The organism is Paenibacillus sp. J31R120 (assembly GCF_056269225.1).
Genome location: NZ_JBWDNN010000004.1, coordinates 57,672 through 288,357, shown reverse-complemented (window position 1 = coordinate 288,357; position 230,686 = coordinate 57,672). Strand labels below are relative to the sequence as shown.

Here is a 230,686-nt window from a genome sequence, read left to right as displayed (position 1 = left end):
AGGCTGGTTTAATCCCGTTTTTTTCTTGATCGGCTTCATTTGACCGGTTGCTACGCCAAATAACGGCTCATGCGCGCCATTGGACATATACATTTTTTGAGCCGTTCTTTGCCCAAAACCTCCAGCTCCTGCATAACCATATCCCGATTCATAGATGAGCACTCCCTTTCCTTCAGGCGGAAACCGCAGCTCATGCGCCGACACCTTTACTCATAATCCTATATTACCGCCAACGTAAAATCAAAACGGCGAAAATACCTGCTGCGACTTTTCATATTCCATACACAAGTATTACGGAATAAAAGATGCGATTACACTATGAAGGTGAAAAACATTAGCTGCAATCAAGCTCATCCCAAATGGCATATTCCCCATAGCCCAGAAACTCGCGCGCTTCCAGAACTTCCCGTCCTCGGATGATGATTTCAATGCCGTCTTCGAATTCCCACTCCATCCCGGCCAAAATACTCGCTCCGAATACGGTATCATTCCGATCATAAGGATTTCTGTACAAATAAACGTCGCTAACGGAAAGAAAACGCAAAATATTCTGGCCTCGGGCATCCGGCAGCCCGTCCGCGCACCCCATATCCGGATAATCGGCCAATATGCCGTCTTTCCATGCGCATAATTTTTGGCATAATTCGTGAATCGTATCGTCCGGGAGGCCGTTCAAGTCATGTTCAATATACGACTCCGCTTCCTCTAAGCTCATATCTTCATTGCGAAAATGGTACTCCGCCCGTTCACGGGTTAAAACAAACGCTCCAAATCCCGAGGTTGCCTCTCCGTTTGAGGCGTACACATCTTCCTCTATTCCAACGTGCTCCAGATGAAAGGTTCTGCTGATGGAAATCCCCTCCGAACAAGTATTGAATCTGCTGATTTCGTTTGAACATGGTTACAATGAGCCGAATGAAAACCATCCAATGCGATTTTTCACATCCAATGGACCGTTTATGCTTGAACTGACGCGGATGTATATGAAAAATCACACCTATTTTGATTTCGAGAAAATTATATACCATTTTTTTGTCTTAGCAAGTCATATTCGAGATGCTTAAGCTCGGCGTCGTTTGTCATGAACAAATAATCGTAAGAAGAGATAAAAAATTCGTTAAAGACGCCTTAACGCAAAAAAGAAACCGTTCTTAAGTAAATATGGAGGTACCCCCCGCCATTTACGAAAAGAACGGTTTCTTTGTCCATTCAGTAGCAGCCGCTAACTTGGGCTTGTTATAGATTACATCTTCATCGGCATCTTACACGTCGGCAGCAACGCGAAAACCGCAATTTCCCGTAGAGCTGTCCGGCGTATTGGAGCTTCTGGCCGCAAGCCGGTAACGATTGCAATATGACCGGTGGCAGAGGTAGGAGCCGCCGCGCATTGACTTCCTGCCGGTCTCTTGCGAATATAACGGATTCAGATTCGTCGTCTGCCTGTGATAGCCGGGACTGAACCAATCCGCACACCATTCCCACACATTCCCGGAAAGATTGTACAGACCGTATCCGTTAGGCTCATAGGCATGCACCGGCGCTGTGCCGATATAACCGTCGGAGGCGTTATTTTTAACCGGAAACTTGCCCTGCCATATATTGCACATATGGCTCCCGTCCGGCTTAAGCAGGTCGCCCCATGGATAGGTTTTGCGTGCCAGACCGCCCCTGGCCGCATATTCCCACTCCGCCTCGGTAGGCAACCTTGTTCCCGACCACTTGCAATACGCATTCGCATCATTCCAGGAAATATGGACAACAGGGTGGGCCATCCGATCCTCGATCGAAGAGTCCTTGCCTTCAGGCTTTGCCCAGTACGCGCCTTCAACAACCAGCCACCATGGAACCTCTTGCGGGACACCCTTCACTTGCTCGCGAATGTGTTCGGACGCAAGCAAATGGAAAACATAGGACCAGCCGAAGCTCTCCGCTTCCGTAACATAACCCGTAGCTGCAACGAATGCTTGAAACTCGGCATTCGTTACGGCGTAAGGCGAGATGCGGAATGAATGAACGGTTACTTTACGCACCGGCCCCTCTCCGTCTGACCGGAAGCCCTCGGGTGAATCCGTCCCCATGTCGAAGACGCCGCCTTCGATGCGTACTAATCTATCTGCCGCTTTCAACTTATCGGAAGCCGACAGCTCTGAAATCGGCGCTGCTTGTCCCGCTTGATGCAAGTCCTCTGAACCTCTTGATGCCGCGCAGCAAGACTTCATATGCTCCACAATGCTTTCCCCTTTCGATTATTCTTTTAGATAGTTAGATTATATCATCTTATTTTCTTTTTGGTATTAACTTTTTCATTTTCGTGTATTCCCAGCGATCAACTTTCCTCGAAAGCGACTAAATTTCAAAACCAAATCCTATTATCCATCCAAAAAACAAAAACTTTATTCCATTTTGGAATTTAGTTGTTATAATAGAGGGTAGAGAGACATGGAGGTAGAACGGAATGACATTACAACAACTTAGAATGCTCTTCCCATTATTCTGGACTTTTTTCCGAATCGGTCCAGCCACATTCGGAGGCGGATATGCCATGATCTCCTTGATCGAGCACGAAACCGTCACGAAGCGCGGATGGCTTGACGAGCAAGAGCTTAGCGATCTGGTGTCGATAGCAGGCTCGGCTCCAGGCGGTGTCGGTGTTAACGCCGCCGCTTTTATCGGTTATCGGCTGGCCGGTATCGCAGGGGCGGTCATCTCCATTATTGGAATTACATTGCCTACTTTCCTCATCGTATTGGGGCTGAGCTATCTGTATGTCCATATGGACGGCAATCCAAAAGTCGTCGCAGCAATGCAGGGGATTCAAGCGGCCGTTATCGCCTTGATTGCCAGCGCCGCATATCGAATGGCGAAGACTTCCCTGTTCGACCTCTCCACCATTATGATTGCCATTGCGACCTTGCTTGTGCTGATCTTTACAGAAATTAATCCTATCTATGCCATTCTGGCAGGACTGCTTATCGGAATAATCAACATTACGGCCAAGATGTACTTGGGATTAAAGGTTACCACCGAGAAAGCAACACCACAAAAACAAGAGGACAGAGATTATCTCGAATATTATATATAGAGATGACGCAGTCCGCTTGCCTTGTACATTACATTTAGATTAGAGGAGATACTATGCTGCTGAAATTATTTCTGTTTTTCCTCAAAATTGGCTTCATCTCATTCGGCGGCGGTTATGCGGTCATTCCTATGATTCAACATCAAATGAGCTCGCAAGCCTGGCTAACGGACAGTGAATTCCAGGAAATCGTCACTCTTGCCAGTATGGCCCCAGGCTCTATCGCCACGAACAGCGCTACGTTGATCGGATTTCAAATTGCGGGAACCGCAGGAGCAATTGCTTCCACAACAGGAATCATTATGCCGTCTTTAATCATCATGGTCCTCATTGCGGCATTTTTCTATAAGTTTCATAACAATCAATGGGTGAAGGCCGCATTCTATGGACTACGGCCGATCATTGTCGCACTAATCGCATATGCGGCCATCCATTTGGGTCTCCAGACAGGGAAAGCCCCCGCTCCAAGCTGGGTGACAATGATGACTTTCGTCATTTGTGGCGCCTCCGTCTTCGCTTTGATTAAATACAAAGTACATCCTTTCACCGTTATTGTTGCCGCGGGAATTGCCGGTATCCTATTATTCTGATGGCTATATTTTAATCAAATCGGATATAAGTTATAATGATCTCAATTATAAGTACGTTGATACGGAAAATGGGGATCGAACGTGGAAAAACAACGGAAGAACGCATTCGTTTCACCTAAGAGTGCTATTTATAATGAAATAGCGGAGCAGGGAATTTTGTCGAAGGCGGAATTGCTTTCGGCTTTTAAGCTTACGAACAGCACACTGACGCGCTTACTCGACGAAATGGTGCAGGAAGGATTGCTCGTCACATCCGGACTTGGCCCATCAAGCGGAGGACGCCGGCCTATTCTCTATGAAATAAATAGTAATTACGGCTACTTCTTCGGCCTGGAATTGTCGAGGCGAACCTCTTCTCTCGGCTTCTTCGATATGAAGATGAATCCGAAATCGTTCACGCGCTGGCGCATGGACGAAGCGATGACGCCTGAGCAGCTTACCAAGCATGTCGCTCAGAATATTCGCTCCATCTTGAATGACCATCAGCTCGAACGGCGGCAAGTAGTCGGAATCGGAATTGGAGCCGTTGGTCCGTTGGAGCGCTCAGCAGGAACGATTCTTCGCCCACTGAATTTCCCGGCAAGCGGCTGGACGAATGTGCCTATCTGCGAGATGATTGCCGAGGCAACTGGCATTCCCGCGGCGCTTGAGAACGGCGCAAATGCAGCGCTGATCGGAGAGCAATGGGCCATGCGCGAGAACAACCTGCAGCATATGCTCTATGTCCATGCCGGCGTCGGGCTCCGGTCGGCCATGATGTCGAACGGACAGATCGTGCACGGCTCCATCGATATGGAAGGCACGATCGGCCAAATGATCATTCAGACAGACGGGCCGCGTCTGCAGGATTACGGCAATTACGGAGCGCTTGAAGCGTATGTGTCTGTGCAAGCTTTGGAGAAGCAGGCACGAGGCGATGCTAAGCTTGGTCTCAATAACTTGCCCCAACGCTATAAAATGGATCCCGGACGAATCAGTTTCGATACGCTATTGCAGGCCTTAGCGCAAAATGACGCCTACGTCACTCAGCTCTTCATGAAGTCCGCCACCTACTTTGGGATTGGACTAGCTAATTTGATCAACGTCTTTCATCCCGAAAAAATCATTCTTGGCGGCGCGCTTGTCAATGCTTACGAGCCGTTCTATCAATCAGCTATACAAATCGCGCTGAAACACAGCTATTACTACCCCGAGTATCTTCCTTCATTCTCCAAAGGGGTACTGAAGGAAGATACCGTTGCCACAGGAGCCGCGCTTGTCGTAAGAAAAAGCATGGAGCTGTAAGCCATTAAAGGGGAACGTCTGGTTAGACGCAAACCGGGACGAACGTCTCATCTGGCATCAGCACCCCGTTCCAGGCTTGTCCTATAATAGATTGGACATTCGCGTCACAAGTCCTGTCTCTCCCGCTATTTCTCAGCATCAAAAAGCGCCTTGCAGACGGATCTGCAAGGCACTCTGATCCGGGAGCATGTCCCGGATCAATCGAACAACACTACTTAATCAACCATAATGCCGGTACGATAGAAGGTTCCCAGCCCGTCATGGAAGTATGTGCTTGACGGCACACATACGTTACGCCTCCATAAGTCACTTCGTCCCCGATTCTATACGATACACCCGGAGCCCAAGGGGTAGTTGGCTGCGACGAACCGGAATCCGTCGTTACGGTTACCGCATTGCTTGCTGCGGACCGATTGCCTGCAGCGTCTACCGCTCTAACGGTGAACGTATAGGCTGTACTAGCCGTTAAGCCGGTGATCGTAGCTGAAGTACTCGTGACTGTGGCCGCTAACGAGCTTCCTCTGTATACTTCATAAGCTGTGACGCCTACGTTGTCGGTTGACGCATTCCAGCTAAGCGATACGCTTGTGCTGGTCTTGCCCGTGGATATTAGATTGCCAGGCACGGTCGGGGCTTGCGTATCACCGCCGCCGGTGCCGGTGCTGAATTGAATCGTTGTACTGGCTGTACTAGGCTGATAGCCTGAAAGGGTAGTATTGGCCGAAAGTTGATAAGTGCCCAGCGCTGTCTGCGCGTTGGAGGCTACCGTCCAGGCTGCTACACCCGAGCTGTTCGTTGTAGCCGAGCTGGTTACGGTTGTACCGTTGGGACGGGTCAACGTAAAGTTGACCGAAGCGCCTTGCAGCACATTGCCTTGCTGGTTCGTCACTCTTGCTGTGATATTGATATTGTCCCCGCGTTGGTATACGGCTTTGTCCGTCTGGACTGTTGTAGCGGTTACCTGGCCAGGCTGTGGCGTACCGCCTGCCGCCAATACGGCAGCATGCGCATCAACAATGCCATACCCATACTGATTGGCGCTTCCGGCAGGCTGTGCTGTATTCCTGAGAATCGTTCTGGCAGCAGCAGGAGTAAGATTCGGATTGACCGATTTCATTAGTCCTAATACGCCGGACACATGAGGAGTTGCCATCGAGGTGCCGGACATGCTTCTATATTGGCCGTTCGGGGAGGTGCTATAGATGTTCGACCCGGGAGCCATCACATCAATACCCGCTCCATAATTGGAGAAGCTTGATCGAGCCCTGCTCGAAGTAACGGAGCCAACTGCGATCGAGCCGCTGTAAGCCGCCGGATAAGAGATGCTGGAAACCCCATCATTGCCAGTAGCCGCTACAACGATTGAGCCCAGACTGACTGCCGTTTGAATCGCCTCATCCATCCCGCGTTCATAACCGCCGCCGCCCAGCGACATGTTGATCACATCTGCTCTATTATTAGCGGCGTGAAGAATGCCTTGTTGGATGCCATACATCGAACCATTGCCGCTGTCGTTAAGCACTTTGACTGGAATCAGGGTTGCGTTCTGCATGACGCCTGATACCGGTCCATAACTGGCGATTGTTCCCGCCACATGAGTGCCGTGTCCATGACGGTCGAGTGTGGTGTTGTCCACAAAGCTGCGGCCGAGGCTAGTGTTCACCAGATTACTCAAGCTCGGATGGTTGCTGTCAATGCCTGTGTCAAGCACAGCCATCCGCACCGAGCTTGATCCCGTCGTAATTCCCCAAGCTTGCGATACCTTGATCATGTCATAATGCCAGCGTTGGTTGTTGTGAATCGCTTGAACGGTAACATCTTGCACGGCTGCCGTTTCAAGCGCGTACATTTTGCGATTTTCCGAGATATACCGGACATGTAAACCGAGGTTCTCTAATGTGGCTTTCAATGCATGTTTTGCGGAGTCAATAGAAGCGTAATCGTTGACGGAATACTCGACCAGATAGACCAAGCCCATCTTTTCTATTGCCGTAGCCTTGACATCGCTATCGAGCGACTGTACCGAGAAGGTCCCGGCTTCCTGGCCGAACAGTGAATCCTTAATGGCAAAGCCGTCCTGCGCAAGCGAAGACGCATGCATTAAGGTATCATCCGTGCTTTGAATCGAATATGCATCGGACTGCTCCGCAATCGACACCACGAGCTGGCCTTCAATATAATCAGTCGTGTCCCCTTGTGCAGAGCTGCCAAACGATACCCCTGTAAATAGGGTGGCTACTAACATCATAGAGACTAACATGGAGCTTATAAACTTCTTCATCTTTAAACCCTCCTCATGGAATAAATACGATCCAGTTGTGCTGGTTTCTCGTTTACAACATGATGAATAGAGTTCGTAATCATAATATGAAAGCGTATTCAAAATAGGATGCGAATTGCCCAACCACCTTCTTTCCTCTCTATTTCTCTGCTTTAACGGCCTCCTTCCCTTCTTAATAGCATTAAATTATTTGGGATTTAGTCTAAATATTCCCAAACAAGTCTATTCTATCATCACTGCTTCGAAAATGTAAATTGCTATTTATTGGGTTGATTTACTTATCTTTAAATCTATGAAAAATGACGGTACAGGGATTGCCCCTGTGCCGCCATTATTCCATACATTCTATTCCGTTCTTAATAGACTAGCCCTGGATCATATACCCGCTCTGCGGGCGATCTCGCCCATTCGATTCTTGCTCTCATGCATGATGCGCTCTTCGTCGAGCGTCAGCACCTCGCGGTTTTTCATGACGATTTTCCCGTCAATAATGGCATCCTCCACATCTCGCGGCGTTACCGACTCCACAATCGTGTTGATCAGGATGCGCGACGGGGTAATGTGAGGCTGATCGATATCGATCAGAATCAAGTCGGCTTTCTTGCCGGCTTCGACGGTACCGATCTCATCCGCAAGCTGAAGAGCGGCGGCTCCGCCGGTCGTAATCATCTTAAGCAGCTCCTGCACGGGAACGACCCTAGGATCGAATACAGGGAGCCCCCAGTAGGCATGCATGCCGGAGCGGAAAACCCGCATCTCGTCGAACAAGCTGAGGTTCGAGCCGGACGCGCCGTCACTGCCCATGCCGATCGGCATCCCCATCTCGATCATGCGCGGCGTTTTCGGAAAACCATGCGAATTGAAGTTGGCCCGCGGACAGTGGACGATGTTCACGCCATACTGCTGCAGCAGCGTCAGCTCCCGTTCAGAGTAAACAACGTTATGCGCGGTCAGCAAATTCGGTCCGAGTGCGCCGAGCGACTCCAGGTACTCGACCGGGCGCTTCTTGTACCGCTCCAGGCAGTACCGCACCTCGTCGCGGTGCTCGGCCAAATGCATATGCAGCCCCGTGCCGTATTCACGGGCTTTCTCCGCCGCAGCTTGAATCAATTCGGGCGAGCACGACATGACCTGGCGGATGCCGAACCAAATCTGGATTCGGCCATCTCCTGCTCCATCGTATTCGCGGTACAGCCACTCATTATTATCGATGATTGTCTCCAGCGGCTGCTTCATCGTATCCGGCAAAAAATCGCCAATATCGATACTAGACCGCGTAATAGCCGCTCTCATCCCGGACTGAACAGCCGCTTCGGCGACCTTGTGCATATGCACGCCACCGGCGTCGGCAAAAGAGGTCGTACCGGATTTGATCATCTCCAGACAGCTCATCTCCGCACTGACGCGGACATCGTCTTCGGTCAGGTTGCTTTCGAACGGAACGAGAATGCGCGACCAGATCATCGGAAGCTCGTCCATCGTTTGGCCTTTCAGCAACTGCTGGCACGTATGCGTATGAGCGTCCACCAGTCCGGGCATGCACAGCTTCCCTTTGCCGTTCAGCGTGTCGGCAGGCTCATATTTGGCTGCCAGCTCATCATTCGGCCCGATTTCGACAATATGCGTTCCGTCGATTGCAATGGCGCAGTTCTCGACGATTTCAAAGCCGGGCGTCATTACGCTGCAATGTTTGATTAACAAACTACATTTCATGATATCACCTTATTTCCTTCTTGTTGCATCATTTTACGCCGCCTTCGGTTAGGCCTCTGACGATATACTTCTGGAAGAACAGCACCAGCAGCAGTACGGGTAAGCTGCCGACGATACCAGCTGGGAACATGATTTCGTAAGCGACTCTGTCTTCTCCTATAAACTCCGCCATCCGGACGGACAGCGTCTTCACATTCATATTCGTCATCGCGCTGGCGAATAAAAATTCGTTCCATGCTCCCATGAATACGAATATGCCCGTCGTAACCAGGCCTCCCATCGAAAGCGGCAGCACGATTTTCCGAATGACCTGCAAGCGTGAGCAGCCGTCCAGCTTGGCTGCTTCTTCAATCTCATAAGGAATCGCGATGATAAAGGAACGGAACATCCACACGACGTAAGGCAGCGAAAAACTGATATAAGTCAAAATTAAGCCTTGATGCGTATACAGCAATCCCGTTAGCTTCATAATCATAAACAGCGGAATAAGCAAAGCCATATGCGGAAGCATTTGCGATGCGAGCACGGTTAAAAAGAATGCGTTTTTGCGCGGAAATTGAAACCGCGCAAACGCGTATGCGCCAAGACATCCTATGGTTAAGGAAATGGCAGTCGTAAAGCTAGAGACGATCAAGCTGTTCAGCATAGCGGAAGTAAACGATTTTTCCTGCAGCAACTGAATGTAATATTTGAATGTCCATTTGCTGGGCCATAGCTCCGGAGGATTGCTGAACAGATCAAGCGGCAGCTTGAAGCTCGACAGCAGCAGCCACAGCATGGGAAACAGGATAAAGATCATCAGTGCAATCGAGATCATGATCTGAACCGTTTTCTTTGCATACTTCACGCTCAATAACATCCCCTCGTTTGTGTAATGGGCAAATTACTTTTTGCCGATCATAGCCAATATTTTGGCTTCGCCCTCTTGGAGCGCCTGCTCAGGCGTTACTTTGCCAAGTACAGCCGCCAAGATGTTGCGGGATAGCTCGTCTGTAATTTTCGTTGCATCCTCGTGACGGAACAAACCGAACGGATACTGCATTTGCTCCGGCAGCAGGGCGTAATGCGGATATTTGGCCAGCAGCTCGGCGTCCTTCACCACTTCAACGTCACTTGGGATTTTACCGTTAGCAAGCGACATTTTCTTTTGCTGATCAGCATTGGTTACGAATTTGATATATTCCATAGCCCACTCTTTATTCTTCGAGGAAGCCGGAATCGCCAGACCCCCGGTCTCGCCGTAAGAAGCGGTTTTCAGCTTCCCGCCCGGAATGAGCGCTACATCCATTTGACCGACAACCTTCGATTTATCCTCGTCGTTAGCCATCGGCAGCGTTTGCGGCGTGTTCATGTTCATAGCGATAGCGCCTTGCGTCAATACTTCCGTCATCGCGCCGGAGCTCGTAAATTCCTTCGATAGCGGACTCATGATATTGTGCTTCAGGTTCATATCGGCCATCAGTTGCAGTGCGGCTACGCCTTCTGGGCTGTTGAAGGTTGGACGGTCGTTCTCATAATCCCAGAATTCACCGCCGTTGGAGCGCAAATGAACGATAAAGCTGGAATAAGACACGATACCGCCCCAAGTTTCCGCATATGGAGACACTTTATCGTCTTTGATTTCTTTGGCGACCGTGATCAGCTCATCCCAAGTTTTAGGAGGGTCCTTGATCAGCGTCTTGTTATAGTAGAACTGCCATAGCCATACGTAACGAGGAACCGCATACTGTTTCCCTTGGTAGGTCATCGCTTCCATTGTTTGCGGGTTCAGCCGTGTTTTCATATCGTCAGTGATGTAGGAATCCAGCGGCTCCAGGAAGCCTTTGGAGGCGAACTCGGTCGCCCAGTCGTCACGGACATGTACGACATCGTACTCGCTGCTGTTGGCCATGAAATTGACGAATACTTTATCGTGAAGTTGCATGAAAGGCACCGTTTCGTACTTGACCTTGATGCCTGTAGCTTCGGTAAACTCTTCGTTTTGCTGCTTCCAGAACGGCTCGTCCAGGTACAGGACGGTGATTTCCTTGTTTTCCTCCTTGTCGGCTCCTTCGGTCGCTTTACCGCCCTTATTATCGGCAGGTGCGCCGCAAGCCGCAAGCATCGAAGTCAGTACCGCTCCGATGATCCCCATTTTCATCCATCTCATTTGTTTTTTCATCATGATTTTTCCCCCTGTTGGTTTAATCGTTTTTGCCAATCGTTTTTAAATAAATGACAGTAAAAAGCAACGTACAAAGCGTTATGAAAAACGCCAGCGCCGAGCCATAACCCATGTCGAAGTTACGGAAAGCCTGCTCATACGCATACACGTTCAACACCATGGTCTTGTCCAGCGGACCGCCTTGCGTCAACACCCATATCAGGTCGAAGGCGCGCAGAGCCCACATCGTCTCCATAACGAACAGCACCATTAGAACCGGCTTCAGAGAAGGAAGCGTAATGTGGAAGAACCGCTGGATCGTCCCTGCGCCGTCCACTTGACCTGCGTCATACAGCTCCTTGGAGATGGTCTGCATACCGGCAAGCAGGATGAGCGCTGCAAAAGGAACGCTTTTCCAAATATCGGCGATAATAACGGCACCAAGCGCCGTCGTTCCTTCAGCCAGCCACGATTTATATTCGTCGATCAGACCAAGCTTCACCATCAGCTCGTTAATGATCCCGTTGCTGCCGTTGTACATCCATTTCCACATAAGGCCGTTGACAACGTTCGACAATGCCCATGGGATAAGGAATACTTTCTTGAAAAATTCACCGCCCCATATGCCGTGAAAAATAGTAAGGGCAATGCCGAAGGCGACGAGCAAAGTGCCTATGACCTTAGCCGCCGTAAATAAAAACGTTTGCAGCAGCACACTCGGAATGCGCACATCCTGCAGCAGCTTTGCATAGTTATCAAAGCCGATAAAGGTGAAATGGGCGCGGCCTCCGGCGAAATCCATTTTCGCAAATGAAAGAAACAAAGCGTACGCCATCGGGAACAAGATGGTCATTGCCAGCACGATTAACGTTGGCGTCAGATAGACACCGGCCGCAGCCGAATCCGACATCCGGTCAAAGCGGCTCAGCCAGCCCGTAGGCCCGGGTGTCTTGCGATGCTTGCTCATGCGGGGTTGTCCTCCTTTTAGATGCTGAATGCTTGATCAAGCCTGCCCAGAAAATCGGAGACAAACCGCTCCGCATCGACTCCCATGCATACCTGCGTGTTCGGACCGGCGGGAGACTCCCGGTGAATGTCCTCCACAGTGCGGCCTAGCGCATCGTCTTCCAGATCCACGGTAATATGCATCGGCACTGTCTTCACCAAATCCGGAAAGGCGGCCACGCCGACGGCCAGCGGATCATGCAGCGCACAGCCTTGCAAATACGGATGATATTTCTTGTAAGCCTGCAAATAATATTCTGTAAAGCTCGCGAAGAATAGGCTGCTCTCCGTGTTCTTCTCCCGCCACTTCTCTACAGCTTCTTGCCGCAGTACCGTCTTTCTTGTCACATCGAGCCCGACCAGTGTAATGGGCAGCTCGGAGGAGAAGACGATGCGGGCTGCATGAGGGTCAATAATGATGTTCGCTTCCGCGAACTTTGTTACATTGCCGGGCGCAGCGACCGCGCCGCCCATCGTGATGACGCGCCCGAGCTTGCCGACAATGTCGGGCGCCTTCTGGATCGCCAGCGCCAGATTCGTCAGCGGCGCTGTCGTCACCAGCGTCAAATCGCTTCCATACTTGCGCGTTTGCTCGATAATGAAGTCGACGGCATGCATGTCTTCAGCGCTCCGCTTCGGCTCGCGGCGAGCGACGTCGCCAAGCCCGTCATTGCCGTGAAACGTGCCGCTGTAGACGCGGCTTCGGACGAGAGGCCTCTCTGCGCCGCGGAATACCGGCGCGTCGCACTTCAGCAACTCGAGTACATACAATGTGTTGCGCACGGAATGATCGACGGGAGCCATGCCGTAAGTCGTCGTGACGCCAAGCAGCTCGAGCTCGGGCATTGCGCAGGCGTAGGCGATAGCCAGCGCATCGTCGATACCCGTATCCATATCCAAAATCACTTTGCCCACTAGATGTCCTCCTTCGCTGCCGCCGGATATCCGCAGGTGATCCGGCATTCTTCTGTACGGTATGAATAGTGTTCCATTCGAATCCGAATGGAAATCATTCACACGGTTTATGACAAAAAAAACTAGTCGTTCTGATATGCGGAACATCGTTCTTCCTAATGGTTAAAAAAATTAGACTCCTCCGAGTCTAGCGGATATGAGCTCCGCCGCATTCTGGCATTGCTGCAGCAGCTGATCCGTAATTTTGTTCATGCGGAATTCGAGTCCCGATATCGACAAACCCGCTATCACTTGGCCCATATGGTCTCTAATCGGAACGGCGATCCCCATGCCGCCGAGTGAGAAGTCGTTCGCGGAAATACAGTAGCCCTGATCTCTAATTGTCTGCAAGTGATCGAGCAGCTCCGACGGGTCTACGATCGTATAGTCCGTGTACTTTTGCAAACCATTTGATATAATTTTGTTAATCTTGTCGGGCGAAAGATTAGCCAGCAATATCTTGGTAGTGGCTCCCGCATGCAACGATACTCTTTTGCCTAGAGGCGACGTGTATCGCACGCTCTGCGGACTCTCGACCTTCTCAATACAAATGCCCTCGTGCCCGTCGACGATCATAAGCATAACGGTTTCGCTAGAGCTTGCACACAAATCCTCCATGATCGGCTTGGCGATCGTACGAAGACTCATCCGGTCAGACACGATCGTTCCCAGCTCGAACAGCTTGATGCCAAGCGAATATTTCTGTGTGACCGGACTTTTGCTGACAAAGCCGCGATTCTCCAATGTGACGAGCATCCGGTGAACGACGCTTTTGTACAAGCCCAATTGCTCGCTAAGCTCGGTGACTCCCCATTCCGGCTTGTCTACATTGAAGCATTCAAGCAAGCGCAAAATGCGGTCCCCCGTTTCTAAAATAGCGGTTTTCTTCCCGTTGTTCTCCATAGTTACATTACCTTTCGTTCCGCAAATAAGAACGGCGTTCTTTTATCATAAAAACTTAATTTCATTATATCTCAGTTTATGTAAAACGCAATCATTTTTATGGAATTCCTCCATAAGAAAAAACTACGGCTATCCTTTTAAAAAAAGGAAACCGTAGTCGTATAGCTGGCCAAACCTTCAAGAGATTCCTTCCGCTTCCATCGCAAAATCTGACAGATTCACCGCAAATCCTTCATGCAAGCGGGAATGCTCAGCCGCAAAGGCCATCAGATGGCTTTGCAGAGAAGCAGTTGCGGACGTCAAGCCGTGGGACGGGTTAAGCTCGAACTGGCGGACGTCGCGCAGGAACGAATTCACCATCCGCTCATCGCCGCCGCCATGGCCGTCCCCTTCCACATGGCAGCGAATCTCTACCTGCTCGCCTGTCGCATAACGGAACAGCGTAAAGGACCCCTTGTCCATATCTCCGATAATTTCGCCATGCGTTCCCATGATTTGAACCCGGCGAGTGCCGCTTTGCGTCAATCCCGACATGATGAAGGAAGCGTTCGCGCCGCTCTCAAAGGCCAAATTGACCACCTGATGATCCACCACATTGTTGTCGCAGCGGTAGACGCAGCGTCCGAACGGACCTTCCTTCAGCGCCTTCATAATTCCCTCTTGCGACAGATCGCTCGTCATATAACGCGCCCATGGGTGATGCGGAGGCTGAATATACATCTTCATCGCCGAGAATGGACAATCCCTCTCCACTGCGCATCCATCGATGCACCTGAGCGTCGAGCCTTCCGGTGCGTTCTCTTCCCGGAAATGCAGCAAGGAGCCGTACGAGCTCACACTCGTGCAGGGCTGATCCATCAGCCAGGAGATGATGTCCAGGTCATGGGAGGACTTCGCCAAGATCATGGGGCTGGTCTCCTCCGAATTGCGCCAATTCCCTCGCACATAGCTATGCGTCATATGGTGATAACCGACATTTTCGGTTAATTGAATCGTCCCGACGGTGCCAAGCTCACCATCTTGGATACACTTCTTGATCCCCGACCAAAACGGGGAGTACCTAAGCACATGCGTCACCACCAACAGCCTCTGATGGCGAAGCGATGCCTGTTCAAGCCGGATGCACTCCGCCAAGGAAGGCGACATCGGCTTCTCCAGCATCACATGATAGCCTAACTCCATTGCTTTCATAGCCGGCACATAATGCATCCGGTCAAGCGTGCATATAATCATGACGTCCGCAATGCGGCCTTGATCGAATGCCTTCTCCCAGGAATCATACACAAATTCCGGCGGAATCGCATGAATCTCCGCGAACTGGGTTCTGCGCTCTTCATCCGGCTCGGCCACCGCCACGATCTTCAGCTCATTCGGAAATTTCTCCGCATAAGGCCCATAAATATATCTTCCTCTGCTGCCTGCGCCAAGCAATACAGCTGTTAATGTTTTCAAGTCTATTCCCCCTCTTAGCCCATCTGTACTTCCCATTGTAAAAGGAGGCTAGACGAGGAGAAAGAGACTGTTCATGACATCCATATACAATTATTGACCTTTCACTTGCGCCCCGGCGCGGGCCGTCCGGTAATCCTGCGGCGTCGTGTCATTCATCTTCTTGAAGAAGCGGATAAACGCCAGCGCCGAGTTATAACCAAGCTTGGCGGATATTTCATTGACCTTCATCGACGTGTTCAGAAGCATATCAATCGCAATGACATTGCGGTAGTCATTCACGTATTTCGACAATCCGATTCCGGTCATCTGCTTATACAGCCGTGATAAGTAGGATGGATTCAAGCTTACGAAATCGGCCAAAGCCGTCAAAGAGATGTCCGTCGCGATATGCTCCTCGATATAGCGATGCACTTTATTGACGACTTCAGTGGGCAGCAGGCTGCCTCTAAGCGTATTCCACTCGAAAAAGCAATCGGCTAACCGTTTATAATAGTGAGTCAGCTCGGGCCATGAGGTTGAATCACCGTGGCGGAATAACGGATCGAGATCCATCTGTGTATTGACGTAATCACAAATATCCCGGTTTTTGTGCAAATAAAACAGGAACACTGCCGATAAAGAATGATACAATTCAATCCTCCGCTCATTGGATGTGCCGGAGTCCGTCCAAACCGATGTAAGCTCGGCATAAAGCTTGTTGAACGGCTCGCGGTGGTTATTTTCGAGACAGTTCATCAGCAATTGCACGCGGGTATGGTAGAAGCTGTCCCGATAGCTTCCCGCTTTGTCGTCGGATTCTCGATTTTGAATGTCCTTGTCGGTCATAATGACCTCATGAAACAAACCATGTCCCTGCACCAAGCCGTATTTGATGGAATGGAACCGGTCCGAGACATCGCTCCAAGCGGCAGGCTCACTGCCGAGCAGGAACGAAACCGACAGCCCCAGCAACTGCTTGCATGTTTCTTGAATTTTCTCCAATATGCCGCTGGCGTAGCGATGCGCTCTGATCCAATCCGGGCTGCCCGGCTCTGCGGCCATGCCCTCCGATGCTTTCGGCTGAAACAACCACACGATCTTCGACAGCTCGAATACGACCGAATAGCACCTCACCTGGGCAGTCAAATATTCATCGCCTACGTTTTGCAGTGCGTAAGCAAGCAGAGCTTTGTCAGGAGTTGTAAACATCTCTTTCCAGGCGTCAATTCTTCCAACAAGCATATAGACCGGCATGGATGCATCCAGCGAAATATCAATTTCTTTGAAAATTTGCGCCAGCTGGCTCTCCGTGACTTGTTTGCCTTGAAGGAGGCTCCACATGTATTCCTTTTGCAAAGAAGGCAATGCCCTTCTCATGTTGGACTCCGCCCTTGAGATCATTTGCGCCTGATCCTGTTCGGCTTCCATCTTTTCAATGGCGCGTTCGATGGCTTGAATGATTTTGTCGTCGCTCTCCACCTTCAATAGGTAGTCAAAGCCGCCATAGGTCATCGCATCTCTGGCATACTGGAAATCATTATACCCCGTTAAAAAGATCACTTTGCACGCCGGCCATTGCGACAGGACTTCCCGCAGCAGCTCAATCCCTCCGATACCGGGCATCTTAATGTCGGACAGCACGATATCCATGCGCTGCTGGGACAGGATTTGAAGCGCTTCTTCGCCCGAATAAGCCTTATGCACCTCCAGCTGCAAATGCTCCGTCTGCTCAAACAGTTCCAATAAGCCGTCTACAATAATAGGCAGGTCATCCACGATTAGCAGTCTATACATGCTGATTCCTCCTCTAGCTCGCGCTTAGTTTGATTATGACCTGCAGTCCTCCCAGCTCGGACCGCGACACTGTGAGACCATATTCCGCTCCATAACGCAGCTGGACCCGGCGATGAACATTCAAGATCCCGGTCGTCTCCTCAATCCGGTTCGTCGCGTGCAGCAGCTTCTTGCGCAGAAGCTCAATCCCTTCATCCGTTATGCTCCGCCCGTTATCCTCCACATAGATGGTGAAGTCGTCTCCCTTCAGCTCGCTGTGAACCCACAGCTCACCGGGCTCCAGCATATTGCCCAGCGCATGCTTGTATGCATTCTCGATAATAGGCTGCAAGATTAGCCTCGGGACCGCAAAATCCGGCGCATCGCTTTCAAACAACACATCGATCCTCTCGCCGTAACAAATCGATTGCATCTTCACATAGGTGCGGGAATGCTCCAGCTCAAGCGCCAGCGGGATATCATCCTCATCGTTGCGGGTAATGAACTGGAAGTATTGTCCGATATAAAGGCAGAATTGATAGGCTTTCTCCTTCTGACCCTCTGACTTGATCAAGCGGCATAGCACGAAAAAGCAATTGTATAGGAAATGAGGATTAATCTGCGATTGCAGCCGCTTCAGCTCTGAACGCTGATTGCGGATTTGCCCCTCGTAATTTTCTTCGATTAACGTCTTTAAATACCGCACCGTATCGTTAAACGCTTCATACAGATAGCCGAACTCGTCGGCCCCGCGGTCGATGACGATAGGGTCCAGCCTGTTCTGCTGGACTCGGCGGAAGGAATGAACCAGCTTCATTAGCGGCCGGTAAATAATCCGCAATAGAAAATACGTAAAAAATAACACGATGACAGCCGCAAGCGCACAGGCCCACCAAAATAACGTACGGTACATTTGAAGCGTGCCGAGAGCCGTCTCCTCCGGGATGCAGGTAATGGAGTACGCGTTCCAAAGCTCGGAATACTGATACACGGCAAGAAACCTCTTATCCTTGTAATGGATCGTTTCATACCCGCTGCTTGATAGCGCTTCCTTTTTTCCCTCTGCAAAAACTTTCATTTCCTTCAACCAGTCGGCATCCGCGCCGCTATCAATGCTCCATTCCCTCTCCAGGTTGAACAGCGCAGTATGGCCGCCCCGCTTTCTGCCGATTTGCGCAAGCGTTTCTTTGATCTTGGCGGTGGACAGCTCGACTCCTACCAGATACAACGGTTCTCTGGACGTATTGATCGGATATTGCATCGTAATGAACAAGCGGTCTCTCCAATAGATAAAGGGCTCCTCATACAGCTTCGCGTTATGCTGCATCGCCCTGTATTCCTCATCGTCCAGGAACGTTTCGTAGCTGTTGCTGAGCACCGTGCGTCCGATGAGCGGAATATAAGCTTTGGCTTCCCGAATAAACGGACTGGAGTTCTTCATCAATTCCAGACGTCTCTGGACATCCAATATGTTGCGGGAGCGGTCATACGAGCTCATCTCATTGCCCGTTGTCGCAATCTCCATTAAATCCTGATCCATGACGTAATTAGGCAAATAACGGCTGATCCGGTCCGCTTCCTTATCGAGCGAATCCATATAGAACTGCGTCGTATTCAACACCGATAACGAAATTTCGCTGCGGATCGTATCGGAGCCTTTTTCAATAATCATCCACGTAATGGCCAGAAGCGGCAATAAGGCCGCCAGAAAGGCAGCCATAATCTTTTTGAATATAGAGGAATCATGCAAGAAGAATACGCTTTTCATAAGGTTGTTCCCCCGTCGGCCAAGTTAGAGCGCATCTATCCTATTCTTTGACACTCCCCATAACGATGCCCTTGATAAAAAATCGCTGCAGGAAAGGATATACGATTAATATCGGGAAAGCCGCCACAAAAATTTGGGCCGCCCGGCTCGTACGGTCCGATAGCTTAAGCAGAAGCTCCACGTTCTCCGCCTTGATGAAACGGAAATCCATCTTGATGATCACGGTCTGGAGGAACGTTTGGAGCGGATAATTTTCAGTATGATTCATATACAGCATGCCGTCAAACCAGCTATTCCAATGGCCCACCATCGTAAAAAGTCCCGTCGTAGCCAAAGCCGGCAACGATAGCGGCACATAGATTTTCCAAAGGGTTGTAAAATGGCTCGCGCCGTCAATCCGTGCGGATTCCTCAAGCTCCTTAGGCAAGCTGCGGTAGAAGTTCAGCAGCAGGATTACGTTGAACACAGGAATCGCGGTCGGCAGCACAAGCGCCCACATCGTATCGATCAGTCCTAGCGACTTGACGGTCAAGTAGGACGGAATAAGGCCGCCGCTGAACAATATGGTAAAGACGAATACCCAGGCGTATAGCGTTCTGAGCCGAAGCTGACGGTTATCCTTCGATAACGGATAGGCCGTTATAATCATAAGCACCATGCTAATCGATGTCCCGAGGACGACACGCTGAATCGACACCCAGAACGCGCGCAAATATTCCGGTTTTCCGAATACGTTCTCGTAAGCGGCGGTTGTGAACTCAACCGGCCACAGGGATACCTGACCGGCTGCCGCCGCGCTCCCTGAGCTGAATGAAAGCGCCAAGATGTGAATGATCGGCATTAGACATAAGACGGATATGAGCAACAGGAATGTATAGTTGCATGCTACAAAAATTCTTCTGCCGGGTGATCTGCTAGTAATCACGGTAAGTCTCCCTTCTGCATGGCGGATGAATCGTTAGAAGATACGATAATTCGCTAGACGGTAAGCCATAATGTAGGATACCGAAATGAAAATAAATGACACAATGGACTTTAGTAGTCCTACGGCGGTAGCGAAGCCGAACTGCGCCTGCTGAACGCCCATGCGGTACACAAAGGTATCGATAATATCCGCGCTTTCATAGACAGGAGGGCTGTACAGGTTAAAGATTTGCTCGAAGCCGGCATTCAGTACATTGCCGATATTAAGCGTAAGCATGAGCACAATGATCGGCATCATACCGGGCAAGGTCACATGGAATGTCTGCTTCCACCGCCCCGCGCCGTCAATCTCTGCCGCTTCATACAGGGAAGGATTAATGCCCGTCAGCGCAGCCAGATAGACAATCGTGCCGAATCCGAACTCCTTCCACACATCGGATACCACCATGGCATAGGGGAACCACGCGTTGTCCCCCAGAAAGAAGATCGGCTTGATGCCGAATACGCCCAGCAACTGGTTCAGTACCCCCGACGACGGGGACAAGACATCGACCAATATGCCGCTCAGCAGTACCCACGACATGAAATGCGGCAAGTACACAAGCGTCTGGAACGTTCGTTTGATCCATTCCCTCCGCAGCTCATTCAGAAGAATCGCCACGGTAATCGGTACAAACAGGCCCGCCACAATCTTCATAACGGCGATATAAATGGTGTTGAAGAAAATGCGGCCGATATCGGGATATTCCATTAGCAATTGAAAGTTTTTGAGCCCGATAAAGGGTGATCCGAACAATCCTTTGTTCGGCACGTACTTCTGGAAAGCCATAATAATGCCCGCCATCGGCACATAGCTGAAGATGAGCACCAAGCCAATAGCCGGAAGCAGCATCAGATGAAGAGGCCATTCCCTCTTCCATAGCCGTGATAGTCCACTCATGCCTTTCACCTCGTTGTTTAACTAAACTCCGATCCGTTAAAGCCTAACAAAAGAGGGATTGTGCCACTGTCACCCAATCCCCCGATTTATCCGCTTTGCGATTCGTGTTTATTTATGAGTTGCGTACCACTCGTTCACTTCTTTGGTCATTTCATCTCCGCCAAGCTTCTTCCACTCCGCAACGAATTTATCGAATTCATCCACGGACACTTGGTTCATGATGATTTTGAAGTAAACTTCATCCCGCTTCTTAATCAAAATTTCTTGTCTGTCCACCATGGCTGGTGTTGGTGCGCCATAAAATTTATTTTGCAGATACTGCTTGTTTTTCTGGATGTCAGGCACGAGCGAATACACGCCTTTTGGACCGGAGATCAAATATTCCCACCACATGCTTGTGTCGCCGCCGTCCACATACTTCATCGCGCGCTCATACCGCGTTTTGTGATCCTTTGTTTCCAAGATGCTTGTATCTTTGTTCTCAATCGCTTTTGGCAAAATTTCGCCGTTATTGTCCATTTGCTTGCCTACACGCAGAGGGCTAAGCAGCCAGTAGTTATTGCCTTTTTCCACACGGTCTTTGCCGAACTCATACACCTTTTGCTCATCTGTCGGATGGTTGTCGACCGCGATCCATTGGTTCAGCAGTCTAATGACGCCTTCCGGATGCTTCGCTTTTTTGGAGATGACGTAATATTCGTCTACGCCAAGCCCGATTTGCCCAAGTGCCGGATTGCCGTCTACCGTAGGAATCGGGAACGCGCCCCACTCTTGCACAACTTTGCCGTCCTTCACAGCGCCTTTCACCAATTGTGCAGGCGTCCAGGATGCGCCGAATACCATACCGATGCTGTTGTCATAAACCAATTCGGCCGCTTTCTCGGTGTCCTTAACCGCAAACTCAGGATCGATCAGCCCTTTTTTGAACATGTCTTGCAAAGCGGCAAGCGCATCCTTCACCTGAGGCTGAATGTCGCTGTTGACCAAACCGCCGTTGCCGTCTTCGATCCAAATGTTCTCATAAGCATGATAGCCGTTCAGGAAAGCCCGGAGGCCTGTAACGCCTGTTTCAATGCTGAACGGGTTTTTGCTGACGGCAAGCCCGTAAGGAGTGCCTGTGCCGCCCGGATCTTTGGCCTTGAACGCCTCTGCGATCGCCACCATGTCCGCCATCGTTTTTGGCTCCGGCAAATTCAGTTCCTTCAGCCAATCCGTACGCACGAACAGGGTCTGGAATTGGAATGGATTGTAGGAGCTTGGAATACCCATCAGCTTGCCGTCGAACGTGGCTGTCTTCATCTGCATGCCGCCGTCCATCGTCAGAAACTTTTTCGTCTCTTCCGTAGCATGCTGGTCATACACTTCCGTCAAATCCATAATCATGTCCGCTTCCGTCAATTCTTTGAGCTGCGTCGCGTTGACGAGCAGGAAATCCGGCAGATCGTTGGAAGCGATTGTGATCTTCACCTTTTCCTTAAACTGGCTGACATCCGCTACCCACTTGTTCGTAATTTTGACGCCGATATCTTTTTCGTACGCATCATAAACTGCGTTTTTCTCGAAGCTTTCGCCTTCGTCAAACTTCAGGTATTGATCGCTTGGCGAAACGGTGGAAACTTCAATCACTTCATTTTGCCCGCCTTGCTCTGCGGGTGCGCTTGCACTTGCGCTTGGACTTGGATTCGCGTCAGGCCCGTTGTTGCTCGTGCCTTTGCTGCATGCGGTAATGGCCAGACAAAGAATCATGGCGACGATCATAAGCACTTTCTTTTTCTTCTTCATGCTACCCCTCCAGATGATCTCAATGTGAATGTCGCTTCGGCTTTCATAGTTCTAGTATAGAAAGGAGCAGGCGCGCCATCCATATACTACTCTTTACTTTCATATACACCTCTTGACAAAGCTATATAATTACCAATTATTAGATAAAATTCGTATTGACTCTCCCAAAAAATTGGTTAAGATGTTGAAAAAGAACAGCACCCTATTCCATTCTATCGGAGGGATAACATGAAGAGTATAAGCCGTATTTTTTCTAAAAAAGGATTAATCGTATCTTGCCAGGCGCTGCCGGATGAGCCGCTCTTCGGCGGAGATACCATGGCGAAGATGGCGGATGCAGCAGTCCAGTCCGGTGCAATCGGCATCCGAACGAACGGAGCCGACGATATTAAGGCCATTAAGCAAAAGGTCAAAGTGCCGGTTATTGGACTAAACAAACGGGACTTCCCAGGCTCGGACATCTTCATTACACCGACGCTGGATGAGGTCATTACGATCATAGCCGCAGGCGCTGACGTCATTGCGCTGGATGTGACCGACCGGGAAGGACGGCTTGAGGCGGTGCAGCCTCTCATCAACTATGCGCATCAGCACGGCGTTGCCGTCATGGCCGATGTATCTACATTTGAAGAAGGGGTTGCAGCACAGCAGCTCGGAGCTGACTTCGTCGGAACGACGTTGTCAGGCTATACGCTCTATAGTCCGCAGCAGGAAGAACCCGATCTTCTATTGGTAAGGCGGCTTAGCGCAGCGCTTGAGGTGCCTGTTGTAGCGGAAGGCCGCATATGGTCGCCTGAAGATGCCGCGAGGGCGATGCAAACAGGCGCTTCCTATGTGGTCGTAGGCAGCTCCATTACCCGGCCGCAGCTCATCGCAAGCCGTTATGTTGAGGCGCTGAGAGGATTGGCGAAATAATGGCTCCGATCGGAGAAGAAGCCATGACGACTGAAATGACAGAGTTGTTCGATCCTGCATCCAAGTATGCCATCGGCGTGGACATCGGAGGAACCAAAATTAATGCGGGTATCGTGACGCATGAAGGAGACATATTGCTTTCGAAGAGCTGGGAGACGTTGGCCGGGCAAGAAAACACGGTTCGCCGCGTTCAGGGGGTCATCCAGCGTTTGATAGAGGAAGCAAGCAAGTCATGGCCGGATATTCGGTATCAGGGCATTGGTATCGGAAGCGCAGGCCAAGTCGACTGGCAGGAAGGCAGCATCCGGCATGCTTCAGAGCTCATACCCGGTTACAGCGGAGCGCAGCTTAGGTCTATTTTGGAGAAACAGTATGGTATGACGGTGTGGGTCGACAATGATGTGAATGTGATCGCACTGGCAGAGATGAGGTTCGGCGCTGGCCTTGGCAAGCGTCAGTTCATTTGCCTAGCGCTTGGAACGGGAGTCGGCGGAGCCGTTGTTGCTGATGGCCGCCTGCTTCACGGCGCATGGGGCGGAGCCGGGGAGCTTGGCCATATGTCGGTCGACTTCCGGGGCATTCCGTGCATCTGCGGCGCAAGAGGCTGCCTGGAGCAATATGCCTCCGGGACGAGCATCGCCCGGCGAATGCGTGAACGCCTTGCGGCAAGCGGCAAGCCTGATGAAGGGGTGAACGCTCGTGATGTATTTGCACTCTGGCATTCGGGCGACCCGCTGGCAACTGGCGTCATGGACGAAACAATAGCCGCGCTTGGCTCTGCCATCACCTCGCTCATCCATATTTTTAATCCTGAATTGATCATCATCGGGGGTGGAGTAGCTGAATCTGGCGTACCACTGACGGACCGGCTGCGGCAGGAGGTCATCAGGCACACTATGCCTTCGTTTGCGGATGGCGTCCGAATCGAAACCGCCCGCCTCGGCAATTGGAGCGGCATGATCGGCGCAGCGCTGCAGGTTTGGGAGTACGAATAGGAAATACTGCTAGTTACAGCGATGGTCATTTATGGCGTGGCTGCTGAGAAGCTATACGGTTTTAAATGCGATTGACTCATGACGCAAAAAAAGACATCCTGCTCCATTTTATAGGGGCCCGGATGTCTTTACTTTTTGCTTGTGGGCGTTAATTCAAACAATGCTGATTCTATTGTTTTTTGCGTCCGTATGGCTTTGGGCTTTCTGTTAGCCCCAATAAGTAATCGACGCTTACCTTATGGAAGTTTGATAATTTAATTAAAACCAAAGTAGGAATATCCAGCTCGCCGCTTTCATAGCGTGAATACGTTGCTTGTGTGACATTCAAATATTCCGCCATCTGTTGTTGAGTTAAGTCCTTGTCTTCGCGTAAACCTCTTATTCTCTTGTACAATGAAATCACCCAAATCAATTCTACGATATGCAATTTTCGTATATTGACTTTTATGCAGTATTCGTATACTTTGAAATAAAACCAAACTTACAATCTATCAGTCTTAATATCCTTATTTGACCTATATTAAGGTTGTAAAGAAAGGAAGTTTGACTTTGAACATTTTAGAGAACTTATACGAAGGAAACATCGACCCGGCAGCATCGATTGTCCCAAGAAACCCCGAATACCGCGTATTAATTCAAAAAATATCGGATGACTTACTCAAATGGAAAAAGAAACTTTCGGAACATGAATTTGCAGAGCTTGAACGATTACTGGACTTACGAAGGGAACTGGAAATACTGCAAGCGCGGGAATCCTTTATGCAAGGTTTTAAGATTGCCGGGCAAATGATGGTTGAGGTACTTAACGTAGAGGATTAAAAGGGTCTTAAAGCTGGAATGAGACACACCGAATAATGTTCGTGTATATTAAGATAAAAAAGAATCCTTTTGTACCTGAATTTTCAAAAAAAGCATTGAACCTCGGTGCCAAGAAGCATAATGGGGACAAAAATTATAATGACTCATTTGACGCAATTGGTTATGAGCCATTCTCATACCCCATAGCTAACCTCCTTACCTATTGATATAGTATCCATTTCGTCCGAATATAAAATATAAATATTCCGTTAAAAAACGTACATATCAAACACATACTCAATGTCTGCATAACTTTTCTATTATTCAGTGACACCCGTTTTAATTCAACTTTCCATTCGAGTAATCTCCAGAAGATAAATTAAGAGATGCAACACCAAGTTGTAGGGAGCACAAAGCATGTACCAAAACATGACGAATCTTCACCCTTAAATCACTGACTTGTATTCGAGCCACCATTTGTGATAAATTTCACCGTTTGTATTGATAAGGTAACTTAACTGCATAAACCGTAAGCAAAATAGGGAGGATTATCTCCTCCCTTACTTAATTGTTTGAAAGAATCCACCTAGGTCATCTAGCCAGCCAATATTAGTTTTTTCATTGGAGATTAGTAGGGTATCTCGAAACAGCTAGATTATAGTATGGGAGAACAAAGTTACCGCCGCATTTCTTACGATTTGCAAATGTGTTATCACGTTACCATATACACTTAGAGCACCCAATACCTTGAGGTCATTAAACGCTAATGAAAGTGTTTCAATGTTACTTCTATCCCCCCAAGTAGGCTCCTGAGGATGATCCACTCTTCCGATCCGTTGTTTCTTTTTACCTAACATACAAAAGTTTTGCTTCACACGTCATTATTGCCGCTCCTTAGCAAGCCGGATGAACGATTCTAAATCCATCAACCAGCTTTGCTGCTGCGGTTTATACGTGTCGTGCAATCTTTTCGGTAATACTAGTTGCAAACTGTTAGCTTGCATCTCATCCGTCTGATTTTCACTGATCCCCGGTTCCAGCGTAAACAGGTGCTTGTTGTCGATGCGGTTTGCTTCAGCCAGTACCTGCCGCCATCTATCCTTGCAGGTCGATTTGACTCCCAACATTGTCAGATTTGATTCAGGAAAGCTCAGATCACGGTAATTACTGATATTTGGAAACAAAAAATCCGGTTTTGACTTGTTCTCTGTCATTTGCGTTCGGGAATATGTAAGATTATGAGCCTTAAAGATTTCCTCCAAATGATTTTCCAATGCGTATCCAACACGTGATTTTCTCCGGTTGTGGACGCTCAGTGAAAACTGAATGAACCCTTCCACATCAGTTCTACCATCACCCCTAAAACCTTCTTCAAGCCGTTTGGATACAAAGTGACGCTCCAGCCGCTTGAACAGCTTCTCCTCATGCTCAATCCATTTCAACAAGGTCTGATCCGGCTCCTCATATGGAGAAGCATCTCTAAGTGTCCTTCTCGCCAAATCAGAAAAGATGGACGTACGCGGGAATCCGCCATCGAAGTAAGGCTCTAGTATACTGTCCAGATAACTGCCGTCAGGGTCTGCAACTTCTATACCCATTTCCTCAAGAATATATCGAACAGCAAAGTCTACCTCGGGGTCATGCCCGTCTTCAATAGCTTGAAAATTAAAATCAAAACCGACCTGCTCTACTCCAAACAACCAAAGGATTTGACTTTCCAATGTGCTTCCCGCGGGCACCAGCACCATAAAAATCTCTCCATTGGGCCGCTTGGCCACAATGAGCATATCTCCTATCCTTGCCTGATCCATCACATCATTGCTCTTGAAATATAGTCTGTACTCAGAGCGTGTAGGATGGGCCTCACGAGCGTCATACCATGTCATATACCCTTCGCAGGAAAAGCCCTCGTTCTCTCCTGCTAGCCAAAGAAACCGGGCTTCAGGTGAAATGCGGTCACGACCAAATAGTGTACGCAATGGCTTGCTTCCATTAAATTCATGTTGATTGGATACTTCTGTGTTGACCTCGACTGAACTAAGACGTTTGATTGCAATACCTTCAAAATACTGTGAAAGAAACCCTCTCTGCATTACATAACATCCTCACAAGGTATGGTTTATTAACATTGTCCACCAATTTCTATAGATGTCATATCCGTTGTCTGCAGCCATTGGGCACAAAGTTCTATTACTTCTTCGGTATTGATACGGTATTTTCCTTTTAATGAACATTCCCATACAATACCTGTTCTCCAGCCCTTCTCCTGAAGACGAGTTATGTGTTCCTTATCCATTTCCATATTCCGAATAATCTTGGTCTGCCAAAACTCTGTATTGGATGACGGCCACTTGAACAAGTGGCACGAATGACCGTGCCAAAAGCAACCGTGAGCAAATATAACTGCATTATATCTCGGAAAAACCATATCAGGCTTTCCGGGCAAGTAATTGTCATGGAGGCGATAACGAAACCCTAGACTATGAAGCCCTTTTCTTAAAATCATTTCAGGCTTCGTATCTTTACTCTTGATTCCGGCCATCATCCGGCTTCTTGCTTCAGGTGATACGACATCAGCCATAAACTTCTACCTTCTCAAACATCATTTCCACCTGATTAGTATCCTTTGTATTTCTCATTGCCCTAAAGATGTACGGCAGCATATGTGAAGCCACAGCCTCTACAACAGGTACAGCGACTGAATTACCAAACTGTTTGTAGGACTGTGTATCCGAAACCGGAATGATAAAAGACTGCTGTCCCGGCTTGTCAAAGCCCATCAGCCTTGCACACTCCCTTGGAGTAAGCCGCCGCGGATTCTTGCCTTCCTGTCTGATGAGAATTTCGGAACCATCCTTGTAATACCTTGCAGACAAAGTGCGTGCAACATCATCGGGCCCGAACAGACCAAATCCAAACCCGTTGCCTTTTGCCCTGTGCTTCTCCGCATAGTTTTGCAAATACTCCCATAGCCTGTCGCTTAGTGTATACTTGTCAGCTACTTTGGATTCAGGTGTTTCTGTATAGGGAAGTTCAGGCTCTTCCGATCCATCCTCAGGGTGCAAAATTGAACCGAGCTTTGGACCCGATAAAGGGAGCTTCAAATCTTCAAAAGCGAATCCAACATCCTCACGGAACCCCACAATGAATATACGTTCCCTGTGCTGGGGAACAAAAGGCTTTGCATCAATGACCCGAAAATCCACATGATAGCCAAGCTCTTCTCTCAAAGTTTTAATGATAACTTTAAAAGTATTTCCCTTGTCATGGCTCAAAAGGTTTTTAACATTCTCAAGCAAGAATGCTTTTGGTTTATGGTGTTCTATCATTTGTGCAACGTCAAAGAAAAGCGTTCCCTGTGTAGCATCGTGGAATCCATGTGGCAGACCAAGTGAGTTTTTCTTGGAAACACCTGCAATGGAGAAAGGCTGGCAAGGGAACCCTGCAACCAATACATCGTATTGGGGCATGTTCTCCAAATCAACGTCACGAATATCTCCATTCACAGGATGGTCACACTCATAATTAGCCTGATAGGTTTTTCTGCATGCCAAATCCCATTCGCTTGTAAACACACACTTGCCACCAATCGATTCAAAAGCTTTTCGCAAGCCTCCGATCCCCGCAAACAGATCAATGAATCTGAAGCTGAAATCATCGGCCGGTTTTTGTCCGGAACGTACATTATAGATGGATGTAAGCTCTCTGAGCAGATTCTCTTCAGGCATGGATTCACCGTTTTCCCAGCGATAAATAGTGCGTTCACTTTTACCAAATAAGTTGGCAACTTCTTTGACGGAATACCCCGTCATCTCCCGTAAGTGGGCAAATTCGGTGTCCTTGAATGTTTTCATAATTCAATTTAGCCTCCCTGTCAAAAATATTCCCAGGGGGAACGTTTTTGACATAAGGATACCATGTCCGAACACACTTTCGCAATTTATATTTTATGCTTTTAGACCATTAGACTCCCATTCCAATAAATAGTCATGACTTTTGGCCCTATTAGATATCAAATTTCTGGAATAACTGGTCGATATAATAGTAGTCATACTCTAAGGAAATTTACTGTCGAACATGTCTTGCAGTCAATAGGAAAAATTTATCCACAGACAGGAGAGGACTACATGGAATTTTTTTCTCTGTATTTTAAAGGTGTTGCTGCGAAAATATTAAGCTCAGTTGAAATAAACAAGTGGAACAGCAATCAACATGAGTTTCATGGAGTAAAAGTTCTTAAAAAGATCTTTGGGCTTGATAGACAATATTTCGATGCGAAATTCATTCATATAGACAAGCAGGGAAAAATGATTCAAAATACAGGGCGATTAACTTGGTATGATGCAAGAGAATATGACCCTGACAGAACAGAATACCGGTTATACTATACCGAATCTAAAGCTATTAATTTTTCACAAGAAAATGACTTGATGGTTATTGGATTAAGAAGTGATAATACTGTGTTAGTTGTCATCGCGAATAAAGAGAGTGAATTTTACGAAAAATTAAAGTATATGTTTGGAATCACCAATATTAGTACTGAATATAGATCAGTTAATCTCGTTGAAAAAGAAGTTAAAAGTGATAATATTGATACCTTGCTGAAGATTGGAATTTCTTTGAAATAACACTGTTCATGAGCGTATTCCATATCTGTAGAAGGTGGTAGGCTGGTACTCTGTACGTTGTTTTTGGAGAATCCGGGAGCACGCCGATTGTACAAGGATCATCAGGAGTTTCTACACGACGAAGCTTCCATGATTGATGAAAGGAGAGGTGAGTGCTGTCACAGGTTAGCAACAGAAGTAAACAAATCCAGCCTGGGAGTGGTCAAGCCCCCAAAATAACAGACATTGAATAAAAGCCCTAACTAACTGAACTGTGACCCGTAAGATGGACACTTTGAAAAAAGTGACCATCTGCGGGTCATAGTTCGTTCTGGGATGCGGATGTCTTTACTTTTTGCTTTCTGAACAACCATTTAAAAACAAAGAAAACGCCCGTTTATTGAGGCGCTAATTCAAACAATGCTGATTCTATTGTTTTTTGCGTCCGTATGGCTTTGGGCTTTCTGTTAGCCCCAATAAGTAATCGACGCTTACCTTATGGAAGTTTGATAATTTAATTAAAACCAAAGTAGGAATATCCAGCTCGCCGCTTTCATAGCGTGAATACGTTGCTTGTGTGACATTCAAATATTCCGCCATCTGTTGTTGAGTTAAGTCCTTGTCTTCGCGTAAACCTCTTATTCTCTTGTACAATGAAATCACCCAAATCAATTCTACGATATGCAATTTTCGTATATTGACTTTTATGCAGTATTCGTATACTTTGAAATAAAACCAAACTTACAATCTATCAGTCTTAATATCCTTATTTGACCTATATTAAGGTTGTAAAGAAAGGAAGTTTGACTTTGAACATTTTAGAGAACTTATACGAAGGAAACATCGACCCGGCAGCATCGATTGTCCCGAGAAATCCCGAATACCGCGTATTAATCCAAAAAATATCGGACGACTTGCTCAAATGGAAAAAGAAACTTTCGGAAGATGAATTCGCGGAGCTTGAACGATTACTGGACTTGCGAAGAGAGCTTGAGATACTGCAAGCAAGGGAATCCTTTATGCAAGGGTTTAAGATTGCTGGGCGAATGATGGTTGAGGTACTTTATGAAGAGGATTAAAATAGGTAAATCCCAATTTGAATGACTCATTTGCCGCAGTCGATGAGGAGCAAGGCTTATTTATTTTATCTGAAAATCAAAGGGGCTGGCTTGGTAACATCCGCTTTAATTCACTTTCCATTCGTGTATTTTTCCAGAAAATAAACAGTAAATGCCAACACCCAAGCTGTAGATAGCGCAAGCACAAAACATACCATGACGAATCCCAACCCCTGAAGTGCTGGCCTGCATTCAAACCACTGTTGGTGCGACGTTTCTCCGCGCTATCTGTAACGGTTCACCGTGTATGATCTTAAACTATCTTGCCGTAGACTAAGTGTACTCAATCATTAAGTTTATATAAAACAGAAACTAACTTTAATGATGAATACCTGTTTGTATTATTAAGAAAAGCCAACACATGGAAAATTGATAATCAACGCTATCAACGCGTAGCATCCACATGTGTTGAGTTGGGAATAGGAACATAGATCACTCGCTGTATCTTACGACTGATCATTTCTAATATCTTCTTTCAACCTGTTCTACCCAGCCAGGAATTGAATTCACTCGATGAACAATTAAACCATTGCTTATCTGAAGCACCATATCGCCTTTATCGCTACTGTTATCAATAACAATTAGGTAATCGATTAAGTTCAAGTTTTTAAGTAAATTCTGGATGGGATGTATCATGCCTTCGGACAATATCCTCAGTTGGAATATGATGCCCACCATTTCTAACACGTGCTGCAACTCGCTCTATGTTTAAATGATAATCACCTAAACCTACATAAAACATCATAACCTCAAACTTGTTGGCCCTAACATCCCGCATGAGACGAGCGGCGTTGCCACCTGGACTTACGGAGGGAACTAGAGATCCTGAAATTGCCTCAGTCGGAGAGGAGATAGGGTGATTTAATAGTAAATACCAACAACCAAACTAGATTGTACAAAGTACAAGCCATACCTTGACGAATCCCATCTTCTAAAAGATGGAAGCACTCTATCCTTTTGATATCCGATCGATCGAGGAAGCACAAAGCAGAATTAAAGAATATTTTTTCACAACAACCATCGTCCGCAGAGAGAAAATTAAATAAGCTGTCTCCGGCACATTACCGAAAACAGCTTATGGGCAGGGTTTTCTAGATGTCCACTATAAGGGGAGCTTGACCATACCCGTTGAATGCTTTTTTCAATACAAACGGTTACGGTTGCAGCAACATCCGTTTCAAGCCCGAGATTTGCGCCTCGCTTAAGCCGATTTGCGCCAAGTAGCTTTCTGCGCCGCCGAATGTTTCGTACAGATGGTCGAGCATCATCTCGATATTCTCCGGGGCACTGCCGAGGAATATTTCATACATCTCAGCCGGTATCTGGGAAGGACGGTCCTGACGGAGCACGTCCATGATTGGTGCCAGGTTCACTTCCGTCTCGGCATAATCAGCTACGATCACCGAACGCGGCGTACCCGCGAGATCAAGCAGCAGGCCGGCGATTACGCCGGTCCGGTCTTTGCCCGCCGTGCAGTGGAACAGGACGCCAGCGCCTTCCGCTTCCGCCATCCGCTCGAATACCTCGCGAAGCAGCGGACCGCATTCATTCAACATGCTGACGTACATATCTCCCAAGCAGCGAATGTTCATCGTCGCCGTAGTCGTAGGATTAATCAAGCTAATATTATGGTAAGCTATCCGCTCCGAAGCAGCGAATACGTTTGGCTTCGTATCGAGCTCATGCTGGTGGCGAAGGTCGATTACGATGCGCACGCCCGCTCCCAATATCGCTTCCTGATCATCCGTGGTCAACCTGTGCAAACCGTCGGCACGAAGGAAACGTCCCTTTTGTACCGTTTGTCCTTCAGCAGCTGCGTAGCCGCCGATATCCCTTACGTTAAATGCTCCCTTCAGCTTAAGAAGCCGTGCGTTATCATTCGTTGAAATCGTCATTATTTCAGCCCGCCTTTTACGAAAGAGTCTATGATTTGTCTTTGCAGCAATAAGTAGATGATTAATACAGGCAAGCTGGCAATTGTCGTTGCCGCCATAAGCGCTCCCCACATGTTTCCGTCAGAGGAGATAAACATTTGCAATCCTTTTTGCACGGTGGAATTCTCCAGCTTGGTCGTCACGAGCAGCGGCCAGAAATAATCATTCCATGAGGTAATAAATAAGAGAATGCCGATAGAGGCAATCGGCGCTTTCAGATTCGGCATAATCGTGCGCCAGAGCACGCCCCAATCGGAGGCGCCATCCAGCCTGGCGGCTTCGATCAGCGTTTTCGGATAGGACTTGAACGCATTGTACAGCTGCAGCACCGCAAAAGCCGATGCGATGTTCGGTACGATCAGGCCGGCCAACTGGTCCCGCCAGCCAAATCCGCTGATCGCCACGTAATTTGGAATCATAATCACTTGAAACGGAACCAGCCATGTGAGCGCGATCAAACCATAGATCAAGTTGCTGCCGCGGAATTCCCAGCGCGCGAACGCATAAGCGGCCAAGATACTCGTCAGCAGCTGCATCACCGTCTGAATGACTGCGACTACGATGGAGTTGGTCAGCATTCGGCCCATCGGAATGGCGTTCCAAGCCTGCACGTAATTATCTAAGGTGATATGAAGCGGAAATAAGCTTGAAGTAAATACCTCGCTCTCCGGCTTCAAGGAGGTTACAACCATCCAATAGAGCGGAAATACCGCCAGCAGCGAGAGCGCGATAAGCGCGAAATGCTTGACCGTCACGGCGGTAAAGGAACCGAAGGAGCGACCTGCCTTCTCCATGTATGTCTTCCTCCTCTAATTATCGAAGAACGATAGCTTCTTCGTTAGCTTCATAAACAGCCAAGCCAGCACGCCGAATCCGAGGAAAAAGACGACCGCGGCAGCGGAGCTCGAGCCGATGTTGAACGATTGGAAGCCGTACGTCCACAGTAAGTAGTAAATATTCGTCGTTGTATTAAAAGGTCCGCCTTGCGTAAGAACATTAATATACGAGAAGCTCCATTCCGAAGCAAACAATGTGCTCATCATCGCCATAAACAAAATCGCCGGCGACAATAAAGGCAGAATGACATGCCAGATGATCTGGAACCGGTTGGCCCGGTCGATTTTCGCCGCCTCGATATATTCCTTATTAATGCCAGTCATCGCCGCCGAGAAGATAAGCGTACTGAAGCCGATCAGCTTCCAGCCCGTTATGAACGTAATCGACCAAATCGCCCAGCGCTCGTCGGTAAAAAACCGGATCGGTTCGGACAGGTGGAACCAGTCCGTAAGCGCCTTGTTCAATATCCCGTTCGTCGGATGCATGATCCAGCGCCATACGGAAGATACCGCTACCGGAGCCATAATCATCGGCAGGAAGATGAGCGCCCGGTAAAGATTGCTCGCCTTTCTGCTGATATTATCGGTTGCAATCGCAATGATTAACGGGATAATAAGCGAGAAAGGAATCACGCCAATCGTATAGATCAGCGTGTTCCATAACGCAATGCCCATCTCCGGCAAGCCCGTCAGGTTAGTGAAGTTTTTCATGCCGACATATTGCTTCGGCGAAGTGGGCAGCAGATTCCATTGATAGACGCTTAACTGGAACGTTTGGATCAACGGTTTATATACCCAGAAGCCGATGGATGCCAGGGCCGGCAATAAATAGAGGTACGGCTTTATTCGGCCAAGCCGCAGCAGGAACGACTTGCGTTCCTTGCTTTGCGGCTTGGCTCCCGCTGCCTGACGGTTCATTCCTACTGCTTCATAGCTCATCGCCTTAACTTCCTTCCTCTTCCCAAATCATGTTTGCCTATGAATGCCCTGCTTTCACTTCTGTTATTGGATCAGCGCTTGCGCGCGTTTTTGCGCATCCTGCATGATTGCGGCAACATCGCCGTCGCCTGCGATCGCCTTTGAGACCGAATCGTTCAGGATCGTCTCGATTTGCTTCCAGTTCGCGCCTGGATACGATACCCAAGGCTTCAAGCTGTCGAGCTGTTCCAGGTTCGGTTTCACAAGCGGATTCGCTTCTACCCAATCCTTCAAGTAATTCGGGTCGTCTATGATAGCTGGACGAAGGGGCAGGTAGCCGATCTCCGAAGTAATAATCGTATAACCGCGTTCGCTGGTTGCAAATTTAAGGAATTCCCATGCCGCTTGCTGCTTCGCTTTGTCGTCCGACAAAATGAACAATGCGCTGCCGGAGTTGACCGGGGTCGTCGGTTTATCGCCGAATGCCGGCATTTTGGCCGTCTTCAGCTCCCAGCCGCCTGCTTGCGATGCGGCTACGAACGAGCTTTGTAGCGCACTGGTGAACAGCAGCATCCCGATTTTACCCTGGCTGAACGCTTCGATCGCTTCGCCGTCATTCAGCTTGCCATTGGCGCCGCTCTTGATCAGATCCTGCCACATTTGCACCATTTCAACCGCTTCCGGTTCGCCGAATTTGATCGTTTTGCGGTCGTCGGAGAGAGCTTGTCCGCCGTTGCTGCCGATCAGTGCCTGGATAATCCAGTCTCCGCCCGTCGCTCCGCCGACATGCGCGCCTGTCATGCCAGTCTTCTCGGCGATATTCAAGCCATATTCCTTCACTTGCGCCCAAGTTGTCGGCGGAGCAGCCGGATCAAGGCCTGCTTCCTCGAACAGCTTGGCATTGTAGAACAACACCGGCGTGCTGAACGTGAATGGCAGCCCGAAGGTCTTGCCATTTAATTGACCGAGCTTCAAGCCGTTGGGCGAGAAACCTTCGAAGTTACTTTTCAACTCGTCCGCAGCCACGATATCCTCAAGCGGCTTGGCGTTGAAATTGTTTACAGCAAAATCAAGGCCGTCGAACGTCAGCTGTGCGATATCCGGCGCCGAACCGGCTACGATATCCGCCTGCACCTTAGCGTTAATATCGGTAGAAGAAATCGGAATGGCATCGATCTTAATATTCGGATGCGCCGTCTCGAATTCGCTAATCAGCTTCTCTGTTCCCGGCACTTGGCTGGCAATCGCCAGATTATAGCTGTAAAACTTCAGCGTAATTTGCTCGTTTGCAGCCGCATTACCCGCATTGCCGCCATTAGCAGCATTCGTGCCGGAGCCTGTACCCCCATTGCCGCACGCTGTCGTAATCAAGGTGAGCGACACTAGAGCAGCCGCCAATCTTTTCTTGTAAGCCATTGTTTCTCCCTCTCCTCTGCAAGTTCATTCGGGCTTATTGTTTGTATTCAAAGCTATTTATCGCGATGCCCGCCAATCATTAAGCATGGGCGTGCGCGGCATCCATTTTCCACTCGAAAACGACTTTCTGATTGCCCGCCATCGCCATCGGATGCACGATCATTTGTCCTTCCTTCACCAGCACGAGGTTGTAGCCGCTGTTGTCGACGAACTTCATGCTCTCATTGCTCGTTGGTTCGATTCCGAATGCGACGCCTGTTGCCGCAGCGCTTGGAACGCCGTGGAACAGCCCGATATTGTTGCAATGGATGTGGCCGGAGAGCATGCCGATAACGTCGCTGCCTGTGATCGCTGCCGCAAGATCCTGGGGATTGCCCAGCAGATGGCTGTCCATTAGCGGAGTCAGCGTAGGAACGACGGGATGGTGATGCACAATAATCGTTCCGTTCGGAGCAGGCGTCTCCAGCTCTTCGCGCAGCCACTTGAGCTGCTCCTCGTCCAATTCCCCTGCATGCTTGCCTGGAATTTGCGTATTAAGGACGATCAGGCGCAGTCCGCCTTCCATCACAGTGTAATAGTAGGATTGTTCGGAAGGCTCTTCCTGCAAGTAGCCTTCGCGGAAAAAGGATCTCGTGTCGTGATTGCCAAGCGCTACATAGACCGGCACGCCGAGCTTCTCTTTCTCCTCGTCCAGCAGCATACGAAGGTGGCGGTAATCTTCCGTGTCGCCGTCTTGTGTCAAGTCGCCGCTGATGACGACGAACGCCGGCTTTTGGCTGAGTCTTCCGAGCTCCGCGAACGTTTCACGCAGCTTCTTGGTCATGTCCATTTCGAACAGCGGATTTTTACCAGGTACGTTAATATGCGTATCAGTCAGATGTGCGAAGAAAATGGGTTGTGTCATTATTTTGCCTCCTTGGAATTTTTTTGCGGCTTGTAGCTGCCGATCTCGCCAATTCCGTCCAAATGCATAACCCGGTAAGTTGGCTTTCCATCACGCACGTTAACCCATAACAGCACATTATCGCTTTCCGGCCCTTCGCCATGGGCATGTCCGCCGGTTCTACCGAGCTGAATATGTTCGCCATTGCCGGATACGGAATATTCCATCGCGTGAAGGTGACCGGCGAAGATGGTATGAGGCCGTCCGTCCAGCAAGCCAATCAGCTTATTGTACCGCTCGTTCTCCGATTTCCATCCCGGCTTGTGCATGCTGACAAACGTCCATTTCGCATCGCGGTTCTCTTCCAGCACACGTTCGGCGAAAGCCATTTGCTCGGCGCTGAACGCGAGATCAATGCGGGACATTCCTTCCAGCTGCTCCGGAGACATGCGGCTTACAATGTCATCGTAAAAAGCTTGCATATGCGCCGTCATCTGTTCCGGATCGTTCTGAACGTTGAACGTCGTTTTTTTTATAATGTCGATAAATTCGTCAGAAAGCTCTGTCGGAGGATCTTCCGTGTTAAGTACGAGGAACAGCGCGTCTCCTGCCCGAAAAGCATAATATTCGAATCCTTTTCTTTCCCGCCAGACGTCCAGCATCACTTGATTGCCGTAATCATGGTTGCCAACAACATGGAAGAAAGGCAATCCTGTGGCCTCGATTTTCTCATCGATATACTCCCATTCCGCTCTTGCGTCCGCAGCATCCTTCCAGTAGCCTTCGATCAAATCTCCTACTGACAGGACGAAATCCGGTTTCAAATCCGCTACAACCTCCAGCGCTTTCTCGAATACTCCTGCCGTTGCCATACCGCAACGATCGCCCAATACTGCAAATGTAAAATCTCCTGCCGCAACCTCCCGCAATTGGCCGAACCAAGGCCGCTTGTCCGTTTGGAAACGGACATCATCATACCATAACTTACCAGCATATCGACTTGCTTGAAGTATTGTCACAAGTCTTTCTCCTCTCAGAACAATGGATGTTGTTTGATCGCTCGAGTTCAGTATGCAGGTTGTATGTAAGTGGATTGTTATCGCAGTCTAAATGATATGTAAATCTCCATGCTGGGCTAAAAAGCAAAAAAGGATGCCTGTTTATAGGCACCCTTCTTGTATATTAGGTATGGTTTTAGATGACGCCGCTCAGAATCAGCTGCTCCGTCGTATACTTATAATTCTCTTCAATGGCTGCTTTCGCCCCGTCATAATCTTTGCGCAGCAAGGCTTGATAAATTTTACCGTTCATTACATTGGCCCACTGCGGCTTGTGCTGCGGGAATTGCTTGCGGAAGGTAACCATCCGGCAGACGAACTTGCCACGGTAAGATTCCAGCACCTGCAGCATGTAGTCGTTGCCAATGGCGCTTAAGATCGTCTCGATACTCATTAACGAATTGTTGTAGTAGCCTAGATAGTCTCCGTTCTCGCGGGAAGCGTACTGGCGCTGTAAATAAAGATGAAGCGCTTCTAGATCGAATGCCAGCTCTCTTTCCTTAGCCACTTCCAATACAAATAGCTGCATCGATACGAGAACCTCAAGCATCTGGCTGAATTGCCGAAAAGAGATCTCCTTCACGAGAACGCCGCGCCCTTTAAAGCTTTCGACGAGCCCTTCCTTCTCCAGCAGCGAGATCGCCGCACGGACCGGCGTCCGGCTCATGCCAAGCTCACCCGCCAACTCGTTCTCCGACAGGAGCATGCCCGGCATGACTTCTGCCCGCACGATCCGGTCCTTGATTTGATTGTATGCTTCCCATTCTAACGAAGTCGCCCGCATGCTATCCTATCCTTCTTCTTCATTTGGACTTTATACTAGCAAACCGATAGTCATAAGGATAGTAAAGATATTGTAAAGTGAAGTGAAAAATTGTGTGCTTTACCACTATCGATGATACGGCTCACCGTGTCTGATCTTAATCTATCCTGCGTGGACTAAGATGGCCCTTTATCAAAATGGAAAGTGTGCTTGACATAACTTGCATTGCACGATATATTTTGATCATGGAAAGTTAGCTTTCCATCAGGAGGGAAACGCATTGAACAACCGCTTAGAAGAAATTCGCAAGAAACGCGGAATGAAGCAAGAAGAATTAGCGGCCGCTCTTGAAGTGTCCAGGCAAACGATCGGTTCGCTGGAAAACGGACGTTATAACCCATCGATCCTTTTAGCGTTCAAGATTGCTCGTTTTTTCGGTATGAGTATCGAAGAAATCTTTATTTATGAGGAGGATGAGCATATATGAACAAAACGATTTTGTCTTATTTGATTACATTTATAGGCATATTCTTACTAGCAGTCGGTGTGTACTTCATCAAGACAATTGAAGATCCGCAAGGTATGCTGCGAGCGCTGCCGTATATCTGTGTTGGGCTTGGCTGTGTTATTTTCGGTCACGGTATTGGAGAAATAATCATCCGAAGCGCCATGAAGAAAAATCCTGCCGCAGCGAAGCAACTAGAGATTGAGAAGAATGATGAGCGTAATTTGGCAATCGCCAATCGCGCAAAAGCAAAAGCATATGACATGATGGTTTTTGTATTTGGAGCCTTATTTATATCATTATCCTTGATGGGTATAGATTTAATAATGCTATTGCTATTGGTTTTTGCCTATCTGTTTATCCTTGTATATAACTCTTATTACCGTTTCAAGTACTATAAAGAGATGTGAAAAATGGAGATCAAAAAAATCATATTCGACCCATATTAAGCAAAAGGAATGATGACGATGACAAAGTTATCTTTTAGTGGATTAAAATATGGAGAAAGCAATGTGGAAATAAAATTATTGGTGGATGTACAAAATGATTGGTTTGAGATCACGCACACTAAGGAAGTGTCTCAAGTTATGAATAAATCAACAGGTGAATATATCATAGTAACTCGGAACACCTTGAAATTTGAGGTTGCTTCATAACACGAAGAAACTGTGTAACAAACAAACTTGATGCGACTGACTATATCAGTTGCATTTTTTTGCTCATCTAAACATCTCAACAGTCACTCTTCACCATATATATAAATTCATGCCCCGCAGGGAATTCCGCAAAAAACTTGCCCTTATTTATGATACGGTTCCCCGCTCTGTCTGGAACGGCAAGTTTTAAGGCCATCCTTTTTGGATGGCCCTTTCCTTTTTCTCGTCTTGTTCAATTATCGTTAACCGTTAGCACAATCGTTACTTTTTTTTCACCGGTATCCAAATTTCACCCGTTTCATTCCCATGCCGTGCCAAACCATAATACATTTCGAAACTAGGGCCCTCAACCTGTTCGTATTCAGAAGTAGGAAACCACTCGGAATAGATTCGTTCCCAAAGTTTTTGCATATCACATCGCGGCTCCGGAAAAATCGCCCACGTTAATGCCGGGATAGAAAGTTTCGTAAATCTCTCCGGAATTTCAAGTCCCTTAGGTAAATGATAACAGACCATGTATTTGAAAGATTCTCTAGTGTGATCATATAAAGCGGCGTGTAACATGGTGTCACCAAAACGTCCCAGCAAGTCATTCATAAGATCAACGCTGCCATCATCATCACATTTTTTGCGGAATTGAGGAACTTCAGAGAATGCTGTTTTCTGGTCCGCATTTATATGTCCATATACTCCAAACATCTCAAATGAACCTCTTTGCTCAATTCGGTAATTCATTGCGACATCTCCTTTTATTGAAATATGAAAGGACATTCGAGGATAGGCTTTAAGAGAAACGCCTTTATCGCGCGCAGATATCGGCATGATCCCATGAAGATTCTTGAACGCCCGTGCGAACGCTTCCGGCGAATCATATCCATATTTCATAGCTACATCAATAACCTTTGCATCAGTTGTCTGCAGTTCGAATGCCGCCAATGTCAACCGTCGACGTCGAATGTACTCTGATAACGATACTCCAGTAATAAACGGAAACATTCTTTGAAAATGATAGGTAGAGCAACAGGCTCTCTGCGCTATTTCATCATACGAGATATTGTCCGCTAGATTTGTTTCAATATATTCCATGGCTCTATTCATCCTGTCCAGCCAATCCATCGTATTCCCTCCCTTCAAGATAAATTTTATCGGAGATGAAAAATGAATACCTTGCAATTTCTGCACGAAAAAGTCAGCAAAAAACTTGCCGTTACTTGTGATACGGTTCTCCGCGTTGTCTGTAACGGCAAGTTTTAAGGCCATCCTTTGTGGGGATGGCCCTTCTTGAACTATGCTGAAATATCGTTCCTGTTTCCTAAGCAATTATGTTCACGCTTTCCAGAATTCTACTCATTTTCACTTGCTCAATCATATGTCCTATATTTCCTTCACCTGCGTACAGGGACATATCAAAGAAATCTTTATTCAAGTCAGACCAATACAACTCATTCTCATCCCCGGAGATATCAACATCGTGTTTCAATTTGCCAACATAAACTTCAACAAAGCAATTTTGCAAATAATATTTAAAATCCATTAAATGATGCAAGACTACGTCTTCTTTTGAAATGTTAGTCTCTTCTAATAGTTCCCTATACGCTGCATCAATACCCAGTTCTCCAACTTCAATTTTTCCACCAACCAAATTACTTAATCCTTTATAGGGATTCCTTAATCGTTTACACATTAGCAAACGGTCCACATCTTTGTTGTAAATCATAAGAACATTGTATCCTTGCATAAATAGACCTCCATCTAGTGTCTTATGTATATTTACAATTATACACTGAATTCCAAAATCCTCCTTAATGGTACTATTACTCAATAGGTTTAAATCAACTTTTAGACATATATTATATTCTTGGTCTAGCTAATGTCCCCTTTTTTGAGGGGGCATTTTCATTTACAGGAGGGATGTAAGAATGAGAATCGTCAAGACACAACGAGACTTTGACGCACTTCGCCACGCCAGAGCACTTCCGGAGGTTCTGCTCGATCAGATCGAGGACTACTTCCTGCATCTGAGGGATGCGTTTGAGGACGAGGTAGAGAGCGATTTTTACTTGGGTAGGCACGGCTACATCGTCGTTCTCGAAGCCGGAGACAACGTCCGTGATCTTAGCAACGTCGGGCTGGGCCGTGAAGGAGGAGGACTACTGGGAAGTTGCCCCGAGTACGTCGAACAGCTCGACGTCGGCGAAAGTTTCCAGGCGTACAAAGTCGCGGTACTGTACGACAACGACTTCCTGATGACGTTCTTCACGCATGCCGGAGCGCACGACGAGGAGGTGGAACAATGGTTGAAAGACCACGCGGAAAGAAACTGACGGCAAACGAACTGGTTCTCCGAAAGCTGAAAGAGACGTTTGATCGGAACGAAAACGTCGCAACGGGACTAACGTTTGGGTCATGCTTGTTGCGGCGGAACCTTTCTCTGACCTTCTAGAAAAGAATCCTCCCACCAACTTTCTGGCCAAAAGCCGACTCACCGCGTCCGCGTCGTCTTACGAACAACAGACGCCCAAACAGGTACGAACCCCTACGTTGACGGCTCCGATTTCTTCCTCGCAGTCGATGAGAAGCAACAGACGGCTGACTTTGTTTGGGAAGACGAAAGCTTCGGGGAGGCCCCTCTCTTTCACGGCGGAGACCTAACCAGCGCCGCTCGCTGGATGAAAGAACTGGGCGAGCCTTTTCATTGTCAGTACAACGACCCCTTCTGGGCTTTGTGTCTGGCCCAATAAGTCGACGCTCACATCAAATTCAGAAATTAACACTACGCAAAGACAAGGTTATAAATGACTTGAACATTATAGAGAATTTGTACGAAGGGAACATAAACTTTCGGAAGATAAATTCACGGAGCTTGAACGATTACTGGACTTACGAAGGGAACTGGAGATACTGCAAGCGGTGATACGGTTGACAGTAATGAATATGTAAAGCAAAAAACAAAGCAGCCTCTCACAATGAGCGGCTGTTATATTTTTCAAACGGACCAAACAACTCACGCAAGTAGTCTCTACGCCCATGCAAAATACGGTGGATGACTACGATATCATTCATGATCCGGTAAAATATCAAATACGGATTCACTACAATAAATCGATAACCTCGTTGAATAAGAGAAAATTCGTCGTCAGATAATACAGAACCTTTATTAGGGAAATCCGCCAAGCTTGAAATAGTAACGTTTAACTTATTCAGCATATTTCCCGCTGTATCCATATTATCTTGTGAAATATACGAAAAAATCTCGTCCATGTCATCAACTGCTGCCGGCGTATATTTAATCTTACTCTTTAGCGGCATCGATCTTCCTCCGCATTCTTTCCATTACCTGATCATGGTCAAGTAATTCTGAACCTTCTGCAATCTGTTTTTCCGCTACTAAGAGCTTAGACTGTAGTTTAATTCGTGCTTCCATTCGCCGATATGTCTCATGACTCATTACAACTAAATCGGCTTCTCCGTTACGTGTCAAAACCACTGGCTCATCAATTTCGTGACAATATTTTGAAAACCCGTTGTAATCTTGTCTAATTGTTGTTGAGGGCTTGATATACATGATTAACAACCCCTTCCCCATATGGCATTATTCTGACTATATTATATCATTAAACTGACAGTTGTTGCTACTCTTCATCTTTACCACTATGATGATGCAATTCAACATTTCATCAATAAGGCGAGAAAAGAAAGGCACCTGATCCGGTGCCTTTATCTTGAATTCGGAGTTTTTTAAAATCGTGCCCCTCTTACTTCCCTGCTAATATAGAAGCGGCTTCCTCAGCTTCTCTGTACCCCTTTTGTAATACTTCGTCTCTATCCAGTAAAGCAGTCCCTTGCACACGAACCATTTGATAATCCTCAATGCCAAAGAAATGAAACATGGACTTCAGATACTTATGGGAGTATTCCACTTCCGTATACCAGTCATTATTGGTGTAGATTGACCCGCTAGCTTGAATAACAACGATACTTCTTTCATCGTTAAGAAGACCGACTGAACCCGTATCCGTATATTTAAACGTTTCCCTTGCAATCATAATATTATCCATATAATCCTTTAGCTTTGATGGGATATTAAAGTTATGCAAAGGATACACAATGACATATTTATTAGCGCTTTTGAATTGTTTTAATATCTCATTCATGCGGTCCGTTAGTTCTATTTCTTGACTCGTTAATTCTTCACCAGCTCTTTGTTTCTGCCATGCGCTAAAAACAGTTTTATCTAACATGGGGACTTCTTCTTCGTATAGATTAATCAGTTCAATTACTTCATCATTTGAATGCTTCTCTTTATATACCTTCAAAAAGTAATTAAATACATTCAGACTTGCTGAGGTTTTAGAATCAAATTCTGGATGTGCATTGATGATAAGTAGTTTACTCATGGATGTTTTCCTCCTAAATGAATTTCCATTTCTGTTATTGTCGATCGATATAATCATGGATTAATTTAATCGTCGATTGACTTAATCTATAATATAACTTCCCCAATTTAGTGTCAATTCATTCCGTGTTGTAATTTATGTAAATTGGCAAAAATGAAAATGGTGCTATACTATTTTTAATAAAGCTTTTTTAACATGAAAGCAGGTGTCTTTTTACATGCAGTACAGTGTTATGGTTGAATATGCTTTGCATAGCCTTGTTTATTTAATAGACATACCCGAAGAGGAAAGTATTGGAATAAAAGACCTTTCAGAATTTCAAGGACTTTCAGAAACGTATCTATCGAAAGTTTTGGGTAAACTGACCAAGGCGGGTATTGTGAGTTCTACACCTGGTGTAAAGGGTGGTTATAAATTAGCTAAGTCTCCCGAAGAGATTTCTTTTTGGGATGTAATAGAAGCAGTTGAAGGAACAAACCCTATTTTTCAATGCAAAAATATATTAAAAACGAATCTTATGTATGCAGATAAAGATTGGACTTCCTGTGACTGTAGTTCCGGCAATCCTTCTTGTACGATTAACTTAACGATGCTTGAAGCAGAAGGATATATGCGTGAGTTTCTTCGTAATAAAACACTTGCGTGGTTAAATAAGGAACTCGCTCGTACTTTACCCGAAAAGGTGCAGACAGATACCCGAGAATACTTTATAAGAAAAAACACTAACTAACTTAATTATCATCTTTTCAAGCAACAAAAAAGGAGGGGACGCCGCCCCTCCTTAACTTTTTTTCTCGCCAATAGAAAGACAGCCCTCATGATATGACGAGGCTGTCTTCACAGTTTAGTATGTTATTTCATTAACAATCATCCTTTAATAATTTCAACCTTTTTAGCTCCTGGTGACTTCTCCAACACTAACGTAGTCTGATTGGTAACAGACTGATTCTGTGCTGAACCTGTTGTTTTACCTTGGGCCAAGAGTGTGCTGCCTGTAACCAGCATAGACACGACTAGAGCCGTGCTGAGGGCTATGGAAATCATATTTCTATTGCGATTGACCATGACCATACCTCCAATATCTATTCTTTGATAAGCGACTCAAGCTAGTTGGTGATTATATTATAACGTACTGACGATGGCTGTAAAAGGATGTTTTTCCTTAAGAAGGGTTTTCTCAATAACCCACCGAATTTCTTAAAATCAGAATATTTTCCTGAAGGAACGTTTGATTTTTTTCAATGCCTCTGTTTTTACACCAAACAACGGAGCTGAAAGCATCGTAAATATCATATAATGGCAGTACACTTTCCAGAGCCAGCATAGGTCGAATCGATTGATAACCTTCAATGAACGGCATCTTTGTTCTCGGATTGACTTCCCATATATATCGATTGACTTTTGTAAAATCTATTTCCGACGATCCGCCACGGGCACTCTCGAAATCAATAATGCCAGCAACCTCGTTACCATTCACCAATATATTACCTGGTCTAAAATCCATGTGAACCATACATGGTCCGTCAGGTTCCGGTAAAGTAGAGAAAACTTCATCAAAGTGAAGAATACATCTTTCATACAATTCTGAGTCGAGAATCTCTTTGCATGGCTCCGTCCACTTTTCAAAAGTACTTTTGATATGTAATCTCCAATTATTTTGGTCAAATAACATAAAACCATCGCTTACATAGTAACCATACCCAGGTGCTTTAACCTCATGGAGCATAGCCAGATATACGCCCATTTGAAAAGAGAGCTTCTCATCAATGTCTCCTGTACAAGGCATGCCTTGAATTGCTGAAAGAAGCAATGCTCCAGTCGTACTTTCATCCCCGTACCAAATGTCCAATACCTTAGGAACAGGCAGTATCCCCTTTAATGTCTCAAGCATCTGAAATTCACGATTTAATTTATCCTTGTTAAATGGAATTTTCACAAAAACGTTTTCTCCACTGGTAAGAGTAAGCTTGTATACATCGGAACTAAATGACTCTGGAACATCTTCCACATTCAGGACGTTCAACTTTAGCTGCTCTATAACTTTTAGAATAGAACTCATCTGTAACCTCCTGTTTTGGAGCGATTCTTCCGATTTGTTTCTCTGAAAACAGAACTAAATCCAATATCTTACATATATCACATTCTTGACTCTGCGCAAAGACCCCTTTTCGAAAGAGCATTTTTATTTTTAGTAGGGATGTATGAATGCGGATCATCAAGAGACAGCAGGACCTTGTCATTCTTCGCCGGGTTGGGGCACTTCCGGCGGCACTCCTAGATCAGGTCGATGAATACTTCAGTTGCTGGATGGGTGCTTCCATCCTCATAGACTGATATGATACCTGCCCATACGGACTGAGCGACTGTCCATGCCTAGCCTTCCTTCCTGCATCGCTAAAGCTTAGCTATGTACCACCTCTTCACTATGAGGTGTATTGGCGTTACCTTCATAATACATGTAAGTTACCTCGCTGTTCCAAAATACGGTCAATCCCTGCATCAATCAAAAGCATAAAATTTTCTTGAAAAGGTGCGAACCAAAAATAAAGGGGGAAAAAAGGGGTTTTGGGGAACTTTGCCGAATGATAGAATAGGTCTATACACCTATAACCATCTCAGAAGGGAGTCAATAGAAGTGCAACGTAACACTAGAACTACAATCAATCAGCCCAACAGGGCAACGCCTGCCCAACCTAACAGGACGGTTGGCGGTCAATCTCAGGCGGCTATTCCCCAAGTAAACAGGACTACTGTCAGTCAAACAGAGAGAGCGGGTAGTCCCTCAACAAATGCGAATGTATCTGCAACAAAAGCCACGATGAAGAACCAACCAAAAGATAGACTTGGACAAGCGGTAGTATCCATGATATTCGGTATATTCGGAATTATATTATTCATAGTAGCAATGTTGAAAATGAACTATGATTCACAGTACAGCTATACTACTTCACCAGGTACAGCAATTAGTCTTTTTTTCGCTTTTATTCTAAATATCGTTGGGTTCATCTTAGGAATTAGAGCAAAACGTTCTTCTAGTGGAAGAGGTATGGCAATAGCGGGAATTACCCTGACAACATTGCCGCTTGTAGTCTGTATGATATTTATTGGAGGAGTCATCCTTTTCTCGATTTGGGATAATGTTGAAATAGGGTGAGTCAATCCTTGACGTACTCTCTCTTAATACAGAATGTTGAGAAGGATTAGAAGCCTTGTGGCTCACTTCTTATCTCTTGGGTTTAAGAGTCGCTTCCTGATTTCAGCAGGGGCGGCTTTCTTTTTCTTCAAAAATACTCAGCATCCTATTGGGTTTATAAATGGTTACTAAAGGAGAGCCTCCGTCATTAAGATAATTGCCAGGACTGATATTCCCATGAATAAGGCCGTAAGTATCTATATCCTTGGGGAGTTCGCTTACGCCTCTTAACAGGCTATGATACATTTGAATTGTTTTACATTTACTTATTTGGAGGCGTATTTGAACATGCGACAAAACTATTCTGTTAGGGTACAACAATTAGGGGAAAACGCATAATTGACCCTATAAACTGCGATTCCCCTTGATCTTAAAGGGGTTTATATGCAAGTGTTACATCGAAATAAAGTTCCCGATTCACGATTCATCCTTTGGCTGAGCATTTTGACGTTTTTCAGCGTGATGAATGAAACCATGTTTAACGTATCATTGCCGGATATCGCTGCTTATTTTGATATTGCACCGTCGGCGGCCAATTGGACCAATACCTGCTTCTTGCTATCCTTCGCGATCGGCATCGCGGTGTACGGCAGGATATCGGAACATATAGGTATGAGAAAGCTGCTGTTATTCGGCATGCTAATCTACGGCTACGGTTCGATTGTCGGCCTATTGTGTCATGCCTGGTATCCGGGCGTGCTGATCGCGCGGTTTTTTCAGGGAGTCGGGGCTTCGGCCGTTCCATCGCTTATTATGGTGATCATCGTCAAGATTGTCGTACCGGAGAAGCAGGCTCCGGCATGGGCATGCTCAACTTCGCTTGTTTCCTTGCCGAGGGCATTGGCATTGCCGGTGTGGGCGGACTGCTGACTAAGTCATGGCTGGACTCTCCGCTCATCACGACCGTAACCAGTCAAGCAGCTGCGCTTTTCAGCAATATGATGCTGATTTTCATTGCACTCGTCACGTTTGGCGGCCTTCTGTTCGTCATGTCGTACAAGCGCAATCTTCATTGATTTACTCCAGGGTTTTCAGGACTTCGTTGATTGAAATAGAAAGCCTCCAAAACCATTTCAATAATGGATTTGGAGGCTTCTTCATGCTTCGTTTATTCCCTTTATAACGATCGCTTCCACTCGACACATCTAAGCCGCCGCCTCGTTTCTAATGTGAGGATAATAATTTGGGATCCTTCTTTGCAATATAGCTTTCTAGAGTAACCCGATCAGCTAATGAATTGATGACTCCATCGCGGGAAACGGAAAAACCAGCGGCATAGGTCGCGATTTGAATCGCATCCACCAAAGAGCATCCTCTTAGCAAATAAGACGCTAATGCGCTAATGAAAGCATCACTTGCACCCGTACTATCGACAGCAGCAAACTCTGATGCAGGGAAGAACCTTTCAACATTTGTTGTTCTTAAATAACATCCTTTTTTACCTAATGTGACTATGACATTTTTGACTCCTTTGGATAGGAGAAAATCTGCTTTTTGCTCTATAGAATTGAACTGTGGGCATATCTCCAAGAGCTCGTCTTCGTTCGGAATCAAATAATCGATTTTTTTCAAGATCGGATCTGGAATGATCTTTGATGCTGAAGGTTTGAGAATGATGGTTAGTCCCTCATTTTTTGCAATGGAGCAGACCTTTTCAACGGTATTGACCGGAATTTCGGTTTGAATCAAACAAAATTCAGCATCAGAAAATAATCCTGTCTGTTGTTCTATTTTTTGGGGTGAAAGATCTGCATTGGCTCCTGGAAGGACGGATATCATAGAATCGCCGCTAGATTCGACAAAAATATATGCCTGACCTGTTTCCGTATCACTTGAACGTGTGATTCCAATCGTACTGACACCATTTTTCTCTAACTCTTGGAAGATGCTATTTGACTCCATATCTGAACCTAAGCATCCAATCAGCCTGACCCGGTGTCCAAGCATTGCCGTTCCTACTGCTTGATTGAACCCTTTTCCGCCTGGAAGTTTTGTAAGGCTAGATATAAAATTCGTTGCTCCATTGTGCGGCAGTTGAGGGGAGTAGAGATAAGTATCCATATTAATACTTCCAACAACAAGGATTTTAGGCTTCCCGCCCTCATCTGGGAAACCTAACGTATTGGTGTTGTCTAATACCATTTTTTCCTCATAAGGTTGTATGGCATCCGCTCCAGCTATAGAGTTGATCAGTACATTACAGATATAGGCGCCAAAGTTAGCATTATTGACGGTTATGGTCGATATCGTCTTTTGATCTGCAACCAAAGAGAAGTCGTAGTCATTTTGAATGGAAAGCAATGAATAGTCCTTCGGTGATTTCAGACCGCTCTGGATAGCTAGATTATATAGTTCAATAGACTTGTATAAATGTGAGGAAATAAATCCTGTAATTTGTCCTCCTATGATAAAGTCATTAATGGTTTCGTCAAGCGATGAAAGCACCATAGATTCTTCGAATTTTAGATTACGGTCAAAAAGCGCATGCTTATACCCCTCTATAAAGGCATTCTTTCGGTGTCCTTCCCCTACTATACATGCGATCTTCGTGTGTTTCTTATCAATCAACTGCTTGGTAAGGAAGTAAGCTGCCAGCTTATAAGGCAATTCCAGAGAATTTGCTTCTCCGCCCCCTCCGACTATTACAACGGGGATGTCTAAAGAATTAAAATGAATACGGTTTTTTAAGCTTTCGCCATCTACAGGTTCCCAGATAATCCCATCCACTTGCTTTGTAATGAGTGAAGTCATGTTTTTTAACTCTTGGTTCAAATCTCCACAGCTATTCAAAATCAGTGGACTATAACCTTTGCGCTGGGCTTCGTTAATAATTCCGTTTAGCATCGAGTCTGTCGAAATGGTTGAATTTATTAAAACCCCTATTATTCCAGTAGAAGTCGATTTGCTAATACTAGATGAATAAGGAGTGTAGTTGTATTCATGGACTATTTTTAATACACGTTCACGGGTATCTTTACTAATGCTTTGATCTTTTTTATTTACAATTTTGGAAACGGTGGAAACGGAAACTCCTGCCAATTTGGCTATATCTTTAATATTCATAGCCTTCTCCCCTCATCGTATCTTTTGAAACCTGCCAAGCAGTTGCATCAACGTTTTTGTGTGTCCTTTTTATTTTACAATAAATTAGAACGGAGGGATTGGATAAATAATCTTGTTGACATATCAATTTATCGATGATAGTCTCAGTAACAGGAAAGCGTTTTCCGAAAGCGATTTCTCAAATCATTATATTACATTTTTTAAGAGAAGGGCTACTATGAGACAATCTTTTTTTCGAAGGTTTCTTCAAACCCAATTTTCCACGAAAGCGTTAGTTTTGATACCGATCGCTGTAGGGATTAATTTAATTGGAGGCACCCTATCCTCAACCTTAAAGTTGCCGCTTTTTTTGGATATGATCGGAACGGTCTTGATTGCATGTCTTGCTGGTCCTTGGGTCGCCGCACTTTGTGGATTGGCAACAAATTTATTCTTATCCATCGTCACCAATCCAGTATTTCTTCCTTTTTCGATTGTAAGCGTTTTATGTGGTTTGGTAACAGGCTACTTGGTTAAAGCAGGCTTCTTTAAGAATAAGCTTGGTGTAGTGATTACTTGGTTGGCCTGTACGTTAACGAATGCGATAAGTGCCGCTTTCATCACGATCTTTATTTATGGCGGCGCTACTGGGATTAATAGCAGTTCCCTCTTTACGGCAGCATTGATTGCAACTACAAAAGAAATCATGCTTTCGGTATTTTCGACTTCCATACTCGAAAATCTCATCGACAAAGGAATTGTATTTCTAATCGCTTACTGGTTAGTAAAGAAAATTCCTAGACGTTTCTCAAGTCAGTACGCTCCGCTGGACAAGGATTATTTACTTAAAGGCCGCAAAGGGTCATGAAGGTGATGGAACAATGGAAACGAACAACAACTCTATAGCTGTTTTAGTTGGAAATTTAAATCCGATCACGAAGCTGCTTATCGTATTTTGTTTAGGAATTGGCTGTCTCATTTACCCGCTGCCCTTTGTTGGATACGGAATATTATGTTTACTTGTCATACTGGGAATATTAATCGGACAAGGAAAAAAGGTTTTAAAGTTGATTTTGGGTTTTGGTATTCCGGTAACGCTAATGTTGCTTTTTATCCAAGGCTTATATAGTCCTAAAAACAAAACAATGATTGCTGACTTCGGTTTTGCACAAATGGGACTAGAGGGCACGATGTACGCATTAAAGATTTCGTCCACTCTTTTAATCTTTTTAGCCGCATTCTACTTAATGCTGCAAACAACAAAAAATTCAGAGACTGTAGCCGCCTTAACACAGTCGGGGCTTAACATGAAAATAGGATATTTAATTTTAGCAAGCCTTAATGTTGTTCCTCAAATGCAGAGAAAGGTCAAGGTTATTCAAGAAGCGCAGGAATCGCGCGGGGTTGAAACCACAGGGACATTCTTACAACGGGCGAAAGCATTTTTGCCGCTTATTGGACCGGTTGTTCTTTCCTCTCTGACAGATGCTCAAGAAAGAGGAATGACACTCGAGACCCGGGGTTTTGGAATCAGTGGAGCCCAACCAACGAGCTATATAAAGGTTGAGACTACAGGCCTCGACATCGTCCTAAGAATACTGGCCATTTGTTTCTTAATCTCGAGCTTGCTCCCAAGGTTCCTCTGATGCATTGGAAAAAGAGTGGAGGTGACAAGAATGACGAGCACATTAATACAAGTCAATCATTTTTCTTATCGTTACAACCAAGAAACAGAAGTTGCTTTGAAGAATGTCCATTTTGAAGTTGCATCGGGTGAATTTGTTGCAATAATTGGCGCGAATGGTTCCGGAAAATCAACCTTATGTAATGCATTGGTAGGGCTGATTCCTAATTATTTTGTTGGATTTAGTGAAGGGAGCATAATCGTTGATGAAAAAGATACGGCTGCCGTGAGTGTAGGGGAACTTTCGCAAACGATTGGGCTTGTTTTTCAAAACCCTTTTAATCAGTTGTCTTATACCGCAGATACTGTTGCTGAAGAATTAGCATTTGGGCTTGGCAATCGCGGGGTTCCCAGGGACGAGATGTTCAGCAAGATAAAGGAAATAGCCGAGCTGATGCAGATCGATGAATTATTGGATAAAAACCCTCTTGAACTTTCCGGAGGTCAGGTGCAAAGAGTCGCATTGGCATCGGCAATCATTCTAGAGCCGAAAATTCTCGTTTTGGATGAGTGTACAACACAGTTGGATCCTATTGGCAGTAGACAAATCATGAATATTATTAAAAAGTTAAATGAAAACGGAATCACGATTGTAATGGTAGATCATGACATGGAAAGGGTAGCAAAGTTAGCAGATAAAGTCTACGTCTTACAGCATGGCACGATTGTTCTGGGAGGCACACCCGAAGAAGTGTTTTGTTCACCGCATCTAGCAGAGTTCTCAGTAAATCCGCCTGATTATTATGAGATAACCAAGAAATTGATCAAACCCGGCTATAGTGAACGAGATTTTGCTTTAACAGAAAGTCAAGCGATTTCATTATTACAGGAGGTGATTCTCTATGAAGATAGAAATCAAAAACCTCAAACATAAATACCCTTCTGGAGGTGAGGCTCTCAGAGGAATAAATACTACTTTTGAGGGAAGTAACCCTGTAGCCATAATCGGCCAAAATGGAGCCGGCAAGACGACTTTTGCTAAGCACCTCAACGGTTTATTGCGGCCTACCGAAGGCCAAATTCTGATTGATGGTGAGAGTATCCATGATCACACGACTGCCTACTGGTCCAAGTATATCGGCTATGTGTTTCAAAATCCCGATAATCAACTTTTTCTAGAAACGGTAAGAAAAGAATTTGAATTTGGACCTAAGCAACAAGGCTTGTCAAGACATGAAATTAATGACCGCATTGACTTTATCTCAGATTTGGTTGGACTCAAACATCGGCTTTCCACACATCCCTTTGATCTCAATGCGACTGAGAAAAAGTTTTGTACGATTGGTTCTATACTCATGATGGATCCCAAAATAATCATCTTGGATGAACCAACTTGCGGTCAGGATGTTGAAGGCAATCAACGATTAGCCAAGATCATCAACTATCTTAAGAACAATGATCGACTTTGTATAACGATTACTCATGATATGAAATTTGTAGTTCGTAACTTTGATCAGATCATCGTGATGTCAAAAGGTGAGATTTTGAAGTCAGGCAATAAGTATAATGTTTTTTCTGATGTCAAGACTTTATTAGAGAGCCATGTTGCACCGCCGCCTATCACTCGTGTAGGGCAAGCGTTGAGGCTTAAAGATATCTCATTCAGTAAAGAGGAGTTTATCGATCACTTCGCAACAAGAATACAACAGAGATGAGGACAAATGAAATGGAAAAAGTAATTGGTGTTCCTGTTCCCAAAGAAGGGACAGAAGAATTCGAACGAATGAATAAAATGGCAAAGAGGGCCATTCCGCTGGTGTTATTGATTTTCACATTAGGTATCTTGGAACAACAAGCGTTTGGCATGATTTTTGTTAATATTGGCGAACAGCTAGGGGTACCCAACTTATCTTCGTTAATTACGTCAATTCCTGGTATTGTATTGGGCATTGTGTGTGTTATTTATGGTGCATTAGGTGATTTTGTTTCACTGAAGAAAATGACCCTTTTGGGTATAATCCTTCTTATTGCTGGTTCAGCGATTGGGTTTATATTTGGACCAAGCAGTATTTGGGCAGTCGTTATTGCTCGCGTGTTGCAGTCTGCAGGCGGTCAGGTGGCAGGCTCCGTATTCCTGGTACTTGTGTCTAAATATATTAAAAAAGTAAATCGCGTTATTTACTACGGCATTTTCGTTGCTGTGTTCCGCTTTTCTGCCGCACTAGGCGTAGTAGCTGCTGGATATATCACTAACATCGACTGGCGCTGGCTTTTTGCAGTACCTCTGATTGCTATACTGTTCATTCCTTCTTTATTGAAAAACTTGCCGAACGAACGCGCTAAGGGTGCAAATATCGATTGGGCCGGATTTACCCTTATTGGCGCTTTCGCCGCTGCGATGACCATGTTCTTTACAGATATGAATCTGTTCTGGGCTATCTCTTCTGTTGTTACTTTGATCTTGTTCCTTGTCTACATCAACAAAGCTAAGAATCCATTTATTACTCCTAAATTTTTGAAGAACCCGGCTTTTGTCGCAACGATGACGGTTATCTTCATTGGTTACTTCTTCAGTTACACCCTGAATGCGGGTGTGAATGCTATCGGATTGAACGTATTTGGGATTGACTCTGCTCAAGTTTCGTTGCTATTAGTTTGGTCGATTCTTTTGGCGGCTGTTCTGGGATTTGTGTCTGGTCCAGTTGTTAAGAAGATTGGCCGCTCCGCTTCCATCATTATGGCTTTAACATTCATGGGGCTTGGATTGCTTGCAGTTGCGTTCCTCATTCCTTACGGCAAGGTTCTGGCTTTGGCCGTAGCACCATGTATTTATTACTTTGGCACCTCCTTCCTCTATTCACCAATCGTGGATACAGCAACGCTAACCGTAACGCCTGAAGAATCAGGTCGTGTACTTGGTGTGAATGACCTGGTTCAAGCCATTACTGGCTCTGTCGGTGTCGCTGTATTTGTTGGAATGATGTCCTCAGGTTTTATGAGCGGTGGCAGTATGACCGGCACGGAAGCTGGACCAGCGTCCACCTATGCCAATGTTTTCATGGTTGGCGGCGGCGTTATATTCTTAGCATTGATCATTTTCCTCTTCACCAAAAAAATGATTTATGCGCATGCTGAAAAAATTCAACAAAAAAATTAATTGATTTACGGAGGGGAAGAATATGACAAAGAAAGTGATTTTGGATTGTGATCCCGGACATGATGACGCATTAGCTTTATTGATGGCTATCGCCTCTGAAAAAATTGATTTACTTGCCGTAACGACTTCTGCGGGCAATCAAATTCCCGAAAAAACATATGTAAACGCTAAACGATTGTTAACCTTGGCAAAAAGCGAAAACATTCCAGTAGCAAGAGGCGCTTCAAAGCCTTTGCGTCGAAATTTGATTATTGCTGATGATGTTCATGGAGAGTCAGGGATCGATGGAGCAGAATTACCTGAATCTAATATTCAGGATCTTGATATCACTGCCAATGAATTGATCGCTAAGATATTAAGAGAATCTGAGGAAAAGGTTACGCTTATTGCGACAGGACCTTTAACCAATATCGCTATTTTCCTGTTGTCACATCCTGAACTGAAAGAAAAAATTGAAATGATTTCATTCATGGGCGGTGCATGCTTCGGAGGAAATATTACTCCCCATGCCGAGTTCAACATCTATGTTGACCCGGAAGCCGCAGATATTGTGGTGAAATCAGGTGTCCCTGTAGCGATGTTTGGTCTAGATGTTACATTAAAAGCTCAAGTGTTTGAAAGTGACATCAAGGAAATCAGAGAAGTCGGGAATGATGTTGCACGAACCATGGCTGACTTATTGGATTTCTTCAATTTAACAACAACTCGTCCATTCTGGGCAGCTGAAGATCATGTTGAAGGCATTCATATGCACGACCCTTGTGCCGTTGCGTATATCATTGATCCCGAAATGTTTACGGTTTATCCGATGAATGTACAAGTGGAGACTAGTGAATCACTGGCACTGGGCAGTACAGTTGTTGATTATGACAATCTGTATAAAAAAGAGAAAAATGTCCTTGTGGCGTTTGATCTTGACTTGCCTAAATTCAAGAAATTAATGATGGATACGATTAAATATTTTTCCTAAAACAAAATCATGTTTGCCACTCGTGCAAAGGGCGGTAACAAGTGGAGACGAAAAAATGAATAAAATTACAGTAGTTGGCAGTATTAATTTTGATACCACTGTCCGAACAGAGCATCTGCCAAAACCAGGTGAAACCGTTCATTCTAAAGAAATGTTTACGAATGGCGGCGGCAAAGGAGCTAATCAAGCCATTGCTGCCGCCAGGAATGGCGGACAAGTTAACTTTATCGGTGCAATAGGAAATGATGATACAGGAAAAGCTTTGCTTGGATTGCTCGAACAAGATCATATCCATACTGCAGGTGTTAGGAAGTTAGATACAACCAGAACAGGCAGTGCTTATGTCATGGTCAACGATGAAGGCGAGAACAGTATTATCATCTATGGCGGCGCCAATCAAGCGATTACAGACGATCATATCGATGAGATGCGCGGTTTGATCGCTGAGAGTGACTATGTCATCGCTCAATTTGAAACCAATTTGTCCAGTATCGAGAGAAGTTTTGAAATCGCAAAACAACATCATGTGACAACGATTTTAAATCCGGCACCTGCGAGAGCCATAATTCCTGAACGGATTATTCAATTAACCGATATGTTGATTCCTAACGAGACGGAGTTAGAAACCATCTCCGGACAAGCTATTACGAATGAACAAGAATTGATTGCCGCAACACAAAAGGTGCATGATATGGGGATTCCAACCGTGATTGTCACTTTGGGAAGTAAAGGCGCGTTCTATTCCTTTGCAAATGGACATACAGGCTTTGTACCGGCATTCGACGTTAAGGCAGTGGACACTACGGCTGCCGGGGATACATTCATTGGCGCATTAGCGACCAAAATTTCAGCGGATTTTAGTAATATCAAAGAAGCCATTATCTATGGATGCAAAGCCGCATCGTTAACCGTTCAAAGATATGGAGCACAGCAATCTATCCCATACGAATCTGAAATCCTATCTGAATCAAACAGCTTAGTGACAGAGTAACTAAACATTTCTGACACCTCCAAGAACATCTTGGAGGTGTTTTTTCGTTGGCAACTAAATGAGCTATCTCCAATTCTTCAGCGTGTTACTCTACGCTCTTTAACGATTCAATCATATGGATGCGGGACACTTTTCGTCTGAGCAGCAAGTTGGATAGAATGGTAAGCAAGAACGCTAGCATAATGGATATCAACATGTTCACCATATTCAATTGATCCGGGATTTGCTGATGGGCGCTAGATAGTGCCTTTACAATGACGGCATACACATAGCCGCTTATCGGTAAAGCCACAATGACCGCGAACGTGGTCAATATGATATTTTCGAAGAAGATAAGCCTGTTTATTTTGTTTTTTTGATAGCCTAATACCTTAAGCGTGGCAAGCTCGCGATTCCTCTCATAAATGTTGATGGAGGATATCGTATAGATGGCGCCAAAGGAAAGCGTGACGGCACTAATGATAAACATGATGAATACAAAGCTGTTTTGTTGCAAAATATATTGAGCTGATTTTTTCAAATCACTCTTATCCGCTATCACATCTACTTGTTGATCTTGTTCAAAAAAGCTGCGGATGCTTATCAGATCCGCTGAACGGTTGGCTTGAATGAAAAGCGACGTTGGACTGTAGTCTACGCCAAGGCTCTCCATATAGTCCGGGGTGCTATAAAATGAAGGATTCGAATACTGATTGGATATGTTCAATACCTTCATCTCTACAGCTTTATTATTGAGCTCTGGTGCCGTGAACTTGATGTTAATCATATCTCCTACTGAAATATGATGTTTGTCCGCGTAGGATTTGGGCACCAGTACACCATGATCCTCCAAAGCTATCTTGTTGTCATTCTTGTCAAAGAAATGAATGAGACTGTTATCCTTTTCAGTAACAACTAAAGCGGCATTTTCTCGTTCATTATCTTTTGTGAATTCAACAGGAAAGGTGGATAAGGAATAGCTGTCTTTAATCCCGGAGGGCAGCTCGAATGAATCTGGAGATGTTCCCCTCGTGTAATCTACTCTTAGATCATAGGTGTACACCTCTTCAATTTGGTCCGCAACCTTCAGCAAAGCCGATTGAGTGCCGAATGCGGTTATCAATAACACGGTGCTGATCACAACGCCAATGGAGCTCGCCAGAGCCCTTTGCTTATTTAACAATAGGTTTCTCAAAATGAGCTTGTAGCTATAGGGAATGCGACTCCAAATGCCAGGGACTTTTTCTATCAACAGCCCTTTCATCTTCTTCGGAGGTTTCGGGCGCATGGCCTGTGCCGCTCGCTCTTTCAATAGGGTTCTGCCGCTTAAATAACAGGCCAGGATTCCGAATGCGCTTGAGAAAATAATGGGAGGAATGATCGAATACAATGAAAGCGAGAATGTAATGTCAGGCAGTGAATAGGCCCTTGCATTCGACACCGTAACCATTGGAATAAATACCCCAGCGGCAATCGCACAACCAATGATTGAGCCGAGTATGCCTACTAGCACAGGATATCCCATGTAATGAAGCATGATGCTTCTATTTTTCACACCCAAAGCCTTCATGATGCCAACTTGATTTCTTTGCGAATCGATAACCCGCGACATAACAAGAAACAGGATAATCGCTTCAATTACAAAGAGAACTAAAGGTATAACCTTACTCATTAATTTATTGTTGTGTATCGTTTGATGGATCTGAGAATAATTGAACGTACGTTCTTTGCTTACCTGATCCACATAAGAGAGCTCCTTGGATTGCAGCTCAATCGACTTCCCCAATTCAGCCGTGTCGTAACCTTCCTGGACTTCAATCATAATTTCGTTATAATAAAAGCTGTCTGCAATTGCGGATATAGTCTCTTCGGCTATATAACCTATACCGTAGTTTTTATGGTCTTGGATTTCGTTCTTTTTGGCATACTCAACATTCTCGCCCAAGCCGCTAATAGTAAGCGTGATGTCTTTTTCATTCGCTCTCAGGCTGATTTGATCGCCAACACGATAGCCATGTTCCTCTGCATAATGGGAATCCAACATGATCTCGCCTTTTTTTGACGGGATGCTGCCCACAATCATAGCAGGCGTGTTTATTCCATTTTGCGTCGGGATGGAATGAATTTTCAGAGAAGCTTTAGAATTCTCAAAGGCTTGCTCCGCATCAAAGGTATAGCGCCCTTCTAACTTCTTAATGCCTTCCACCTTGCTCAATCTTGCCACATCATCCTTGGAAATTTGACTGTAATAGACATTCAAGTCGCTTAAACGATGTTCTTTAAAATAAATCTCCGTATAAGCGCTCAGACTATCGCTATATGTTACCAGCCCCGCATAGAAAAAAGCGCCTACCGCGACAACCACAACCAACGCTAGCATTTGGCCTATGGATTGTTTAATATCCCTCAATAGCTTCAAAAATAGCTTCATCACCACTCAATCCCTTCAACCCTTTGTTTCTGATGATTGATCATGATGCTTTCTATCTTTCCGCTTTTGACCTTAATAATTTTATCCGCCATTGGAGCAATTGCGGAGTTATGCGTGACCAGTACAATGCATTTCTTCGTTTCTGTATTCAAATTTTGCAGGAGCTTTAGAACGGACTTGCCTGTCACATAATCCAGAGCTCCGGTTGGTTCGTCACAGAGTAAAAGCAACGGATTTTTGGCAACGGCTCTAGCGATGGCCACCCTTTGTTGTTCTCCTCCCGAGAGCTGGGAAGGAAAGTTTTTGATTCGATCCGATAATCCGACTTTATGTAAAATATCTTTGGCATCCAGATGGTCACTACAAACTTCAGCAGCAAATTCAACATTCTCCAAAGCGTTGAGATTCGGAATCAAGTTATAGAATTGGAAGACAAAGCCGACACTCTCGCCGCGATATTCGGTCAATTTCTTTTCGCTGAGCTGTGTAATTTCCTGACCGCCCACAAACACTTGTCCCGTGGTAGCCGTATCCATGCCGCCAAGAATATTCAGAATGGTGCTCTTCCCAGCTCCGCTTGCGCCCAGAATAACGACGAATTCCCCCTCCGATATGGAAAAGTCCACACCATCCAGAGCCTTGATTGGCACTTCTCCAATTTGGTATTCTTTCGTTACGTTTTTGAATTCAATTAGCGTTTTCACTTATGACATCTCCTCACCCTGCTTTTAAGTACCATATTATACCAACCAGAAAATACTTCATCCTGCACCCGATGTATCTTGGTATCCGTCTCCGGATGGATTTGATTTCGGTTCACTCGGCTTGCATACAAAAAAGAAGCAGCCTCTTAATGGCTGCTCCGTTCGAATTTCCCTAATTGCTTAACACGCCTACTTCGTTCGCTTCTAAAACTCCTTATCATCCACATACATAAGTCTGCGCTGAATATCCATAAGCCCGTGCACGACTCGAAGCGCGATCCACATAAATACAATGCCAACGCCTACGTACAGTACATATTGCTGATTATAGGTCCAATCTATTTGAAAGTAACTGAATACACTATCCTCCAAAATATCAACCTGAATTTCTTTCATCAATATGATATGCACGACTGGAAGAGCAATAAGTCCAAGCCCTAGAGAAAGCAAAGTGACCATAATCACAAAGAATACAATACCTGTTACAAATCTCAGTAATATGAGCAGCAGATTCCGAATGAATAGCCCACTGTCAAAACCTCGCACCATTCTCATAAGCCAGTTCTGCCCAGCATCAGACTGCTGATTGTAGGAGTGCGTAACAGGAGCTGCCGGCAAGCCCAAAATGTGGCGAATCATGCTTTGTTCAAAACTCACAATCCCGTTCAACATTTTAGCTACTCCAAAGAACAGCGGTATTCTGATAAAGATTGGCGTTAAACCGATCGCTAGAGCAAGCCCCGTTATCGCTACTGTAAAGTAAACAATTCCTAACGGGAGAGATAGCAATAAATAGAGGATCGATGCATAGGTTTTTGGATTAAAAAGCACCCCATTCGCTTTACCTTTCGGCAGGTTGGCAGTCGCTTCAGTTGCCTTCATATTCAAACACTTCCTTTGGATTCATAAGTTCACGCTCAAAGTTATAAATCCATTGTAACCGCCATAATTCATCGTTATAACCGTCTTTGGAAGTGTCAAAAACCCCGCCTTTAGTCTAGGACCCAGCGAATACCTTTCTCAATCGGCTTCCCGAGAAGATGCTGCTCACCAGCAGTACAAATCCGCCAAACAGATAAGGCAGGTTGACATGAACCTCAAACAAAATACCGGCCAGCATCGGTCCAAATATCATGCCAAGACTCGTATACGCATTATTCATCCCTGCCACAAACCCTTGTTCATCTCCAGCCACTTTCGACAGCAGCGTATTGATCGTGGGACGCAAAATATTGGTGAAGGTAAAGAAAAGCATCGTCACTGCCATGACATAATAGAAATGGCCTGAAAATAATAAACATACAAGGGATACCGCCGACAACAACAGCATGGCTCCGATAATCCGTTTTTCCCCGAATCGTTGTGTAATTCGCTCGGTCAACAATAGTTGATTCAATGTGCCGATGAGCGAGCATACGGTCAGCAGTATAGCGATTTCACGCGTCGAGAATCCATAGACCTGTACGACAAACAGCGGAAAAATTGCTTCAAAATGCGTCAAACCGAAGGTCATAGCGAAAACAATGAGCAACAGGAAAAAGTAGCGAGTACGAACCGAAAGCACAATTTGCCGGAAAACATTCTCCTTCTTTTCCTTCACTTGCTGACGCATCTTGCGTATGTCCGCCGACAGCGATTCAGGTAATCCCCACAGACTGCAAATCATCGCCACAAGCCCTACACATGCGGATACATAGAATGGCGCCTTGATGCCCCATTCTGCAAGCAGTCCGCCGACTCCCGGTCCAATAATAAACCCGGATGTCATCGACGCGCCTAACCAAGACATTGACTTGCTACGCTGATCAGCTGTAGTAATGTCGGCAATGTACGCAATAATGGACGGGATTAAGGCTGCTGAGCCTATCCCGCCAATCAATCGCGATACGAATAATAAAGTAAGATCGCTTGCTAACGCTGCAAGCAGGTTGGATAGTGCGAACAGGATCAAACCGATAATAATCATCGGTTTACGGCCGTAACGGTCTGATAAATTGCCTGCAAGGGGTGAGAATAGAAACTGGGTCAGGCCGAAGCAAGCGACCAAATAACCCGCAGCCTGTCCGCTTGCCGAAAACATCTCGAGAAGCTCCGGCACGATCGGAATGACAAGACCCATACTTAGATTAGCGAGGAACATATTCAACAACAGTAACGGGAATGCTGACTTCTTTAACATAAAGGACCACCTATACGAATTGGATAAAAAACATGCAGCGGAAACTAAGCAAACAACAGTCCCCTCTCTAGCTGTGCATTTGTATATGTTAGCATGTCGCCTTCGACAATCCTAATATGAAAAACATTTGCAGACTTAATATTTTTGATATATATGGAGAATGCCTCTGTACGAAAAAAAAAGAACACCCCTGGAATTGAGGGACGTTCTCTGATACTAATCCACCCATATTCTATGTATATTCGGTTCATCCTCTAAAAAGGAGAGCCGATATACATCAGGATTGGATAGTGTCTCCCATTCTTTGAACCCGATTCGATGATCGAAATACTTTAACATAAGCGATATCAGGTTGCCATGTGACACGACTACAATATTGCTGTTCTGGCTATTCAGTACTTCCTTGACCACACTGATGGCACGGCCCATTGCCGCGTTGCTGGATTCCCCGCCTTCATAACATAAGTCGAGATCTTCGTATGTCTGAAGAAGCATATCTCGCCACTCGGGATGGTTCTTACCTGATAAGACCCTCTCAGACAATCTTTCCTCCAAAACGATCTCAATGCCAAGCTTATCGGCCAGTGGGGTTATTGTCCAGTAAGCTCTATTGAACGGACTCGAAATGATAGAATCGATATTTTTGTCCGAAAGAAACTCGGCAAGCTTTTCCGCTTGCTGCACACCAGCAACGGTTAATGGGGCATCAGGGGCTTGCCCCTCCGCCTGGCAATGTCGCACAACATAAATGTTTTTCATCTACGTAGCCTCCTTATAAGCCAATATTGCCCTTCAGTCCCTTATAGCTGCCTGCCTCTGGAAACCCATTCTGAACAAGCGTCTTGAACTTTTCCGTGAAACCATAATGAACAAGATCGAGTATCGGTACCATCGCGACATCGCGGATGGGATTAAGATCAAACTCATTAGATGGAAGTCGGCAACGACCATGCCCGCTCAGACGTCACCCTTTGCTTCACCAATAAAACTTTTCCGTCCTCCACCAAAATCCCTGTTACCCTCACCTGCAATAAATTGCCCATGGAATATGCCTCCTTCGTTACTTAAAGAGCCGCACACCAGCCCTTTTGGGCGTCTGCGCGGCTCACTAGCTTATAGCGTATAAATTTGTGTTACCGTGCCATTTGTAAAAGCGACATATTGACTGCTGCCGTAGCTCCACACTTCAATCGTTGTCTTCTCGCTCGTTAATTTGGAAATATCATTAGGCCGTCCCCATGAAAACTCCACTTGCGTCTTGTTCATTCCAATGGAAATCTTTGATGCCTTAATGGAATTCCATGTTGCGGCCGACCAGTTATACTTCTTATACGGGTCGTACGACAAGAACGTATACGAATCATCCAAAACTCGCGAGACAAAGTCCTTCGACATGATGTCAGATTGCAGCGTATTCCCTTTGGCATCCTTAAAGACTACCTGGAAATTGTCGCTGCCTACTGGAACGATGTCTGTTACCGTAACCTTGGAGAATCGCTCCCAGTTTTTATAACTGTTCACCCAAAACGACTTATTCAAATACTTAACAAGCGTGCCCTGCGCATCTTGCTTCTTGATTTTCGGCGTGTCAGCCGACTCTATAATCATAAATGCGGAACCAAACGATACTTTCATTTGCTTGAGCTTGGCATCCCACTGCAGCTTCGCACCCAATGACTTGGACAATAGGCTTGCCGGGAACAATGCTTTGCCCTTCTCTTCGCGAACTGCCTGTTCCATGGCAGTATCTTTGCCGTTCACCTTCGCGTTCTTCTGCCCAACCTTTAGTTGAATAGTCGTCGTACCAATCGTGACGTCATATGTCTTGCTGGCTGCCGTGTAAGCGACGGTGCCTCCAAGCGATTGGAACACGGATTGAATCGGCAAATAAGTGACGTTGTTGATATTGACGGCCCCAGTTAAACTTTTTCCAAGCTTGGCTGTAATCGTAAGAGTTTGGCTTTTCCCGCCTGCCTTTACGGTTACCTTCGCCTCCCCTACACCTGTCACCTTATAAGAGCCGTCCTTTGTTACTTTTAACAATTGCGACTTGTCAATCTCAATGGAATAGCTCTTATTCGATAAAGTCTCTTTATACCCGTTGCTGTATTGTTGAACAACCTTGAAGTATATTGTATTCCCTACTGACGGCTGCGCATTCGATGTTGTGAATGTAATCCCGGTCGCTCCTGGGGCCTGGATGTTGGTAACCTTGTCGCCAACATGAACCTTCCAGCTGCCATCTTGATGCTTGACTAGCATAGTGATGTCATTACTCTTTACAATAATCGAACTATTGGAATCGTCCGCTTTTTTGGTTTCATGCAAGGTTCCAGAATAAGGAACAGCTTTTACTGCTGTTTGAATTCCTTTCACTTGCTTCACGAGTTTATCTTGGTCTGTGTAGCTGCCAGACAACCACACGGTTCCGTCTTTCTTGGTAACCACAAGCGCATTGTCCGAGTTGTATTGGATATGAGCGGCATCATTCGTTAATACTTTGGGACGGAAGGTAACCTTTCCGTCGTTGTAATCGAAGTGATGAACTTTCACCACCACAACTTTGCCTGTGTTGTCCATATAAGCAACGTCATTGTCGCCCGTCATTAGTAAAGACACAATGGAGTTAGGATCTTCAACCTTATCCACCACAGCGTCACGAATATACGAATGATAGATTTCACCGCTAGTCGTCAAATAAACGTGGTCCATAGAATTTCTTTCGTAAAGGACAATATTCTTCAGTCCCTCTATTTGCTCGCCGTTATAATACCAAACCGTTCCATCCTTTTTTATATAAGCACCGTATGCTAAGTACTTGATACCGTTTTGGCTCTTGTCAACTGTTGGAAGACCATGATTGTCCCAGGAAATAAGCTCTCCTTTGCTTGTTAAAGCATAGCCATACGGTTTGCCAAAAGAAGTGGCGTCTATACTGGCTTTCATATACCCGGTTGCTACCCAAGGCCGCTTCAGCCAAAGAGTGCCATCCTCCATCAAAATCATATCGCCTTTTACATCCGCAATCCTTGTAGCTTTTGTCTCCGCCTGTGCTGCCCCAACTGTCGGAATCAAACTGACCAGCAGAAACAAGCTCAACATCATTGCTGCCAACTTCCTCATCTTACTATCCCCTTTTCCATAGTCATCCAGACAATCGAGATAATTCGATATATATGCCAAAAATTCCTTCTTTTTTGACAAAAGCTTTCACTTATCCCATTCAAAATATGGGTTATTAAAAGCAAGTAAACTCTGGAGGTGCTTGACCTTAGGTCTGACCTAAGCTGTATCGTGGATTTCATACCATACACGAACAGAGGATGAAGCGGAATGAACCAGTTGAAAACGCGGATAACAGCTCTTGATTATGCAAGAGCGTGGGCAATCTTTGGCATGATAATCGTTAACTATAAGCTTGCCATGCAAGCAGGGAATGACGGATCGGAACTATTGCAAAAGATCGCAGGTTTATTAGAGGGGAGGGCCTCTGCCCTATTTGTCCTGCTCGCCGGTATCGGGGTGTCGCTCATGACCTCGAAAGCCCGGATGACAAAGAGTGAGGAGTTGATTCGGCGCAATCGGTATAGCCTATATAAAAGGGCGGCTTTCCTGTTCGTCGCTGGCATGCTCTTGCTGTTGCTGGAATGGAACGCCGATATTTTGCATTACTATGCGGTATTCTTGCTTGCCGCAACGCTACTCATAACGACGTCAGACAGACGTATATTGGGACTGTTTATCTTTGTCCTGATTACTGCTCAGTTGTTGCTGGTCCTGTTCGATTACACCAAGGGATGGGACGCGGACTTTCAATCGTACGCAGGCTTTTGGACCTTGGAAGGCTTCACCCGCAATCTGTTATTGAACGGCTTCCATCCTCTGTTTCCTTGGTTCGGCTTTTTCCTCATTGGCATGTGGATAGGCAGAAAGGAATGGCTGAACCCGCATAACCGTTTGAAAGTATTGCTGTATTCCTTGTCTGGGACCGTTGTGATTGAATCTCTTTCCTATTTCCTGATTAAATCGGCCTCTCCCGTACTGGGAAGCGAAGCGGCGATTTATCTATTTGGGACAAAACCGATGCCTCCTACTATGCTGTATGTGCTCTCCGGAATTTGTTCCGCTATGGCCTTCCTTTCGCTCTGCCTATATGCAGTAGAGAAATTCGAGAAATCCCTCCTGACCCAAGCGATGATTCATACCGGGCAGCTCTCTTTGTCCCACTATATTGGACATATCTTGCTTGGTCTAGGGCTGCTTGAATGGGCAAGCTATTTGGAGAATGGCAGCCTAGTGTTTGCAATAGCTTACGCAAGCTTGTACTTTATAGCAGCTATTGTCTTCTCGCATTGGTGGAGAAAACGGATGGCAAGAGGGCCAATCGAGTGGGTGATGAGGAAACTAGGCTAACGCTGTGGAGCGCTCAACAAAAAGAAACCTCTCGCATGTTGAATAAGAAACTTCAAGATGCGAGAGGCTCATTTGCCGTGATGCTTAATCCGTTGCAAGTTTTGAATAGATGCTGATATCCTTAAATATCCCTTTTATTTTTTCATACTGTCTTAAGGTGCCCTCGTGCGTAAAGCTCAGCTTTTGTAAGACTCTAATAGAATTCACATTTGGGGGTTCAACTTTGGCTTCAATTCGATTCAGCTTCAAAGTCGAAAAGGCGTACTCTACCAACGCGCCGATAGCTTCCGTTGCGTAGCCTTTGCCCCAATAGCCTTTGGCAATGTCATAACCGATTTCTGCCTTGGCATGCTCCATATCCAGGAAATTGTATCCGCCAGAGCCAATGATCTGGCCGGACTCCTTCTCGATTATGGTGAAACGAATCGCCTGGTCATCCTCAGAGAGATTGTTCAGGAACTGAATCATTTCTCTAGCCTGGTTCTCATCTGCAAATGGATCAATATTCATAAATTCGATTACATCCGGATCAGACCATATGCGAAACAAACTGGCCGAATCCGAAACGTCCATTTTACGCAAATAAAGGCGTTCTGTGTGCAGCTCTGGGTTCAATGTAGTGCCTCCAATAATGATTTCAATTTCCCTGATTTTTAATTGATTCCCTATATTCAATAGCTTTGCGCCATTCATCTGGCGGTGTAAAGTATTGATCGTACTCATGCAACGCTTCCGACGACTGTCTTTGTCTCCATTCCATTAAGTATATCGTATAGGTCTCGCCTGCTCCCATTCTCCAGCCCATGCTGAACGGATGATAATCGGGAAAGGCAATCCATTGAGGCAGGAAAAACTCAGGATCATATTCGTCTAAGCCTTTTCTAATTTCCATTAATAATTTGCCCAGCATATTCTGGCCTTTACCGTTGCCGCCATCTCCCCAGAAATGATCATTGGTGGTGCGTTCAACCAAGGTGCAATTTCCTGTAGAGAGGAGGATGGATTTGATAACAGGATGCTGATCTACCTTAGCAAGCAGCGCATCCTTCATAATCTGAACCTTGCACTCTTCCCAATCAGAGCGAAGGGGCTTACTTCTATCCCGCCCTAACCTAGCCGCTTCCATAGGCGTGAGGGCTAGCCGGACCTCTTCCTCATGTTCCGTTGAAATTTCTGTGCTTGAAAATAATGCTCCGTAGTTGCCCATTCTTTATTATGCATGAGGATGGGATATTTAGCGAAATTCGAAAAACAACCGTAAGGTTTATTGGTTTCATAAAAATGGATAATCCGCTCCTCTGGCGCAAGCTCGCTCATTTCCCTTCTATCATCCGCAATCTTTTTCTGAATATCATCAAAATTCATTTTCAGTTCGACCTCCCTATTCCAACCATAATTTCACCCTCATGGTAAAACTCAATCACATATTGCGTGGGACTATATAGATAAGTATCAAAATCGACTGCCAATACATGGTCTAGTGCACGAAGAACGCTTTGAAGATTAGCGTGGAGAACCGGATGGTCACCGCTCCATATTATAAATATCGGCAAGCTATGATCGATGTTCAACGCCTCTAATAATGTGGGTATATCTTGTGCTGCCCGTACCTCATGATGCGCAATCTGATCCCAATGGATTCTCCCCCAGGCCGTGAAAGGATATGCTCTAACTAATTCTTCCCGCATAGACTCGCTTGCTTCCTCTGAGAAAATACGCACATTATCGCCCAGCTCCTGCAAGCATTCTTCAAATAAAAGCCCATAAGAGCGAGTTTGCTTAGCCTTTTGTCTTCGTAATAGCTGTTCCAGTCTCCATCTTCTCGACTGTTTATCATCCATGTTACCACCTCATTACAGATACCAATAAAGCTAGCAGGGGCTCTTGTCTGCATCACTGTATAAATGTACACAAACAACTTTAACATCATTTCCAATTTTGTTAAATGATTGTGGTGAAATCACACTATGCTCTGCAAATGGAAAGGTGCGTACATTGAAAGATGCCATCGCTATCCGCATGTAGGGGGCGCCGGGCGGCATAACGGCTTCTTCTCTGAGGACCAAAGTAGAACCTAATGCTAAATAAACCATAATGAAAAGAGGGGGCAGTCTTAAATAGACTAAACTAATAAGAGGATATTATGTTCAATATATGAACATATATCCTCTTTCTTTTGTACATTAAACTTGTTAATTAGATATTGAAAATATAGTATAATATGTCTATAATATACAGGAACATATGTTTGTTTAATTTGAAGGACATCGACCCACAGAGGGAGGCATAATGTAGCGAGGGGGCTTTAGGCCGAGCGTTAATATTTTTAGAGGTGAAATGTTATGAGGGTACAAGAAATTCTTATTGAGGGTAACAACAAGAGATACATATTACTAAATCAAAATGGGTTCCCTGTAATGCCGGTTATGAAATATATAAATTATTTGGATAAGACAGGAAAGAGTCCTAATACTCAAAAGACATATTGCTATTCCTTAAAACATTTTTATATCTACTTACCAGAAAAAGAGAGAGATTATAGGTTTATTAAATTTGAGGATTTAGTTGATTTTGTGGGATGGTTAAGAAGCCCTTATCAGAGTTCAAATGTTACTCCCCTTCAACAAGAGAAAGCAAAACGAACGGAAAAGACAATTAACCTTACAATTACGGTTATAGCAAACTTCTATGACTACCTTTATCGAAATGAAGAAATGCAAAGCGACATAATGGAAAAGCTGATGAAGCAAGTTTTTACAGGTGGACACTCACGCTTCAAAAGTTTTTTACACCATGTAAATAAGGGAAATCCCTCTATCAGAAACATACTAAAATTAAAAGAACCACGAAGAAAAGTAGGTACACTCACAAAAGAACAAGTACAGCAGGTATTACAAGCAACCACTAATATCCGAGATAAGTTCTTAATCCAATTGTTATTTGAAACGGGATTGCGTATTGGAGAAGCTCTTGCTCTTTTTATGGAGGATTTTATTTTTGATCATGGTAAAGGGCATCGAATTCGTCTAGTGGATCGGGGGGAATTAGAAAACGGAGCGATGTTAAAGACTGGAGAACGAGAAATCTATGTATCACAGTCCTTAATGGATTTATATGACGACTATTTGTATGAAGTGCTTGATGAATTAGAATTGGACACAAACTTTGTTTTTGTAAAACTGCGAGGAAAAGATATTGGAAAGCCAATGGAATATTGGAACGTAGAATCCTTATTTAAGCGTTTGAAAAAGAAAACAGAGATAAACCTACACTTAACCTATTTCGGCATACACACGCTACAATCTACTACCAGAAAACGAAGGATATTAAACAAGTGCAAGAACGATTAGGTCACTCTCAAATTCAAACAACAATGAATCTGTACCTACATCCGTCGGATGAAGATATTCGACAAGATTGGCAAAATGCTCAATCCGAATTTAACCTAAAGAAAAATGACTGATAGGAGTAACTGGTTGAAACAATTCAAGAATGTTCAGGTAGATGAAATAGGCTTTCACGAAGGATTACAAAGAGATCTTTCCACTTATCCCATAAAAACAATTCAAGAAAATGGTTCTGTTTCAATTGAGAGAGTAAAAGATCCATATTTCTTAGTCAATGACAAATGGAATATTAACGATATAGGCGAAATTAAACAGTTTGAAGAACTGGTAGCAAACTATAATTTTTCAAATAAAAATATTCACTTTGAATTTAGTAAACCTTCAATCAATTTAGAAGTGAAGTATGTCTTTTATCAGCAATTGTTTAATGATTTATGGTCAATCAAGAGTATATATTGTTATCAAAGTTCATTAAAAAAAATGACGGAGTTCTTAAACGAAAAACATCCTAAACTATCATCTTTGTTGGATTTAGATATTGAAACGAGAGTATTTATTTTGGCTTAATGAGAATGGGGTAAACATTCTTACGAAAAATGGTTACAAATCAGGCGTAGCAAATTTACTGAAAAAGATTTACAATCTTTTCTTCCAATATAGTGATAAACGAGAAGAGTGGGAAAAAGATAGATGTTAAAGTTCGGGAACAAATAAAAAAATATGTGAAACAACGATTGCTTAGTAAAAATAATTTTTCATGGGCTACAGCACTAATCTATCTGTTATTTTTACCAAAGTTTTTAACCTATATATTCTCATTGGAACCAACATGGAAGGATTTAAAGCATTTAAACCGAGCACACATTGAAAGATACATTGAACACTTACATGAATACTCAAAAAACAACTTGCATAACCGAAACTCGCATCCTGAACGCTATGTAAATGAATCATTATCAACTTTGCAAAAGTTTCTTGAAGACATCCAACGATTTGAATATGACATGGCTCCCGAAACGCATGTGCGATTATTGATCTTTCAAGAAGATAAACCTAAACGAAGAAAAAAATCAATTGATCAAATTGATTACATCCCTGACTATGTATTAGAGCAACTATTTACTCATATTGATGACTTACATAAAGATGTAATTCCTGTTGTCTGGGTCGCGTTTAAAACAGGCCTTAGAATATCCGATGTATTAGGACTAACCTCTGATTGCTTGGTAAAACTTAATGGTCAATACTCCATTGCAACAGATATTGAAAAAACATATGTAAAAGGGCATCGAATTCCCATTGACAATGAGTTAGCCGATATTCTTGCCGTACTTATTAATAAAACCAAAAAACTAAGTCATCAGGAAAATAATCCCAAAGGGTATATTTTTGTTCGCTATCGAGGTCAACGAAAAGGTAAACCTTTTTCTCAAGGGTGGGTTCAAGAGCAACTAAATATTTTAGCCAGGCGAAAAAACATTACAGATGAAAATGGAAATCTGTTTCATTTCAAAGCTCACCAATTCCGTCACACCTGCGGGGTGAAAATGTTAAATGGTGGTGCGGATATTCTAACGGTACAAGAGTTATTAGCTCATGCGTCACCCGAAATTACAATGCGATATGCCAAGTTATTAGATAATACAAAAAGAAAAGCATTTGAATCAGTTATGAAACAAGGAGTTTTTAGTTTCGACTTAAACGGTGAGGTACAAGAAATCAAAGCGGGAGAGGATATACCTGCCGATATACTAGATGCGTTATGGCAAGCCCATAAACTCAATGCGATGGACAGCCCTTATGGAACGTGTCATGCTCGTCTGAATGGTAATTGTCCTCACATGGAAGCACCTCCATGCCTAACTTGTGGCGATAACCAAACGCCATGTAAGGACTTAGCAGTAGGTTTTTGGGAATTAGATCAGCAAAAGTATGAACTTCATGTCAAAACAGCTACAAAAGCTGTTGAGATAGCGAAACAACGTGGCCGAGAAGATATTGCTAAAAAAATGAAAAGAACCTTCTACGCTATCAATACATCTTAAATACCTTACAAGAAGGAAATATCATCTTTGGTAGACAGGATCGGATGAAAAGAAAGTTAAGTGTTCAAAATAACTGAATATGACCGTTCTGCCCACTTAAAATCCATTCATGCCAATCGTAAAGCTAACACCTATCAAAAGGTGGATGAAGCCCTTAAAAGGCTCATACGGACCAATGAGAAAATAAACTTTAACAGTGTATCCAGCGAAGCTGATGTTTCAAAAGCAACATTGTATAACAACAAAGATTTCCGTTCAAGAATTGAAACATTACGAAATCAACAGTCACAAGTACCGACTCCCAAACAGGTAAAGCGAGAAATGAACGAATACAACAAAGATGCTCTCATTGCATCCCTAAAAAGAAAAAATCAAAAGTTAGCAGAGGAAAACAGGCAATTAAGGGAGCAACTGAAAGTAGCATATGCAGATGTCTATAAAAAGTTATAAGAGAGATCAACGTTCCCCCTTCTTCAACTAACGAAGCAGGTTAGAAGAAGCATTAACAAAACCATTCTATGTAGAATGGTTTTTATCTCTATCATAAATTTGTGATTTAGAAGTGTTTAATAATAGGCAGCCTATTACTTTTTTAGTGATTGGCATAAAGTAATTAAGTATTATTCCTCCTAAACAAACGGTTAGTAAAGTTCCGATACCAATTGGCCCATTAAAAATATATGCCATAGTTAGGGAAATGAGGTAAATGAATGTTCTCGATAAAAATATATTTGTTCTAGTTAATTCTTGTAGGATTAATGTTAATCTGTCTACTGGAATCGGTGCAAAATTTGTTTGTAAATAAATTGCTGTACCAATTCCTATAACAACTAAGCCGATTGCAAAACAAAAAAATTTTCCATACCATAGTTCAGGTGATATCAAATTGTTCAATAAGAACAGCCACATATCAATACCGATACCTGCTATAAAAGCTGTTAACAACCCCAAAACTTCAGGTTTTTGTCTTTTTAAAAATGAATTACAAACAATCAATATGAAAGCTAGAATGATTTCCCAACTACCTACTGTTAGCCCAACGTTTTTAGATAGTCCCACCAAAAGTGCATCAAAAGGCGAAGTTCCAAGGTCTGATTGTATTGTGAACGAAATACCAAAGGTTAATATTAAAATTCCAAATACATAAAAAACATATTTCATTTTTCTCTTACTCCCCCTCTTTGGATTATTGTTGCAAATACAACAATGATAAGTTATATTTAATATATAGTTTTTTGTTGTATTTACAATAAAAATCAATGAAAGGAGTTAATTATGCAAGAAATTCTTCGTGAAATTGGAATGATTGCAAGGGCATTAGATTCTATTAGTAATATGGAATTTAAAGAATATGACCTCACAAAAGGGCAGTATTTATACCTTGTTCGAATATGTGAATATCCCGGAATCATCCAAGAAAAGTTAGCTGAGATGATAAAAGTAGACCGAACAACAGCAGCACGTGCTATAAAAAAGCTTGAAATAAATGGATTTATTGATAAGAAAGATGATGATAATAACAAAAAAATAAAAAAGCTTTTCCCAACAGAGAAAGGCAAGAATGTTTATCCCTTCATAAAAAGAGAAAATGATCATTCGAATATGGTTGCACTAGATGGATTTACAAAAGAAGAAATAGAGACCATTTTTAATCTTCTTCAAATAGTAAGGGAAAATGTAGAAGTTGACTGGGAATTTGTTAAAAAAGGAAACAAAAGAAATTATTGATCATGGAAAGTTTATTATATTTGCAATAAACCACAACAAGAGGTGAAATTTTATGAGTTGGAATGTAAAAAAATTTGACGAGTTAACAAATATGGAACTATACAATCTATTAAAAGAAAGAACCTTAGTTTTTGTGGTCGAACAAAATTGTCCTTATTTAGAAGTTGATGGTAAAGATCCCTTTTCATATCATCTTTTTAATGAAGACAATGGAGAAATCATTGCATATTTAAGGATTGTACCTGCAGGTGTTTCCTATCAAGAAAGTTCGATTGGAAGAGTCTTTGTAAAGAAAGAATACAGAGGACAAGGAATGGCAGGGGAACTTTTAAAAAAAGGGCTGGATTTTATCCAAAACGAATTAAAAGAAACAACTGTTAAAATCCAAGCCCAAGATTATTTAACAAAATTCTATAGTTCCTTTGGTTTCCAAACCATATCTGAAAAATATTTAGAAGATAATATTCCTCACGTCGATATGCTTTTACAAAGATAACACAATTTTTCATTATTAATAGGTTCAAACTTTGGAATGTATTTTAATTGTATTAATGGGTTCGTAATTTGAATAAGAAAGGGCATAACATATTAGTCATATAAAATATGTTATGCCCTTTAATTTTTTTAGTTTTTTTCATTTAGGTCTTGATAACTTTCGCCCCTCTTTTCATTATGGTTTATTTCTTTTTACAAGTATAAAAGAAACCATGAGTACACCCAAAATGAAAGTGCTTATTGGAAATACAACCGGGAAAAAGAGATTGGGAATATGGGCCAATACATCCGATTGATATCCACGAAGTCCGACTGCGAGGAAAGCAATATTAGCTTAACGCCTAACCAGTGACTCCCTCTTTCGGAATAGGAGAAGATTTTCTCACTTGTATTCCCTTGATCATTCATGCTAATGATTAGCCACGACTGCGAGTTTTTATATTCTTCCATCAGCGGGTTCAACTGCTCGATTGCCATTAATGAAAATGGATATTTTCATAATATGTTCTTCTTGTTGTGCTCGATGAATCGTTTTGGGTGCAAGCTCTCCTGTGTCTTCAACTTTAACCTCTATTACATTCCCCTTCCATTCCAGAGGTTCAGTCCCGCGATCACTCTTCCTGGACTCATTTCTTATGTTTAATACTTCTTTTACTTCATACCTGGCATCTACGTAAGCATCAATGATCCACTCACGTACAATTAGCACTACCGGGGTAATCGATAACAGAATAAACAAAATGCCTATGGTCAATGTGATGAACTGTACTCTTTTCATAAAGCGCATCACTCCCCGCTCTGATCACACCTTCAGCGAACCACGAAAGCCCCTTGCAGCATAATAGGACTCTGCCCCATTGTGGTACACAAAGACAGTATCGTAGCGACGGTCGCAAAAGAGGGCTCCGCCGAGCTTTCTTATAGGGTCAGGCGTTATGACCCAGCTCGATGATTTTGCGTCAAAATTTCCAAGCTGCTGCAGCGCCCGGTATTGTGCCTCCGTTAACAGCTCAATGCCCATCTCAGAGGCCATTCCGACCGCACTATTAGCCGGCTTATGTTCCTTTCTCGACTCCAGCGCTGCATTGTCGTAGCACAGGCTTCTGCGGCCTTTCGGGCTTTCCGCCGAACAATCATAGAAGAAATATTCGCCTGTTTTATTCTCATAATGAACAACATCCGGCTCGCCGCCCGTTCTCTCCATCTCATTGAGCGACCACAGTTTTCCGGCGTTGGCCTCAAGCTTCGCTTGTACACTCGCCCAATCAAGACCCTCATGACGAATCATGTTTTTCTCAAACCGTGCTTTCAATGCTTTGAATAATGCTTCGCGTTGCTCTGCCGACAGCTCTGCTGCAGCGATTTCATTGTTATTGGCCATGGTAATGACTCCCTTCGAATTGACCTGCAAAAGATTCATTGTTACAATGTCCCCATCAACAGGAAAAGGATGAGGACGATGATTCGTCGTTTGAAAAGGTTTAAGAACGTTGCCATTGTATTGCGCTTCTAAGTAAAAGAATTTAAATTACTTGGAAGCGAGGAATATACATGACACAGCATCGGTTCAACCACTGGTCGGAAATCAAATATCTGAAGGATATCGTCACCAATCCAATGATCGAAGTAGGGGAATACTCCTACTACTCTGGTTATTACAATAATCATGATTTTCAAGATGGATGCGTGAGATACCTTTGGGGAGATGAAAAATCAAGAGCATTATTTAATCCCGCCGAAGACTTCGGCTGGATTTTAGATAAATTAATTATAGGAAATTACGTATGCATTGCAAGTGGCGTCATCATTTTAATGGGTGGGAATCACAATCATCGTTCGGATTGGATTACCGTCTATCCATTTGTGGAGCAGATTTCCACCTCTTACGAGCCAAAAGGGGATACCATCATTGAAAGTGATGCCTGGATTGGCATGAACGCCATGATTATGCCGGGTGTGAGAATCGGCGAAGGCGCCATTGTAGCAGCGGGATCCGTTGTGATTAAAGATGTGCCGCCCTATACAATCGTTGGCGGCAATCCTGCCAAGGAGATAAAGAAACGCTTCTCGGATCAAGAAATCGACATGTTAAAAGAAATGCGTTGGTTCGATTGGGAACGTAAGGATATTGAGCGAGCCAGCCACATCCTATCAAGCTCTTCAATTGATAAGCTGTATGACTTGTATCAAAGAGAAATAAAAACCAATGGTAATCTTATTCATATAGATTCAACTAACAGGAACGATAGTTAGTCGGATAAAAGAAAAAGAGGGGCTCCTTGCCCCTCTTTATTTATTCTGCCCAAGTTCACAAGGATATTTCTTGATCCACGATCGTGTTATACATATACGGGGTGAAAGCATGCATGACATTTATAAACGAAACGTAGAAATGATTTACCGCATTTGTTTCATGTATCTCAAAAATCCAACAGATACGGAGGATGCCGTTCAATCCATTTTTATGAAACTAGTACACTCCAACACGTCTTTTTCTGATCACGAGCATGAGAAGGCATGGTTAATCGTAACAGCCAAGAACCACTGCAGAGATTTGCTGAAAAACTGGTGGAGAACGCGGAGAGTCGAGATCACGCGCTTGCCTGAAGGGGTTTTTGGGGATGAAATTGGACAACCCGGAGAGGTGCTTGAATACCTGCTGGCGTTGCCCGAGAAATACAAAATCGTACTCTATCTCTATTATTTCGAAGATTATTCGGTCAAAGAAATTGCAAGCATGATCAACCGAAAAGAAAGCACGATCCAAACCCAGCTGGCGAAGGGTCGCAAGCTCATGAAGCTAAGCTTAGGAGGATATTATGGCAAATAATCATATCAATGAACTATTCAAGGCTATTGCTCCCAACGAGGATCAGAAAGAGAAGATGTGGACAGCCATCGAACAACCGCGCCAGACTTCGTATCCATCAACTCGAAAAGGCCGAGTTGTCTATCGCAAAATACTTATCTCGCTATCTGCCAGCTTACTTCTAATCCTCATCTCGGCAACGGCCTATGCTGCAGTATCAGGCGACATTGAAAAGATGTACGATCGCTTTTTTAAAGGTAAAGGACAAACGGTTACCTTTGCAAACGGCGACAGCTTACACTATGAAATAAACGGCAATTCTACAAAGGTGATGGGGGGCGATGGCGATGGGCCTTGGCTCGTGAAGAAATCCTGGGGACGCCTCATCGCAAGCGTAAACGGCGAAAAATTCGATATTACAGATGCGCTTAAAAAGAAGGGCTATTTTTACTACAACTATCGAGACGAAGCTAACATCCTGCACCGCTTGTTTATCGTCAAGAATGCCGGCGGGACCAAAGATTACGCGGAACGGTGGTACTCCCAAATTGAATGGTTGCCCGAGCTGGGCATGACAGGTGGCCGGAGAGGACTTAGCGGACCTTTGTCGGATGTCATCGTAAAGGCTCAATGGGATGCAGAGGATGGAAAAGATCTGGATGCCGCACTTAAGGATCGCCTTGAGAAGTATTGGAAAGAGTATGGAAATTAGATGTCATTTGGACCTTCTGAGACAGGCCTTGTGCTTATGATACTCAGCGCTATCTAGAATGGCCATATTAATGAACAGAGGCTATCCGCTCGGATAGCCTCAAACTTTTATCTATCTATTGTAATTGAGAATCGTTATCATTTATAATAAAAGATAGTTTCTCATCGCTATGCTGATACGTTTGGAAGGGAATGAAATGACTCCATGAACATGAGTGATCACCTATTGCTATGGAATCAAGCTTCGATCAAAGTGATAGATGTTCGCCACACGGTCTTGGAGCCGGGAGATGAGCTGCGATCCTATCGGTTGCCTGCCAGCACTTTTGTGTATACGATTCGCGGCAGTGCGCAGGTGTGGATGGACGGAAACGCAAGCTTCGTAGATCGGTTTCATGTGCTGCATGGCGGCAAAGGAATGTGCCTGGATATTGCGGTTGAGCACTTTTTCGAATATTATATGATTTTTTATAAAGCCGTTCTGGCCTTGCCTGCACGCCAGCCCTTAGTGAAGCTGATGGAGTCGAACAATCCATTCCAATTGCAATATAGCTTTGCTCCAGACTATCCGCTCCCTCTATACCACCTAGTGGAACGAATGGAGAAAGAGTGGCTGCAGCCGAGCATGTTAGAAAAATTACATATAAAAATCTTATTCTATCAATTTGTACATGAGCTTTTAAGTCAGATGAGCAAGCAAGGCATTCAAGGCAAGAAGGTCGATCTTGTCTCACAAGCCATGCGATACCTTCAAGAGAATTATGGGGATCGTGTCACACTCGACGAGCTTGCCGAACGACTTGATTGCAGCGTGAGCTACTTGTCGCGGAAGTTTAAGCAGACTGTTGGTAAGAGCCCCATTGACTATATGATTGCACTTCGTATCGACAAGGCAAAGGAGCTTCTGCTGAACACAGATGCCACGTTGCAAGAAATTGCGGAGAGCGTAGGCTTCTCCGATGACAGTTACTTTAATCGGATGTTCAAAAAACATGTGGGCCTCTCGCTAGGTCAATTCAAAGCAAAAGTTCAAAATAATCCTGCCGATCGTTCAAGATATGCCATTGTCCCACGCAGACTCAGACGGTATAGTGGTAATGGTTATGAAAATCATTATCATTACAAGAAAGTGGGAAGATCACCTATGTACAGCGGAAAAAGAACACCGATGGCTGCTTCATTATTGCTTTGTTTGATTTTGTTGCTGAGCGCTTGCTCAACTGGTCCATCGAATACGAATTCGGCCAATGGCGGCTCTAATACAGTGAGCACCAATGTCTCGACTACAACTCCTGCTCCTACGGATGCGCCATCTGCCGATGCATCTCGCGTCATTAAGCATGCAATGGGAGAAACAACGCTAACAGGCACGCCTGAGCGTGTCGTTATTCTTACGAACGAAGGCACGGAGGCGCTGCTTGCCGTCGGCATTACACCGATCGGAGCTGTCCAATCCTGGATTGGCGATCCATGGTATGACCATATCAAGGATGACATGCAGGAGGTTACAGCGGTCGGCGATGAGCTGCAGCCGAATATTGAATTGATCGCCAGCTTGAAGCCGGATCTGATTATCGGGAATAAAGTTAGACAGGAAAAGATCTATGAGCAGCTGAATCAGATTGCTCCAACGGTATTCGCGGAGGACTTGGGCGGAGACTGGAAAGTTAACTTCAAGCTGTACATGGAAGCTGTCAATAAGACTGAAGAAGGCGACAAGGCAATGGCAGAGTTCGACCAGCGCGTGGCTGAGGTAAAAGCCAAAATTGGCGACAAAGCGAATACCAAAGTATCGGTAGCCCGCTTCTCGGCTTCTCAGGTGCGGATTTATCAGAAGCAAACGTTCTCGGGCGTACTCTTGAACGATCTTGGCTTCGCACGTCCGGAATCGCAGGACAAGGATTCCTTCATTGAAGTCATGTCCAAAGAAACCATTCCTAGCATGGACGGCGATGTCTTGTTCTACTTTGTGACGGAAGCAGCCGGCAAGACGGATGCCGCCAAAGTGGTTGAGGAGTGGATGAATGATCCCCTGTTCAAAAAATTAAATGTCGTGCAAAACAATAAGGTCGTCCAAGTGGATGAAGCGATTTGGAATACAGCGGGCGGCTACAAAGCTGCAAACCTGCTGCTTGATGAGATCGTGGCCTATTTTGACATCAAGTAATTTGGCATAAGGAATACGCAAGCTGACGTCGTGCTTATGAGACGTCAGCTTGTTTATGATGAAAGGAATGAATCCATATGGCTTTAGGGCTGCACAGCCGCAGAAGCAAGCAAGCGGGCTTGATCATTGGCTTCCTGCTGCTGCTCGCCGGCATGCTTGCCAGTATTTTGTACGGCATCCATACCTTTGAGATCAGAGATGTATGGCTGGCCTATACCCAATATGACGGCTCCGACGCTCACATTATCATTACGAACACCCGGATGCCTCGTGCGCTCATTGCGGCAGCGGTTGGAGGAAGCCTCGCGATTGCGGGCGCCATTATGCAGGTGCTGACCAGGAATCCGCTCGCCTCCCCTTCCATATTCGGCATTAATGCTGGCGCTGTATTATTTATCGTGATCGCGCTGGCCGTTCTCGGTTCATCTCTGACGATGAGCGGAATGGTTTGGATCGCCTTGGCTGGCGCTGCAGTCACATCGCTGCTTGTGTTCACACTTGGCTTTCAGGGCAGAAGCGGCTTTGAGCCGATTAGGCTCACACTGGCCGGTGCATCCATTGCGGCATTCGCCTCGTCTATCACTTCCGGCATTATGCTAGTGAACAAGCAATCGCTTGAGGCGGCCTTGTTCTGGATGATCGGCTCGGTGGCAGACAGGAAAATGGATCATCTGCTCATTGTACTGCCTTATCTCTTTATCGGCTGGCTCTTGTCACTGCTATTGTCGGGCTCGCTTAATGTGATGGCACTTGGCGATGAGAGTGCCAAGAGCCTGGGACAGCGCATGCTGCTCATCCGGGTACTATCTGTAATTGCCGTTGTGCTTCTGGCAGGCAGCTCGGTCGCCACTGCTGGTCCTATCGCCTTCATCGGCTTAATTGTGCCGCATCTTTGCCGCTATCTGGTGGGCAACGACTACCGCTGGCTCCTGCCCTACTGCGCATTAACGGGGGGCCTTCTGCTTGTATGTGCAGATCTTGTCTCGCGTTTCATCCTTATGCCCAAGGAAGTTCCGGTCGGCGTGGCAACCGCTATTATCGGCGTGCCATTCCTGATCCATGTGGCGAGAAGGAGGAAGCATGCATAAAGGAAAAACCCAAAAGGCCGTTTTCATCATAGCCGGATTTAGCCTCGCCATGTTGGCATTATCTATCGTCTGCTTGTCTTTTGGAGGGACGAGCATCCCTTTTAAGGAGACCTTTCTGTCGCTCATCGGCAAGAACGAAGAAGCAAGCGACTTGATCATTATACAGTTCCGTTTGCCGCGTATCCTCGCCGCCATATTGGTTGGAGCTGCTCTGGCGGTTGCCGGTGCCGTACTTCAAGGCGTCATTCGTAACCCGCTCGCCTCCCCCGATCTGCTGGGTGTGACGGGAGGAGCTTCGGTAGCTGTCGTCGCGTTCATGACCCTGGTCACCGGTTATAGCATTCACTGGGTACCGGTTATCGCTGTTGCCGGTGCGTTTCTTACCGCTTTGATCAACTATGTATTAGCTTGGAAAAAGGGGATCTCCCCTTTTAGACTCGTCCTAATCGGCATAGGCATATCTACCGCAATGGGCGCGCTGACGATGTTTTTACTTATCAGCGGTCCCGCCTACTTAGCCGCACAAGTGCTGAACTGGATGACGGGAAGTATCTACGGGACGAATTGGACGTATATCGAGGTGCTTTGGCCGTGGGTCGCTGTATTTATCCCGTTATCCTTTCTTTTCGCCAAAGAACTTAATGTCCAATCACTAGGAGAAGCGACTGCCGTCGGACTTGGTAGCAGGCTTCAGCTCAGCCGAATGGTCTTGTTGTTTTATAGCGTGGCGCTCGCGGGAGCTGCTGTCGGCGTTGCAGGTATGGTCTCGTTTATCGGATTACTGGCGCCGCATATGGCCAGGAAGCTTGTCGGTCATTCGTATAAGCTGATCATCCCCTTATCGGCAGTGCTAGGCGCCATCATTTTGTTGCTCGCGGATCTAGCCGGGCGAATGCTCTTCCTGCCGCTCGATATCCCTGCGGGCGTCTTCACCGCCGGAATCGGCGCGCCTTTCTTTATGTACCTGCTATTTAAACGGAAAGCTGCATGATGTAAACGGCATAATAGGGCACTTCGAAGTGCCCTATTATCTATCATTATTTCCCTACGTATGTCTTTGCGAGTGCGACCATATCGGCTTTTTTCAAATCTCCGCTTATTTCTAAAGTAATGACGTTAAGATCAGCCGTTTTATAGCTTACTGATAAGAAATTCTCTCCATCATACATTGCCAGTATATCATCTGTAATTTCAACATATTCCCATGAAGCTCCATAGTTCATTTCCAGCGTCTTGCTGGGATCTCGCAAAGAATCCGTCATATGCCCGTCTAGATATTGTCTTACCACAATATCTGTTTGTTTCCACTGAAAGAAATCGTAAAATCCGCTCACAAACCATTCGCCTGCTGTCTTCACGCGATAATTAGGGTCCCTCGGCACGACACCAACCGATTTCACAAGTGTAAATTTGCTATCTTGCGGTCTCAATAGAGGGTATGAAAATTGCTTCGCTGCTTCATCTACGGATAACGTCTCCCAAACATCTGACATTTTAAACAAAAACGCCTCAAGCTCCTCCTTATAGGAGATATCACTCTTCTCCGCAGGCTGGGACGCACTCTCGCCATAATCACGGATATTAATTTGGATTCCATTCCAATTGGTTTTGAGGAGAGCAGCAGCGCTTACCGATGCAGTAGAAATCAATAACACGACACACACCGCAGTCCAGATGGGGCTGATCCTGAACCGCTGCTGTTTTTGAACACGCTGATTGCCATGGAAGGAATGTACTTTTTGCATCACTTTACCGGCTATCTCAGCGTCGGGTATTCTGGTTTCTTTCATTTTGTGAATTAATCGATCAATATTCAAATCGCTGTTCATATCGGGTGCCCTCCAATTGGTTTCGATTTTTTATTAACTTCACCTTAATGCGTTCGAATCGCTTTCGCACTGTAGCAGAGCTAATACCCAAGATAGCTGAAATTTCTTGGAAAGGCCGATCTTCGATGACTCGCAATGCCAGAATCTCCTTCTCTGCCGCGTTTAAACCCTCAAGCAGCTGCAGCTGTACATCAGCTTTATCGGAAAATGCCTGTTCGGCACTCTTCTCATTACCGTCATTCCTAAACAAAGGCATCAGGTGGTACCATTTATTATTCCTTTTGAGCAATGTCCTGCAATGATTCGACGCAATCTTATACAACCATGCCAATAGCAACTCATCACTTTCATGCCGATAGCTTGCCAAATTCCGATAGGCCTTAAAAAAGACCTCTTGCGCCGCATCTTCGGCTTCCTGCCGATTGCCAAGCATGAAATAACAAAACGCAAATATCTTTCTTTCAAAATGGCGAACAATCATCTCAAATGCATGAACATCTCCGTGCAGAACCTGATCGATGTGTTTCTTCAAATCCATGATTGTGAACCTCCTTTCTCTTTTCATTTTCTTGTCTGCTTACCATGTATAACTATCCAAGTGGACATAAATGTGACTGCATTTCAAAATTTTTGTTCATCTCACACCCTTCTCTTATATTACAGTTGAATACAAAAGAGTTCAGGTATATTCACCTGAACTCTCTTTACTGCTACTATGGCACATCCGTACAATTAGAGAATCCCTGCATACTCCAGCAAACGAACGATAATTGCAGCAACCTGCTCTCTCGTCACTTGATCTTTTACAGACAGCATTCCGTTGTTGCCCATAATAATCCCTTCTCGTACGGTGAAAGCAATATCTTTTCTGGACCAGTTGCTAAGCTGCTCTTGATCGCTGTATCCTCCCAGGATACTATCAACTTCAGCGTCGGATAATACATTTTTAGAATCAAGATAGTCTAGCACTCTCGCTACAATGACCATCGTTTCTTCTCTTGTAATCTGCTGAGTTGGTCGATAAGTTCCGTCCGGATAACCATTCATAAAACCAAGCTTCGCCACCGCTGCTACAGCATCTGAATACCATGCCCCTGCAGCAACATCGGTATAATTCACGCTGCCGGAGATATTTACTAGCCCAAGAGCCTTGCTAATGATACTAGCAAATTCAGCTCTGGTTATAGCGCGAGTCGGTTCAAAGGTTGTTTCATTCACACCATTTAGGATAAGCTTCGAAGCCAATTTCTCAATAGCTGCAACTGACCAGCCAGAAATGTCTGTAAATCCAGGCTGCTTGCGAATTAGCAAATAAGTGCCTGATCCGTAGTTGGTTACATGAACCTGATAGCTTTGACCCTTTATTGAGATGGTCGCTAATACAGGGCTTTGCACTCCATTAGGCAAGAGCTTCAACAATGCTGTAGGCAGTTCCCCCGCACCAGCTGAGCTTAGCACGATTGTTCCAAGCCCTTGCAACTGCAGCGGATTAACTCCTTCACTACGTGCCAATAGCTCAATTGTAATTGGAGCTCCAATTAATTGATAAGCGCCTTTTACTGCTTGCTCCTGTGCATGAGTCAGCACTTCTCCGGCTTCATGCTTTATGCCAACTACAAAGCTGTTGCGATTTGCCGTTAGCATTTGTTTTAAATCCTGATTGCTCAATTTATATTGTAAGCCTTGTGATGTAAATAGCAGACTATTGCCGTTTGCTGCAAGCTCATCCAGCGCTTTATCGGAGATTATGAGCTTGGCATCTGAATATTCCCCAGTTAAGCTCAATTCAACAGTCTGATTTTCATGCGATTTATTTAACGGTGTAAGCTGCTCCTCTGTTACATGAACCTCAATAGAGCTTCCCTGATCATTGATCTGACCTGCAATTGAAATTTCAGGTCCCTGTTCACCTAGCTTCAGCTTAACTTGCGTTGGTACTGGCGTTTCGACAGAAGGTACGCTCACTGCGTACTTGATGGTTACTGTAGCGGTATCCGAATAGTCTGTACCGTCAAATACCCGATAAGTAAATGCATAAGTTCCATTTTGATTATGATCCAGTGTAAAAGTAAATGCTCCTGTGTTAGTATTCAGCACGACTTTCCCCTTTGATGGAGCATCCACCATATGATAGGTTAATGTATCCCCTTCTATATCCTTGGCGGCAAGAGTTCCTTCTGCCGGGCTAAAATTCGTTTTGGTCAGATCCAAATCTTCAGCCACTGGAGCATCATTTACCGCTGCAACCTGAATAGTCAGAACTGCTCCCGCAGCTGCTGCAACACCATCTGCACTGGCATTCCACTCAAGCTGCTCAGTACCGAACCAATTTAATTGTGGTACATAGACAACTTTGGCAAGCTGTTCGGCTGTAAGCACTGCCCCAGCTTCAATCTCTTCATCATCCAGCATGAGCAAGCCATGCTCCGGCAATGAAACTAGCGTATAGGAGTCCGGCTTCATGCCATCGTCATTCGTATATGTGAAATCTGACAGTGCCAATGGATACTGCGTATCTTCGATCGCATTTACCGTATTATTATTCAGTTTAGGAATAGAGCGATAAATAATCGTGGCACTTGCGATGTCGGAAACATTGCCCGCTTCATCCATCATACGTACATAGACCTGCTTCGTACCAAATCCACTGCTTACCGTCCACTTTTTATGTTGAGTATAGCTTTCCGCAGGCAGCCAGCTAATGCCATCATAGGACAATTCCATGACAAGCTCAGCCTCCAGCTCTCGCCCTGGGTCAGATGCATCAATCGTCAAACCTACAACATGATTGAATGTAATTGCTGCTCCATCTTCAACCACAATCGATGCAATCGGTTTTACTGTATCCACATAGATAGAGCTAGATGCCGTATATTCGTTTCCAGCATGATCAACAAATCTAACATAAACTGTTTTTTTGCCATTGCCTTCTACAGACCATTGCTTTGCATTCGTATAGGCTTCAAGCGCTGACCACGTTGTTCCGTCCGATGAGAACTGAATTCCAGCCAGTTCACTTGGATCAGAAGTTGTTACTGTTAGCTCAAGCTTTAACGAATTTGTGAAATCATCGTTATGGTTAATGACTAGCTGTCCTGTTGGCGCTACCGTGTCCAGTGTAATGCTTGCCTGAGCTGCGCCTGTATTGCCCGCTCGGTCAATGAATTGGACATAAACGGTTTTACTGCCGTCACCTGCCGGCAATGTATAGCTCATGCTTGGGCTGTACGCTTGTTCACCTGACCATGTCACATTGTCATTAGAGAACTGTACCTTAACGACATCGTTCACACCTGCTCCTAACATGAAGTTAAGGGTTACCTCCGCAGCTGTTGTATAAGCAGCTCCGCCATTTATTGCAACTGTTCCTGTTGGCGCCACCGCGTCTAATGTAAGGGTTGAAGTGTATACAGGCGATACATTGCCCGCCCCATCCATAAGCTCAACTGTTATCTTTTTCTCTTCATTTGTGCTTCCAACGTCTATGATGAAGCTATCCGTATAAGCGATCGTTGTTGGCGTTGTTCCATTGATGGCGTATCGAATGTGTACAATATCCGTTACTCCGGTTGCTGGCTTCACTTCAACCGTAACATTCGCATCATTCGTATACAATTTACCCTCGTTCACCACGACGTTGCCTGTTGGCGCAACGCGATCCAGGGTCACGGTTGCCGTTAATACCGTTGTGTTGCCTGCCAGGTCTGACAAGCGAACCTGCAAGGTCTTCACGCCATCTTCCTCTGTATCTTGCAGCGTGTACGTTTGCGCGCTATTGCTGTAAGCTGCTCTAGCTTTGTAAGGCTGACCAGCCTCGCCCAGCTCCATAAAGCTGGCATCGTTGCTTGCAACCGTAAGTGTCACGCTTGTATCATTCGTGAGGACAGGCGATGTGATGGTAAGCGTGCCTGTTGGCGCTGTTGTATCCATCACAATGCTGTCTTGCGCTGTGCCTGTATTGCCTGCCCGGTCTATGAACCGAACGTAGACGGTCTTGCTGCCGTCACCTGTCGGCAATGTGTAGCTCATGCTTGGGCTATACGCTTGTTCACTCGACCATGTCAAATTATCATTCGAGAACTGTACCTTAACGACATCGTTCACACCTGCTCCTAATGTAAAGTTAAGAGTCACTTCAGCAGTTGTTGTATAGGCAGCTCCTGCATTAATCGCGACTGTCCCTGTTGGTGCTTCTGTGTCTAATGTAAGGGTTGAACTATACACAGGCGATACATTGCCCGCCCCGTCCATAAGCTCAACCGTAATTTCTTTCTCTCCATCTGTGCTTCCCACATCTAGGATGAAGCTATTCGTATAAGCGATCGTTGTTGGCGTTGATCCATTGATAGTGTATCTCATACTAACAATATCCGTTACACCCGTTGCTGGCGTCACTTCAACTGCAACATTCGCATCATTCGTATACGGTTTACCCTCATTCACCACGACGTTGCCTATTGGAGCAACTCGATCAAGGGTAATCGTTGCAGTTAATACTGTTGTGTTGCCTGCCAGGTCTGACAAGCGGACCTGCAAGGTTTTTACGCCGTCTTTCTCTGTATCTTGCAGTGTGTACGTCTGTGCGCTATTGCTGTAAGCTGCTCTAGCTTTGTAAGGCTGACCAGCCTCGCCCAGCTCCATAAAGTTGGCATCGCTGCTTGTAATCATAAGTGTCACGCTTGTATCATTCGTGAGGACAGGTGATGTGATGGTTAGCGTGCCTGTTGGCGCTGTTGTATCCAACGTAATGCTGTCTTGAGCTGCGCTTGTATTGCCTGCACGGTCTATGAATCGGACATAGACGGTTTTGCTGCCGTCACCTGCCGGCAATGTGTAGCTCATGCTTGGGCTGTACGCTTGTTCACTCGACCATGTCAGATTGTCATTCGAGAACTGTAAGCTGGCAACATCCGTCACACCTGCTCCTAAAGTGAAGTTTAGGGTTACCTCCGCAGATGTTGTATAGGCAGCTCCTCCATTAATCGCAACGGTTCCAGTTGGAGCCACTGTGTCTAGTGTAATAGTTGAGGTATATACCGGCGATACATTGCCTGCCTCATCGATAAGCTCAACCGTAATTTCTTTCTCTCCATCTGTGCTTCCTACGTCTATGATGAAGCTATCTGTATAAGCGATCGTTGTTGGTGTTGATCCATTTATGGCGTATCTCATATCCGCAATATCCGTTACACCTGTTGCTGGCGTCACTTCAACTGCAACATTTGCATCATTTGTATATAACTTGCCATTATTCACCACTACGGTGCCTGTTGGCGCAACTCGATCCAGGATAACCGTTACTGTTAATACGGTTGTGTTTCCAGCCAGGTCCGACAAGCGAACCTGCAAAGTTTTCACGCCATCATCCTGCGTATCCTGAAGCGTGTATGTCTGCGCGCTATTGCTATAAGCTACTCGCGCTCCGTAAGGCTGACCCGCTTCGCCCAGCTCCATAAAATTGGCATCGCCGCTAGTTACCGTGAGTGTCACGCTTGTATCATTCGTTATTGCTGATGCGATAGCTAACGTTCCTGTTGGCGCTGTTGTATCCATAATTATGCTGTCTTGCGCGGAGCTTGTATTGCCTGCTCGGTCAATGAATCGAACATAGACGGTCTTGCTGCCATCTCCTGCTGGGAGCGTATAGTTCATGCTTGCGGTATATGCCACTTCAGATGACCACGTCAAATCATCATTTGAGAACTGTACGCTAACGACATCGTTCACACCAGCTCCTAATGTAAAGTCTAGCGTTACCTCAGCGTTAGTTGTATACGCTGCTCCACTATTAATGACAACCGTTCCTGTTGGCGCTACCGTATCCAGCGTCACCGTAGCACTATATACTGGAGATACATGCCCTACTCCATCAATAAGCTCTACCGTAATGGCTTTTACTTCATTCACGCTTCCGACATTAATCGTAAAGGAATTCGAATAAGCAATAGTCGTTGGCGCTGATCCGTTGATTGTATAGCGAATGCTCACAATATCTGTTACTCCTGTGGCTGGCATCACATCAACGTATACATTGGCATTATTCGTATAAGCTCTGCCATCATTCACAACAACTGTCCCTGTTGGCGCTGTTGTGTCCAACAGTATACTATCTTGAATAACCGTAATATTGCCTGCTCGATCAATCAAACGTACATATACCGTTTTATTGCCATCTCCTGCTGGCAACATATAAGCTCTACTTGTGCTAAAGGTTTCGATACCTGACCAAGAACTATTGTTATCTGAATATTGTACGCCTACCACATCGGTCACACCGCTGTCTAACGTTAGATTCAACATCACTTCACGAGTTGTTGTATAGGAATTGCCATTATTAATAACAACAGAACCTGTTGGCGCAACCGTATCGAGTGTAACGGTTACTTGGTATATTGGAGATTCATTTCCTGCTCCATCAACAAGCTTGAAGGCCAAAACCTTATCTCCGTTAGCGGCTCCTATGGCTAGCATAAAGCTTGGCACATAAGGCATCTGAGTAAATGGGTTCCCATTAACCGAATATCGTATATGAGTAACATCATTTACTCCCGCATCTGGCGTCACGTAAACCGATACAGCAACAGAATTCGTATACGGTTGGCCTAGATTCACAATCACCCTTCCTGTCGGGGGGGTCTTGTCTATTCTAAATTGGATCGTTTCTGATTGGCTTCCATACGTAACGACAAGCGTATAAGAGCCTTCAGCAGTTACAGGTGTACCGCTTGAAAAAGAATTTCCATTAAGCGTCGCCGTACCCATGTTAAATAGTGGCGTCACATTTGTATTGTACACACCACCATTGACAACACCTGTTATTTCAATACTTGCATTTTCCGTATACGTAATAATTAAATACGGTTCATTGTTAGTGGTAACATTACTTCCGACTGTTTGAATATAATGATCTTGATATAAAATACCAGCTGCTTGTGCTTCTTCAGAAGAAAAGCCTGAGAGGATAAATGTAGCTCTTGGGGTGGATTTAAGAGATTCTTGTGTAATATAGCTCGTAAAATCGATAGGACCAAGAGTTGGCTTGTTAAGAGGAACATTGTTTGCTACAGAAATAGATTGTGTGGAGCCAGGAGTAGGTGCTGGTAATGTAAGAGAAGTCACTTGGTCTTGAATCCATTCATGATTTGTACTTGCTGAAGCTTTGAATGTGAAGGGAACTCCACTTCTCAGACTGCCTCCAGTTACAGGAAAGTACAGATTTGCACTTTCAATCTCATACCCGGCCGGGGTCGGCGGCAACTCATATTTGAGCAGGGATTGAACTTCAAGAGGCCCTCCATAGGTGCCTTGATAACCTACATCAAGATAGCCCCAATTGCCATCTTCATACATAAACTTTTCTGCACCAATTTCTTCGTAAACGATTGTTGTATCTTCTATTGCATAAATAGGTGTCGTGACTATATTTGCAGACACAACATCTTGATTATTAAAAGTAAAGATGAGTCCAATACTAGCAACTAAAAGCACGATGGCAACAAGCTTCTTTTTCACCAATTACACTTCCTTCCGCACTGGTTACTATTAAAATATTTAAGATAGTTAATTAAGTTCATAATAACATTTTTATCCTGTTTAAAGTAGTTTTCAAACTCATATGCCGAATTACCCTCCTGCACCCGCTATACCCAACACCTACGAATTGACCATTCTCCTTATCCGATATCCGTTAATTACTCCATCAGCCATTATAATTCGAATGAATAGAGTTTGTAGTCCTACTAAAGTTGTACATTTTAATAAGAAAGGAAGCAGTCGATAAGACTACTTCCCGCTCGTAATTCAAATGGCTCCTTATATTGATCCTGAATACATATAAGAGCTGATTTTCAGAATCGATATCATGTGTTCTACTAAAAGGTGCTTAGGTGCTTAGGTGCTTGTGCTTTAGCTGCTTTGAAAACAAATTATGGAGTATTTGACGCTCTAAAGGTGAAGCATAACTAGGCAAGCAGACAGGAGCGAATAAATGAAAGCTGCTCATCCAGCGAATAAGGGTCCTCGAAGGAAAAACGATACGGATTGCTGAAGTAGACCTGCCTCGCTTGTACAGCGGGAAGGCTGTTCCAAACTGCGCTTTCCGTCAACACGGATATATCCTCATAGCTGGATACGATAATATGCTCGCCGGCATAAGCAGGCAGATCGCTCACTTCAATAGGAACGCTGACCACGGTTTCATTCATGATTTTCCGTTGGACAGGAGGCACCTCGAGCCCGAGCGATCGATAAAGACTATAGCTCCCGTATCCCCCATATTCACCTAGCACGAATAGCTGGCCTTGCATCAGCAGCAAGTTGGTCACGGAGGAGCAGATGCCGTGTTTATTCTGAATCTGCTTACGCGTCTGTTCTGCGCGCCACTCATAATCCCCGATCCATTCCTCCGCAAGCTTGTTTTTTTCAAAAATTCGACTCATCTTCCGCAACTTTTCAAGCGGCTCCAAACTTTGATAGGGGATCAGCACGGTAGGAGCAATTTGCATCAGATCGTTGTATTGCTGCTCGTTTTGCGTGACGATAAGATCGGGCTGCAGCATGGATATACGAGACAGACTGACGGGAAATCCTGTGCCCAAATCAATTGTCCCCTTCTCCACACATTTTTTGCGCTGCCCTGCAGATAGAAAGCTCTCTTTGAGCATCTGGGTCCGCACGCCTACTGGAACAACATCCAGCTTCAATAACTCCCCCATATATTGATCGGCTACAACGCGCATCGGGGTCATCGTCGGCGTGAAAATACGATACTGCTGCTGCTTGGTGCGCGCATATTGGCGCGGAGACAATCCGACAGTTTGCTTGAATCGGCGATAGAAATAGCTTTCTTCCCGATAACCGACGGCTTGTGCGATATCCGCCAGTTGACCGCCCCCAAGCAACAGTTGCTTCGCTTTCCTGATGCGGAGCTCCGTCAAATACTCATTGACGCTTCTGCTGGTCATTTGTCGGAATAACTGCGTGAATTGCCGCCTGCTCATCTGGGCTTCATTGGCCAGCTTGTCCACCGTAATATCCTCATAGTAGGCGCTTTGCATATATTTCACGGCAAGCTGCACGGCATTAACGCTATTCTGCTCCTGCAATCGCCCGGCGTGAAGCCTGCGTTCCATCAAAAGCCAAATCATCCATTCTTGAAATTGAATATGATGCGCCATTTGCATGAAGGGGTCCGTATGCAGCCGATTGTCATATAGCTGATTCAACCCCGTCGTCAGCCGCTGCGACGAGACCTTCCATTGTTCTCGATTAGGCACAAGCATGGGGTGCTGAGCTTCCAGCCTGTTGGGATTACCACCCGTGACATGCATCGAATACGATACAATATACCAGTCACTGGCATAAGGATCGACAGGCTGAATACGGAAAGTTGCCGGTGAAGCGAAGGACATCACCTCGCCAACTGACAGGCTTGACTCTCCCCAAGCGCCGGAAATTAGCAGCTCACCTCTTAAGACAGCAATCAATGAAAATTGGCTTAATGAATAGGAGACATCGCTTTGGGCCGTAGAGCAGCTCTGAATCTGAAGCAATCTGAATGATAGGGATTGTGCGTACGGAACGTCTAGGTCCGAGTACTCTGCCATGAGACTTTTTCTCCTCCGAGAACATAATTAACTCGTTATCCGCGCTAGGCGGATAACGAGTTGAAGGGTTTGGTATTTTATTGATTTTGCGTCAGCAGATCGGTAATAATGCTGAGCTGCGCTTCTAGTGAATATGGATCGTCCATTGCAAAAATCTTGGAATCGTAGAAGTAGACTTGATTATTTTTGACAGCGGGAATGCTTTTCCAGAAATCGCTTTTCATCAGCTCATCTGCCTTGCTTTCATCGACAACCGTAAAAAAGGCATGATCGCCCATATAATCCGGAACGACTTCCATGGACAGCTCAGAGCTTCCCATATCTTTTCCGCGCAGCACTTCCGCTTGTTCGGTTGCCTGAAGCTTGAGGGCGTCATATATCAAATAACCGCCATAGGCTCCGTTAGGGCCGAACACATACACATTGTTATGGAAGACGGCCATGACCGATACGGTCTCTCCTGGCTTTAATCGGCCGGCGCTTACAATCTTTTCGTTTGCGGTTGCGAGTTTGCCATCGAACTCTGATATCCATTGATTGGCCACATCGGTTTTGTTGAACAAATCGGCAATGTCCAGAAATTTATCCATCGGCGATTTGTATTTCTCCGACCAATAAGGCATATGAACGGTAGGCGCGATTTTGCTATATGGTTCTTGATTAGCCGGCAATGCGTTAATAATCAGATCCGGCTCCACCAATGTCAGCTTCTCCAGATTAAGCGGGAATCCTCCCAAATCCTCTATGCCATCCAATGCGCCTTCCTCCAGATTCGCGTAAGGAATCCAGGTTTCCTTCAGCATGTTCTCGCGCACGGCTATCGGTTTAATGCCCAGCTTCAGCAACTGCCCCATATGCTGATCGGCTGCTACTCTCATAGGTTCGACTGGCACATCGGTCACACCTGAGGCATGCTCGAACGAACGCATAGCCTGCTCAGGCTGCTGCCCAGTCTGCTGATTTCCGCAAGCGGCGAGCAATGCTGTTATAACTCCTATCACGCAAATACGCGCAACAACGATCTTAATTCCACTCACTTCTTTTACCTCCATCAATCAAGAATGATAATCATTATTAATTACGACATGGTTAATTATAGAGTGATCAGCCCGTTTACTCAATACACAAATGGGCAATTTATCTGGACTATCGGGCTAAATGTTCTTAATAAAATGTATTAGACTTAAGTCCAAGGTTCCTTGAAACACATAATTCCAAGATGTTACATTTAGTTCATACAGTATAGTCACTACTAAATATGGAAGGATGGCTGACAATATGGGAATGCGCGGATATTACTTTACTATGGATGACAACCTGGTGCAGCAAATCGCTGCAGGCGACATTGCATTGAAGAGTTTGAAAATAGACCATTATCCCGGACTGAGCATTGATAGATCCTGGGAGGCGATACACTACTTGCTTTGTGGAGTTATTGCCGATGGTGGTCCCCCACTTGGCTATGTTGTGCCGCTGACGTCCGACAAAGGCATCGATTTTGGCTCATTCGGGGCGTTTTCCTTGCGTGCCGAGCAAGTTGCAGCAGCGCTGCAGGCTATGTCTGAGCTAGATGAAGCTCAGCTCCGCTTGCGTTATGATTTTCCCACCATGCTCAAGGAAGAAGTATATCCTCTTGAGCCGGGCGTCGTTTCAGAAGAGGATGCGGACGCGTTCTTCGCTTACCTACTGCAGCATTTTAACGAAATCCGGCGTTTCTTCAGCCAAGCTGCAACGGAGGGCAAAGGTCTCATCTTCTATATTTTCTGATTACGCCCAAGCTGAGTGAACAAGGCAAAAGAGACCTGGATCTCAATGGATTCCAGGTCTCTTTTTGAGCGTTGCTATTAAATCAGATCGGATTTTTGAAGCAGACGCTGGATAACCGTCGCAACCTCGGCTCTCGTGATGTAAGCTTTCGGTGCGAGTTGCGTATTGCTTCTTCCCAAAATAATGCCTGCTTGAATGTTATCCGCAACGCTGCTCTTCGCCCAATCGGACAAAGCGGATGCGTCTGCAAACGGATGAAGCAGCGATTCAGCCGATTGCGCCGATAGTTTGGCGTTTAGGCCGGTAATCTTCATCGCCCTGACGACGATGACCATTGCTTGTTCCCGCGTAATCTTGTCGTTCGGGCGGAACGTACCGTCCCCGAAACCGTCAATCAATTGGTATCCGACTGCCGTACTGATTGCGCTATTATACCAATCCGTCCCTTTGACATCCAAGAAAGGAGCGGCTTCTTTGCTTGGTTTCAACCCCAATCCGCGGACGATAATCGCCACAAATTCGGCACGAGTAATATCGCGATTTGGACTGAACTTTCCATCGCCGGTGCCACTCGCAACCATGCGGGACCCCATGTCGTTCACCGCATCTTTGGCCCAATGGTTCTGGACATCGCTGAATTCGAGAGGATGCCACACGACCGAGTACGTGCTGTTGGTCAAGCTGTTGATGACGGCGTAATACCTGCCATCGATCACCGTGATCTTGGTCGGCACATGGCGAGAAGTGCCATCCGGATCGACGACGACACCAGTCGTAATCTTGTTCGGATCGACGCCATCCGGAATTGCAATAGCACGTTCAACATATACGCTGAAGGTTGAAATCTCTATCGTCTTGTCGCCATAGGTACCCTTGACGATAAAGTCCATCGCTGGCATTACAGGCGTAAAGCCTCCGTTCGCTGCCGCTTGCGCGACGACCTTCGCCATATCAGCCGGCGTTGAGCCAAATTGAAGCTCTACCTTGATGTCCTGCAGCGAAACATTTGTTCCGAATTGCTTCGATAACTCATTCATGTTGATCTGAACGGAAGGCACGGTGTATATTGCACGATCAGTCTTTACAACAAGAGTAGCCTGCAAGTCTTCCATTTCTTGAATCAACTGACCATTAAGCTGAGCTACCACCACATCGGCATTGGTTTTTACCGGAACCGTCACGACCGCTCCAAATCCTTCAGCCTCAAGCTTTTCTTCAATTTTCTTTTGATTAACGATGATAATTATCGCCGATTGACCGTTAATTGTAGCCTCTTTTGCTGTGCCTGCATTTTCGGCTTTGCCATTAACCAAAACAATAACGCTGGATTCAGATTCGCTTGAATCTGTAGATTCTGAAGGATCCTGTGACGGCAACGGAGTTGAGCCACCGTTTCTAACGGTTACAACTATCGTTTTGATATCCGTCGCTCCGGTGATTTCTACCCACGTAGTACCGTCCCACGTTTGCTTCTGGAATGTCGCTGTTACCGTATAGCTTCCAGCGGCCGAAGGCTTGTAATTAGCCGTGTACTTGCCGTTATTATCCTTCGTGAACGTACCCGTCTTACCGCTCTCTGTCGAGCTCCAGCCTACCGGCACGTAACGCTCGTCACCGACTAATGCTCCGTCCGCCGATTGCCGGTCGCCTGCAGCCGTCATCGTGACCGTTCCGCCCGAGGTTACACTGCTCGAGCTTGCGCTGACACTGTTGTTGCCAGCATTCGCTTCCATCGGTTCCGTCGGTTCAGGTGTGGCCGTTACCTTCACTGTTGTCGTCTTCGTATCCATCGCTCCGCTTACATCGCTCCACGTCGTACCATCCCACTTCTGCTTCTGGAACGTCGCCGTTACCGTGTAGCTTCCAGCGGCCGAAGGTGTGTAAGCAGCCGTGTACTTGCCATTATTGTCCTTCGTGAACGTACCCGTCTTGCCGTTCTCTGTCGAGCTCCAGCCTACCGGCACGTAACGCTCGTCACCGACAAATGCTCCGTCCGCCAATTGCCGGTCGCCCGAAGCCGTCATTGTGACCTTTCCACCCGGCGTTACACTGCTCGGGCTTGCGCTGACACTGTTGTTGCCGGCTTTCGCTTCCGTCGGCTCCGTCGGTTCTGGTGCGGCCGTGACCGTCACCGTTGTCGTCTTCGTATCTGTCGCTCCGCTAACATCGCTCCACGTCGTACCATCCCACTTCTGCTTCTGGAACGTCGCCGTTACCGTGTAGCTTCCAGCGGCCGAAGGTGTGTAAGCTGTTGTGTACTTGCCGTTATTGTCCTTCGTGAACGTACCCGTCTTGCCGTTCTCTGTCGAGCTCCACCCTACCGGTACATAACGCTCGTCACCGACCAACGCTCCGTCCTCTGACTGCCTGTCGCCTTCAGCCGTCAGTGTGACTGCTGTGCCTGGCTTTATGCTGCTCGGACTTGCGCTGACACTGTTGTTGTCGGCTTTCGCTTCCGTCGGCTCCGTCGGTTCTGGTGCGGCCGTGACCGTCACCGTTGTCGTCTTCGTATCCGTCGCTCCAGCGACCGCCACCCACGAGGTACCGTTCCACGTTTCCTTCTGGAATATTGCGGTTACCGTATGATTTCCAGCGGCCGAAGGCTTGTAATTAGCCGTGTATTTGCCATTATTGTCCTTCGTGAATGTACCCATCTTGCCGCTCTCTGTCGAACTCCAGCTCACCGGCACGTAACGCTCGTCACCAACCAATGCGCCGTCCGCCGTTTGGCGGTCGCCATCAGCCGTCAGCGTGACCTTTCCGCCCGATGTTACGTTGCTTGGTTTTGCGTTAACACTATTGTTGCTTGATTTTGCTTCTGTCGGTTCCGTCGGCTCAGGTGCAGCTGTTACTGTCACCGTTGTCGTCTTCGTATCCGTCACTCCACTCACATCGCTCCACGCCGTACCATTCCACGTTTGCTTCTGGAACGTCGCCGTTACGGTATGGCTTCCGACTGTCGAAGGCGTATACGCGGCCGTATACTTGCCGTTATTGTCCTTCGTGAACGTACCCGTCTTGCCGCTCTCTGTCGAGCTCCAGCCTACTGGAACATAACGTTCGTCACCAACCCATGCACCCTCTGCCGATTGGCGGTCGCCATCAGCCGTCAGTGTGACCGCTTTGCCCGTCGTTACGCTGCTCGGGCTTGCGCTGACATTGTTGTTATCGGCTTTCGCTTCTGTCGGTTCTGTCGGACTCGGTGTTGCTGTTACCATCACCGTTGTCGTCTTCGTATCTGTCGCTCCGCTCACATCGCTCCACGCCGTACCATTCCACGTTTGCTTCTGGAACGTCGCCGTTACGTTATGGCTTCCGACTGTCGAAGGCGTATACGCGGTCGTATACTTGCCATTGTTGTCCTTCGTAAACGTACCCGTCTTGCCGCTTTCTGTCGAGCTCCAGCCTACTGGAACATAACGTTCGTCACCAACCAATGCACCCTCTGCCGATTGTCGGTCGCCTGCAGCTGTCAGCGTGACCTCTTTGCCCGTCGTTACGCTGCTTGGGCTTGCGCTGACACTGTTATTGTCAGCTTTTGCTTCCGTCGGTGGTTCCAGTGCGGCTGTCACTGTCACCGTTGTCGTCTTCGTATCTGTCGCTCCAGCAACCGCCACCCACGCCGTACCGTTCCACGCTTCCTTCTGGAACGTCGCCGTTACGGTATGGCTTCCTGCAACCGAAGGCGTATAAGCAGACGTGTATTTGCCATTATTGTCCTTCGTAAACGTACCCGTCTTGCCGCTCTCTGTCGAGCTCCAGCCTACCGGCACGTAACGCTCGTCACCAGCCAATGCGCCGTCCGCCGTTTGGCGGTCGCCCGCAGCCGTCAGCGTGGCCTCTTTGCCCGTCGTTACGCTGCTTGGGCTTGCGCTGACACTATTGTTGTCAGCTTTCGCTTCCGTCGGTTCAGGTGCGGCCGTGACCGTCACCGTTGTCGTCTTCGTATCCGTCGCTCCGCTAACATCGCTCCACGTCGTGCCATTCCACGTTTGTTTCTGGAACGTCGCCGTGACCGTATAGCTTCCAGCAATCGAAGGCGTATAAGCAGACGTGTACTTGCCGTTATTGTCCTTCGTGAACGTACCCGTCTTGCCGCTCTCTGTCGAGCTCCAGCCTACCGGCACGTAACGCTCGTCACCAGCCAATGCACCGTCCGCCGATTGGCGGTCGCCCGCAGCCGTCAACGTGGCCTCTTTGCCCGTCGTTACGCTGCTTGGGCTTGCGCTGACACTATTGTTGTCAGCTTTTGCTTCCGTCGGTGGTTCCGGTGCGGCCGTGACCGTCACCGTTGTCGTCTTCGTATCCGTCTCATCGGCATCCGCTACCCATGCCGTACCATTCCAAGTTTGCTTCTGGAATAGCGCCGTGATCGTATAGCTTCCAGCTGCCGAAGTCAGATAGTCGGATGTGTAGTTGCCATTATTGTCCTTCGTGAACGTACCCATCTTGCCGCTCTCTGTCGAGCTCCAGCTTACCGGCAAATAGCGCTCATAACCGACAAATGCTCCGTCGGCCGATTGACGGTCACCTACAGCCGTCAGAGTGACCGTTGCCCCCGACGTCACACTGCTCGGGTTCGCGCTGACACTGTTATTTCCAGTGTTCGCCTCCGGCAATTCTGGTGCAGCCGTAACCGTCACTGTTGTCGTCTTCGTATCCGTCGCTCCGCTAACATCGCGCCACGACGTACCGTCCCACGCTTGCATCTGGAATGTCGCCGTAACCGTGTAGGTGCCCGCAGAAGCAGGCGTATAATCGGAAGTATAAATTGCATCGTCGCCCTTGGCGAACACTCCCTCCTTGCCGCTCTCCGTCGAGCTCCAGCTTACCGGAACATAACGCTCGTCACCCGCCAATACGCCGTTCGCCGATTGGCGGTCGCCTTCAGCCGTTAGCGTGACCTCGGTGCCCGCCGTTACGCTGCTCGGGTTCGCGCTGACACTGTTGTTGCCGGCGCTGGCTTCCGTCGGTTCCGTCGGGACCGTTACCGTCACCGTTGTCGTTTTTGTATCCTTTCCGTTTTCGTACCATGTCCCGTCAAAAAGCATATACTTTTGGAAAGTTGCTGTTACAAGATAACTGCCTGTCGCCGAAGGCGTATAGGCAGACGTGTAGTTGCCGTTACTGTCCTTAGTGAATGTTCCCGACTTCCCGTTCTCCTCCGATGCCCAGCTAATCGGCACAAACCTTTCATCGTAGGTGTTCCCGGTGGTTGCTTCTTGGCGGTCACCTTTGCCCGTGAGCGTCACTGATCCTCCTAACGAAACTTCGCTCGGACTGGCTGTCAAGCTGTTTTTGTCAGAGTCTGCCAGTTTTGCTGGAGCTCGGTTTACTGTCACAGCCGGGAGGGGCAACGTCGTCAAGGATTCTTCAAATTGATCGTTCCAACGACCGTCGTACCACCTTTGCAGCATAAATCTAACATTTACTTCAAAGCGCCCTGGATTTCCGGGAGTATACTGGGAGGTATAGCTGCCGTCTTCACCAAGTGTGAAGGAACCTGTCTTTCCGCCTCCTTCAATTGACGACCATGTCTTTGGTAAATAGCGTGTGTCCCCTTGATAGTACGTACTGCCCGTAGGGCCGTCTCCCTCCGCTGTCAGAGTGACCGTTTCGCCTACTTCAATAGACTCTGAGCTCAAAGTAAGCTTATTTTTGAACTTATCTGCATTGTAAGACTGAACGGTTACACTCAGAAACTTAGAGGGATTGCGACCATTCGAACGTGGTTGCCATTCTTTCAAATATCCATTGTACTCCAATTCTACAAACCTAACCGTCACAGTAAAAGTTCCGCTGCTTGAAGGTGTGTACAATGAAGTGTATCTGTCGTCGCTATCCAAAACAAAAGAACCCTCCGGATTACCAGGTTCAGACGATATCCATTTATCTGGAATAAATTTCTGATCAAGATGTGATATTCCTTCTGCGAGCTGACGGTCTCCTTCAGCAACTAACGTGAAAGATGAGCCGCTGTTTATTGTCGATGAAGGCTCGACTTCAGCTTTAACGTTTGATACATTGGCTAAAGTCGGCCAATTTGATACTAGAAAATGGGTTGTTTTCATATCAACATCGCCGGTATCCACCCAGTCGCTGCCGTCCCATACTTGCTTTTTGAAGTAAAAGTTCAAATCATACATTCCTAAGGTACTGCCTAGGGTAAACCATAATATCCCATGGTTTTCTTTGTTTGACATGCCGCCATTATTATCGGTCTCCCAATAATCAAAGACATATCTCTCATCTCCGATATCTTCCGGATTACTGTCTTCTCTATCTCCAACTACACTCCCAGTGCTTATCCGTATGTTACCATTCGGGGGATATGACTGTACTGAAAGGTCTGGATAAATATTGAGGCTAGGATCCGCCAAGGTCAGCGACGCTGCCATTGCCCTTTGTCCTCCAACAACAAAATCAGGCAAAAGCATAACCAAAACGAGAAATCCCGCAAAAATTCCTTTTAAAACTCTTATCCTCTTTCGAGTCATCTTCTAGTCTCCTTCGCAGCATATTGTAAACTCGAACTACCGTCTCTTCTACATCTATCAGTGAGATTCGATCCTCAATTGATAGGCATCGGCATCATTGTACAATACGAGAATAAACATAGAATAAACAAAAGTGCCCTTAGTCCTATATGAAATACTTCTAATGCCCTGCTTGAATGTCGATTCGTGACAAAAGAACAGGCCCTGTCGCTTCGTGGCTCTTCTCTATTGTTTTCTCATAAATCACCTTAATTTCACAAAAAAAAGAAAACCTTTTGCTAAATAAGGGTTTTCAGACATTTTGGTGGAGACTCTATCTATATTAAAGTCAACCGTATTTGACCTCTTTTTAGAAACGCTTCTCTTTACCACCAATTATGACACGGTTATCCGCGCTGTGTTATTCAGTAAGCTAAAATAGTAGAAACTACGAGCTTGTTCATCCCATTTACTCCAATCAGTAGCATTAAAATCTCCGCTTCTGTAAAGCGCGGAATCGAATTTGACGATGCATAACATCGCAATCGGAAAGAAATGCGATATCCAAAAGCATGTTATATTGGGACTATTCTGATGGAAAGGGAGAGGCGAATGGATGACAAACAATTGACCGCCCAGTCAGCGATGGAACGTCTGCAACCGTTCATTGGCAAGTGGAAAACGGAAGGCACGATCCAAGCACCGAATGGAACGTCCGTGAAGTTGAATGCCATCGATACTTACGAGTGGCTTCCGGGAGAGTTCTTCCTTATCCACCATGTGGATGGCCGTATGGGAGAAGACGAAGTGAAAGCAATAGAAATGATCGGTTTTCACGAAGAAGACGGCAAGTATGTGACGACGTCATACGACAATCGCGGGGTAGTCGCCAATTACAAGGCACAGCTGCATGAACGCGAATGGACCATAATCGGATCGACCGAACGTTTCCGAGGTAGTTTTGGGGAAGATGGACGGACATTGGCGGGCGTTTGGGAACTTGCGCAAGAAGGTGCCGAGTGGAAAAAGTGGATGAATATTCTGTTGACGAAATACTAAGCGGCTCGCTATTCAAACAGTCTATGGGATACTAGGTCAGATACAAATGCCGCCGTCAACTAATAGATGACAGCGGCATTTCGAATTGCAGCGTATGAAAGTTTTGCCCATAAATGCTTCCGCAGGTCCTGATTTCTTCACGCAAACAAATCGTTGTTAACATCGTTTTCTAAGTTCTAGCTCAAAATGTCCTCCAAGCACATAAACCTTCTACAAGTATTTCGCTCATTGGAGTTTCTTTGATTCCCCAATGCCCAGCAAGCTATCCACGACAAAGTCAAGCTGCTTTTCTAACGAAAAGATATCATTGTAGAAAAACAAGCCAAAGCTCATATCAATAAGCCGCCCTTCCTTCACTGCCGGAATGTTATTCCAAATGGGGTTATCTGATAAATCCGCCATTCCTTCAAAGGCAGAGCGGAACACATAATCACCAGCATACTGAGGCAACACTTCATAGGAGACATCCATGCTAGTTGCATCATTCTTGGAATTGTCTATTTCCTGCTGCACGATCTCAGGTGCTTTCAGCCCCAAATATTGATAAATGATCTGCGACCCCCGTCCATAGCCCATCCCCACCATTACGGCCATAGAACCTTTGTTGCTTTCCATAATTGTGACGGTTTTATCCAAGATACCGGCTTGCTGCAGCTTCTGCTTGCTTAGCTCCACCTTCTCATAAAGGTTATCCATAAGCCCTTTAGCCTGATCTTCTTTGCCAAATATTTCTCCGAGAATTTCCATACGTTCTTCCACGGGCAAGTCATAGGGTATGTAAATAGTAGGGGCAATTTTATTCAGATTGTTGTAAATTTCATCCGTTGTAACAATAATGAGATCCGGGTCAAGGGCAATCACCGCTTCTGGACTCGGTTGGCCATCCCCCAAAGTGGTGATACCATCCAATTCGCTAGCGATTGCAGCATCATCTCCTCCCACCAGAGTAGAGATACCAACGGGCTTTATTCCTAGAGCAAGAAGATCGCCCATCAAATACAGGACAACGACCCGCTGCGGATTAACTGGTACCTCCACCTCTCCTTTTAAGGTGTTCACCATTCTCGTTTGCTGTGTCACAACCTCGGTCCCTGTAGCTTCAGCATTCGATATTGTCCGAGTCGTGTCTGCCGTGCTCGCCGCCGCTCCATTATTCACAGGCGCATTCGATGTACACGCCGATAACAACAACATCAAGCTCATGGCAGCCGCCAATATCATTTCCCTGTTTCTTTTCTTTCCAAACATCAATAACTCCTCATTTCTGCTAGATTCGACTAATTGATTTAGTCTCCTCTCACTGTAATGATATTGGTAATCATTATCAATATCATTAACGTCCATATTCGTTATCATTTTTGTCCGGTACTCATTCGGTGTCATATGATTGTATTTTTTAAACATACGGATTAAATTCAGTCCATCCACAAAACCGCACCCAGCAGCAATTTCCTGAATAGTAGCATTGGTGTATTGCAAATGTCGCTTAGCCGCATCCAACCTTATCTCATTCAAATACTCCTGAATACTTTTATCCTCACGTTTTTTAAAAAGCCTAACTAACTGGCTTCTGCTAATAGGCAGCATTTCAATAAGTTGTTGAATGGACACTGATTCACTAAAGTGTTGTTCCAAATATTTCTTGACGAAAACTACATAATCAGGCTGGAAGTAGAGAATATCCCCCTTTTCCAGCTCATTGTAAATCTCGTAGATAATCTGATACAGTACGATCTTTGAATAAAATTGATTTAACACGGATTCACGATTCCAGCGGTCTTTCATAATCAAAAACTTCTCCATCAAAAAAATGGGATTCCCTGGTGAGAAGCCATACACTTGTACAAACGGGTTTATATTGTCTAATAAGCGACACATTTCTCTTTTGTAAAATGGCGGAGTTTCTGCTCTATACAGCACCATGTAAGTCTCAAGACTTTTGCCTGTAGGATGAATCGATAGTTCTGTCCCTTTCCCTCCATGAAAAATACCAAACCGATCGGATTGATATCGTGTGTGATCCAGTTTTACGTTAGCCGTTCCGCCACAGGTATACACCAGCATACTAGTCGGCATCCTGTAATTTTGGATCGGCTTGTCCGGATCTATCAACTTGTAACGAACATCTATTAATGAAATGGATGAGCCTGCCCATAGCCGAACAGCTATATCAATCATCTCTTTTGTAAAGTGGTTAGTGAAATTCATATCCTCTGACATCTACCTTCACTCCTTCAATCCATACCCTAATTGTATGGTAATCCAAATGATAATGATTATCAAATCCGAATTGATTTTTCCTAGTAATCTTCTGCTTTACAGCCTATCCTTCATCATCCATAAAGGCATCCTATGCCATTCTTTCGATTTATTTGGCTTTAAAAAAACACAAAAGCACGAGTTCTAATACGCTCATGCTAATCATAAGTCAGTCAAAAAGAGAACGCCCAATTTAGGACGTTCTCTTTAATATCAAGCATGAAATAGTCTATTTTCTAGTAATAATCCCAAAATTTAAACCCGTTGCGTTTCCGCTCCCAATAAATAAAAAAACCCTCTCGTTAAAGAGAGGGCAATCAATCCGCATTAACTTCAAATTAACCTAAGAATGCAATAGATTGTTTCGTTTTCCTTGCAAATGAAATGGGATTATCGATCGACTCCCAATGGATATACATAATACGCGGGTTCTCAAACAGCCAATGGTTATGGACTGCTGTTACTTTGATCCCATGCTTACGAAGGTTGGACAGCAATTGATTAACTTGACTCTGTAAGAGGGCCGTTTCCCCTAAACAGAGCGCGCGGCCCGATTTGTCCAACGATTCAAACGAAAATAACTGATAAAAAACGACTGGCGATGTGGTGCGTCTCCCTAATATTTTTGCCTTAAATACTCTATTTCTAGAAACAAAACAAACTGGACCTTTTGTAATTTCATGTTCTGTTCCGCCTAAAATGGTTGAGAATTGGTTGCATAGCCTTCTAAAACGAGGACTTGCTTTCACTTGAGCTGCCACAAGATATCATCCTTTCGTAATATGATGAATATAGTTTCATCGCTAAGCCGCATTAACCCAAGAATGCAATGGATTCCTTGGATTTTTTAGCAAACACAATCGGATTCTCAATGGCTTCCCAGTGCACATACATTAAACGAGGAGTCTCATTCAGCCAGTGGTTGTGAAGCGCCGTCACTTTTATTCCACGTTTACGAAGATTGGACAACAATCGATTAACTTGATTTTGGTGTACAGCCGTCTCGCCCAAACAAAGTGCGCGACCCGACTTATCAAGCGATTCGAACGAAAACATTTGCATTTGAACCAAAGGGGAGCGCGTTCTTTTTCTCAGGATCGTCGCTCTTAAGTTTGTCATTCGCATGACAAAACAAACCGGACCTTCCTCAACTTCCGATTCACCGCCCAGAATTCTTCCGAATTGGGTACAAAGTCTTTTAAATCGAGGACTAACGCTCGCCTTTGCAGCCATATAAAGCCTCCTCAAATTATTTTTCGGGATAGCTTATGATCAAAGCGGCAAAGGTGTATGGGTAAAACACCACGGTACAAGTATAAGATGTAACTTTAGGCCAATCACGCTATTAGCCCCGTATAGTCCGCGCAGGTCTCCCCCAAAAAGAAAAAGCCGAGCGAAAAATCAGGAAAAACCTGAATTTCGTCGGCTTTGCAGTAGAGCTATTCCCGGTCTAATCAACTAAATTTATCATACGCTGTTAATGATAACGACAACCGGGAGGGTATATAGTTGAAAAAAGTTAAAGTCCGTCTACGTCCTATTGTTAACAGGATCAATATGCCAACGGTTATAAAAACAACTATCTTTCCAGGGGACTCGGTCGAAAGCATCATTGTTGCAACCCAGGTCGGAGAGATCTTCTACATGAGACACGGAGTGATCGGGACATTTGCAAATATACGTCAGCAAGTCTTAAAACTAGGCGGCACCAGTGGCGGATACGACGAACGCGGACTATTAGGTCTAGCTTTTCATCCCCAGTTTTACTATAACGGTTTGTTCTACCTCCATTACTCAGTAGCTGGAACCCAAGGTCCAGCAGCTTTTTCCGAATCTTTTAAACCTAACCCGTGCGATCCTGGCACTTTAAACCTACAGTGGACAGATAGGGAGCAACAATACGACCATATCGATACCGTCGAAGAATGGATTCTTCCATTGAACGGGCAACCTCAAATGCGGCGTACACTACTCCATATAAGAAGGCCCTTTTTAAATCATAATGGTGTCAACAGCTTAAACTTTTCACCTGAAACAGGAAGACTTGTTTTAACGACCGGAGATGGCGGATCAGCCTATGACCCTTTTAATTTAAGCCAAAATATGATGGAGATCGCAGGTAAAATCATTGAAATTGATGTAGCCATGCATGCATTTACTGAACCTCCGCCCGTCGTTACACGGTTTAATGAGCTGCCCGTGCCTATTCAGGAGACGCTTACGGTCATCGCCAAAGGAGTACGAAATATACCGGGCATTTCCTATCAAAGGTTCAATAATAAGTATGTGAAATACGTAGGAAATGTCGGACAGGAACTGATAGAATCCGTCTTTTCATTCGTTCATTATCAACCGATCCCGGTTACTCAAATTGTTCAAGCTTCTATCATGGGGTCTGAGCTTGACCAAGAGGAATGTATCAACCTTGGGTGGCGAGGGTGGGAAGGCGTTTTGCCTACTTCCGTGCCAAGAGACTGCCCCGCAAACGCGATGTTGAATGAGAAAAACATTGCCTATTATGATGAAGCCTTAAAAACTTCAGTGCTGCGTCTACAGCCTTTAACCAGTTATTATCATGAAGATCCCCGCCCCGACAAGTTTGGAGGAATCGCTCTAACAGGCGTTCAAGCCTATAGCGGGAATGAAATCCCCGATTTAAGGGGGAGCGTCGTGTTTACCGACCTTGCCCGGAAACAAGCAAATTCTCATGCTCCTGCTAGGGGAGTTTTGGCGTATACCAAGGTCAAAGCGGATTGCAGACCAAATGATTACTCTGTGATTGAAACCGATTATAACTTCGGCTCACAAGCTGCTTATTATGTTGGACTAGGAGCAAATCTGAATCAAACTCGGCTATACTTAGGGGTTTATGGCTCTATGAAAGTGGCTGATTCTAACCTGGGCACTGTATTCGAGATTGTTCCATGGGGGTCATAAAGAGTGCTTGTCTAAACTTAAAAAATACCCTCTCGTTCAAGAGAATGGTATTATCCCTTTTGATTCGGTAATGGGTAGTATGACCAACTTAGCGCTTAAGCCTCCAATTTCCGCAAGCGCAAATAATTGCCCACCATAGCCAACCGCCACGGTACTATCATGCCGAACGAAAGCAGGTAGAAAATCGCGTCAATCTGTACGATCGGATTGGACCGCGTCGTTGTTACCTCCATACCCTCCATATTGGAAAGGTGAGTCTAAACAAACAAGGAACCCCTGCCCGTATTTGGGCAGTTGGTTCCTCTTGTATATCATCTCATTTTTACATTCCAAATCATTTTAGTTTCAATCCATGTTTCCGAAAATGAACAGGATTCAGATTTACCTGCTGTCAAAGGTCTACTTCTAATTTCACTTGGGGACAATGCTTGTGTATTTCTTTTAAAAATGCCCCTTTGTCTGCAGGCGAGATTTTTACTTCTCCATTTTTATGGAATATCGTAATGGCGTCCCGCGAGCTTAAAATGCGAAATCCCGTCCATAACTCAACAGATTTTTGCACTTTTATAATCGAAGTGTATGGAATAACGCTTTTTATAAAGGCAGTTCGCACAACCAATGCTTCTTTTTCAAACAGATAACGGATTCCGAAATATATGCCTAAGATTACCGGTATTAGTACTATTCCAAAAAGGGATATAAGAGAATGTACAATTGAAAATTGACCGCTCTCCAAAATCTTGAGTATAGGAAGGACAACAATTGGAGCTAGAATCAATATCATCAACGTCAACAATATGTTATATGAAATATCGCGCTTGCTCTTGAAGATAATAAAAATCACTCCAATCTGTAATGAAGCAGGTTCAATTATAAACCGGAATTGAAGTAGGCGTTTGGAAAAAGGTTGTTATAATCGACCGCCATTTTAAACTTTGTAACTACAGAGCGGTTACAACATTCTTAATAAATATCTCGTTACTCAGGTTACCGCGAGGTTCACCTATACTGTTTACAGCCCCATGAGTCTTCTGTACGGCTGCCGCATAAAAATAAACGGCTCCGCCCACCACGTATACAAGACCAGCCGCAACCTGAGCGACCACACCGGCATAAAATAAAGCTACGAGTCCCACCACTAGACATTGACCAGTTGCCGATCCTGGTTCAAATTCCGCTAGGTCTACCTGCAAGTTCATTTCTTTATAAATAGAGATCAGCAATTCTCCCCCTCTTTCGAAGGCCATTTGAATTTGCAGCGGGTTTTTGGACTCTATTGCACTTTTAAAATACGAGAAAAATTGAGCGTCTTGCGTTTTCACCTTGTTTATTACATCTTTTGCCGCTAACAGCGCCTCAGGCGTATTTGCAGCGGCAAGCAACTCTTTGGAATACAATGTTGGCGAAAGCCTCTTTGCAACCTCACCTTGAGCGAAAAACAACCCTGCAAAAAGCTGCTCACCAGTGAAAATAGCAAGTTTCCCATTTGCTACTGCAGTCGAGTTTCCTTGCAAACTAAAGCCAGTACCAATTACCAGCGCAAGGAAGAAAATCAACATTTTCTTCATGGGTTTATTATCCTTCCTTTTCTTTGATTTATTTTGGCTGTCGATTATAACTATTAATATAAGCTACAATTCACCAGATTGTTCTATGACTGCTACTTTGTTGTTGAATGTAGCCGCTTTCACCCTTTTTCGAAAAAATGAAAAAGTTCGTTCGCTTGGATAAAAGGAAATGATTAGACCAGCGCACATAATAAGCGAGAAGCTGTAAAGTCCCATTATTACGGCAATGCCGATATGTAAAGAAAACCCTGAAAAAAGTAAAAGCAACTTGTATTTTTTATTCGCTATAATTCCCGCGCCCAGCAGTAACTCCAGCACAATAGTTCCCCAGGTAGGAAGAACGACTAATGGCGAGTTCAGAATTGGATCAAATATTCTTTTCAAAAATGGGTTTAACCCAAGCATCGGATCATAGAAATAATAATATAGCGCTGTTCCGTCAATCCATTCTGGATTTTTCACTTTTGCAATAGCCGCTTGCATATAAATGATTGACATTTGAATCCTGATTGCAATAAGAAATACACTCGCTATTATTGTGGCTTGGATTTTCAAAGGCCTTTCTGGAACGGTTGCAGGCAACCAGTGCCATCTTCTTCCATCCAATAGAGTTACAGGTATTAGCAACAGTGTAAGAACAACCGCTACTTGTTCCCCGCCATCAAGGGTTACAGCCGTATTCTGGATGGATGATGCGATCCACCAATGTATCACCCCGGTAAATCTGGGACGCCATCCGGAGGCAATTATTAATAATAACAAAATTAAGATCCACTTCATTACATTCAATGAAGAGTAATCGTTCGGAGCCAAACAAAAAAAGCTAATCTTATATATGGAGCAAGTCGGAAATTCCGCCACTCCGGCAACCGGTTTGAAAAAGGTAGATACTTCATTCATTAACAGAGTAAACATGGTAGATAAGGCAATTAACGATCGAGCCAATCCATAGACATTTGTCCACGGCTTTTTGGCCTTTGCCCAGTCGTATGCAAAATTGTTTAATTTATTGAGCAACTCGATACCACCTTTACATACCTTGACGGCATTTCTTCGGGAGTTAATATGTCAGCCCAAGCCCAAGGGACTACTTCTCTCATAGCTAAAGTGAATTCACCACAAAAGGCCGGATTGGGTGTTGTGTTTTGTATAGTTAAATGGACATCCGCGTTTTTGGTGCAAGTAGCCAAATCTGTCTCGCATACTTCCCACAATCCCTCGGGTACATTTGAATAAAGTAAGCCAAGTTCAATTCCCTGAGTTCTCCCATACCTTTTTAAACCCAAGGCATTACTCCAGGTGTTATTAGGCCAATTAGGCGCGAGTCGATAGGTAGAATCAAGCATAACAATGACTTCATCCCGAGGATTCTTGCTAAAAAAACCCCATCCTTGCGGAAATGCTTTAAACACAGCCGATATTTTCATATTTTCCAATGGGTTTACCGGAAGGGCATTTTGCAAGCCATAAAAGAATAGTGTGATTACCAAAGTAAATGAGCCTATTAGCGTCAATGCATATGAGTAGGAGCTTCTCATCCAAAACCTCCTATATATTAATAAACAAATTCCACTCCATAAAATTCAACACTTTATTTAATTGAAAAATATTTTTACACAAATATAACCTGACAGTTTTTTGAATACGCAACATCCCTTAACTACACTTTTATTTACATTTTATCCTAAATAACATTTCAATTACCATGTATAATTTTTGCATAAGATATTGATTTTGGCACCGAAAAATTGATTCGTATTTTCCGCAAAATTTTGCGCGCTCGCATTTCATTACTGCTATGCTCTTCTCCATTCAGCCTTCATTCTCAATCCTCCCGAGTCGAAAAAACAGCTATAAGATCAGATGCCTTGCGGGATAAATGAACCGATATCGGCGCCTAGCTCCTCAGCCAGCTTCATGCCCAGCGTCCGGTCGGCGCGAAAGAAGTTGCAAATGACGCGCAGGCGAATATCGTCGTTCGTTGATTTCAGATACCGGTTACTGACGTTGTTCAAGCTTCTATCATGGGGTCTGAGTTTGACCAAGAGGAATGTATCAACCTTGGCTGGCGAGGGTGGGAAGGCGTTTTGCCTACTTCCGTGCCAAAAGACTGTCCCGCAAACGCGATGTTGAATGAGAAAAACATTGCCTATTACGATGAAGCCTTAAAAACTTCAGCGCTGCGTCTACAGCCTTTAACCAGTTATTATCATGAAGATCCCCGCCCCGACAAGTTTGGAGGAATCGCTCTAACAGGCGTTCAAGCCTATAGCGGGAATGAAATCCCCGATTTAAGGGGGAGCGTCGTGTTTACCGACCTTGCCCGGAAACAAGCAAATTCTCATGCTCCTGCTAGGGGAGTTTTGGCGTATACCAAGGTCAAAGCGGATTGCAGACCAAATGATTACTCTGTGATTGAAACCGATTATAACTTCGGCTCACAAGCTGCTTATTATGTTGGTCTAGGAACCAATATGAATCAAACCCGGCTGTATTTAGGGGTTTACGGCTCTATGAAAGTGTCTGATTCTAACCTCGGCACTGTATTCGAGATTGTTCCATGGGGGTCATAAGGAGCGCTTGTCTAAACTTAAAAAGCCCGGGCAGGTTTTCTGCTCGGGCTTTCGTCCTTTATTTATATTTGATTGGCTACGCCCCATTTGCACATTTCCTCTAATATTGGCATTAAGCTCTTTCCTTTTGACGTTAAGGAGTATTCCACTTTTGGAGGAATTTGAGGGTATTCTTCTCTATGAATAATTCCAGAGTTCTCTAGTTCGCTTAACTGTGAACTTAGCATTTTGTGAGTGATAGCAGGAATTTTCCGCTTTAGCTCTCCATAACGCAAAATCTTATCGGAAGATAATTCATACATGATTTTCATTCTCCACTTGCCACCGATTAACGATAATGTGAAGTCAAATGGCCTTTGTTTGTTATGCTCCATAATATTATCACTTAAATCAGGCAATACCATTACTCTCCTTCAAGTAAGTATCTATCAAAAAAGTGCATACTAGTTTTATTTGTATTCGAGTTTATAATTTGAGATGGATTGATAAGTATTTCAGAAGACTTTAATAGTACCATTATAGAATCGACTTATGACTTAATCAATTATAGTTGGAGGGGATGCAGCGTTGTCTACAGAACGAAAACTCACATTTCATACAACTGATTTGAGAGAGGATGAGATGTATAAATTGTTAACTGGCTCTGTGATTCCCAGACCGATTGCATGGGTTTCATCTAAAAGTAAGGATGGTATTTTAAATTTAGCGCCATTCAGCTTTTTTACGGTAGCTTCTAGAAATCCGCCTACTCTATTGATCTCGATAGGACCAGGCGTTAATGAACGAATGGGAAGCATTAAGGATACGTTAACTAATATTCGTGAAGTGAAGGAATATATCATTAATATGGTACCGGAGTCGCTTGGGGAAGCGATGTATCGTTCATCGGCTAATGTAGAACCGGAGAAAAATGAGTTTGAGCTTGCAGGAGTGACTGTCCAGAATGGTAAACTTTTGAATGTGCCAGCAGTGCTAGAAGCGCCGATCTCCATAGAACTTAAGTTAGACCAGATCATTCCTGTCGGTGTAGATCATCTAGTGCTTGGAAAAGTTGAATGCGTCCAAATCGATGAAGCAATCTATGCAGGAAACTATAAAATAGCTACTGATAAGTGGAAGCCGCTTGCTAGTCTGGCAGGAGACTTTGCCGGACTAACGCCTTCATTTGCATATGAGTGAAAGGTACCTAAACATTTTGCTAGCTGAGATAGTTCTATTTTGTAGGACTAAAACTTAAAGGAAAGCCTAAGCGCTGACAGCACTTAGGCTCTTTCATCTTTAATGGAAGGTAAATGCGGCCCTGTTAAATTACTTCCTTACTAATAACACACAGCACTCCACATGTGATGTCTGCGGAAACATATCCACCGGCTGAACCCATTCCAGCTGGTATCCGCTATCCAGCAGCACCTTGCAGTCCTTCGCAAGTGTTGAAGGGTTGCACGACACGTACACAAGCCGCTTCGGCTGCGCTTTCGCAATCGCCTGCAAGAGCGGCAATTCGCAGCCAGTGCGCGGCGGGTCGACGACAACGACGTCCGGACGGACGCCCTGGGCAACCCATTGCGGGAGGAGCTCCTCAGCGCGTCCCTCGAAGAAGCGCGCATTGTCGATACCGCTTGCACGGGCATTATCCCGCGCATCCCCAACGGCCTCCGGGATAACTTCAATACCGCGTACCTCGCGCGCATCCTTCGCCAGCCACATGCCGATCGTGCCTGTGCCACAGTACGCATCGACGACCATTTCCTTGCCTGTCAGTGCAGCTGCTTCCTTCGCCGCGTCATACAGCTTTACCGTCTGATCCGGATTGAGCTGGAAGAATGCTCGCGGCGACAGCGCGAACCTCACATCGCCAAGCGTCTCGTTCAGACGCTCGTCTCCCCATAGCACAGTCGTCCGCTCGCCAAAGATAAGCGGCGACTTGCCTTTATTCACATTCTGCGCGATCGTCTTCACCATCGGCAGCTTCTCGCGAATGCGCTGAACAAGCCTTCTGGCATCAGGGAGGCGATCCACCGCTGTAATCAGGGTCAGCTGAACATGCTCGGAAGCCCGTCCTACCCGTGCCACAATCGTCCGCACCGCTCCCTCACGGGTCCGCTCATTATAGATAGGGATATCCAGCTCGCCAAGTACCGCCTTCGTTCCCTCAATTACTTCATTCACAATAGGGTCCTGCACTTCACAGCCGCTAATATCGACCAATCGATGCGAGCCGGCTGCATACAAGCCGGTCACAATCTCTCCGCCTTGCCGTCCCGCCTGCAGTTGCGCCTTGTTACGATAACCCCAAGGGTTGTCCATGCCCAGAATCGACCTCATGGGCAGCGAAACGATGCCCGCATAGCGCTGGAACGCTTCCCGCACAATCTCTTCCTTAGCCGTAAGCTGCGCCTCGTACGTCATATGCTGAAGCTGGCATCCGCCGCATTCCTCATAAACCGGACATGGGGGCTGCTGGCGATACTGCGACTTCTTCTCAATCTCAGTCACCGAAGCTTGAATATAGCCGCGCTCCGCCTTCGTCACCTGCGCTTTCACCACTTCGCCGGCCAGCGCTCCTTCGATGAAGACCGCCTTCCGCTTGTAATAACCGACGCCTTCGCCATTAATGCCGATGCGCTTGATCGTAACGACAATACGATCTCCCGCTTTCACCTCATCGGCAGACGAATGAGCGTTTAGAGAAGGTGCAGATTTTGTTTTGCTGCCGCTATGCCCCTCATGAAACGCACGCTTTCCTTTGACTCCCGCATCTTTCCGTTGTCTCTCGCCACTATTGCGATCCGCTCTCTTGTCTTCCATTCGTGCCATGATGAATTCGCTCCGTTTCCACACTTGGTACATCCACTATACCATAGCGTAACCCCAATCCCAACGGTAGCATCAGCCAGTTCTCTTGCATCCAACCCGCAACCAAGCTATGTTATGATTAGAGGAACAGATGAACGAGGAGGCCAAGCAACAATGTTTCAACGCAAGAAAAAAGCAGCATCCGGCACGGCGTCTTCCAGCAAGCGCGGACTGTACATGACGCGAATATTTAATGTGCCTAAGGAAGAGCTGTTCGAGCTGTTCACCCAAGGCGAACATATGAAAAATTGGTGGGGGCCGCGAGGATACGAAATGACCATCCTCTCTCAAGAGCTCGTTCCCGGCGGGACCATTCATTATAAGCAGCAATCCCCTGAAGGCAATGTCATGTGGGGCAAATTTGCGTACCGGGAAATCGCGGGGCCTGACAAGCTTGTCTATGCGAATTCTTTTGCAGACGAGAACGGCAAAACGGTCCGAGCCTACTTCAGCAAGGATTGGCCGCTGGAGATTCTGAACACAGTAACCTTCGAAGAGCAAGAGGAGGGGACCACAAAGCTGACCCTGCACGGCCTGCCCGAGGATGCCAAGAAAGCTGAGATGCGCGTATTCGAAGCGCTTCGCGACCATCTAAGGCAAGGCTTCGCCGAGACCTTCGACCTGCTGGACGAATATATTCAGAACCGGTCCAAATAGTGAAAGGCGCTGGCCGCTTGAAGGGAGCTTATCCCTGCACAGCGCCTGCGCCTTTTTATAGCAACTGCTATTCTTCCATTACATATGCGATTAGCAAAGCAGCCGTATTCACGACCGCTTCCTCATGCGTTCGCTCCATGCCGTGAGAAGCATGTACTCCCGGACCCATCAATGCAGCACGAATGTTGCTTCCACCTCTTAAGGCTGCCGATGCATCCGAACCATAATGAGGATAAATATCAACCGCATGAGGAATGTCTTCCCGCTTCGCCAATTCGATAAGACGCGTCGTCATACCGTAATCGTATGGACCCGAGGAGTCCTTCGCACAGATAGACACATCCTTCTCCGTCGCTGACAGATCGTCACCAAGCGCCCCCATATCCAGGGCAAGCAGCTCCGTAATATCCGGCGGAATGTAGGCACAGCCATGTCCAACCTCTTCATAAGTGGAGATGAGCAGTTTTACGGTGTAAGCAGGCGACTTCCCTTCCCTCTTCACCCATTCCAGGAATCCCAACAGCGCCGCTACGCTTGCCTTGTCATCCAGATGGCGGGACTTAATCCAGCCATTCGGCAATAGCCGGGTACGAGGGTCCCACGAGATAAAGTCACCGACAGAAATGCCCAACTTCAGCGTATCTTCTTTGGACGCAACAGATTCGTCAATACGAATTTCCATGTTCGCTTCTTCCCGCTTCATATCGCGGGCATCGCTGTACACATGCACCGAAGGCTTGGTCGTCAGCACCGTTCCTTCATATTGGCGCCCGTCTCTCGTATGAATGGTGCAATATTCGCCTTCCACCGTTCCCATCGCATAACCGCCGACCGGAGTGAACCGGATCATACCATTCGACTTTATCGAACGGACCATAGCCCCTAGCGTATCCACATGCGCGGACACTCCGATGACTTTATCCGTACGCTTGCCCGGAATCGTAATGATGCCCGTTCCTTTCGGTGTCTGCTCCATCGTGTAGCCTAAGCTCTCCACTTCTTTGCGCAATTCATCCATAATCGCCATGCAATAGCCGCTGGGACTTGGAATGCTCAGAAGCCGGCTTAATTGACGAATCATATAGTCCCGATTAAGCTCGGGTTTTAATGCGTTAGACATGATGCTGCACTCCTTTCCTGTAGCTCAAAACCATCATTTTTGATCTTTTCATCTTACCACATCTTCCGAATTGGAAACCAAACTCCTTGCCTGGCCTGCCCTCACAGCCTTCAACCGCCCAAAAACACAATTGATTTCTATCAGAAATCATTCCATATTGACAAAAATAAAATCATTCATTAATCCTATGTATATTTTGTAAAAATTTACCCCTTACATACCACGAATTTACCCCTTCCGCTTGTTCATACTTCGAATCATGATAGGAGTAGCTACACCGCATCTCCACTAAAACTAGGGGCTGGAAGGAGGGGCGAAGCAAGCATCCAATGAACCATTAGCGGGCTGAATGTACTTGCTAGCCAGAGTGATTTTTTCAGAAAAAGAAAACGCTATCACAAATCGCTCCCCATTCAAAACGGACAAGCTTTATCTTCAGTCCAACTTGTGCAATACCGGTACATGATTCCCAACATGCGAATCGATCGCAGCATGTACAACATTGGCTAGCACACACCATGAGTTTCTTCCGCACACGTAAAATTCCCTATTAAACATCGAATGAAACATCGAATCCGACATCATGAAGCAACCCTCATCAGTTCCGCCGCAACACCTGCCAGCGGCTGACACGTCATGCCGCGAGGACAGACTATTACAATGAGGTGATATGGTGTATTTTGCTGCACGCAAGAAAGAATTAAAAATGCTGTTTATCGTATTCCTGGCGTTGGCTATTCTAGTTAGTCCGCTAATGAGCTCTTCATTAGCTTATGCTGAAGATGCGGAAGTACCGGTAACAACTATCCAAGAAGAAGATACTTCTGGGGAGAATCCTGAGAGTATTTCGCCCGACGCTACTACACTGGCAGCCCAAGATCCAACTGCTCCACAAAACTTTAAGATTATAGATATTGGAGCTAGAAGTATCGAAATCGATTGGGACCCTCACTCAACCAATCCAGCAGTTGATATGTGGTTTGCACATAATGATGGTTGGGTAGATTACGCTCAAGCTGATAAAAAAGTTATTGCGAAATTTGAACCAAATACAACCTATAAGGTTTATCTTACTTGGCATGTTCGACCTGGCGATATTACTCACAAAAGTGCTGTGATCGAATTTACAACAACCGAAGATACAAGTGAATACCAAGATCCGCCTACAGGATCACCGTTGGGTTTAAAAACTCTTAATGTGACCGAATCAAGTATTACACTTGGTTGGACAGGTTATCCAGGCGCAGATGAATATCATTATTGGGTCAATGGCGCTTGGACTGGCGGTATCTATAATGGTTCCAATCAATTTACCTATAATTTAAAACCCGAACAAGCACAAGCTGGCACAAATATCGAATTTCTAGTGGCGGGCAAAAATTCGAAAACAGGTATTGAATCGGAGAGAAAAAAATATACCGTTGTCTGGGGAGAGTTAATTGCTCCCAGGGCTGTTCAAGTCGTAACAGCGACACGTTCATCCGTATCCCTCGGCTGGGCTCCAACACCGGCTGCAACCGGATATGATGTTTATCAGGACGATGTGCTGATCGGTACAACAACGGATAATCGATTAGTCGTGACAGGACTTGAAGAAGGCAAATCTTATTCGTACTCCGTTGTAGCTAGTAACAGTCTGTGGAAATCAGAGAAAAGTGAAGCCATAACGGCAGTTCCTGGAAGTAATTACACTAATGTAACCTACTATACTTCCTGGGCTAGATCTGAAACAGCCAGAAATCTTAAACCGGCCGATGTTGACTTTTCGCAATTTACTCATATAAATTATGCTTTCTCCGAACTTTGCTGGAAGAAATATAGCACCCGCGGTGACTGCCAAAATCCGAAAGTACCATTGCAATCTGATTATGTGCATGATGGTGAAATGGTTCTAGGAGATGCGCCTGACCCAAATCCTGAGAACGATTCTCCAGGCTTTGATTTCCTAAACTTCGAAGAGTTTAAGCCTATTAAAGAGGAGAATCCTAATCTGAAGATGCTAATATCAGTGGGTGGTTGGACGATGTCCAAGTACTTCTCTGTTATGGCTGCTGATGAGGTTACTCGTCAAGTATTCGCCAATTCTGTGGTTAAATTTATTAGGGAGTATGGCTTTGAGGGAATTGACATCGACTGGGAATATCCAGTTGAGGGCGGAGAAGAATCGAATACTCGCAGTCCTGAAGATAACATTAATTTCACTAAGCTTATGAAGACTGTTCGCGAAGCTTTAGATGCTGCTGGCAGAGAAGACGGAGAATATTATCTCCTGACTATAGCATCGCTTCAATCGAAGAATTTCATTGCTAATGCCGATCTTCCAAACTCAGTAAAATATTTGGATTTTGTTAATATTATGACGTATGACTTTAGTGGTGATTGGAGCAACCTGGCTCATCATAATTCGCCACTATACTATGACTCTAAGCATCCATCCACTTCTGTAAATGCTCCACGAAACAATGTTCGAGGTGCTGCTGTTGACCATCTGAATGGCGGTGTGCCAAATCACAAGTTAGTTATCGGTATTCCATTCTATGGAAAAGGATGGGCCGGATGTCCAGGAAATGGTGAATATCAATCTTGCGCACCAGTTAAAGAAGGCGGCATACCAAATGGCACATGGGAGAAAGGATTATTCGATTTTTATGACATCCAGGACAATTATCTGACCAATGAGAATTTCGAGCACTTCTGGAATCCTGCTTCCAAAGTTTCTTATGTATACGATAAAAAGACAGGAATGTTTATCACTTATAATGATGAAACAACAATGATGTATACTTCTTCCCTCGTTAAAACACTGGATATTGCAGGAGTTATGACGTGGGATATCAGCAGTGACAAAAACGATACGTTGAATCCTCAATTGGTGAAAAACCTCCCGATTGACGGAAAAGCAAACGAAGCGGCACTGAAAGCACCGCAAAATGCTAAAAAAGTAAGCTCTAGCACAAACTCATTTACTGTACAATGGGATGCCGTTGAAGGCGCAAGCTCTTATGAAATCTTTAACAACTACACTTACGTTAAAACAATCACTGATACCAAAATATCCCTAACAAATCTTGCAGCCAACACGGAGTATACAGTAACCATCTTGGCTGTAAAAAATGCCGATAATAAAATTGCTGAAGTTTCACCGATGAGCAATCCGGTTAAAATCAAGACAGCAGAACTGACAGGTACGCCAGTTGTAACGCCTCCAACGGGTTCCGGAGATACAACTACGGAACTGGATGCCTCCATTACGAAAAACGATGGCAAGTGGGTAATTAACATCCAAGAAGGTATTTCTGTTCAAACGATTAATGGCTCAAAAGAAACTGCTTTTAAATTATCCGTAGACAAAGAAGCCAAATCGATTGAAGTTGAATTGCCTCAAGCAGTAGTAACTGCTCTGGCTGCAAAAGGCGACAACGCTCAATTGTCCATCGTCTGGAACGGTGTAACCTATGTCATTCCGGCACATGCGCTTCCACTCGGCGTTAACCTGCAAATTTCGATCACACCTGCATCTGCAAGTGCTGCAGAAGCTGCAGAGAAACTGGCTAAGGATAGCGGACTGAAGCTTCTAGCTCAACCGCTTGACTTCAAAATTTCGAAGCATACTTCCGATGGCAAGCTTGAAGAAATCACAGACTTTGGCAAACATTCGCTTAGCCGCATCTTTACGCTTGAAGGAGCAGATGTGAATACGGCAAACGCAACGGGCGTTGTGTATGACCCAACTACCAACACATTCCGTCCAGTTCCAACCTTATTCACAAAGCTGTCCAACGGAAAAGTAACAGCTGAGCTGAAGCGCAGCGGCAATAGCATCTATACGATCGTACAATCCAGCATTTCGTACAAGGACGCAACCGCTGCTTGGGCAAAAGATTCCGTAGCCCGCGCTGCAGCCAAGCTTCTGCTTGCAGGCGAGTCTAAAGACACATTCGGCGTTAGCAGCAGCATTACGCGCGCTGAATTTACGTCCATGATCGTCAAAGGTCTTGGTATCCTGCCTGAGAATGGCACAGCTCCATTCCAGGATGTCGCTGCCAATTCCAAGTACGCTGGCGATATCGCTGCTGCGAAGAAGCTGGGCCTGATTCAAGGCAAGTCCGAGACAGCTTTCGATCCAGACAGCACGATCAGCCGTCAAGACATCGCCGTTATTCTGACGAACGTCCTTTCCTACCTGGGCGTGAAGAAAGATGCTGATGCATCGAAGCTGAACGCATTCGCTGACGCTAAAGATATCGCCGCATATGCGAAATCTGCTGTCGCGCTAGCTGTTCAAGAAGGCATTATGATCGGCAAATCCAGCACAACCTTCGATCCGAAAGCTGATCTGACGAAAGCTCAAGCAGCTGTAATCGTCATCCGCATTTTGGAAGCCCACAAGCTGGACAAAGTATAATCGTTTAATAGAAAGGGACGGAACAGGCCTGAGCCTGTACCGTCCCTCTTTTTTCTGTGCCTAGCCTTACATGTTATGCCTGCCCCGCTTGCCTCACTGCCGCTACACCAGCTCCAGCAGCTCTCTCTCCACACACATCGCCACAGCCAGCGTCTTCACATTGTTCTCCCCGAATCGAATGACGATGCTCTCATTATCAGCACGCTCTATGCACCCCACTCCAAATACACGATGTCGCACATTTGCTCCTGCCTCTAGCTCGGCCGGGTCTTTGACAGCGTTGGGATTCGCTTCAGCCTTCACGGGCTCCCTGCTGCTTGTGAAGCTTGTGCTTTTCAGCCTAACGGAATTGCTCCGCGATTCCCCAGCAGCAGATAAGCTGGATTGGCGTTCTGAGACTGCCGTTGCTCGGGTCGATATCCGGCCAGGGTCCATAATATCCTGTACCGCTGACATGAAAGAAGACTCCGTCGCTTGCTCTCCGTCACGCTGTCCATACGTGATCATCTCCAGCGTTTTACGCGCACGTGTCATGCCGACATAGAAGAGTCGGACCGCCTCCTCCATGGCTGGCGAATCTCCGCCTGCTCCCTTCTTACCGTCCTCCGAAGCAGGGATAATCCCTTCGATCAGATCCACCATATAGACATGATCGAACTCCAGTCCTTTGGCGCTGTGGAACGTAGAAAACGTTACGGCGTTTTGACCTTTCCTCGATTTCGCTCCCTTCAGCACTTTTTCCAGATACTTCAGACGAGCCGCGAAGTCGGCCATCGTCTCCAGCCCCTCCGCAATATCCTCCAGCGTATTCAATATACCGATCAGATACTCCTTGCGGAAACCAAGCCGCTCGCATAGCTTCTCTAGTGCCTTCTCATACCCAAGCCGCGTCCGAATGACGCGAATGGCATGCAGAGGCGGCATGCCGTTCATCTCTCGGAACGTCTCTTTCGCCTCTTGCAGCGGCTTGATCTGATAGTCATGAAGCTGTGCGATCGTCAGCAGGTTATCGAAGACAGACTCTCCGTTATCAATCGATTTCAACACGGACATTTGATGCTTGCTAATGTAGCCATTGAATTTCAAGTGGATATTCTCCAAGATATCCGCACGCTTGTCTGTGTAGGACATGCGCATGAAGTTCAATACATCTTCAATCACCCAATGGGAGAAAAAACGATTGTCCGCATCCTTCATATAGAACGGAATACCCGCACGGTCAAATTCATTCATAAGCGCAATTGAAGATGAATTGTTTCGGTAGAGCACAGCAGTCTCTGAGAGCTTCTCGTTCTTCGCTATTTCCCGAACTGCATACTTCGCCTGCTCCCGGTAATCCTGAAGCGTCTTGAAGGTAATAGGCTGATGAGACGCATTATGGGTAAACATCTCTTTATCGTAGCGATTCTTATTGCGCTTGATAAAGGTGTTGGCAGTTGAAACGATTTCAGGCGAGGAACGATAATTTTGCACCATATACAGCGTAACTGCGTCCGGATATACATTCTTGAATTTGAGCAAATAAGTAGGCTCCGCTCCCCGCCAACTGTAGATGGACTGGTCATCATCCGCCACTACGCACAGATTACGATGCGATTTCACCAGCTTTTCGATAATGGCATGCTGCACCATCGATGTATCCTGGCTTTCATCCGTCATGACATAATCATAGCGGCTTTGCAGCTTGCGGAGCATTGCTCCATCCTTCTCAAGCACATCATTGGCTATCGTCAGCATATCGTCAAAGTCAATAAGAAGCTTTGACGTGCCATTGCGCTTGAACAACTCGTATTCGCGCAGGATCTGCTCGGCTTTAGGTACGTCAACCTTGACGCTCGCCCATTGCTCCGGGGGCAGCATCTTGTTCTTTACATAACTGATATAAGTCGTCAGTTCCTCCATCGCATCATCCGTTGCATTTTCGCCGACAACTTCTTTGAACAAATTGCGCAAAATAATCCGTTTGTGAAGTGGCAACGGCTTCTCCGTTCCTTGCGCACCGTCCTCCTCTTCAATCTCCAGAGCTCCTTCGATGATGTCATAAGCGGTTCTCGACTTGTAGAAGTGTGTACGCACAATCTCGAAAGCAAGACTATGAATCGTGGAAAAATCCACGGGTTCCAACAACGGGAAGAAACGCGAGAAACGCTCCTTCATATCTCGCGCGGATGCCCGGCTGAACGTGACCGCCTTGATTCGCGCCGACTCAGCTCCAAGCTCTTCGATTAAATACCCGATTCGCATAATAAGGGTCGTCGTCTTGCCCGAACCAGGCGATGCCAGCAGCAATAACGGCCCTTCCGCTTGCCCTACGGCTTGCTTCTGCACTTCATTTAATCCTACGCCAAGCTCCCCATGCTTGCGCTCCAGGAAACTCTCCAATTTACCCATAACTCCCCGATCCCTTCCGTACAAAAACAATGTGGCTATTATAGCATATTCTAGCTTCCTATCCTCTCAGGAAAGGGTTGGATACGCGGAGCTGGACGGGTCACCATTTGTTTCCATTAGAAAAGCCGCTGTATACACAGGCATTGCCTGCATGGCAGCGGCTCTAGAGCGCAGTCGGCTAGCGCGCAGACTTGACTTCTCTCTTCAAACTTAACCAAGTTGTATCTCCGTGTATATAGCGAGGGATATCTTCAATCTCGGTAGTCTCCAGCAGAACCTTTTGATGGTCTAACAAAACATAGGTAGGTGTACGTTTCATTTCAAAAACTTTCGCATAGCGGTAATTAGGATCATCGTGGTTTAACTGGACAAGTTGCAGTCTTGCTATATGCAAGGATTGGCGGAAAGCCTCGGAATCGAATGGACGGAGCAAAGATTCAGGGAGCGATGATTCTTCTGCGTCCTCATTGTCCCAGAACACATAGACATGATAATATCCGATTTCTTCCGCCGCCATTTCTTGGATTAACTCAGCACCATCCTGCTCATATACGATGGGTATGCACACAAAAATAATCAACAGCAACAGCAGCACCCATCTCTTCATAAGTCACCTCCGCAGGCTCGTCGCAAGATTTACCTCTATAACACGCGAAACAACAAGAAAGTAGCGGAATTTTGTCGAATTATTTTAAAATAATTTACTTAACCCATATGATTAGTCGGAAATATGGGGATCACAACCCGCCACACTACTATCAAGATATTATAAAATTTCTAGAAAAAGTGCAACGAACAACTATTTTCAAGTGTTTATATAGTGGATACCACTCATGCACTTATATACTATTGTCATGAAAGCGGGGCGCGGGGATGAAAACAGAAGAACTTGAAGCGAAATTTGATCATGCCTTTCGTGAAAGTGTCAAGCTTACCCGTTTTGTCCCCGATTCTGAAGAGTCCTGGACACGGCTTCAGAAGAAGCTTGCGAAGAAAACTAACAGCAGGAAGAGCATTTCCATATTCAAAGTGCTACCTTACTTCGCGATTTCCTTTTTACTTGGTGCTTTTTTATTTGGAACTCCAACGATCTCCGATGCCTTCCAGCACGTTGCAACTGTAATTAAACAAGATGTTCTAGGGATCTCTGACAATGAGCCCGCTCATAAGAAAAACATAATCCCCAAAACCGCACCTCCGCCTGACTACAAATCGGGTTACAATTAATTCCCTACTATTTCTTTTTGTTTAGATCCCTTTAATAAAAGTCATATGGCGAAGCATACTTTTTACTTCGTCTTTTTTATCGTCCCTTAAAACCTGCATACTCCATAAATGGAATATTGTCTAATTTTTCTGTAATACATTAACCCCCATATACGGTATAATGGCAGGAGGCATAGACTTACACGATCTTCCAAACTACCGAATTCCATATGCATCCGTAAGGGGGTCGCATTACCTGTGGAAAGCAAGCTGTTCCTTCTGTCAGGCGCTAACTACCACGCGCTTAGCCCGCAGCTTCAAAAGGAGATCTACGAGGAGTTTTATCAATTCGTATATTCTCCAATTATATATATGGTTAAGGATCATGCTGCGACAGAAGATATTATTCAAAATTCATTCATCAAAATTATAGACAGTGTACCGCGCGCCGAGAATGAAGCTCAGCTAAAAAGCTGGCTGAAGGTAGTCGTTCGGAACATGGTCTATAATTATTTTCGAAAAACGAAAAAAAATCGCAACGAGATTGACTCAGAGAGTGTTTATATAAATGAAAGCGCGCCGATGTCCACCGAGATGGCTTCACTGGAGAAGGAAGTAGAGCTGAAGCTTATGACGGAGACGATCAGCCAATGCTTGAATGAGCTGCGGCCGGAGTACAAGGCTTTAATTGAATTAAGATGGAAGAAAGATCTCAGCTACCGGGAGATTGCGACTGAGCTTGAGACGACTGAAGAACGAGTGAAATATAAGTTATACCGGGCAAGAGAAGCGATGAAACGAACCTTTTCCAAGAAGTGGGGTGACTAGGGTGAACAAAGAGGAGTTCGATAAGCTATTCGACCAGGCCTTTGAGGAGAGTGTCCAAAGCCATAATTTCACCCCTGATGCCGGACCCTCCTGGGAAAAACTTCAGCTGCAGCTTGCCAAGAAAAAACGCAGAAGGTCTCAGCTTCGTGCCTTGCCCTATGTGGCAGCTTCGTTTCTTCTAGGTGCGTTTTTGTTCGGCACGCCTACAGCATCAAACGCATTTCAACCATTATTCAAAGCTGTTGTGACCATTAAGGACGACGTTGTGCGAATTATGTTTGGTGAGGATAATGCGTCTAAAACCGTTCCCAAAACACCGCCTCCGCCTGAAGGCGGCCCAATTGTTGAAAATGGTGGAACTAATGTTGTGACGTCTGATGAACACTATCTCTCCAGCAACCCTCAGGATTTAAGATTTACGACATTAGAGGAAGCATCCGAACAGACTGACTTCCCAATACCAGCAATCACTTATATAGCTGAAGGATATCAATTACAACAAGTAATTGTTTTTCAAAACCAGCAAATTCCGCGTATGGTAGCAGTTGAGTATACAGATGATGAGGGAATTAACTATACCATTATCCTTCAAAGATTATTAGAAAACTCTGTATTCCAATCAGGCGGCGGTCCAAATATTAAAATGGAAACATTGAAAATTGGCACTACGGAAACTTATATTTTCACAACGAACGATGGATACATTGCTCAAGAGTTTTTGATGGATGATATACATGTATCTATATCTGGTCCTCTGAGTCATGAAGAAACACTTATTATATCTAAGGAAGTTATTAAAAACATGGCTAATTACAAAAAGAAGGACTAGGTATATTTATACCCAGTCCTTTCTTCTTTTTCATGTGTAATCGAATTATGGAGCCAGCACTGTATCTGAATATGAAACTGCCGTTTCAGTTGTTCCGTTATGCGTCACGAAATGAGTAACTTTCGCTCTATAGTAATATCCGCTTCTTACAGACCTGGTCATATTCCCGGTTGCCATCGTCATATTTTTATATGAATAGGGAGCTGTAGGAATAAGATTAATCCAGCTCGTTCCTGACCATTCCTGCAACTGTATAGTCCCGCCAATCTCAGAGACAGTCGTTTTGGCATTCGTTCCAGCAGTAACTACTGCAATAAGGTTAGATCCAATAGATAAATTTTCAGAAGAAGACTTCAAATACGTATAACCTTCAAAAACAGCCATTGGCTGCACCATCATAGGGGGTGGAGAGGTTTGTGGTACAGTTGCTTCTCCGGCGGCGGCGAGTTGTGGAGCCATGACAAGTACAAGTGCGAGCATTAGACTAATTGCTGTTTTTGAGAAACGTTTGATTTTTACCATCCTAACCATTCCCTTCGTTTGTGTAATATGTTGATAATACTTAAACGAATTAATGATTAATCAGGTTACATTTATTTTTCATAAATTTTCAACATTCGGTTGTTCTATCCTACTGAATGAAAAAAAACGATAACTGATGAACGGTTACCGTTGGGCTGTTTCGTACTATCTGAGTCGCACATTTTGCTTAAATAATCTGCTCGAATCCGTTACTTTTTCTTCATCAACTGCGGCATATCCAGCGCCATCGTTACATTGCACAGCAGGCCTCTTGCGAGAAAATTGGATGTTCTATCACCCGCCTCGGTGATTCCCGCCTGCTGGAAGGCATCGCGTACCAGCGTCTGCACTTGATTCATGCCTACTCGCATCGCCTCGCGCACAACCGGCTCCTGGATCGTCAGCGCCTGCATTTGCAGAAGTATTTCATGGCGGTGAGATTCCATAACTCCTTCATAGGCTCGAATCAAGCTGATCTCCAGTTGTTCCGGGACAGAAGTGTCCGTAATGACCTTCTGGAAAGCCTTTAGGATGCGTTGCCAAGACAGCTCAAGAGCCGCTACGAGCAGTGATTCTTTCGTAAAAAAGCGGTATACATACGGCTGCGAAATATCCGCCTTCTCCGCGACCTGCGCCGTTGTCGCCCGATAATAGCCCAACTCGGCGAAAACCTCAATTGCCGCTGTCACAATGTCATCTCTTCGGTTGGATGCCGTTATGCCACGAACCATAGAATAGGCACTCCTTTTCACCATAACTTTATTGATCGACCAATCACTAATCATTATTCCCCAGTATAGTATAGCTGGATCATGATAGCAAGAACAACGCACCCTGAATACACTTCAGCCCGACGCAATGAAATAGCCCATCCGCTAAGACGGCTGAGCTTTCTTTTCACTGTTTACCTGCTAGTAACAATGCTGCTCCACCGTAACGGCCTCGCCAATTACAACTTTAGCGCTGCCGGATAACGTCTCTGTATACCCGCATACACCGGTCGTTACAACTTCTCCTCTAGCATTAGTATGGTTCATATATACGCCATTTTCACCTGTGATCTGAAGATTCGGCTTGAAGGAGAGCCGCTCGCCGCTCTTAAGCGTTCGATTGATCGCATCCTTGGAATCCCCGCTTACCAAGCCTGCCTCGACAATCACAATATCATGCTCGGTTTGGTTCTCTACCTGCACTGTAAACCCGCGCATGTAATTGAACACACCACTATACTCAAGCAAGTTGCCGCCTGCCCATCCAAGCCATATAATCACAGCTGCAGACGCTGCCCAGAGTCCAATCTTTGTCTTTTTCTTCACGTCTCTCCCTCCCTCGTATGTATAACGATAGATGAGAGACAAATGTTTCCTCTGCTTTCCAATCTTATTTCTCACTCGTTCTCCCGACCACTAACACATCCATCGACCTGGCGTGTGCCATAACCGTCTTCATGATGCTCCCGCTTCCGAGTGCCCTGAACCAACGGCGCTCCGGCTGGCCAAGCACCAACTGAGAGCATCCCAGCCGCTTGGCAGCCGCAACAATCTCTCCGCCTATACTTCGTGCGCCGGGAGCGGCCTGCAGCACGAAGCTGCCGCCAAGCCGCTCGGCCAATGCTTGAAGAGATCTGATACGCGCTTGACTCTCCTCCCGTTTCTTAGACATGTCCGTATCGATATAGATGGTATGCCAATTCGCCTTAAGCCGGTGCGCGATGCGAAATCCTCGGCGGATTAAGCTTTCCGCTTGATCATCCAAGGAAACAAATACTCCGATCACTTCCTTTCTCCGCCAAGGACCGCGCAAAGCCCCGCTTCTCTGCCAGGCTTCAAGTCGCTCATCAACATCATCCGCCACCTCCCTGAGCGCAAGCTCCCGCAGAGCAATGAGATTCACTTCCCGAAAGAAGTGCGATAGCGACTGTTCAATCTTATCCTGTGCATAGATTTTACCGTCCTTCAGCCGCTGCCGAAGCAGACTGGGGGGCGCATCGATCAGCACGACCTCATCCGCCCCACCCAGAATGCTGTCCGGCACCGTCTCTCTTACGCGCACGCCAATTGCCCCGGCTACTGCATCATTTAGACTCTCCAGATGCTGTACATTCATCGTGGAGATGACCGATATGCCCGAGTCGAGCAGTATCTGAACAGCCTCATAGCGTTTCTTATAAGCCGATCCAGGAACGTTCGTATGCGCCAGTTCGTCCACCAACACTACTTCCGGGTGCCTCTCCAAGATAGCTTCAAGGTTCATCTCATGCAGCACCGTTCCCCGATAATCCACCCGCTTCTGAGGGATGGCCGAAAGCCCCCCTATCTGCTCGGCTGTATCCTTGCGGCCATGCGTTTCCAGGAGGCCAATGACTACATCGACCCCTTCAGCTAACAGGCTGTTCCCCTCTCGCAGCATGGCATACGTTTTACCGACGCCGGGAGCAGCCCCCATGTATACCTTAAATCTTCCTCTATGAATAGACTGGGTTTTCCTTTCGATCTCCAGCCCGCTCAGTCTCCGGTAACGGCTGCGCGGCTCTTCATTATTCCGGGCAGGCAGCATGCGCTCGCCATCAAGCTCCGTTCGGTCAGCTACGATGAACAGATCGATTCCTATCGCCTCGCTCAGCAAGCTATGGATGACGGAGCCGCTTCGCCACTCCTGCCAGCGGGTCTGCTTGGAATGGCCCAGCACAATACGCGTAATCTGATTAGACCTCGCAAAATTCAGCAATTGACCAGACAGTTTCCTTCTGGACTGGAGCGGAAGCTCGCTGAAGGGAGCATTTAGCTTATGGCACAGCTTTTTCATCGCCTGGCGGAACGATTCCGCCTCCCGGGTAAGACGTATCCCTATTTTTACGAAGGCAACCACTGTCAGCTCCCCATTCAGACGCTTGGCAATCTGATGGCCGCGCCTGACATAGATCGAGCCGTTCCAATGATATTGAGCGGCGACCAATATCCGCTCTCCTACGCCGGAAGGACCCGTCAGCCCTTCCTCTTCCCGATGCTTTTCGAGCGTTCCGATTACCCCTTCCGCCATATGCCGGAGAGCAATTTCGCGCAGAATGGCCAAGCTGCCGCGGCTGAAGAGGGGGGCAGGAATTTTGCTGCCCAAGCTGCCATCCCCGATCCGCTTGAGCATCGTCTCCGGCGATACGTCAATAAGCCGCACCTCATGGGCTGTTGCAAGCACATCGTCAGGCACCGTATCCGCCGCTTCAAGCTCCACCCGCTGTTTGGCCAGCAAGCGTGCTCCCTCCAGCTCGATCGCATTTACCGTTACGATCACACTGATGCCATTAACCAACAGATGCTTAATATCCTCAAGCCGTGATGGTTTGGCAGCGCCCGGCTGATTCCGATGCGCCAATCCGTCCGTCAGCACAACCTCGGGATTGCGGGCGAGAATCGCATTCAGATCCAAATCCTTCATCTCAGAGCCCTTTTTCATCCACTTCAGGCTCGGAATTCGCTCCAGCCCTTCCAGCTGCTGCTTCGTCTCCGGCCTGGCCGACGTCGTGACGGCGCAATAGACGACATCTACACCTTGTTGCAACAGCTCGTGCCCTTCGCGCAGCATATGATAAGTTTTGCCTGAACCGGTGAACGCTCCGATATATACCTTAAGCTTGCCCTGATGAAGGCCTGCTATGGATTGCAGCAGCTCCTCCGGTGTCTTGCGCCGATACTCATTCATACGCGCACCTCCCTTCTACGCAAATACCCTGAATCTCGGCCTTACGGACGAGACTCAGGGCTCCATAAGCCCTGCTTAGCCAGCCGGCTCGACCTGATCTTTCAGCTCCAGATTAAGGAGCAGTACGTTCACAACACGTTTGCCGAACACACCGAGCTCTCTTTCCTTGGTTTGCTCCTGAACCAATTGCTTAAGTGTCTCGGTGGATACGCCGCTCCACTGGCTGACGCGCGGAATTTGCGCCAGCGCTGCCTCCACGCTAATATGCGGGTCCAGTCCAGAGCCCGAATTCGTAAGCAAGTCTTGCGGAACTTGGCCGAGCGATACATTCGGGTTAGCCTGCCTCCACTCCTCTGCTGACGCTTGCGTCCGCGCCAGCAGCTCCGGATTCGACGGCGCATAATTCGGGGTGCCCGAGCCATCAGCCGCATAGCCAATGCTGGATACACGTCCATGGAACCATGCCGGCTCTGTGAATGACTGCCCGATCAGCTCTGAACCAATCACTTGTCCTTCCTCGTTCAAGAGCAAGCTTCCGTCAGCGCGATAAGGCATAACCAGCTGGGCAATTCCCGTCACGGCGACATTATAGATGACTCCGCACAGCAGCATCACCACCAAGCTGCTGCGGATTATTATGGATACCATGCTCCTAGCCTCCTTAGAACATCTCAACTGCTTTTTACACCCATAGTTGAACGATCATATCAATCGCCTTAATCCCGGCAAAAGGGACAATCACTCCCCCCGCGCCGTAGAGCAGCAGATTACGGCTCAGCAGCTTGGAGGATGACATCGGCTTATAGGCAATTCCTTTCATCGCTAGGGGGATCAGCAGCGGAATAATAATAGCGTTAAAAATTAATGCCGATAAAATCGCTGATTCAGGCGATGCCAGCTGCATCACATTAAGAGCGCTCATCTGCGGAATGGCCACGATAAACATCGCAGGAATAATCGCAAAATATTTGGCGATATCATTCGCAATACTGAAGGTCGTCAGAGCACCCCGGGTCATCAGAAGCTGCTTGCCGATGGCGACGACTTCAATGATTTTGGACGGATCGGAATCCAGATCGACCATATTGGCCGCTTCCTTGGCCGCCACCGTACCGCTGTTCATCGCAATGCCCACATCAGCTTGCGCCAGTGCCGGAGCATCATTGGTGCCGTCACCCGTCATCGCAACCAGCTTGCCTGCAGCCTGTTCCCTGCGGATGACGGCGATTTTATCCTCCGGCTTGCTCTCGGCGATATAATCGTCGACCCCCGCTTCCTTCGCAATCGTAGCCGCTGTGAGCGGATTATCGCCTGTACACATAATCGTCTTGATGCCCATCTCCCGCATCTGTTGGAAGCGTTCCTTCATGCCGGGCTTGACCGTATCCTTCAAGTAGATAATGCCGTACAAGCGTGCCTCCACCGCGACTGCCAGAGGCGTTCCGCCTTGCGAGGCCACCTCGTCGGCCCTTTCCTTCAAGCCTGCGGGAATGGAACCGCCTTGTTCCTCCACCCATTTCCTCACCGCATCGACCGCGCCCTTGCGGACTCTCCGGCCATCCTTCAAATCGAGACCGCTCATACGGGTCTCTGCCCTGAATTCCACAACCTCAGCCCCATCAAGGAAGGCAGCATCCGATTCGATCCTGAGACGCTTATTCAGCTCCAGTACAGAACGGCCTTCCGGCGTTTCATCCTTCAGCGAGCATATCCCTGCCCAGCCTGCAAGCTCTTCCAGCGTCGTTCCTTCAGCAGGAAGGAACTCGCTCGCCATCCGGTTACCGAACGTAATCGTGCCCGTTTTATCCAAAATAATCGTATTAATATCGCCGGCAGCCTCTACGGCCTTTCCCGACATCGCCAGCACATTGAACTGCGTCACGCGGTCCATCCCGGCAATGCCGATCGCGGACAGCAATCCGCCAATCGTGGTCGGGATGAGGCACACAAGCAAAGCGATCAACACAGGCACCTCAAGCGTAATGCCCAAGTACCGCGCAAAAAAAGGCAGCGTCACGACAACGATCATAAAAATGACCGTCAAAGTCACAAGCAACGTGTTAAGCGCAATCTCGTTCGGCGTCTTTTGCCGCTTCGCGCCCTCTACAAGGGAGATCATCCGGTCCAGGAACGAATCGCCGGGATCACTGGTGACACGCACTTTGATGCGGTCGCTGACGACCCGTGTACCGCCTGTGACCGAGCTGAAGTCGCCGCCCGCTTCCTTCATCACTGGCGCCGATTCTCCTGTAATCGCCGACTCATCTACGGAAGCGAGCCCTTCGATGACTTCGCCATCAGCAGGTATCAGCTCTCCCTGCTCGATCAGCACAATATCACCCTTGCGCAGCGTATGTGATGGCACCATCTCGATGCGAGAGCCTGTCACTTTCCGCGCATGCATCTCCTTCTTGGCGCTTCTCAGAGAATCGGCCTGCGCCTTGCCCCGGCCCTCCGCCAGCGCTTCCGCATAGTTGGCGAACAGAATGGTTAAGAGCAGAATGGCAGCCACCGCAAGGTTGAACCAGGCATCGATATCCGAGGACCCCAGCGCATCCGGGTATACAGCCAATAACAGCGCAACTATAAATCCAAGTTCAACGACAAACATAATCGGATTTTTAATCATAAGACGCGGGTCCAGCTTCAGGAAAGCCTCTTTCATCGCATGTCTTGCGATCGGCCCCGTCCACATCGATTGTTTTTTATGGCTCACGAGATTCTCTCTCCTTCACGAAAAAGCACTATGGCATTAAGGTCAATTGCTCCGCAATCGGTCCCAATACAACAAACGGGAAAAACGTAAGCGCGCCAACCACGAAGACCGTTCCTGCGAACAGAGCGCCAAATAATGGCTGGTCCGTACGGAATGTGCCGATCGAATCCGGCACCGGCTTCTTCGCGAGCAGCGACCCTGCAACCGCCAACAGCAAGATAACGCCAATATAACGCCCGAAAAACATAACCGCTCCCGTCATCATGTTCCAGAACGGCGTATTGTCGCCCAGCCCTTCAAATCCAGATCCGTTATTGGCAGCGGAGGAGGTGAATTCGTACAATACCTGAGTCAGACCGTGAAAGCCCGGATTCGAGACAGTCTCCGGATATAGCATCAGCGCAATTGCGGATGGCACCAAAATGAGCAGCGGCTGTACCAGCAGAACAATCGCGATCAGCTTCATTTCCCTGCCTTCAATTTTTTTGCCCAAAAATTCCGGCGTCCTGCCCACCATAAGCCCAGCTAAAAATACTGCGATAATCGCATACATCAGCACATTCATAAATCCGGCGCCAATTCCGCCGTAGATCGTATTCAGCATCATATTGGCCAGCGACACCAGCCCGCCCAGCGGCGTAAGCGTATCGTGCATCGTATTGACAGCTCCCGTCTCCGAAGCGGTCGTAACGACGGAATACAAGGAAGAAGCCTCCAGACCGAACCTCATCTCCTTGCCTTCCATGCTGCTTTGCGACGAATCCATGCCGATCGCCCCAAGGGCGGGATTGCCGGCACTCTCGGCAGCCAGCGAGGCTCCCATCATAACGAGGAACATCACACCCATTGCACAGAATAACACAAGGCCCTGCTTCCGGTTGCCAACCATCTTTCCGTAGGCAAACGGCAACGCTGTCGTCACCAGCATCATGAGCAGCATTTGCAGCAGATTGGACAGATTGGTTGGATTCTCGAGGGGATGAGCAGAGTTTGTTCCGAAGAAGCCTCCGCCGTTGTTGCCCAGCTCCTTAATCGCCAGGAACGATCCGACAGGCCCTCTTGCGATATGCTGTTCAGCTCCTTCCATCGTCGCAGCCGTCACAGAAGGCTCCAGCGTCTGAGGCACACCCTGCGATACGAACAGAAGCGATGTGACGATAGCAATCGGCAGCAGAATGCGCGTAATGGAGCGAATCATATCGACAAAGAAATTACCAAGCGGCTTGCCAGACAAGCCTCGAATGAACGCCATAGCTGCGGCAAGCGTCGTTGCCGGTGCCGTGAACATCAAGAAGACAATCGCAAGCATTTGTGCCAAATAAGACATGCCGCTTTCCCCGCTGTAATGCTGCAGGTTCGTATTCGTCATAAAGCTGATAGCCGTATTGAACGCCAACGTAGGCTCCATAGCTGCAATGTTGCCCGGATTGAGAGGGAGCAAGTGCTGCAGCCGGAAGATCATATAGACGACCAGAATCATAAAAGCGTTGGCGAACACGAGCGATAACCCATATTGCTTCCAGGTCTGGTTCGTTTTTTGGATGCCGCTAAGCGCCATAATCGGCTTCTCCAGCCAGCCGAAAGCGCGGTCGAGAGTTGTAGGCGAATAATCGAATGCACGCGCCATATATAATCCTGTTGGCTTTGCCAACGTCACAACGATTAATAGAAAAATGCCAATCGAAAGAAGCCCGGCAATCGTCACTTCCAGTCCCTCATTTCATCACACGTAATGGATAAACTACTGATCCTTCCGCCCGCTATCCGTTTCCTTCGCCGACCAAGCGGCAAGGCCCCATACGGAAGCCACCAGCACAATCAGAAATGCAACCAAAATTACATCTAGCACGATGCATCCTCCTCTCCGTTCTTCTCCAATCGATTCTCTTCAAATTCCGATACAAGCTCCTCCGGCTGCAACGATGCATGCAGCAGCTGATCTGCTCCCAAATGCCGATATAACCCCGGAATGCTGTGACTCTGGGTCACCACGATAATTCTGCCCGATACAAGCGGACGAAATAGCTTTAAGTACCTGCAAACCAGCGGCACGGAGTTGTCGAACAAATACACATCATGAATCTGTCCGCCCTTCAGTGGACAATCTCGCTCTTTCGTGTCGAGCTTGATAAAGCAGCTGATTCCGAATCCCTCATGGATTCGCCGTTGCCTGCCGCTGCTGACCAAAGCCGCTACAGGCCAGCCCTTGTATAGCAACAGCTTCACAAATTGCCGACCGTATTCATTCGGCGCATATACCAGCGTAAGCTTTGAATGGAACGAGTTCACTCTTCATTCTCCTTTATCCCTTTCAGCCAATTGGGCGCAAAAAAAGAAGCCTGCGAAGGAGGGGTCCCTCGCGGCTTCTTCTGCAGGCATAGCGAAACAAGCTTCGCTTATGCCGAAGAGCTGCAATTGGCCTCTCTCGAATCGCTTACGAGGTTAGCTGTCGGATTCGGGCGTGAGAGCCGCCCTACCGGACCTGCCAGGTCCGGATTCACCCCGGGATTTCACGCTTGGCGCAAAATCGAATGGTTCCCCCGTTTTCTGCTCTGTGCAGAAACTCAGCGTGTTGCTTGGTCATAATCCTATTTGCGCATCAAAAAACCACAGAGGCACGTGTCCCCTGTGGTCGCCAATGCGATCACAAGCCACTTCCTCTCCATCTACGCTTACGAGGTTAGCTGTCGGATTCGGACGGTGAGAGTCGCCCTACGCTTGGCCGGCGCCCAATCTGGCGCTGCAAGCGATTCACCCCTTGCCATCCGAACTTCCGGCTCTCACACCGGACTGTTCACTTGGCGAATGGTTCCCCCGTTTTCCCGCCTCTTGCGGGAAACTCAGCGATTGCTGTAAAGCTTAATCCGAATATTACTCCTGTCTTCTGAAAGTGTAAAGCAGCAGTAAATGCTGCTTTCCCCGATTTTCCATACCTTGCAATCTGATTTATCGCATTCATCGGCTCTTCTCGGAGAAAAGCTCTTCTACACTCGTGCAATCACAGCCGCACACGATTTACGCCTTGCAGGCGAGCCCTTTTATGGCCTTTTCCGAAGACCGCCCGTCGCTAGCAGCAGTGCAAACGAGATCACGACCATTCCTGCCGTCCAGGCCCAAGCCATCGGCATATTGCCGGAATCGACCGCGACATAGATCGCGGTAGGAATGGTCTGCGTCTTCCCCGGAATGTTGCCCGCAATCATCAGCGTTGCCCCGAACTCGCCCAAGCTACGCGCAAAGCCGAGAATATAGGCGGTCATTACGGCACGCATCGTCAGCGGCAGCGTCACATACCGGAATACCTTCCACTCCCCGGCGCCTGCCGAACGCGCGGCATCCTCCAGATTCTTGTCCACCGAATCGAGCGCTACCTTCATCGTCTGGTACACAAGCGGGAACGCCACCACGATCGAGGCAATTACAGCCGCCCATGGCGAGAAGAGAACCGGAGCGGAGAAAATCCATTCCGCTGCCCGGCCCAGCACCCCCTGCCTGCCCCATAGCACGAGCAGCAGAAAGCCGACCACAGTGGGTGGCAGCACTAGCGGCAGCATGAAGGCCGTCTCCAGCAAGATTTTGCCTCGGAATGACCTCCTCGACATCCACCATGCTGCGGCAATGCCCGCCACGGCCGCGACAATGCTGGAGATCAGTGCCACCTGCAATGACAGTACGACTGGCGGCCAGAACGATTGCCAGCTCATTAAGGCTGCTTCGGCAGGCTGAAGCCGTATTTCACGAACAGGTTGAGCGCTTCTTCCGTCTGCAGGTAATCGTACAATTCGCGTACTTGCTTCTCATGCTTGGTCGCCTTGATGATGCCGATCGGATACAGAATCGGCTTGTAGCTGTCCGGATCGGCCGCAAAAGCGATGTCCGTCTTCGACTCCGATGACAGTGCGTCCGTACGGTAGACAAAACCCGCATCCACGTTGCCTGTCTCTACATACTGTAGCACTTGCCGCACGTCCTTGGCCTGTACCGCCTTGTCTTGAAGCTGGTCCCACAGACCGGCATTCGTCAACGCTTCCTTCGCATACGCACCGGCAGGCACACTCTCTGGAATGCCTATTGCCAGCTTGCTCACCGAAGCAGACAACAAATCCTGTACGCTCCCGACACTGTCCCCTTTGCCCTCCGGCGTCACCAGAACAAGCTCGTTGGATAACAAGTTGATTCGATCCTTCGCATCTATAAGTCCCTTATCCACCAATGCGTCCATGTTCTTGGCCGCAGCGGACAAGAACAAGTCCGCTGGCGCACCTTGCTCAATCTGCTGCTGCAGCGAGCCGGAAGCTCCGTAATTGAACAACAGCGTAACGCCTGGATGTTCCTTCTCATAAGCCGCTTTCAGCTCGTTCAGCGCATCAGTTAAACTTGCCGCTGCCGATACCGTCAATTCCACTTTCGTCTCCTTAGAGTCTTTGCCGCAAGCAGCCATTACTAACATCATTACAACCGCCATCAGGATTACAATTGCTTTTCTCTTCATTCCGTTCATTCTCCCTCGCTCCAATAACTAGTTATATCTATTTATATTCAAATATATCTAAATAGCATTATACCTACCCCTATTCCGATCTGTAAATATCATTCCTGCCCTCCGTTCACTCGGCTCCAATATGCTACAATGGCTATATCAAAATTGGAAAACGGACCAGGAGGACAATCGAACATGTCTCAGCATCTCTCCTACACGACGGAAGAAATCGCCCAACTGCTTAAAATTTCAAAGCTAACCGTCTATGATCTGATCAAAAAGGGGGAGCTTCCCTCCTATCGGGTCGGCAAGCAAATGCGCATCGACGCTTCTGACCTTGAAGCCTACAAGCAGCGCAGCAAAGCAAAGTCAGCCGGACAAGAGGCATATACGGCTCCGACGGCTGCTCCAATCGTTGCCCATCGGACGGGCACGGCGCCTGTCCTCACCGGACAGGATATCAGCCTCGATATGCTGGCCAGCCATCTGGAGCGACGCATGCCCGGACTGCGGCCGCTGCGCTCGCATACCGGAAGCCTAGACAGCTTGATCAGCATGTACAGAGGGGAGGCGGACATCGTCAGTACGCATCTCTTGGACGGAGACAGCGGCGAATATAATATCCCTTATATCCGCCGTCTGCTCATCGGTATGCCATATATCGTCGTCAATCTGTTAAGCCGTCCTGCCGGATTGTATGTGTCAAAGGGCAACCCTCACGGCCTTACTGGATGGCGGGATCTTAGCCGCCCCGGGCTAAGGCTCGCCAATCGAGAGGTGGGGTCGGGAGCACGTGTGCTGCTGGATGAGCAACTGCGGCTGAGCGGAATCGCGCCTGGGAGCATTGCCGGCTATGACAACATCCACACCAGCCATATCTCCGTCGCCTCTAAGGTCGCATCAGGTGAAGCTGATGTCGGAGTGGGAACCGCCAGAGCGGCATCGATCGTGGAACAGGTTGATTTTATCCCGCTTACACAAGAACGATACGATCTGGTTATTCTGAAAAACGACCGCAGCAAGCCATGGCTTCACGAGTTGCTGGACGTACTACGCTCAGATGAGTTCCGGCAAGAATTGCAATCCATTTCCGGCTATGACCTGTCTCTTACCGGCCAAGTGCTGTATGAGACGCCCTAATACATCCATATCTTTACACATATTGGACTGGTTCATATAATAGAAATAGAGAAGGAACATATCGGGGTATGGCGCAGCCTGGTAGCGCGCACCCTTGGGGTGGGTGAGGTCGCTGGTTCGAATCCAGTTACTCCGATTCCGAAAGCAAACAACAAGGATTTAAGCAATTTTTGATCATCAAAATTGTTTTATGGTCAAGATAATACCGGCTCGGCAAAATAGACCATTTCCCCCATGGAAGTAACATTCATGTAGGGAGTGGTCTATTTTGTTTTTAAAGTTCTCTCGCATTTCATTTCTTAGAGATGGTGGTGACATCTTAAGCATTCAAAGCTTATTACGTCATAGTACATTAGATATGACTAAGCGCTATTTATCTGCATCTGGACATATATGACAGAAATTAATGACCGACATAACCCTCTTTTGCAGTCACATAACCTTTTCCTTAATATAATTTTTCTTGGTCACTTAAATTAGATCCAGATGATAACTGTGCCAAAACAAAAAAAATCCCACCGCTTAAAAACCGGTGGGATTTCAACTAGTTTACTCATGAGTCATTCCTACTCTTTTTTATTAACTGTACAGTCAAAATCAATGAAATAATCGCAAGAATGACCAGAACGACTCCCTGAATTACTACTGTAAAAGGTAACGAATGGTACCAGGCATCTTGTATAAATAATTTCACAATTCTAAATAGAATATAAAATATCGCCAAAAAGACCAAAGTATGAACGAGTTTGTCAGCTAGTTTCTGGATAGTATCGCCTCATTTCATAGATGTTAAATCTCCGTTAAATGCCCAACTTGTTTCGTTTCCATCCAAACCAGCACCGTATTTAAGTATTTTAAATACTAGTGAAGCCCAAGGAATTTTGGTATCTCCTTTTATTTGAATATATTGAGATTTAGTATTTAAAAATTGATTATCTGCAGCTTCACTTTGTACATTAGAGCTTAATGCTGATATAGTGCAAGTGTGATACCAAGTGATACTGATTAATATAAGATTAACAACAATAACTTTAGTGGTAAACGAATTCTAGTTTGCGGAAATTCACAAAAATTTGCGTGCTACTAAAAAAGTTTCTAAACGTCCAATATTAAATAAACGAAGTGGAAATCCATTTAAGTCCATTTTCCATAACTAGTATTAGTGATTCAAATAAATTTCTATTAAAGTAGTGTTATCTGCACTGATACATATTAACTTCATCTGGGAAGATTGAGCCCATGAGATTATATAAATCAAAACATCTTCAAGAAAATTAAGCTATGTCGTAAGATATGAGATAACCTAACTAGCAGCTATCCAGTGGAAGCGAAGATGAATGCCTTAATTAGATTTTTGGTACGCTCTTTACTCATTTCGTAAACTTATCGCCTATAGAATATTTTCCATATTTATGCACATCCTAAAGACAAAGCCGTTCCAGCAACGGTTAAATCTACATGTCCATACTTCAGGAGGAACCCATGAAAAAAATAATGATGCTCCTTTCGGTGCTGCTGCTTTCCCAGACGGTGGCCCTCGCCAGTGCGGAGGAAGGCAATGCTCCTGTAGAGCAGTCGATTTCCATTGTGAACAGCAAGGGCGAAGAGATCGGCAACGCCCATTTGAAGCAGCAAGGCAGCAAAGTACTGATTCATCTGGAAGCCCAAGGCTTGACTCCAGGCGTACACGGCATTCATTTCCATGCCGAAGGCAAGTGCGATACGCCGGACTTCAAGACGGCCGGCGACCACTTCAACCCGCATCACAAGCAGCATGGCTTCAAAAACCCGAAAGGCTTCCATACCGGCGATCTGCCGAATATTAAAGTGAATGAAGACGGCACAGTCACCGCCATGCTGGAAAGCGAGACTGCGACCTTATTGCCAGGCAAGCCGAATTCTCTGACCAAAGAAGGCGGTACGTCGCTCATCATTCACGAAAAAGCAGACGACTACGTAACCGACCCTTCTGGCAATTCCGGCGCTCGCATCGCCTGCGGCGTCATCAAGTAACTCAAGGGACAAGCTGTCTTCGCGTATCCGACGTGCAAGACGGCTTTTTATTTGTTTCGAATGCCCCGTATCGGGTTAATAACCCTTAAGAGGCGATATGCAGGTTCGTATGGCCCAATGGAAATCGAAGGAGAGATGTACTATGTCCAAAAACACATCCACAAGCGGAGTTGTAGTCGGAGCATTGGTAGGAGGAGCGGTCGGAGCCATCACAGCTCTGTTGTTCGCGCCGAAGTCCGGCCAGCAGCTTCGCTCGGATATCGGAAATCAGCTCCAGTCGATCGGACAATGCGCCAAGGAGCTTGCAGCAAGCGTAAGCACGCATACCAAAGAGATGGTAACTAGCGTAAGCGAGCAAGCAAAGGACAGCGCCCAGGCTGCTGTAGAAGGCGTTAAGGCTGATGTCAATTCGATGGCGCCCACAGAGGACGACATCGTCAAGCTAGGCAAGGAAATGGACAAGATGCCTACCAATTCCGAGGTCAAGAGCAAGGGACGCACACCTGATCCGGCTCAATAATATACCTTACCATAAGAAGAAGGAGCGCCCGCGGGGCGCTCCTTCTTCTTATGCCGCGTCCAATAATCCACTTTCTGCGCCTCATCCTTCCCCGCTCACGATATCATCAGCCATCACCGTATGCCGCAACGAAAAAGCCTGCAAGCCATTATCATGGCTCACAGGCTCTTCTATCTGTACAAGGTGTGGAGGTATCCCAGCCGGCAGAGCATCAGCCAGCCTTAACTCCCACCTTCCTCATCTTCATCCGCTAAGAGCGTTTTCAACCGTTCGATCGCCCGGCGCTGAATACGGGAGACGCTCATCTGCGAGACGCCTAGCCGCTCGGCCACGTCGCGCTGCGACAAGCCGTGCGTATAGACAAGGGTTAACACATGCTGCTCCTGCTCCTTCAGACGTTCGAACGCTACTCGGAGGTCCATCCGGCCCTCAAGCGCCTGGAAGCCGTCGGCTTCGCCGGCGATCATATCACCGACGGTCGCCGCACTCTCCCCTTCCGAAGACAGAGGCATATCCAGCGATACATATTGATACGCCTCGCGCGAGGTCATCACTTCAATCGTTTCTTCGACGCTCAGATCCAGACTCTCTGCAATATCCTCGATCTTAGGTGATCGGCCCAGCCTGACCGTCAGGTCGTCAATCGCCTTCTGCAGCAGCAGTCCCTTCTCCTTAATACGCCGCGGCACTTGAATGTACCAGGACTTATCGCGAAGAAAATTTTTCAAATGGCCAATGACACTCTTCATGGCGTAGCCTTCGAACGGAATACCCTTCTCCGAATCAAATTGCTTAAACAGTCTGAGCATAGACATCTGTCCGACCTGGAACAGATCCTCGTACAAGTCGGGTCTGCTCCTGGACAGCTTGCCTGCCGCCATGCGGACGATGGATTCATAATGAAGGAGGAGCTGCGTCGCGCTATCGTTACACTCATGCATACGGTAGCGCTCCATGAGCATCGATGCCTGCTCCGGCGTCAATCCCGAGGATTGTACATTCATACCATCTCCTCGTTTCTGCTCATGCGCTTAATGAGTACAACCTCCGTACCATTCTCGGAGCGTACGTGAACCTCATCCATCAGAGCCTCCATCAAAAAGATGCCCAGACCGCCGACAGCGACATCGGAAATCGGCGACTGGTGTAGAACGGATGGTGCTGCGCTCTGTGCAGCCCTCACCACGTTCCCTCTTCCATCGTCCTTGATTGTAATGTTCAGTACTTGTTCATCCCACAGGAAGGACAGTTCGACCATTCCGTCTAATCCTTCCTCATAGGCATGCCGAATGGCATTCGTGCACGCCTCAGTTACAGCAACCTTCATATCTTCTATAGCTTCATACGAGAACCCGGCTTTGCTCGCGATTGCGAACAACGCAGCTCTGACAATGTCCAGATAATCGGCTCTCGCCGGAATACGAATAATAATAGGTAACGGATTCATGCTCCACGATCCTTTCTCACACTTTCAATTATAACTTAATTTTGCTTGAGCCGGTTCCATATTCGAATGGTAGAGGCGATGCCGTCTGCAATGGCAGCGATGGTCCCGCCCTCCGGCTTCTGAATATCCCGACTGTTTCGTTTCACCTTTGAAGCCGCTCCTGCTGCGGCTTCCTTGACCGATTGCGTCACCACATGGGTCGCTTGGCCAATCTCCTTCACGCTGGAAAATAATGAGTCCAGTTCCTGCATTTTTTTCTGCGCATCTACCGTTACAGCATTTGTATTGCGGACAACCTCACGGGCATCATGGCTGATTTGCAATATTTCTGTTCTCAAATCGCCAAGCGTTTTTTTGGCGTCTTCGATCGCCGCTCCCGCCAGCTTCAGTGTTTTGAAAGCAGCCAAGAGCATGAGTACTGTGGCTATTGCCACCACGACTATACTAATTTCCACGACTAAATTCATAGGATCACGGCCCCTTCCAAAGTATCCTTTCTCCCGTATTACCCCCCACAGCAAAGGTTGAAACGACAAAATCCAGAATCACTCAAATTTTTCCGATTGGACCTCGCATGTTATAATAAGTAGAAAGAAGAATCCTCGCCTGGGAAGTACGGGCTTTTCGATATGAGGCTGTACAAGAAGGAGGCTCTTATGCTTACACCACGCAATATTAGCATTCGGTTCAAAATAGCGTTGGGCTATATACTCATCATTTGCTGCCTGGGCGCAGCAGTCGTGGCTGTGTCCGAACGAATCCAATCGCTTCAGAACGAGATTGAGACGATTACATCGAGAGATATGAACATTCATAACTTAATTACGAGCATCCGGTACAATGTCATCAGCATGGAGACCAGCCAGCGGGGCTATCTGCTGACAGGCGACGAAAACTACTTGAAGCCGTATACGGAAAGCAAAGCCGAGTGGGAAGACAATTTGAACCGTCTCAGCGGCTTTTTTAACAACGATAACGAGAAACGGAGAGACCTGGATAATATAAAGGCCACCATTCAGCATTGGATCGAGGTATCCGGCGAACCGACCATTGCGCTCAAGCGGGAAAACAAAACCGAAGCCATTATCGATTATTTCAAAAACGATCCCGGCAAAGAAGACGTCGACCAGCTGCGCGATCATCTGGAGCAGCTGCGCCTTAAGCATTTGGAAACCAATCGGATTTATATCGGGGAATTGGAGAAACGGAACGAGCTGCTGACGTTCAGCTTAATTGGCATACTCATTGCCGTCGCTGTCGTCTCATTCATTATCGTCGCTTACGTATCCAACGCCATCGTACGAACGATACGCCAGGTGTCGTCTACGATCACCGAAATCGCCGATTCCAGAGGGGATCTGACCAAACGGATTAAAGTCCATTCAAAGGACGAAATCAGAGATTTGGCCAACGCGACCAACGTACTGCTGGAGAGCCTTGAAGCTCAGTCCTGGGTTCAGACCCATGTCGCCGAAGTGGCGACCATGAACCACGGTGTCAACGATTTGAAAGAGCTTGCTTCTTCGTTCCTAAGCAAGGTTGCGCCTATGATCGGCGCCTCCTACGGCGTCTTCTACTACCGCAAGGGAGCAGGAGAGCAGCTACGCCTGGACAAGCTCGCAGCGTATGCGGCTGGCGGAGATGAGAAGGCGAAGGGCAGCTTCCGATTCGGCGAAGGGCTGGTCGGACAATGCGCGCAGGACAAGCGGCCGTTCCTGCTCAACCAGCCTGAGCATTACAATGCCAGCATCACGACCGGATTAACGGAGATAAGGCCAAGAAGCGTGCTCGTCATCCCTGTCGAATTCGAAGGCAAAGTCATTGCCGTCATCGAATTTGCGTCGCTCGATCCCTTCCTCGCCCAGCATCTGAAGCTGCTGGAGGCGATCGAAGACCACTTCGGCGTCGCCATCGACAATGTAGCGGGACGCATGGAGGTCGAGCGGCTTCTGGGCGAATCCCAAGCGATGACGGAGGAGTTGCAGGCGCAGACAGAAGAGCTGCAAGCGCAGTCCGAGGAGCTGCAGATGCAGCAGGAAGAAATGCGCATGACCACTGAGCACTTGGAAGAGCAGAACCTATATGCGGAACAGAAGACGAAGGAACTGGAGCTGGCCAAGGCAGAGCTGGAGGATTATGCGGAGAAGCTGAGGCAAAGCGCGCAATACAAAACCAACTTCCTGGCGAATATGTCCCATGAGCTGCGCACGCCGCTCAACAGCATTCTCATTCTGTCCCAAATGCTGTACGAGAACGACAGCAAGTCGCTCTCTTCCGAAGAGGAAGGTTATGCTCGTGTCATCCATTCCTCTGGCAACGACCTGCTGGCATTAATCGATGATATTCTTGACTTGTCCAAGATCGAAGCCGGCAAAATCACCCTGGTCGTAGATGAAGTCAACGTCTCGGAAGTTCCGGAAATGCTGAAGCTTAGCTTCGATCCGATTGCCGATAAGAAGGGACTCTCCTTCTTGATTGAGCAGCAACGCGAATTGCCGCCGATTATCCGGACGGATGGCCAGCGCTTGCAGCAAATTTTGAAGAACCTGCTGTCCAACGCCTTCAAATTTACCGAAAGCGGTACGGTCACGCTGAAGCTTCATCAGGCCGATCCGTCGACCATACAAGAGCATTTGCCGGATACAGACGCGGAGAGCTTCATCGCCTTCTCGGTCATCGACACCGGCATTGGCATACCGAAGGATAAGCAGGAGCTTATCTTCGAAGCGTTCCAGCAAGTCGACGGCAATACGAACCGTCTCTACGGCGGAACGGGACTCGGCTTGTCGATATGCAGCGAATTTGCCCATCTGCTGGGCGGCTGCATCGTCGTCGACAGCGAGCTTCACAAGGGAAGCACCTTTACGTTGTATTTGCCGTTTCAGATTAACGAAGCGCAGTTTGAGCTTAACCAGGCAATGCTGGAGGCCGCGGCTGCCGCTCCAAGCGGAATAACGGCAAGACATACAGATAGAATCGACCCTCCATCAGATATACCGGCTGTGGAGGCAGCTCCTTCGCACAGAGAAGAGGAGCAATCGGAGTACCATGAAGGTGACTCCGCCTTCTTGAATAAGCGCGTGCTGCTCGTAGAGGATGATGCACGCAACGTCTTCGCATTAGTTAGAGCACTGGAGACGAAGGGATTGGAAGTAACGGTTGCACGCAACGGACAGGAATGTCTGGAAATAGTCGATACCGACTCTAGCTACGATTTGGTCCTGATGGATATCATGATGCCTGTCATGGATGGCTTCGAGACGACCAAAGAGCTGAAGAAGCATCCGTTGATGAAAAGCACGCCAATTATCGCTTTGACAGCCAAAGCGATGAAGAGCGATCAAGAGAGCTGTCTGGCAGCCGGCGCGTCCGACTATATTAGCAAGCCAATCCAAATGGAGCAGTTGTTCTCGCTGATGAGGGTTTGGCTGACAAAGCAGGTGGAACATTAACATGTTGGATGATGGCGAATTGCGACAGGGCGATTCCTTGCGAGACTTAGATGATGAGCCCTCTGATTACGGAGAGATCGAAGAGCTTGAACTGGATTTGCTGCTGGAGGCCATCTATCGGCTAAGGGGCTTTGACTTCCGCCATTACCTCCGCTCCTCCCTGCGCAGACGGGTAAGGCATCGGATGAATTTGGAGAAACTCCCCACCATCTCGGCGCTGCTGGGCAAGGTACTGCATGAGGAAGGATTTCTGGAGAGGCTGCTAGAGGATTTCTCCATCAAGGTGACGGAGATGTTCCGCGATCCGGAGTTCTTCCTGGCCTTCCGCCAGAAGGTCGTGCCTCATCTCCGCGAACTGGATGAGCTGCGGATCTGGCATGCAGGATGTGCCACTGGCGAGGAGGTCTACTCCATGGCGATTCTGCTGCAGGAGGAAGGTCTGCTGGACCGCTCCACCATCTATGCGACGGATATGAGCAAGGTAGCCGTTGCTCAAGCCAAGCAAGGCAAGTTCCCGCTCAAGCGCATGCAGGCTTATACCCGCAATTACTTGCAGGCAGGCGGCACGCGCGAGTTTTCCGCCTATTACAAGACAGACCATTCCTATGCCTTCTTCCCGCCTGAAATTAAGGAGCATATGATGTTCGCCGAGCATAATCTCGCGACAGACGGTTCCTTTAACGAATTTCATGTGATTCTGTGCCGCAATGTGCTGATTTACTTTGATGCCGAGCTTCAAAACAGAGTACACCGCGTATTGACGGACAGTCTGGCGCCCAGCGGCTTTCTGGCGCTGGGGAGCAAGGAATCCTTCCTCTCCCCTCATAAGTCCATGTTCGCCGAATATACGCCAGAAGAGAGGATCTTCCGCAAGCTATAAGACTCGGATGGCTATAACACCTCCGAGCTCTCCCTTGCAAGTCAGATAGCATCCTACCATTTCCACACAGCAAAATGGCGTGTCGCTTCGGTCAACCAAGCGCACGCCATTTTATATTCTCATGTATAATAGCATCCTCTGCATTCCATCCCCAGCGAGGCACAGAGGCTCTTGTGTTCATCCCCGGTATTTCATGAGTCGAACTTCCGTCCGCTGCTCATCGGAATTCATCTGCACCTCATCCATTAAGGCTTCCATCAGATAAATGCCCAGACCGCCTACGCGCAGCTCGCTGGGATGGTTGCCCTGGATGCCGGAAGCCGCCTTCCGAGCATCGGAATGCGCAAAGGGAATGCCGTAATTCACGACGCGAATCGCCAGACTGTTAGCATCGGATTCAAAGGCGACATCGATCACACCGTCACCGGCCTGCTCTCTCTCCGCGCCATGCAGTACCGCATTGCTGCAAGCCTCAGATACCGCTACCTTCATATCCTCAATGTCCTCGAAAGAGAAGCCCAGCTTGGTCGCAACGCCCAAGAGACAATTCCTGACCAGATCGATATAGTCCGCATCTGCCGGTATTTGCAAGTGTACAGCTTTCATGCCCCTGCCTCTTCCTTCAAGTAGCCCGTTAAACCTGTCATATCGAACAATCTCCGCACAGTCGACGGAATATTGCGCACATAGAACGGCGCGTTCACGCTATCCCTCGTCTTCAGAATCGAGACGATAATACCGATGCCCGTGCTGTCGATATATTTCAGTCCCTCCAGATCCAGAATCATAGCCAGATCCGTACGCCGCAAATAAGGGTCTACTGCCGCCTGCAGTTGGGGGACGACAGCCAGATCGAGCTCCCCGCCAAGCTTTAATACAAACTGTTCATTCGTCTCATACTGTTCCATACGAAAAGGTTCCATTTTCATTCTTCCCATTCACTCCGCTCTATTTGACCTTATATTGATCCTATCAATTGAATCCTGAATAGACAAGCTATACCGTTGCGATATGGTAGTAGCTTACATACTGCGGCTCATGCGTTTCCTCATCGAGGAATAGCTTCAGTACAGCGTCATCCCGCTGGAATACGATGCCGTCCTCGGCGGTATAATCCGGCTGGCCGAATGCCTTCGTCAAAGCAGACTCTGTAATAGACAATATCTCGCCGTCTACCTGCAAGGCCTTGTCTGCCTCGATGTTAACATATTGGATGAATTCACCGTAGAAGGCGACTTCCAAATCTGAATATTCATATACCACCAGCTCGCCCCATAGGTCGTCCACCGACTTGCTCACCGGCTCGCCCAGCTTGGATACGACGTCTTCAGGGGTATCGTAAAGGCTAATTCCATTTACAGTATCCAGTTCAAATTCGTCGCCCGATAAGGCAATGCTCGCTTCCGACGTCTGCGGCTCTGCAGCAGGCCCCTCGTCTTCCGCCTGCACGTACATAGACGCTTCCTCCGCATGATTCATAAGTCCAGTTGTATCATAGATAGCCGGCACAATAGCCAGAGACGCTCCTACAACATGCCTCATCGGCATCTGCGCATCAGCCTGCTGCTCTGACGATTGAATCCCCATTGCGACAACACTCACTATAATAAAGACATACAGAATGATTGCTCTCATGATGAACTCCCTCCCGCTATGGATGCTTATGCTTCTCTTAGCTTTCAAGGTTCCTATGATCATGTATAAACCATTCTCTGTCATTTGAAACATACGGATTGGCGCTACTTCAGTATAATCTGCAATAAGCAAATATCGTCGCGCTGCCTGCTGCTGCCATCCTCGTTCTGCATTAAGGCCTCTACGATCTCTCCCGGCTCCGCGCCGGGACTCTTCCGAATGCTCTCCGCAATGCGTGTGACAAGCGTATCGTCTTCCTCCGTGCCCATCGCTTCCAGCAATCCATCCGTATAAAGCGCAATGACCGTACCCGGCGTATAAGGAACCATGCCTTTGCTTACACGGATATGCTCGAACAATCCGATAGCCGGGCCGCTGGGACTTAACATCACCAGAGAATCGTCCGTTACGACGAGACCTGGCGGATGGCCCGCATTGATGTATTCGACCGTATGATTCGCGGTATCAATCAGGACGAAGACGGCCGTAAAGTAATAGTTCATCAGCTCATCGGAGCGATAGAGCTGCCCCATATACCGGTTCAGCTCCAGGATGACCTCCTCCGGATCAGTGATGCGCATCATCATATCCTTCAGTACCGAAGAGATGAACATGCATACAAGCGATGACGAGATGCCATGGCCCATCATATCCAGCAGAATGACAGCATAACGGTCCCGGTCGATGCGGAACCACGCATAGTAGTCGCCTGCCAGCTCGAAGGAAGGACGGTAATCAGCCACGATGCTGATTTGCTCGTTCTGAATAGGCAAGCTAAGGACGCTCCGCTGCACTTGCTTGGCCAACTCCAGCTCATAGCGAATGCGCTTGTCCCTCTCCTTATGCCAATCCTTCTCATGCTTCAACCGGAGCGCGGAACGAATACGCGCCATCAGCTCCAGCTTATTGATCGGCTTCATGACATAATCGGTTGCGCCTGCATCAAGCGCCTCCGCCAGCTTAAGGGAATCGCCGACCGCCGTCACGAATATAATCGGCACATCGCGGTAGCGATCATCCGCTTGAATGGTTCTGCAGGCTTCCAGCCCGTCAATCTCCGGCATCATCATATCCAGCAGAATAAGGTCTACCGGCTCCTCGGCACGGCATTCCGAATCCAGATGCAGCATGCCGAATAATTGTCGGGCGGATGAAGCGATGCGCAGATCGGAATATCCTTCTTTGGTTAATATCGTTCTTATAATCATCTGGTTCGTCACATTGTCGTCTACGATTATAATACTCAAGTGAATTGTCCTCCTATGACAAGTTGCTGAAGAGGTATATAGCAATAGCCTACCCTTGCGGGCAGGCTATTTCAACCTATTTGTACGGAGGTTGGTTATGCATCGGATAAGTGTAAGGGTAGAAGTAGACTTCTCTGTCAAAGTCATCGTCATAATACTCCCTGCCGCCCCAGGCGATGACGACAATCGCATCCCTGTCCATCGCGGCCTCCAGCCTTTCCGCTTCATCCTTCGCCACGCCCAGCGATCTCATCTTGGCTCTGAGGCCATCGCCCGTCGATCGGAATATGTTGGCAATCGATGTGCCTAGCCCTTGCTCCGCTACTCCGATCTCTTCCGCATCTGTACGCTCTGCCAGACGCTTCGTCCTTGTCTTGTCATGGGTCAGTACGAAGACCCGATCCTCCGCATAACCTTCATGGCGGAATTGTCTCACTTGCTCCTGCACTTCATCACGTGTCATAACTGTACGTACTTTGGTTTGTTCTGTATTTGCCGTTTTCATGATAAATCCCTCCTGAAATGAATGATATGAATGATCGTTTCCTTAAGCATACTGCCTGGGTATCATTAGACTTTTCTTCTGCCTAGAATCAGGGAAGCCAAGAACAAAACTACGAAGATAACGAATAGGACCTTGGCTATTCCCGCCATAGCGGAAGCTATGCCCATGAACCCGAAGATTCCAGCTACCAGAGCGAAAATGAAAAACATTAATGCCCATCCCAGCATAGGAATCACCGCCTTTCTGATTGTCGGCGATTGTGTTCGCCGGCTTGCTTGTTCTTAACCCAATCAGTCCGCCTTGAAACAAATGAAGCATGCATAATTTTTGACAGTTCTCATCCGATTCAACCGTTCAATCCAAGGGTAAGGAGAGCTATACCTTTTATAAAGGAGTGTATCATTATGAATACGAATATTCCGCAGCGCAACGTGGAAATCGAAGAACGGCATGTTCAGAAGAAGTCGGATTCAAGCCAGGTACTGTCTACCCTTATCAAATATACCGCATACATCGTAATCGTCTTTGGCGTCCTTTACTTCCTCGTCCGATTTGTATTCCCTCTCTTCTAAGAGGGATACGGCAGAAGCCGCTTGAAGAGCATGCTCTTCAAGCGGTTTTTTGCGTTTTATGCCCAACCGCAATCTAGCCAGACACGAAGAAAACCTCCCTGTCTCAGGGAGGTTTCTATAGTCGTCTCATCTATGATTATTCCGTCACCGTATCGTCGGCATCGCCAGGCACGATTGGTTCTGTTGCAAGCGGATCATCCGTCACAATCGGTGCGTTATTATTCAAGTTGTTGGATGTGCCGTTCGTGTCGCTGTTGCAGGCTGCGGCGGTGAAAATCATAATTGCACACATCGTAGCTGTCAGCAGCACCTTTGTCATGCTTTGCTTTTTTGCGAGCTTATTCATTGTATCTTCCTCCTGATTGATCGTTTTAGGGTATGGAGCTCAGCGTCTCCTATCCCTACTTAACCCAACCTTCTCAGGATGAATCATCTCTTCCCATGAGAAAAAACTCAGAAACCGGTTGGCCTACCGTTCACAACTCAGTAGCCGATCAATGCCAGAGGCAATGATCCCGGATCCCCTCTCCACATTGGCCAGCACATGCGCGTAAGCGCCCGACTCCAGATAGGCCGAAGACAGCATGACTACACCCGGATCGCTTCCCATCACAAAATACTTGAACGGCTTGCCGTCTATGATCGTTATCCACACGCCATAGCCGTAGGAGGTATGCTCATTCGAAACCGCATGCGGATGCAGCATAAGAGCCGTTGACTCCTCAGACAGCAGCCGGAAGCTCAGCAGCGCATCCCAGAATCGGTCCAGATCGCGAACGGTCGTATAAGCGCCGCCATCCGCCCCTCCTATGATCGGGATGGAGAACTGGTTCGTGCGCCAATCGGTATCCGTACCGATATAGCCGAGCGCTGTCCGTTCCGGCAGCCGGTCCATGGAGAAGTAACCTGAATCGTCCATCCCGGAGCTACGGAAAATATGCTCCTCGATATAAGAGGTGAAGCTCTGGCCGCTTATCTTCTCCACGATCAGACCGAGCAGAATGAAGCCTGAGTTGCAATAAGAGAATCGCTCTCCCGGGGCAAACTTCATCTCCTGCGTATCGAATAGCGGCAGAAAGTCCGACGGCGACTTTATGCGATACGTGGGTATTGTGTTCCATAAGTCCTCATAGTGACTCATGGTCTCCTCATCAAAGTAATCCGGCACACCTGAGGTATGAGTAAGCAAGTGATGAACATTGACACGGGGATCAAATGCCGGAAAGGAATGATCCACAACATTCTTCAGCAAGGAATCGTAAGCCAGCTTTCCTTGCTCTACAAGCTGCGCAATCGCCACAGCGGTGAAGATTTTGCAGCCGGATGCGATACCGAAGCGCGTATCGGCGCTATTGCGGATGCCTTCGCTGCGATTGGCAAAACCGTAGCTCTGCTCGAACCGCTCGCCGTTCGCGTTCACCCTTAGCGATCCGGAGAACGACATTGCGGCCTTATCATTAAAGTCCTGTACAATTGCTTCTATCTGATTAGCTAATCGCACGGTGTTCACTTCCTTTATCTATACTCTCTACTTTCCCCAACGTCAGCTGCTGCATTATTCCGAAGGCGCCAAGCCGCGCTCTCTCATCAATTCAATCAGGGCGGCTCTGGCATCCCCCTGGAACAGCCCTCCGTGATAGCAGACCAGCTTCCGAATCGGGTACGTCAACATGCGTTCGACGGTGCCTAGAGCCGCTTCCATATCCAGCGTGAACTGCGGATTGGCAATGCCAAGCTTGCCGTCCTCTTCGATCACAACCGCATCTCCTGCAATCATCGTACCGTTCTCCCTGATGAATAGAGATGCATGCCCCGGCATATGTCCTGGCGTATGGACAACTTCTGTTCCCCCGCACCACGGAAGCAGCGCTCCGTCGGCCTCCGTACGATGCACCAGAGCAGGCTCGATGCTCTTCAGAAAGGCGATAAAACCTTCCGCCTGCGTTCTTGCCTCCTCCGGCATTCCTTCCAGAGAAGCCTCGGCTTGGATTAGCCTTAGCGACTTGCGCTTGCCCGACACATATAGCGCCTCCAGCTCATAGGTGATCGTCTCTGCCTGCGGGTAAGCCCTCTGCAATTCCGCAAGCGCTCCAATATGGTCCATATCGTGATGAGTGACAAATATATGCGTCATATGCTGGAGCGTCAATCCCTGCAGGCCAGCCGCTTCCTCCAGCAATGGCGCGAAGCCGGGATAGCCGCAATCGACAAGCACCATATGGCGATCATCCCGCAATATGACGGGCGTTATGGTCTGCCGTTGTCCGCCATGTTCAAAAGTAATGGGCAGGCTGTACACCTTGTTCATTCCATTCACATCCTATTCTAGAGCTTTGGCGGAATACGATGGCGTGTCGCCTGCTCGAATCCATAAGCCAGCTTAATAAGTGTCGGCTCGCTAAAGGCAAGACCGGAGAAGATGACGCCGAAAGGCCCCCTCGTCGAATCGCCATCCTCATCAATGATGCCATTCGCCGAATATCCTGCCGGAACGCAGATTAGCGGATAGCCCATTCGGGCCGCCATATATTTGCCGTCGGCATCGCCAGGCAGAAGAAGCGCATCCAGCCGCTCCCGCTTCATCAGATACTCGATGCCTTCACGTCGCGCCCTCTCCTTATACGAAGCCTGCTCCTGTTCGTACTGCTCCTTCGTCATCACGGACTCCGACTGCTCCAGCGTGTCCTGACCATACTTCAACGTCTGTTCGGCATGATCCCGATGATAAGCGATTAATTCCGTTAAGGAATGCACAGGCGAAGATTCATCCAAGCGCGACAAATAAGCGTTGATGCCCTGCTTGAACTCATAACCGACGACGCCTTGATTCCAATTGCTGTATTCCACCGGCAAAGGGATGTTATCGACGATCATTGCGCCCTCGCGCTTCAGCGCCGCAATGGCATCTTCCATAATCGCGAGCCGTTCCTCGTCCAGATGCTCATAATAGGGACGCGGAATCCCAATTCTCGATTGAGACACATACGACGCATCCAGGAATGCCGTGTAGTCCAGGCAAGCCGCTTCTTTCCTAACCTCCGTCAGCGTATCGCGCTCATCCCATCCTGCGATTGCTCCTAACAGGATAGCCGCATCCGCGACTGTTCGGGCAAGCGGCCCCGGCGTATCCTGATTAAACGAAATCGGGATAATACCCGATCTGCTGGCAAGCCCCACTGTAGGCTTGATGCCTATCAGCGCATGCTGAGCAGCAGGTCCTACAATGGAGCCGGCCGTCTCCGTTCCGATTGCAGCTGTCGCGAGGTTTGCGGCGACCGCCGCTGCTGATCCAGAACTGGAGCCGCTGACGAACAGCTCGCCCGGACCATAAGGATTAAGCACCTGTCCACCCCGCGAGCTGTAGCCCGCCGGCATGCGGCTGGACATAAAGTTCGACCATTCCGTCATATTGGCTTTTCCCAGCAGCACAGCACCCGCCTCCCGCAGCTTGGCTGCAATGAAAGCATCCTTCTCCGCTAGGCTATTCGCTAACACAACGGAGCCGGCGCTTGTATGCATGCGGTCTCCCGTGTCGATATTATCCTTCAGCAGAATCGGAATCCCGTGCAGCTTCCCCCGGCTTCCTCTCTCCTTCCGCTCCGCATCAAGCGACCGGGCAATGTCTATCGCATCCGGGTTCAGCTCCAGAACGGCGTTAATAAGGGGATTGATCTCCCTTATCCGATCTATGTACGCCAAAGTCAGCTCCTCTGAGCTGATCCGGCCCGATTCCATTGCCGATTGCAGGCTCATGATATCGGCTTCTACCATCCATTCTTTCAACGTGATGTTCAATTCGTTCTCCCCCGACACCTTATAGATATAGATTAAACCTACCATATCCCCCACAGACTCCGGTACGGAAAGATCAATTATATTCAAATGATAACAGCGTACGTATTATGGTTGTTGCTGGTCGAGATATCGCGGCTGCGCTGCGAATGGCTTGTCCGCTATCAGCTTCCCTTCCTGATCGAAGGCACGGATGGTCCAGTTCTCTTCCGTATAATCATCCAGCACCAGTAGCGCATATCTGCCCGTGGCTTCCTGCCACACGTAGTGATTGGGATTGGCTTTTACATCATCAAGAGTCATCGTATAAGGCTCATCATAGGCCAGATCCTTCAGATGATTGCCTGCCGACAGATAGCGAATCCGCGAATCGTCCCTCACCCGAATGCCGACCAGAAACCATATATCGTCGCCTCCGCTTCCATATCCGGCCAACTCGAACGGCTGTCCATCCTCTTGAGCGCGAAGACTGCCGCCTTCGCCTCCATGAGCGTACAGCAAGCCCCAGAGCGTATGCAGCTTGCCCACGCCAAAGGTGCCATGGAAGGCATCCTCATAAAGCACAGCCTTTCCGCCTGGCATATCCTCGGACAAAATAACTTTGTAATCCTGGTGGAAGCCCGCCGAGATCGCCGCCGACATGGTGAAGCGGTAACCCATTAGCCAGCCGTACGCCACAACCAAGAGCGCTATTATACCGATACTCCAATACACTTTTTTCTTCATAGCTGTACTCCCCCCTGGTTCCCTGTATCCTGTTGCCCTAGCACCATATCCATAAAAGTCCGATGAGCACGGGACAGCCATTTGTTCTTGTGATAGCAGACTTGTCCGTAGAACGTCAGCTCATCGTCCGTCTGAAGAGCAGCCATATCCTTGCTCTTCAGCATCCCCTCCACGCTCATATAAGGCATGAGGCTGATGCCCAGGCCGCTGACGACGCACTGTTTCATCGCCTCCATACTGGTGAACGCCATATGGCTGCCGACTGTCCAAGCTTTGCGCTCCATATACGACTCGAAGGTTCGGCGGAGCGAGCAGGTTTTTTCGCTGAATATGATGCATTCGTCCTGCAATTCTCCCATTGAGCGGGCGGCCAGATGGCTGCCGCCAACAAAGACCAGAGGCGACTCCAAGAATGGGATGGCGATAAGCTGCGGATCATCGACATGCGGTTCCAGCGTAACGGCAATATCCAGCTCCCCGGTGTGGAGCATCTCTCGCAGCGGCATGCAGTTGTCATTTATGAGAGACAGAGTAACCTCCGGATATTGTTTCTTGAACTGCGACAAGACCGGCCCTAGCTTGTAGACGGTCATCGTCTCCGACGCGCCGATTCGCAGCTCTCCCCGAACCGTATGATTGTCCTCAGAGATATGCTTGATTTTCGAATAAGCCGTAAGCAGCTCCACGACATAAGGATACAGCTCCTTCCCCGCTTCCGTTAACACGATTCGCTTCCCTAATCGGTCGAATAAGGGATAGCCGATCTCCTCTTCCAGTTGCTGAATATGGGAGGTAATCGTAGCCTGCGAATATTGCAAAGCCTGAGCCGCCTTCGTAAAGCTGCCGAGATCGGCTGCCGATTTGAACGTCTGAAACTGCCGTATATCCATCCTCATCGCTCCTTCTTATCAGAAATGCTGAATATATCCTTGAAATGTTTCAATTTTACTAATAATAGTTTCTATTTTATCATGAATTCAACGAATTCAAATCAGATAGGAGATAGAAGCATGAGCCGAATTTGCCTATTGCTGCCGAATGGCTTCGAAGCTGTTGAGGCAAGCGTATTTACCGATGTATTGGGGTGGAACCGGGAGGAAGGGGATGGATCAACCGAAGTCGTGACGGTCGGAACTCGTGAGAAGCTGGCTTGCACGTGGAACTTTACCGTTCTGCCGGAGAAGCTGCTGGCTGATGTGAGCGTCGATGAATTCGATGCGCTCGCCTTGCCTGGGGGATTCGAAACGGCTGGATTTTACGAGGATGCATTCCGGGAGGATGTACTGGCCTTAATTAGAGAATTTGATCGCCAAGGCAAGTGGATCGCATCTATCTGCGTAGCCGCGCTTATGATCGGCAAAAGCGGGGTGCTGGAGGGCAGGCGTGCAACGACGTATAACCTTAACAATCGCAGGCGCCAGCTCATGCTGGAGGAGATGGGAGCACTGGTTGTTCCGGATGAGCGCATTGTCGTTGATCGCAATATCATTACTTCCTATAACCCCTCTACCGCTTTCGACGTCGCATTTACGCTGCTTGAGAAGCTGACAAATGCCGACAACGCCAATGAGGTCAGACGTTTAATGGGGTTTGCATAACAACAAACCGATGATACCGATGACGGTTAGCAGCACCCCTTCGCCCGGCTTATCTGTTTGTGGAGCCAACACAACCATTAGAACACCAATCAGCACAAATACCAAAGACGCCAAACCGAGATCAACCAAACGGCCGCGCTTCGCAAACACTTGAAAATCAATCATAGAAATCCTCCTGGTCCGTTTCATTTTCCGATGCAACATCTTCGCCTCTTCCAACGTACTATTCCATAAGACTAGCAACCGAAGGGAGCGGATATGAAGTGGAGTTGTACTTTAACGATCGATTCTTCAGCACGGGCCAGACCGACATTATGGATAAAGGAGGAATGCCGGCTGGCATGCTGGATCTGGAGAGTATGCTGACCTCTTCCATCTCTGTCTTCGGGCAGGGCTCCAGTCTGCGCTGCACCGGCAAGTTCCGATTTATGGGCAATACGTGGGAGGTTTCGGGCGCTGCTGGTGAAGAGCTGGGCACGCTGCGGGCCAGGTTTTCCTTATTCAGCAAGCGATACGAATATGATGCGGGCTACCGCGGCATTTATACGATTGAATCTCCGGCCTTTTCTCAGGATTATGCCATATTAGACCGGAGCGAGACGACCGTTGCCACGTTCCAGAAGGTAAGCGGCTGGCTCCAACCCGGTGCATTCCGTCTGCTTAATGACGCTAGCGAGCTTGACAGCTATGAGCTGGTTGCCGTCATTATGGGCGTGCACAGCATTCAGAAGCGCAACAACAACCATGCGGCTCACTCGTAACCTTAAGTGAAACTCTTTCCCTTTGCTGCCGGCAAGGGATTTTTTTATTCTATCCACCTCCGCCCGCGGCATATGGCCTGAGTTCCGACAGTCCCTGCTTCAACCGGCGAACCCCTTCCCTCAATTGCTCCGCATCAAGATGACCATAGCCCAATATAATGCGGTGCTTATGTCTGCCCTTCACCAGAGTATGATATTCTACCGGATAGACCTTTACGCCATCGTCTAGCAGACTCGCCAGCCGTTCTTCCGTAAAGCTGATGCCTCGGAATGAAACGACACAGTGCAATCCCGTTGACTGTCCCGTTACTTCTATCTCATCCCCGAACGCTTCCTTCAGCGCGCGAAGCAATACATCTCTCCTGCTCCGGTACAGCTTCTTCATTTTGGCAATGTGGCGTTCAAGCCCTCCGCTCTCGATATAGCGAGCCAGGACAAGCTGATCAAGGGAAGACGTATGCAGATCCGAAAACCACTTCAAGCTGCGGCACGCCTCAACTAAATAACGGGGAAGCACCAGATAGCCCAGTCGAAGCGCAGGCGATAATATTTTGCTGAACGAACCGATGTATAGCACACGTTCCGGCTCCAATCCCTGCAGCGAGCTGATTGGGGGCCCTTCGTGGCGGAACTCGATATCATAATCATCCTCTACCAAATAACATCCCCGCTCCCGTGCATAGTGGACCAGTTGGATACGCCGCTGAATCGATAATGTGCCGCCAAGCGGGAACTGATGCGACGGGGTTAGAAAAATAAATGCAGGATTCATTTCCTGCGGCAACAGGGATGTCCTCATGCCATGCTCATCGGTAGGTACGGGATACAGCTCGGCGCCCGCCTGCTTGAAAATGGTCTGAATATCCCGCGTAATAGGGTCTTCTAGAATCACTGGATCACCCGCTGAGAGTAGCAGCCTCGCGGCCAGCGTCAGCGCCTGCGTCGCTCCGGAGGTCATCACAATTTGCTCCGGCAGACAGCGCACTCCTCTTGTTTTGGATAGATACTGCGCCAGTGCCCTTCTTAATTCCAAGCGACCTTCCGGAGCGCCGTAGCCGAAAGCCGCCGCTGACGTTTCAAGCCAAACCTCATGAGACAGCTTGCCCCAGCTTTTGCGCGGAACCGCGTCAAGTGCCGGTATGCCGGAACGGAAGTCAATGACCGCATGTTCTGCAGCCGACTCCTCTGCTTCGAGGAAGTCCTCGGCTGTATAATGTCCATGCGCCTCCTCCAGATAGGCCCCTTCCGCTACATACGTGCCTGATCCTCGCTCTGCCATAAGGAAACCCTCTGCCAACAGCTGATCGTAAGCCTCAAGCACCACATTCCGCGACAGATGGAGCTCCTTCGCCAGCTCGCGCGTGGAGGGCAGCTTATCGCAAGGACGCAGCTCCCCTCTTAATATCCGATCACGGATTTGCTCATATAATTGCCGGTTCAAGGCAATGTCCAAATTACGATCGACGGGTATCCAAAGCATAGTCGCTGGTTTCCTTTCCTATCAGGCAACAAGCCATTATAGATCCTGCGACAAACGAATCATATCCACGACTTGTATCCCGTTCTCGACTATTTCTTCCTCATAATGCCGGATGAAGAAGTCCCTATCTACGCCTGTAATACGGAAGCCGCATTTCTGATAGAGCGCCAGCTGGCTTACGCTCGAATTGCCGGTTCCGATCTCAATTGTTGTATACCCCGTAAGTCTGGCCTGCTCGAGGGCGTGGTTCACCAATTGCTTGCCGAATCCTTTGCCCTGACAGCCTTCATCTACCGCTACATTCACAAGCTCAACGGTCTCTGGCCTTGTGGGCAGCAGGACATAGACGCCTACTATTACGCCATTCTCTGATTCTCCGATAAAGCATTGCCCTCTGCTTAAATATTGTTCGACCAGATTCTGAGAAGGATCAGCCAATAGAAGCAAATCCATCGGCGGTTGCTCCCCTGCTTGCAGCATCCGTATATTCATCATCATTTCTCCTTAAGATAGTCGTTCAGGCTGCACCAGTATGCCGGCTCAGCTAAGAGGCCCTATAGCACAAAGTGGTACCTTGAAAATAGCGCAATAGTGGATCTCTTGCAAACCATTTTAACATGATAGATTGAGGACATACAGAACGAAGGAGTGTGCAACCGATGATTCAACCGCAAGAACAAGCTGCCCATGCCCTAAAATCAATTTCCCGCAATGAAACCATTAAGTCCTATATCCGGCAGTCCAGCGAGCTGTATCCCCTTCTGCGGAGAGCCGCGCTAAGGTTCGTCACCGGCGATACGCGCGAAGAAGCGCTGGAAGCAGCGAAAAGGATAACGATGAACGGTTATGGTGTGACGGTGGAGTACATCGGAGAGAACATCTCTACCGAAGCGGAGTGCTTGAAGGCCACCGAAGAGTTCCAATCCATAATTGAGGCTTTCGGTCATCACTCGCTGGAAGAGACGGTGTCGCTTGACTTGTCCCATATCGGATTATCCATCTGCAGCGAGCTCGCATACCACAATCTGATCGGGCTGGCTGAAATCGCTCAACGCTCCGGCATCTCCCTCATGATCGGGATGGAGGAGTCCTCCAAGACGGATGCTATTCTGCACATTTACAAAAAAGTATCCGAGAGAATCCCCGCGGTTGGAGTAACGCTTCAGGCCCATCTCCATCGCTCTCCCGCCGACCTCCAGGAGCTGCTCCGCTACCCTGGCAAGATCAGACTGGTGAAGGGGGCGTATGGAGAGCCCATCGAGCTTGCCCTGCCCCGCTCACCAGAGCTTAACCTCCGATACTTGGAAATGGCTAATGTTCTCTTGGAGAGCGGGCAACCTGTCTCGCTAGCCACACATGATGAGTCGCTGCTGCAGGAATGGTCGCTCCGGTACGGTGTATTGCCACCCCATGCCGAATTCGAGATGCTGTACGGCATTCGGCCAGAACGGTTAAGCGAGCTTCGAGCTGAAGGCAGCCGCTGCAAGGTCTATCTTCCTTACGGAGAGGAATGGTATCTGTACGTATGCCATCGTATAGCGGAGCATCCGGAGAATCTGTATCAGGCGCTCGTCGACATGATTGAACCTTCAACACACGATCGAATGAATTCATACACCTAACGAGGATGGATACTGGTATAGATGAAAGAGGGAGAATCGCAAATACCGACTCTCCCTCCACTTCTTGTACTTGGTTTTGACAGCATGAATTATCTTGAGACATTAATGCCTGCTTAAGGCATGTTATGCGGGAGCTCCAGCACTACTGCATTGAGGATAGGAATAAATTCCACGTCTACTGCACCACTCTTCGAATAGCTGCCGCGACCAGCAGGAGCGGTCCCACCTTTGTATTCCGGCAGCCAGCCTACATACATTAACGAGCGCTGGTGTGTGCTGAATATGGAGTTATACGCGTCTCCTGCAGGACGGAATTGCTTCCTGTCCGCTTCCATAAGCTGCACCCAATCCTCCGGGAACGGTATGACTCCATAATTTTGTTCGTCCAGAGAGACTGGCAACTCTATCTGGATGCGTGGGACGTAGAAATAATGTTCGTGCCGTGAGTAAGCGTTCCGATCTCGCAGCAGATAGAAGGTAAGCTTCTCCATCTCGTCTTTTGGATCAATATGATAGACAAGCACGCGCTTACGGGGATCTTTAACATCAAGCTTCCAAATATGCGGCATGCCGTTGTTGTCTATCCGGGTCAATCGCCATTCATGTTTCTTCCACTCCCAGAAGCTCATGCCATGCTCGCCGTACAAGGATATAAACGGTACAAAAGCATGCTTGCTGTCCAGTAGATCGACAGCAGCCAGTTGCTTGACCTTAATTTCATTAGACATTCCATCAATGGCGTTTATCATAGCCTGCTCGCTGGGAAGCGATCCCGGCTTACCATCCCACTGGCTGAACCAGTAGACTGAAGCGGCTACTACTCCTATTGCCACAACGATGAGCACTTTAATTTTCACGAGCTGTCACCTCCACATCCATAAGAGGCTCTTCACTGCGGAAATAGTAATGGCGTTCCGGCGTTTGAATCAATACACCTCTGCCGTCGAACTCCAGGTACACGGATGTATCATATCCGCTTCCCCAACTCGACTTGGCTCCAATCAATGCGTAAGGGAATCTCTCATTCCCATAATTAACTTCACTCACCACGTTAGAGTCATAATACCAGTTCAACGTGTTTTGGGATTGTTTTAACTCAAGAGTGTGCATTCGGTTCTCAAACACAATATAATCCCAATTCACATCGCTTGCTGATGGATGAATGCTTACGATTTGAGCTTTTTCTGTATTTGCCAAGTACGTGGAAGGATTGGACTGATCGTAAACCGCTTGATGCAGCATAATGGCAAGCAGCGTCGTCCCCAAAAAAGTATAATTGGAGAGAAATCCGATCCATGCGAACTTGCGATAGGTATTCCAAGAGCCATTTCTCAAAAAAAAGTATAAGAGCCACACGCCCAAAGGCAAAAAAGCAATCTTAACGGGAGTTGCTAATATGATGAAATTTCCGGAGGTAGAGAATATGCCAACTAACGAAGCAAAAAGCATCTTCCAGAGGACGGGCTTCTCCTTCATCTTCTTATATTGGCGAAGTATCAAATAAAATACGACACCCCATCCCAAGATGGTAGCCATAATCAATATCACATTCTGAGGGAATTCCAATTGCAAGGCCATAGATACTGCCACGCCCCCTTTCAAAACTTCATTGCCCCTAATCACTACTGCTGTTAACCATCGTCCTGCGGCTCATGGACTTTTTCACTCTAACACACCTATTTTGGTAATGTAACCCTTTTTTGCTCGTAAAAAAGACACCCTGACGACTTATGTCAGAGTGCCTTCCTAACCAACGGCATTATGCGCCGACCGTCACATCAGGCTTCATTGTCCGATTCTCGCCGAGCCGGTAGAACCAGACGGAGACGATGGAGACGACCGCGACGGTGATGAACAAGCTTTGCCCGCCGTAGCCCTGCAGCAGCATGCCGCCAAGCCATGGACCAAGGAAATGCCCTAAATTCGTAAAAGTCTGAGCTCCGAAGTACGTTCCTCGCATCTTGTCCGGCGCCAGCCGATCAATAATGATCGCTCCGGCAGGGAACGTCAGAATCTCGCCCCAAGTGAAAATAATCATGGATACAATGAGCATCCACCAGCTGTCGCTAAAGGCAAAACCGATATGGCCGATTGCATAGCTGATACTGCCAACCGTAATCGCCGTCATCGGCGACTTCTTCTCCGCCCACTTGGAGAACGGAAGCTGGAAGGCAATGACGACCACCGCGTTAATGCTCATCATCCAAGCGAACAATGTAACCCCGCTTGCGAACTGCCCGTCCACAAATTGAGATAAGGTTGACGTCATTTGTGAGTAAGAGATCGCGCTAATGACGCCCCCGATAATGAAATACCGGAATGCCCTGTCTCTCCGAATGACGCTCCAAGACTGCCCGATCGTAACTGGCTCCTTCTTCTCTCCCTCGATTCGGCGAATACCGAATTTGTTCAGCAGCACGTGAAGCAGGACGCCGTAGCATAGATAGATGCAGCCGGTAATGATCCACGGTAAGCTGCCGCTCATCGCAGCGAACAGCGTTCCGAGAAGCGGACCGACCGATACGCCAATATTAATGGCCATATAACGAAGGGAGAAGACGTGATAGCGTTTCTCCTTCTCCGTTAGATCGGCCATCAACGCCTGAGAAACAGGTTCATAGAAGGAACGGCATAACCCGTTAATGGCATTAAGCAAGGCGAATATGATCGGAATACCCGTAAAAGCAAATCCCAAAAAGACAAAGCCCCACATATAAATTGCCGTCAGCATAATGATTCTGCGGCCGAACCGGTCGGACAGGTAGCCGCCGAAGAAGCCGCCAAGCATGCCCGCAAGCGAGCCGATGCCAATCGTAACACCAATCATGGTCGGACTCATATCGGTCGCGGCCAGTAAGTAGATCGCGAGAAACGGCAAGCTCATGGAGCTGGCGATTCTGGCGAAGATGGTGCCAGCTAGCAGCACTTGAACAATGGGATGGTACTGGGTAACCGTCCCGAAGAAACGACGAAACATCGAATCCCTTCTTTCTCTTGCTGTACGATACGATCCTTGGGATGCGATGCTTTAATTTACCGTCACCTGCTCAGGCTATCGGTTCAGCAAATTTTTATATAATTTAATGATACTTTGATGCAAGCCTTCATGATAAAGAGCCAAGCTTAAGAATTGCTCCGGTGAATCCAGCGTAAAGCCCGTTGAGGTTGTATATGGCGTTGTCTTCTCCTGTAACCGGTCCTTCAGCGCCGCCTGAATGCGCGCGTTCTGCTCGCCAAGCAACCGCTCCAGCTCGAGCAGAGACGGAACAGGTGCAGTGCTGGTGCTCTCCAAAGGAGACGTACCGTATTCGAATCGTTCCTTAAAGCCGTCCGGCAAATGCTGCGGGAGCCCGATGTACTGAAAGGCAAATCGCTCCAGCACAACATAGACATGTCCCACATTCCAGCGAATCGAATTGCGGAAGCCATCCGGTATGAGATCCGCCATCTCTTCGGAAACTCCGCTTGCCGCCTTTAACGTGCCACCTCGAACAAAAGCCAACTGCGCAAACAGAAAATGCTCCATACATACCCGCTCCCAACGTCTTTAATGGTATATAAAAAGATAAAAAGAACCTTTTCATAAAAAAAGGTTCCTTCTACTCGGCCATAGCGATTGCATCTCGCATTATTCACATCGGAATAAGAAAACAAGGTTTGCGGAGAATGCAAGGCTAAAAAGTGTCGATTCTGTGAAAGGTATGCCCATTATACCTGACACCGTGCGAACGGACAATCCCTTTTTAAAACTCATATCAAACAATCATTGTCATCACGAAAAAGCCGCCTCCCGTAAAAAGTTCTACGAAGAGACGGCCCTTTGACTTACTTTTAGGCGAATGACTGTATTATTCCCCGGCAATCAGCCTTTTGTTATTTTGCCAAGCCTCTGTACGCCATTCCAGAAGCTTGTCGTAGCCTGCGGACTGAGCGTTTTGCTCTGCTTTGTCCAGAATACTGAGCACTTCGTCATCGCTCTTCGCCATAACGCTTTGCGCATAAGCCTGTGTAAAGATATCGTCTACGCGCTGTTTGACAAGGCCAAGATCACTGTTCGGCTCCGGATCAAGGTTGATGAATTCCGTAACGTCAGCCTGAGTTGGCCACGTCACTTCATTCTGATAACGCGCTGCCCAGTTCTGCTGCTCCGGCGGCAGCTTGCTTTCGTACTTCATTTTAGCAGGATCGATGTAGCCTGTGTTGCCATTCCACATGATGCGGTCATGCGCTTGCTGAAGATCCAGCACTTCCTTGGCATCGTATTCATCCGTATAGATTGGATGGCCATCTTCGTCAAAGCCCTTCCAGTTCTTGCCCTCCGGACCGAAGAAGAGAAGCGCCTGTCCTTCCGGACCTGTATACCAGTCAAGGAATGCGAAGATCTTCTCAGGGTCCTTCGCGGATTTCGTGATAACGCTTACGTTCCATCCAAGAGCTGAGTAAGTACCAGTGAAAATTTTGTTTTTGTCGAGTCCCGGCTTATGGATTGGCCAGATCATAAAGTAACCGGCTTCCGGATCGTTCTTCGACAACTCCTGATGGGCATCCATTGCAATCGGGTTAGAGCCGGCATAGACCGCTACCCGGCCCTGCATAACCTTCTCCTCGATCTGATCCAGCGTCTGGGTGAATGCATCCTGGGAGATCAGCTTCTCGCGGTACAGCTTGGAGATATACTGCTGAGCCTCGCGGAAGGTCGGGTCCGTGAACAGGGACGTCAGCTTATCGCCTTGCGGCACGGCACGTATGCCCAAATATTCGTAGAGATTGTTCTCAGCAAATCCCGTATAAAGAACACCAAGTCCTTGCATATCCTTCGCCAGATGCGGTTCAAACGGAATGATGCTTTCTCCATACTTTGCCTTTACTTTTACGAGATAATCGTACAGATCGTCCGTTGTCTCGAGCTTTGGCGAACCCAGCTCGCCATAGACTTTTTTATTAATAACATAACCGGCGTTACCGTTTGGACGATTCGTGTACCAGTTCGGGAACTGATACAGCTTGCCGTCAGAGGAACGAAGCAAGTTCATGTTGTCGCCCATCCAGGTTTTCAGGTTCGTGTATTTGTCCAGATAATCATCGAATGGAACGAGCATGCCTGCTTCACGCAGTCTCTCTACTTCTGCACCCCGGTCCATCCACATGACATTCGGCAATGTGTTCGAAGCAATCATCGTACTCAGCTTCTGGTCAGCGTTGCCGCTTGCCGCAATCGGAACAATATTAACCCCTTTGTTTTCCTTAATCCATCTTCCCGCTACTGTACTGTCCCATGCCGGCACATCGTACCAGTCATAGTGTCCGTACATGGTGAACTCGAATGGCTCTGAACCCAGCTCCCATTCCGCTGTAGAAGCGGACGGATTTGGCGCAGGCTCTGAATTCGTCTTCTTGGAACTGCTGCAGCCTGCTAGAATGGTGCCACATACGAGAATCGCGGACACGATGAGCATCGTGGTCTTTCTGGCTTTCGTCATGCTTGTATTACCCCTCTCCATATGATGTTATATGTCCAAAGCGAAAACCGCCTTAAACCATTGGGATATTACGTGTTCAGCAAATTCGATCAGCACGATGTTCACGATGTTGTCTGGTGCCCGGATGTTGATGTGCCAACCCTCTTATCTTTGCTTGCCCCTGCCTAGGCGTAGTTGCCCGGCTGCGTCTTGCTCTTCATGGCCATACCGAAATCGGTATAAATGCGGTTCGTCAGGTCGATGCCTCTCGCTCCCGCAATATGATGGGCCAGAATTTGAAAAGGTATGATTAGCGCAAAAGGCGCGGCGAATTCGTCAATCGTGAGATTCAGTCCAAGCACATTGGCTTGGGACGAGCTTCCCGTCGTCACGGTGTAGACGTAATTGGAGATACGCTCTTCGTAGCTTCGCAGACGCTCCAGACGATCCTTGACCGGGCTTTCCGTCTCGACGAAGAAGAAGCGATGCTCCGGATTGACCTCCAGATACGGACCATGCATGAACGCCTCCACCTCTACACCTTGCGAAGGCACTCTGACGGTCTCGACAAACTTGGTCTCGAATTCCTTGATCGTCCCTACCGCAGGCCCGTAGCCGACCGCCGTGAACCGGGGCGCGCTGGCAAGCTCCTCGCGGAAAGTCTCGAAGAATGTCTCCGTGCGGGCTATCGTTGCCGGAATGGCTGCCGCTGCGCGCTTCAGCGAATCCAGCTGCACCTGTACCTCGACAGCGCTCAAGCTGCCGTTCATCTCGCCTGTGCGCAGGCCCGCCAGCATCAAAGTAAGGACAGTCGCGAGGAAGCCCTTCGTTACATAGCCAACCCGTTCCTCGCCGCAGCCGATATCGATGGTCAAGTCGGCGGCTTCACTAATTGCGCTCCCCGTATCGGCGCTCATCGCGATTACAGGCAGACCCGCCTCCTGGCGCACGCGCTCCAGCGCCCCGATCGTTGAAGTGCTGTGACCGCTCTGGGAGATGCCGATAGCTAGATCCGTATAAGGGCTCATTTTGTCATAATGCGTGAACGGGAACGGCTCCTTGATGTCCACCCGTACGCCCGCCCAGCGTTCAAGGGCGTACTTGGCGCTCAGCGCCGCATTATAGCTGGAGCCTGTTGCGACGAGCAGCCAATCCTGCTTGCCGGAAGCAAGCTCCGCGAACTTCTGCACATTGTCCGGATATGCGGCGAGAATACGCTCCGACATATCCTTCTCTTCGTTGATGTAAGTCATCATGGTCGGTTTCACAGTCTACACCTCCGCTGCGTACAGATCGGCTACGATGGACATCCATTTTCCCGCTACACCGGTCCATACTTCTTTATAAGTTGCGTTATTGAATTGGGGCCAATACGGCTCATCCTCATTGCCGAAGGTTTGTACGCCGACCGGCAATTCGCCCGTCATCTCGCCGCACAGCACCGTATATTGCTGCGCGTAACGATAGCCTTCGCCATGCATCATGGATTGGCCGAACGGATTTTGCCCTACAATCCAACGCAACTGCCCCTCCGCAATGTCCAGCAAAGCCTTATCCTTCAAGTGAAGACCCGCTGCGGAAGCCGCCTTCCCTTGCGACAGCATGATAGCGTTATTGCCTCTGAACGAGAACCAAACAGGAAATCTGCGCAAATAATATGCTTCATTCAATTTCACGCCTTCCTTAAGCTGGTCGCTGTAATCTTCTTTCGCTTGATGGTCAATCAGCAAATGCTGATAATTGAAGCTCTTGTCGTCCTGATGCTCGTTCACATGGTAGACGCCGCTTGCCAGCATCGGATACGGCAGCGTGTATGCTGCAAGGCGCTTGACGTATTCCGCGTAAGCCTCGATCGAGGCCAGCCAATCGCCCCCTTCGGGATGATCGCCCTGCGATTCATGGATGGCCGTGAACGCCATCATATAGAGATGCTCGCGCGCCTGGTGGTTGAAGTGCTGTACGACCTCTTTGCTTGGATTCCGGTAGAAGAAGCCGCTCAGCCTGACGCCGCCCTCTACCTCGATGCCCTCAAGCTCCTGGGACCTTCTTACAAAGGCAATAAATTCGGCTGCCTTCTCTGCATAGAAGCTGTCCTTGGTCGCCTTATACAGCATGGATGCAGCCCATGATGCCGTCGCCATGTACAGACTCTCGGATGATTGGTACGTGTGTTCCCAGAAAATTGGCTTTTGATCAAAGCCATGCTTCTTGAACTCTTCCAGCGCGTATTGGAAATCTTCTTTGGCAATCTCCAGCAGCCGCTTCGATAACGCAGGATGATGCGGTATCCGGCTATGGATGTAAGCTTCGATGCCTGAGCAGAAGAAGTTCTCATACGCCTGGTTATGAACGCGCGCTTCCGCGTCATCCATATTGCCAATTCGGCCGTCCGTCCACCGGGTCATGCCTGCGCTTGTAGCGCGGTAGCCGTCGCCGAACCGTGTTTTTAATATAAAATCAAGTCCCCACTCGCCTTCCTCCAGCAAGCGAAGATAGAGATCCTCGTCGTAGGGTTTCACTTGATCCGCCATTTCGAACAGCGAATGTGTCACCTCTGCTGTCTGTATGAGCTGCTGCGAGACGTCGCCCGCATCATGCCACCCGCCATTGAACGACAGCAGCGTTCCCTTATGATTCGCCACAATATCCGCATGACAGCTGCCATGGATGCCTGGAACCGGATAGCCGCAACGCTCGCAGAAGATGAAGTTCAGCGATTTCCATACGGAAGCATGCCATACGCCCGGCGCCGCTCCAATCGCGAAGCTCTCTGTCGCCGAGCCGCCTGCGCTTAGCGTATAACGGCCGTTCTGCTTAAACTCGGAGAAGTCCATCACCTGGAACGTTCCCCACTCCGTCTCCAACTCGCCCAGCTTGCCAGTGAATACGACAGCTCCGCTGACTTCATGCAGAAGTTGAAAGCGCTCTCCCTTAAGACCGACAGCAAAGGCTGTTTTACTCCCGTCGGCCGAATAGCCGCTATGGGAATACACAATCTCCCCCTGCTTCGGCACCCAGCCTTTGGACACATGATGACCGTCCACTTTCTCCAGCGTAATATCTTTAAGCGCCAGCTCAATCGCATCTCCAGTCGCTTTTTCCTTGCCGTTCAAGTAATAGCCAATTGTCAGCTCCGTAATAACATCTCTAGGAAGCTCTTGAATATCCAGATGGACCGTATTCCAATCATGATTGTCCATGTTCACGCCGTGAACGCCCTCGCGGTGATACAAATCAGGGATCGGAATGGCGCCTTCGTTCTTAAACTTGATCATGATGTAGGCGTTAGGCACGCCGTGAAAATCAGGACGCAGCTTAAGCGTGACACGATTGAATGCTTCCCAGTTTACCTTCGGAAGCTTCAAGGTCATCCACGCGCTGCCGAAGTTCGTATAATCTCCGTCAGCGGGCGCCCCTTCCGGCCAATGCGGCATAATGGAAGGAGATACGAGCTGGATCGTTTGACCGGTTGTTCTTAGCGACCCTACACCGTGGTGGACCCATTGATGACTTTCCCCGGAAGCCGCATTGAACAACGTCTCCCGCGAGAGTACAGCTTGCTCCGCTTGTTCCTTCTCCATCGAACGTTCATGATAGATGGGCAACGGACGGTGAAGATAACCCGACTTTCTGATATCCTGCTTGAAGCTTTCATTCATCATGAGACAACACTCCTCTGCTTCATAGTCCATGCTTCCAATCCCACCATGGCTGCGCCTACAAGCCCCGCCTCCGGTGTCCCTTGCTTCGTGCTTGCAATTCCATTCGTAACAAATCGCATCGTCTTCGGATTAAGATGCTGCTCGACCAGCTCCTTGAAATACGCGTTGCCGCCTACTCCGCCGCCAAGCACAATCGTATCCGGATCCGATACGCGCACCATGTTCATGATCGCAGCAGCCAGCGCCCTAGCCCCCTCGTCGGTGACCCGCTTCGCCAGAGCGTCACCCCCTTGGGCTTGTTCGAAGATAGTCTCGGCCGCTACTCGCTTGGCTTCTTTTATAGCGATCTTGGTATCCGGATATTGGCTGCTCAGACTGATCACACGCTCATGCAAGCCTAGGCCGGAGGATAACCGTTCGACACAACCTACGCGGCCGCAGGCACATATCGCGTCACTGTTCATGTCCACAACCATGTGCCCGATCTCTCCCGCATTAAAGTGCGAGCCTTCGATGATCGCGCCATTGACGACGAAACCCGCCGCAATGCCAGTGCCAACGTTGAGGTAAATAAAGTCCTTTGAATCCCTGCCCCAGCCATGCTTCAGCTCCGCCAGCGTAGCGCAAGATACATCATTGTCGATTCCGCAAGGAAGGCCGAATTGCTGCTCGATGATTTGCCTTACGTTAGTCGGGTTTGTTTTGCCCGGCTGAATCTCCATCCACACGCCTCTTGCCCGGTCTACCCGGCCTACTACACCGATACCAATCGCGATGAGTTCGCGCGCCTTTCTTGGCGCTGTGCCGAGATAGTCTGATATGGCTTTCTGTATATTCTCCATGGCAGCTGCTTGTGTCGCCGTATTGGTTGGATACGACTGCGTATGCAGCACTTTGCCATCCAATGTGACTTCTCCGAGCAAAATCGATGTTCCGCCCAGATCGACTGCAAGTATAGATTGCGGAATTTGCTGTTCCACAGCTGCACCTCCTATTCTATTTGGTATCGTTACCAAAAATGATTAGAATATTTTGTTGTTGTCATGAGATTAACAAATGAAAAAGACGGTGTCAACAGCATAATTTCGCGGTTTTTTATTTAAACTGTCATATACTTCGTTAGATCATACACCAAATGAAACTGTGGTAACGATACCAAACCTGTATTGAATAAAACCCGTACTTGGGTTAAAATTTAGCTATAAACACAGCATCGGCCAAAGGATGTGCCCCGTTGAAAACGAAAATGACCATTCAGGAAATCGCCCAAAAAAGCGGCGTTTCCGTGTCCACTGTTTCGCGTGTGCTTAACAATAGTCCATCCGTATCTCCCAAGAAGAGGGAGAAGATTCAGCAAATTATCGACGAATACAACTATACGCCAAGCGTGTTCGCCAGAGGCATGGTCAATCACACATCGAAAAACATTGGCATTATTTTGCCGGACATCACGAACCCTTACTTCGCTTCCTTGTTCCTGGAGATACAGAATTTCGCGCTGAAAAATCAATATGCCACCCTGCTGTTCAACACGATGTTCGTCCGCCATCAGCTGCAGAATGAGCTTCATCTGACCGAAGAGGATTATTTCAAAATGATTCTGGAGAAGCAAGTGGACGGCGTTCTGATCCTGGGAGGCAGCATAGATAAGGAGGATGTGTCCGACTCGTTTATTCATGCGCTCAATCAGCTGCAACGCCGGGTGCCTGTCGTCATTGTCGGCTCCAAGATCGACGACTGCGACTGTCTCTTTATCGAGCGGAATTTGAGGCAAGGCGTTACGTCGATCGTCCACCACTTTATCGCGCTCGGCCATGAGCGCATCGGCTTCATCGGAGGCGAGCCCGGCATCCGCATCACGTCCGCGCGGATCGATGCCTTCAAGCACAGCCTGCAAGTGCTGAACAAACCGGTAGACGAGCGTCATATCGTCACATCCGACTACTACGCGCAAGACGGCTATTCTGCTATGACTCAATTGCTGGACGCTTCAGCCGACTGTTTGCCGACTGCGGTGATTGCGATTAACGATATGGTGGCGATTGGCGCCATTCGCGCCATGAAGGATCGCGGCCTGAATTGTCCCGGCGATATTGCGATCGCAAGCTGCGACCAATTCCTCCAGAGTGACTTCAGCATCCCTAGACTGACGTCGCTGGATCAGCACAATGAATATTTGGGCCGCATGGCCGTTATGCAGCTCATTAGCGCCATTAACGGCTCTGAGGAAATGCTCAGCATCAACCATTCTCCAGAGCTAATCATCCGTGAATCATGCGGTGCTGCTGGCGACGCCAGCGCTCGCGCGTAACTGAAGCCGCTGTAAGCCGATTTTCTCGTCTTGTAGCGGCTTCGTGCGGCTTCGCGGACGCTCTAAGCTGAGTTTTTCCGCTTGCAGCTCATTCGTGTGGCTTCGTGGACGCTCTAAGCCGAGTTTCTCGGCTTGCAGCTCCTTCGCGCGGCTTCGCGGGCGTTCTAAGCCGAGTTTCTCGACTTGCAGCTTCTTTGCGCGGCTTAGAGCCCTCATGGGCTCATTGGCATGAAGCCAAGGACCCATGCGCACGAAACACAGCTCATCTACCGCACAAATAGCCGATAAAGCCACTCGCGGCTTTATCGGCTATTATGATCTAATCTTTTATTCCCATGCATATGGCCAATTGGGTGAGGCAATAAAGTAGCTAGCTAGAAATTTGTTTGCTTGAGACTACCTATCGTTTCATTCGGAGCGACTTTAGTAAGTCACATGACCCGAATTGCTTATAAACTACACAGAGCTTTACTTTATAAACTCCTCAGCACTTAACATATAAGCTCCTCAGTACTTTACATAATAAACTACTCCGCGTTTTTCTTTAAAAACTACTCCGCGCTTCATTAGTTAGGCTTCAGACCTTCCCGCTACCTCGACTTCCTAGACATAACCGCAATGGACAGCAAATAGAACAGAACCGTCGTACCCACCAGCACCGCGATACTGAGAGCTGTCGATGAGAATGTATCCCCGTATTGATAGACCACACCCATATCGAGCTTGAATTGCTGCACCGCCTCCGCACTCGCTCCTGCGAACGACGCTTCCATCGGCCGCTCCACCATGACGCTGCGAATTAAGGCACCTGCGTGCGAGACAGGGAATATCTTAATCATCCACTGCACAGGCTCCGGCAACGACCCGATCGGGATATAGATCCCAGTCAGGAAGCCGATGAGCGTACCGATAATCGTACCTGTCGTCGAGAAAGAATTGCGGCTGTTCAACAGCGATGTAATGAAAAATACGATGGAGCTGCTTGCAAGCACCGATAGCAGAATGAGACCAATCACCTTGAACCACGCAACAAGAGGCAGCCATTCTCCACCTTGCACCACTATATAAATTTCTGCCAGCACAAGCGTAACAAGACTAAGCACAACTCCGATCGTAAAGGCGCTTAGCAGATAGCCTCCAACTAGATCATAACGTTTGATTGGCGCGGCCTTGAAGTCCTTCAATATGTTCTGCGTGCGATCCTCGACCATAATGCCGAGCGCGCCAAGCGTAGCGGTGACGGATGTGACCGCCAGAATGCCCGCCATCACCCAGCTGTCCAGCAGAAATCCGATGCCTGGCGAATCCGGTACGCCTGACTTCAGCGTATCTCCAAGAAATAAAATATAAAGGCCGAGAATAATAAATACGGACATAAAGGACATAACCACGTTTCTGCGGTCGCGAAAAAACAGCTTGATATTACGACTGGCAATGACATTCATTACGCTCTCATCCCCGTTCCTGTCAAGTTAAGAAACACATCATCCATTGAACCGCTTATAATCTCAATGCCGGCAATATTTCCCTTGCATTCCTCAATAAGCGGCAGCGCATCTACTGTACGCTTCAGCGGGATATGATAGACGCCCCCTTGCACCGTATGCGGCAACGATCTTTCATTCAAATATTGGGTCAGCTCGGCCGGGCTGCTCGGTATCAGCTTCAGCACATCGGTGGCGTAGCGATCCTTCAGTTCGCTTGGCGTTCCTTTGGCAAGCAGCTTGCCATGATCCATCAGCGTAATGTAATCAGCTTGAGCGGCCTCTTCCATGTAATGCGTCGTCAGAAAGATCGTCATCCCCTGCTCCTTCTGCAGCTGGCGAATAGTCGTCCATACATGCTTGCGCGTCTGGGGGTCCAGACCGGTAGTTGGCTCGTCAAGAAACAGGACGGAAGGCGCATGAATAAGCGCCCGTGCAATATCGGCCCGCCTGCGCTGGCCGCCGGACAGTTTGCCGTAAGGCCGATCCAGGAATCCGCCGACATCGGCCACATCGACTGCCCTCGCTACCGATGCCCTCAGCTCCTTGCGCGGGAGCCTGTAGAAGCTTCCCCGAACGAAAAGGTTCTCCTTCACCGTTAAGAACGGATCGAGCAAGCTGTCCTGGAACACGATACCGATGGATGAGCGGATGCCGTCATCCTCCTTGCCCAGCCTGTAGCCACCCACGCTTACTTCCCCGCCGTCTGGTTCCAGCTGCGTCGTCAGCATATCGATTGTCGTCGACTTTCCGGCCCCATTGGGTCCCAGGAATGCGAACATGCTGCCTTGCTCCACATAAAAGTCGATGCCCTTCACAGCTTGAAGCTCCCCGAACGATTTCCGTAATTGACTCACCTCAATGATTTTATTCATGTTTCTCTCCCCTTACCTGCTCCGTATTCAGCTTACGCTGCGACAGCTGCTTGTTAATCGCTCTGGCATCAGCTTGATCCCTAATCATCAGCAAGGCGCTAACGGCAAAATACGTAAACAGAATCATGCCCAGTATCGGACCTACGTATCTCCATTCAAACGAAAACATTTCAAAGGAATACCCAATGGTGAACACAACCGCCACAATGCCTGCTATTCGGATCAAGGAAGTCAGAGCATAACTTCTGATGGGCAGCAGATCGATAATCGCAATGAGGATCGACAAGCTAACAGTCATCAGGAAGTAGATAAAGACGTCATCGACCGACATCGGCGTGAACAGCCCCGCTTTTACCAAAATCGAATAAATAATCGTAATGATCGTAAAGGCATAACAGTTGATCGTAAAATAACTCTTAAATGTAGACATGCCATCCCTCCTCAAAACTGCATTTTGTCTTTGATCGCCTGCACATAATGGCGGTTAATAATCAGCTTCTCCTTATTGACAAGCTGCGCCTCGAACTTGCCGTTCAACAGCGCCCGCACATTAGCCAACATCGCAATATTCAGGATGCAGGACTTGCTTATGCGTACAAAATGGCTGTTCGCCAAATGCTCTTCCAGTTCGTACAGCTTGTAATGGCATTCGTATACATCCTTTTCGCAGTATAGGAATGTCTTGTTATCCGTGGATTCAAAGTAATAGACATCCTCCAGCCGTATCAGATGGCTGCGTCCATCCTTCTTGCCTGTAATGGAGAATGAATACAATCTGATCTGAGCAATAAGACGCTCCAAATTTTCGTCTATGATGCCGCACTTAATCGTAATTTCGACGTCCTGATGCTCCAATGACTGGTCTATAATAAGCTTCAAGCTTACAGCTCCTCTCCGGCTTGCCGATTCCGCTTTTCTGTAACTCAGAATACCATCTTTGGCCCGCACTTCAAGGCCTTGCACGGTCAGTTGCATATAGGATGGGGTGAAATGCACACAAACAACAATAACCCGGCGCCAAGCAGGCACCGGGTCTTGCAAGCATACCGGGTTAATCCGTTCGCATAATTCGCAGCTTTCAGCGCACGACAGAGCGGCATAGTCATCATCATATAATCGCAGCACGTTAGAGGCTTGTTCGAAAAGCCTGATGGCAACCCTGCGGCGTCCATATGGTTATTCGGCGATTCTCCGTTCATACAGATTCGCGCTCCAGCCTTCTCCATCGAAGCGTCCTTGCAGATCAAAGCCTTGGCTTTGATAATACCGGTTCAGACCAGGATTGTCCGCCATACAGTCGAGACGAAGCCAGCGCTTGCCTTTGCTGCGGATGTATCCCTCCGCCCATTCCAGCAGCTCTTGACCGCCTCCTTCTCCCTTATACCGCCGGGAGACAGCCAGCCGATGAACATAACCTGCGTCATCATGATACCGCTCTCCCCAGATTTCTTCGTATGACCAGTGAACTGAGAAACAGCCGACCAGTTCCTCACCGCGCTCCGTTACGAACACCTCTTGCTCTCCGATGAATGTGTCGACCGTCTCTTGGGTGAAATCCTCCTCGCGCCATTGCCGCAAGCCGTGCGCCGAATGAATCCATCTGGCCGCTTCCTCCAACAAGCCCCGCAGCTTCACCGCATCCTCCGCGGTCGCTCTGCGGATGGCAAGCGAAGCTGGCGCATTCAGAACAGGAGCTTCGCGATTCCATAGGTATTCGAGCTTCGCTGCCGTATCGAGCGCCCGCTCTTCTCCCGCTAACCGCGCCACCGCATGCAACGCCGCATCGATGCCCGCCGTCACGCCTGCAGAGAGGATGATGCTGCCGTTGTCCACGTAACGCACTCCCTCCACGATGCGGGTGCTGGCAGGCACCGATTCACGGAGCAGATTCATGGCGCGGCTGTTGGTTGTTGCCGACAGGCCGTCCAGTAAGCCCGCTTTAGCCAACAGCAACGCACCGGTACAGACGGATATCGTGAGCTCAGCCTGCTTCGATAAGCTCCGAATCCAATCCGTCATCGCCCCGTTATGCATCTCCGTGCGCGCTCCCCAGCCCCCCGGCACGATCAGGATATCCGGTCTCGGACAATCCTCTGCGCTGTAGCTCGGAACAAGCGTAATCCCGCTAATCGAGCGGCATTCCCTCTTCTCCAGAGCCGCCGTATAGACATGGAAATCTTGCCCCCAATTGCTCGCTACTGCAAACACATCAAAAGGCCCGGCCAGATCAAGCGTATCCACTCCCTCATACATCAACACCGCTACTTGTTTAGCTTTTCCCATCATTATCGCTCCTTTGAACATAAAAAAGCATTCGATCGATGATCAAATGCTTTGCCCAGGCGAACGGCTTGTATGACAGATGTGCTCCCCCGTAGTGATCTACGTTCTCGCCAGTTACACACCCAAATATTTACTGACTATTATAAATTTTCTGACGAAAAAGTCAATCGTTTATTTCCTTCTTCTCATTCCCAACAGTACAACAATTAGAATAATGACTATGGCCGCAATCAAGCCGACCATCAGTCCGGCTGAAGTACTCCTCCCGGATTCTGATAACTGCCCCTTTTTCGAATCGCTTGCGATCGGACGGCTCTCTGCGTCATCATCCGTCGTGTCCGTTGCTGCAGGGGCATGGGATGCATCTGCAGTCGGCAGCTCGCTTGCTGGTTGGAGTTGAAGCTCCTTATCTTTCAAGTAATCCAGCTCTGCGTCTGCCAACGATAACTTTACGGTAGGCGAGCAAAGCTGATTCTCCCACTGACTGTCGATATTTTTCAAATAGTACAGATACTCCTCGCCTTCCTTGCTCACGCGACTGTCCGTCTCCCAATATCGATCTTCCAGAATCGTTAGGCGGTCAACCTCGATTCCTTTGAAGCTTTGCTTAACCTCCAATTGAATGGTGTGTTCCTCCTGACCCGCTTTTACATTCAACACTTTCGCCACAATAACTCCATCATATGTCTCATACCGCTGTTCGATTGGACCAGGCTCCACGCAAGAAAGCGCCATCGCTTGACCAGGCAGCAGGAGCCAATACGCTAACACAACCATCGTCAGCCAAACCGGTTTTCTCATCTTATCCCCCTATGCAACGATAGACGAAGAAAGCTGCCGGATTTGTTTCAAATCCGACAAATGATAAGCTCCTAAAGATTTGTTCGCCAGCGCAGCAACGCGCGAGGAAGCTGCAAGCCGAGAAATTAGGCTTAGGGAGCCAGCGAAGATGCGCTGGGCTGCTGCAAGCCGAGAAATTAGGCTTAGAGAGCTCGCGAAGATGCGCTGGGCTGCTGCAAGCCGAGAAATTAGGCTTAGAGAGTCAATCCCTGCCGCTATGCGACTCCTAAATATGACAAAAAAGCATTTGGGTAAAACCCAAATGCTTTTTGTTATGGATATTTCGAGCAGCCACGTATCGAGGCAAGCTATTTTTTTGATTTGGAGGAGAATGACGACCACGGCGAAGGCAGAATCGATATAATCTTGCCCGAATCCTGGTGTACTTCTTGACGCAGCTGCGGCTTCGCATAACGGTCAGCTGAAGTCGGCCTCTTCGACTGCTGCTGCGTTCTAGCCGGCTTGCCCGCTTGCCGCTGGGTTTGACCCTCGCGAGGACGGTCGTCCTTTGCAGGACGAGGCTGGCTCGGCTTCGCAGGGGCTTGCCCTTGCGGCTTCACTTGTTCCTTCTTCTCCTGTGGCTTAGGACCGTTCGAGCGGCTCGGCTTGTTCTCCGGCTGCCGGACTTCCCCGGATTGCAGCTTATTCTGCGGCTTCGATTGACCGGCCGCACTGGCACCCGCTTCCGCCTTTTGTGACTTAGGCTTCGCCTGTTCGACCCCATTCGCACCTGCGGATGCTGCCGCTCCTTGCGGCTTGCTCTTCTTCCGGCGAGGCTTCTTGCCGCTTCCTGCAGCGCCTTCGGCGGACTTTGCATCAGAGGAAGCCGACTTCGAAGGAGCCTGCTCTGCCGCGGCAGGAGCAGCTCCTTTCATCGGGTAGGGATGATCCTGAACAACCGGAATCCTCTTCTTGATCAGCTTCTCAATATCCTTCAGATACGGAAGCTCATCCGTCTCACAGAAGGAGATCGCTGTTCCGTCATGGCCTGCGCGGCCTGTCCGACCAATTCGATGCACGTAGGTCTCCGGAATGTTCGGCAGATTGAAGTTAATGACATGCGACAGCTCCTCCACATCAATTCCTCTTGCTGCGATATCCGTCGCTACGAGCACGCGAGTCGCGCCGCTCTTGAAGTTATTCAGCGCGTTCTGGCGCGCATTCTGCGACTTGTCGCCATGAATAGCCTGCGCCGTAATCCGCTGCTTGTTCAGTCCGCGGGCGACGCGGTCCGCGCCATGCTTCGTGCGCGTGAACACCAGCGCGGATACGATCGACTGATCCGAGAGCAGCTCGTTCAGCAGCGACTGCTTGTTCTCCTTGTCCACCAGATATAGCGATTGATGAATGCGATCTACCGTTGACGATACAGGCGTTACTTCCACCTTAATCGGGTCCGTGAGCAGACTGTCTGCAAGATGCGCGATTTCCGGCGGCATCGTTGCCGAGAAGAACAGTGTCTGACGCTTAGCCGGCAGCTTGGCAATGATTTTTTTGACATCGTTGATGAACCCCATGTCCAGCATGCGATCCGCTTCGTCCAGGACTAACATCTCTACCGCGCCCAGATGGATCACCTTTTGGTTCAGCAGGTCCATCAGACGGCCCGGCGTAGCAATCAGAATATCGGTGCCTTGGGCCAGCGCGCGTTCTTGTCCGCTCTGGGAGACGCCGCCTACGATCGCCAGGCAGCTCACCTGCGTGAACTGGCTGTACGCTTGAATATTGTCCGAGATTTGCAGCGCCAGCTCTCTCGTTGGCGACAGAATCAATCCCCGGATCGGGCGGTCTCTCCTTACCCGCTCCATGCTGCCGCTCAGCAGCTGAATCATCGGCAGTGAAAATGCTGCTGTCTTGCCCGTTCCCGTCTGCGCGCAGCCTAGCAGGTCCCGGCCCGCCAGTACGGACGGAATCGAGCGTTCCTGAATCGGTGTAGGCGCTGTATAGTTTTCTTTGCTCAAGGCTTGTAGAATGGGCTGAATAAGCTTTAATTCTTGAAAATTCATTAGTGTCGTTCTCCTATTTGAACACGCGTATGTGTTGTAATCGTATATAGCGTCTAAGGATACCACAAATAAGTGTAAAATAGTAGAAACATTCGAATATGTTCCGTAATTTGCACCTATTCCCCCAACTCCGGCGCCCTTATTCCTGCAGTTCCTCCCTCAGTCTCCCGAACCAATCCCTTGCATAGCGATGCGCTCCCAGGCCATAATTCAGCGTCAACAGCTGATATCGGAAGATACCCCGGTACGGCTCCGGCACTTCTACCCCCTCTAATTCCCGTTCCATCCGCTTAAGACCATCCCATGCCCGCTCCAGCTTATCCAAAATCTCATCAATGATGCTTTGCTTGTCCGTCCTATCCTCTACATGCCCCAGAAAAAACAGCTTCGACAACGCCGTTACTTCCAGCTTATGATCCGGCGTCTCGCTCTTCATCCAGCGAAGAAACTCCTCTCTGCCTGCCGGGAGCACGCGATACACCTTCTTAAGACGCCCGTTCTCCACAAGCTCCGCGCAAGCGACCCGCTCCTTGTCCAGCAGCTTCTTCAGCGCCGTCTGCAAACTGCCGTAGCTCGCGCTGTAGAACAAGGAAATTCCCCGCTTAAAGCTTTGATGCAGCTCATACAAGGTCTGGTTCTGAATCATCAACAGTCCCAAGATGACATGCTCCAACTCCTCACCGCCGATCCGTCCCGATTGCCGCAGTAATCAAATACCGCTATTAGCAATATATCTATTAGGGATAAGAAAAAGAACGACAGGAGGTTGCAGCATGACCGCAAAAACAGGATTAACCTCATTAAACAACCCCAAACTTACAGGGCGGTTGGACTATATTTTCCGAAAGTATGAGCAAAAAGGATTCGGCGTTCCTAAAGGGCATAAAACCGAAGTGCAGGGCCGGATCTGCTCTCCCTTACTTGGCATCGACTACCGCTTTCCAGGCGAATCCAAACCATATCATATCGCCAGCATCGGCAAGCTTTTTACGATGACGATTATAGGCATGTTGGCTGACCAGGGGCATATCGGATTAAACAATCGCATCGCCTCTTACTTCAAACAAGGGGAGCTGGATCGATTGTTCCTTTACCAAGGACGCGACTATGCCCCAGACGTGACGGTCAGCCACCTGCTTAGCCATACATCGGGGATTGGCGATTATTTTGAAGGTCCTGTCACCAGCGGACGACCTTTCGCTGACAATATCTTGTCCGATACGGAGCGGCTATGGCAACCATCCGATCTCATTGCCTTTACAAGCGAGCGACAAAAGGCAGCAGGGCCGCCCGGCAAGCAGTTCCTGTATTCGGATACCGGCTATATTCTGCTAGGGCAGCTTATCGAGAAAGTGTCCGGCCGTTCTTTTGGCAGCCTTCTTCGTACACAACTCTTTGAGCCGCTGGAGCTGAGAGACACCTATCTGATGTTTCATACTGAGCCCATAAATGTCCCTGCTCCCCCCATCTCTCCGCTCTGGTTCAAAAGACGCGACATAAGCGGCCTGAGCAGCCTGAGCTGCGACTGGTCAGGGGGAGGAATTGTCTCGACGACAGACGATCTGCTCACTTTCAGCAAAGCACTCCATGGAGGGAAACTGATCGCCCCCTCCACGCTGCAGCAATTAGCGGCGTTCCCCTATCGATTCCGTCCCGGCATCTATTATGGGCTCGGGATGATGGAGATCCGTTTCGAAGGATTATTTTTTCTGCTGCGGGGATACCCCCGGCTAAGAGGACATCTCGGCATTACTGCCGCCCATCTTCACTATGATCCTGCAAGCGATACCCATATCGCGCTCAACTTCGGCTCCGACGCGGCCATGCGCCCGAGCTTCAATGCGCTTATCGCCATTATGAACGAACTAAAGAAAACGCAAGACCATTAGCCCTCAAACAACAGGCACGCAATCCGGGATTGCGTGCCTGTTGTTTCTGCATAATGGATATATCCCCGGCATGGCGCCTAAGGCTTATTCCTCTTCTTTCTTCCCCGGCCTGCGCTCAGGCTGCTTAATAAGCGAGTAAGCGATGTGCCCGATCAATCCAAGGAACAGTCCCGTTCCTACGATAACGTAGAGCATCATGAACACCTTGCCCAGCACCGTCTGCGGCTCAAATGTAGGATGGCCTACCGTGCTGAGCGTCAGGACGCAGACATACAGCGCGTCGATGATGGACAAGCCTTCGTTCCTGACAAAAAACACCGTACCCGACAAAAGCATGACGACGACCAATATAAACAAAGCCTGAAAATTTTTCAGCTTGAATGACCGCCACAGCCCGCTAAGCAGGCGCTTCACGGTTAAGAGGAATGATACCATCGCACAAACTCCTTCTCTCGAACATTGAACAATCAGACCTATAGAATAAATCATAAATCGCAGCTTCGTCCAATGCCTGTCCAACCCTTCTATTGTAAAGCAAATCTTTGTCCTCTATTAAAAAACCCTTTCTCTCCAAAAAAGAACCGCTCCCTCCACGCCCGGGCGTCCGTGTCCAAACCAGGATTCGCCCGCCGGAATAAGCTGTAGGATATCGAAAGGGGCGAGAGTATGGACGCATGGAGAGACGAATATGAGCAGCTTCTATTCCTTCAGGACCGATCGATCGGGTTCAAAGCCATCGTCGCCATTCATAATACGAGGCTCGGCCCAGCGCTTGGCGGGTGCCGGATACGGCAATATGCGAGCGACAAGGAAGCCGTCGAAGACGCGCTCAGACTGGCCCGGAGCATGACCTATAAATCCGCACTGGCCGGAGTTCCCTATGGAGGCGGCAAGGCTGTTATTCTGGATTCCCCTGAAGCAGGTCCTCGCGAGGCTCTGTTTCGTACATTAGGAAAGCATATCCAGAAGCTGCAGGGGCAATACATTACCGGCATGGACCTGGGCTCAACCGTCGCAGACATGGATACGGTGCTTGAAGAGACGGCCTTCGTCACGGACGTCAGCGGCTCACTGGGGGCAGTCGGGGATCTGACTGCCAAGATGACAGCCTACGGGGTATGTCTCGGCATTCAGGCATCGCTGAAGCGCCTCTTCGGCTCCGAATCGCTGCTGCACCGAAGCGTAGCCGTGCAAGGACTAGGCAAGGTAGGCTATCACCTCTGCCGTTACTTAAAGGATGCTGGAGCCAGACTCACGGTAGCGGACATGGATGCCGGACGAGTCCGAATGGCCGCAAAGGAATTCGGAGCGTCCGTCGCCCGGCCGGAACATATTCTCTCGGCACCGTGTGATGTTCTCGCTCCTTGTGCACTCGGAGGCGTGCTTGACGATGGGGCGATCGGCAGACTGAATTGCCGAATTGTCGCAGGAGCAGCCAACAACCAGCTGGCCGAGGAGCGGCATGGCAGCAAGCTCCAGAAACGCGGCATTCTGTACGCACCTGACTATGCCATTAATGCGGGCGGCATTATCGTGACCGCTTCTGAGCTCAGCGGCGGAGACGCTGCGGAGGCGAAGCGTAACGTGGAGTCCATCTACCGTACGCTATCCAGCATATACGACCTTGCCGAAGCCCAGGGCATACCTACATCGCTCGCGGCGAACCGCTTGGCGGAAAGCCTGTTCCGCGACTAACCACCACCCTGCCGCACTGACCTGCCATCACAAGTCAGAAGCCTCCAAGCCCGCATGAACCTGCGGTACCGGAGGCTTCTTGAGTTCAATAGACTTGGACAAGCGTGCGGCTGCTCGCTAGCTTTTTCAAGCTTTCGCCGCTTTCACAGCCAGCGCCAGGGCGCCGCTAATCCCCGCCTTGTCGCCAAGACCGGGTTTTACAATGTAGCTATCAATGTCTTGCTCCAGAGCAGGATGATGGACATATCCCTTCAAGAGCCCCTTTACTTGCTCTCGAATGAGAGGGAACAGATGCGACTGATGCATGACGCCCCCTCCCAGGATCAGCCTCTCCGGCGACAAAATCAATATATAGTTCACGAGCGCCTGAGCCATATAATAGCTTTGCATGCGCCATGCGGCATGATCTTCGCCAAGCTCGGACGCCTTCACACCCCAACGCGCCTCTACAGCTGGTCCTGCGGCAAGCCCTTCCAGGCAATCCCCATGGAACGGGCATTTCCCCTCGTATCGGTCTTCCGGATGGCGGCGTACGGTAATATGCCCCATCTCCGGATGCGTGAGGCCATGGAGGAGCTTACCCTCCGCTACGGCTCCTGCGCCTATACCCGTGCCAATCGTCATGTAGAGGCAGCTCTGCAGCCCTTGTGCCGCTCCCCATAATAGCTCGCCCAGCGCTGCCGCATTGACGTCCGTATCAAAGCCAACCGGCACGTTCAGCTCCCGCTTCACATAGCCAACGATGTCAAAGCCGCTCCAATGCGGCTTCGGCGTGCTCGTAACGGAGCCGTATGCGGGACTGTCAACGTTCACATCGACGGGCCCGAACGTCCCGATTCCGATCGCTTCAATCCTTTTGTCTGCAAAGTAAGCCATCGCCTTGCCCATCGTTTCCTCCGGCGTGGTCGTCGGGATCGTCACCGTTTCTCGTATCGTTCCGTCCTCCTTGCCGATGCCGCATACAAATTTGGTTCCTCCGCCTTCTATCGCTCCATATACCTTCATGCCTGCATTCCCCGCATTCCTTAAGCCAGTTTTCCTATTAACGTATCAGCTAGTTTGGCAGATTTCAAGTTTGCGGCGAATAAGCGCAAGAAACCCGATGTCTCGCAAGACAACGGGTTCCCCTTGGCCCTAGTTGCAGGCTGATATTCTTATTCTATTACCATGTAATCCAGCCGCCGGTATGCTGATGCTTGCGAAGCAGATCGTACTTCTCGGCGCGCATTAATCGCTTCATGATCGTGCGGTAATTCCGGTAATCCGCCTTTCGGGCAGGCTTCAATTCTTTGTCCCGGTGAATCGCCTTAATGCCTTTGCGATGCTCTCTCAGCTTCTCGGCTCTCGGGTCCTTCAACCGCGCAGACTGTATGCCTGTACGCTTCCTCAACAAAAATGCAGTCAGACCTGTTTGCTCAACATTCAATCTTCATCCCCGTCGTGCCGGGTTAGATTATGGCAGGGCCATGGATATCGGCACAACTAATAGAAGAAGACTTTGGGATTGAACAAATAATCACCTCTACCTGAATGACTTGCCACTATTATACGACTCCTTATCTGGAAAAATCCAGCTGGAAAAGCTATATTTTCTTCCCTTTATCGTTTATAGTAAAAGTGCTTTTAATCTTGAAGCCGGGGTGCGAAATCCATGAAAAAGCTGCGTTTTTGGGTCACTTATGCTTTATTGTTTCTCGCCATAGGCGGAATAGGAGTGCTTGTCTATCAGTTTACTGAAAATTATGCTCCCGCATACGCCTACCAATTAGACGAATCCATTATCCTGCAAGACCTGAGCAACCTCAGCCAAGTGACCATCGATTATTCCGAAAAGCCTACTGTGCTTCTGTTCTTCACGTCCTGGTGTCCTTACTGCAACGAGGACGCTCCGAAGATCGTGGAACTGCACGATAAATACAAGGAATTCATAAACGTGTACGGTATTAATGTCATTCAGCGGGACGAGCTCTCTGAAGTCATCGACTACGTTGAGGAGCATAGCATCGATTATCCTGTTCTGCTGGATCAATCGAATCAGCTTTATACGAATTACGGCAGCCACGGCTTCCCCTCGATGTTTTTCATTACGCCGAATGGCGAAACCATCGATGCTATCGTCGGATCGGCGGACATCTCCTACATCGAGCAATCTTTCCTTAAGCTCATTAATTAACGGATGCACCTACAAATTAAAGAAGCCTCCCGTCTGCTTCACGCAGGCTCGGAGGCTTCTTCTCATAAGTGCGGCTATACGTATCGTTAAAATTGGCTCGCCAAAAACGCTTCAATCTCCGCTTTGTTCGGGATGGAGGATTGCGCGCCCGGCCGGGTGACGGCGATTGCGGCAGCAGCGGCGGCGAAGCGGAGCGCTTCCTCCGTCGCAAGACCGTCCGCATACGCCGCGGCATAAGCGCCGATGAACGTGTCGCCCGCAGCCGTCGTATCGACCGCCTTTACGCGGAACGCCGGAACAGCCGCGCGAGCCCCTGAGGCGCTGGCGTAGAAGCAGCCCTGCTCGCCCAGCGTCACAATGACACTGGCAGTGCCTTTGGCTAGCGCCCATTCTGCCGCTGCTTCAGCAGTGGCAGAATCGCTCACCTTCACGCCAGTGATGACAGCCGCCTCCGTCTCGTTCACGATCAGCGTATCGAGTAGCGGAAACAGATCATTCGGCAGCTCTCTTGCCGGCGCAGGATTCAGGAAGACGCGTACGGCCTGCGCATTCGCGCTGCGAATCGCGGCAACTGTCGTCTCCCACGGAATCTCATTCTGCAGCAGTACCGCATAAGCGCCATCCCACTGCACAGAAACGATATCCTCTTCTGTCACCTTCCCGTTCGCGCCAGCGGACAAAATGATATTGTTCTCGCCTTCCTCATTTACGGTGATGAGTGCAATGCCCGACGTCCCATCCTTGCGCAGGACGGATTCTGCCAGCACGCCCTTCTCTGTGAGAGAAGCGACGAGCGTATCTCCGAACGGATCAAGCCCGACAGCACCGACCATGGCGCACGCCGCTCCCGCTCTGGCGGCAGCGACAGCCTGGTTGGCCCCTTTGCCGCCCGGTACAAACTTCGTGCCGCTGCTGTGAATGGTCTCTCCCGGCAGCGGGAATTGCTTCACGTTGCTAACGACATCCATATTTACGCTTCCGATAACAAGCAGCTTTTGCAACGTTGCTATGCTCCTTTCTCCTTAAGCCTATTGCTCAACATCTGTATATACCTTCACGTCGCTAATTTCACTTTCGACCGGACCCAGACTGCCGAATCCGAACATGCCTCTTCCGAAGTAGCTATCCCGGCATTCCAGAACATTAACCCCGTTAATGTCCAGGGCAAAATGCTCCTCGTCCGCCACCAGCTTTATCCGGTATTCCTCACCGTGGCTCCAATCGTAGGCTGCGCTAATCAAGCGCTCCTGCCCGAAGTCCTCGCGGATGAAGGAGACCTTGCCCGCTCCGTCAAAACCGGCCAGATAGTGTCGCTTGATGCCCTGCGCCCGCGTAATAAGCATATGGCTTTCCCCGGCAAGCGGCTTAACCGTCGCTTCCACAATAATCTTGCCGGCATAGTAGTTGCCGGAGTAAGCGGAGCAGTCCGTCTCACTGGCGCAATACAGCGCCCCATCCTTCAGCTCCCACTTGCCGCGGTGCTGGGCGAATGGCGTGACCGAGCCAAACTCCTTGTATTGCTTCGCAAAATCTATGGCGTACTCTGCTGCTCCCGTCACATGGAACCGTCCCAGGAACAGACTGCCGATCGCGCGGTTTAAGAGCGGAGAATCGCTCTCCAGCACCCAGCCGATCTCGTCAATCACGGCTCCATCGGTATCCGGTACAGTGAAGACAACATCCGTCCACGCTCCGCATGCAGGTGCGAACGAGGCAAGCTTCACTTCTTCCTTCGTATGCGTATTACGCACGTAAGGCGTCAGCCTCAGCGGCTCTCCCTCCCATTGGTCGAGGTAGAACGTCGCCGATACTTGCTGACCCGCAGCGATAAGCGGCGCAAAGGTCGGCTTGTACTTCTCGTCGTTGAACTCCTCGCGGCGGTGGAACGGCTTGAAGTACAGCTTGCTGCTGTCGCCCGTTACGAGGCGGTCGAACACCACCTCAAGCGAGCCGCGGCTATCCTTCGTATGCTGCGCCGAATGACGGACGACCGGCGTCTTGAAGCTGTTGCTTGTACGGAACCCGTGCGTCGAGCCCGGCAGATCGAAGTCGAAGTAGACCTCTCCCGGCTTCACGCGCTGAGCCAGCTGCTCCGGCGCTTCCACGCCGTTCACCCGATAACCGAGCAGCGCCAGCTCCTTCGAGAACGTCGGGAAGTCGACCAGATTGAGGTAACCCGAGACGCTGGAGGCGACGATAAAGTCATTGATCGGCTTGCGGTAATGCGCCGGAATGCCATCCAGCCCCGCCATTACGCCCAGTATAGTTCCTACATTGCCCGCATTGCAATCCGTGTCCCAGCCGCACATCGAGGCAATCTCCACCGTACGCGCGAAGTCCCCTTCGCCGTACAGCATCGCCAGCACGCAGACGCCCGCATTCGGGATGATATGGCAGACGCCGGTATATTTGTCATAGCCCCAATGCTCATCCAGGTAGTACCAGCATGCCCGGAAGTCCTCCGGGTTGTCGCGATGGAACTCCATTACGGCATGCACCACTTTGGCATAGGTAGAGTCCGCCGGAATGACGCTCAGTCCGGCTTCGATGACGTCATCGATCGACTTGGTCTCGAAGGCCTTCGCAATACAGGCGGCCATGAACCGCGCGCCATATAAACCGTTGCCGTCATGGGATACGCTGGCGGCCTTTTCCGCATAGTCCGCTGCTTTCTGAACATTGCCCGGGAACAGGAGGCCCCAGGAATCGATAAAGATCTGGCCGCCGATCTGCTCCGCCATCTCCAGCCCGTTCACCTCAATAGAGCCGGAACGCGGGGCGGGAATGCCCCTTTGCAAATTCAGATAAGCGGTATGCTCGGTGCTGACGTTCTCGCCGCCCCACCAGAACATGCCAATGCCCTCCCTGGCGTAATTCAGCCACGACTTTCCGACATCATCAGGCTCCAGCTCGCGGTCGACAGCATCGTCGTATAACGCGCGAAGGAAGAAGACCGGCCCGTTCGCGTCGTCATCCGCGGAAAATGTCTTGTAATCCTTCACATAGTTGCGGATATCTCCATATACGTCGCGAATGCGGTCATGCGTCCATACGACAGGCTCGATCGGCGCTCCCAGCCGGATGCCGACATTCATACCAAGAAAGCCGGCATAGATCGTTTCTACATAATTGTTCGGTATCATTTCTCTCACTCCCGTCCCTCTTGCGTTAACCCCAAGCTCTTTGTCTACTGGTATCAGCTTCTAATTCAATATGACTCTTCTTGCTTCATGCGCACGGAGATCATCCTTGATGATATTCGCCGCCATGTCGCTGAATCGATCGGCAATGGCGAACAGGTCCAGCCGGTTCACCTTGTTCAGCTGCTCAATATCAGATGCCTGGATGACTTCATGCCCATACATCGCTCCTAATATGACGCCAGCCATCACGCCTATGGAGTCCGTGTCGCGGCCGGAATTGACCCCGTCCAGAATGGAGCGGTAATAGTCGCCGTCATTCAGCACGATAAAAGCAAGTGCCATCGGCAGTTCCTCAATTGACCAGAGGCGGCTTGGCGTATAGTGATTGCTCGGCACGCCGACCTTGTCGATATGGCGGCTCACATCGTCGCCCATAGGCGAATACTTAAGCATAATCGCCTGGAATTCAGCGATCACCTTGTCCATATTGTCCCGCTCGGCGCGCAACGCTCTGGCCTTAACTGTCAGCTCCTTGATCGCAGCCTTCGTGCCGTCCTTTGCCAGGCTTACCGCCGTCTCTACGATATCGTCTACCGTCACGCCCGGCTCGAACGCCTTGGCTACGCAAGCGGCGAGCACGCCGGCCGCCTCCAGTCCATAGCTGTTCTGATGCCCCATGGCGAACAGAATCGCTTCATCATAAGCCGCCTTCGGATGACCTGCGTTCACAATCCCGATAGGGGCGATATACATCGCCGCCCCGCAGTTCACCATGTTGCCCATGCCGCCCTCTCTGGGATCGCAGTTTGCAAGCACGTGGCGCATAAAGATGTATTTTTCCGGGTAAAACAGTCGGTCGATAATGTATGTCTCCTGATTCAGCTCCGGCACAAATGTCTTCCGGAAGGCGATCTCCTTCACGAATTCATTGCCCATGTCGTAGGCGTCCAGATGACGGCCTTCCGTCAGATACACATTCATCAGCGCAACCGTCATGAGCGTATCGTCGGTCACAATGCCGTCGCCCCTCACTCGCCCAAGCCGGACGTCTGCGGGCAGGTCCATCTTATGCCAGCGGGTCATAATCGACTCCACTCGGCCATACTGCGACTTGATCCCCTCATAGGTCAGCTTCTCGATCGGCGCTCCCATTGCGTCGCCCAGCGCGGTCGATGCGACCACGCCTCTCACTCGGTCACGAAACGAAGTCATGGCATTAGCTCCTTACTTGATGTTTTCGTTAGCGTATTTTGTAACGTCTGTTCCGCCGGCTGCGTTCCAAGCTTCTACGAACTTGTCGAACTCGGACAGGTTTTTCTTGCCGGTAATGAAGTCGGTCGCATATTCCTTGTACAGGTTGTTCATCGCATCCCAATTCGCAATGAATTGCTCCGGAATAATAAAGTTATTGTCTTCTGTATAGAAGTCAGATGCAGCCTGCAACGAGTTCGATCCTGGCTCACCCAGCAATGGCGTCTTCAGCGGAGTTTCGGATTTCATCTCCAGCGGCTCCCAGAAGCGCGCGTACCACTCGCTGTAGTACTTGTCGTTCAGCTCGATCTGCCCGTCAACCACAGTGTAGTGCTCGTTCTCAAAGCCGAGACGGTCCAGCATTTGGCCCTTCGGGCTGGCGAGGTAATCGAATACTTTGAACGCTACGTCCTTATGCTTTGATTGCGAAGAGATGGCCAGACCTCTGGATTCCTTAGTTACGTCAGTTGCGCCGAAGCCTTGCGCTTCGCCTTTGGCAGGCGGCAATACAACCAGCTTCGCGCCGTCGCCGTTCAGCTCTGTCATTCTGCCGTCATACAGGTCGATGATTTTACCCGCTGTGCCTGTAATCACTGCCGCATCGCCTTTGTAGAACGCATCTTCCTTCGTATCCCATTGCTTCGTGATGAATTGCGGGTCCAGAAGGCCTTCGTTGTACAGCTTGTTGTAGAACGCCAGCTTTTCTTTTTCGTTTTGCGATACTTTGGAATACTCGTATGTGCCGTCTTCCTTCTTCAGCCAAGTGGTATCCAGACCGAATGCGGAGTTGAATATGAAGTTGATCTCTGCGATATCGCCAGCAGCGGTCAGCGCATAGCCAGGCTTGTCGCCGCCAGGCTTCTTCTCTACAAGCTCCTTGAAGAAGGCATAGTAATTGTCGACTGTCGGATTCTCAAGCAGCGCCTTGGAGCTGTCCATCGCATTCAGCCAATCCGCGCGCACGACCGGCGTCTTCGACGCAAGCGGCTTGATCCACATCAGGTACGGATAGCTCGCCATTCTTGTTGCGTTATGCGGCTCGATGATGTCTTTGACATACTTGGAATTTTCGATATATGGCGTCAGGTCCTCCAGCAGCCCTTGCTCGGAGATTTGCTGATCACCGCCTTGGAAGTAGATAACATCAGGGATTGTGCCGCCGAGCAGGAGCAGATTCAGGTTTTCGGCATAGCTGCCTTGCGCCAGGTCGACCAGCTCGAACTTCACGTTCAGCCCTTCGTCCTCCTTAAGCGCTTTCTCTAGCGTCTCGAAAAACTTGACCGACACCGGGTTAGCTGTTCCTTCATCTTTGTATACGATCTTCAGCGTTACGGGATCGGCGCTAGGATTCGGTGAAGCGGTTCCGGGTTCATTCGACGGTTGGTTGCTGCCAGGCGAGTTCGAGTTGGAGCTGCAAGCGGCTATAACCGTAACCAGCATTGCGATGATGAGTACCAGGCTTACTTTTTTCATGGTTGATTCTCCCCTTTAATAAATTGGCACTTCCATTCCTGCTTTCGCAGAGTCTTCCCGAGCTACTAATCCTTCACCCCTCCTTCAAGCGCTCCTTTCGCGTAATACTTCAGAATAAACGGATATAGGATCAGCAGCGGCACAATCGCAATCATTATCGTACCGGCTTGCAGGGAAGCAAAATCAAAGACAACGGAGCTGTCGAACAGATTGTTCTGGTTGCCGATAATGGACGTATTGTCCTTCCGGACAACGAACTGCCTCAGCACCACCTGCAGCGGCCACTTGCTTGGCTCGGAGATGTAGATGGTAGCTCTGAAATATTCGTTCCAGCGGAATACGCCGTAGAACAGACCCATCGTCGCAAGTCCCGGCTTGGATAACGGCAGCAAGATTCTGGTGTACATGCGGAAGTGACCCGCTCCGTCGATTCGTGCCGCTTCCATGATCTCCTCCGGAATGTCCTGGAAGAACCGCATGAGGATGAACAGGTAGTACACGTTCACGGCTTTGTACAGGATGAGCGCCGTTAGTTTGTTCATCAGTCCAAGGTCTTTCACCAGCAAGTATTCTGGAATAAGACCCGGCTCAAATACCATGATGACGATCAGGAAGAGCAGCACGAACTTCTTCCCGATAAAGTTCGTTCTGGCCAGCACATATGCCGCCATCGACGTCAGGATCAGGTTAAGCAAGGTGCCGACGCCCGTAATCCAGACCGAATTGACGATACTGCCCGTAATAAGCGGGTTGGACAAGAGCAGCTCGTAGTTCATGAGCGAGAAGCCCTTCGGTATAATGTCGAGGCCGCTCATCAGATGGGCTCTTCCAGGTGCGGTCAAAGACAGCGCCAGCAGGTTCAGGATCGGAACCAGCACGGCGAGCGTGGACAGAAACAGAATGACGTAGATGATAATTTTCGATAGTTCCAGTCGTCTCATTGCATAGTCCCTCCTTTACCAGACGCCTTTGCCCGAGATTCGTTTTGAGATGAAATGTGTGCCGAGAATAAGTACGATACCGATAACGCCTTTGAACAAGCTGGCCGCCGTCGCATAAGCGAACTGGCCATTGCCGATACCGATCCGGTAGACGTACGTATCCAGAATATCGACGACGCTGATGACGGAATCGTTCATGAAGTTGAACACTTGGTCAAAGCCCGCATTCATGAAGAAGCCCAGGTTCAAAATGAAGACGGTTACAATTGTGCTGTATAGATGCGGGAGCGTAATGAATGTCATCTGCTGGAGCCTGGTCGCTCCGTCGATCTTCGCCGCTTCATACAGCCCCGGGCTGATCTTCATGATCGCCGCGAGATAGATAATGGAGTCCCAGCCGGCACTTCTCCAAATTTCCGATACGACGAATACCCAGCGAATATGGTCTTTGCTTGTCATATAGTCGACGGACGGAAGACCGAAGAAATTGCCGATCAGGTTCACGCCGCCTTCGGACGGATTCAGCAGGCTGATCCAGATGCCCGCGATAACGACCCACGACAGAAAGTGAGGCAGATACACGACGGACTGGACATACTTCCGATACTTCGAGCTTCGCACTTCATTAATCAAGAGCGACAGCGCAATTGGAATCGGGAAAACGAAGATGATTTTCATCAAGCTGATAATGATGGTGTTCTGCATCACCGATGCGAAGGCGGGAGAGCTGAACAGGACGTTAAAGTGCTTCCAGCCGACCCAGACATGATCGCCAAGGATGCGGTAATCCTGGAATGCCAGCTTCATGCCGTACAGCGGTATGAGATGAAAAATGACAAAATAAAGCATGGGCAAAGCGAGCATGGCATACAGCACCCAATCCTGCCGCATGCGTCTTAGAGCTTTCATGTCTATCCCTCCTCTACGGTGTCGATGGCAAGCATCATAAGAGGCGCATGCTGCTGGGCGCCGTATACGTCACGATCGCCGACTGTGCCGGACGAGATGTCCCGGGAGATGGTGATCTTAAAGCCAAGCGCCTGATCGAAAAAGACCAGGTGGTGAATCTGCTCCTCCGTAATACCGTACAGCTCGCAGACGGTTTCTTTCGTAATGCGTCCGGATGCCTTGACCATTCGGTAGTTCTCTTCGGAATCGAACAATACGTCTAATGTGAGCTCGAAGGGGCCGGAGTTTTTACTCCTCAGCACCTTCGCAAGCTGGCCGAGTTGGGTCATGTTCTATTCACTCCTAAAAAATTTTGCAACGGCAAAATTTACTTCGTAAGCATAATCCTTAATCTCAAATCCGCTCGATGCGGAAGCTTTCCTTGGTCATCTCCATCAGGTGGTACACCGAAAACTCGTACACCGGGCCAAATTCGATATCGCTTGGCGCGAATGGAAAGGCCAGATTGCCTGCCGTCGACTTCCGTCCTTCGTAGCCGTAATGCAGGAAGGTGGACCGGACAGTGGCGCATAGGCTGCTTGCCAGCTCCTGCGTCTTCGCGACTACTTCGAACATGACGCCAACTTCATGGCCGCGGAAGCGCTCGGACTCTTTGTCCCCCAGCACGCCATTCATGCCGTAATTATAGAAATGAATGCTGTAATCGGATTCAGGAATGTCGTTGTAATAGTCCTGCGCGCCTTGCTTCACCAGCGCCTCTACTTCCTCCAGCTTGCCGATCAGAATCGGATCGCGGATGCCGGCGACGACGAAGGTGCGATAAGCAACCAGTCTGGCGCCTTCCAGCTTGATCCTGTAGGTCTCAGCCGGGATGTACCGGCTGCCCGTTACTCGTACGACGCCTTCCTCCTGCTCCTCGAACCGGCAATGCTCCAGATCCAGCGTGAAACCCGGTCCATGCAGGATGTAGGGATGCTCTTTCTCGTAAAAGGTATGAGCCGCTACGCTCGTCGGGCTGCACTTCCGCGCCGGATTCAGCGACTGTACCAGGAACGCATCATCGGTAATGGTGCCGAGAATGCTGTCCTTCGTCGTGCCAGGCTCTGCGCATAACGCGCCGCATTCCAGGATTTTGCCCAAGTGATAGGAAAGCCCCGGGTCCTTCCCGTGATAGATGCCGATCGCCGCGAACGGCGAAGGATCATAAGCGCGGCCGCATACGATAATGTCCGCTCCTTGGCGCAGCGCTTCCACGATGGGCTCATGGCCCATCTGGGCGACGATGCTGTTCGTCTCACGAATGGCCGCTTCATCGAGCGGAGGAATGTTGGGGCTTAGAGCGTGAATGCGCCCCTCGCAGGTCGCTTGCAACACTTCCTCCTGCGTAAAATCCGCCCAGATGACAGAGATTGCCGCCTGCAAGCCCCTCTCCTGCAAAATTTCCTGTATAATGTCGAGCGTCCAGTTCACATGCTTCTCCGCGCCCGAACCTCCGGCCGATCCGATAATAATCGGGATGCCCCGGGGGACGCCGCTGGCGATCATGATGTCCAGGTCTTTCTTTGCCGCGCGCTTGCTTACAATAGATACACCGGCTCCCAGCTTGTGAGGACCTGCGTCTGTCGATCCCGCATCGACGACGATGCCGTGAATCTCCTGTTCCATGCCTCTTAAAAAGGATTGCTCCGGGAATCCGTATCCCAGCATGCCGCATGGCGATAAAATCCGAATGTCTGTGTTCATGTGCAATCCCTCTTTTATGCTTCGTATTCATTCATGCAATATTTGGATAATTGGGTGATCCAATTAAATGAAGAGAGGGCCATATTTCCCCCTACTCAAGCATGAACGTAGTTTTTCTGAATATTCTCCTTAACCTTGCCCAGATGATGAAGCAGAGCGAGCTTGGCTTTGACGGGGTCTCTTTCCTTGATCGCCTGAACGATCAGCAGATGCTCCTCGTATACCTCGCTCTTGCGACCCGGAATCTTCGCTGTCTTGCTTAACGTTCTTTGCAGCAAATCCATGTGCAGCTCGATCATATTGACCAATACGACGTTATGGGTCGCCTTGGCGATGGACAAGTGGAACGCCTGATCCGGCTTGGAGCGGTCTTCGCTCTCCTGATCGATCTGGCCCCACTTCTCGAAAGCCGCCTCGATCTCCTCGATATCCTCCGCTGTAGCGCGTTTCGCCGCCAGCTCGACAATTCCCGTCTCGAACAATTCCCTTGCTTCTAGCAGCTCCATAATGGTCGCCCGTTCGATATTGTCCATAATCCGGTTCTTATCTTCCGCAACGTCGAGCGCCTTGCTGAGGAACCTTCCTCCGCCTGGCTTGGCGTCGATCAAGCCTTCACGCTCCAGAATGCGGAATGCCTCGCGCAGCGTCCCCCGGCTGATGCCGAAAGCCTGAGCCAGTTCCCGCTCCGTCGGCAGCACATCGCCCGGAGCCAGGTTTCCTTCCAGAATGAGATTTTTGATCTGCTCGATAACATCCTCGTACACCCTATGGTATTTAATCCGTTTAATGGTCATATGAATTCCCTCTCACTTCGTAATGCGCCTTGCGGTGATTGGTCCATAATTGGATCACCCAATTAACCGCAACCCTAGAATAAACGCTCCTTACCTGTCCTGTCAAGTTAAAATGCAGCGCTTTCATTTCATGTTGACAGAAGATATTCGTCATATTAGTATAGTAATCGGACAATTGGGTGACCCAATTATGCCACAATGCCAACTGGAGGGATGTTCATGTATCGCAGCAAGAAGAAGCTCGCGGCTACGCTATTGGCAGCCGTCATGACGTTCACCGTTGTCGGCCAGGTTAACCCTGCGCAAGCCGCAGGACAGACTGGCCGTACGACGGAAGTCGTCACGTTCGCCTCGGATGCGCTGACCCGCGACCGTATGCCCGGCAACGATGAACTGACTTACAAGCTCTATCTTCCGAAAGGCTATGATGAAAACCGCAAGGAAGGATATCCTGTCCTCTATCTGCTTCATGGCAGCTGGGGAGACGAAAAGGGCTGGGACGATTTCTGGGGCACGCTTGATGACATGATTGAAAGCGGTTCCATCGATCCGGTCATTGCCGTAGCTCCCGCTTCTGGCAACAGCTATTGGGTCGATTCCGACAAGTTCGGCGCATATGAATCAGCGGTCACGAAGGATCTGATCGCCAAGATCGACAACGAGCATAACACGATTGCAGAACGCAGCGGACGGTTTCTCATGGGCTACTCTATGGGCGGTTATGGCGCGCTGCGTTATGGGATGGCCTACCCCGACCTGTTCGGAGCCGTAACGCTGCTCAGTCCGGCTATTCAGAAGAATGAGCCTCCTGTAACTTCCGGCGCTGTGGAGCGCGGTTCGTTCGGCGATCCGTATGACCCGTCGCTCTGGACAGCCAACAATTATCCAACGGCGATCGAAAGCTATGTGAAGCAGCCTCATCGTGTGCCTGTCTATATTTTCGCCGGGGATGATGATTGGAACCATCTGAGCGAGAAGGAAGACCTGCCTGCGGATGCCTATAAATACAATATGGAGGTGCAAGCCGCCCTGCTATACCAGGAGCTGCACCGGAAGAATCTGTTCGGACTGCCTTTCGAGAAATGGGAAGACGTGCCGGGCAGCCCTGCCGAGCTTCGCATTATCGATGGCGGCCATGATACGGACCTGTGGCTGACCGGCTTCCGGGACGGCCTCCGATATATGATGGGCAAGCCGGAGAGCGCTGAACTTAGTCCTTCCTACAAAGCGGAAGCCTACGCGCCTATGCGCCAAGGCACCGTTACAACCGAGACGGCAAAGCTGGATAGCCTAGCCGGCAACGCAGACGGCACGATTGGGACCGAGCTAAGCTACCGGCTCTACTTGCCGAATGGCTATAACGAAGATGCGATAACCCGCTATCCGGTCATGTACCTGCTGCATGGCAGCGGCGGAACGGAGACGAGCTGGGATAAATTCTGGCCGATTCTCGATTCGATGATTGAAGCCAAGAAGATCCCGCCCGTCATTGCGGTAGCGCCTGTCACAGGCAACAGCTACTGGGTCGATTCGGGCAAGTTCGGAGATGTCGAGTCTGCTGTTATAGAGGATCTTATCCCTCTCATAGACGACAACTACCCTACCCTTGCATCCCGCGAAGGACGCGGGCTGGTCGGTTTCTCCATGGGCGGATACGGCGCGCTTCGCTATTCTCTCGTCTATCCGGAGCTGTTCGGCGGCGCTGCCTTGCTGAGCCCGGCGATTCAAGACGGCGAAGCTCCTGCGACGTCGGGTGCTGTGGAACGCGGCTCCTTCGGCGAGCCGTTCGATCCGGCGCGCTGGGCGGAGCTGAATTACCCGCAAGCGTTGAAGGCTTACGCGACGAAAAAGCTGCCAGTGCCAATGTACATTATCGCAGGCGATGACGATTGGAACCATCTCAGCGAACAAGAGGATTTGCCGAAAGATGCCAACCGCTACAACATGGAAATGCAAGCCGTGTCGCTGTATCAGCAGCTTCACCGGTCGAATGTGTTCGGCTATCCATTTGAGAAATGGGAGGATGTCCCCGGCAGCCCGGCTGAGCTGCGCATCGTGAACGGAGGCCACTCCATGAACGTATGGGCGGACGGCTTCGAGCAAGGCCTGTCGTATCTGTTCAAGAATGGCCTGCAAGCTGGAGTGGGGGGCTTCAAGGATATTGAGAAGCATTGGGCCAAAGCCGATATTGTAGCACTTGCAGCCAAAGCGATTGTGAACGGCCGCGGAGAGGGCCTCTTCGCACCGGAAGCTAACGTCACGCGTGCTGAATTTGCGACACTGCTCGTCCGGGCACTTAATCTAACCACGGATGCGGCGAATGCCGACTCGTTCTTCGATGTACCTAAGGATGCCTGGTATGCGCAAGCGATCGCTACAGCTATGAAGGCAGGAATCGCGCAGGGCAACGGCGACGGCAAGTTCTGGCCGGATAAATCAATTACCCGCGAAGAGATGGCCGTATTCACCATGCGTGCGCTTGAAGCAATCGGCTCTACACCGAAGCCCGGCTCAGCTGCTAGCTTCGAGGATGAGGCGCAAATTAGCGCCTGGGCGCTGGCCGCCGTTAAGCAAACGACGGAGCTTGGGCTGCTTCAAGGCTACCCGGACGGAGCTTTCGGTCCCGGCATTCAAGCGACAAGAGCGCATGCCGCCGTTATTCTGAACCGTCTGCTTGGGATGGTAAAGTAATCCCTTTGCCATAATCCGCACCAAAAAACGAAAGCCCCTCGTTTCCGTCCCAATTGCGCGACGTCATACGAGCGGGCTTTCTTTTTGGAATAACCATTATGCGATCTGCTAACTTCTTCTTCTCACCGCACGAATACGAATTACGCCGTAGGCGGCGAAGCCAACCATGCCTAGAGGAATCACGGCATATTGTCATAGGAATGAACGGACAAGCATTAACGCCAGCAGCGCCAGTTTCTTCGCCATCCTCTATCACCTCTTGCCTAACAGACGCAACAATGGAAGGAAAAGGTTGCGTATGGCGCTCACGTCTTGCCAGCTTTCATCAGATTTTTCTAACAGGCAGCCGCAATATGGTTTTCCTCGTTGAAGGAGCGCTCCTCCGCGGATCGGACAAATAAATTTCATGATGCAGCCCGTTACCCGTCAGTCCATGCTCGCTCATATAGGTATCCATGCGCTCCAGCGTTGCCGGTTCCTCGCTGTAAGGCCCGATATGCATGATTTGCACGCAATCGCCTTCATGAATAGGAAGGTAGGCCACAGACTGAATCAGCCCAGCTAACGCAGGCTTCTTCTTGGCGGCTGCATGTCTCGCGCTTGTTACCTTCTCGGCTGTAACAAAGTCCGGCATGCGAATCATAATCCGCCAGCGCCATTCCTCGCGCGGGACAGTCAGCGGATCAGGGGCATCCGAATCGACCCACCACAGCCCCTCCAGCTTGGCTACCGTAAAATCGGCTTGCTCGCTCTTGCAAAGGCCTTTGACGCCATAAGCAACCGTGTAGAGCGCTTCGGTCGACTCCCGGAATCGTTCGCCATTGGGATCTCCCTGCCCTTCTAATGCCACATAATTCAGCTCCGGAAAATGGACAAGCCTCGGCTCAAGCGATGCCGTGTAATAGAGCTTGTCCCTTTTCGCCAAATCCAGCTTCTCTCCATTCATCATGTCGATCCATCACCCCTCTGTATCAGATGTAGCTACTATACAACAGCTTCCCTGACAAGATGGCTGTCAGGGAAGCTGTCGGGCTGGCAGATCCATTTACGATTCATGATGCTGAACCAACTCTTTGGCAAGTTTGATTAGTGCGTTCTTCAAAGAAAGAGGCTGTACAACCTCTACCCCCTTGCCGAACGAGAGAAGCATATGGGGCATATAACCCAGCATCGCTTCCTCCGCCATCAGCAGGCTTGCCACTCCTTCTCCCCGTTCAATCTCAGCGCTATGCTTCAAATACCACTGATTGCAAATCGCGCTCAACATTTCATTGTTCGCCTTTACGATAACCTGGACCTTCTCGCCAGCATGTTGTTCGGATACAGCCAGATAGTTCGCCAAATATGCCTTCGCTGAAAAGGATGCCGGGCGCATAAAGCCGCTCCCGGCAGGTGACACCCCACTGATGCGATCCCCTCTGAACACCCGGATCGACTCCCGGTTATGGCAATAAGCAATGACGTACCATCGGCCATGCCGATACAACAGGCCATAAGGGTCGATTTGCCGTGGGCTCGGCGACAATCCATCTGCTTTTGCATAGCCAATCGACAGCGTTTTGCCATCCATAATGGCTTGATCCAGCACATCCAGCACGCGCTGTAAGCCATCTGCCTTGTCTGGCTCATCCACTTCAATACCGGCCGTGCTCCGCTCCAGTTCCTCCAGCTGCGAATCATTCAGGCGATGTCTGATTTTATCGAGTGATCGCATGAGTGAATCCGAATAAGGATAGTGAGCCTGCTGCGCCAGCAAGACGCCATGCGCCATCGCCTTCAGTTCGTTGGTATCAAAGAATAGCGGCATGCTGGCAAAGCTGCTTGGCAGACTATAGCCCCCGCCATGCCCTGCTTCAGCAACAACAGGAACACCGCTCATGCTGAGCGCGTCAATATACCGGTATACGGTTCGAACGCTTACTTCCAATTCCTCAGCGATCTGCTCCGCTGTAACCCGACTCCTGGAGCTAAGGAGCCATAAGACGGAAAGCAAATAATCCAGCTTAACCATAATAGAAGGGGCTTTCTCGTAAAATTGCCAGCTTGAATCGAGTCATAACATCCGTCCTTTACCCGGGAATAAGGAAAGTATAGCATGCCGCTCGGCCTAGCATAAGCGATGCCGGGTTACAACTCCGCCAAGTCGGTAACTGCGCCTTTGCTCGCCGAGGATACAAGCCGCGCATACTTCGCCAGCGCGCCGGACGTGCGCTTCAGCGGCGGCTGCACCCATGTTTTCCTGCGCCGATTCAGCTCTTCATCCGTTACGTCAAAGTCAATCCGTTGTGTCTCGCTGTCTATTGTGATCCTATCCCCGGTGCGCAATAGCGCAATCGGCCCGCCAACCTGCGCTTCCGGCGCGACATGCCCGATGACAAATCCATGGGAGCCGCCGGAGAATCGGCCGTCGGTCAAGAGGGCCACCTCGCCGCTCAAGCCTTTGCCGACAATCAACGCCGTTACCGACAGCATCTCCGGCATGCCCGGTCCGCCCTTCGGCCCGCAATAGCGGATGACCAGCACATCGCCGCGCTGAATTTCATCTCGTACAATCGCTTCTGTAGCGGCTTCCTCGCTGTCATACACTTTGGCAGGTCCGGTGAAGCGCAGCTTCTTCATCCCCGACATCTTCGCAATCGCTCCATCCGGCGCAAGATTGCCGCGAAGAACAACCAACGGCCCGTTTGGTTTGAGCGGGTCATGGAACGGACGGATGATGTTCTGGCCCTCATGGAGCGGCTCGCTTGCCGCCAAATTCTCCGCTAATGTCCGGCCTGTGACGGTCATGCAGTCGCCATGCAGCAGTCCCTGCTCCAGCAGCAGCTTCATCACACCCGTCACACCGCCTGCATCGTTCAAATCCTGCATGACATATTGGCCGCTTGGCTTCAAGTCCGCCAGATGCGGAACCTTCACCCGAATGCGCTCAAAATCGTCATACGTCAGCTCCACACCCGCAGAATGGGCGATGGCGATCAGATGAAGGAACGCATTCGTAGAACCCCCAAGCGCCATGACGACAGTAATCGCGTTTTCGAATGCCTTTTTGGTCATAATGTCTCGCGGATAGATGCCCTGCTCCAGCAGAGAGATGACTGCCGCTCCCGCTTCCTCGCACTCCTCTGCCTTGCGCGCCGCGATAGCTGGCGTCGAGGCAGAGCCGGGAAGGCTCATGCCCATCGCTTCGGCTGCGGCAGCCATCGTATTGGCGGTATACATGCCGCCGCATGCGCCCGGCCCAGGACAAACGCTGCATTCCACTTTGTGAAGCTCCTTCTCCGTCATTTTGCCGTCATGGTATTGTCCGACCGCCTCAAAGGCGCTTACGATATCAACCGGTTTCCCGTCCAGCTTGCCCGGCTGTATCGTCCCGCCGTAGACATAGACCGACGGTACGTTCAGTCGCCCAATCGCCATGAGACAAGCCGGTGTATTCTTGTCGCAGCCGCCAATCGCCACTAGTCCGTCGAACCGTTCGGCACCAGTGACAATTTCAATGGAATCGGCAATCGCCTCGCGGCTCGGAAGCGAATAGGTCATGCCTTCATGCCCCATCGAAATGCCGTCCGATACGGTAATCGTATTGAAGATCAGCGGTGCGCCTCCATGCCGGGCAAGCCCAGCCTTTGCCCGAACAGCCAACTCGTTAATATGCATATTGCAAGGGGTAACCTCGCTCCATGTACTCGCTACGCCGATCATGGGCTTCTTGAAATCCTCATCCGTAAACCCGACAGCACGCAGCATCGCTCTGTTCGGCATCCGATTGACGCCTTCGCTGATAACCTTGCTCCGAATTCTCAGATCCTTTTTGCCTGTCATATCCATCACTCCTCCGTATTTAATCGCCAGCACTCTTGTAATATGCAATATATCGCATATGGATGCAGAATTCAATGTTAATTTCTATGGGATGTTCTGATGTGTAGTTTTGACAAAGAAAAATAGTGTTAATCCATGGAATCGATAAACCTGGAGTGGGAATATCCCGGAAAATGATCATAACAAGACGGCTCTCCGATTGTCGGAGAGCCGTCTTGCCTCATATAACAAATATCCGGTTAAATCTACTGGCGCCACGCTCCCAGCTGTCTTCGAATCAATACAATCTGGCCGCTATGATACGCGTCATGCAGCAGCCATATGGACAACTCCTGACCGATTGTCGTGGAAGCGAATGGCTTCTCCAGATCCTCATCGGACAACGCTGCAATCGTCTCCCGCAACCCTTCCGCAAGCTCGTGCGTCCTGGCTACCACAGCCTGCCAGCCCGCCTCGTCGTCTGGCTGGCCTGTAGAGCCAAATGTAGCTTTATTGGTAACCCTAGGGCCCAAAGGTTCGTCTCTCAGCCGATATAATAGATCCTCGTTGTAATAATTAATATGGAGCAGCGTCTGCCATATGGAATTGCCGCCTCCCTCAGGTTCCCAAGCCGCAACCTTCGCCGTCAGTCCTTCCAGTGCAACAGCCAGCGGTACTATCCATTCCTCTTTGCTCCACGCTTGCTCTCTCTGCAGCAGCAATAACTCGACTTTGCTCAACCCCATCCGCTTGTCAGCTCCTCTCAAAATTGTAACTAGCTAATCGCGAATTCGAACGTTACAATGAGAAGGTATCATATGTGAATTACGATTGCAACTATCTAATTCGATTTAGACGGTTACATCTTTTGAATAAGTTGGAGGTCATCAAGTATGGACGAGCTATGGACCGATTTCGCCAATAGTTTATGGCATGACTGGAGGGGCGACGGTCATTCGGAGGACCGGCTGCTGAAGCCGGAATGGCAGGCGGCCCTCCTGGAAAGCTGGGAGCTTCACGCTCCAGTGCCCATTCCAGCAGAGGATATGGTGACGATTCAGCGATTCAGAGATCAATTACGGCAATTCGCCATCCAATTATCCAGGGACACGACCGTGACTAGCGAGATGATCAGTGCGGTGAATGAAAAACTGGAGCAAAGCGCAGCTACCCGCGAAATGAGACAAGACGATGAGACCATTCGAATCGTCTGGCTGCCGCAAGAGCATACATGGAAGAGCTTACTGTCCGAAGTGGCTGCCAGCTTCGCGCAGACGTTGGCTGACGGACAAGGCAATCGAATCCGGATATGCGAGAACAGCAACTGCAATTGGGTGTTTCTGGACGACACGCGCAACCGCTCCAAACGATTTTGTGATGACAAGATGTGCGGCAATCTCATGAAGGTGAGGCGATTCCGGGAACGGAAGAAGACCGAGTCTAAGTAAAGCTGCATCATGACATCAAGCGTAAATACCTGGACGCTCACTCATAGCTAAATAAGAATCCATCATGCTATCAAATGAGGTGATTACTCATGCATTCTACTGAGCAATTGACAGAAGCGCTTAAGCAATCGAAGCGTATCGCCGTCCTGACCGGCGCCGGCATCAGTACGGCAAGCGGCATACCAGACTTCCGGTCCCGCGGCGGACTATATGATCAAGAGCTGGATGTCGAGGCGATTCTGTCGGAGACCTACTATCATCGGCATCCCAAATCCTTTTGGACACACTTCAAAACAATCTTCCACTTCCATGCGATTGAGCAGTATGAGCCTAATCTCGGCCATCTGTTTCTGCGCGAACTGGAGCAAGCGGGCAAAGAAGTGACCATCATCACTCAAAATGTCGACGGCCTGCACAGCAAAGCAGGCAGCCGCCGCATCCTGGATGTGCACGGCTCCATCCATACCGCCCATTGTCCGAAATGCCGCACAGTCTACGGCCTGGAGCATCTGGTCAGCGAGGAGATTCCGCGCTGTGACAAGGACGGGTTTATTTTAAAACCGGATGTCGTGTTATTCGAGGGAATGGTAAAGCATCTGGAGGAAGCCTTCGAGGAAGCCTCCAAAGCCGATCTGTTCCTTGCGATCGGAACGTCGTTAAAGGTTTATCCCGTTAAGGAATTGCCACGCTACAGCAAGGGCCGCCGAGCCCTTCTGAACCGTGAAGCGACTGAGCTGGACGGCTTGTTCGATATCGTTGTTCATGGGGACATCGTGGAGACGTTCCGCGCTGTTCAGGCATCTTGGTAATGCAAATATCGACTTTCAAGCCTCACAATGAAGCCCCCGCAGCAGCCAATCACATTGGCCGACGCAGGGGCTTTGCTTATGCAATCTCATCCGAGCGGCCCGTTAAAGTTCAGTCTCAAGAACGAGGTGAATATATCGTGTGCTTCATATACTGTTTATATTATATACAATTTAAACAGAGGTGAACACACTTGACCAGAAATGCGATTGAAGTGAAAGGTTTAGTCAAATCATTCGGCAAAGCGGCAATTCTGAAAGGCGTTAATCTTACCGTGCCCGCTGGCACCATCTTCGCCCTGCTCGGACCTAACGGTGCAGGCAAAACAACGCTCATTCATATTCTATCCACCTTGACCAAGCTGGACGAAGGTAGGGTAAAGGTAGCAGGGTTCGATGTCGAGTTCGAGCAAAAGGAAGTCAAGCGCTCCATCAGCTTAACGGGACAATTCGCTGCTGTGGATGAATTGCTGACGGGCGCGGAAAACCTGCGCATGATGTGCAGGTTATCCGGCTTATCGACCTCTGGAGCCAATGCCAGAACCAATGAGCTTCTGAAGCAATTCGATCTGGAAGACGCCGCTTCCAAACGAGCGAAAGCCTATTCCGGCGGCATGCGCCGGCGGCTTGATCTGGCGATCAGCCTCGTTACACATCGTCCGGTGATTTTCCTTGATGAACCTACGACCGGTCTGGATACCATTAGCCGACGCACGCTCTGGGAGATGATTCTCGGCCTCAAGCAGCAGGGCATCACCGTATTTCTGACGACGCAGTACTTGGAGGAAGTCGATGAACTGGCCGACGAAATCGCGGTCATTCACGGAGGGCGTATCGTGGCATCTGGAACAGCAGATGAGCTGAAGTCGCGGGTAGGTGGCGAGGTCATCGAATTGCGCAATGCTCAAGATGAGCTAATCGGCTCCTATCCGACTACCGGAGGGCTTGCCGATGTCAAACAGGTGCTGAACAGCGCCGCGCATGCTTTCAACCCCGATACCAAAATCTCGATTCGGAAGCCAAGCATGGATGACGTCTTCCTTGCCTTGACCGCAACCAAAACCGAAACGAAGGAGGCCTCCATCTCATGAATACGGCCGAATCTGTGCAAAAATCACCAACGATCATCACAACCAATCTCGTCTTTATCGGGAGAAGCCTTCGCCATAGCCTGCGCAACGTGGAGTCTCTACTGATGGCGATTATACTCCCTGTGTTTCTTATGCTGCTGTTCACCTATGTATTCGGGGGAGCAATTGATACGACGGGACACTATGTCACCTATGTCGTTCCCGGCATTATCCTGTTATGCGCCGGATACGGATCATCCAGCACCGCCGTCGATGTAGCGACAGATATGACGAACGGCATCATCGACCGCTTCCGAACGATGCCGATTTGGGCTGTCAGTGTCGTGACCGGGCATGTCGTCGCAAGCGTCGTCCGCAATATGCTGGCGACATGTATCGTGGTCGGCGTCGCCCTCCTGCTCGGCTTCCAGCCTGTGGCGGGCTTAAGCGACTGGGTGATTGCGCTTGGGCTGATCGTCTTGTTCATCTTGACCTATACGTGGCTGTTCGCAGCGATCGGCCTCGTCACGGGAAGCCCCGCAGCCGCCAGCGGATACGGCTTTGTACTCCTGTTCCTTCCTTACCTGTCAAGCGCTTTCGTCCCGACCGATACGATGCCATCCTGGCTGCAGGGCTTTGCGAACCACCAGCCCATTACGCCGGTCATCGAGGCGCTTCGAGCGTTGCTCATTGGCGGACCCATCGGGAATAATGGGTGGCTCGCGTTGCTCTGGTGTGCAGGCATCCTGCTCCTTTCCCTCATCTGGTGCGCTATCGCCTTCCGCATGAGATCGGGCCGCCGCTAAGCACAATTCCGATCTCCCCTGTCCATTATAAAAGGGCCGTCTGCCACTACCGCTTCATGATTATATCGGTGCGGCGTGCGGCCTTATTTGCGTCGTATTTTGCTCGATTGACTCTATCGAAGTATCCCTGCTGTCTGCCCCTCCATGACTCTAATTAGAAATCGACCGTATCTGGTTGACAGACAAACCGCTCTCACTCAAACTAATATATAAAATTTACCATACCAAATGATGAGAATAGAGGGAGAATGCCGAACGTGGACAACGAATTGAATACCTATACACCCGAGCTTGATCAATGGATTCAAAATGACGTGAAGCACGCTCTGATTGATGTCGACAATACACTTGTGAAAGCCAACATTGCCGAGCTATACCTGCGCATGCGCAAGAACAGCTTCAAGTCTGCTTGGTCGTGGCGGCTATGGCTTACAGGCTTCGCTGCATTCTGGGCGCCCCTCTACCTGCTTCTGGATGCGATGAACCGGGAATGGTTCCAGCGGGCATTTTACCGGCGGTTCCGGATTTTCTCCCCGGAGCAGATCGACCAAGCTTCTGAACAGCTTGTCCAAGAGAAATGCCGCACGCGGCTTATTTCCTACACGCATCAGCTCATTCCTTATTTGCAGAAAAACAACATTACTGTCATTCTTCTGTCCACCAATATCGAACCCGTCGTGAAACGAATGGCGCAGCGTTATGGCGTGGAATACCTGTGTCTGCCTATCTTGCAGAACGGGACAGCCGCACAGGTAGGACTGGATCAACTCCGCGATTTCAAAAAGAATCACGCCGAACGTTACCCATCCGAATCCCTGCTTGCCGTCGCAGACTCCAAGCATGATCTGCCTGTGCTTCAGCATGCGGCATACTCTATTGTCATAGAAAATCGCCCACTCTCCTGGATGAAAAAAATCGGAGGCACATACATCCGTGTACCCGGCACCCTAGTTCATCACGAGCAAGACCATGCAGACAACCGCACGCATGCCAAAAATGTTCCATCCTAAAACCACTTACTCCTTCCATATTAAAAAAACAGCGATTCGCCCCTGCACGAATCGCTGTTTTTTGCTTCTATTCACTCAGTGTCTTCTTTATCTCAATATACTGCTCGATGCCGTCAAGTATACGCTCCAGTCCGAATGCAAGATCGTCGCCGACCGGATTATCAGCTTCTTCTGTATAGGCGCCCGCCATCACAACCGGATACAGATGAGGGTAGTCCTCCTCCTTGACGAGTGCCTTCAGACCAGCTGTGTAGATCGATCCGCTGAACGCGTCCAGACTGTCGCCTTCCTTAATCACAACATCCTTATCCCGCTCGATGAGGCCGCATGCCCTGGCGTAGCTGTTCAGCAGGAGCACAAAGGACATTTTCTCATAATCATTGAGCGGGAAGTCTCGCATCATGCGCAGCGTCCAGTCGATCAGCTTCAGCGTGTTAGGCGTCAACGGCACATTGCGAATCGTAATATCGCTATACCAGGGATGGTCCCGGAATATGCCCACACAAGCTCTGACATACTCACGCATCTCTTCGCGCCAATCCCGATCAGCGCTCTCTTCCGGCACAGGAATATCGCATACGGCGTCCTGCATAAGAAGCAGAAGGTCGTTTTTGCTGGTGACGTATCGGTATAAGGACATCGTCGTAAACCCAAGCGACTTTGCAATCTTACCCATGGATAAGGCCGTGAGGCCTTCGCGATCCGCAATCTCGATCGCAGCCCCGACAATCTGGGGAATGCTAAGCTCACCCTTCGGCCCCCTGCTAGGTTTCTTCACAATGCCCCAACTCAGGGTCACGCCGCCTGGCAAGTTTTTGAACACTTCATCATTAGGATCTATTGAATTGCCGTCAGACATAGCATTGCTCCTCCATCCAAATCAGACCGTACGCCCTATTCACAACCGCTTGCCGCTAATCGTGTATGTCGCAAACAGTATACCATAGGCCGCACGCCAGAAGGAATCGGCGGCAATCTAACGCTGAATCATATAGTACGTGCCGAGCGAGCCAATCCGAACATTGAATAGATCGGTAATAGCAGCCTGATCGAAAGCCGTGATCAAGGAATCCTTCAATTCATTATCCGACAACGTTTCCGTCATACGAACTACGATGAGGTCATCGTCTCCGCTCTTTAACAGTTCAGCTACTTTGCTCGTAAATTTATTCGGGGAATCAACCTCCAGACCGTTCACCACATAATAATCCATTGAATCATCCGTTGATTCGAATTGGTCCAGCTCATGATCCAGCCAATAACCTTCGTCCAGATAGAAATTCAAAGCGGTGGCCGTGTCGTCGCTGGAGCCATAGAGCAAATACGGAATACCTGAATTCGTCGCGTTGTTGGTCGAATCCACATGAACCCATGAGCCGCCGATCTTCGCCTTATTCCAGGCATGCGGCACACCGTTCATATCACCGGTGACAACAACGGATTCCAGGCCGGCAAGATCGCTCAGCATCTTATACGTAGAGGCATAGGACGCGCATACGCCTACTTTTTTCACCATAATGCCATAGGTTGTAAAAGAATCGTTGAATTTCGGATCAACCGTCTTAAACTCGTTATTCTCCGCATCCTCGAGGGCGGCATCGTCATAGACAGTATTGTCATTCAAATATTCATATAAAGCCAGATGCTTCTCTTGCTCCGACATGCCAACCTTGAAGATTGTCGTGACGAGTTGGGCTGCTTCTGCTACGATCTCCTGCTGCTTGCGGGCAATCGTCTCGCGGTCATCTTCATAACCAATGAACAACGTAAGCGTCTTATAGTTGTAGGCATATTGCTTAACGCCCAGAATCATCGGATTCTGATAGATGACCTTTTCGAGCACATCGGTTAAGGTATCAAAGTTTTGCGCCTCCGGGAACGCCTTCAGCGACAGCTTGTCCTGTCCGTCAATCAAGCCAAGAGCCAAATATTCCTCTAGAGCCGAATCGGCATTGACCGGGACATCCGCCACTACTGCAGGCACCGTGACCGCTTGGGCATTCCCTTCCTCGACGGTCTTGTCCGTATTTTCCTTCTGGGCCGTAACAACCGAAACCTCGTCATCCGCAGAAGGCGTGTCTGTAATAATCGTCGGAACCGTCGGATCCGGTACGTGATCGGTCGTATTGCTCGGCGGCACATAGCCGTTCGCTTCCTTCTCCGTTCTCTCGGACAAGGCGCCTAATTGTTCCTTCGTAATCGAATTTACGATGATGAATCCGACGAAGGCGGTACCGTCGATCGTATGTTTGATAACTGCCGATCCATCGCTTTTAATGACAGCATCCTCTGTCCAATAGTTCATTCGCCGCGGCGCGATCGATCCGTCGATATACATCACATCAACCGTCTCCGGCAAGTCCTTGACCGTCGCGTAGCTTTGATAGACAATACTTTCAGTCATCTTTGTCGGCAGACGTTTGGATAATGGAATGGTATTTACCGGCTTGCTGAAGCCCGACTCCTTGTCGCCCGCAACAGCGGTAACATAATATTCTCCTTCGACCATCCGGTTCTGAGCCGTAATAAAAAAGTTGATTTCGTCCAGCGCCTCGGTCATCAGCAAGCCGCCGTCGCCATCCAGCATAAAGTCATTGAACTGCGTCTCGGTCACCTCAGCAACCACTCTTGGATTAAAACCTACATAACCTTCCTCTGCGCTGCTCTGCGGCAGATTGGCTTGGGCCAACAGCACCGGCTTCGAGCGCTGATAGACACGGTAGCTCTCTGCACCCTCCACCTCATTCCAGGACAGCATGAGGCGGCCTGTTGAATCAATGTCATATTGAAGAGTCGGGACAGGCAAATCCGATTTCACCGTAAATGGAATAATGATTGGCTTCTCCAGCTTCGTCGCTGTTGTCGCATCCATATCATAGTTGATACGAATATAGTAGTTAGGAGCTCCGCCCCATACCGAAGTGCTGCTCTGTTTCATCGTATCTGTCGGCAAGATGGCCGAGAAAGGTTTGACGGATACACTCGTTACGCCATCCGACAATTCCTCAATCGTCATTTGTTCCTTCACATTATCCCAGACCGAAGCCATGATCTCGCTCTCCGGAAGGGCCTTCTGGTCCGTATGTACGGAGACCAATTCTTTCATGGAAAGACCTGCATCAGAAAGTTCAAAATTAAAATCAAAAATGAATTCCTTATCCTGCTCCACATTATAAATAGGCATAATCGCCTTGTCTTGTTCCGAGCCGTATTTCTTCTTCAAGTCCAGTACGGTAGCGCCGGAAGCAACCTCTGTCTCAGCAGCTTTCGTACTCTCCGGCGCCGTCGCCGACTCGCCGTTCTCGCTGGCTTTGCATGCCGTTAATAGAATGCTTAATGCCAATAATAAATAGAATAATTTCCTCAATCGGTTAACCTCCTGTTGGTTGATAGACATTCAGCGATGTATCGTCTTGACCCTTGAGCTCATAGAATTTCGCTACATTCTCTAGCAATTCTTCCGGCTCGCAAGCGAGCAATCGGAATGGAATATGTACTTGCCCGTCACTCAATCCCTTGTTAAAGAGAATCAGGAACTTCTTGAACCCGCCGTAGCGATTAATAATGAGGTTCCGATCATACGTATGAATGACGAGGAATACCCAGCCCTGCAGCTGAGCAATGCCGATATGCTCAATCTCCTCCCACTTGATCAGTCCCCCGGACATGTACGTGGAATGATCAAGAATCCCCTTCTCAGACAGAGTAAGTACCGGAGACGCAGCCAACAAAATCCTCAAGTTATGAATCGCAACACCTGCCAGGGCAATGGCCATGAGCCCGCCTACCAATCCCAGAACCATATTGCTATTGCCGAAAGCCACACTAACCAAAAATATTCCGACCGCCGTCCCAGCAATACCGAAAATGGACATCCCGATCAGTCGACCGCGTTTTCTGTAATAACTAACCTCACCCATGCTCAACTCTCCTTTATCTATGACCATATACCCATGAACGAGACTAGCATATATTTCCTATGAATTCAAAGGTTTTTTCGACAATTTTCGGGAATTAAGGGGGATTCACCCTCGAATGATAGAACAAAGGACGCACAAAAAAGCTCTGGGGGATTAGTTTAACTAATCTCCCAGAGCTTCTTAACCATTCATTCTACTTCGCAAAGCTATGATGCCCGATCGTCACAATAACGTCCAGACTGGACCAAAATTCGCCTTTGGACACCTTCGGATTGAAGAAGTAGACGGCATCTTCCACGTTGTTCTTGCCATTCAAGGCATCCTTGGCGGCACGAAGCACGCTTGCATTCGGCTTGCTCTTATCGAGCATCCCGTTATGCGCCGGCGGGAATTGCTTACCGGAGTAGATTACGCCCTTCACCGTATTCGGAAAGCGCGCATCCTTCACCCGATTGAGGATGACATTGGCGACAGCCAGTTGACCTTCATACGACTCATTGCCAGCCTCGACCTGCGTAATCTTCGCCAGTAGCGTCATGTCCTCTTCCGTAAACGCCTTTGCTTTGTGCTTCAGTACAGAAGGCATCACCACGCGCAGCTTCGTACCGGCCTTGATCTCATCCTTCGCATCCAGACCATTGCGCTCCAGCAGCTTCGCCTTGCCCTGTCCGGTTTCCTTGGCGATCTCGGCCAGCCCGTAGTCCGCGGCAACAATAGCAGGCTCAACAGTCGTCAGCTCTGCTGTATCCGCCTCTGCATCCCACTTCACTGTGGCGTGAAGCAGCTCTGCTACATAGCGCAGTGGAATGTACAGTTTGCCGTCAGCCAGGAATGGCGTCTCCTCCAGCTTGTAGCGTCCTTCATTGAAGTACACTGTTGGCACTTCGTTGCCGAGTACAATCGTATCGCCTAATAAAGTATGTATCGTTGCTTCTTCGTTCTTCTTATCCCATTTCACTTTCGCGCCGAACATCTCTGCCACTCGCGCAACGGGCAAGTAAATCCGTCCCTCTTGCTTGCGTACCGGTTCTTTTATGTCCACTGCTTCGCCATCAAGTTTGATTGTAATGCCCTTCGCAACCTGCGGTAGATCCGCCGCCGCGACCGAAAGCGGTCCGACGCAAAGCAGCAGCATCGCAATGAATACCATAAGCGTGCGCCTGCCCATCGGCATGCTTCTTCTGATCATAGTAACCTCCCGTTTCAATTGGAACCGTGCGGAACCTGTTATCCATGCTCTTCGCAGATTATATCACAGCTCTAAGCGCTTACAGGATTAACGTTTTCACAGAATTGGCCGTTTTTGCGTCCATTTTTCGAAAAAACAGACGACTTCTTGTCCCATTAATCGGAAAAAGCGATATAGCTAAGCTTCAGTATTGTTTAATCAATCGAAACCTGCGTTCGTTTAATCTATAGAAAGTAGATAAGAATCGCAAAGATTCAGTTCGAACTGGTACAGGTAAAGGTTGTCGAATAACTTATCATGAAGCTGCCTTGTGGAGTGCAGCTTGATGTCGTGCATTTCTTCCCGCTTTCCACGTACAGAACTTTGAGCTACGCCCATCATTCACATTCTTTTATCAATTCTCCTCTTGTTTTACACAATTGAAAATTTATATTGCGTAACGATACCCCACATGTTATTATACAAGTGTCACTACTTTGAGTAAATGAACAAGCGCAAGGGAACGCTTCGTTCATTGAAATTCCCCGTAGAAGTATGACTATCAATATTGCGTAACTATACGTTACGTAATATAAAATCAAAGGAGGAAGTAATCATGCCAATTAATAATCCAAACACGTATCTGTTTATCGGCATTAGCAAAGCCGTTCCGGCAGAAAGTTCCCATCCTGCTAGTGTCATTGCAAGACAATCATTTAATATTAGTATTCAGCCACGGCTACCAGGCGGCTATGTCGATTCCACGTATAAAGGAAACATCAGAGCTTACGCTAACTCTCCTACAAGCGATACAGCCTTCTTAATCGGCGGTACGTCTCGATCTGCCGGTGATACCGGGTTTAGTGGAATTTCCGCAACGATATCTTCCGTTTATAATGAAAGTTCTTTCCGAAAAATCACGCTAGTTGATGATGATGGAAAAACATTCTCAATGAACGTTGGTGTTTGGTTCCGCGGAGACATTTCTACCTTCAGCATTCCCTTGACAGGGAACGCTCCAGCTTGTGGTTTTCCTAATCTACCAGCCAACTTTGCTGCACTGCCTGCAACAGGACTATGTGGCAAGAACCTTGTTGTTGCCAACATGAACAACAATCAGGCTACTACGGCCAAAGTTTGGGATGTCGGACCTTGGGTACCTTATCGCAATTGCAGCTCCGATACTTACTGGAGTACAGGCACTATTCCTTGGGCACAACAAAATAAAGGTAAAAAACGCTGCGCCCTCTGTACATGTCCAGCAGGAGGTACCGATTATACCGTTAATGGCGCTATTCTTGATGTAAGTTCAACGGTATTGAGTGCAATTGGTTCAAGTAGCACGCTGACAAATGGCGTTTGGCGCTTCTCGTAAAGCAAAAAAGGAACCAAGGCAACTTGGTTCCTTTCTAATCAACGTTAATCAGGCCGAAGCTCTATTCGAGAAATAAAACAAATCGGGCTGTTTTTTGCAAACTTCACAGTAAAAACATATGTGCCAAGATGAGGCACTTGCACTTCAATTAATGCTGTTTCATCCGGTGTTCCGGCATCCATTACCTCAACTTTGTACTCGCTCGACTTAATTTCATCCGGTATCAAATTGGTTGCCATAGCTTCTACCGTCAATACGGGGGTAGATTTCCAAGGAGAATGGCCTTCATTTACACTTTGAATTTCTTCTTTCGTCACATATCCGATTTCACCTCTTGCATAGTACGGGATTTCTGAATAGTTGCTCTTTAATACCTCATCGGATAGTTCAAAAATAATAAGAGGTTTAGCGGCTAAGTCAGATTGAAAATCATCAGCTTTTTGAAATACGATTTTTTGTATAATTTGAATATCCGAGTCCTGGCCATTTCTCAGCGCCACAGTGTAAGTGCCCCATTTGGGAACTTGTACTTCAACAATCGTTTCATTAGTACCCATATTTGTAGGGTGTTTCGTAAATACAATATCAGTCGCGGTTTTCAACGAAACGTTTTTTTGTAGATACCCTCCCCCAAGTTTGGCTAACTGCTCGTCAATGGTCTTATCAGTCGAATAATCAATGGGAATTAGATTGGAAATCTGCAACAAGGTACTAATAAGCGGATCGCTCCAGGTGACGCTATGGCCCTCGTTAAAGCTTTTCACGCCCGCGTCCGTCAAGTAGGTAATTTTCCCTTTATTATAGTTTGGAATTTCACTTGTTTTTTTCTCAAATTGCTCTGGACTCAGCTCATAAAGGATTATTGGCTCCATAATCTCTCTCTTTTCATCGGTTGGTCGGTTTACTGTTGGGGTTACAGGTACTGAAGATGGATCAGTACTTTGAGGCGGAGTTGATGAATTGGTTTGAGCCGCACAACCAGAAATAATGACAGCTATAGTAACGGCAGATAAAAAAGCTCGCAATTCCTTCATAATCCATACACCCCTTTCCATTTTTATAATTATTTGACGTAAAGTGTAAAGAAAAAGTTGCTTATTTGAACTCAAAAAAAGCATGTTTATGGAGGGATATCAGGATGAACTCACCCTGTCGAGAAAAACTACTTAAGAGCATTCAAGCTGCTCACAGGTCAGTTATCGCATATGCTAGCTGTTTATGCGAAGATATACCCACACAAGACCAGGAAATCTTCTATAAATTTGGATTAGAACTATCTGTGCAATTGCAAGAACTTCGGAAGCTATATCGTTCCTTGTATCAAGTTGATCCATTAAATGGTGATCATCCGATACAAGCATGCTTACACTCTTCAAATTCCATTGATTTATAGTTTAGTAAGATAATTGAAACAATATTATTAAAAACAACGTATAATAGATAGTGAACATTTCCATATATTTAATTTTCAAGGGGTCCATCCGACCCCTCATTATTACCACTGGAATAATATTGATCATATTGAGGTTTTAGGAAAACAGAATTAAAATAGGGATGTATGTTCTGTTTTTAATTTGTTGGGAAAATGAGTAGTAAAAACTGGGAGGCTGATGTATACACTTACAACAATTAAAGTGAGGGGTTGATCTAAATTGACAAAAAATTATAAAGAAATGCATTCAGAGTTTAGTCTAAATGAATTAGGAAACCAGCTTCCAACTCAAATGAGACAAGCTATTCTCGAATTGATACAAGCGGATCCCACATCGCAATATTATTATGATATACAAGTGAACGAGTATCAGATTCTATTTTATTTAATTGAGCAAAACATTCATGAAAATTACATGGTATGCCATTATTTTATTACAGACAGTTTTCGGCAAGATTATACATATGAAAGCATGTCCCTTTCAACGATTCGAAAACTGCACAATATGACAATTGAACTTGAGAATTAATTAAGGTCCCGCTTCGCTTCAACCTGAATGGCTTTTACTCGAATGTATTCTTCTTCTATTGTTTTAGAGAGAAGCTCAGTTGCAGTCATATTCATTTTTTTGGCTGATGCAGCAAGTTGCGCCTTTATATAAACAGGTATATCGTAATGAAATTTTACTTTATTTCCATAAGCCATTCATTATTCTTCCTTTCCAAAAACACTTTGATATTTTCTCTCTACTAAGCGGATAAGCAATTGGGTCGCGGACATATCTTGCAATTCGGCTGCTTCAATAAGTTTTTCCTTAATTTCAGGTTGAAACTCATACGGAAGTTTCAATTTAGGCTCACTTAGATGTCCATTCATACCCTTCTCAATTTCTATAGCATAGGAAACCAACTGCTCCAAAGAGTCTGTTGTTTTAGGTTCAACACCGTATTTAATTAAAACACGCAGTAAATATGACCGCAGCGATGCCTGATCTTCCTCATTAATCTCTATCTTCATATGCTGATCTGAAAATGTTAATTTGCATTCAATCGTATAACCGAATAAATTCAGGGAATATTTCATAACACATCTCCTTCCTAAGCTTGTATTATAGAGTGTTTTGTAACGTCACGCAATATGTTATTCATTTGGTAATGATTCTAGAAGCCCTCTGAAGACCGCTGGTCCATACTTGTCATACTGGGCTAACAGTCCATGTGTGGCTATAACAGCGATTTGTGTTTGGGATAATCCAGTTTCTTTGGCCATCTTCATTAATTGCTTTTTCACGTTATCCGGGAAGTAGACTGTTAAACGCGGAGCTTTATCTTTTTCATTCATTTAATCACTCTCCTTATCTCTATGATAACACACTTTTTATGTTATAAAAACCATAATGAGGATCTATAGCCAAAATGAAAGGACGGGACGGATCATGGATATTACTCTCGAAAATATCGGGACTCTTATCGGAACTATTGGCTTTCCAAGTCTAGTTGCCATTATTTTGTTAAGAAGTGTCTTAGGTACCTTTAACCAAAGGCTAGATACACTCGATAAACGCTTAATTCAGTTAAATAAATCTATTGTAATGGTCGCAAAAACTTTGAATCAATCCTCTAATGAAGAAATACGACCATCAGCACATACCGATTGATTTGACTTATTTGCAGCTGTAACACACCTAGAAACCAGCTTCGCTTGCAGCTATGCTGATCCGCTCTGCGCAGAATTACTTACAACCAGAGCGGATCAAAATAAAAAAACTCGTGGCTTGTATGGTTTCGCAGGCCTATCTTAGGAAAAGAACGCTAGTCTACCGTCACCGGAATATGAATTAGCCCTGAGCACGATGGGTCAACGATCGCTACATGCTCTTCGCATCAGGTGCCAACACTCTAACCCTCTCCAAATAATCCGTCACCGCCGCATCCTCTTCCAGCGGATAGAGGAAGCCGAGCTCGCTTGCCACGTACTCGGCCGTCTCACGGAATAGCTCACCCATCAGGAACAGGGCTTCCCATACACTCTCGTACGTGCCTGCCGGATAGGTAGCCATTAGCTTTTGCCAGCTATCCTCCGGAATATAACGGTCCAGGAACTTGCCATTCTTGCCGACGCTTAACGTGAAGTCCGTCCGAATACCCGCTTGCCACTCCAGCATTTTCACCAGCATGGGCCGCATCAGATTGTTCAGATGATCCTGTGCATACAGCATTTCCTTCCGCCATAATCCTTTGGCGACATACGTTGCCACCCACCAGAACTCATTGAAGCAATCCGCGTAAAATTCGGCAGAAGGCCGTGTCACCCAATAATCAACGTCCGTCGAAGGGGGCACATCGGGGAAGAGTCCGTCCTTATCGAGCAGAACCTGCATCAGCTTGTCTTCCTTCACGTAATCGTCCTTCTCTTCAACCGGTATAAGCGTCATATCGATGCGATTGCCGTCCTTGAACAACATTAAGTAGGAGAAGCGGTTGCCCAGATCCGGGGGAAACATTGCCATCGCCTCCGGCATCTGCATGATGATTCTCTCGCCGAATGCATCGACCCAATCCGGCTGATCGATGTACGACTGCATATCGGTCACATGAAAGCTGATATCATAATCGCGAAATAAATCCTTAGGCACGTTAGGATTCGTCCTGGAGCCTTCCAGCGTAACAGCCCGTACCCGCTCATCCTTCTCGGCCATCCCTAGCACCAGGCTCATCATTTCCCTCTCGCTTCTCATCTCTTTGCCTCTCCTTCTACTATTGTTCTCCCAATTGACCCTATTTCTATGCTACCATAAAGAATACTAGACAACGAAGGAGGCGCATGATGTCTCATCCCTATACAAGCTCTGAGGGAAGCTACTCCACCAGGCTGCATGCAGACTGTGAGCGCTGCTTTGGCTTATGCTGCACGGCGCTGCCGTTCGCTGCATCGGCGGACTTCGCCATCGACAAGCACGCGGGGCAGCCTTGCCCGAACCTGCAAACGGATCACCGCTGCGGCGTTCACCGCGATCTGCGAAAGCTAGGCTTCAAAGGCTGTACGGTGTACGATTGCTTCGGCGCAGGCCAGCATGTATCGCAGGTCACCTTCGAGGGCCGCGATTGGCGCGAGCATCCGGAGTCGGCGAAACTCATATTCGAGGTATTCCCCGCTATGTGGCAGCTGCATGAGCTGCTCTGGTATTTGAACGAAGCATTGACCCGACCGGAAGCAGCCGAGATTCACCCCGAGCTGCAGAGGGCACTTGACGATACAGAACGGCTTGTCTTGCTCGACGCGGAGTCGCTGCTGAAGGTGGACGTGCCGGGCTGGCGGGCGGAAGTGAACCAGCTTCTGCTTCGCTCCAGCGAGCTTGTCCGTCAGAATGAGCTGCGCCGGATGAAGGGATCATCCAGCCACCGGAAGACATACGGTCGCGGAGCCGACCTTATTGGCGCCAACTTGAAGGGCGCCGATCTGCGGGCAGCCAATCTGCGCGGTGCTTATCTGATTGCGGCTAACCTAAGAAATGCCGATCTGCGGGCGGCCGACCTCATTGGCGTAGACTTCCGGGACGCCGATCTGCGCGGCGCCGATCTGTCCGGCAGTCTCTACTTGTCTCAATCCCAGATGAACTCGGCGAAGGGCGACGCTTCCACTCGTATCCCGCCAACGTTAACGCGTCCGGCGCATTGGAGCTAGCATCAGCAGGCAGCGGAATCATTCCGCTGCCTGTCGCATTCTTGCAGCTTTTATCTAACTGCATGAACATCCCCGTCTCGTAATCCACATCCTGCTCCGCGTGTTCGATAGAATCGAAGAATATACAATTGACTACACATTCTAATATTATTCGCCCTCGGCCATAATTCGTTTCCCTTGATCAATTAAATCTAATGAAGTCAAAGCTTGTATGACGATATTGCGAAGCTCTCCCTCGTCCCGCAATACGAAGTTCATTTGGATATCCCGAATTAACGCTTTTTTAGATAGAGCAGGCGCTGACATCATATACTCCCTCAGTTCTTGAATATCAAGACCTTCATCCTTATGTACGTAATACGGAATATGGACTTCACCTTCCGCCAAGCTGCCGACAACGCCAAGCAAATCTTGTGTCATAGCCGCAATTCTCTCTTGACGTTGCTGTGCCAAGAGCTCTAGATGCCGGTACGGATTCTCGACTTGCGGCAAAGAAACACGCTCTCTCAACACCCTTATCATATCCGCTCGCTTCTGCTTCTGCTCCTTGGTTGGCCCATAAGGCGAGGCTGCCGCTTCCTCCTTCCAGCGCTGCTTCGCAGCACGGTAGTCCTCTTCTGCTGCGAACACATTGTAAAACAGCTCCTCGTCCGTCAACAATAAGCTCAGAAACTCCTTTATGTTGTTAGCTATAATCTTCGCAGGCCGATCAAAATCCATTGGGCTCACGCATACGATGGGAGCATGCTCCAACTGATCCACAGTTCCGAAGTCTGTCAGAAAACCATAATGAATACCGTCTACTCCATTACTCCCGAACACCACGACATCACACGGCGTATTAAAGTACCGGAACGAGCCCAGCTCCAGGTAAAAATTAAGTCCTGCGTAAAACGGGTCATGGCCACCTAACTCTTCCTTTAAACGAATGAGCTCCTGCAAGGTTGGCGGTGGGTTGTAAGAACCAAAATTTCTATTTTTCACTTTCAGTATCCATCCTTCTCCCATTTAATCTCTATAGGGTAAACGTAGTGGTAAGATCACCGTTTCTTTGTGCGGTAATAGCCTGACGAAGACAGGAAGCCGCCCTGTCCAGGACGGCTCCACTCTCTTATTTGTTAGCCAGATTAAATTCGTATTTCGTTGTTTTGCTGCCAATGAACAGATAATGCTCCAAGATCAACTTGTTATCTTTAATCTCTATCACTTTCAACCCGTCCCATTGATTGAACTCTGTACTAAACTGATCGAGGGACTGATAGATTTTCCAAGTTTCCTCGTCCAGTACCGCTTCAGCCAGCAGCGTCGTCTCCTCCGTCTTCCGGTTGACAAGCGTCAACCATCCCGTCCTCTCCGGACGAACGACCATATAATTATCGTCGAACCACTCTACTTGGAAGTTGTCCTCTTGGTAACCTGTAATAGCCTTTAGGTCGTGCTCGCCTACCAATTTGCCCTCCAGACTAACCTCATAGAGGATCGCTCCATTCATCAGAAGCGCATGATCGCCTGCCGACCTAGCTATATTACGGTTGGGATGCCCAGCCGTGTATGCCTTTGACTCCAAAACGAGCCTTTGATTTACAAGTACCATTTTAAAAAAGTTATTATGTATGCCTGGTTCGCCGTAATTGTCATAAACCTGCAACACATGAACGTTATCCGATAACGGGTCAACTGTAAATTCCGAATAGCCGAGCACCTCAGCCTTTGTATCCGCAATGAACTTGATAGCATCGGCATTGCTCGCGCTATAGAGCTTGCCGTTTGTCTTTTCCACCCAGTAGCTGGTTGCCCCTTGGGTTACATATAGATACTTGGCTTCCACATCAATATTCACACGACGCTCCTTGTCATGCCAGGTGACCTTTGCGCCGAACGCTTCGCTGATGAATCGAACCGGGACGTAGACGACGCCGTTTTTGTTGTATGGAACGGTCCTCATGGCAACGTTTTTGCCGTTAATCTTTGCTTGCTTGCTGCCTAGCGTCAGCTCGATGCGCGTCTGCGGATTCGTAATGACAATGCGCTTACCCTCCGGAATCCAGGTCGTCTTGCTATTCAGCAAAGTACCGACTTCCCTTAACGGCAATTGAGTCGTTCCATTCTGTAGAATGGGCGGATTCTGGAATTCGATCGGCTCCCAGTTATTTTGGGTGACCTTGATTGGCTTGGCAGCAGCGCTTGCCGCTTCTGGCCATGTATAAGCGCCTGTTGCCAATAAAGCTACTGACAGCATAAGTGCAATTACCCATTTGCTTGACTTCATCATTTACTCCTCCAATGGTCAAAATAATCCCTCTAAGTAAGACGCCCAATTTCAGTAAAAGGTTTCCTTTTTTGAGGTGTTTTTTCATGATCCCCTCATTGTGCTCCAATTGGGGAAATGGCCCGCTTTGATCTAACGATCGAAATTCGATCCGATGCATGTTGCTCAATGCGATTCAAGGGCCCCTCGGTTATTCCCCCGTGGATAATGGCTTGCGGAACCAATGAACTCCGTTTCGTCATCACATAATTGTACACCTGCAAATGAACAAAAACCCGGTATCCAACAGATACCGGGTTCATCGTATTAAGCTATCGTATGCGAATGAAGAATACGCTCCAGCTTGCCTGAGAGCAGCTGCAGAAGCTGCGGGCTGTCGCTATGGATGAAGAAGTGCCCGCCGGGCAGCATATGAAGCTCGAAGTCCTCTGCTGTCTGCGACTCCCACGCTTGCAGGTCCTCCTGCGGAATGCCGCTGTCGGCCACTCCGCCGAATGCGGTCAAGCCGCAAGCAAGCGGCGGACTTGCCTCATACGTATACGTATCGCAGAGCTGCATATCCGCGCGTATCGTTGGCAGGTAGAGCTCCATCAGCTCGTCATTTTGCAGCAATGCCTCCGGCGTACCATTCAGCCGCCTCAGCTCTTCTTTCAACCCTGTATCGGACAGCAGATAACGTCCTTCATCCGTTCTCGGCAGCTGCACGGACCGAAATGCGGAAACGAATACATGCTTGAGACTGCCCGGCAGTCCCGACTCCAGCCGCTTAGCCGATTCGTATGCGAGCATCGCCCCCATGCTATGGCCGAACAAGACGAATGGCTTGTCCTCCAAGTAAGGGATCAACACACCCAGCATAGGTTCGATAATCGCGTCCAGGTCGCCATTCGGCTTATCCATAAATCGATTGCCTCGCCCTGGCAATTGAATCGCAACAACCTCAATCTCCGGCGATAATGCTGCCGGCCATTCCCGGTAGATCGTTGCGCTGCCTCCCGCGTAGGGGAAGCAGACCAGGCGCAGGCGCGCGCTCGGATTCGGCTTCGGAATATGCAGCCACGGGCTGTCGGTTCTCTGTGGATTCATAAACAGGTTCTCTCCAATCATGAAAGGGATGCAACAGGCTGTTCGTCCCATGTCCTCATGCGCGCTGCAAGCCCGGCGATGGTAGGCTGCTCGAACAATACTCGAAGCGGCTGCGGACAGCCCGTATCGGCTTGGAGCCTGACCATCAGCCTGACAGCCAGCAAGGAGTCTCCGCCCAGCTCAAAGAAGTTGTCGAAGACGCTCACGGACTCCAGGTTCAGCAGCTCCAGCCAAATCGAGGCAATCCGTTCCTCCGTCTCCGTACGTGGAGGAACAGCTTCAACCGAACAAGCGATCTCTGCGAACTCCACGCTTGGCAGCTCCTTGCGGTTCACCTTGCCGTTCGCCGTAAGAGGGAGCGCATCCAACACCATAAAGTAGGACGGAATCATATAATCAGGTAATTTATTCGCCAGATAGCCGCGAATCTCCTCTTGATCCGTCGCCCCTTCCTGTTGAAGCACCAGATAAGCTACCAGCTTCTGCTGCCCGCCCGCTCCCGCCACTGCCGCGATCGCCTCGCGAATATGCAGATGCTGCGCAAGCGCCGTCTCAATCTCGCCGAGCTCAATACGGTATCCCTGGATTTTGACCTGGAAGTCTTCCCTGCCCATAAATTCAATGTTGCCGTCCGGCAGCCATCTGCCGAGATCACCAGTCCGGTAGAGCCGCTCTCCGGTTCGCGGATGCACGACGAAGCTGGCCGCTGTCTTCTCCTCGTCCCGGTAATAGCCTCGGGCCAAGCCGGTTCCGCTTATATATAACTGGCCAGGCACCCAAGTCGGACAAGACTCCATTACATCATTGAACACATGCATCCCCTGATTGCGCATCGCCTTGCCGTACGGAATGCTGGACCAGGCAGGATCTACAGAGCCGATCGGATACAGGATCGACCAGATCGAAGCCTCCGTCGCTCCGCCCAGGCTAATCAATTCCACATCCTCACATAGGGCGCGAATCGCATCCGGCAAGGACAACGGGATCCAATCCCCGCTCATCAGTACGAGACGCAGCGACTTGTTCAGCCTTTCACGCTGTCCGGAAGCGAATTCGACCAGCATATTCATCAAGGCCGGAACTGAATTCCAGATCGTCACCCGTTCCTTGCGCATCATATAGAGCCAGTGTGCCGGGTCCTTGCGGTGATCGGAATCCGGAATGACGATTGTCCCTCCCGCTGCCAGCGTCCCGAACAGATCGTAGACGGAGAGATCGAAGCTGAGTGCTGAGAGGGCGAACACCTTATCAGAGCTGGATACGCTGAACCGCTCGTTCATATCCAGCACGGTATTCAGTGCGCCAAGGTGGTCGATCATGACGCCTTTCGGCTGGCCGGTTGAGCCCGATGTATAAATGACGTAAGCCAGATCCTCAGGTTGCTGCACCGAATCCAGAGGGCCATCACGAAGCCGAGCCAGTCCGTCGTATTCCACGGCCATAACGGTCATTCCCTCACCAAGCCAATGCAGCTTCGCCTCCAGCCAAGGCTGGGTCAGTACGATATGTACCTGTCCCTGCTGAAGCAAATATTGTATACGCTCCTGCGGCATATCAGGGTCAATCGGCAAGTAGGCCGCCCCCGACTTCAGCACGGCGAGCACAGCCGCCACCTGCTCCCAGCCCTTCTCCATCACTACGGCTACGAGCAGGTTGGGGCCTGCCCCTTCCTTGCGCAACTGCCGTGCGTACCGGTTGGTCACCCGGTTCAGCTCACCATAAGTAATCTCGAATTGGGAAGTCGCAATCGCTGCTTGCTTAGGATCAGACCTGGCTTGCTCGCAGAACAACTCATGCAGCAATGCGGGGGCAGTGTCGCTTGAAGCATCGATAGTCGGATTCAAGATTGCTTCGTGAGCGGACAAACTTCCCGGCCCTTTAGAAGAATGGACAGTCTCCACTGCGTCCCCAGGAGCTTGAGCAATAGCAGAGATTGCCGCTCCACTCTCTTGAGCCGCGCTTGCGGAATTTTGACCTTGAGCTCGAATGACCCAGCCCTGATGCCAAATATCATCCTCGTTCGCCAGACGGTTCAGCAAGCCGAAGTAAGCAGCGAACATGTCCTCCAACATCCCTTCAGGGAATAGCTCTCGGACGACATCCCAATTGCAATACAGCACCTTCTCATCTTCCCATACGCCGCAATCGAGCCATACCTGGGAAGTCTGGGTGATGCTGTAGAACGGCTTCAGATCGAATCCGCTGCTCTGGCGATCCGGTATAGGCAGTGTCAGCGCGCTCGTGAAGACGACCGGCATCAGCGCACGGGTCAGTCCTCCTTGCGCGCGGCTTAGCTCACGCAGCACATGTACGCCGCTCACATGATGATGCTCCAGATCATGCCACAGCTTCTGCTGCGTCCTTCCTGCCCGGTCGACAAAGCTGATGCCATCCCTGTGATTGATCTCCAGCAGCGTCAAGGAAGTAAATTCGCCAACAATATCATGGACCTGCGGATGAATCTGCAGCCGGTTCAGGAAGGTCAGGTTCAAGCAGAAGCTCCGATTCTTGCTCCAGGCAGCCAGCACTTCAGCGTAAGCCGACAGCAGCACTCCGGAGGCGGTCAGTCCCATGCGCGTAGCCTTGGATTTCAGTCGGCTCCAGACATCGGCGTCCAGCCGATTATGCAGCCGGGAGAAGTACGGGTTCTTGAGCGAGCCTGGACTCTTCGCCATCGGGAGCTCGGGAGCCGGCGGCAAGGTAGGTATGCGTTCCTTCCAATACGCAAGCGATCGCTTGTAGGCGTCCGTCTCCTTCATTCGGGCTTCCGCATGCACGTAGTCACGGAAGGTCAGCTCCAGCTCGGGCAGCTCGGCATCCGAATCTTGATGAAGCTTGGACAGCTCCTTAAGTAAAATGACATAACTCCAGGCATCGAACACAAGCGCATCCGAGCTGAGATGGATGCGAGCCCGCCCTTGGTCAAGCAGAGTTAGTCGCAAGTCAAAGACGGGCCATCTGTCCGTCTCCAGCATTTGATGAGACATGCTCTCCCTAAGCGCCGCTAACGATGATTCGGTGTCATCGGCAGGATGGCCGCGCAAGTCAAGAACGGCAACTTCGTATTCCGGCACATGCTCCAGCACCTGCTGCATGCCGTCTTCCGTCACGATGGCGCGGAGCATATCATGTCGCTGCACCAGAAGGTTCCAGGCAAGCTGGAAACGGGCGGGATCGATATGCTCAACCTCCAGCTCGTCATAGCTGTGCGTGGATACGTTTCCCATCTCGAATGCTTCGTTGCGTCCGATCCAGTAGGCCTGCTGCACCTCTGTCAGCGGGAACCGCTCATACCTACCAGCAGAATCCTTCCGAAGCTCCGGTAAAGCCTGCACCGCCTCATCATGACGCTGCTGCTGCCCGCTCTTCTCCGCGATGACAACAGCCAGTTCCGCTATGGTCGGCGCTTGGAATAACACCTGCAGCGTCAGGTCCACCTGGAAAGACTCCCGGATTGAAGCAATCAGCTGAATGGCCAGGAGTGAATGGCCTCCATTGACGAAGAAATCGGAGTGAATACCCATTCGTCTGACCTGGAACAGCTCCGCCCATACGCCAGCCAGCTTCTCTTCAATTAACGTGCGGGGCGCTGCGTAGGAACCATCATCTTCCGACTGCAAGGTCGGAGCAGGCAAAACGCTGCGATCGACCTTGCCGTTGGCCGTCAGCGGAAGCTCCTCCATCACGACGAAGGAGGCCGGGACCATATAGTCAGGCAAGCTTAGCTTAACGGCGCTGCGAAGTCTGTCCGTATTGACCGACATCCCCGCTTCGGGCACGATCCATGCCGCCAGCAGCCGATCCTCCCATACCCGCACAACACATTCCCTTACGGATGAATCGCGGTTCAGCGCCGTCTCGATCTCCCCAAGCTCAATTCGGTAGCCGCGCAGCTTCACCTGATTGTCCATGCGGTCCAGCAGCTCGATATTGCCGTCCGCCAGATACTTGGCCTGATCTCCCGTCCGGTAGACTAGCGTTCCCTCATGCCTGCGAATCGGATGCGGGATGAAGCGTCCAGCCGTCAGAGCCGGACGCCTCCAGTAACCGAGCGCAAGCCCGCGCCCTCCAATATAGAGCTCTCCCGGCACGCCGACCGGAACGGGCTGCTGATTGGCATCCAGCACATAAGCCTGCTGGTTCGGAAATGGCTTTCCAATCGGAATGAGCTGATTGGGCGACATGCCCGCAATATCGCCCTCGAAGTATGTACTATCAATCGTTGCTTCAGTAAGCCCATACGAATTGATCAGGCGCGTATCAGGCCCGCAGAATCGTCTGAAATGCTTATATTCATGAACGTACCAGCGGTCCGAGCCGATGCACAGCAAGCGCATGAAGTCGAGCGTTTGCCCCGTCGCCTCCAGGTAACGGATCAAATTCCGGAATACCGCAGGGACAAATTCAGCGGCATCGACCCTCTCCTTCTTCATCAACTCATACAGACGGGGCGCATCCAGCATCGTATCCTTCTTCAACAGTACAAGCTTGGCGCCAGAGCACAGCGCCCTGACCCAGTCTCCTGTGAAGACGTCGAAGGAGAAGCTCGCCAGCTGCAAGTGGGCTTTCACATCCGCCCGCAAGCGGTATATGTCCTCCCAACCGAAATAAGCATTAACGAGACTCGCATGACTCACCATTGTTCCCTTCGGCTGGCCTGTCGTTCCTGATGTGTATACGAGATAGGCCAAGTCATCTTCCGTCATCTCCGGCTGGCGCAGCTTCTCCGCACCCGGGATCCCCGCTTCTCCGGCATCAAGCAGGAGCGTGGCAAGATCGCCCCCTGTGAACCTGTCCGCCAGAGCTTGCTGCGTCAGCATAACCGACAACCGGGCATCCTCCACCATATACTCGATTCGTTCCGCCGGATAGTCCGGATCGACCGGCACGTACGCCCCGCCAGCCTTTAGAATCGCCAGCACGCCTGCAATCATGTCCAGTGATCGCTCTACACATATGCCGACACGCGTTCCCGAGACGACTCCCATTCCCTGAAGTCTGAGCGCGATATGGTTCGCCCGTTCGTCCAGTTCCCGATAGGTAAGCGACTCTCCGTCCATAACTACGGCCGTTCCGTTAGGAATCCTTGCCGCTTGCCGCTCGAACAACTGATGAATCGCCGCCACACGCTCGTACGGCTTGGATGTGCGATTCCATTCCACAAGCATCCGTTCCCGCTCCGCCGTCCCAAGCAGCGGCAATTCAGCGATTCGGCAAGATTCATCTCCCGTGACCGCCTCCGCAAGCACCTGGAAGTGCTCGGCCATGCGAACAATACGATCGCGGTCATACAGGTCAGTATTATATTCGAATATACAAGTGGGGCCGTCCGGACCTTCGAAGATATCGAGGGATAAATCAAATTTGGACGTACCGCCGTCAATAGCTTCATATGTAATAGAACGATCTCCCGTCCGGATAGGAGGAAGCGCGTTCTGATAAGTGAACAGCACTTGGAACAACGGATTATGGCTCAAATTCCTCTCCGGCTTAATGGTCTCCACCAGACGGTCGAAGGGAACGTCCTGATTCTCGTAAGCGTTCAAGGCTGTCTTGCGCACCTCGCCCAGCAGCTCGGCAAATGTCTGAAGACCGGACACTCCTGTACGCAGCGGCAGCGTATTGACGAATACGCCAATTGCATGCTCGGTGCCCGGCAGATGGCGCCCGGAGATGGGGAAACCGACGATAATATCCGATACACCTGTATAGCGATAGAGCAGCACCTTGAATAGCGACAGCAAGGTCATGAATAACGTAGCTTCATTCTTTCGGCTGTAGATCTTCAGCGTATCGTACAGCTCTCGCGGCAGCACCAGCGTGTGCATCGCCCCGCGGAAGGTCTGCACCGGCGGGCGAGGCCGGTCCGCCGGCAGCTCCAGAACGGGAAGCTCGCCCGCAAGATGGCTTACCCAATAAGCGAGCTGGCGATTCTGCAGCTCTTGGCTAGCCCGCTCTCGCTGGGCGAAGACATAATCTGCGTATTGAGTCAACGGCTGAGGAAGTACCGATAGATCCCCTCCTGATGACAACGTTTCATAGATCGAGGACAACTCCCGGATGAACACGCCAAGCGACCAACCGTCGAATACGATGTGATGCATCGTGAGAATAAGCTGATACTCCTGATCCTCCAACCGAATGAGCGTCACCCACCAGAGCGGCCCGATCCGCAGATCGCAGGGCCGCTGCACATCATCATTCACGATCCGCTCCGCTTCCGCGAACCGCACATCCTCCGGCCATGCTCGAAGGTCAATAGAGCGCAGCGTCACCTTGGGAGAAGCAGCCACGATCTGCACAGGTCTGCCTTCATCGCCCATACGAAAGGTTGTACGAAGCACTTCATGCCTGCGGACCATCTCATGCAGGCTCTCCGACATCAGTTCCTGATCCCATTCACCGAATAGCCGGAAAGCAGATGGAATATTATAGAACGGACTATGCGGATCTAATTCCTGCAGGAACCACAGGCGCTGCTGCGTGAAGGAGAGCGGAATAGGCTCTCCTGTCCGTGGCTTGGCCGGAGACGGCTCCAACACAGCCTCCCCGGCTTTCTTTTTCTTAATGGCCTCCAGCAGCTGAAGCCGTTTCTCCGGCGACAATGCTGCCAGCTTGTCCGTCAACTTCTCACTCATTCCTTAAGCCCCCCGCCGGCTGCTACTTCTTGAAGCAGGGCTTCGACCTCTTCCAATGAGAGGGAATCTGCTTCCGATAGCAGCTCCTTCAAGTCTGCATCCAACTCCTTGCTTTCGACCGCCAGTTGTGACAATAGCGTGCCCGTCAGCTGCGATACGCTTGAGCCCTTCAGCAATTCCACGACGGCTACGCTCATACCCAGATTCGTCTCAATCCGATTCTTCATCTCGATCGCCATCATCGAATCAAGTCCCCATACGCTAAGCGGCTGCTCCGGCAGCAGCTGCGAGCGGTTAATGCGGAGAATGCCTGATACGACGTCCATCAAATAGTGCTCAAGCAAGCGATACCGCGCTTCGGCGTCAGCGGCTCCCTCCAATTGGCTCCGTATGCCAGCTTGTCCATCCCCTTGCATGGATGCCTTTCTGTCTTCGTCGGTCTGTGCCGATAGACTCTCCAGCATAATAGGGGCGATGCCCATCGGGAAATTCTTCTCCGCAACGACCGGCCAGTCTGCGGCAAGTACCGTCGCCTGGGCAAGCCGTTGACCAAGCAAAAGCTCCATCGCTTCCAGCCCTTGCGCATTGCTCATCGGGTAGAAGCCGCGATTGCCGAAGAACTCGACCAGATCGAGCTGTGTAGCCATGCCGATCTCGCCCCATGGTCCCCAATTAATGCTGAGTCCCGGTAATCCGAGTGACCGGCGATGGTGCGCAAGTGCGTCAAGGAAGGCATTGCCTGCCGAATAATTTGCTTGTCCTGGCGACACAACCACTGAAGCGAGCGACGAGAACAGAACGAAGAAATCGAGCGGCGCGTCCGCGAATTGGCGATGCAGGTTCCATGCTCCCGCTACCTTCGGCTGAAGCACGTCGCTGAACTGCGCTTGCGTCATCTGGACGAGCAGCTGAGGCTTCGCCACACCAGCCGCATGAATAATGCCCCGGACGGCAGGCCAGCCCTCCTGCTCATACGTGCGCATGAACTCGGCAAGCTGGTCGGCATCCGCAACATCAAGACCCGCTACATGCACCGAAGCCCCCATCGCTTCCAATGCGCGTACGGCTGCAATGCGCTTAGCCGCAGACGGATTGTCGCGTTCCGCATCCTTCCAGAACGCGCGCGGAGGCAGCTTCTCGCGACCGGCCAGAATGAGTCTGCGCGCCCCGTGCTCCACCATCCACCTCGCAACGAGTTGACCGAGTCCGCCGAAGCCGCCCGTAATGAGATAGCTGCCGTCAGATCGCAGCTTCGCCGGAATTCTCGCCATCGGCGCGCATTCCTCCAGCCGGGCGACATACCTTTTGCCACCTCGGAAGGCCACCTGATCCTCGCCGTCTGACCGCAAAATCTCCTCCAACAAGCCGTCCATGCTGCAGTTTTCCGTATCCATGATACCGCCCCATATATCCTTGTGCTCTTGATGCCCGAGCGTTCTCGCAAGTCCCCACAGCATCGACTGATGGAGCGCAAGTCCGCGGAAACCAGGCTGGACAGGCTGGCTGTCGCTCGTCACTAGCCAAAGCTTCGGCTTTCTTCTCCAGCTGTGCCCGGCAATGGCCTGCACCAAATGCATGACCGCAATGACGCCCTCCTGCTCCGCATCCTCCAGTTCCGCCCGATCTGCTCCTTCCGTATGCGCTGCATTCAGGCTCCATAGATGGATGACGCCGCGAATATCCGCGTCGTCTCCTGAGCATACGGCTTCCAGAAGACGAACAAAGTCGTCAGGCGATGCAGGGTTAACTCCGTATTGTCCATGAGCCTCATCTGCACGGTATACACGCTCTGAGTATATTTGAATGCAGGCCGCGCCTTGACCAGCCAGCTCGCCAGCCAGCTTATCTCCCGCGCCATGCCGGTCCATGAAGAGCAACCAGCGGCCTGACGCGTGTTGATCCTCCATGGCTGCGGCAGGAAGCCGTTCCTGCTGCAACCA

General features: G+C 48.5%; 208 protein-coding genes, 1 tRNA gene, 6 pseudogenes and 3 riboswitches (2 of these 218 only partly in view). Of the genes and pseudogenes, 69 read left to right on the top strand and 146 right to left on the bottom strand.

Annotated features, from left to right (window positions below; genetic code table 11):
• The 3 genes and pseudogenes from AC0YNW_RS16830 to AC0YNW_RS16820 form a co-directional block, all read right to left on the bottom strand.
• Positions 1-152, bottom strand: a pseudogene (locus tag AC0YNW_RS16830) (DNA alkylation repair protein) (it extends 552 nt beyond the left edge of the window).
• Between the two features lie 182 nt (positions 153-334).
• Positions 335-805, bottom strand: a complete 471-nt coding sequence (locus AC0YNW_RS16825) for a DUF6985 domain-containing protein (protein WP_475832908.1) — start codon at positions 803-805, stop codon at positions 335-337.
• A 457-nt stretch (positions 806-1,262) separates the two neighbouring features.
• Entirely contained in the window at positions 1,263-2,153 is an 891-nt protein-coding gene (locus AC0YNW_RS16820; protein WP_475833164.1) for a formylglycine-generating enzyme family protein, read from the bottom strand.
• Positions 2,154-2,455: 302 nt separating this feature from the next.
• Between AC0YNW_RS16820 and AC0YNW_RS16815 the strand changes: the two genes are divergently transcribed.
• The 3 genes from AC0YNW_RS16815 to AC0YNW_RS16805 all read left to right on the top strand — a co-directional run bounded on the left by AC0YNW_RS16815 (position 2,456) and on the right by AC0YNW_RS16805 (position 4,953).
• Complete coding sequence (locus AC0YNW_RS16815) at positions 2,456-3,082, top strand: chromate transporter (protein ID WP_387471079.1); 627 nt, start codon at positions 2,456-2,458, stop codon at positions 3,080-3,082.
• Positions 3,083-3,135: 53 nt separating this feature from the next.
• The gene (locus tag AC0YNW_RS16810; RefSeq protein ID WP_387471077.1) at positions 3,136-3,669 is read left to right on the top strand and encodes a chromate transporter; all 534 of its coding nucleotides are present in this window, start codon (positions 3,136-3,138) and stop codon (positions 3,667-3,669) included.
• Positions 3,670-3,750: 81 nt separating this feature from the next.
• Positions 3,751-4,953 carry an ROK family transcriptional regulator gene (locus AC0YNW_RS16805; RefSeq protein WP_475832907.1) on the top strand — a complete coding sequence of 401 codons (1,203 nt, stop codon included), beginning with the start codon at positions 3,751-3,753 and terminating at the stop codon, positions 4,951-4,953.
• A gap of 211 nt (positions 4,954-5,164) precedes the next feature.
• Here the strand turns inward: AC0YNW_RS16805 and AC0YNW_RS16800 are convergent, their stop codons facing one another.
• The 13 genes from AC0YNW_RS16800 to AC0YNW_RS16740 all read right to left on the bottom strand — a co-directional run bounded on the left by AC0YNW_RS16800 (position 5,165) and on the right by AC0YNW_RS16740 (position 22,570).
• Positions 5,165-7,234, bottom strand: a complete 2,070-nt coding sequence (locus AC0YNW_RS16800) for a S8 family serine peptidase (protein WP_475832906.1) — start codon at positions 7,232-7,234, stop codon at positions 5,165-5,167.
• A gap of 375 nt (positions 7,235-7,609) precedes the next feature.
• A complete protein-coding gene (locus tag AC0YNW_RS16795) occupies positions 7,610-8,947 on the bottom strand; it encodes an amidohydrolase family protein (RefSeq protein ID WP_475832905.1) in 1,338 nt (445 codons plus the stop codon).
• Between the two features lie 28 nt (positions 8,948-8,975).
• Positions 8,976-9,794, bottom strand: coding sequence for a carbohydrate ABC transporter permease (locus tag AC0YNW_RS16790; protein WP_387471069.1), 819 nt, complete (start codon positions 9,792-9,794; stop codon positions 8,976-8,978).
• A gap of 36 nt (positions 9,795-9,830) precedes the next feature.
• Positions 9,831-11,111, bottom strand: coding sequence for an ABC transporter substrate-binding protein (locus AC0YNW_RS16785; protein ID WP_475832904.1), 1,281 nt, complete (start codon positions 11,109-11,111; stop codon positions 9,831-9,833).
• Positions 11,112-11,130: 19 nt separating this feature from the next.
• On the bottom strand, positions 11,131-12,057 hold the full coding sequence (locus AC0YNW_RS16780; protein WP_475832903.1) for a carbohydrate ABC transporter permease: 927 nt from the start codon (positions 12,055-12,057) through the stop codon (positions 11,131-11,133).
• Between the two features lie 17 nt (positions 12,058-12,074).
• The gene (locus tag AC0YNW_RS16775) at positions 12,075-13,010 is read right to left on the bottom strand and encodes a nucleoside hydrolase (RefSeq protein ID WP_475832902.1); all 936 of its coding nucleotides are present in this window, start codon (positions 13,008-13,010) and stop codon (positions 12,075-12,077) included.
• Positions 13,011-13,181: 171 nt separating this feature from the next.
• A complete protein-coding gene (locus tag AC0YNW_RS16770; RefSeq protein WP_475832901.1) occupies positions 13,182-13,901 on the bottom strand; it encodes an IclR family transcriptional regulator in 720 nt (239 codons plus the stop codon).
• A gap of 228 nt (positions 13,902-14,129) precedes the next feature.
• Complete coding sequence (locus AC0YNW_RS16765; protein WP_475832900.1) at positions 14,130-15,404, bottom strand: Gfo/Idh/MocA family protein; 1,275 nt, start codon at positions 15,402-15,404, stop codon at positions 14,130-14,132.
• Positions 15,405-15,494: 90 nt separating this feature from the next.
• The gene (locus AC0YNW_RS16760) at positions 15,495-17,177 is read right to left on the bottom strand and encodes a response regulator (RefSeq protein ID WP_475832899.1); all 1,683 of its coding nucleotides are present in this window, start codon (positions 17,175-17,177) and stop codon (positions 15,495-15,497) included.
• 13 nt (positions 17,178-17,190) lie between these two features.
• The gene (locus tag AC0YNW_RS16755) at positions 17,191-18,924 is read right to left on the bottom strand and encodes a sensor histidine kinase (RefSeq protein WP_475832898.1); all 1,734 of its coding nucleotides are present in this window, start codon (positions 18,922-18,924) and stop codon (positions 17,191-17,193) included.
• A 40-nt stretch (positions 18,925-18,964) separates the two neighbouring features.
• Positions 18,965-19,849: a carbohydrate ABC transporter permease gene (locus AC0YNW_RS16750; RefSeq protein ID WP_475832897.1), complete on the bottom strand. Its 885-nt coding sequence runs from the start codon at positions 19,847-19,849 to the stop codon at positions 18,965-18,967.
• A 33-nt stretch (positions 19,850-19,882) separates the two neighbouring features.
• Positions 19,883-20,788: an ABC transporter permease gene (locus tag AC0YNW_RS16745; protein WP_387471051.1), complete on the bottom strand. Its 906-nt coding sequence runs from the start codon at positions 20,786-20,788 to the stop codon at positions 19,883-19,885.
• A 108-nt stretch (positions 20,789-20,896) separates the two neighbouring features.
• A complete protein-coding gene (locus AC0YNW_RS16740) occupies positions 20,897-22,570 on the bottom strand; it encodes an extracellular solute-binding protein (protein ID WP_475832896.1) in 1,674 nt (557 codons plus the stop codon).
• A 228-nt stretch (positions 22,571-22,798) separates the two neighbouring features.
• Here AC0YNW_RS16740 and AC0YNW_RS16735 point away from each other — a divergent pair, with 228 nt between their 5' ends.
• Together AC0YNW_RS16735 and AC0YNW_RS16730 are read left to right on the top strand one after the other, a co-directional pair.
• Positions 22,799-23,485 carry an N-acetylmannosamine-6-phosphate 2-epimerase gene (locus AC0YNW_RS16735; protein WP_475832895.1) on the top strand — a complete coding sequence of 229 codons (687 nt, stop codon included), beginning with the start codon at positions 22,799-22,801 and terminating at the stop codon, positions 23,483-23,485.
• Positions 23,485-24,480 (top strand): ROK family protein, encoded by a 996-nt coding sequence (locus tag AC0YNW_RS16730; RefSeq protein ID WP_475832894.1) that lies wholly within the window; start codon positions 23,485-23,487, stop codon positions 24,478-24,480. Before AC0YNW_RS16735 ends, AC0YNW_RS16730 begins: the two co-directional genes overlap by 1 nt.
• Positions 24,481-24,649: 169 nt before the next feature.
• On the opposite strand, the gene AC0YNW_RS16725 is transcribed toward AC0YNW_RS16730, so the two are convergent.
• On the bottom strand, positions 24,650-24,874 hold the full coding sequence (locus tag AC0YNW_RS16725; protein ID WP_475832888.1) for a helix-turn-helix domain-containing protein: 225 nt from the start codon (positions 24,872-24,874) through the stop codon (positions 24,650-24,652).
• A gap of 155 nt (positions 24,875-25,029) precedes the next feature.
• Here AC0YNW_RS16725 and AC0YNW_RS16720 point away from each other — a divergent pair, with 155 nt between their 5' ends.
• A complete protein-coding gene (locus AC0YNW_RS16720) occupies positions 25,030-25,299 on the top strand; it encodes a DUF6809 family protein (RefSeq protein WP_475832893.1) in 270 nt (89 codons plus the stop codon).
• Positions 25,300-26,159: 860 nt separating this feature from the next.
• Here the strand turns inward: AC0YNW_RS16720 and AC0YNW_RS16715 are convergent.
• The 3 genes from AC0YNW_RS16715 to dcm are packed head-to-tail and all read right to left on the bottom strand — an operon-like array spanning position 26,160 to position 29,132.
• The gene (locus AC0YNW_RS16715; RefSeq protein WP_475832892.1) at positions 26,160-27,371 is read right to left on the bottom strand and encodes a type II restriction endonuclease; all 1,212 of its coding nucleotides are present in this window, start codon (positions 27,369-27,371) and stop codon (positions 26,160-26,162) included.
• Positions 27,372-27,400: 29 nt separating this feature from the next.
• Entirely contained in the window at positions 27,401-27,859 is a 459-nt protein-coding gene (locus AC0YNW_RS16710; RefSeq protein ID WP_475832891.1) for a very short patch repair endonuclease, read from the bottom strand.
• The gene (gene dcm / locus AC0YNW_RS16705) at positions 27,852-29,132 is read right to left on the bottom strand and encodes a DNA (cytosine-5-)-methyltransferase (RefSeq protein WP_475832890.1); all 1,281 of its coding nucleotides are present in this window, start codon (positions 29,130-29,132) and stop codon (positions 27,852-27,854) included. The genes AC0YNW_RS16710 and dcm overlap by 8 nt, the downstream gene beginning before the upstream one ends.
• A 273-nt stretch (positions 29,133-29,405) precedes the next feature.
• On the opposite strand from dcm, the gene AC0YNW_RS16700 reads away from it, so the two are divergent.
• Positions 29,406-29,906 (top strand): hypothetical protein, encoded by a 501-nt coding sequence (locus AC0YNW_RS16700; RefSeq protein WP_475832889.1) that lies wholly within the window; start codon positions 29,406-29,408, stop codon positions 29,904-29,906.
• Positions 29,907-30,314: 408 nt separating this feature from the next.
• Here AC0YNW_RS16700 and AC0YNW_RS16695 read toward each other — a convergent pair whose 3' ends face one another.
• On the bottom strand, positions 30,315-30,539 hold the full coding sequence (locus AC0YNW_RS16695; protein WP_475832888.1) for a helix-turn-helix domain-containing protein: 225 nt from the start codon (positions 30,537-30,539) through the stop codon (positions 30,315-30,317).
• 155 nt (positions 30,540-30,694) lie between these two features.
• Between AC0YNW_RS16695 and AC0YNW_RS16690 the strand changes: the two genes are divergently transcribed.
• Positions 30,695-30,964, top strand: a complete 270-nt coding sequence (locus AC0YNW_RS16690) for a DUF6809 family protein (RefSeq protein ID WP_475832887.1) — start codon at positions 30,695-30,697, stop codon at positions 30,962-30,964.
• A gap of 1,193 nt (positions 30,965-32,157) precedes the next feature.
• Here the strand turns inward: AC0YNW_RS16690 and AC0YNW_RS16685 are convergent.
• The 7 genes from AC0YNW_RS16685 to AC0YNW_RS16655 all read right to left on the bottom strand — a co-directional run bounded on the left by AC0YNW_RS16685 (position 32,158) and on the right by AC0YNW_RS16655 (position 38,832).
• On the bottom strand, positions 32,158-32,898 hold the full coding sequence (locus AC0YNW_RS16685) for a tyrosine-protein phosphatase (protein WP_475832886.1): 741 nt from the start codon (positions 32,896-32,898) through the stop codon (positions 32,158-32,160).
• Positions 32,898-33,731, bottom strand: a complete 834-nt coding sequence (locus tag AC0YNW_RS16680) for a carbohydrate ABC transporter permease (protein ID WP_475832885.1) — start codon at positions 33,729-33,731, stop codon at positions 32,898-32,900. The genes AC0YNW_RS16685 and AC0YNW_RS16680 overlap by 1 nt, the downstream gene beginning before the upstream one ends.
• 15 nt (positions 33,732-33,746) lie before the next feature.
• A complete protein-coding gene (locus AC0YNW_RS16675) occupies positions 33,747-34,712 on the bottom strand; it encodes a carbohydrate ABC transporter permease (protein ID WP_475832884.1) in 966 nt (321 codons plus the stop codon).
• A 63-nt stretch (positions 34,713-34,775) separates the two neighbouring features.
• Positions 34,776-36,107, bottom strand: a complete 1,332-nt coding sequence (locus AC0YNW_RS16670) for an ABC transporter substrate-binding protein (protein WP_475832883.1) — start codon at positions 36,105-36,107, stop codon at positions 34,776-34,778.
• Positions 36,108-36,186: 79 nt separating this feature from the next.
• The gene (locus tag AC0YNW_RS16665) at positions 36,187-37,011 is read right to left on the bottom strand and encodes a metallophosphoesterase family protein (protein ID WP_475832882.1); all 825 of its coding nucleotides are present in this window, start codon (positions 37,009-37,011) and stop codon (positions 36,187-36,189) included.
• Positions 37,011-38,009: a metallophosphoesterase family protein gene (locus AC0YNW_RS16660; RefSeq protein ID WP_475832881.1), complete on the bottom strand. Its 999-nt coding sequence runs from the start codon at positions 38,007-38,009 to the stop codon at positions 37,011-37,013. Before AC0YNW_RS16660 ends, AC0YNW_RS16665 begins: the two co-directional genes overlap by 1 nt.
• A gap of 175 nt (positions 38,010-38,184) precedes the next feature.
• Positions 38,185-38,832, bottom strand: a complete 648-nt coding sequence (locus AC0YNW_RS16655; RefSeq protein ID WP_475832880.1) for a GntR family transcriptional regulator — start codon at positions 38,830-38,832, stop codon at positions 38,185-38,187.
• 259 nt (positions 38,833-39,091) lie between these two features.
• On the opposite strand from AC0YNW_RS16655, the gene AC0YNW_RS16650 reads away from it, so the two are divergent.
• Genes AC0YNW_RS16650 through AC0YNW_RS16640 form a run of 3 tightly spaced genes read left to right on the top strand, consistent with a single transcriptional unit; the run spans position 39,092 to position 39,972 of the window.
• Positions 39,092-39,298 (top strand): helix-turn-helix transcriptional regulator, encoded by a 207-nt coding sequence (locus tag AC0YNW_RS16650; protein ID WP_475832879.1) that lies wholly within the window; start codon positions 39,092-39,094, stop codon positions 39,296-39,298.
• A complete protein-coding gene (locus tag AC0YNW_RS16645) occupies positions 39,295-39,726 on the top strand; it encodes a DUF6442 family protein (RefSeq protein WP_475832878.1) in 432 nt (143 codons plus the stop codon). The genes AC0YNW_RS16650 and AC0YNW_RS16645 overlap by 4 nt, the downstream gene beginning before the upstream one ends.
• 57 nt (positions 39,727-39,783) lie before the next feature.
• Entirely contained in the window at positions 39,784-39,972 is a 189-nt protein-coding gene (locus AC0YNW_RS16640) for a hypothetical protein (protein ID WP_475832877.1), read from the top strand.
• A gap of 261 nt (positions 39,973-40,233) precedes the next feature.
• Here AC0YNW_RS16640 and AC0YNW_RS16635 read toward each other — a convergent pair whose 3' ends face one another.
• Together AC0YNW_RS16635 and AC0YNW_RS16630 are read right to left on the bottom strand one after the other, a co-directional pair.
• Entirely contained in the window at positions 40,234-41,088 is an 855-nt protein-coding gene (locus tag AC0YNW_RS16635) for an AraC family transcriptional regulator (protein WP_475832876.1), read from the bottom strand.
• 196 nt (positions 41,089-41,284) lie between these two features.
• Positions 41,285-41,710, bottom strand: a complete 426-nt coding sequence (locus AC0YNW_RS16630; RefSeq protein ID WP_475832875.1) for an NUDIX hydrolase — start codon at positions 41,708-41,710, stop codon at positions 41,285-41,287.
• 181 nt (positions 41,711-41,891) lie between these two features.
• Between AC0YNW_RS16630 and AC0YNW_RS16625 the strand changes: the two genes are divergently transcribed.
• Entirely contained in the window at positions 41,892-42,296 is a 405-nt protein-coding gene (locus AC0YNW_RS16625; RefSeq protein ID WP_475832874.1) for a hypothetical protein, read from the top strand.
• 637 nt (positions 42,297-42,933) lie between these two features.
• Here the strand turns inward: AC0YNW_RS16625 and AC0YNW_RS16620 are convergent.
• The 3 genes from AC0YNW_RS16620 to AC0YNW_RS16610 form a co-directional block, all read right to left on the bottom strand.
• A complete protein-coding gene (locus AC0YNW_RS16620; RefSeq protein ID WP_475832873.1) occupies positions 42,934-43,281 on the bottom strand; it encodes a type II toxin-antitoxin system RelE/ParE family toxin in 348 nt (115 codons plus the stop codon).
• Positions 43,265-43,537 (bottom strand): type II toxin-antitoxin system Phd/YefM family antitoxin, encoded by a 273-nt coding sequence (locus AC0YNW_RS16615; protein WP_475832872.1) that lies wholly within the window; start codon positions 43,535-43,537, stop codon positions 43,265-43,267. The genes AC0YNW_RS16620 and AC0YNW_RS16615 overlap by 17 nt, the downstream gene beginning before the upstream one ends.
• A gap of 190 nt (positions 43,538-43,727) precedes the next feature.
• A complete protein-coding gene (locus AC0YNW_RS16610; RefSeq protein WP_475832871.1) occupies positions 43,728-44,369 on the bottom strand; it encodes an FMN-dependent NADH-azoreductase in 642 nt (213 codons plus the stop codon).
• Positions 44,370-44,586: 217 nt separating this feature from the next.
• Here AC0YNW_RS16610 and AC0YNW_RS16605 point away from each other — a divergent pair, with 217 nt between their 5' ends.
• Positions 44,587-45,099: an RrF2 family transcriptional regulator gene (locus tag AC0YNW_RS16605; protein ID WP_475832870.1), complete on the top strand. Its 513-nt coding sequence runs from the start codon at positions 44,587-44,589 to the stop codon at positions 45,097-45,099.
• A 137-nt stretch (positions 45,100-45,236) separates the two neighbouring features.
• On the opposite strand, the gene AC0YNW_RS16600 is transcribed toward AC0YNW_RS16605, so the two are convergent.
• Positions 45,237-45,434 (bottom strand): hypothetical protein, encoded by a 198-nt coding sequence (locus AC0YNW_RS16600; protein ID WP_475832869.1) that lies wholly within the window; start codon positions 45,432-45,434, stop codon positions 45,237-45,239.
• A gap of 112 nt (positions 45,435-45,546) precedes the next feature.
• The gene (locus AC0YNW_RS16595) at positions 45,547-46,428 is read right to left on the bottom strand and encodes a phosphotransferase family protein (protein WP_475832868.1); all 882 of its coding nucleotides are present in this window, start codon (positions 46,426-46,428) and stop codon (positions 45,547-45,549) included.
• A 576-nt stretch (positions 46,429-47,004) separates the two neighbouring features.
• Here AC0YNW_RS16595 and AC0YNW_RS16590 point away from each other — a divergent pair.
• The 3 genes from AC0YNW_RS16590 (at position 47,005) to AC0YNW_RS16580 (ending at position 48,578) form a co-directional block, all read left to right on the top strand.
• Positions 47,005-47,523 (top strand): hypothetical protein, encoded by a 519-nt coding sequence (locus AC0YNW_RS16590; RefSeq protein ID WP_475832867.1) that lies wholly within the window; start codon positions 47,005-47,007, stop codon positions 47,521-47,523.
• 429 nt (positions 47,524-47,952) lie between these two features.
• A complete protein-coding gene (locus AC0YNW_RS16585; RefSeq protein WP_475832866.1) occupies positions 47,953-48,432 on the top strand; it encodes an MFS transporter in 480 nt (159 codons plus the stop codon).
• Positions 48,363-48,578, top strand: coding sequence for a hypothetical protein (locus tag AC0YNW_RS16580; RefSeq protein WP_475832865.1), 216 nt, complete (start codon positions 48,363-48,365; stop codon positions 48,576-48,578). Before AC0YNW_RS16585 ends, AC0YNW_RS16580 begins: the two co-directional genes overlap by 70 nt.
• A 148-nt stretch (positions 48,579-48,726) precedes the next feature.
• Here AC0YNW_RS16580 and AC0YNW_RS16575 read toward each other — a convergent pair whose 3' ends face one another.
• A complete protein-coding gene (locus AC0YNW_RS16575) occupies positions 48,727-50,625 on the bottom strand; it encodes a PfkB family carbohydrate kinase (protein WP_475832864.1) in 1,899 nt (632 codons plus the stop codon).
• A 217-nt stretch (positions 50,626-50,842) separates the two neighbouring features.
• Between AC0YNW_RS16575 and AC0YNW_RS16570 the strand changes: the two genes are divergently transcribed.
• Genes AC0YNW_RS16570 through rbsK (AC0YNW_RS16540) form a run of 7 tightly spaced genes read left to right on the top strand, consistent with a single transcriptional unit; the run spans position 50,843 to position 57,346 of the window.
• Complete coding sequence (locus AC0YNW_RS16570; protein WP_054401102.1) at positions 50,843-51,472, top strand: ECF transporter S component; 630 nt, start codon at positions 50,843-50,845, stop codon at positions 51,470-51,472.
• A 13-nt stretch (positions 51,473-51,485) separates the two neighbouring features.
• On the top strand, positions 51,486-52,250 hold the full coding sequence (locus AC0YNW_RS16565) for an energy-coupling factor transporter transmembrane component T (RefSeq protein WP_475832863.1): 765 nt from the start codon (positions 51,486-51,488) through the stop codon (positions 52,248-52,250).
• A gap of 30 nt (positions 52,251-52,280) precedes the next feature.
• Entirely contained in the window at positions 52,281-53,162 is an 882-nt protein-coding gene (locus AC0YNW_RS16560) for an energy-coupling factor ABC transporter ATP-binding protein (RefSeq protein ID WP_475832862.1), read from the top strand.
• On the top strand, positions 53,131-53,943 hold the full coding sequence (locus AC0YNW_RS16555; protein ID WP_475832861.1) for an energy-coupling factor ABC transporter ATP-binding protein: 813 nt from the start codon (positions 53,131-53,133) through the stop codon (positions 53,941-53,943). Before AC0YNW_RS16560 ends, AC0YNW_RS16555 begins: the two co-directional genes overlap by 32 nt.
• Positions 53,944-53,954: 11 nt before the next feature.
• Positions 53,955-55,385: an MFS transporter gene (locus AC0YNW_RS16550; protein WP_475832860.1), complete on the top strand. Its 1,431-nt coding sequence runs from the start codon at positions 53,955-53,957 to the stop codon at positions 55,383-55,385.
• A 22-nt stretch (positions 55,386-55,407) separates the two neighbouring features.
• Positions 55,408-56,355, top strand: coding sequence for a nucleoside hydrolase (locus AC0YNW_RS16545; protein ID WP_475832859.1), 948 nt, complete (start codon positions 55,408-55,410; stop codon positions 56,353-56,355).
• Between the two features lie 55 nt (positions 56,356-56,410).
• A complete protein-coding gene (rbsK, locus tag AC0YNW_RS16540) occupies positions 56,411-57,346 on the top strand; it encodes a ribokinase (protein ID WP_475832858.1) in 936 nt (311 codons plus the stop codon).
• Between the two features lie 85 nt (positions 57,347-57,431).
• Here rbsK (AC0YNW_RS16540) and AC0YNW_RS16535 read toward each other — a convergent pair whose 3' ends face one another.
• The 7 genes and pseudogenes from AC0YNW_RS16535 to AC0YNW_RS16505 all read right to left on the bottom strand — a co-directional run bounded on the left by AC0YNW_RS16535 (position 57,432) and on the right by AC0YNW_RS16505 (position 65,762).
• Positions 57,432-59,756 carry an ABC transporter permease gene (locus AC0YNW_RS16535; protein ID WP_475832857.1) on the bottom strand — a complete coding sequence of 775 codons (2,325 nt, stop codon included), beginning with the start codon at positions 59,754-59,756 and terminating at the stop codon, positions 57,432-57,434.
• Positions 59,756-60,460, bottom strand: a complete 705-nt coding sequence (locus AC0YNW_RS16530) for an ABC transporter ATP-binding protein (RefSeq protein WP_475832856.1) — start codon at positions 60,458-60,460, stop codon at positions 59,756-59,758. The genes AC0YNW_RS16535 and AC0YNW_RS16530 overlap by 1 nt, the downstream gene beginning before the upstream one ends.
• A gap of 204 nt (positions 60,461-60,664) precedes the next feature.
• A complete protein-coding gene (locus tag AC0YNW_RS16525; RefSeq protein WP_475832855.1) occupies positions 60,665-61,342 on the bottom strand; it encodes a sensor domain-containing protein in 678 nt (225 codons plus the stop codon).
• Between the two features lie 115 nt (positions 61,343-61,457).
• Positions 61,458-62,639, bottom strand: a complete 1,182-nt coding sequence (locus AC0YNW_RS16520) for an MFS transporter (protein ID WP_475832854.1) — start codon at positions 62,637-62,639, stop codon at positions 61,458-61,460.
• A gap of 216 nt (positions 62,640-62,855) precedes the next feature.
• Complete coding sequence (locus tag AC0YNW_RS16515) at positions 62,856-63,398, bottom strand: histidine phosphatase family protein (RefSeq protein WP_475832853.1); 543 nt, start codon at positions 63,396-63,398, stop codon at positions 62,856-62,858.
• A 13-nt stretch (positions 63,399-63,411) separates the two neighbouring features.
• A pseudogene (locus AC0YNW_RS16510) lies at positions 63,412-63,682 on the bottom strand (hypothetical protein).
• Between the two features lie 70 nt (positions 63,683-63,752).
• Positions 63,753-65,762 (bottom strand): copper amine oxidase N-terminal domain-containing protein, encoded by a 2,010-nt coding sequence (locus AC0YNW_RS16505; protein WP_475832852.1) that lies wholly within the window; start codon positions 65,760-65,762, stop codon positions 63,753-63,755.
• Between the two features lie 210 nt (positions 65,763-65,972).
• Between AC0YNW_RS16505 and AC0YNW_RS16500 the strand changes: the two genes are divergently transcribed.
• Positions 65,973-67,052, top strand: coding sequence for a DUF418 domain-containing protein (locus tag AC0YNW_RS16500; RefSeq protein WP_475832851.1), 1,080 nt, complete (start codon positions 65,973-65,975; stop codon positions 67,050-67,052).
• Between the two features lie 84 nt (positions 67,053-67,136).
• Here AC0YNW_RS16500 and AC0YNW_RS16495 read toward each other — a convergent pair whose 3' ends face one another.
• Genes AC0YNW_RS16495 through AC0YNW_RS16480 form a run of 4 tightly spaced genes read right to left on the bottom strand, consistent with a single transcriptional unit; the run spans position 67,137 to position 68,893 of the window.
• Positions 67,137-67,667 carry a GNAT family N-acetyltransferase gene (locus tag AC0YNW_RS16495; RefSeq protein WP_475833163.1) on the bottom strand — a complete coding sequence of 177 codons (531 nt, stop codon included), beginning with the start codon at positions 67,665-67,667 and terminating at the stop codon, positions 67,137-67,139.
• A gap of 22 nt (positions 67,668-67,689) precedes the next feature.
• Positions 67,690-68,178 (bottom strand): NADAR family protein, encoded by a 489-nt coding sequence (locus AC0YNW_RS16490; RefSeq protein WP_475833162.1) that lies wholly within the window; start codon positions 68,176-68,178, stop codon positions 67,690-67,692.
• Positions 68,179-68,189: 11 nt separating this feature from the next.
• Positions 68,190-68,417, bottom strand: a complete 228-nt coding sequence (locus AC0YNW_RS16485; RefSeq protein ID WP_475833179.1) for a hypothetical protein — start codon at positions 68,415-68,417, stop codon at positions 68,190-68,192.
• A 2-nt stretch (positions 68,418-68,419) separates the two neighbouring features.
• Positions 68,420-68,893, bottom strand: a complete 474-nt coding sequence (locus AC0YNW_RS16480) for a CDI toxin immunity protein (protein ID WP_475832850.1) — start codon at positions 68,891-68,893, stop codon at positions 68,420-68,422.
• Positions 68,894-69,394: 501 nt separating this feature from the next.
• On the opposite strand from AC0YNW_RS16480, the pseudogene AC0YNW_RS16475 reads away from it, so the two are divergent.
• The 4 genes and pseudogenes from AC0YNW_RS16475 to AC0YNW_RS16460 all read left to right on the top strand — a co-directional run.
• A pseudogene (locus AC0YNW_RS16475) lies at positions 69,395-69,700 on the top strand (site-specific integrase); the annotation flags it as partial.
• 66 nt (positions 69,701-69,766) lie between these two features.
• Positions 69,767-70,515: pseudogene (locus tag AC0YNW_RS16470) on the top strand (tyrosine-type recombinase/integrase).
• 13 nt (positions 70,516-70,528) lie between these two features.
• Positions 70,529-72,521: pseudogene (locus AC0YNW_RS16465) on the top strand (tyrosine-type recombinase/integrase).
• Positions 72,514-72,894, top strand: coding sequence for a DUF6262 family protein (locus tag AC0YNW_RS16460; RefSeq protein WP_475833161.1), 381 nt, complete (start codon positions 72,514-72,516; stop codon positions 72,892-72,894). Before AC0YNW_RS16465 ends, AC0YNW_RS16460 begins: the two are co-directional and overlap by 8 nt.
• A 66-nt stretch (positions 72,895-72,960) precedes the next feature.
• Here the strand turns inward: AC0YNW_RS16460 and AC0YNW_RS16455 are convergent, their stop codons facing one another.
• Positions 72,961-73,605: a YczE/YyaS/YitT family protein gene (locus AC0YNW_RS16455; protein WP_475832849.1), complete on the bottom strand. Its 645-nt coding sequence runs from the start codon at positions 73,603-73,605 to the stop codon at positions 72,961-72,963.
• A gap of 114 nt (positions 73,606-73,719) precedes the next feature.
• On the opposite strand from AC0YNW_RS16455, the gene AC0YNW_RS16450 reads away from it, so the two are divergent.
• Both AC0YNW_RS16450 and AC0YNW_RS16445 read left to right on the top strand, forming a co-directional pair.
• Positions 73,720-74,172, top strand: coding sequence for a MarR family winged helix-turn-helix transcriptional regulator (locus AC0YNW_RS16450; protein WP_475832848.1), 453 nt, complete (start codon positions 73,720-73,722; stop codon positions 74,170-74,172).
• Positions 74,173-74,224: 52 nt separating this feature from the next.
• Positions 74,225-74,668, top strand: a complete 444-nt coding sequence (locus AC0YNW_RS16445) for a GNAT family N-acetyltransferase (protein ID WP_475832847.1) — start codon at positions 74,225-74,227, stop codon at positions 74,666-74,668.
• Between the two features lie 435 nt (positions 74,669-75,103).
• Here the strand turns inward: AC0YNW_RS16445 and AC0YNW_RS16440 are convergent, their stop codons facing one another.
• Together AC0YNW_RS16440 and AC0YNW_RS16435 are read right to left on the bottom strand one after the other, a co-directional pair.
• Positions 75,104-75,445 (bottom strand): hypothetical protein, encoded by a 342-nt coding sequence (locus tag AC0YNW_RS16440; RefSeq protein ID WP_475832846.1) that lies wholly within the window; start codon positions 75,443-75,445, stop codon positions 75,104-75,106.
• Between the two features lie 24 nt (positions 75,446-75,469).
• Positions 75,470-76,048: a DUF4256 domain-containing protein gene (locus AC0YNW_RS16435; RefSeq protein WP_475832845.1), complete on the bottom strand. Its 579-nt coding sequence runs from the start codon at positions 76,046-76,048 to the stop codon at positions 75,470-75,472.
• Positions 76,049-76,218: 170 nt separating this feature from the next.
• Here AC0YNW_RS16435 and AC0YNW_RS16430 point away from each other — a divergent pair, with 170 nt between their 5' ends.
• The 6 genes from AC0YNW_RS16430 (at position 76,219) to AC0YNW_RS16405 (ending at position 82,433) form a co-directional block, all read left to right on the top strand.
• Positions 76,219-76,920 carry a CatB-related O-acetyltransferase gene (locus AC0YNW_RS16430; RefSeq protein WP_475832844.1) on the top strand — a complete coding sequence of 234 codons (702 nt, stop codon included), beginning with the start codon at positions 76,219-76,221 and terminating at the stop codon, positions 76,918-76,920.
• 109 nt (positions 76,921-77,029) lie between these two features.
• The gene (locus tag AC0YNW_RS16425) at positions 77,030-77,497 is read left to right on the top strand and encodes an RNA polymerase sigma factor (RefSeq protein ID WP_475832843.1); all 468 of its coding nucleotides are present in this window, start codon (positions 77,030-77,032) and stop codon (positions 77,495-77,497) included.
• Positions 77,487-78,188: a hypothetical protein gene (locus AC0YNW_RS16420; protein ID WP_475832842.1), complete on the top strand. Its 702-nt coding sequence runs from the start codon at positions 77,487-77,489 to the stop codon at positions 78,186-78,188. Before AC0YNW_RS16425 ends, AC0YNW_RS16420 begins: the two co-directional genes overlap by 11 nt.
• 204 nt (positions 78,189-78,392) lie before the next feature.
• Positions 78,393-80,354, top strand: coding sequence for an ABC transporter substrate-binding protein (locus AC0YNW_RS16415; protein ID WP_475832841.1), 1,962 nt, complete (start codon positions 78,393-78,395; stop codon positions 80,352-80,354).
• A 77-nt stretch (positions 80,355-80,431) separates the two neighbouring features.
• A complete protein-coding gene (locus AC0YNW_RS16410) occupies positions 80,432-81,442 on the top strand; it encodes a FecCD family ABC transporter permease (RefSeq protein WP_475832840.1) in 1,011 nt (336 codons plus the stop codon).
• Entirely contained in the window at positions 81,435-82,433 is a 999-nt protein-coding gene (locus AC0YNW_RS16405; protein ID WP_475832839.1) for a FecCD family ABC transporter permease, read from the top strand. The genes AC0YNW_RS16410 and AC0YNW_RS16405 overlap by 8 nt, the downstream gene beginning before the upstream one ends.
• 46 nt (positions 82,434-82,479) lie before the next feature.
• On the opposite strand, the gene AC0YNW_RS16400 is transcribed toward AC0YNW_RS16405, so the two are convergent.
• The 5 genes from AC0YNW_RS16400 to AC0YNW_RS16380 form a co-directional block, all read right to left on the bottom strand.
• The gene (locus tag AC0YNW_RS16400; protein WP_475832838.1) at positions 82,480-83,271 is read right to left on the bottom strand and encodes a hypothetical protein; all 792 of its coding nucleotides are present in this window, start codon (positions 83,269-83,271) and stop codon (positions 82,480-82,482) included.
• On the bottom strand, positions 83,249-83,809 hold the full coding sequence (locus AC0YNW_RS16395; protein WP_475832837.1) for an RNA polymerase sigma factor: 561 nt from the start codon (positions 83,807-83,809) through the stop codon (positions 83,249-83,251). The genes AC0YNW_RS16400 and AC0YNW_RS16395 overlap by 23 nt, the downstream gene beginning before the upstream one ends.
• Positions 83,810-84,003: 194 nt before the next feature.
• On the bottom strand, positions 84,004-90,783 hold the full coding sequence (locus AC0YNW_RS16390) for an S-layer homology domain-containing protein (RefSeq protein ID WP_475832836.1): 6,780 nt from the start codon (positions 90,781-90,783) through the stop codon (positions 84,004-84,006).
• 449 nt (positions 90,784-91,232) lie between these two features.
• Positions 91,233-92,876, bottom strand: coding sequence for a helix-turn-helix domain-containing protein (locus tag AC0YNW_RS16385; protein WP_475832835.1), 1,644 nt, complete (start codon positions 92,874-92,876; stop codon positions 91,233-91,235).
• A gap of 77 nt (positions 92,877-92,953) precedes the next feature.
• Positions 92,954-93,913 (bottom strand): ABC transporter substrate-binding protein, encoded by a 960-nt coding sequence (locus AC0YNW_RS16380; RefSeq protein WP_475832834.1) that lies wholly within the window; start codon positions 93,911-93,913, stop codon positions 92,954-92,956.
• Between the two features lie 241 nt (positions 93,914-94,154).
• Between AC0YNW_RS16380 and AC0YNW_RS16375 the strand changes: the two genes are divergently transcribed.
• The gene (locus tag AC0YNW_RS16375; protein WP_475832833.1) at positions 94,155-94,643 is read left to right on the top strand and encodes a YfbM family protein; all 489 of its coding nucleotides are present in this window, start codon (positions 94,155-94,157) and stop codon (positions 94,641-94,643) included.
• 77 nt (positions 94,644-94,720) lie between these two features.
• Here the strand turns inward: AC0YNW_RS16375 and AC0YNW_RS16370 are convergent, their stop codons facing one another.
• Entirely contained in the window at positions 94,721-100,390 is a 5,670-nt protein-coding gene (locus AC0YNW_RS16370; RefSeq protein ID WP_475832832.1) for an S-layer homology domain-containing protein, read from the bottom strand.
• Between the two features lie 1,341 nt (positions 100,391-101,731).
• Between AC0YNW_RS16370 and AC0YNW_RS16365 the strand changes: the two genes are divergently transcribed.
• On the top strand, positions 101,732-102,178 hold the full coding sequence (locus AC0YNW_RS16365; protein WP_475832831.1) for a DUF1579 family protein: 447 nt from the start codon (positions 101,732-101,734) through the stop codon (positions 102,176-102,178).
• 225 nt (positions 102,179-102,403) lie between these two features.
• On the opposite strand, the gene AC0YNW_RS16360 is transcribed toward AC0YNW_RS16365, so the two are convergent.
• The 3 genes from AC0YNW_RS16360 to AC0YNW_RS16350 form a co-directional block, all read right to left on the bottom strand.
• On the bottom strand, positions 102,404-104,398 hold the full coding sequence (locus AC0YNW_RS16360; protein ID WP_475832830.1) for an AraC family transcriptional regulator: 1,995 nt from the start codon (positions 104,396-104,398) through the stop codon (positions 102,404-102,406).
• Positions 104,399-104,775: 377 nt separating this feature from the next.
• Positions 104,776-105,198 carry a DUF1259 domain-containing protein gene (locus AC0YNW_RS16355; protein ID WP_475832829.1) on the bottom strand — a complete coding sequence of 141 codons (423 nt, stop codon included), beginning with the start codon at positions 105,196-105,198 and terminating at the stop codon, positions 104,776-104,778.
• A 52-nt stretch (positions 105,199-105,250) separates the two neighbouring features.
• Positions 105,251-105,670: a DUF1259 domain-containing protein gene (locus AC0YNW_RS16350; protein ID WP_387470907.1), complete on the bottom strand. Its 420-nt coding sequence runs from the start codon at positions 105,668-105,670 to the stop codon at positions 105,251-105,253.
• 276 nt (positions 105,671-105,946) lie between these two features.
• Between AC0YNW_RS16350 and AC0YNW_RS16345 the strand changes: the two genes are divergently transcribed.
• A complete protein-coding gene (locus AC0YNW_RS16345) occupies positions 105,947-107,374 on the top strand; it encodes a PQQ-dependent sugar dehydrogenase family protein (protein WP_475832828.1) in 1,428 nt (475 codons plus the stop codon).
• A gap of 95 nt (positions 107,375-107,469) precedes the next feature.
• Here AC0YNW_RS16345 and AC0YNW_RS16340 read toward each other — a convergent pair whose 3' ends face one another.
• From AC0YNW_RS16340 to AC0YNW_RS16315, 6 genes are all read right to left on the bottom strand, one after another.
• Positions 107,470-107,607 (bottom strand): hypothetical protein, encoded by a 138-nt coding sequence (locus AC0YNW_RS16340; protein WP_475832827.1) that lies wholly within the window; start codon positions 107,605-107,607, stop codon positions 107,470-107,472.
• 158 nt (positions 107,608-107,765) lie between these two features.
• Positions 107,766-108,158, bottom strand: a complete 393-nt coding sequence (locus AC0YNW_RS16335; RefSeq protein WP_475833160.1) for a PH domain-containing protein — start codon at positions 108,156-108,158, stop codon at positions 107,766-107,768.
• Between the two features lie 157 nt (positions 108,159-108,315).
• Complete coding sequence (locus AC0YNW_RS16330; RefSeq protein ID WP_475832826.1) at positions 108,316-108,942, bottom strand: sporulation delaying protein family toxin; 627 nt, start codon at positions 108,940-108,942, stop codon at positions 108,316-108,318.
• 63 nt (positions 108,943-109,005) lie between these two features.
• Positions 109,006-109,959, bottom strand: a complete 954-nt coding sequence (locus AC0YNW_RS16325) for a sporulation-delaying protein SdpB family protein (protein ID WP_475832825.1) — start codon at positions 109,957-109,959, stop codon at positions 109,006-109,008.
• A complete protein-coding gene (locus AC0YNW_RS16320; RefSeq protein WP_387470897.1) occupies positions 109,944-110,480 on the bottom strand; it encodes an SdpA family antimicrobial peptide system protein in 537 nt (178 codons plus the stop codon). Before AC0YNW_RS16320 ends, AC0YNW_RS16325 begins: the two co-directional genes overlap by 16 nt.
• Before the next feature lie 321 nt (positions 110,481-110,801).
• Complete coding sequence (locus AC0YNW_RS16315) at positions 110,802-110,957, bottom strand: hypothetical protein (RefSeq protein WP_475832824.1); 156 nt, start codon at positions 110,955-110,957, stop codon at positions 110,802-110,804.
• On the opposite strand from AC0YNW_RS16315, the pseudogene AC0YNW_RS16310 reads away from it, so the two are divergent.
• Positions 110,934-111,515, top strand: a pseudogene (locus AC0YNW_RS16310) (PQQ-dependent sugar dehydrogenase); the annotation flags it as partial. The gene AC0YNW_RS16315 and the pseudogene AC0YNW_RS16310 sit on opposite strands and share 24 nt — an antisense overlap.
• A gap of 62 nt (positions 111,516-111,577) precedes the next feature.
• Here AC0YNW_RS16310 and AC0YNW_RS16305 read toward each other — a convergent pair.
• Positions 111,578-111,889 (bottom strand): winged helix-turn-helix transcriptional regulator, encoded by a 312-nt coding sequence (locus AC0YNW_RS16305; protein ID WP_475833159.1) that lies wholly within the window; start codon positions 111,887-111,889, stop codon positions 111,578-111,580.
• Positions 111,890-112,082: 193 nt separating this feature from the next.
• Between AC0YNW_RS16305 and AC0YNW_RS16300 the strand changes: the two genes are divergently transcribed.
• On the top strand, positions 112,083-112,694 hold the full coding sequence (locus tag AC0YNW_RS16300) for a flavin reductase family protein (protein WP_475832823.1): 612 nt from the start codon (positions 112,083-112,085) through the stop codon (positions 112,692-112,694).
• 129 nt (positions 112,695-112,823) lie between these two features.
• On the opposite strand, the gene rlmD is transcribed toward AC0YNW_RS16300, so the two are convergent.
• Positions 112,824-114,332 carry a 23S rRNA (uracil(1939)-C(5))-methyltransferase RlmD gene (rlmD, locus tag AC0YNW_RS16295; protein ID WP_475832822.1) on the bottom strand — a complete coding sequence of 503 codons (1,509 nt, stop codon included), beginning with the start codon at positions 114,330-114,332 and terminating at the stop codon, positions 112,824-112,826.
• A gap of 153 nt (positions 114,333-114,485) precedes the next feature.
• On the opposite strand from rlmD, the gene AC0YNW_RS16290 reads away from it, so the two are divergent.
• Positions 114,486-115,028, top strand: a complete 543-nt coding sequence (locus AC0YNW_RS16290; RefSeq protein WP_475832821.1) for an SRPBCC family protein — start codon at positions 114,486-114,488, stop codon at positions 115,026-115,028.
• Between the two features lie 67 nt (positions 115,029-115,095).
• Here the strand turns inward: AC0YNW_RS16290 and AC0YNW_RS16285 are convergent, their stop codons facing one another.
• Positions 115,096-116,148, bottom strand: coding sequence for a M42 family metallopeptidase (locus tag AC0YNW_RS16285; protein WP_475832820.1), 1,053 nt, complete (start codon positions 116,146-116,148; stop codon positions 115,096-115,098).
• 670 nt (positions 116,149-116,818) lie between these two features.
• Here AC0YNW_RS16285 and AC0YNW_RS16280 point away from each other — a divergent pair.
• Positions 116,819-120,553, top strand: coding sequence for a glycosyl hydrolase family 18 protein (locus AC0YNW_RS16280; protein WP_475832819.1), 3,735 nt, complete (start codon positions 116,819-116,821; stop codon positions 120,551-120,553).
• A gap of 102 nt (positions 120,554-120,655) precedes the next feature.
• On the opposite strand, the gene AC0YNW_RS16275 is transcribed toward AC0YNW_RS16280, so the two are convergent.
• On the bottom strand, positions 120,656-122,944 hold the full coding sequence (locus tag AC0YNW_RS16275) for an ATP-dependent helicase (RefSeq protein WP_475832818.1): 2,289 nt from the start codon (positions 122,942-122,944) through the stop codon (positions 120,656-120,658).
• A 178-nt stretch (positions 122,945-123,122) separates the two neighbouring features.
• The gene (locus AC0YNW_RS16270; RefSeq protein WP_475832817.1) at positions 123,123-123,551 is read right to left on the bottom strand and encodes a hypothetical protein; all 429 of its coding nucleotides are present in this window, start codon (positions 123,549-123,551) and stop codon (positions 123,123-123,125) included.
• 266 nt (positions 123,552-123,817) lie between these two features.
• On the opposite strand from AC0YNW_RS16270, the gene AC0YNW_RS16265 reads away from it, so the two are divergent.
• The 3 genes from AC0YNW_RS16265 to AC0YNW_RS16255 all read left to right on the top strand — a co-directional run bounded on the left by AC0YNW_RS16265 (position 123,818) and on the right by AC0YNW_RS16255 (position 125,807).
• Complete coding sequence (locus AC0YNW_RS16265; protein ID WP_475832816.1) at positions 123,818-124,171, top strand: hypothetical protein; 354 nt, start codon at positions 123,818-123,820, stop codon at positions 124,169-124,171.
• A 237-nt stretch (positions 124,172-124,408) separates the two neighbouring features.
• On the top strand, positions 124,409-124,978 hold the full coding sequence (locus AC0YNW_RS16260) for an RNA polymerase sigma factor (protein WP_387470877.1): 570 nt from the start codon (positions 124,409-124,411) through the stop codon (positions 124,976-124,978).
• A gap of 1 nt (position 124,979) precedes the next feature.
• Positions 124,980-125,807: a DUF4367 domain-containing protein gene (locus AC0YNW_RS16255; protein WP_475832815.1), complete on the top strand. Its 828-nt coding sequence runs from the start codon at positions 124,980-124,982 to the stop codon at positions 125,805-125,807.
• Positions 125,808-125,852: 45 nt separating this feature from the next.
• On the opposite strand, the gene AC0YNW_RS16250 is transcribed toward AC0YNW_RS16255, so the two are convergent.
• The 11 genes from AC0YNW_RS16250 to modA form a co-directional block, all read right to left on the bottom strand.
• Positions 125,853-126,329: a hypothetical protein gene (locus AC0YNW_RS16250; RefSeq protein WP_475832814.1), complete on the bottom strand. Its 477-nt coding sequence runs from the start codon at positions 126,327-126,329 to the stop codon at positions 125,853-125,855.
• Positions 126,330-126,538: 209 nt separating this feature from the next.
• Positions 126,539-127,060, bottom strand: a complete 522-nt coding sequence (locus AC0YNW_RS16245) for a TetR/AcrR family transcriptional regulator (protein WP_475832813.1) — start codon at positions 127,058-127,060, stop codon at positions 126,539-126,541.
• 180 nt (positions 127,061-127,240) lie between these two features.
• Positions 127,241-127,645: a hypothetical protein gene (locus AC0YNW_RS16240; protein WP_475832812.1), complete on the bottom strand. Its 405-nt coding sequence runs from the start codon at positions 127,643-127,645 to the stop codon at positions 127,241-127,243.
• A gap of 64 nt (positions 127,646-127,709) precedes the next feature.
• Positions 127,710-130,025 carry a histidine kinase gene (locus tag AC0YNW_RS16235; RefSeq protein ID WP_475832811.1) on the bottom strand — a complete coding sequence of 772 codons (2,316 nt, stop codon included), beginning with the start codon at positions 130,023-130,025 and terminating at the stop codon, positions 127,710-127,712.
• 75 nt (positions 130,026-130,100) lie between these two features.
• A complete protein-coding gene (gene kdpC, locus AC0YNW_RS16230; RefSeq protein ID WP_475832810.1) occupies positions 130,101-130,673 on the bottom strand; it encodes a potassium-transporting ATPase subunit KdpC in 573 nt (190 codons plus the stop codon).
• Between the two features lie 34 nt (positions 130,674-130,707).
• Entirely contained in the window at positions 130,708-132,720 is a 2,013-nt protein-coding gene (kdpB, locus tag AC0YNW_RS16225) for a potassium-transporting ATPase subunit KdpB (protein ID WP_475833158.1), read from the bottom strand.
• Between the two features lie 49 nt (positions 132,721-132,769).
• Positions 132,770-134,440, bottom strand: coding sequence for a potassium-transporting ATPase subunit KdpA (gene kdpA, locus AC0YNW_RS16220; protein WP_475833157.1), 1,671 nt, complete (start codon positions 134,438-134,440; stop codon positions 132,770-132,772).
• 42 nt (positions 134,441-134,482) lie between these two features.
• On the bottom strand, positions 134,483-134,590 hold the full coding sequence (locus AC0YNW_RS16215; protein WP_475832809.1) for a signal peptide protein: 108 nt from the start codon (positions 134,588-134,590) through the stop codon (positions 134,483-134,485).
• Positions 134,584-135,030, bottom strand: a complete 447-nt coding sequence (locus tag AC0YNW_RS16210) for a hypothetical protein (RefSeq protein ID WP_475832808.1) — start codon at positions 135,028-135,030, stop codon at positions 134,584-134,586. Before AC0YNW_RS16210 ends, AC0YNW_RS16215 begins: the two co-directional genes overlap by 7 nt.
• Positions 135,031-135,156: 126 nt before the next feature.
• A riboswitch (cyclic di-AMP (ydaO/yuaA leader) is annotated at positions 135,157-135,321 on the bottom strand.
• Between the two features lie 73 nt (positions 135,322-135,394).
• Positions 135,395-135,597, bottom strand: a riboswitch (cyclic di-AMP (ydaO/yuaA leader).
• A gap of 182 nt (positions 135,598-135,779) precedes the next feature.
• Positions 135,780-136,445 carry a molybdate ABC transporter permease subunit gene (modB, locus tag AC0YNW_RS16205; RefSeq protein ID WP_475832807.1) on the bottom strand — a complete coding sequence of 222 codons (666 nt, stop codon included), beginning with the start codon at positions 136,443-136,445 and terminating at the stop codon, positions 135,780-135,782.
• A complete protein-coding gene (modA, locus tag AC0YNW_RS16200) occupies positions 136,445-137,242 on the bottom strand; it encodes a molybdate ABC transporter substrate-binding protein (RefSeq protein ID WP_475832806.1) in 798 nt (265 codons plus the stop codon). The genes modB and modA overlap by 1 nt, the downstream gene beginning before the upstream one ends.
• A gap of 174 nt (positions 137,243-137,416) precedes the next feature.
• Here modA and AC0YNW_RS16195 point away from each other — a divergent pair, with 174 nt between their 5' ends.
• From AC0YNW_RS16195 to AC0YNW_RS16180, 4 genes are all read left to right on the top strand, one after another.
• Positions 137,417-138,361, top strand: a complete 945-nt coding sequence (locus tag AC0YNW_RS16195) for a substrate-binding domain-containing protein (RefSeq protein WP_475832805.1) — start codon at positions 137,417-137,419, stop codon at positions 138,359-138,361.
• 62 nt (positions 138,362-138,423) lie between these two features.
• Positions 138,424-138,497: transfer RNA gene (locus AC0YNW_RS16190), tRNA-Pro, on the top strand.
• 1,346 nt (positions 138,498-139,843) lie between these two features.
• Complete coding sequence (locus AC0YNW_RS16185; RefSeq protein ID WP_475832804.1) at positions 139,844-140,374, top strand: superoxide dismutase family protein; 531 nt, start codon at positions 139,844-139,846, stop codon at positions 140,372-140,374.
• A 142-nt stretch (positions 140,375-140,516) separates the two neighbouring features.
• Positions 140,517-140,894 carry a YtxH domain-containing protein gene (locus AC0YNW_RS16180; RefSeq protein WP_387470849.1) on the top strand — a complete coding sequence of 126 codons (378 nt, stop codon included), beginning with the start codon at positions 140,517-140,519 and terminating at the stop codon, positions 140,892-140,894.
• Positions 140,895-141,115: 221 nt separating this feature from the next.
• Here the strand turns inward: AC0YNW_RS16180 and AC0YNW_RS16175 are convergent, their stop codons facing one another.
• The 3 genes from AC0YNW_RS16175 to AC0YNW_RS16165 are packed head-to-tail and all read right to left on the bottom strand — an operon-like array spanning position 141,116 to position 142,808.
• Complete coding sequence (locus AC0YNW_RS16175; protein ID WP_387470847.1) at positions 141,116-141,898, bottom strand: sigma-70 family RNA polymerase sigma factor; 783 nt, start codon at positions 141,896-141,898, stop codon at positions 141,116-141,118.
• A complete protein-coding gene (rsbW, locus tag AC0YNW_RS16170) occupies positions 141,895-142,341 on the bottom strand; it encodes an anti-sigma B factor RsbW (RefSeq protein WP_387470845.1) in 447 nt (148 codons plus the stop codon). The genes AC0YNW_RS16175 and rsbW overlap by 4 nt, the downstream gene beginning before the upstream one ends.
• A gap of 35 nt (positions 142,342-142,376) precedes the next feature.
• The gene (locus AC0YNW_RS16165; RefSeq protein ID WP_387470843.1) at positions 142,377-142,808 is read right to left on the bottom strand and encodes a DUF948 domain-containing protein; all 432 of its coding nucleotides are present in this window, start codon (positions 142,806-142,808) and stop codon (positions 142,377-142,379) included.
• A gap of 189 nt (positions 142,809-142,997) precedes the next feature.
• Between AC0YNW_RS16165 and AC0YNW_RS16160 the strand changes: the two genes are divergently transcribed.
• Complete coding sequence (locus tag AC0YNW_RS16160; RefSeq protein WP_475832803.1) at positions 142,998-145,793, top strand: response regulator; 2,796 nt, start codon at positions 142,998-143,000, stop codon at positions 145,791-145,793.
• Between the two features lies 1 nt (position 145,794).
• Positions 145,795-146,673 (top strand): CheR family methyltransferase, encoded by an 879-nt coding sequence (locus AC0YNW_RS16155; protein WP_475832802.1) that lies wholly within the window; start codon positions 145,795-145,797, stop codon positions 146,671-146,673.
• 177 nt (positions 146,674-146,850) lie between these two features.
• Here the strand turns inward: AC0YNW_RS16155 and AC0YNW_RS16150 are convergent, their stop codons facing one another.
• The 6 genes from AC0YNW_RS16150 to AC0YNW_RS16125 all read right to left on the bottom strand — a co-directional run bounded on the left by AC0YNW_RS16150 (position 146,851) and on the right by AC0YNW_RS16125 (position 150,287).
• Positions 146,851-147,279 (bottom strand): ATP-binding protein, encoded by a 429-nt coding sequence (locus AC0YNW_RS16150; RefSeq protein WP_387470837.1) that lies wholly within the window; start codon positions 147,277-147,279, stop codon positions 146,851-146,853.
• Positions 147,276-147,596 (bottom strand): STAS domain-containing protein, encoded by a 321-nt coding sequence (locus AC0YNW_RS16145; protein WP_387470835.1) that lies wholly within the window; start codon positions 147,594-147,596, stop codon positions 147,276-147,278. Before AC0YNW_RS16145 ends, AC0YNW_RS16150 begins: the two co-directional genes overlap by 4 nt.
• Before the next feature lie 73 nt (positions 147,597-147,669).
• Positions 147,670-148,308 carry a hypothetical protein gene (locus AC0YNW_RS16140; protein WP_475832801.1) on the bottom strand — a complete coding sequence of 213 codons (639 nt, stop codon included), beginning with the start codon at positions 148,306-148,308 and terminating at the stop codon, positions 147,670-147,672.
• A gap of 104 nt (positions 148,309-148,412) precedes the next feature.
• Complete coding sequence (locus tag AC0YNW_RS16135) at positions 148,413-149,555, bottom strand: SpoIIE family protein phosphatase (protein ID WP_475832800.1); 1,143 nt, start codon at positions 149,553-149,555, stop codon at positions 148,413-148,415.
• 76 nt (positions 149,556-149,631) lie between these two features.
• On the bottom strand, positions 149,632-150,060 hold the full coding sequence (locus AC0YNW_RS16130; RefSeq protein ID WP_387470829.1) for a YflT domain-containing protein: 429 nt from the start codon (positions 150,058-150,060) through the stop codon (positions 149,632-149,634).
• A gap of 65 nt (positions 150,061-150,125) precedes the next feature.
• Positions 150,126-150,287, bottom strand: a complete 162-nt coding sequence (locus AC0YNW_RS16125; protein WP_387470827.1) for a DUF1328 domain-containing protein — start codon at positions 150,285-150,287, stop codon at positions 150,126-150,128.
• A gap of 177 nt (positions 150,288-150,464) precedes the next feature.
• On the opposite strand from AC0YNW_RS16125, the gene AC0YNW_RS16120 reads away from it, so the two are divergent.
• Positions 150,465-150,632, top strand: a complete 168-nt coding sequence (locus AC0YNW_RS16120) for a hypothetical protein (protein WP_165867467.1) — start codon at positions 150,465-150,467, stop codon at positions 150,630-150,632.
• Between the two features lie 136 nt (positions 150,633-150,768).
• Here the strand turns inward: AC0YNW_RS16120 and AC0YNW_RS16115 are convergent, their stop codons facing one another.
• The 6 genes from AC0YNW_RS16115 to AC0YNW_RS16090 all read right to left on the bottom strand — a co-directional run bounded on the left by AC0YNW_RS16115 (position 150,769) and on the right by AC0YNW_RS16090 (position 156,040).
• Complete coding sequence (locus tag AC0YNW_RS16115; protein WP_475832799.1) at positions 150,769-150,978, bottom strand: hypothetical protein; 210 nt, start codon at positions 150,976-150,978, stop codon at positions 150,769-150,771.
• 123 nt (positions 150,979-151,101) lie between these two features.
• Positions 151,102-152,076, bottom strand: coding sequence for a serine hydrolase domain-containing protein (locus tag AC0YNW_RS16110; RefSeq protein WP_475833156.1), 975 nt, complete (start codon positions 152,074-152,076; stop codon positions 151,102-151,104).
• A gap of 111 nt (positions 152,077-152,187) precedes the next feature.
• On the bottom strand, positions 152,188-152,940 hold the full coding sequence (locus AC0YNW_RS16105) for an MBL fold metallo-hydrolase (RefSeq protein WP_475832798.1): 753 nt from the start codon (positions 152,938-152,940) through the stop codon (positions 152,188-152,190).
• Between the two features lie 17 nt (positions 152,941-152,957).
• On the bottom strand, positions 152,958-154,472 hold the full coding sequence (locus AC0YNW_RS16100; protein WP_475832797.1) for an amidase family protein: 1,515 nt from the start codon (positions 154,470-154,472) through the stop codon (positions 152,958-152,960).
• Between the two features lie 60 nt (positions 154,473-154,532).
• Positions 154,533-155,150 (bottom strand): hypothetical protein, encoded by a 618-nt coding sequence (locus AC0YNW_RS16095; protein ID WP_475832796.1) that lies wholly within the window; start codon positions 155,148-155,150, stop codon positions 154,533-154,535.
• Positions 155,147-156,040 carry a LysR family transcriptional regulator gene (locus tag AC0YNW_RS16090; RefSeq protein ID WP_475832795.1) on the bottom strand — a complete coding sequence of 298 codons (894 nt, stop codon included), beginning with the start codon at positions 156,038-156,040 and terminating at the stop codon, positions 155,147-155,149. The genes AC0YNW_RS16095 and AC0YNW_RS16090 overlap by 4 nt, the downstream gene beginning before the upstream one ends.
• 120 nt (positions 156,041-156,160) lie before the next feature.
• Here AC0YNW_RS16090 and AC0YNW_RS16085 point away from each other — a divergent pair, with 120 nt between their 5' ends.
• Entirely contained in the window at positions 156,161-156,748 is a 588-nt protein-coding gene (locus AC0YNW_RS16085; RefSeq protein ID WP_475832794.1) for a DJ-1/PfpI family protein, read from the top strand.
• Here the strand turns inward: AC0YNW_RS16085 and AC0YNW_RS16080 are convergent.
• The gene (locus tag AC0YNW_RS16080; protein ID WP_475832793.1) at positions 156,731-156,913 is read right to left on the bottom strand and encodes a hypothetical protein; all 183 of its coding nucleotides are present in this window, start codon (positions 156,911-156,913) and stop codon (positions 156,731-156,733) included. The two genes, AC0YNW_RS16085 and AC0YNW_RS16080, sit on opposite strands and share 18 nt — an antisense overlap.
• Before the next feature lie 98 nt (positions 156,914-157,011).
• Here AC0YNW_RS16080 and AC0YNW_RS16075 point away from each other — a divergent pair, with 98 nt between their 5' ends.
• Positions 157,012-157,509, top strand: coding sequence for an LURP-one-related/scramblase family protein (locus AC0YNW_RS16075; RefSeq protein ID WP_475832792.1), 498 nt, complete (start codon positions 157,012-157,014; stop codon positions 157,507-157,509).
• A 49-nt stretch (positions 157,510-157,558) separates the two neighbouring features.
• Here AC0YNW_RS16075 and pdxR read toward each other — a convergent pair whose 3' ends face one another.
• Positions 157,559-158,989 (bottom strand): MocR-like pyridoxine biosynthesis transcription factor PdxR, encoded by a 1,431-nt coding sequence (gene pdxR / locus AC0YNW_RS16070; protein ID WP_475832791.1) that lies wholly within the window; start codon positions 158,987-158,989, stop codon positions 157,559-157,561.
• A gap of 36 nt (positions 158,990-159,025) precedes the next feature.
• Complete coding sequence (locus tag AC0YNW_RS16065) at positions 159,026-159,481, bottom strand: GNAT family N-acetyltransferase (protein WP_475833155.1); 456 nt, start codon at positions 159,479-159,481, stop codon at positions 159,026-159,028.
• Between the two features lie 167 nt (positions 159,482-159,648).
• On the opposite strand from AC0YNW_RS16065, the gene AC0YNW_RS16060 reads away from it, so the two are divergent.
• Positions 159,649-160,611, top strand: coding sequence for a proline dehydrogenase family protein (locus tag AC0YNW_RS16060; RefSeq protein WP_475832790.1), 963 nt, complete (start codon positions 159,649-159,651; stop codon positions 160,609-160,611).
• Between the two features lie 113 nt (positions 160,612-160,724).
• Here the strand turns inward: AC0YNW_RS16060 and AC0YNW_RS16055 are convergent, their stop codons facing one another.
• From AC0YNW_RS16055 to AC0YNW_RS16020, 8 genes are all read right to left on the bottom strand, one after another.
• Positions 160,725-161,468 carry a hypothetical protein gene (locus tag AC0YNW_RS16055; RefSeq protein ID WP_475832789.1) on the bottom strand — a complete coding sequence of 248 codons (744 nt, stop codon included), beginning with the start codon at positions 161,466-161,468 and terminating at the stop codon, positions 160,725-160,727.
• Positions 161,458-162,189, bottom strand: coding sequence for a hypothetical protein (locus AC0YNW_RS16050; protein WP_387470799.1), 732 nt, complete (start codon positions 162,187-162,189; stop codon positions 161,458-161,460). Before AC0YNW_RS16050 ends, AC0YNW_RS16055 begins: the two co-directional genes overlap by 11 nt.
• A 181-nt stretch (positions 162,190-162,370) precedes the next feature.
• Entirely contained in the window at positions 162,371-163,588 is a 1,218-nt protein-coding gene (locus AC0YNW_RS16045; protein WP_387470797.1) for an MDR family MFS transporter, read from the bottom strand.
• A gap of 75 nt (positions 163,589-163,663) precedes the next feature.
• Entirely contained in the window at positions 163,664-164,137 is a 474-nt protein-coding gene (locus tag AC0YNW_RS16040; protein ID WP_387470795.1) for a DinB family protein, read from the bottom strand.
• Between the two features lie 322 nt (positions 164,138-164,459).
• Positions 164,460-166,091: an extracellular solute-binding protein gene (locus AC0YNW_RS16035; RefSeq protein WP_475832788.1), complete on the bottom strand. Its 1,632-nt coding sequence runs from the start codon at positions 166,089-166,091 to the stop codon at positions 164,460-164,462.
• A 164-nt stretch (positions 166,092-166,255) separates the two neighbouring features.
• Entirely contained in the window at positions 166,256-167,338 is a 1,083-nt protein-coding gene (locus tag AC0YNW_RS16030) for an SIS domain-containing protein (protein WP_475832787.1), read from the bottom strand.
• Positions 167,339-167,341: 3 nt separating this feature from the next.
• Positions 167,342-169,729, bottom strand: a complete 2,388-nt coding sequence (locus tag AC0YNW_RS16025) for a glycoside hydrolase family 9 protein (protein ID WP_475833154.1) — start codon at positions 169,727-169,729, stop codon at positions 167,342-167,344.
• Positions 169,729-170,712 carry an ROK family protein gene (locus AC0YNW_RS16020; protein WP_475832786.1) on the bottom strand — a complete coding sequence of 328 codons (984 nt, stop codon included), beginning with the start codon at positions 170,710-170,712 and terminating at the stop codon, positions 169,729-169,731. The genes AC0YNW_RS16025 and AC0YNW_RS16020 overlap by 1 nt, the downstream gene beginning before the upstream one ends.
• A gap of 266 nt (positions 170,713-170,978) precedes the next feature.
• On the opposite strand from AC0YNW_RS16020, the gene AC0YNW_RS16015 reads away from it, so the two are divergent.
• Positions 170,979-172,043, top strand: a complete 1,065-nt coding sequence (locus tag AC0YNW_RS16015) for a LacI family DNA-binding transcriptional regulator (RefSeq protein WP_475833153.1) — start codon at positions 170,979-170,981, stop codon at positions 172,041-172,043.
• On the opposite strand, the gene AC0YNW_RS16010 is transcribed toward AC0YNW_RS16015, so the two are convergent.
• The 9 genes from AC0YNW_RS16010 to AC0YNW_RS15970 all read right to left on the bottom strand — a co-directional run bounded on the left by AC0YNW_RS16010 (position 172,005) and on the right by AC0YNW_RS15970 (position 180,189).
• Positions 172,005-172,295, bottom strand: a complete 291-nt coding sequence (locus AC0YNW_RS16010) for a hypothetical protein (protein ID WP_475832785.1) — start codon at positions 172,293-172,295, stop codon at positions 172,005-172,007. The two genes, AC0YNW_RS16015 and AC0YNW_RS16010, sit on opposite strands and share 39 nt — an antisense overlap.
• A 338-nt stretch (positions 172,296-172,633) precedes the next feature.
• Complete coding sequence (locus AC0YNW_RS16005) at positions 172,634-173,488, bottom strand: ABC transporter permease (protein ID WP_475832784.1); 855 nt, start codon at positions 173,486-173,488, stop codon at positions 172,634-172,636.
• Positions 173,488-174,402 carry an ABC transporter ATP-binding protein gene (locus AC0YNW_RS16000; protein WP_475832783.1) on the bottom strand — a complete coding sequence of 305 codons (915 nt, stop codon included), beginning with the start codon at positions 174,400-174,402 and terminating at the stop codon, positions 173,488-173,490. Before AC0YNW_RS16000 ends, AC0YNW_RS16005 begins: the two co-directional genes overlap by 1 nt.
• The gene (locus AC0YNW_RS15995; RefSeq protein WP_387470783.1) at positions 174,395-174,832 is read right to left on the bottom strand and encodes a hypothetical protein; all 438 of its coding nucleotides are present in this window, start codon (positions 174,830-174,832) and stop codon (positions 174,395-174,397) included. The genes AC0YNW_RS16000 and AC0YNW_RS15995 overlap by 8 nt, the downstream gene beginning before the upstream one ends.
• Before the next feature lie 11 nt (positions 174,833-174,843).
• Positions 174,844-175,281, bottom strand: coding sequence for a LytTR family DNA-binding domain-containing protein (locus AC0YNW_RS15990; RefSeq protein WP_475832782.1), 438 nt, complete (start codon positions 175,279-175,281; stop codon positions 174,844-174,846).
• A 297-nt stretch (positions 175,282-175,578) separates the two neighbouring features.
• A complete protein-coding gene (locus AC0YNW_RS15985) occupies positions 175,579-176,688 on the bottom strand; it encodes a GNAT family N-acetyltransferase (RefSeq protein WP_475832781.1) in 1,110 nt (369 codons plus the stop codon).
• A 43-nt stretch (positions 176,689-176,731) separates the two neighbouring features.
• Positions 176,732-176,813: riboswitch (ZMP/ZTP riboswitch) on the bottom strand.
• Positions 176,814-176,856: 43 nt separating this feature from the next.
• On the bottom strand, positions 176,857-177,486 hold the full coding sequence (locus tag AC0YNW_RS15980) for a hypothetical protein (RefSeq protein WP_475832780.1): 630 nt from the start codon (positions 177,484-177,486) through the stop codon (positions 176,857-176,859).
• Between the two features lie 347 nt (positions 177,487-177,833).
• On the bottom strand, positions 177,834-179,531 hold the full coding sequence (locus AC0YNW_RS15975) for a DEAD/DEAH box helicase (protein WP_475832779.1): 1,698 nt from the start codon (positions 179,529-179,531) through the stop codon (positions 177,834-177,836).
• 139 nt (positions 179,532-179,670) lie between these two features.
• Positions 179,671-180,189: a PadR family transcriptional regulator gene (locus AC0YNW_RS15970; protein WP_475832778.1), complete on the bottom strand. Its 519-nt coding sequence runs from the start codon at positions 180,187-180,189 to the stop codon at positions 179,671-179,673.
• Positions 180,190-180,304: 115 nt separating this feature from the next.
• Here AC0YNW_RS15970 and AC0YNW_RS15965 point away from each other — a divergent pair, with 115 nt between their 5' ends.
• The gene (locus AC0YNW_RS15965) at positions 180,305-181,420 is read left to right on the top strand and encodes a serine hydrolase domain-containing protein (RefSeq protein ID WP_475832777.1); all 1,116 of its coding nucleotides are present in this window, start codon (positions 180,305-180,307) and stop codon (positions 181,418-181,420) included.
• 84 nt (positions 181,421-181,504) lie between these two features.
• Here AC0YNW_RS15965 and AC0YNW_RS15960 read toward each other — a convergent pair whose 3' ends face one another.
• On the bottom strand, positions 181,505-181,855 hold the full coding sequence (locus AC0YNW_RS15960; RefSeq protein ID WP_475832776.1) for a potassium channel family protein: 351 nt from the start codon (positions 181,853-181,855) through the stop codon (positions 181,505-181,507).
• Positions 181,856-182,086: 231 nt separating this feature from the next.
• Between AC0YNW_RS15960 and AC0YNW_RS15955 the strand changes: the two genes are divergently transcribed.
• A complete protein-coding gene (locus AC0YNW_RS15955; protein ID WP_475832775.1) occupies positions 182,087-183,115 on the top strand; it encodes a Leu/Phe/Val dehydrogenase in 1,029 nt (342 codons plus the stop codon).
• Between the two features lie 126 nt (positions 183,116-183,241).
• Here the strand turns inward: AC0YNW_RS15955 and AC0YNW_RS15950 are convergent, their stop codons facing one another.
• Both AC0YNW_RS15950 and AC0YNW_RS15945 read right to left on the bottom strand, forming a co-directional pair.
• Positions 183,242-184,120 carry an ROK family protein gene (locus tag AC0YNW_RS15950; RefSeq protein WP_475832774.1) on the bottom strand — a complete coding sequence of 293 codons (879 nt, stop codon included), beginning with the start codon at positions 184,118-184,120 and terminating at the stop codon, positions 183,242-183,244.
• A 157-nt stretch (positions 184,121-184,277) separates the two neighbouring features.
• Positions 184,278-184,541 carry a hypothetical protein gene (locus AC0YNW_RS15945; protein WP_475832773.1) on the bottom strand — a complete coding sequence of 88 codons (264 nt, stop codon included), beginning with the start codon at positions 184,539-184,541 and terminating at the stop codon, positions 184,278-184,280.
• A gap of 225 nt (positions 184,542-184,766) precedes the next feature.
• On the opposite strand from AC0YNW_RS15945, the gene AC0YNW_RS15940 reads away from it, so the two are divergent.
• Positions 184,767-185,288, top strand: a complete 522-nt coding sequence (locus AC0YNW_RS15940) for a TlpA family protein disulfide reductase (RefSeq protein ID WP_387470761.1) — start codon at positions 184,767-184,769, stop codon at positions 185,286-185,288.
• Positions 185,289-185,374: 86 nt separating this feature from the next.
• Here AC0YNW_RS15940 and rbsK (AC0YNW_RS15935) read toward each other — a convergent pair whose 3' ends face one another.
• The 9 genes from rbsK (AC0YNW_RS15935) to AC0YNW_RS15895 form a co-directional block, all read right to left on the bottom strand.
• On the bottom strand, positions 185,375-186,289 hold the full coding sequence (gene rbsK / locus AC0YNW_RS15935; RefSeq protein WP_475832772.1) for a ribokinase: 915 nt from the start codon (positions 186,287-186,289) through the stop codon (positions 185,375-185,377).
• A gap of 27 nt (positions 186,290-186,316) precedes the next feature.
• Positions 186,317-188,431: an ADP-ribosylglycohydrolase family protein gene (locus tag AC0YNW_RS15930; RefSeq protein ID WP_475833152.1), complete on the bottom strand. Its 2,115-nt coding sequence runs from the start codon at positions 188,429-188,431 to the stop codon at positions 186,317-186,319.
• A 60-nt stretch (positions 188,432-188,491) separates the two neighbouring features.
• Entirely contained in the window at positions 188,492-189,643 is a 1,152-nt protein-coding gene (locus AC0YNW_RS15925) for an ADP-ribosylglycohydrolase family protein (RefSeq protein ID WP_475832771.1), read from the bottom strand.
• Positions 189,644-189,655: 12 nt separating this feature from the next.
• Complete coding sequence (locus AC0YNW_RS15920; RefSeq protein WP_475832770.1) at positions 189,656-191,155, bottom strand: extracellular solute-binding protein; 1,500 nt, start codon at positions 191,153-191,155, stop codon at positions 189,656-189,658.
• Positions 191,156-191,220: 65 nt separating this feature from the next.
• Complete coding sequence (locus AC0YNW_RS15915; RefSeq protein WP_475832769.1) at positions 191,221-192,096, bottom strand: carbohydrate ABC transporter permease; 876 nt, start codon at positions 192,094-192,096, stop codon at positions 191,221-191,223.
• Positions 192,097-192,111: 15 nt separating this feature from the next.
• A complete protein-coding gene (locus AC0YNW_RS15910; RefSeq protein ID WP_387470751.1) occupies positions 192,112-193,005 on the bottom strand; it encodes an ABC transporter permease in 894 nt (297 codons plus the stop codon).
• Between the two features lie 2 nt (positions 193,006-193,007).
• Entirely contained in the window at positions 193,008-193,334 is a 327-nt protein-coding gene (locus tag AC0YNW_RS15905; protein WP_387470749.1) for a DUF4387 domain-containing protein, read from the bottom strand.
• A 64-nt stretch (positions 193,335-193,398) separates the two neighbouring features.
• Complete coding sequence (locus AC0YNW_RS15900; protein ID WP_475832768.1) at positions 193,399-194,748, bottom strand: acyclic terpene utilization AtuA family protein; 1,350 nt, start codon at positions 194,746-194,748, stop codon at positions 193,399-193,401.
• Positions 194,749-194,843: 95 nt separating this feature from the next.
• Positions 194,844-195,542 (bottom strand): FadR/GntR family transcriptional regulator, encoded by a 699-nt coding sequence (locus AC0YNW_RS15895; protein ID WP_387470745.1) that lies wholly within the window; start codon positions 195,540-195,542, stop codon positions 194,844-194,846.
• A 219-nt stretch (positions 195,543-195,761) separates the two neighbouring features.
• On the opposite strand from AC0YNW_RS15895, the gene AC0YNW_RS15890 reads away from it, so the two are divergent.
• Positions 195,762-198,233 (top strand): alpha/beta hydrolase-fold protein, encoded by a 2,472-nt coding sequence (locus tag AC0YNW_RS15890; protein WP_475832767.1) that lies wholly within the window; start codon positions 195,762-195,764, stop codon positions 198,231-198,233.
• Between the two features lie 325 nt (positions 198,234-198,558).
• Here the strand turns inward: AC0YNW_RS15890 and AC0YNW_RS15885 are convergent, their stop codons facing one another.
• From AC0YNW_RS15885 to AC0YNW_RS15870, 4 genes are all read right to left on the bottom strand, one after another.
• A complete protein-coding gene (locus AC0YNW_RS15885) occupies positions 198,559-199,182 on the bottom strand; it encodes a GyrI-like domain-containing protein (RefSeq protein ID WP_475832766.1) in 624 nt (207 codons plus the stop codon).
• Positions 199,183-199,278: 96 nt separating this feature from the next.
• Positions 199,279-200,244 (bottom strand): helix-turn-helix transcriptional regulator, encoded by a 966-nt coding sequence (locus AC0YNW_RS15880; protein ID WP_475832765.1) that lies wholly within the window; start codon positions 200,242-200,244, stop codon positions 199,279-199,281.
• A gap of 116 nt (positions 200,245-200,360) precedes the next feature.
• Positions 200,361-202,055, bottom strand: coding sequence for a dihydroxy-acid dehydratase (gene ilvD / locus AC0YNW_RS15875; RefSeq protein ID WP_475832764.1), 1,695 nt, complete (start codon positions 202,053-202,055; stop codon positions 200,361-200,363).
• 245 nt (positions 202,056-202,300) lie between these two features.
• On the bottom strand, positions 202,301-202,780 hold the full coding sequence (locus tag AC0YNW_RS15870) for a DinB family protein (RefSeq protein WP_475832763.1): 480 nt from the start codon (positions 202,778-202,780) through the stop codon (positions 202,301-202,303).
• Positions 202,781-202,927: 147 nt separating this feature from the next.
• On the opposite strand from AC0YNW_RS15870, the gene AC0YNW_RS15865 reads away from it, so the two are divergent.
• From AC0YNW_RS15865 to AC0YNW_RS15845, 5 genes are all read left to right on the top strand, one after another.
• Positions 202,928-203,482 carry a CGNR zinc finger domain-containing protein gene (locus tag AC0YNW_RS15865; protein ID WP_475832762.1) on the top strand — a complete coding sequence of 185 codons (555 nt, stop codon included), beginning with the start codon at positions 202,928-202,930 and terminating at the stop codon, positions 203,480-203,482.
• An 89-nt stretch (positions 203,483-203,571) separates the two neighbouring features.
• Entirely contained in the window at positions 203,572-204,291 is a 720-nt protein-coding gene (locus AC0YNW_RS15860) for an NAD-dependent protein deacylase (protein WP_475832761.1), read from the top strand.
• A gap of 191 nt (positions 204,292-204,482) precedes the next feature.
• Complete coding sequence (locus tag AC0YNW_RS15855) at positions 204,483-205,379, top strand: ATP-binding cassette domain-containing protein (RefSeq protein ID WP_475832760.1); 897 nt, start codon at positions 204,483-204,485, stop codon at positions 205,377-205,379.
• Positions 205,376-206,164, top strand: coding sequence for an ABC transporter permease (locus AC0YNW_RS15850; RefSeq protein WP_475832759.1), 789 nt, complete (start codon positions 205,376-205,378; stop codon positions 206,162-206,164). The genes AC0YNW_RS15855 and AC0YNW_RS15850 overlap by 4 nt, the downstream gene beginning before the upstream one ends.
• A gap of 257 nt (positions 206,165-206,421) precedes the next feature.
• On the top strand, positions 206,422-207,174 hold the full coding sequence (locus AC0YNW_RS15845; protein ID WP_475832758.1) for a haloacid dehalogenase-like hydrolase: 753 nt from the start codon (positions 206,422-206,424) through the stop codon (positions 207,172-207,174).
• Positions 207,175-207,241: 67 nt separating this feature from the next.
• Here the strand turns inward: AC0YNW_RS15845 and AC0YNW_RS15840 are convergent, their stop codons facing one another.
• The 4 genes from AC0YNW_RS15840 to AC0YNW_RS15825 all read right to left on the bottom strand — a co-directional run bounded on the left by AC0YNW_RS15840 (position 207,242) and on the right by AC0YNW_RS15825 (position 212,283).
• Entirely contained in the window at positions 207,242-208,033 is a 792-nt protein-coding gene (locus AC0YNW_RS15840) for a TetR/AcrR family transcriptional regulator (RefSeq protein ID WP_475832757.1), read from the bottom strand.
• Between the two features lie 117 nt (positions 208,034-208,150).
• The gene (locus AC0YNW_RS15835; RefSeq protein ID WP_475832756.1) at positions 208,151-210,541 is read right to left on the bottom strand and encodes a transglutaminase domain-containing protein; all 2,391 of its coding nucleotides are present in this window, start codon (positions 210,539-210,541) and stop codon (positions 208,151-208,153) included.
• A gap of 4 nt (positions 210,542-210,545) precedes the next feature.
• The gene (locus AC0YNW_RS15830; RefSeq protein ID WP_475832755.1) at positions 210,546-211,094 is read right to left on the bottom strand and encodes an STM3941 family protein; all 549 of its coding nucleotides are present in this window, start codon (positions 211,092-211,094) and stop codon (positions 210,546-210,548) included.
• Between the two features lie 193 nt (positions 211,095-211,287).
• Entirely contained in the window at positions 211,288-212,283 is a 996-nt protein-coding gene (locus AC0YNW_RS15825; RefSeq protein ID WP_475832754.1) for a cell wall hydrolase, read from the bottom strand.
• 595 nt (positions 212,284-212,878) lie between these two features.
• Between AC0YNW_RS15825 and AC0YNW_RS15820 the strand changes: the two genes are divergently transcribed.
• Entirely contained in the window at positions 212,879-213,637 is a 759-nt protein-coding gene (locus tag AC0YNW_RS15820) for a hypothetical protein (protein ID WP_475832753.1), read from the top strand.
• Positions 213,638-213,681: 44 nt separating this feature from the next.
• On the opposite strand, the gene AC0YNW_RS15815 is transcribed toward AC0YNW_RS15820, so the two are convergent.
• The 4 genes from AC0YNW_RS15815 to AC0YNW_RS15800 all read right to left on the bottom strand — a co-directional run bounded on the left by AC0YNW_RS15815 (position 213,682) and on the right by AC0YNW_RS15800 (position 216,410).
• Positions 213,682-214,671, bottom strand: a complete 990-nt coding sequence (locus tag AC0YNW_RS15815; protein ID WP_475832752.1) for a hypothetical protein — start codon at positions 214,669-214,671, stop codon at positions 213,682-213,684.
• A gap of 923 nt (positions 214,672-215,594) precedes the next feature.
• Complete coding sequence (locus AC0YNW_RS15810; RefSeq protein ID WP_475832751.1) at positions 215,595-215,774, bottom strand: hypothetical protein; 180 nt, start codon at positions 215,772-215,774, stop codon at positions 215,595-215,597.
• A 3-nt stretch (positions 215,775-215,777) separates the two neighbouring features.
• Positions 215,778-216,152: a hypothetical protein gene (locus tag AC0YNW_RS15805; RefSeq protein WP_475832750.1), complete on the bottom strand. Its 375-nt coding sequence runs from the start codon at positions 216,150-216,152 to the stop codon at positions 215,778-215,780.
• A 57-nt stretch (positions 216,153-216,209) separates the two neighbouring features.
• Positions 216,210-216,410 carry a hypothetical protein gene (locus tag AC0YNW_RS15800; protein WP_475832749.1) on the bottom strand — a complete coding sequence of 67 codons (201 nt, stop codon included), beginning with the start codon at positions 216,408-216,410 and terminating at the stop codon, positions 216,210-216,212.
• A gap of 94 nt (positions 216,411-216,504) precedes the next feature.
• On the opposite strand from AC0YNW_RS15800, the gene AC0YNW_RS15795 reads away from it, so the two are divergent.
• Entirely contained in the window at positions 216,505-216,726 is a 222-nt protein-coding gene (locus AC0YNW_RS15795) for a hypothetical protein (RefSeq protein ID WP_475832748.1), read from the top strand.
• A gap of 210 nt (positions 216,727-216,936) precedes the next feature.
• On the opposite strand, the gene AC0YNW_RS15790 is transcribed toward AC0YNW_RS15795, so the two are convergent.
• Complete coding sequence (locus tag AC0YNW_RS15790) at positions 216,937-217,806, bottom strand: aminoglycoside 6-adenylyltransferase (protein ID WP_475832747.1); 870 nt, start codon at positions 217,804-217,806, stop codon at positions 216,937-216,939.
• Between the two features lie 86 nt (positions 217,807-217,892).
• Here AC0YNW_RS15790 and AC0YNW_RS15785 point away from each other — a divergent pair, with 86 nt between their 5' ends.
• Positions 217,893-218,753 (top strand): pentapeptide repeat-containing protein, encoded by an 861-nt coding sequence (locus AC0YNW_RS15785; RefSeq protein WP_475832746.1) that lies wholly within the window; start codon positions 217,893-217,895, stop codon positions 218,751-218,753.
• A gap of 147 nt (positions 218,754-218,900) precedes the next feature.
• Here the strand turns inward: AC0YNW_RS15785 and AC0YNW_RS15780 are convergent, their stop codons facing one another.
• The 5 genes from AC0YNW_RS15780 to AC0YNW_RS15760 all read right to left on the bottom strand — a co-directional run.
• On the bottom strand, positions 218,901-219,737 hold the full coding sequence (locus tag AC0YNW_RS15780) for a hypothetical protein (protein WP_475832745.1): 837 nt from the start codon (positions 219,735-219,737) through the stop codon (positions 218,901-218,903).
• 127 nt (positions 219,738-219,864) lie between these two features.
• Positions 219,865-221,025 carry a copper amine oxidase N-terminal domain-containing protein gene (locus AC0YNW_RS15775; RefSeq protein WP_475832744.1) on the bottom strand — a complete coding sequence of 387 codons (1,161 nt, stop codon included), beginning with the start codon at positions 221,023-221,025 and terminating at the stop codon, positions 219,865-219,867.
• Positions 221,026-221,328: 303 nt separating this feature from the next.
• Positions 221,329-222,108: a thioesterase II family protein gene (locus AC0YNW_RS15770; protein ID WP_387470705.1), complete on the bottom strand. Its 780-nt coding sequence runs from the start codon at positions 222,106-222,108 to the stop codon at positions 221,329-221,331.
• Between the two features lie 17 nt (positions 222,109-222,125).
• Positions 222,126-228,746, bottom strand: a complete 6,621-nt coding sequence (locus AC0YNW_RS15765) for an amino acid adenylation domain-containing protein (protein WP_475832743.1) — start codon at positions 228,744-228,746, stop codon at positions 222,126-222,128.
• A protein-coding gene (locus tag AC0YNW_RS15760; RefSeq protein WP_475832742.1) for a type I polyketide synthase crosses the window boundary here: on the bottom strand, positions 228,743-230,686 show its end. The gene runs 3,615 nt beyond the window's last position; 1,944 of the gene's 5,559 nt are visible here — the last part of the coding sequence; the start codon falls outside the window, past its right edge; the stop codon is at positions 228,743-228,745. The genes AC0YNW_RS15765 and AC0YNW_RS15760 overlap by 4 nt, the downstream gene beginning before the upstream one ends.

Bases quoted from the DNA above. Each gene is read 5' to 3' on its own strand.
- AC0YNW_RS16815 (WP_387471079.1), top strand. From the start codon at position 2,456: ATGACATTACAACAACTTAGAATGCTCTTCCCATTATTCTGGACTTTT.
- AC0YNW_RS16810 (WP_387471077.1), top strand. From the start codon at position 3,136: ATGCTGCTGAAATTATTTCTGTTTTTCCTCAAAATTGGCTTCATCTCA.
- AC0YNW_RS16800 (WP_475832906.1), bottom strand. From the start codon at position 7,234: ATGAAGAAGTTTATAAGCTCCATGTTAGTCTCTATGATGTTAGTAGCC.
- AC0YNW_RS16795 (WP_475832905.1), bottom strand. From the start codon at position 8,947: ATGAAATGTAGTTTGTTAATCAAACATTGCAGCGTAATGACGCCCGGC.
- AC0YNW_RS16785 (WP_475832904.1), bottom strand. From the start codon at position 11,111: ATGATGAAAAAACAAATGAGATGGATGAAAATGGGGATCATCGGAGCG.
- AC0YNW_RS16780 (WP_475832903.1), bottom strand. From the start codon at position 12,057: ATGAGCAAGCATCGCAAGACACCCGGGCCTACGGGCTGGCTGAGCCGC.
- AC0YNW_RS16760 (WP_475832899.1), bottom strand. From the start codon at position 17,177: ATGTATAGACTGCTAATCGTGGATGACCTGCCTATTATTGTAGACGGC.
- AC0YNW_RS16755 (WP_475832898.1), bottom strand. From the start codon at position 18,924: ATGAAAAGCGTATTCTTCTTGCATGATTCCTCTATATTCAAAAAGATT.
- AC0YNW_RS16745 (WP_387471051.1), bottom strand. From the start codon at position 20,788: ATGAGTGGACTATCACGGCTATGGAAGAGGGAATGGCCTCTTCATCTG.
- AC0YNW_RS16740 (WP_475832896.1), bottom strand. From the start codon at position 22,570: ATGAAGAAGAAAAAGAAAGTGCTTATGATCGTCGCCATGATTCTTTGT.
- AC0YNW_RS16735 (WP_475832895.1), top strand. From the start codon at position 22,799: ATGAAGAGTATAAGCCGTATTTTTTCTAAAAAAGGATTAATCGTATCT.
- AC0YNW_RS16730 (WP_475832894.1), top strand. From the start codon at position 23,485: ATGGCTCCGATCGGAGAAGAAGCCATGACGACTGAAATGACAGAGTTG.
- AC0YNW_RS16715 (WP_475832892.1), bottom strand. From the start codon at position 27,371: ATGCAGAGAGGGTTTCTTTCACAGTATTTTGAAGGTATTGCAATCAAA.
- AC0YNW_RS16710 (WP_475832891.1), bottom strand. From the start codon at position 27,859: ATGGCTGATGTCGTATCACCTGAAGCAAGAAGCCGGATGATGGCCGGA.
- dcm (WP_475832890.1), bottom strand. From the start codon at position 29,132: ATGAAAACATTCAAGGACACCGAATTTGCCCACTTACGGGAGATGACG.
- AC0YNW_RS16700 (WP_475832889.1), top strand. From the start codon at position 29,406: ATGGAATTTTTTTCTCTGTATTTTAAAGGTGTTGCTGCGAAAATATTA.
- AC0YNW_RS16685 (WP_475832886.1), bottom strand. From the start codon at position 32,898: ATGACGATTTCAACGAATGATAACGCACGGCTTCTTAAGCTGAAGGGA.
- AC0YNW_RS16680 (WP_475832885.1), bottom strand. From the start codon at position 33,731: ATGGAGAAGGCAGGTCGCTCCTTCGGTTCCTTTACCGCCGTGACGGTC.
- AC0YNW_RS16675 (WP_475832884.1), bottom strand. From the start codon at position 34,712: ATGAGCTATGAAGCAGTAGGAATGAACCGTCAGGCAGCGGGAGCCAAG.
- AC0YNW_RS16670 (WP_475832883.1), bottom strand. From the start codon at position 36,107: ATGGCTTACAAGAAAAGATTGGCGGCTGCTCTAGTGTCGCTCACCTTG.
- AC0YNW_RS16665 (WP_475832882.1), bottom strand. From the start codon at position 37,011: ATGACACAACCCATTTTCTTCGCACATCTGACTGATACGCATATTAAC.
- AC0YNW_RS16655 (WP_475832880.1), bottom strand. From the start codon at position 38,832: ATGCGGGCGACTTCGTTAGAATGGGAAGCATACAATCAAATCAAGGAC.
- AC0YNW_RS16645 (WP_475832878.1), top strand. From the start codon at position 39,295: ATGAACAAAACGATTTTGTCTTATTTGATTACATTTATAGGCATATTC.
- AC0YNW_RS16640 (WP_475832877.1), top strand. From the start codon at position 39,784: ATGACAAAGTTATCTTTTAGTGGATTAAAATATGGAGAAAGCAATGTG.
- AC0YNW_RS16635 (WP_475832876.1), bottom strand. From the start codon at position 41,088: ATGGATTGGCTGGACAGGATGAATAGAGCCATGGAATATATTGAAACA.
- AC0YNW_RS16630 (WP_475832875.1), bottom strand. From the start codon at position 41,710: ATGCAAGGATACAATGTTCTTATGATTTACAACAAAGATGTGGACCGT.
- AC0YNW_RS16625 (WP_475832874.1), top strand. From the start codon at position 41,892: ATGAGAATCGTCAAGACACAACGAGACTTTGACGCACTTCGCCACGCC.
- AC0YNW_RS16620 (WP_475832873.1), bottom strand. From the start codon at position 43,281: ATGCCGCTAAAGAGTAAGATTAAATATACGCCGGCAGCAGTTGATGAC.
- AC0YNW_RS16615 (WP_475832872.1), bottom strand. From the start codon at position 43,537: ATGTATATCAAGCCCTCAACAACAATTAGACAAGATTACAACGGGTTT.
- AC0YNW_RS16610 (WP_475832871.1), bottom strand. From the start codon at position 44,369: ATGAGTAAACTACTTATCATCAATGCACATCCAGAATTTGATTCTAAA.
- AC0YNW_RS16605 (WP_475832870.1), top strand. From the start codon at position 44,587: ATGCAGTACAGTGTTATGGTTGAATATGCTTTGCATAGCCTTGTTTAT.
- AC0YNW_RS16600 (WP_475832869.1), bottom strand. From the start codon at position 45,434: ATGGTCAATCGCAATAGAAATATGATTTCCATAGCCCTCAGCACGGCT.
- AC0YNW_RS16595 (WP_475832868.1), bottom strand. From the start codon at position 46,428: ATGAGTTCTATTCTAAAAGTTATAGAGCAGCTAAAGTTGAACGTCCTG.
- AC0YNW_RS16580 (WP_475832865.1), top strand. From the start codon at position 48,363: ATGGGCATGCTCAACTTCGCTTGTTTCCTTGCCGAGGGCATTGGCATT.
- AC0YNW_RS16575 (WP_475832864.1), bottom strand. From the start codon at position 50,625: ATGAATATTAAAGATATAGCCAAATTGGCAGGAGTTTCCGTTTCCACC.
- AC0YNW_RS16570 (WP_054401102.1), top strand. From the start codon at position 50,843: ATGAGACAATCTTTTTTTCGAAGGTTTCTTCAAACCCAATTTTCCACG.
- AC0YNW_RS16565 (WP_475832863.1), top strand. From the start codon at position 51,486: ATGGAAACGAACAACAACTCTATAGCTGTTTTAGTTGGAAATTTAAAT.
- AC0YNW_RS16560 (WP_475832862.1), top strand. From the start codon at position 52,281: ATGACGAGCACATTAATACAAGTCAATCATTTTTCTTATCGTTACAAC.
- AC0YNW_RS16555 (WP_475832861.1), top strand. From the start codon at position 53,131: ATGAAGATAGAAATCAAAAACCTCAAACATAAATACCCTTCTGGAGGT.
- AC0YNW_RS16550 (WP_475832860.1), top strand. From the start codon at position 53,955: ATGGAAAAAGTAATTGGTGTTCCTGTTCCCAAAGAAGGGACAGAAGAA.
- AC0YNW_RS16545 (WP_475832859.1), top strand. From the start codon at position 55,408: ATGACAAAGAAAGTGATTTTGGATTGTGATCCCGGACATGATGACGCA.
- rbsK (WP_475832858.1), top strand. From the start codon at position 56,411: ATGAATAAAATTACAGTAGTTGGCAGTATTAATTTTGATACCACTGTC.
- AC0YNW_RS16535 (WP_475832857.1), bottom strand. From the start codon at position 59,756: ATGAAGCTATTTTTGAAGCTATTGAGGGATATTAAACAATCCATAGGC.
- AC0YNW_RS16525 (WP_475832855.1), bottom strand. From the start codon at position 61,342: ATGAAGGCAACTGAAGCGACTGCCAACCTGCCGAAAGGTAAAGCGAAT.
- AC0YNW_RS16520 (WP_475832854.1), bottom strand. From the start codon at position 62,639: ATGTTAAAGAAGTCAGCATTCCCGTTACTGTTGTTGAATATGTTCCTC.
- AC0YNW_RS16515 (WP_475832853.1), bottom strand. From the start codon at position 63,398: ATGAAAAACATTTATGTTGTGCGACATTGCCAGGCGGAGGGGCAAGCC.
- AC0YNW_RS16505 (WP_475832852.1), bottom strand. From the start codon at position 65,762: ATGAGGAAGTTGGCAGCAATGATGTTGAGCTTGTTTCTGCTGGTCAGT.
- AC0YNW_RS16500 (WP_475832851.1), top strand. From the start codon at position 65,973: ATGAACCAGTTGAAAACGCGGATAACAGCTCTTGATTATGCAAGAGCG.
- AC0YNW_RS16490 (WP_475833162.1), bottom strand. From the start codon at position 68,178: ATGGAAGCGGCTAGGTTAGGGCGGGATAGAAGTAAGCCCCTTCGCTCT.
- AC0YNW_RS16485 (WP_475833179.1), bottom strand. From the start codon at position 68,417: ATGAATTTTGATGATATTCAGAAAAAGATTGCGGATGATAGAAGGGAA.
- AC0YNW_RS16480 (WP_475832850.1), bottom strand. From the start codon at position 68,893: ATGGATGATAAACAGTCGAGAAGATGGAGACTGGAACAGCTATTACGA.
- AC0YNW_RS16455 (WP_475832849.1), bottom strand. From the start codon at position 73,605: ATGAAATATGTTTTTTATGTATTTGGAATTTTAATATTAACCTTTGGT.
- AC0YNW_RS16450 (WP_475832848.1), top strand. From the start codon at position 73,720: ATGCAAGAAATTCTTCGTGAAATTGGAATGATTGCAAGGGCATTAGAT.
- AC0YNW_RS16445 (WP_475832847.1), top strand. From the start codon at position 74,225: ATGAGTTGGAATGTAAAAAAATTTGACGAGTTAACAAATATGGAACTA.
- AC0YNW_RS16440 (WP_475832846.1), bottom strand. From the start codon at position 75,445: ATGAAAAGAGTACAGTTCATCACATTGACCATAGGCATTTTGTTTATT.
- AC0YNW_RS16435 (WP_475832845.1), bottom strand. From the start codon at position 76,048: ATGGCCAATAACAATGAAATCGCTGCAGCAGAGCTGTCGGCAGAGCAA.
- AC0YNW_RS16430 (WP_475832844.1), top strand. From the start codon at position 76,219: ATGACACAGCATCGGTTCAACCACTGGTCGGAAATCAAATATCTGAAG.
- AC0YNW_RS16425 (WP_475832843.1), top strand. From the start codon at position 77,030: ATGCATGACATTTATAAACGAAACGTAGAAATGATTTACCGCATTTGT.
- AC0YNW_RS16420 (WP_475832842.1), top strand. From the start codon at position 77,487: ATGGCAAATAATCATATCAATGAACTATTCAAGGCTATTGCTCCCAAC.
- AC0YNW_RS16415 (WP_475832841.1), top strand. From the start codon at position 78,393: ATGAACATGAGTGATCACCTATTGCTATGGAATCAAGCTTCGATCAAA.
- AC0YNW_RS16410 (WP_475832840.1), top strand. From the start codon at position 80,432: ATGGCTTTAGGGCTGCACAGCCGCAGAAGCAAGCAAGCGGGCTTGATC.
- AC0YNW_RS16405 (WP_475832839.1), top strand. From the start codon at position 81,435: ATGCATAAAGGAAAAACCCAAAAGGCCGTTTTCATCATAGCCGGATTT.
- AC0YNW_RS16400 (WP_475832838.1), bottom strand. From the start codon at position 83,271: ATGAACAGCGATTTGAATATTGATCGATTAATTCACAAAATGAAAGAA.
- AC0YNW_RS16395 (WP_475832837.1), bottom strand. From the start codon at position 83,809: ATGGATTTGAAGAAACACATCGATCAGGTTCTGCACGGAGATGTTCAT.
- AC0YNW_RS16385 (WP_475832835.1), bottom strand. From the start codon at position 92,876: ATGGCAGAGTACTCGGACCTAGACGTTCCGTACGCACAATCCCTATCA.
- AC0YNW_RS16375 (WP_475832833.1), top strand. From the start codon at position 94,155: ATGGGAATGCGCGGATATTACTTTACTATGGATGACAACCTGGTGCAG.
- AC0YNW_RS16365 (WP_475832831.1), top strand. From the start codon at position 101,732: ATGGATGACAAACAATTGACCGCCCAGTCAGCGATGGAACGTCTGCAA.
- AC0YNW_RS16360 (WP_475832830.1), bottom strand. From the start codon at position 104,398: ATGTCAGAGGATATGAATTTCACTAACCACTTTACAAAAGAGATGATT.
- AC0YNW_RS16350 (WP_387470907.1), bottom strand. From the start codon at position 105,670: ATGGCTGCAAAGGCGAGCGTTAGTCCTCGATTTAAAAGACTTTGTACC.
- AC0YNW_RS16340 (WP_475832827.1), bottom strand. From the start codon at position 107,607: ATGGAGGTAACAACGACGCGGTCCAATCCGATCGTACAGATTGACGCG.
- AC0YNW_RS16335 (WP_475833160.1), bottom strand. From the start codon at position 108,158: ATGATATTGATTCTAGCTCCAATTGTTGTCCTTCCTATACTCAAGATT.
- AC0YNW_RS16330 (WP_475832826.1), bottom strand. From the start codon at position 108,942: ATGAAGAAAATGTTGATTTTCTTCCTTGCGCTGGTAATTGGTACTGGC.
- AC0YNW_RS16320 (WP_387470897.1), bottom strand. From the start codon at position 110,480: ATGAGAAGCTCCTACTCATATGCATTGACGCTAATAGGCTCATTTACT.
- AC0YNW_RS16305 (WP_475833159.1), bottom strand. From the start codon at position 111,889: ATGGAGCATAACAAACAAAGGCCATTTGACTTCACATTATCGTTAATC.
- rlmD (WP_475832822.1), bottom strand. From the start codon at position 114,332: ATGGCACGAATGGAAGACAAGAGAGCGGATCGCAATAGTGGCGAGAGA.
- AC0YNW_RS16290 (WP_475832821.1), top strand. From the start codon at position 114,486: ATGTTTCAACGCAAGAAAAAAGCAGCATCCGGCACGGCGTCTTCCAGC.
- AC0YNW_RS16285 (WP_475832820.1), bottom strand. From the start codon at position 116,148: ATGTCTAACGCATTAAAACCCGAGCTTAATCGGGACTATATGATTCGT.
- AC0YNW_RS16280 (WP_475832819.1), top strand. From the start codon at position 116,819: ATGGTGTATTTTGCTGCACGCAAGAAAGAATTAAAAATGCTGTTTATC.
- AC0YNW_RS16275 (WP_475832818.1), bottom strand. From the start codon at position 122,944: ATGGGTAAATTGGAGAGTTTCCTGGAGCGCAAGCATGGGGAGCTTGGC.
- AC0YNW_RS16270 (WP_475832817.1), bottom strand. From the start codon at position 123,551: ATGAAGAGATGGGTGCTGCTGTTGCTGTTGATTATTTTTGTGTGCATA.
- AC0YNW_RS16265 (WP_475832816.1), top strand. From the start codon at position 123,818: ATGAAAACAGAAGAACTTGAAGCGAAATTTGATCATGCCTTTCGTGAA.
- AC0YNW_RS16250 (WP_475832814.1), bottom strand. From the start codon at position 126,329: ATGGTAAAAATCAAACGTTTCTCAAAAACAGCAATTAGTCTAATGCTC.
- AC0YNW_RS16245 (WP_475832813.1), bottom strand. From the start codon at position 127,060: ATGGTTCGTGGCATAACGGCATCCAACCGAAGAGATGACATTGTGACA.
- AC0YNW_RS16235 (WP_475832811.1), bottom strand. From the start codon at position 130,025: ATGAATGAGTATCGGCGCAAGACACCGGAGGAGCTGCTGCAATCCATA.
- kdpC (WP_475832810.1), bottom strand. From the start codon at position 130,673: ATGGTATCCATAATAATCCGCAGCAGCTTGGTGGTGATGCTGCTGTGC.
- kdpB (WP_475833158.1), bottom strand. From the start codon at position 132,720: ATGTGGACGGGGCCGATCGCAAGACATGCGATGAAAGAGGCTTTCCTG.
- modB (WP_475832807.1), bottom strand. From the start codon at position 136,445: ATGAGCTGGCAATCGTTCTGGCCGCCAGTCGTACTGTCATTGCAGGTG.
- modA (WP_475832806.1), bottom strand. From the start codon at position 137,242: ATGAACGGAATGAAGAGAAAAGCAATTGTAATCCTGATGGCGGTTGTA.
- AC0YNW_RS16195 (WP_475832805.1), top strand. From the start codon at position 137,417: ATGTCTCAGCATCTCTCCTACACGACGGAAGAAATCGCCCAACTGCTT.
- AC0YNW_RS16185 (WP_475832804.1), top strand. From the start codon at position 139,844: ATGAAAAAAATAATGATGCTCCTTTCGGTGCTGCTGCTTTCCCAGACG.
- AC0YNW_RS16180 (WP_387470849.1), top strand. From the start codon at position 140,517: ATGTCCAAAAACACATCCACAAGCGGAGTTGTAGTCGGAGCATTGGTA.
- AC0YNW_RS16175 (WP_387470847.1), bottom strand. From the start codon at position 141,898: ATGAATGTACAATCCTCGGGATTGACGCCGGAGCAGGCATCGATGCTC.
- rsbW (WP_387470845.1), bottom strand. From the start codon at position 142,341: ATGAATCCGTTACCTATTATTATTCGTATTCCGGCGAGAGCCGATTAT.
- AC0YNW_RS16165 (WP_387470843.1), bottom strand. From the start codon at position 142,808: ATGAATTTAGTCGTGGAAATTAGTATAGTCGTGGTGGCAATAGCCACA.
- AC0YNW_RS16160 (WP_475832803.1), top strand. From the start codon at position 142,998: ATGCTTACACCACGCAATATTAGCATTCGGTTCAAAATAGCGTTGGGC.
- AC0YNW_RS16155 (WP_475832802.1), top strand. From the start codon at position 145,795: ATGTTGGATGATGGCGAATTGCGACAGGGCGATTCCTTGCGAGACTTA.
- AC0YNW_RS16150 (WP_387470837.1), bottom strand. From the start codon at position 147,279: ATGAAAGCTGTACACTTGCAAATACCGGCAGATGCGGACTATATCGAT.
- AC0YNW_RS16145 (WP_387470835.1), bottom strand. From the start codon at position 147,596: ATGGAACCTTTTCGTATGGAACAGTATGAGACGAATGAACAGTTTGTA.
- AC0YNW_RS16140 (WP_475832801.1), bottom strand. From the start codon at position 148,308: ATGAGAGCAATCATTCTGTATGTCTTTATTATAGTGAGTGTTGTCGCA.
- AC0YNW_RS16130 (WP_387470829.1), bottom strand. From the start codon at position 150,060: ATGAAAACGGCAAATACAGAACAAACCAAAGTACGTACAGTTATGACA.
- AC0YNW_RS16125 (WP_387470827.1), bottom strand. From the start codon at position 150,287: ATGCTGGGATGGGCATTAATGTTTTTCATTTTCGCTCTGGTAGCTGGA.
- AC0YNW_RS16120 (WP_165867467.1), top strand. From the start codon at position 150,465: ATGAATACGAATATTCCGCAGCGCAACGTGGAAATCGAAGAACGGCAT.
- AC0YNW_RS16115 (WP_475832799.1), bottom strand. From the start codon at position 150,978: ATGAATAAGCTCGCAAAAAAGCAAAGCATGACAAAGGTGCTGCTGACA.
- AC0YNW_RS16110 (WP_475833156.1), bottom strand. From the start codon at position 152,076: ATGTCGTTCTCCGGATCGCTAAGGGTGAACGCGAACGGCGAGCGGTTC.
- AC0YNW_RS16105 (WP_475832798.1), bottom strand. From the start codon at position 152,940: ATGAACAAGGTGTACAGCCTGCCCATTACTTTTGAACATGGCGGACAA.
- AC0YNW_RS16100 (WP_475832797.1), bottom strand. From the start codon at position 154,472: ATGGTAGGTTTAATCTATATCTATAAGGTGTCGGGGGAGAACGAATTG.
- AC0YNW_RS16095 (WP_475832796.1), bottom strand. From the start codon at position 155,150: ATGAAGAAAAAAGTGTATTGGAGTATCGGTATAATAGCGCTCTTGGTT.
- AC0YNW_RS16090 (WP_475832795.1), bottom strand. From the start codon at position 156,040: ATGGATATACGGCAGTTTCAGACGTTCAAATCGGCAGCCGATCTCGGC.
- AC0YNW_RS16085 (WP_475832794.1), top strand. From the start codon at position 156,161: ATGAGCCGAATTTGCCTATTGCTGCCGAATGGCTTCGAAGCTGTTGAG.
- AC0YNW_RS16080 (WP_475832793.1), bottom strand. From the start codon at position 156,913: ATGATTGATTTTCAAGTGTTTGCGAAGCGCGGCCGTTTGGTTGATCTC.
- pdxR (WP_475832791.1), bottom strand. From the start codon at position 158,989: ATGCTTTGGATACCCGTCGATCGTAATTTGGACATTGCCTTGAACCGG.
- AC0YNW_RS16065 (WP_475833155.1), bottom strand. From the start codon at position 159,481: ATGAATATACGGATGCTGCAAGCAGGGGAGCAACCGCCGATGGATTTG.
- AC0YNW_RS16060 (WP_475832790.1), top strand. From the start codon at position 159,649: ATGATTCAACCGCAAGAACAAGCTGCCCATGCCCTAAAATCAATTTCC.
- AC0YNW_RS16050 (WP_387470799.1), bottom strand. From the start codon at position 162,189: ATGGCCTTGCAATTGGAATTCCCTCAGAATGTGATATTGATTATGGCT.
- AC0YNW_RS16045 (WP_387470797.1), bottom strand. From the start codon at position 163,588: ATGTTTCGTCGTTTCTTCGGGACGGTTACCCAGTACCATCCCATTGTT.
- AC0YNW_RS16040 (WP_387470795.1), bottom strand. From the start codon at position 164,137: ATGGAGCATTTTCTGTTTGCGCAGTTGGCTTTTGTTCGAGGTGGCACG.
- AC0YNW_RS16035 (WP_475832788.1), bottom strand. From the start codon at position 166,091: ATGACGAAAGCCAGAAAGACCACGATGCTCATCGTGTCCGCGATTCTC.
- AC0YNW_RS16025 (WP_475833154.1), bottom strand. From the start codon at position 169,729: ATGAATGAAAGCTTCAAGCAGGATATCAGAAAGTCGGGTTATCTTCAC.
- AC0YNW_RS16015 (WP_475833153.1), top strand. From the start codon at position 170,979: ATGACCATTCAGGAAATCGCCCAAAAAAGCGGCGTTTCCGTGTCCACT.
- AC0YNW_RS16005 (WP_475832784.1), bottom strand. From the start codon at position 173,488: ATGAATGTCATTGCCAGTCGTAATATCAAGCTGTTTTTTCGCGACCGC.
- AC0YNW_RS16000 (WP_475832783.1), bottom strand. From the start codon at position 174,402: ATGAATAAAATCATTGAGGTGAGTCAATTACGGAAATCGTTCGGGGAG.
- AC0YNW_RS15995 (WP_387470783.1), bottom strand. From the start codon at position 174,832: ATGTCTACATTTAAGAGTTATTTTACGATCAACTGTTATGCCTTTACG.
- AC0YNW_RS15985 (WP_475832781.1), bottom strand. From the start codon at position 176,688: ATGATGGGAAAAGCTAAACAAGTAGCGGTGTTGATGTATGAGGGAGTG.
- AC0YNW_RS15980 (WP_475832780.1), bottom strand. From the start codon at position 177,486: ATGAGAAAACCGGTTTGGCTGACGATGGTTGTGTTAGCGTATTGGCTC.
- AC0YNW_RS15975 (WP_475832779.1), bottom strand. From the start codon at position 179,531: ATGAATTTTCAAGAATTAAAGCTTATTCAGCCCATTCTACAAGCCTTG.
- AC0YNW_RS15965 (WP_475832777.1), top strand. From the start codon at position 180,305: ATGACCGCAAAAACAGGATTAACCTCATTAAACAACCCCAAACTTACA.
- AC0YNW_RS15960 (WP_475832776.1), bottom strand. From the start codon at position 181,855: ATGGTATCATTCCTCTTAACCGTGAAGCGCCTGCTTAGCGGGCTGTGG.
- AC0YNW_RS15955 (WP_475832775.1), top strand. From the start codon at position 182,087: ATGGACGCATGGAGAGACGAATATGAGCAGCTTCTATTCCTTCAGGAC.
- AC0YNW_RS15950 (WP_475832774.1), bottom strand. From the start codon at position 184,120: ATGAAGGTATATGGAGCGATAGAAGGCGGAGGAACCAAATTTGTATGC.
- AC0YNW_RS15940 (WP_387470761.1), top strand. From the start codon at position 184,767: ATGAAAAAGCTGCGTTTTTGGGTCACTTATGCTTTATTGTTTCTCGCC.
- AC0YNW_RS15930 (WP_475833152.1), bottom strand. From the start codon at position 188,431: ATGATACCGAACAATTATGTAGAAACGATCTATGCCGGCTTTCTTGGT.
- AC0YNW_RS15925 (WP_475832771.1), bottom strand. From the start codon at position 189,643: ATGACTTCGTTTCGTGACCGAGTGAGAGGCGTGGTCGCATCGACCGCG.
- AC0YNW_RS15920 (WP_475832770.1), bottom strand. From the start codon at position 191,155: ATGAAAAAAGTAAGCCTGGTACTCATCATCGCAATGCTGGTTACGGTT.
- AC0YNW_RS15915 (WP_475832769.1), bottom strand. From the start codon at position 192,096: ATGAGACGACTGGAACTATCGAAAATTATCATCTACGTCATTCTGTTT.
- AC0YNW_RS15910 (WP_387470751.1), bottom strand. From the start codon at position 193,005: ATGAAAGCTCTAAGACGCATGCGGCAGGATTGGGTGCTGTATGCCATG.
- AC0YNW_RS15905 (WP_387470749.1), bottom strand. From the start codon at position 193,334: ATGACCCAACTCGGCCAGCTTGCGAAGGTGCTGAGGAGTAAAAACTCC.
- AC0YNW_RS15900 (WP_475832768.1), bottom strand. From the start codon at position 194,748: ATGAACACAGACATTCGGATTTTATCGCCATGCGGCATGCTGGGATAC.
- AC0YNW_RS15895 (WP_387470745.1), bottom strand. From the start codon at position 195,542: ATGACCATTAAACGGATTAAATACCATAGGGTGTACGAGGATGTTATC.
- AC0YNW_RS15890 (WP_475832767.1), top strand. From the start codon at position 195,762: ATGTATCGCAGCAAGAAGAAGCTCGCGGCTACGCTATTGGCAGCCGTC.
- AC0YNW_RS15885 (WP_475832766.1), bottom strand. From the start codon at position 199,182: ATGATGAATGGAGAGAAGCTGGATTTGGCGAAAAGGGACAAGCTCTAT.
- AC0YNW_RS15880 (WP_475832765.1), bottom strand. From the start codon at position 200,244: ATGGTTAAGCTGGATTATTTGCTTTCCGTCTTATGGCTCCTTAGCTCC.
- ilvD (WP_475832764.1), bottom strand. From the start codon at position 202,055: ATGACAGGCAAAAAGGATCTGAGAATTCGGAGCAAGGTTATCAGCGAA.
- AC0YNW_RS15870 (WP_475832763.1), bottom strand. From the start codon at position 202,780: ATGGGGTTGAGCAAAGTCGAGTTATTGCTGCTGCAGAGAGAGCAAGCG.
- AC0YNW_RS15865 (WP_475832762.1), top strand. From the start codon at position 202,928: ATGGACGAGCTATGGACCGATTTCGCCAATAGTTTATGGCATGACTGG.
- AC0YNW_RS15860 (WP_475832761.1), top strand. From the start codon at position 203,572: ATGCATTCTACTGAGCAATTGACAGAAGCGCTTAAGCAATCGAAGCGT.
- AC0YNW_RS15850 (WP_475832759.1), top strand. From the start codon at position 205,376: ATGAATACGGCCGAATCTGTGCAAAAATCACCAACGATCATCACAACC.
- AC0YNW_RS15840 (WP_475832757.1), bottom strand. From the start codon at position 208,033: ATGTCTGACGGCAATTCAATAGATCCTAATGATGAAGTGTTCAAAAAC.
- AC0YNW_RS15830 (WP_475832755.1), bottom strand. From the start codon at position 211,094: ATGGGTGAGGTTAGTTATTACAGAAAACGCGGTCGACTGATCGGGATG.
- AC0YNW_RS15825 (WP_475832754.1), bottom strand. From the start codon at position 212,283: ATGATCAGAAGAAGCATGCCGATGGGCAGGCGCACGCTTATGGTATTC.
- AC0YNW_RS15820 (WP_475832753.1), top strand. From the start codon at position 212,879: ATGCCAATTAATAATCCAAACACGTATCTGTTTATCGGCATTAGCAAA.
- AC0YNW_RS15815 (WP_475832752.1), bottom strand. From the start codon at position 214,671: ATGAAGGAATTGCGAGCTTTTTTATCTGCCGTTACTATAGCTGTCATT.
- AC0YNW_RS15810 (WP_475832751.1), bottom strand. From the start codon at position 215,774: ATGGCTTATGGAAATAAAGTAAAATTTCATTACGATATACCTGTTTAT.
- AC0YNW_RS15805 (WP_475832750.1), bottom strand. From the start codon at position 216,152: ATGAAATATTCCCTGAATTTATTCGGTTATACGATTGAATGCAAATTA.
- AC0YNW_RS15800 (WP_475832749.1), bottom strand. From the start codon at position 216,410: ATGAATGAAAAAGATAAAGCTCCGCGTTTAACAGTCTACTTCCCGGAT.
- AC0YNW_RS15795 (WP_475832748.1), top strand. From the start codon at position 216,505: ATGGATATTACTCTCGAAAATATCGGGACTCTTATCGGAACTATTGGC.
- AC0YNW_RS15790 (WP_475832747.1), bottom strand. From the start codon at position 217,806: ATGAGAAGCGAGAGGGAAATGATGAGCCTGGTGCTAGGGATGGCCGAG.
- AC0YNW_RS15785 (WP_475832746.1), top strand. From the start codon at position 217,893: ATGATGTCTCATCCCTATACAAGCTCTGAGGGAAGCTACTCCACCAGG.
- AC0YNW_RS15775 (WP_475832744.1), bottom strand. From the start codon at position 221,025: ATGATGAAGTCAAGCAAATGGGTAATTGCACTTATGCTGTCAGTAGCT.
- AC0YNW_RS15770 (WP_387470705.1), bottom strand. From the start codon at position 222,108: ATGAATCCACAGAGAACCGACAGCCCGTGGCTGCATATTCCGAAGCCG.
- AC0YNW_RS15765 (WP_475832743.1), bottom strand. From the start codon at position 228,746: ATGAGTGAGAAGTTGACGGACAAGCTGGCAGCATTGTCGCCGGAGAAA.